Here is a 230686-nt window from a genome sequence, read left to right on the forward strand (position 1 = left end):
AAGGTGGGGGGGGAACACCCCTCGAGGGGTTTCTGGGGAACTATAGGAGGTACTCTTTGCCGTTCTTGATGATACGAACTATCCTACATTTGCAATATCGGAACTCTGGGCATGACCAGCATTGTCCCCCCTACGGCGTTCAAGTTCCTCGATCCGTGCTTTAAGCCTACCTATTTCTTCTGCCTGTTCCGCTATGCGATCAAGGAACATTGATGTGTCCCCTTGTAGTGCCACCGGTTTGTCAGAGATAAACGGTTCCCCATCTCCCATGATAATCCAGTCTATATTGACAGTTGGGTATGACAATTTCAGACGACGGAGCATCTCGACCGACAACTTCTTTCTTCCACTTTTTATGTCGCTAATTCCAGCCTTGTTCGTTTCTAATATGCTGGCGGCTTCGACATAATCGGCTATTGCCCCACCCTTTCTTAAATCGTCCAAAATCTGAACGAATCTGAGATTTTCACCCATAATTTTGTCTTTAGTATGAAAAATTACGTTAAAATGTTTTGCAGTATGAAAATTTCATATTATCTTTGCCGCGTGTTCATAAATGTACAACTTAATTTTTAATGAAATGAAAAGTACTAAGTCGAATTTTCGGAGCCAGGAGAAGTATGCTGAAGCTCTGAATTGCATGGAGAAATTTCAGGCTCCTCAATCTGACAGAGAACTTGTGTGCCAGCTGTGCCGTCGAGTAGGTCGCTTAGAGCGCGAACTAACTGCGACAAAGAAACAACTGAACGAAATCGCTTGCAATCACGCCAAAGGTGAAGATTTAGTTCTACGAAGTCAATGCCACGCATCTCGGCTTCCTCGTCGGGATGGTAGTAAGCGAAAGATTGCTTACATGATATATGAAGAGGATTTGATACGGATAGCAACAGACCCTCAGCGTAGCTTCGAAGAGCCTCTTCACTCTTCTCTGTGGCAACGCGCCCTTGGCGAACTGTGATTTTAGCTTTGAACCGATACATGTTTCATGTGTTCATTAGTGAACGTGGGGACAAATGTACGAAACTTTGCCGAAACAAACAAATTAACAGTTAAAAGAACATGTATGAAATCAAAGAATGGCAGACGCAGAGCGTGAAGCACAAAGTGGCCACGCTGCTTATGGTTGACGGTGTGTCTTTCAGTTACAACGAAGAGGACGGCATTGTTTTCTCCGCCCCTGAGTTATATGTTAAGAATATGGTCCGTCGGCTGATGAACAGCTACGGTGTGAGTTTAAGACCAATAATAACAGAAATAAAATAAATGATTATGGCAAAAGTAAAAAGCGTGAGAACCATAAAGGTTTCGAAGGAGAACAAGGCGAGGCTCGCGAAGTTGTTCGGTTGCACTGAGCGCATGGTTTACAAGGCTCTGTGCTTTGAGAGTCAGACGCTTCTGGCGAGAAAGATTCAGCATGTAGCCCGTCAGGAGATGGGCGGCTGGGTTGAGGCTGCCGTGCCTGAAGACGAGATCTTCTACGACACAATGGACAGCGGTGAGCGTTTCATGCGCCAGTATTTTAACAATGGAGCCGTTCTGGAAGTCAGCCTGACCACAGGCGAGGGCGTTGTACGTTTCAAAGGCTCGCCCAGGCATCGCTATGAAGAGGTGCTTGTGAGAGACATCCCTACCATTCAGAACTACGCAAGGAACTTGAAGTAAGGAGGGGAAGATGGAGTATTACGGAAACAGGCTTTGCATAAGTGCCCGTGAACTTGTAGATAGCGGTGTGATGAGCATCCCTAACTACAAGGCGATGGCGAGCCGTGGACGCATCGACGTGGTGCGTCGTGGCGGTGGTGCAGCCGGTCAGTATGCCCTTGTTGCCGTTGAAAGTCTTCCACGCGACTACAGAGCCAAGGTTCAAGCCCTCTATCCCAACGGCGACCTGACCCACCTGAAGGGTTGGGTGTGCAGCAACTACGAGGTTGACCAGGCTGCGGTGGCGTTTTTCCACAGCAGGGAGCAAGCAGGTCTTGACCTGCCTCCTGAGAAGATTAAGGAGTATGTGGTGAACGCCAGTGTGCTGAACTGCTGCATCCGCTTGTATGAGCGTGCAGCAACAGCCCAAAAGCTGTTTGGCGGCAAATACAACTGGGAGCAGATGGCCAAGGCCATTGAAGCCCTGCGTGAAGAATACGGTCATACACTGCCAGCGAGTACGCTTCGTTTTCGCAAGAAGGTGAATGAATACAAGCGTAACGGGTATGGCTGCCTCATCAGCGGCAAGTTCGGCAACCAGTGTGCGCGGAAGGTGGACTACAGGACAGAGCGTCTGATACTCGGTCTGGCGGTGCTTCCGAACAAGCCTTTCAACACGAACATTGCGGAAATGTACAATATGTTCGTGTGCGGTGAACTGGACGTTTACGACCCGAAGACCGGTGAGCTGTTGAATCCTGACGACTTCACGGACAAGAAGACCGGTGAGCCGTTGGCACTGAGCGAAAGCACTATCACGAACTATCTGAACAAGCCTGCCAACAAGACGCTCATTGAGCACTCTTTGATGAGCTGGACTACGTTCATGCACGAGCAGATGCCACACGTCCACCGTCACGGCGGTAGTTTCTCACTGTCTCAGATTACGATGGACGACGTGGACCTGACGAGAAAACTGAAGGACACCAAGCAACGCGTCCATGCCTACTATGCCTACGACGTAGTGAGCCAGTGCGTAGTCGGTGCCAGTTACGCCCGCAAGAAGGATGAAGGTCTGGTGGTAGATTGCTTCCGCGACATGTTCCGGCTGATTGAGAAACAGGGCTGGGGAATGCCTGCAGGTATTGAGGTGGAGAACCACTTGATGACCCAGTACAAAGATGGTTTCCTGCAAGCCGGTGTCGCTTTCCCGTTCGTCCACTTCTGCGCCCCCCAGAACTCACAGGAAAAATATGCCGAGCCTCTGAACGGTGCGAAGAAGCGCAGCGTGATCCACAAGAACCACGAGGGCATTGGCCGTTTCTACGGCAAGGGCAAGTGGCGTCAGGAGTACAAGAAAGTGAGCGACGAGACCAACGAACTCTACGAGGACAAGGAATACTTCAGTTGGGACCAGTTGGTGGCAGAAGACCGACGTGACAGTTATGAGTGGAACCACCAACTGCACCCCAACCAGAAGAAGTTCCCCGGCATGACAAGGTGGGACGTTCTCTGTGAGCGCATCAACCCGACCCTGCAGCCTCTCGATAAACTGACGCTGGCACGCTACATCGGTGAGCGTGTGGAAACGAGCATCAGGAGGAACTCGACGGTGCGTGTGGCACACGAAGACTGGTGGCTGAGCGACACCAGCGTTTTAGAGAAACTTCGCCCGAATGACTATCAGGTGACCGCGTACTATATGCCTGACGAGGAGGGCAAGCCTTCTGAGGTGTATATTTTCCAGGGCGACAAGTACATTGACCAAGTGGAGAAAGTTCAGACCTACAACCGCGTAATGGCAGAACAAACCGAAGAGGACACCGTGAACTATATCGAGCAGCGCAAGAAGATTGCGAAGTTCAGCAAGTATGTAAAGGAAAATGCCATTGACGAACTGGGTGTGATTAAGCCGAGTGTAGCACCCGTCATGCAGACAGAAGCCGTGGCATTGCCACCGCAACAAACAGAACAAGAGCTCTTGTATGTTCCTGTAGATGTGGAAAGCAAAGCTCTTGCAGATATGTAGAATAACATTAAAACGCCGTTAGAATATGATTAAAGATTGGCAAAAACAGCGGATTCTGGAGGCGATAGCCCAGAACCGCAAGAACTACCCGAGCGATGCCAAGCACGCTGCCTCGCTGGGCATTTCCGCAAGCGTGTACAACAGTCTGAAGAAGGGTCAGACGGACAAGGCTCTGAGTGATGCCAACTGGGTGAACATTGCCCGCCGTTTAGACGTGAACCTGCGCGACTCTATCGAGTGGAAGGGCGCAAGGACCGCGACCTTCGACTATATCACCACACAGTTAGAGGCTTGCCAGGAGCGTAGCCTGAGCGTGATATTGTGCGACCTTCCGAACATTGGCAAGACGTACACCGCTCGATGGTATGTGAATGAGCACCGCAACGCCGTGTATATCGACTGCAGCCAGGTGAAGACAAAACGCGCCCTGGTTAAGAAAATAGCCAACGAGTTCGGCGTGGGTGCCACGGGCAAGTACCAGGACACCTATGAGGATTTGGTTTACTATCTGCGCTCGATGGAGCGCCCTTTGGTGGTGCTTGACGAAGCCGGCGACCTTGCATACGAGGCTTTTCTTGAACTCAAAGCCCTTTGGAACGCCACCGAAATGTGCTGCGGCTGGTATATGATGGGAGCCGACGGACTGGCAGCCAAGATCAACCGCAACGTGGAAGGCAAGAAGGTGGGTTACGCTGAGATCTTCTCACGTTACGGCGGCAAGTACAGCCGTGTCACTCCAGACCAGGGAGACGACCGCAAGGCGTTCTTGATGGAGCAGGCGCGAGTTGTGGCCAGCGTGAACGCCCCGGCGGGAACCGATATCGGTCAGATCGTGCGCAAGAGCCAGGGTGGTTTGAGACGAGTCTATACGGAGATTAGCAAGCTGAAAGAAGGCTGCGTTCGGCAAAGTTCAAGCGAGCTTGACTCTGCACTCACTGGCACTTCTTTTGAGAAAATCAAGAAAGGAGCCTGATATGAAAATAAAAGTAACTTTTTCAGATGGGAGCCGCCGTGTACTGAAAGCCCCATCTGAATTGCAGAAAATAGACAAAAATCGCGAGGCAATATTTGTAATGAACAATGGAGAGGTCTATACAGGCTATTGTGATGGTGATGTCGATGAGGAGGACGATTTCTGTATTATGGGAACTTTACACGGCATAGGACTTCCGTTCAACCGCCTATTGGGTTGGTGTTATACAACAAACAAAAAGATATGAAGCGCGCCTACAGTCCGAAAGAAATAGCCAAGAGGACCTACAAGACGCTGCCGTTTGGTGGCAAGTGGGCAGCAGCCTTCGGTTCGCCGGAGGAGAACTCCACGTGGTTCATCAGCGGCGCGTCCGCCAGCGGCAAGAGTTCTTTCGTGATGCAACTGGCCTACGAACTGACCCACTACGGGCAAGTGCTCTACCTGAGTTATGAGGAGGGCTTGAACCAGAGTTTCCAAGAGCGGATGCTACGGTTTGACCTTGACAAGAAGCAGGGCTGGTTCCGTGTCGTGACCAGTGACACGGTGGAGGACCTGACCGAGCGTCTGAAGAGGCGGCACAGTGCGAAGTTCATCATTGTGGACTCGTTTCAGGACGCAGGCTGGGAATGGCCCGAAACCAAAGTCCTGCTTGAGACATTCCCTAAGAAGAGTTTCATCTTCATCAGTCAGGAAGCCAAGGGACAGCCGTTAGGAAAGCCAGCCGTCAGGCTTCGCTACCGTGCCGGTGTGAAAGTAAGGGTCGTCGGTTTCCGAGCCTATTGCCAAGGGCGTTTCAATCCCGATGCCGGCAACAGTTTCGTAGTGTGGGAAGAAGGCGTGTTAAGAACAACGAATAATTTTTAATTATGGGAAAAGTAAAAAACACATTTGAGTTAGACAATGCGTGTTGCATTTGCGGCCGTACATTTTCCGGCAAGGGCCATAATCCCGCTCCCGTCAGGTATGATGGTGTGTGCTGTGGTGTGTGTAATGTCAACGTCGTTCTCAAGGAACGGTTCAGATTGGCAAAAGAAAGGGAGAAATTATGATCACTGAGATATTAGTAAAAAAAGACCGTATGGGTTTGGTGATTGACGACTGGATGGAGTGCGGCGAGTGCGACCTTACCCTGCGGATGTCCAAGACCACCGGCTGCCGCGTGATAGAGACCACCGATGCGCTGTATGCTGAAAGGATTGTCAGTTATCTGCGAGCCGCTGAGAAAGTAAACGTAAAACAATCAATCAAAAGCAAGAAATGAGCAAGACGAAGCAGATACTTGAATTGAGCAGTCCGAGCATCAAGACGTTGCGTGAGCACGTTGTCGGCATGGTGCAGCGTTGCCACTATTGCTGCGGCAGCGGTTGGTTCTGGGGCACCGACGAATTTGGCGAAAGCGAGAAGCAGCCCTGTCCTTTGTGCGGTGGTGCGGGTCAGTTGCGTCCTGAGGTGACGATTGAGTGGAAAGGTGTGAATCATGTTTAATCAACAATATATATCATTATGAAGACAAACATCAAGAAAGTACAATTATTAGCGCCGAGATGGTGGAATCCGCTGTTTTGGCTGTTCGTAGTTCTCGCCCCTGTTCTTGGCATTATTGCCGGTTCTGTTTTTGGCGGTTTCATGGGTTTGCTTATCGGTTATGAGTCAGGGCTTGAAGCCTCTTTTGAAAAGATGCGCCAGATTAACGCCAAGCTACCATGAGTGTAAAGAGTTATCACCGTTTTTATGCCTTGTTCAATCGTCTGTCCGGCGTTGACCGTGAGGACATGAAAGAGACCCTTGTGTCGAGTTTCACAGACGGTCGGACCACCAGCCTCAGAGAAATGACGCAGAAAGAGTACAACGCTATGTGCGCCTCTCTGGAGGAACGCACTGGCTGGAAGGCGCAACTGAAGAAAAAGCGCAGCCTGTGCCTGAAGCTGATGCAGAAGGCTGGTGTCGATACGACCGACTGGCAGCGCATCAACGATTTCTGCAGTAACCCTAAGATTGCTGGACGGGTGTTCGCTCAGTTGGGCGTGAAAGACCTTGACGCGCTTCAGGTGAAGCTTCGTGCCATTATGAGCAAGGGCGGGCTGAAGGGGACCAAGACGCGGGAGGCTGCGCCACAGTCGCAGCATACGGAACCGGAACCCTGCTTGAAAGCCATACCCCTGACCGTAATGGGAGAGGCTTAGTAGTAATAGAAGCTATAGAAGCAATAGAAGCAATAGAAGCAATAGTATTAACCATCAAAAAAAACAAAAAGACAATGGCAAGACAAAAGAAAACCATTATCACCGGCGTGACCCGAGAGGCCGCCGACGAAGCATTCGCAACCTATGCGAAGAGTGATGCCCAGATTCAGAAGATCAATGCGGAGATTGAGCTTCAGTGCGCCAAGATCCGTGAGAAGTACGCCGACAAGTTAGCCGCTTTAGGCAGTGACAGAGACAAGTCGTTCGATGTGCTTCAGAGTTTCGCCACCGAGAACCAGGCAGAGTTGTTCAGCAAGAAGAAGAGCCTTGACATGGCCCACGGCACCATCGGCTTCCGCACCGGCACTCCGAAGCTGAAAACCCTGAAGGGCTTCACCTGGGCAAGTGCGCTACAGTTGGCTAAGAAGTTCCTGCCTTTCGCCTACATCCGCCAGACGGATGAGATTGCTAAGGACAAGTTGCTTGCCGACCGTGACCTGAAAGAAGTTGCAGTATATGACACCCCGACGGGCGATCCCCGTGAGGTCACTATGCGCGAGGCTATGGCAGCCTGTGGTATTCAGGTGACTCAGGACGAGACGTTCTATGTTGAACCCAAGAAAGAGGAGACTGCCGTATGAAGACCCGGAGCATCACTAAGCCCGAGAAAGTTGCCCTGTGCCGTGAATGCCACGGCAGGGGCACTGTCTCCAAACTGGGCTTTTCAAGGCTATGCCCTAACTGTGAGGGCAGCGGCAGGGTACTTGTCAGTTGTGAGATGACCCTGCACGTCAGGCCCTATAAAGTGCATTAATTAACTTCGACAATCAGCTGCATGGGAATGAAGAAGCGCAAAGGCAAGAGTTATGCCAAGCGTGTCGCCGACATCAACCAGATTTACGACACGTACGCGAAGACGGGTCTTCCGAACAGGGAGATCTGGAAACGTTATGTCTATCCGAAATACGGCATCAGCGAGCGTACTTTTTACAATCTGCTGAAGGCCTCTGCCAATCCTCTTCTTGAGGAGCGTGCTGCGCTTTCTGCACAGGGCTTCTTGTTCCCGGAACTGTTATACCCCGAAGATGAAGTCAGAGATCCAGGCTATTTTAAGAAGAATCCTTAAGGACATCGAGGTAGAGATGTCCGACGAGTTCGACCGGAACTTTGAGCGTCAGGCCTTTTTCAGTGAGGCGTGGCAGCGCAGGAAGAGCGCGACTCGTCCCGGCGGTCACATACTGGTCGATACGGGACGTTTGCGCCGTAGCATCCAGAGCCGGACCACCGAGAACAGCATCACGTTCTTCACGACGGAGCCCTACGCCGCCATTCACAACGATGGGGGCGAGATAGTGGTGACAACCAGGATGAAGAAATACTTCTGGCACAAGTATTACGAGGCTACCGGCTCGTTCGGTCGCAAGAAAGACGTCAGCCGGCGGAACGACAAGCGCACGGTGCAGCTGAGCGGCGAAGCCGAGTTCTGGAAGTTCATGGCCTTGAAGAAAGCCGGTACCACCATCAAGATTCCTCGCCGAAGGTTTTTGGGTACCAGTCCTGAAGTGGAGCGAGCTGTACGGACCATCATCGAGGAGAACCTGAGCGGATATATTGAAGAATCCATCAATTTTACGATTCGAGAATCATGATTATCGGCTGCGCCTCAGCATAAGAGCGAGCTCTTCTGCCTTCGGCTTGCACGATAATTGAAAATACACGAGAAATGAGAAAAGAAGTATATCAGATGCTCATAGAGCAACTATCCAAACTATATGTAACACCAGAAGGTTACTACGGAGTAGCAGAAACTGAAGACGACGTTCCTGAAGGCTGGGAACGTGCCATCAAGCACATCGACCTGTGGAACCACAACGTTGAGTTCATCGAGCAGGAAGAGAATTGGGAACGTCCGGCGGTGTTCGTGGAGTTCCAGCCCATCCAGTGGAATGCCATACAGCCTGGAGCGGAATATCGTGCAGAGCCGATAGTACACCTTCATGTGGTGACGGACTGGCAGGGCAGCAGTTCTGCAGATAGTGAGTTCCGTGAACAGAGCCTGAAGGTGTTCGACTTACTGGAGGCGATACACCATCAGTTGGCTTGCAGGAGAGGCAAGACGTTTCTGGAGTTTGACCTTGTGGGAAGCAGCACGAACCACAATCATGAGGATATTATTGAGAACATTGAGAGTTACCAATGCGTGGCAATTAAATCGTTGCGATGAAATCGCAACATACAAAACCTGAAGAAGTATGGAGATATTCAAGAGTTTCAAGCTGTTCGGTCTTTATTTCTACATTTCGAACGTTCGGATGAAGCGCAGGCGTACGATAGACGAGCAGATGCGCAATCGACGGAATGCTCTTCTCCGGAAGAAACGGTTTCTCTACCAGCTGCGTGGCGGCTGCTGTGAGCTTTGCGGCAAGCACTTTGCCCTGGAGGCATTGGAGATACACCACTTGGTTCCTGTGAGCCAGAACCCCGGACTGGCGTTGCAGACGAAGAATCTGATTCTTCTCTGCCATGACTGCCATGTAAAGGTGCATCAGGGCAAAGAATCCGCCGTAAAGCAAAAAAACAGACCTTAAAATGAAAAAAATCCGCTACTTTTGATTGAGTAACGGATTTTTTTGTACCTTTGTCGTCAGAATAGCATTGAGACTGAGTCTTGGATTGTAGTTCCAGGTAGTTCTTTCTCTTTGCTATTTCTTTTTTATGTGCTTTCTGATTTTTTCGGGATGGTCAGAAATAGAATGCAGGGTATATTCTCCCCAATCCCATTCCCAAACAATTATACACTGTTCTTCCCCTCGTACCTTTGTGGAGAATATATGGTGCTGTACAACCCTTTCCTTTTCCTTCCCAGGTGGGGGATCTGCTGGCCCCAGATATTTACACTCTTTATCCTCGAAGACTTCATTTATGCGTAGTAGCATTTTGTTCTTTTCCTGCAGATATTTGTTGGGTTGGTTGGTCCATTCTGTGATAGAAGCCCTTGAAATGTTGATGGGGTGTGGGAACTTCGTTGTGTTTATAGTCGTTCCCTGTAATGGCTTGGCGTATTTTCTCGTTTGTTTGGCATCTGCATTTGCCAATGCCCTTACGATACGACAAGCAGCACATAACTCATTCTCTGGAACGAATACCAGTGATATTTTCCCTTTTGCAATGTCACAGTCCCGGCACCGCTTGATGGTGTAAGGATTATAGTCTGGCATTGTCTTTTGTTCTATTCCAGGATTGAAATGAAAGATGCCCTTTGTGTCCTTTCCCGTGGCCTCGGCTCCGAGTGCCATAGCCTCGTCGTGTGGTGTTTCCGGGTATTTAGTCTTGCGCACCTGTACGACGGTGCATCGGCAGTTCCATCCGTTAGGCGGGTAATACTCCTCCCAGAACGGGTCGGACATCGGCAGCGTTACGCGGTCGAGTGCAGCATGTTCCGGACGCACCTTTTCGTCGCGCTGCGTTCGGTACTGCAGGTTATATCGGTCGCCGTCCTGCATGAACTGCTCCCACTTTGCCGCCATGTCCGCTGAAGCCTGACAGAAGTTGTATTCTGCGCGGAGGTAGTTGCGGTTGTAGGTGCTATCAATCTTGCGAACGTCATTCAAAAACTGTTCGAAAGGCTTTCTGTTGCCGTTCTCGTCAATGAGAGACGGGAACGCCTCGTTGAGTTCGTGGAACGTCTTCATGCCGGAGAAGATGTAGTTCGACCGCTGAAGACGCTGGCGCATGGCATCAGACATTTTGACTTGCTGGAAGCCGGAGTTGAGTGCGTCGGCATGTGTCTCTATGAACTCCTGCATTTTCGGTGTCTCCAGTAACTCTATGCGGAACTGTGCCCCCTGCTCCTTGTAGAGTGTCTTCATCATTCCCTCGAACAGGCGCGAGAGTTCCTGACGTATCTCGTCCTCACGGGCGAAAGTGGCGACGGGGAAACCGCCGTCCGCAAGGATTCGGGCATAGCGTTCGTGCAGCCCCAGGTAATCACTGGGGCTCAGTCGAAAAAAGGGCGCGCATTGGCTTCGCCTTCAATCGGCTGCACTCGGCCATTCAAGCGAACTTGATGGCTCTCGCTGGCACGATTGTTTTGTTCCTGTCGCGTCTTTTTGTCCGGCTTGGGCGTTTTATTGCCTTTGGGGTCTTCATCGTCCTGTGGCGGCTCTGGTGGCGCGACAGGCGGCAGCATCTGCCTACGTTCCCCTACAGGCATGTTGTATTTCTCTGAGAAGTATGCAGGGTCCACCTCGTAGTTGTTGAGTACGAGTTGTTCGTATGCTGCCTGCTGCTCTGGTGTGTAGTCCACGCTGTAGTCCCAGTCGAAGTGTATTCCCTTGAGCGGGAAGCCGTGCCGTACCATGTGGGGCAGGAGTTGGTTGTTCACCATGTCACGGATGTTGTCGCAGTCTGCCTCGATGATGTTCTGGAAGACTTCGAGGTGTGTTTCGGACTGTGAGAGGCTTGATCCGTCCTCGATGGTCATTGTCTGCCCGATGATGAGTTTTGATAGTTCGGAGTTGGCACGGTCGATGCGCTTGTCATAGACGTTGAATGCATCGCCCTTGGTAGATTCGACCACTTCTATTTCGGTGCCTTGCTGGAATATGCCCCATCCCTCGGTACCCATGTCTGCCATCATTCGCTCCATCTTGGCGAGTTCTTTGTCATCTCGTGATGTGGTCCGTGCTATTCGCATGGGCATTCCGAAGATCTCGGCAAAGGTGTCCCAGAACGCCAGTGCGTTTTTCTTCGGTATGGTCTGTGTTGCTGCTTTTAGGAACAGTCCGAGGTTATCTGGCTGCCCCACCTCGATGAGCCATTCGGCGAACGGCGGTTCGTGGTAGTCAATGCCATTGTGCCAGTCCTGTCCGAGGTCAGGGACGACGCAGTGGTATTCCGGAATGACGTGCTTGCGTGGTATGAGCCGCACTCCGTCGTATGTCTGCCGTCCGTTTATGCCGGTGGTGATGTTTCCCAGTTCTATGAGCGAGTGTCCCCAGTAGTTGGCGTCGAGCGCGAGCTTCATGAGGAGTTTGAACCAGGGCGTATTGAAGTAGTTAGCTGCTTCCTCGTCCTCGTCGCCCTTCTCGTTGACCAATTTGAATGAGCGAGCCATGACAAAGCCCTCGCGCTGCTGTATGCAGCCGGAGAGGTGCAAGTCCACCTCCACATCGCGATATATGTCGTATAGCCTCTGTCGGTTCGGTCTATCCACGTTTATTGCCAACAGCCAGGCATTGCGCCAGTCTCCGATATCCTTTCGTGTAAGCGAGTCGGTGGTTCGCTGCAGTTCCATTACCGTCTTCTTGAAGTGCTGCGCATCTTTCTTAGCCAGGCGCAATGTTCCGAACGGGGTTCGCACCAGCAGTTTATTGTCTGTATTTTTGTTTCTCTTTCTCTTTCCCATAGTTCTTTACCAATTATGACGTAGTTTCTTCTGACAGCCGTACACCATCGGGAAGCCGACGGGGTTTCCGTTTTCGTCGGTGGCAAGAGGCAGTTCTGGCACGATTTTTCCGGACTGTACTCCCTCGAGCCATTTGACTGCCCGCTCGTAGCGTTCCTTTCGTATCTCCATTCCCATTTTCTGCGGTGCGCTGGCTGCCATGTGGTAGAGGGCGATGTCGCAGGTGTACATCACTACAAGCCTGTTTCGTCCCGTTCCCGTTGCCGAGAAGACGGCTTCTGTGTCGTATTTGGGTCTGAGGTAGCCGCTAATTTCCTCGACGGCTTCCGTCTCGGCATTGGCTCGGTTCTCTTGGCTGACCTGTGAGACCACCTTCAGAGCCTGGTCGCCGATGACGATTTTATAGTCTTGATCTGTTACAAACATAGCCAGAAGTTTAGAGTGTTATGTAAAGCGCCTTCGCTTCAAGGTCGGCAATGGTGGTACCTTTCCGGAACACCCCACCGGCTATGAACTTTTTGAGTTCCTGCTTGGAGAGGACTTCGAGGCGTCGGTTAATGACCAGCACCATATATTTGCGGTGCGTTAGATGGTGAAAGCGGTCTGCTTTCTTGACGGCCCGCTTGAAGCGGTAGGCGAAGATGAGTTCTTTTATCAGCTTTATCATGTTACCAAATGTTTTTAGAGGTTGATCTTTTTCCGAACCTCGGTTTATAGGTTTGTTGTCTTGTATTCTTCTGGAGGATATAGATTGCACCCTCGTCTGCATCCGGTGCGTCGTCGTTGCCGGACATTCCCTTCTCGAAGGCAAGCAGCTGCTCGAGTCCGGCTTGCATGTCGGGGTCTTCCTTCTGTGAGATGTCGTAGAACACAAATCCGCGTTCCCAGAGCGGACTGATGGCTTCTATTCGCTGGAACTTGTCGGGCTTCTTCCGTGTGTCGCCCGTGATGGGCAGCTGGTAGCCTCGGAGGTTTCCCTCTGTAGTGAACTCATCGAGGAGTATGTCCTGCATGAAGGATGCCTCCATTGCGAATCGGATGGAGATACCCACGTCCAGGCTCCACTCGTAGAGGTCGTAGCACCATCGTACCATTTCGGCGAGCGATGCCTTGCGCACGAAAGCGCGGAGGTGCCACAGGTGTGTCTTGTGCTTCGCCCATAGTTTGGCGGCTTTCGTATCGTTTGACTTCTTGCTTTTCCATGACGGGTCGATGTACAGTACAAACTCGGTGAAGTCCTTCCATGCCGGACGCTTGGCCCACTTGATCCACTCCTGGCGGAAGACGGTGCCCTCCACGATGGGGTTGTGCATCATCTCCTTGTTCCAAGCGCGGTAGCCGACAAACTCGGCATATTCCCGTGCCTCCTCCTTCGTCCATTTCTCTTTCCATACAGGGTTGCCCTCGTTGTCAACGGCATATACCGTCGAGACGTGAACACCTTTGGTGGCGCAGATGTTCGCCAGCACGGAGGTTTTGGAGATAAGGTTGCCGACCATGAGGAAACGGCCACGTCCCACGTCAAGTGCACCGAAGAGTGCTTCTTTCACCCAGTCGGTGAGTTCGCGGACTCGCCGCTCGTTGCGGCAGAGTTCGTCATCGTCGAGGTCGTCGATGACGATGTAGTCCGGTCGTGACTCACGCTTTCGGAGACCACGTGGCGACTGCCCACGTCCACACGCCAGGAAATACACGCCGTCCTTTGTGGTGAACTCACCTTCGGTCCAGTTGCCGAGCGACATCTGCTTTCCGAAGTCGGCAATGATGCGCTTGTTATACTGGAGCTCCGCCTGAATGTCACCCAGCAGTCGGTCGGCACTGTCTTCAGACTTACCGACAATCACCATGAAATTGATGAGCCGCTTCGGTTGGAACATCAACCAGAGCGGCATGAAGATGTCGAAGTGTGTGGACTTAGCGTGACCACGCGGCCACTTGAAGACCGCTTTCAGGTTAGGCGTGTTCTTAACCTTCGTGGCAGCGGCATTGTGGAACGGCGCGTTGTGTATGGTTCGTATGGCTTCGCCTGTCACCTTGTCGCGGAGCGTCAGGAAATGCGGAAAGTAATACTCACAGAAAGCGGCATAGTCTTTCTGGAGCCGGCGTATGCGCTGCTCCTTCTGTGTGGCATTCTCGCGGACGAGACTTTTTGTGTCGGTCAGGTTCTGAATCTGCCGGCAATGCTCCTTCCACTCTTCCTGTATTTTCCTGAGGTCTGCTATAGATGTCATAGAATTACATAGATGCTATAGTGCAGACGGCGATGCCATCTTTTCCATGAGGAACTTGTTCTGGTACTTGTTGATTGCCTTGATGAGTTCGGGTGTGATTTCGGGGTCGTAGCATGCCTGGTCCTGAATCCACCGGTTGAATGCCATGAATACCTCTATGGCGTCGATGACGTTCGCCTTCTTGTCAAGTTTCTCGATGGTGGATGATAGTTTCGAGAGTTTGTCTGCGAGTGCTCCGATGGCTTCGGGGTCGCCTGACGCATTGACCTGCGCGATGAGGTTGTCGATTGCGAGGAGCAACTTGTTGACGAGTTCCGGTCGTGAGATGTTCTTGGCTGCACGCGCCTCCTTCCATCCGTCGTTGCTGCACCACTTGGAGACAGACTGACGGGACACGCTTAATTGTTCGGCAATTTCTGTCAGTTCCATGCCTGACAGGTACAGTGAGCGTCCGAGCGTCTTTTTCCTTTCAATCTGCTCACGCGAAAGCCTGGTGCGTTCGGGCAATTCGGAACCAGTTCCGTTTGCCTCTCTCTTCGTTGTCTTTTCTTGTTTTGTCATTGTTTTTTTATTTGTTTCAGTTGCGACATAGTCGCAACATACGCGATTGTTCTTGCTGCAAAAGTGGTTATTTTCAGGTGGTGCAGGAAAAAAGTGTGCAATGGTTTCAGAGAAGTGTGCAACGGTTTCACACTTTTTTTGCGGGATTGTCTGAAGCCCTCATCTTTGCGGTAGAAACATCGTAAAAGAACTGGAAAAAATGAGCAAGACAAAACGAGTGAGAATCAGCAACGAGCGCCTGAACAGTTACGGCACGCGTGTACTTACGGCCGGCATGGACGTTGAGCAGTACAACAGGAACCCCGTACTACTTTATATGCACGAGCGTGGTCAGGTTATCGGCTACGTGAAAGACCTGCGGGTTGAAGGTGACGAGGTGACTGGCGAACTGATGTTTGACGAGGCCACGGAACTGAGTCAGCGCTGCAAGAAGCAGTGGGAGTTCGGCAGCCTGAAGATGGTGAGTGTCGGTATCGACATTCTGGAACTGAGCGAAGACCCGAAGCATTTGGTGCAGGGTCAGACCAGTCCGACCATCAGCAAAAGCAAACTGTTCGAGGTGTCGCTTGTTGACATCGGTGCTAACGACGATGCCATTGTTCTGCAGAAGGACGGCAAGCGCATAGAGTTAGGCAAAGACGCGGCGAGAGAGTTGCCGCTGCTGCATAGTAATAACAACAAAAATCAAAAAACAAAGCAAATGGATCAAGAGAAGTTAGCCCTTCAATTGGGCTTGCCTAAGGATGCCGACGAAGCGACCATCAACGCGAAGCTGGCAAAGCTGCAGGCTGACGGTGCGGAGGCTGAGACCCTGCGCCAGGAACGCGACACGCTGCGTGCCGCCCGTATTGAAACCCTTGTGAACGCTGCCATTGCCGAGAAGAAGATCGGCGAGGACAAGAAACAGCAGTTCCTGGATCTCGGCAAAAAAATCGGTGCCGACGAGTTGAAGCAGACCTTCGACGCCATGTCGCCCCAGGTGAAGCTGAGCCACATCGTAGGCGGTGGTGCCCCAGCGGGTGGCCATGCCGAGTACAAGAAGCTGAGTGACGTGCCGAGCGACGAGTTGTCGAAGCTGCGTGAGCAGAACCCGGCGCAGTACAAGAAACTGTACAAGGCCGAGTACGGCATAGAATGTGAGATTTAAGGTTGCGACACAGTCGCAACATACGAGACAAGAGTATTATCAGAAACCAACAAAAAAGAAATACAATGATTCGATTTATTGGAATGATCGTTGCGGTTCTTGTGAACTGCTTGATGGGCGGCACTCTTGCTGCCATGGTCGGCGTTGACCCCGCCGTGGGTGCCGTCGGCCTAAATGTTGTTGCCGCCACTGTCGGCAACGTGTTACCCTCTGGTGCCTTAGGTGCCGGAGTCTATACCGAGATTTGGACGGGTGAGCTGGTGAAGTACCTTCGCCGCGGCCTTGAAGCCACCTGGCTTGACGGCATTCCCGACAGTTCGAGTATAGTGAACAATGATGTGATTCATCTTGTTGAGGTCGGTGTTGACCCAGACGTTCTGATCAACAACACGACCTATCCGATTCCCTTGCAGGCTTTGGACGATGCTGACATTGCCGTTCAGCTTGACAAGTTCCAGACGAAGGTGACTCCTGTGACCGATGACGAGCTCTATGCCATTTCGTATGACAAGATGTCGCGCGTGAAGGAGAGTCACGGCAATGCCATCAACGTATCGAAGTTCCAGAAGGCTGCTCATGCCTTGTGCGCGCAGCAGAACTCTGCCACCACTCCGGTTCTTGTTACGACTGGTGCGCGTGACGCAGACACGGGCCGTATCAAGCTGTGCATGCAGGACGTTATCAACCTGAAGCGTGCGCTTGATAAACTGAAAGTCCCTGCAGACGGTCGCCGTCTGGTGCTTTCCACGGACCACGTGAACGACCTGCTGGAGACCGACCAGCGCTTCAAGGAACAGTACAACATCGACCGCGGCAACGGTACGGTAGGTCGTCAGTACGGTTTTGACATCTACGAGTTCGCGAACAATCCGATTTACACCACGTCGGGGCAGAAGAAAGCTGTCGGTGCGAGTGCCGATACCGGTGAGTTCCAGTGCAGCTTTGCGTTCTACGTTCCTCGCGTGTTCAAGGCCACTGGAAGTACGAAGATGTATTACAGCGAGGCTGCGAACGATCCCGAGTATCAGCGCAACAAGATCAACTTCCGCCACTACTTCGTTTGCATGCCTAAGAAGGCTGATGCGGGCGGTGTTATTATGAGCGGCTATGAGACGAGTGGTTTGCCCACCATCTCCGGTGACGCCGAACTGACTGTGCCCTCGACAGCAGGCAGCAACGTCCGTACATACGCGACGAGCAACGGTGCGGGTGTTACAGCTGAGAGCGATGCGTCATGGCTGACCGTATCTGTGAGCGGCAATAAGGTGACGTTTACCCGTGAGGCTTACCCCTTCACAGAAGACGCCGAAGCAATTCGTTATGCCAATGTAACCATCGGTATTTCCGGCACGAGTGTTACGAAGACCGTGGTTGTTGGTCAGGAATTAGCGCAACCTTAAAATGATGTGAAACATGAGACTGATTGTAAAGAAGATTTTCCGCGACAAGACGGACCATGTTACGGTGTATGAGCCCGGCTCCATCTTAGAGATGGATGACCAGGCTCGTGCCTCGGACCTGATTGTTCGCGGTCTGTGCGCCGAGCACAAAGACAAGAGCGACGCTTCCGTGGCTTCTGCCGAGGTGGTGAAACAGGCAGTCGTGAAACCTAAAGTCAGGAAGTCATGAGCAAGGTTGTTATTCTCGGTACTGCCCACGGTGTGAACGTGGCAGGTAAATGCTCTCCGGACGGCAGGTTCCGCGAGTACAGGTTCAGCCGTGAGGTCATCTCGATGCTCAAGCCGCGTCTTGAGTCGCTGGGTCTGACGGTATTCGTTGACATGCCTCAGGACGTTGTCCCTCTCCCCATGAGCACCGAGCTGTCCCAGCGCTGCAAGATTGTGAACGGCATCTGCGGCAAATATGGCAAGGAGAACTGCGTGTATGTGAGCATTCACGTGAATGCTGCCGGCGGTGATGGCAAGTGGCACGACGCCCGCGGTTTTGCGGTGTATGTGTCGCGTTCGTGCTCATCGTCGAGCAAGCGCCTGGCGAAGTTGCTGTGCGACCTTGCGCTTGTCCGCGGTCTGCGCGGCAACCGCTCGGTACCCGGTGAGCATTACTGGCAGGCCGGCTTCTACGTGCTGAAGCACACTGTCTGCCCTGCGGTACTCAGTGAGAACTTGTTCCAGGACAACCGCGCGGATGTGGAGTTCCTGATGTCGCCATCCGGCAAGGAGGCTGTCGCGGCACTCCATCTTGATGCTCTGAAGCAGTATTTTGGTATCAATCAATAATCAACCATCAATAGTTATCAGATATGGAAACGGACCTCAGTCAAATCCTCAACTGGTTATTAGGCGGCAGCCTTGTCGGTGCGCTTATCTCCATCGTGACCATCCGCAGTGCCCTGAAGAAGGCTCGTGCGGAGGCGGAGAGGGCGATTGCCGAGAGCGACACGGTGAAGATTACGAACACTGAGCAGGCGACCCGGATTCTGATACAGAACATTGTTGAACCCTTAAAACAAGAATTGAATGAAACGCGAAAGGAACTGTCATCGCTCAAACGCGAGGTGGCCCGTTTCCGTAAGGCTGTTGACAGTGCTAACAGTTGCCGTTACAGCGATGACTGTCCTGTTCTTGAGCGGATGCGCGACACACCGAAAGAGCGCAGCAGCGTCAAGCCACGCGCAAGTGTCTGCAACGCTTCGCACGGACAGCGTGATTCGCCAGTCGATAGACAGCGTAAGCGAGCTTGTGGAGATCCGGACGGAACCTGTGACTGTTCCGATGTCGTCGGTGACGCTGACGATAGCGACGGACAGCCTCCTTAGTCTTCCGAGCGGTGCGAGCTACAGCGACCGCAGCGGTCAGGCCAGTGTGAAGGTTTCGCGCAAGGCTGCTACAGCCACCGACCCCGAGTACATCTATATTTATGCCACATGCGACAGTCTGCAGCTCCAGTGTGAGCGATATGAGCGTTACATTAGGAATCTGCACAAAGACTATGGCGAACAACTTAATGGCATGATGACCCGACTTGCCGAAGCCAGGCAAGAAGTTCAGGAGGTGAAAGAGAAATCTCCTAACGGCATTGGAACGGCATTGAAATGGTATTTTTTCGGACTTGTTTCCGGAGGAACAATAATCATCTTTATCTTTATAAAACTGAAAAAATGAACAAGAAAGATTTTTTGTACGGCCTAAACAAAATGTCCTTCAACGGTAAGGAAGTGGGCTACATTGAGAAAGACAGCTTCGAATGGGGCGGCACTGCTCCGGAGAGCGTCGATGTTGAGGCAGAGCAGGTGCCGGATGCTCCTGTGCTTGTTTTGGCTCAGAAGAACGGCACGATTGCGCCGAAGTTCAACATGATTCAGCTGAACTATGACAACCTGGCCGACATGCTTGGCGGCACTGTTACTGCTACGGGTACTGGCCAGAGCCGTGTGGCTACCGGTTGGAAGGCTCCTACGGAGCTTGTTCAGCTGAGCGGTCCCTGCACGATTGACACTCCGAGCGGCAAGACCATCAGTATTCCGAACGCCATGCTTCTGGCGAACCTTGACGGCAAGCTGACCTTGACTGAAGTGTCGAAGGTTGCGTGCACTCTGAAGGTGATGAAGCCTGCTGACGGCAGTGCTCCTTACGAGATTATGGATACTCCCGATGAGGGTTGATTTCTACTATTCTGAGCCATGGATGACAAGAAAATCCAGTTAGAGGCATCGGAGGCGCTGCTTGACGTCGGCGTCTCCGTGCCTTTTAAGCCCTTTCGTTTGCCTTTCAGGAAGCGTCCGGTGTATTTCCGTATGACGATGCAGCGTCCTCGTCTGAGCGGTCAGATCAGGATAGCGCGCCTTTACCTGAGCCTTGGCGTGACGTATGCTGAGCTGGAGTCGATGGACAAGGATGCTCAGATGCAGTTTGTTGCGGATCATGGCAAGACGATTTCGAAGATGGTTGCTCTGACGATGTGCGGCAAGTGGTGGAAGCCTGTTTGGTTCGTATCATGGCTGCTGCGTCACTTTGTGGACCACTTGTACCTTCAGGTAGCCATGATGAAGTTCGTGCTGCTTTTGGGCACTGAAAATTTTATGCGTATTATCAAATCAGCGGAGGTGACGAATCCGATGAAGCTGAGGTTGAGCCAAAAAAGGAAGGGGAGTTAACTACCGAGTATGAAGGCAGCCATAGCCCCTTCGGTCTTGTCTGGCAGATTGCGAATGCGACAGGCTGGAGCCGTGAGTATATTCTGGACGGTGTGAATTACCAGACGCTTATCATGATGTTGGCGGACGCTCCTCGCTACGTCAGGAAGAAAAGAGGGAGCGAGCGGGAAGAAGTCGGCGATGATGTTCTTGGTTTCTTCCAGAGCAATCTGAGCACTTGAGTATGTGCTGCGACGGTGTCGCAGCATAGGGAACAATACACTGAACAAACCAGAAACAAAGAATTAAACAAATGAGACCTGTAGAGATAGAATTCCTGATGAAGGGTAACTTGAAGGACGGTCTGAAGGAGGCTCAGGACCAGACGCGTGGTCTTGAAAGTTCTCTGACGAGTCTTCGCAACACGATTGGCGGCGTTTTTGCCGTGAGTCAGGTTGGCGACTTCGTTCGCAAGATTATGGACGTTCGCGGTGAGGTGGAGTCCTTGCAGATTTCGTTCGAGACCCTTGCGGGCACGACTAAGGGCCGTGCTCTGTTCGGCGACATCAAGAGTTTTGCGGTGAACACGCCGATGATGATGCAGGACTTGGCGAAGGGAGCCCAGACTCTGCTGGGCTTCAACATTGAGGCTGAGAAGGTGATGCCCATCCTGAGACAGATAGGCGACATCTCAATGGGGGATGCTCAGAAGTTCAACTCTTTGACGCTTGCCTTTGCCCAGATGAGTAGCACGGGCAAACTGATGGGTCAGGACCTGCTTCAGATGATCAACGCTGGTTTCAACCCTTTGACCGTGATTGCCGAGAAGACCGGCAAGAGCATCGGTGAGCTGAAAGAAGAGATGTCTGCCGGCAAGATTACGGTAGAGATGGTAGCCGACGCCTTTGAGACTGCTACGTCTGAGGGCGGTAAGTTTCACGGCATGCTTGAGAAGCAGAGCAAGGGCTTGAAAGGGGCGATGAGCAATCTGGAAGGTGCATGGGAAGATGCGCTTAACGAGATGGGCGAGAAAGGCCAGGGCGTGATGGTCGGTGTTATAGACCTCACGACATCCGCCATCAAGAACTACGACAAGCTGGGCACTGCTATTCTGACCGTTGTTGCCGCCTACGGCGAGTACAAAGGTTCCCTGATGGCGATTGAAGCCTTTCAGAACATGATAGCGCGGCAGAAAGAGACTATAGAGAACAACCGTGTGAGCGAGCTTCAGAGCCTTGTGGATGATTACAAGTCGTCGCTTGACACGGGTGCGATTGAAACCGAGACCGCTGCCACCCAGGCTAACAGTGCGGCGAAGGAAGGGAATGCATCAGCCATCGATGCCGAAGTCATGGCGATGGAAAAAGAGCTGAAAGCGAGGCTGGCAGAGGCTGAAGCGAATGCTGCGTCAGCTGATTCGGAACTTGAACTTTCGAACCAGATGGTTGATGCTGCGGAGCGTAATGTAGCTGCTAAGCAAGATGAGCTGGATGCTGCGCTGCGTAGCGGTGATGCGAAGGCGGCGGAGAAAGCCCAGGAGGAACTGAACACGGCGGTGAAGGAGAAAAACACTGCCGTGGAGATACGTCAGGCGGCAGCGAAGAACTCTGCTACGGCTTCGACGCAGAAACAGACTGCGGCTCAGCGGCTTAACACTTTTCAGACTCAGGTGGATACGGTGCAGAAGAAAACCAACACGGAGGCCACCGGCTTGTGGGCTGCCGCGACTGAGCTATGCACCAAGGCGATGAACCGTCTGAAGGCTGCCTTTATGTCTAATCCGTTCGGCATTGCACTGGTTGCGATTACGTCCATTATCGGTTTATTGTCGGTGTTCTCCTCTGAGACAGACGAAGCGTCGGATTCCGTTGACCGTTTCCGCAAGAAGGTGATGGATGAGCAGTCTCAGCTTGACACGTACTACAACGTGCTGAAGCATGTGGAGAAAGGCACGAAGAGCTACAAGACAGCTCTTGACGGCATGAATGCGATAGCCCGCGAGTACAACATGGAGCAGATCAGCGTCAACGACACGCTTGAGGAGCAGGAAAAGAAATACGAGGCCCTTACGGCCGCCATCAAGCGGCATGCCGCCGAGAAGAATCTTGCGGAAGCCGCCGGCAAAGCCAATGAGGACGCGATGAACGCCGAGAAGGAGGCGATGGATGATTTGATGAAAGCGGCGGCGAGCGCTTCTCACAAGGTCCTTGAAAACGCCAATGTTTACAATGATGCTTTAGGCACTTACGAATACCAAACGACAATTGTAGAAAAAAACTCTCAACATATACGTGAGATAACCTCTGATACCTGGAACATGATTTCCCAGGATGTGATGACCAATGCCCAAAAAATATCAGCGGCGTTTGCCAAGGGGCCGGAAGAGGGTAAGAAAGCCGTAGAGGAGCAGGTAACTTCTATTGAGTCCCTTCTTCGTTCGCTGGGTGCGACGGACCAAGAGATAGAGGGTTTCCACGACAGTCTATACGAATACGTGGAGACCTCTGCCAAGGGGTTTCAAGGTGCCTATTCCAAACTGGAACGGACAGAGGCTCAGCTGAAGGGCCTTGCCAATGCGACGGTAGATCTGAAAGACACCACGAACGACGCCATCGACGAGATGAACTACGAGGAGCTTATTCGTAAGCAGCAGGAGGTTCAGAACAAGATAGATCAGCTGAATGCTGACGAGGTGAACATCCGAACTAACACATCGCAGCTTGAAGCTCTGAAGCAGTTGCTGATAGATATTAACTTACTCATCCCCGACAAGCTGACCAAAGGAACTGAAGCCGATTTGCAAAGACGCATTAAAGAAGCTAAGAACGACCGCGATAATGCAGTTATCGGTTCTCCTGATTGGAAAGAAGCCAACGACCGCGTCGGAAAGCTGGAACAAAAACAAAAAGAAGTGCAAGGCCTACATGCCGAGAATATCGGCAAGGGCAAAGGCGTCCGACGTACATCCGGCGGCGGTTCCGGCAGAGGTCGTTCAGGGAGTGGTCGTTCCGGACGTTCCAGAGGTTCCGGGAGTTCCGGCAAGCCGAGCGGTAAATCCGTTATTGACAAACAACGCGACCAGCAGCGTTACCAGGAATTGGTGAAAGAGCAGGAACTGGAACGTCAGCGCGAGGCAGAGGACCTGGCTTTTGAGACCCGCCAGCATGAGATAGACATTCTGGAAGAAAGCAACGAGAAAGTGCTCGACCAGATACAACTTGACTTCGACAAAAGGAAGGCTGAGATAAGACGCGCCTACGAAGACCTGAAGCAGGAAAAGATTGACGATGCAAGAAAGGCCTTCGAAGCGAATCCTGCCAACAAGGAAAAGTTGTTTGACCCGAAAACGGTTGACACCTCCTATACAGACGCCGAGAAAAAAGAAAGAGAGAAAGCCGATGCTGCGAACGAGCAACAGCGGAAGCGTGCCACCGAAGCCGTCTATGCCTCCGAGGCTCAGGCGATGCGTGATTTTCTGAAAGAGTACGGCAGTTATCAGCAACAGAAGTTGGCTATAACGGAGGACTATGCCGAGAAGATGAAGAAAGCGCAGACCGAGGGTGATCGTCTGAAACTGGAGAAGGAGCGTGACCTTAAGTTGGAGCAGGCGGATGCCGCTGCCATCAAGCAGAGCATTGACTGGGGCAGTCTGTTCGGCGACTTCGGCACCATGTTCAAGGAGCAGTTAGAGCCTACTTTGGAAAAACTCCGTGCTATTACGCGGAGCGAGGGTTTCAATCAGAGCACTGTTGAAGAGCAGGAACTGTTGTACGCACTGATCGAGAAGCTTGATACGAGTGCCACGGTGTGGGACAGCGACATTTTCAAGCGCGTGAGTGACGACATGGAGTCGTACCAGCGCTCGATGCAGGGGCTGATATCGGCTCAGGAGGAAGAGCAGCGCGTGTATGCCGATACCTCAAATGCACTGCGCGTTGCGCGCGAGAGCCTGATTGATGCGCAGACCCGCGGCGACAAGGCTGCCATGGCGATGTGGCAGTCGGAAGTGGAGAAGCTGACTGAGCGTCAGCGCAAGGCGAGCGAACAGGTACAGGCGTGCAGCCGCGCTGTGAACGAAGCGACGGTGAAGCTGAAGGCGAGTGCCGACCGCGCCAAACACATGTTCGAGGGTTTGGAGAGTGCCATCAGCGGCCTTACGAGCGGTTCGCTGAAGGGTATCGGTCAGAGCCTGATGGAGTTTGACAAACTCTTCGGCGGTAGTGCCATCACCAAGAAAGTTGGCAACGCTCTGGCGCAAGGTTTGCAGGATTTGCTTGGCAAGGACAAGAGTGTAATCAAAGCCCTGACGCAGGGTCTGCGGAACCTGCTTGGGAAGGACAGGAGCGTGAGCAAAATCATGACGCAAAGCCTGTGGGAACTGCCAGGCAAGTACAATATCGTGAGCAAAGCCCTGACGAAAGCCCTTGGCGATTCCGGCATGACGGGTGAGATACTGAGTGCCGTGCTCGGCATTTTCGACGCGATTGCAGAGAATGGCATCAGCGGCATCATCACCAGTGTCCAGGACACGATTATCGGTGCGGTGGAGAAACTTCTTGACGACTTGCTGAGCGGGGACATCATCACGAAGCCCATAGGCAACCTGATGGAGCACCTGAACCATATACTTGATACGGTGACTTTCGGCGGTTTCTCGAGTCTGACCGACCGTCTCGGCGACGGTGACAGCGACAAACATTTAGAAGAAGACCTGGAACGTCTCAGCCAGAGCAACGAGGACCTGAAACAAGCCATCGACAATCTCGCCGACGAATTGAGCGATGCGAAGATGAGCAACGTGGAAGGTCTCTACGAGCAGCAGAAGAAGAACATCCAGGAAATGGAAAAGAATGTGCAGGAGAGCATGGCGCGTAGCGGTGCTGCCTACACAAACGGCCACTGGTACAAGGCATGGACAGACGGTCATCACAGCTCCAACAAAAAAATAGACGAAGGCATGAAGAGTGCCGAGTGGGATGCCATCAGCAAGTTGCTGGGCAAGAATGTTCGCAGTGCTGGTGACTTCTGGGCACTGTCGAGCAAGGAGATGTATGAGGTTGCCACGAAACTGACCAGCGAGTACACCCACCTGAAAGACCTTGCGAGCGACGGCTACAAGGATGCTTCGGAGTTCATGGACGACTACATTACCTACTGGAAAGAGCTGGAGGAGATAGAGAACGCCTATAGGGAGAAGATGACAGGTCTGTCGTTTGACAGTGCACGAAGCTCGTTCAACAGTCTGGTAAAGGACATGAAGAACGGTACGAAGGAGATGTTGTCGAGTGTTGACGACATGTTCGAGGACGCCATTCTGAACTGGCTGATGTCTGAGCGTTACAGCGACCGTTTGCAGGGCTGGTACGAGCGGTTTTCGGAGTACATGAAAGACGGTCTGGAGAAATGGGAGGCCGACGAATTGCGTACCTGGTATGGCAACATTTTCGACGACATGAACAGGGAGCGTGATGCCGCCTACACTGCTGCACGTATTGATCCTGATGAAGCCGGCGTGACTCAGAGTGGCAAGGCTGGTGCTTTCGAGACGATGACGCAGGACCAGGGTACCAAACTGGAAGGTTTGTTTACGAGCGGCCAGCGTCACTGGGCGAGCATGGACGAGCTGCTCGGTCAGATAGCGGACCGCTGGGGCGGTCTGACTGACCGTCTCGGCGAACTGGTAGAGAACACAAACTATTGCCGTAAGCTGGAGGGCATCGCCGATGACATCAGGTCGATGCGCCGGGACGGCATCAAAATGAGATAAAGACTATGGCACAGGTAGAACATATACTGAGCGGCCAGGTGTTGGTGAACAACACCGACCTGTGGGACACCTACGGCGTGTTCCTGCGTGAGGAGCGCAAGGGTGGGCATGAGAACCTTAACGCTTTGCTTTCCCCCTCGAAGACGAAGGCTCATGTGGCCGTGAACATCAGGGAGCAGGACGGTGAGGATATGGGTGACACGCTTGACGTGAAGAGCGAGGGTCGCGACGTTACGCTGCATTTCGCTCTCCAGGCCGATAGTCCTGCTGCGTTTGTCGTAAGATATACCTCCTTCATCCAGTTTCTGAAGACGGGCAATAACGGCTGGCTGACTTTCAACTTTCCCTCGCTTGGTCTGACGCTGCGGATGTATGCCGTGGAGTGGCCCAACGGTTTTACCGCGATATCTAATCTGTGGGTAGAGGGTGAGCAGGCCGGTGCGTTCAGGGTGAAGTTCCGCGAGCCTGTTCCTTCGTTCTGATGTTTTTCTAATGGCATTATAACATCATTCAAATATGATTGAGATATACGGAAGCAATGGACAGCTGAAGTGTCAGGTTGAACCTGTCGGCAGCAGCCAGCAGGACAAGAGCCTTCAGGGCGACAATGTATTGTCGCTCTCCTTTACGCATTATGCCTTTCTGGAACTGGAAGTGAACGATTATGCGGACTTTGCCGGTGATCGTTACTGGCTTCAGGAGCGATACCTGCCCAGTCAGAAGAACGAGCGCGAGTGGGAGTACAACGTGAAGTTGTACGGTATCGAGAGCCTGATCAAGCGTCTGCTGGTGTTACAGAACAGCGACGGTGAGAACGAAGCCGTATTCACTCTGACTGCTCCTGCGACAGAGCATGTGCGGCTGATTGTGGAGAACATCAACGACGGCATGGACCACACGACTAACTGGAAGGTGGGCACTGTGATTGAGAGCGAGAATCTGACCATCGACTATGACGGCACGTACTGCAATGAGGGTCTTCGCCTGGTGGCTGAAGCTGCGGGCGCGGAATGGTGGATAGAGGGTGAGACGGTGAATCTGTGCCGCTGTGAGCATGGTGAGGAGCTGACGCTGAGATACGGCGAGAGTCTCTTGTCGCTTGACAGGGACGAGGCTGACGGTGTGAAGTTCTACACGCGGCTTTTCCCGATAGGCAGCAGCCGGAACATTGACAGGGAGAAATATGGCTCGACACGACTCCAGTTGCCTGATGGTGCAAAGTATGTGGACATTCCCGGTTTTGTTGAAAAGTATGGTGTGTTCCACCACTACGAGCAGGAGGCCTTCAGCGGTATTTACCCTCGAAGATTGGGCGAGATCAGCAACGTGCGCTGGGAGGAAGTGAAGGACAGCGACGGCAATCCGTTCACGATATGGTATTTCCGGGACGACGGTCTGACTTTCGATCCCAACGACTATGAGATAGCCGGACTGGTGAAGCATGTGAGTTTCCAGAGCGGCGAGCTTGAGGGCCGTGACTTTGAGGTGAACTACAACAGCGAGACCAGGGAGTTTGAGATCATTACGACGTGGCCATACGATGACGACACGCAACTGCCCGATACTCAGGGCGGTCTGCTTGTTCCGAAGGCGACTGACACCTACATTCTGTGGAACATCAGGATGCCGGATGAGTATTACGGTCTGGCAGAACAAGAATACCTGGCAGCCGTTGAAGCCTTCAACAGTGAGCACCTTCTGGACAAGAGCGTGTATAAGGCTCCGACGAATCCGAAGTGGGTGGAGCGCGTCGGTGCGCAACTGTATGTAGGCCGTCGGGTGCGTCTGGAGAGCCAGAAGTATTTTCCCGGTATCGGTTACAGGAGCAGCCGCATTACGAGACTGACGCGCAAGGCGAGCGACCCCTGCCAGATAGACTTGGAAATCAGCGACGCCTTATCGACTGGTGCGATGACCAAGATAGAAGACAGCATCCATGACGTGAAGATGTATGCCGGCAGCATACTGGGTGCGGTGAACGTCCCCGACCTTATCAGGAGCTGGGACGAGACCAAGCCGACGGACAACAACATCTACAGTGCGCGGCGGACGCACAAGGAGTTCCTAAGCAAAAACAACGCTGACCGTGCCAAGGAGAAAATCATCTTCGACAAGGGCATTGACATCGGCGACTTCGAAGCTGGCGAGAAAGGTGCAAGAATTGACGGTTTAGGCAATGCTGAACTGCTGACGCTGGTTGTCCGCCAGTTGTTGCGCAGCGCAAGGTTTGTGGACGGCTTTGGCGGTGAGGGCTGGCAGTTGTGGATAGATGAGCAGGAACTGGCAAACCTGACCATTGACAAGCTGACGGTTCGGCAGGTGATGACCGTGCTTGAACTGCTGGTAGAAAAGATCCGCAGCGTGGGCGGTCAGATAGTGGTGAGTGCTGCCAACGGAAAGATAAAGACGGTCGAGGAGACCGATGACTTCTATATTATTACTTTTGAGCAGGAGAACACCTTTCAGGTGCATGACCTGATGCGTTGCCAGACCTTCACCGGCGGCAACCTGAAAAGTTATTGGGTGGAGGTGGCTGCTGTTGACGGCAATTCGGTACTGGTAGAAGCGAGTGAGTTTGACGCCAGTCTTCCGGCTGAAGCGGACGAGGTGGTGCTGATGGGCAACACCGAGGACACGCTGCGCCAGAACCTGATACTCATATCAGCCACCGAGGACGGCCAGCCGAGAATCGACGTGATGGACGGCGTGAAGGCGAAGAACTTCACAGGCTGCCTCCGTGCGCGACTGGGCAACCTGGACGGCATCAATGATGACTGGTTTCCGGCAGACAACCAGCCGCAGGGCAACGGCCTGTACAGCGACAACGCCTATCTGCGCGGCACGTTCCTGCTTGCGACGGGCGAGGACATCAAGACCAAGTTTGAGATAACTGAAGGCAAGATCGAGAGCAGCATGAGTGCGCTGCGCCAGGACTTCGCCCAGGAGAAAGGCTATCTGAACAATCCCAGTTTCGACGATGGTCTGAGTAAGTGGCTGACGGAGAACGATACCGTGTTCTGGCTTGCGGGTAACAAATGGATCTGGTCCAACGAGAACGTGCTGACCAAGAAAGGCGACGGCGCGAGCGTGACAAAAGACGACGGTCGCGTGGTGGTGCGTATCAAGAACAAGTATATCATCCAGAAGAATGCGAGCCTACGAAGCAAACCGACGATGGAGACGAACCCGGCGACGGGACTGAAGGAGGCGAAGCCGGTGTATCTGAGTTTCCTGTACCGCTGCGCAAGTGCCGGCACGCTGAAGGTGCGTTTCGAGGGCGTTGACAAGACTGGCTTTGAGAACTTCAACTCTATGGACGTGGAGGAGACGCTGGCAGTGACCGATGGCTACAAGCAGTACACCTGCAACGGGCTGTGGAACGGCACAGGCGACTTCAAACTGAGTTTCACTGGCGACATCTATCTGTATATGCTGATACTGAGCACAGACAAGATTGAGAGCCTGACGTATAAATACCGGACACTGTTCGAGCAAAGTGAGAAGCTGGTGAAGATAGCCGCGCAGAACTTTGATCAGGACGGCAACGTGCTTGCCGAGAGCGGCATTATGGTGAAAGCTACTGGCACTGGTATCTATGCCCAGGGACCAGATGGTAAACTGGCATTGATAGGTGTAGGCGTACAGGAGACCTATATTGATGGGGAGGGGCATGAGCAGACCCGCACCGTGATTAAGCTGACTGCCGACAACATCCAGCTGGAAGGTTTGGTGACAGCCAACCAGTACTTCAAGATAAAACAAGATGGCAGCATCGAGGCCATAAACGGTAAGTTTGGCGGTCAGATAGATGCCCAGAGCGGCTATATCGGCGGCTTTGTGATAGCCAACGACCATATCGGCGTGGGCAGCGTGACCTACGAGGAGGACGAACACGGCAATTTGCAGCCGGTCATTCACGATGACACGAACGGTCTGTTCCTCTATGACAGCATGATTGGTTTCAACGACACGGACCGTCAGGCCATTTTCGGCACGTGGAACAGTATGGGGCAACCCATGCTGTGCCGCCTGGTTGACACGGGTAATGGGTTTCTGCCCAAATGGGGTATCCTGTTCGACATCCGGAACTCCAGCAGTGCGAACCTTGCTTTTGCCGGCACCGGCAATGGTGTGCTGAACGGCTTTATCGACGGCTACAAGTTCACAAAGGTGGGCGTGAGCCAGGCGAACAAGATATACGATGTGGGGCTGTCGGACAGCAACCGCATCATCGTGAACTGCTCGGCGGCCAATGCCGGCATAGCCCTTCCGCGACTGTCGTCCGTGCGCAATGCGCTGAGCATCGTCACGAGTACTCCGTTTGCGGTGAGACTTATCGTTACCTCCGACCTCGGCTCGCTGAACTTTTACGTTTACGGGCGCAACACCCTGCCGGACGGCAGCAACAACACCCCTTGGAACTCGGAGGACTATCCCTTGATTACGCACTGGAACGGTGGCTGTTGGGCGAACATTGAAATCGGGCAAGGCGGCACGGTGGAGGTGCTGCTGGTGTATGACCCTGGCCGCACTGCTACGATAGACGGTTTTACGACCATGTTTACAGCGAGAATAATCAACATGCAAGATTAACCATAAAATTCCATCAACATGACAGAACAAGAGAAACAAGAACTGAAGCAGGAGATTATTGCACAGATTCAATCCGAGAGCCAGGACGTGACGGAACTGGCGAGGGTGCAGACCCTGGACGGTATCAACACATTGCCAGCCCTTCGGGGTACGGAATTGGTGATTGTGCCGGTAAGTCTTCTCGGCTCCCCGGCAAGAACGGCGGCTACTGCGGCTATGGCGGCAAAGGAGCTGGCCGAGACAGCAGCAGCAACAGCCGGAACGGCAGCCGAGAATGCCAATGAGAAAGCAGGCCTTGCCCAGACGGCAGCATCGCAGGCGACAGAAGTTCTGGAAGCCATGGAGCGGAGCCATTGCCGCCGTATTTATCGCTACTTTGCTGATGACGTGTTCACCGAGACGGGGCTGATGCGTGCGGACGGGAGTGTGAGCACCAGCAGTGCCTATCTGCACACAGTTCCCATGTCTGTAGCCGGAGTGGAGAGATTTATGCTTCATACCAAGTTGGTCGGCGAGACTGCTACATCGTTCTTCCCAATCGTGGTGTGGCTCGATGACGATAATAACGTGGTGGGCTACGTGAACTGCACCGCCGGTGAGGGCGACTATGAACTCGTACCGCCTTTGGGGGCTACGTTGGCGGTGTTCAACGCTCTGCGCACGTTCATCACGCAGACCGACAGTGCCGTGTGCCATGCAGACATCGTGAGTGCCACCCCCTTTGCGCACCGCATATACCTCTCGCCGGAGGGCAGCGATGAGAATGACGGACTGAGCAAGGGCAACCCCGTGCAGACCCTGCGCCGGGCGAACTCGCTGCTCGCTCCCGACGGTGAACTCGTGATGCTCGCGGGCGATTACTACAACCTGCCGCTCGACCTCTCGAACTACGGCAGGCTGACGGGCAGCGGGCGCGTGCGCTGCATCAGTTGCTACCGCGTGACGGCGGCAACGGCTGTGAGCGGCTACACGCGTGTGATGAGTGCCACCATCGACAATCCGCCCGTGCGCGGCACGTATCTCTGGCAGCACGATGTGGCTGACGCGGCAACGGCGATTGCTCCGGACGAGGTGCACCCCGTGCAGGAAGGCGCGACGCACCGCCTGCCCTCCACGCGCATCTATCCTGCTGCGTCGATAGCCGAGATAGAAGAGAGTGCGGACGTGCTGAAATGGTACGTGAGCGGCACGACGCTCTATTTCTCCATCGTAGCCGGCACCGACCTTGCCACGCACCCTGTCGTCATTCCGCGCCGGACCGTTGCAGCCTCCGAAGGCGGCAGCATTGAGGTGAGGAACGTGCGTTTCCTCTATTCCGGGCTGCTGCTGGGCGGCATGCACGGCATGCTGGAAAACGTGAGTGTGGGCATGACGAACGCTGCCGGTGCGGTGCGCTACGACGGCACGACCGACTTCCTCATGCGCCGCTGCGAGGCATTCGGCTGCTCGAACGACGGCTTCAACGGACACGGCACGTCTGCTGCCCCTTCCGACATCGTGCTGGAAGACTGCTGGGCGCACGACAATTCGGACGACGGGGAGAGTTGCCACGAACATTGTGCAGTGACCTCGCGCGGCGGGCTTTATGAATACAACGGTAACGGCTGTACGCCGGCGAGCGGCGGACGGGCGAGTTATTACGGGGTTACTGCGCGAAAGAACCTGCCGGGTCATGCCTGGACGGGCAGCACGCGCGAGGGCACGGGTTTCTCGGCACAGGGCGCGGCGACGTCGGGCGCACAGACCGCCATGCTCTGCCAAGGCTGCCATGCCACGGGCAACAGCACCGGCATACGCACCACGCTTGCCACCGGAACCATTGCAGTCGAGTGTACGTCTGTTGACAACGCAGCTGACTATGGCGGTAATGTGGTTATCGTGGAGAATGTGTACAGTACGTTGCAGCGGCAGAAAACGCGCTACGCAGCGCATGGTGCGGATTATGACACCTTGACCGGAACGTGGCGTATGCACAAGGTAGGCAACGACTACCTGGTAACCGGCTTGAGTGCGGCTGACATGGAGGTCATCTGCGCAGGCGTGGACATCAATGGTGCGGGCAGCCTCTTTGGTGCGCTGGGCTCTCCCTATGCCGGCAAGACCAACAGGCGGATATATACATATACCGGCATTCATAGCAAAATATTTCCGCTTATTGCAAACTCAATGGCGAACGGCAACAAGTCGCTCGAAGTATTCTATTCGCCGTACCATGCCAGCGGCTTGCTGTGCGTGAGCAACCTTTCTGCAGGCTTCGCCAACTGCTCCGCGTTGAGGGTGGTGAAGTACTTGGATGTGAGCAGGGTGACGAACTACGCTGGCTTCGGAAACGCATTCCTTAATTGCGGTAACCTCGAGGAGTGCTACCTCAAAGGCTTCGACGCACAGAAAGACATACGGACGGGACATGAGACGGACGGCACGCTTGATTTTAGCAAAAGCCCCAAACTAACTCGTGAGAGCCTTGTCTTCATCGTCGAAAATGCCGGCACTGCTTACGAGAAGAATCTGCGCATTCCTTCTGGCATATATACAGCATGGAACGCGGACGGGGAAGCGTCACCGACATGGCAGGAGTTTACTGAGATGTGCGTAAGCAAGAAAATATCAATACATTTAGCATGATAAGAAAGATTTTGAAATGGCTTAAAACAAGCCACAGATACCTGCACCTGCTTGGCGGCATGGTGCTTGGTTTGGTCAGCAACGGCTGGTATATGGCTTTGGTTGCTGGTTTCTGCACGGCAGGGGCGCTGGAATACAAAGACTGCATGTACAACAAGCGTATCACCGCTTGGGACTGGATTGATTTCGGACTGACTGTGCTCGGAACTGCGGCAGGCTGGTCCATCCATGCGTTGATTTTTAGTTGAATACAACCCGGATATTTCCGGTTGAATGTTATCTGACTAAGCCCTTGGGGGCGGGCATAGAAAAAGCCCCCAGCCTGTTAATATAGACGCCAATCATTTATTAACACGACACCGCAATAGTGTACAACTGGGGGTTTATGCCCTTCATCGCACTATTGCGGTTTTTATTGTCGAATAAATGATTGGCACTACAAATGTACAAATTTTTATAGAAAATGACGCTATTTGAGATAATTAATTTCAACAAAGAGCTTATTGACAGGCTTATTTCGGTCGGTTTTAAGCCCGACGACAGCCGTTACGTGGCACTTTATGCAGACTATATGAAGATGCAAAGGCAGGGTGAAAAGATGACATATATCGTGGCACTGCTCTCTGACAGGTACAAGGTGAGTGAGCGCAAGGTGTACAACATCATCAAGAAGTTTAAGACTGACTGCACGGCCGGTGCAGTGTGATTCGGGTTGAACCTTTCTTCGTCTCATATAAGGCAGCTACCTTTGTCGTATCACATATATTGAGACAATGAGAAAGCAATATCTATCGGCACCGCTTCCGTTCCAGGGACAGAAGCGGATGTTTGCCAAGGAGTACATCAAGGTTCTCCAGCAGTTCCCTGACGGTACGACGTTCGTGGACCTGTTCGGTGGCTCTGGCTTGCTGTCACACATAGCCAAGTGCCAGAAGCCGAACTCCACCGTAGTTTATAACGATTTTGACGGCTTCAGTAAGCGGCTGGATGCCTTGCCCGTGACCAATGCGCTGCTGGCAGAACTGAGAGAGATTGTGGACGTTCCTCGCCACAAGCCCATATTGGGAGAAACAAAGGAACGTGTGCTTTCATGCGTCCGCAAGTATGAGCGAGACTACGGCTATATTGACTATATCACGCTGTCCTCTTCGGTAATGTTTTCGATGAAGTATGCCACGGAGTTTGCAGACTTGGAGAAAGAGACTTTATATAATAATATAAGGACGACAGACTATCCCCAGTGTCAGGACTACCTCGACGGACTGACCATTACTTCCTGTGACTATAGGGATGTGTTTGAAAAATACAAGGACGTGCCAGATGTGGTGTTCCTCGTTGACCCTCCCTATCTGAGCACTGACTGCAAGACCTACAGGATGTACTGGAAACTGTCAGACTACCTCGACGTGCTGACTGTGCTTGCCGGACACCGCTTCATCTACTTTACCTCTAACAAGTCCTCTATCGTTGAACTGTGCGACTGGATGGGTAAGCATCCGGAACTGGGCAACCCGTTTGAGAACTGCCTGCGTCGGGAATTCAATGCCCACATGAATTACAGCGCGTCCTATACGGACATCATGCTATATACGAAAGCCGCTTGAACAAGATTCTAATACCGTTTGAACGATGAACAAATACTACCAGATACTGGGCAAGGTTCTGGAGAAAGGAAAAATCCAGACGAACAAAAAAGGGAATATCCGCTACCTGCTCAATGAACAGTTGTCACTGACCCCTGCAGACCTGCTCGACATATTCGAGAGCCACGGCATAGCCAGAAAGAAACTGAAGAATGAACTGCAACTGTTTATGCAGGGTGAGCGGAACGTGGAACGATACCGCGACGTGGGCATCAACTGGTGGGACTATTGCGGTTCTGTCCTGGTGAACAGTTACCCGACCTACTTTGAAAAACTGCCTCCCCTCATTGCGAAGATAAACCGCGAGAAGCGAAACAGCAAGAACTATGTGCTATTCCTCGGTGAGACTGGTGCAGAGAGTAACCAAGCCCCATGCCTGAGCCTCGTGCAGTTCCAGATAGACGACGGGGAACTGGTACTGTCAGCATACCAGCGAAGCAGCGACGCGAACCTTGGCTTGCCGGCTGACATTTACCATCTCTACCTCATGGCTCGGCAGATAGATTTGCCTCTGAAAAGCATAACGCTGAACCTTGGCAACGTACACATATACGAGAACAACCAGGAACGCACACGCCAACTGCTTGCCGGCGATGAGAACGTGCGATTTGACTTGAATACTTGAATGTGGTGAGTGAAGAATAGGAACGCCCCAGAGAAATCTGAGGCGTTTTTTATTGGGGGAGGGAACCCCGAAAAGGAACATTTCGTTTTGCGAAACGGAACGCTTCGTTTAGTTTTTCAGGAACATTTCGTTTTGCGGATTATATAAGGATGGAACGATGCGTATAATAGTCGATGGCTACAACCTGACCATACAAACCATTTCGAACGGACAGGTTAAGAAAGAAACTAAATATACCTATTACATCAAAGACGGCTATTTCTATCTCTATTACAACAATATGCTCAAAGCACAGAAACGCTACAAAGATGGACAAGGCGTTGCTGTGTTAGGCGACTTCCATAAGATAAGTTGAAACTATAGATACATGGAATATATCTGAAGGATATAACCCCAAGCAACTGTCAGAATAAATAGAACAGACCTTAATCGAATCGTATGCTTTTAGCAGGCTGTATGCGTGAAATGGCAAGGCTGGGAATGATAAGGACAATGAGGGTAATAACGAGTGTCCCCAGGTTCAGACCAATGAACCACCACCAGTTGAAAAGAACAGGCACCTTATCCACGTAATAGGATTGTGGGTCGAGGCTGACAATGCCGAATTGTTTCTGCAACCATGCCAGTCCAAGCCCCAATACATTGCCGATGATCATTCCGCGGATAATGATGAGGGCTGCAAAATTCAGAAATACGCGTCCTATTGAGGCGGTTGTGGCACCCATGGATTTCAGAAGGCCAATCGTCGGGATGCGTTCCAGTATCAGTATCAGCAAGCCGCTTGTCATCGTAAATACAGCCACCATCACCATGATAATCAAGATGACCCATACGTTGAAATCGAGAAGATTGAGCCATTGGAAGGTGTTGGCTGTGTTGGGATTCTTCTTGATGGACATGACGCAATAAACGGCATCCGACGTGTCGCGCCGACCGTCGAAGCGTGCCGAAACGTCTTCCAGATGTCGGTCAAGCCGGTTGAAGTCCGATACTGTGATTTCCAATTCACTGCTCTTGTCTGCCGACCAGTTGTTCAATTCGTTCACCGTGTAGAGATCGGATATGATGAACACATCGTCAAACTGTTTGAGGTTGGTCTGGTAAATACCGCAGATTTCGAGAAGTCGTACTTTTACTATGTCTTCGAAGAAATAAACGTAGATTTTGTCTCCCAACTTAAGGCCCAACTCGCGTTTCATCTGGTTGGAAACGAGCACCTTCCCTGAAGCACTTTTTGAAGAAAACTGAGGTATTTTGCCTTCTGTCAGTGCCGATTTAAGAAACTTTGTGTCGTATTCCTCGCCTATGCCTTTTATCTCGATGCTCTTGAAGTGATCTTCGGTTTTAATGATGCCCATCTTCATTGAAGTGCGCTGAACATGACTGACACCGGGTATGTTCTTCATTTCCGAGATTACCGAAGAGTCTGTCACGATGGGGTACGACTCTGGCGGCAGTATTGCAGCGGGCTGAGGTGGCATTGTGTTGCTGTAGCCCACTCGGGCATCATTCAGCAGTTCGATGTGAGTGCCGAATCCTGTGATTTTCTCTTTCACTTCGTGCTGAAATCCTTTGACCACAAAGATGGACACAATCATCACTGCCAAGCCTATTGCCACACCTGCTGTTGCCACATGTATGGCTGGTGTGGAGGCTTTGCGTTTTCCGTCTTTGTTGCCTTGAAAGAAACGACGTGCAAGAAAAAAAGAGAAAGACATATCTATGTTTGGCTGTTAGTCCATAACGCGGCCGGGATATGCTTCGAGTGCTTTCTTGAGCACAAACAATGCCCGCTCCAAGTCGCTCTTTTTGAGTACGTATGCAATGCGAACTTGATTCTTGCCGGCGCCAGGGGTGGTATAGAAACCTGCCGCCGGTGCCATCATCAGCGTCTCACCTTCATAGTTGAAGTCTGTCAGACACCATGCACAGAATTTTTCTGCATCATCCACAGGCAGTTTGGCTACGGTATAGAAAGCCCCCATAGGAATGGGAGAATAGCAGCCAGGTATGCGGTTAAGGCCATCGATGAGGCATTTTCTGCGCTCCACGTATTCGTCATAGACTTCGCGGCTGTAGTCTTCCGGTTCTTCCATGGATGCTTCTGCCACTATTTGCCCAATCAGTGGTGGACTGAGGCGTGCCTGACAGAATTTCATCACAGCCTTACGTATTTCCGTATTTTTCGTAATCAATGCACCGATGCGTATGCCGCATTCGCTGTAACGTTTAGAAACAGAGTCAATCAGCACCACGTTGTCCTCAATGCCTTCAAGATGGCAGGCAGAGATGTAGGGTGAACCTGTATAGATAAATTCACGATAAACTTCATCGCTGAACAGATAAAGGTCGTATTTCTTTACAAGGTCCCGAATTTGGTTCATTTCTCGCCGTGTGTAAAGATAACCTGTAGGATTGTTCGGGTTGCAAATCATGATGGCACGTGTGCGCTCATTGATTAGTTCCTCAAATTTCTCCACTTTGGGTAGCGAAAACCCTTCTTCTATCGTAGTGGCAATGGAGCGTATCTTGGCGCCGGCAGAAATAGCGAAGGCTATGTAATTGGCGTATGAAGGTTCGGGAATGATAATTTCATCACCAGGATTTAGGCAAGAAAGAAATGCAAACAACACTGCTTCGCTTCCGCCAGTCGTAATGATAATGTCGTCAGCGCTGAGGTGAATGTTGTAACTTTCGTAATATTTTACCAACTTTTCCCTGTAACTTTTGAAACCCTGACTCGGGCTATATTCGAGCACCCTGCGGTCGATATTTTTTAAGGCTTCAAGTCCCTTTCCCGGGCTCGCCAAGTCGGGCTGTCCAATGTTGAGATGATATACTTTTATACCACGTTCTTTAGCTGCATTTGCAAGGGGAACAAGTTTGCGTATGGGCGATGAAGGCATTTCTATCGCGCGCTCTGATATCTTTGGCATCGTTGTTAAATATGATTTCGAGTGTAAAAATACGAAAAACATTGCAAACCATAAACATTCCGCCGTTTTTATGTACATTTCCAAGAAAGTTACAATTAAAAGTGTTATCTTTGTTTGACATTTCATATTAAAGTAGCGATGAAACAAATTCTCAACCTAATTCTTGTCCACATTTCTCACCCTTCGGACAATCATGCCCTAATGGTGTTAAAATCTGAAGAAAAACTACCAGAGATATTGCCAGGACAATTTGTGGAAGTGCGAGTAGATAATTCACCAACCACACTTCTCCGCCGCCCCATTTCCATCAATTATGTAGATAAGGTGAATAATGAAATTTGGCTCCTCGTGCATGCCGTAGGAGAGGGCACAAAGCGGCTATGCAGCCTCAAAGAGGGTGCGTTAGTGAATTGCATTCTGCCTCTTGGCAGGGGCTTCACATTGCCCGAATGTGGAGAAAAAGTGCTGTTGATAGGTGGTGGTGTGGGCACAGCCCCTTTACTCTATCTCGGAGAATTGGCGCGCAGTATTGGTGCATACCCCAAATTCCTGCTTGGAGGAAAAACTTCAGCTGATGTGCTCCAAAAAGAGGATTTCAGGCGAATAGGAGAACTTTATATCACAACAGAAGATGGCTCTGAAGGCGAAAAAGGGTTCGTTACGAATCATTCAGTCTTATCAGCAGGCGAGTTTAGCCGAATATATACTTGCGGACCAAAACCGATGATGATGGCTGTGGCGAGATACGCTAAGGAAAAAGCCATCTTCTGTGAAGCATCGCTCGAAAACATGATGGCGTGCGGACTCGGCGCCTGCCTTTGCTGTGTAGAGAAAACCAGTGAAGGCAACCTCTGTGTATGCACCGAAGGACCAGTATTTAATATCAATAAACTTATGTGGGATTAATTCCCTAATAAAACTATTCAGATTGACATGGCAAAACTTAGCGTATCAATAGGGAACCTACAACTCAAAAATCCCGTACTAACAGCCTCTGGCACATTTGGCTACGGCATTGAATTTGCAGATTTCATTAACCTGAACGACCTTGGTGGGTTTATCGTAAAGGGAACAACCCTCCAGCCCCGTCAAGGCAACGACTACCCCCGGATGGTAGAAACACCGTCGGGTATGCTCAATTGCGTAGGCTTACAAAATAAAGGGGCTAACTATTTCTGTCAAAGCATATATCCGCAACTCAAAGACCTCAATACAAACGTAATCGTCAATGTTTCAGGCTCTTCGCCAGAAGATTATGCTGAATGTGCGGCAAGAATAGCGGAACTCGACAACATTCCCGCCATCGAACTGAACATATCCTGTCCCAATGTGCACGATGGCGGCATGGCGTTCGGCGTAACGTGTAGCGGTGCTGCATCGGTGGTCAAAGCCGTGAGAAAAGTCTATCCCAAAACGCTTATCGTTAAACTTTCGCCCAACGTTACAGATATTGCAGAAATCGCTCGTGCCGTAGAAGCAGAAGGAGCTGATAGCGTATCTCTTATCAACACTCTTATGGGAATGGCAATCGACATTGAGCGGCGTAAACCCATTCTCAGCATCAAAACAGGAGGACTCTCTGGACCTGCCGTAAAACCCGTAGCAGTCCGCATGGTCTATCAGGTGGCACAAGCAGTCAAAATACCTATTATCGGCCTTGGTGGAATAACCACAGCCGCAGATGCTATTGAGTTCCTGCAGGCAGGCGCAACGGCAGTAGAAATAGGCACAGCCAACTTCATCGACCCTGCAGTAACAATAAAGGTAATTCAAGGCATAGACCAATGGCTCAATGAACACAACATTCCTGACGTAAACGGCATCATAGGAGCAGCATTGTAGAAAATCAAAAGCAGACACCAAAATAATAAATCCTCATCACAGTTTGATTTTTCAGACAATTTTAGTCAAATCCACATGCACTGCGCCGCTCCATGACCATCACCACCTCCGCTTTATCCGCAAGATAGAATACTGTGCCGCCTACCACCTCCGCCGCGCCATTATCCTGCCAGCCCAAGCCATAGCCCTTGTTCGTGAACCTATGCCCTGGCAGGAACTTCCGCTTGTAGGACTTGCTTCACTTGAAGTTACCGACGAAGTGGAAAATGGGGTGCGGATTTACACGTCAAAACTCACCGCTACGCTCTGTAAACCATTCTTGCACCCCAAACGCCCATCCGCTTTTCGTCTGACTGACGTGCAGGGAAAGCTGTACCTTTTAGGCACGGCTCAAATTCCATATCCACTTATCAGTCAGACAGTAAGCAATGAAGATAATGCCCACTCGCAAACGTCATCTGTTATAACGATACAACATAAAACAGAAAATTCTTTGATAAATATCAAAGCTTAAACTTCCAAGTTTTTTCGGAAATGCTTATTTTTGCGCATGTAGTACGCTACAACCTGCATTTCTGACCATAAGAAAACATACATAAAATACATAGAACTCTCACGTAGTAAAAAGGCTTTGGTCGGCCTGCAGGTGTTGCGAGGGAGTTCTTGACATGTGGCGCAAAACCGTTTTGGAAAAGCTCAAGCAGTTCTTTGACAGGTTCTTCGATATTATCAATAGTGATTCTGCGATGCTATCGTGAATAGCAAAAGAATATCATTATAGTCTTCCTAAACTTAAAATCGATTAAATATGCCAACTGAAAAAAAATACGGTATTGTTTACCTTCTCACAAATCCCGTTATGCCAGGTTTGGTGAAAATTGGTATGACAGCACAAGAAGATATTGACAAGCGAATGAAAGAACTCTACACCACTGGTGTTCCAGTTCCTTTTGAATGTCAGTTTGCTTGCAAAGTCAAAACATCTGATTGTGCTAAAATTGAAAAAGCACTCCATACTGCTTTTTCTCCACAGCGTATAAATGCCAACAGGGAATTTTTTAAGATACAAGTTGAGCAAGCTAAAGCTATACTTGAACTTTTCCATCATGAAGATGTAACGGAGAATGTTAGTGAAGAAATCCAAAATGACCTCACTGACGAAGATAAAGCAGCCAGTTCAAAGGCACAGACCAAGCGTCCACCGCTTAATTTCTATGAGATGGGGTTGCAGAAAGGTGATGTACTTATTTGGAAAGAAGATGCGTCAATTTCTGTTACAATCCTTTCAGAGCGTAAGGTGTGCTATAAAGGCGAAGAAACATCTATTAGTGCGTTGTCTGCACAATTAAAAGGTTACAAAGTCAAACATATACAACCCACACCTCACTGGCTCTTCAACGACCGCCCGCTTAGTGAAATCTACGACGAAACATATCCGTTTGAAGAATAATTTGGGCGTACCCTGACGGGTCGGGCTAACGTAAACGGAGCTTGTAATCTCCGCCATTCGGCTAATATCCCTAACGCATAGCGTGCTGCACATCGTGGCACGCTTTTTCTTTCTTTTCTAACCCCACCCAAATAAAGTTCCTTTGCCGTATCTTTTTCAATGAACCTTGCAGCGTATGTCAGCCCGCCGCGTAAGGTGCGGCGATGGCTGGGACGCAAAAAGCAAGGTGAGTTAAACAAACTTGATACACTATGGCAAAGGAACTTTCTACTATTTTGACCGCTGCCGCCGAAGTGCGCGATGCTTCCGAACGCGGAGAGAACACCGCCACGCGCGTCGGCGGAGTACTGTGCGAATTGCTGGAATATCTGGCAGGGCTGATTGCTATGCGCCGCCTTGAAATCATTGAACTGACGGAGCGACTGAAAGGCAGCTCGGACTACTCGCTGGGCTTTTCTTGATTTTCACAAGAAGGTATTAGAATGACATACCAAAACCTAATGAAATATATTCCTTGAACTGTGTGTACGACTTGCCTTCCTTGCGCTTCACACTGTCGTCGAATCGGGGATAAAGAAACAATTCCGTTGACAAGAAATCGTTGATTTTGAATAGAAAGGTGTTTTCCCATTCAACTTTGGCAAAGGTGTAGTCTGTGAAAAAGTATAATCGCGATTTCCACGTTACATTCTTGATAGGTTGCCAAGTTGCATTCGCCGTTATTGTAGAACCGAAAGTGGATTTGTGATGCTTACCTTCGTCTAAACCATTACTCGTGATGAGTTTTTCTCTGCCAACGTATTTCAGGCTGTGAGCAAAAGGCGAGAGTGTAGCACTGACATTAAACTTTTTGTTCTTAGATGTGAACTTATAATCCATACCAATAGATGCCACATTCTCAAAGGGCGACATAAAGTCGCTGTAAACATAGCGGTTGTTGCTCCTAAAACCCCTGTAGAATTGAGTCCAACTCTGCAACATGAAAGTGTAGTACCAATGTTTGGTGGCTTTAATGCCAAGTTTGTTAGTCATGCGCAGAAGGTCGCTATTCGTTTTGTATTTATGAATAGTGTCGGAACGCGAAGAATAGAAGCCCAGTTTCATCTCTAACTTGTTCGAGAACGTTATTTTGCGCTTGTTGTCGTAGTTGGCTTCGAGAGTCGCTGAACCGAGTAGCGAGTTGTTGCTCTCACCGCCTTGATACCAGTTGCTCGATATGTAGTTCTGCATGAAGCGCAGGCTCACATCAGCCTTGAATGTCCAGAAATTAGGCCGAAACGTCGTTACTTCCCAGTCGGGCTTGATGACAACCGGATCTTTTGTGAGTTTCGGCTTGTCCACCTTTTCCGACAGTTTCGTAATGGGTATTACTTCCGTTTCCAGATCCTTTCTGATACCTCCGCCTTCCTCCGGTGCCAGACCGGTTGTTTCTATGAGATATGGCCGCTTGCCATAGATGTTGACAAGGGCGAGGTCGGTCAGACGCACCCTTTCATAGTTGGCATTCCATTCACTGTTGCTTTCCTTGAACTTCGGGCTGCCGATGATGCGGCGCAACGAACCCTTGTAGAGGGTGGGAGAGGAGAATAGGTTGATGTAATAGGGGTTGGAGAGCAAATCATCGCCTGTATATTCCCATTCGTGGTATTCGTCTTTCAGAGAGTCAAGTCGTGCAGAATATCTGTGGGCGATGCCGTCGAATGCTATCTTGTTCTTTTGGGGTATAACCGTGTCTTTAACGGCGGAAATTATGCTGTCAGGAATAGCGGTAGAGTCAGGAGCCGCAGTGGAGTCCTCCGTTATCGCTGCAATGCTGTCGAGCACTTCTGCAACATCTGTTTTGCCCCGCGCTGTACTGCCGCTTTCTGTTACAACCTGCCCGAATAAAGCGGCAGGAAGCAAAAAGAGAAACTGCACACAAACCCTTCTGTATATTCTCAAATAATGTTCCGACATAACCATTCTCCTAATCTGCTGCAAATATACTACAAAATGATTATATTAAAAAACCGAGGCAAAATCCTCTGTAATAATAAAAATAAATGTGCTAATTTTGCAGATTGAATGGAAAAGGGCATGATTTATCCTGAGAATTTTGAAAAAAAGATAGGCTTCACGGAGGTGCGTCGTTTGCTCAAGGGGCGCTGCTTGAGTACGCTCGGTACGGAGTGGGTCGATAATCAAGTAACGTTCCGCAGTAAATATGCTGATGTGATGCAGGCACTCGGACTCGTTGAGGAGTTGAGGCGCTTTGCCATGCTCTATGAAGATGCCTACGAAGCCAATTTTTTCGATGTAAGGGAATCTGTGCTGCACATACGCCCTGATCGGACATACATGGAGGAGATTAATCTCTTCAACCTGAAGCGTTCGCTCCATACGGTTGACCAACTGACATCGCTTTTCAAGCGACAGAGTGCAGACGATGGTGAAGAACATGCACCATTTACGCACTTGATGGCTTTGGCAGAAAGTGTGGGCAGTTTTGAAGATGTAGTGAACCGTATAGACGAGGTGCTCAACAAATACGGACGCATTAAGGATACGGCATCTCCTAAGTTGCTCACAGTGCGCCACAGCATAGAACAGACCACTCGCAACATCAGCCACAGCCTGCGCAACATCATTCAGGAAGCGCAGAATGCCGGATACATAGACCGCGACGTAACACCCACATTGCGCGACGGTCGACTCGTAATTCCAGTAACGACAAGTGCCAAGCGAAAGATAAAGGGTATCGTGCACGATGAGAGTGCTACAGGCAAGACCGTATTCATCGAACCTACAGCCGTAGTGGAGGCGAACAACAGAATACGCCAACTTGAGAGTGAAGAGAAACGAGAAATCATACGCATACTTCAGGAACTTAGTGACATGGTACGCCCACGTATTCCCGACATCATGGGAGCAATGAAGTTCCTTGCCCATATTGACTATCTTCACGCCGTAGCCAGCATAGCCGACTCGTGGAATGCCATTGTGCCAAACGTGGAGAACCGTCCGCAGATACACTGGTTGGAAGCCGTACACCCGCTACTTCAGAAGAGCCTTATGCAACATGGCTCAAAGATGGTGCCGCTCGATATAAAGATGCCCGAAAAGGCAAAAATCATCATCATCAGCGGACCAAACGCAGGTGGTAAGTCAGTCTGCCTGAAGACCGTGGGGCTCTTGCAGTACATGCTTCAGTGCGGTTTACCCGTACCAGTGAACGAACGCTCGAAGATGGGCGTTTTCAGCAGTATGTTCATCGATATAGGAGACGAACAGAGTCTGGAAGACGACTTGAGTACCTATTCCAGCCATCTGCTCAACATGAAGCAGATGATGAAACACACAAACAATCATTCTCTGCTTCTGATTGATGAATTCGGGTCAGGAACAGAGCCACAGATAGGTGGCGCACTCGCAGAAGCCATACTTCACCGGTTTGTGGCAAGCCATACTTACGGCATCATAACGACCCACTATCAGAACCTGAAACGCGTGGCAGAGAATTACCCCACTGTGGTGAATGGCGCCATGCTCTACGACCGCGGCGAGATGCAACCCCTCTTCCGTATGCAGGTGGGCAATCCCGGCAGTTCGTTTGCCATAGAAATAGCACGGAAAATCGGCATACCCGAAGATGTTATAGCAGAGGCCACCGATATGGTAGGTGAAAACTATATCCTCTCCGACAAATATCTGCAAGACATCGTGCGCGACAAGATGTATTGGGAGAAGAAGCGAAAGAATGTGCACAAACAGGAAAAACAACTCGAGGACGCCTTGAGCCGCTATGATGCGGAGATGGAAAAACTCAACAATGAGCGCAAAACCGTGTTGGTCAATGCCCGCGAAGAAGCCAGGCAACTGCTCTCCCAGACTAATGCCAAGATAGAAAACACCATCCGTAGCATACGCGAGGCGCAGGCAGAGAAAGAACGTACACGCGAGGCACGCCAGGAATTGCAATCGTTCAAGGACGAAGTGGAACAGGCTGAAAACAGAGAGGATGATGCTATAGCCAGAAAAATAGCCAAAATACAGCGAAGGCAGGAGCGAAGAAAAAATAAGGAGAACAAAAAAGGTGATGCTACAGCCCAACTTTCTGCGACAAGTTCTAACGGCACTCAGCCACGTGATACTGCAGGAAAAATCAGTGTTGGCAGTACGGTGCGCATAAAAGGGCAGACCACGTTGGGCAAGGTGGAGGCTATCCTTGGCAAACAAGCACGTGTGCTCTTTGGCATGATGTACACCAACGTGCCGATAAGTCGCTTGCAACCTGCCGAAAAGCCTAAAGAAGACACTATATCGAAAGTTGCCACTTTCCTCTCTAAGGAGACGCGCGATGCCATGTATGAAAAGAAACTGCATTTCAAACCCGAAATCGACCTTCGCGGCATGCGTGCAGACGAGGCGGTGAATGAGGTGGCGCATTTTCTCGACGATGCCATACAACTGGAATATCCGCAGGTGCGCATACTGCATGGCACAGGCACCGGTGCTCTCCGTCAAGCCATTCGCCAATATGTCAGTTCGGTACGTGGCGTAAAGAGTTACCACGATGAACATGTGCAATTCGGTGGCGCAGGTATAACAGTAGTGGAATTGGCATAATAATACATAGAGTCCACTTATGGAAAAATTTGAAGTCAATATACTTGGTTGCGGCAGTGCATTGCCTACTCTGCAACATTTTCCATCTTCGCAAGTGGTCAATATCCGCGAAAAACTCTTTATGATAGACTGCGGAGAGGGTACACAGATGCAACTCAGAAAATCACGCCTCAAATTCTCCAAACTGAACCACATTTTCATATCCCATCTCCACGGCGACCATTGCTTTGGTCTGATGGGGCTTATCTCGACCTTTGGACTTATAGCAAGGACTGCCACCCTTCACGTCCATGCCTTCGCAGATTTTGAACCTATCCTTAGGTCGCAGTTGGATTTTTTCTGCAAGCACCTCTCATTCAAGGTGGAATTTCATGCTATACCTATAAATACTGTAGAGCAAATCTATGAGGATAAGTCGATGACAGTAACCGCTTTTCCCGTTAATCACCGGATACCCTGTGTGGGATTTATCTTCCGCGAAAAGCCCGGACTGGCGCATATACGCAAAGACATGATGGATTTTCTTAATATCAACGGACCTGTTATCTATGACATCAAGCAAGGCGCTGGCTGGACTACACCTGATGGAAAATACTATTCACACGAGCAACTCACGACACCTGGTGATGTACCGCGTACTTACGTTTATTGTTCCGACACTAAGCCTGTTCCGGAGAATGCCGGACTTTTCCAGGGTGCTGATATGCTCTACCATGAAGCCACTTTTGCTGACTGCGATGCTGCAAGAGCGAGCGAAACTTTCCATTCCACTGCCGCACAAGCCGCAGAAATGGCAAAACTTGCCAATGCAAAACGACTTGTAATAGGGCACTTCTCTGCAAGATATCTTGACGAACAAATACTCCTTGATGAAGCCGCTTCAATCTTCCCCAATACTATTTTAGCCGCAGAAAACCTCTGTCTGCAATTATAGTATCCGTCGATTTCTTTATAATAAACAATATGAACCCCAATCAGTCATTAGTGCCGATTGGGGTTCAATATGCTTTATTTGTGCCTGTTGGCACGGGCTCGTCGGATATCGGCTTTCTTCTTCGCCGATGCCGAACCATGTGCACCTGTGATGTATGCTTTCTTCTTTGCCTTTGTCTTCACCTTGTTGCCTGACTCCTTTGGTTTCTTAGGCGCACCCTTGAAAACTATGCCGCTGTGAATAGCCTGATTGATTTCCTGTTCGTTAGCCTTCCGCATATCTAATTAGATTTTAACGACTTTCAACTTTCAACTATCAACTATCAATGGTGGAACAAGCGAATACCGATGAACGACATGGCGATGCCATATTTATTGCATGTATCTATGACGTGGTCATCGCGTACACTTCCACCGGCTTGTGCCACGTATGCCACACCGCTCTTGTGTGCGCGTTCTATGTTGTCGCCGAAGGGGAAGAATGCATCGCTGCCGAGTGAAACGCCCGTGTTCTTTGCTATCCATGCTTTCTTTTCTTCCGCAGTGAGCACTTCGGGCTTTTCAGTAAAGAACTGTTGCCATGCACCATCAGTGAGCACATCGTCGTGGTCTTCTGAGATGTAGATGTCGATAGTGTTGTCGCGGTCGGCACGACGTATGTTCTCTATAAAGGGCAGGTTCATAACTTTGGGGTGCTGCCGCAGCCACCAGATGTCCGCCTTATTGCCTGCCAGACGTGTGCAGTGGATGCGGCTCTGCTGACCGGCACCAATGCCTATGGCTTGTCCGTCCTTGACGTAGCAGACGCTGTTGCTTTGTGTGTATTTCAGCGTGATGAGCGCAATGCGCAGGTCGCGTTTGGCTGCTTCAGGCAAATCCTTGTTGTCTGTGGGCATGTTGTCGAAAAGGTCGTCGCGCGTGAGGTCTATTTCGTTGCGTCCTTGTGTGAAAGTGATGCCAAACACCTGCTTGGTCTCGACAGGATCGGGTACATACGCAGGGTCAATCCTGATGATGTTGTAAGTGCCTTTGCGCTTGGCACGGAGAATGTCGAGTGCTTCTTCTGTGAAGTCGGGTGCTATGACGCCATCGCTCACTTCGCGCTTGATAAGTAAAGCCGTGGCTTTGTCGCAGGTGTCGCTCAGTGCTATGAAGTCGCCGTAGGACGACATGCGGTCGGCACCGCGTGCACGAGCGTATGCCAAGGCGATGGGCGAAAGTGGCTCTGCGATGTCATCTACGAAATATATTTTCTTCAATGTGTCGCTCATGGGAGTACCCACAGCAGCACCTGCGGGCGATACGTGTTTGAACGATGCGGCAGCAGGCAGACCCGTAGCTGCTTTGAGTTCCTTGACGAGTTGCCAGCCATTCAGGGCATCAAGAAAATTGATGTAACCCGGACGACCGCCCAGCACTGTAACAGGCAGTTCGCCGTTCGCGATACTTATACTTGCAGGTTTCTGGTTGGGATTGCAACCATACTTCAGTTCCAGTTCTTTCATGTTTTATGATAGTGTTATTTGTTAAAATCGTTATTGTTCGGGCAGTTTTTATCTTCCGCTTCGTTCAATCAGTCCGCGCACCTTCTCGCTGAACGCACTGTCGAGCGCCATTTGTTCAATCGTGATATGCATGCGGTAGTTCCAGTTCTGGTAAGGATTGGAGGGTACGTTAATCTGTTCATCTTCAGGATTGGGCGATCGAAGGGTGGGCGAGATTGCTGTCCAGTCCTGAAACGACAGCAGGCAGAGCATGGATGGTGAGTTCAGGTGGCGGCTTACCACTTGCTCGCACGCCGAAGCCGTGGCTTCTTCCGGTGCATTACCCATGCCGTGAAGCACTTCGTGCCAATAGGCTTCCGTGCGTTCGCCATCCTGTTTCCACCAGAGGCGGAATGGTGGCATGTCGTGTGTGCTGATGGTGGCTACTGAGCGGTAGGGATTGTTCAATACATCGGCAAACCTATGACCATAAATCTTAGGCATGCTCTCTATTTCCAATGTCAGGACTTCCAGTTTTTCAAGGACACTCTTTACGCACCCCGGCACCATGCCCAAGTCCTCTGCACAGGGCAGAAGGCTGCCCTCGCTGTCGTTCACTGCATCAAGCAGTGCAGGCAGTTTCTTCATCGCCTCTGCAGCCCAGAAATCATCGTGCCGGCGATAGAAGAAATCATCGTGCAGACGATTGAAGGAATTGCGGTTTTCTTCGCTTATTTCTTCAAACAGGCGTGTGGTTTGTGCACCGATGCGCGGATGATATTTCCCGCTATCGTCAGGGTCGTCAATGAAGAGTACTTCAGTGCTGAGATGGAGTAGTCTTTCTCGCAGTTTCTCATCGCTCACTTCTTTTATTATGTCGCGCTGAGACGTGTATTTATCCTTAAAATGGTAGCGCTCGCCGTCGTAAGTAAAATAGGTGTCAATTTCCTCCGCAGTGAGTTCAGACCTGAGAACATCGTAACTGAACGAAGGTGTGCTGAGTGGTCTGACATCCAGGCTGAAGCCATAATGCCGTATTTCTTCAGATGACAGCGGAAGAGCAGGGCGGAAGTGCCCCAGAATGCCGTAAACTTCGCTGCGCGGTATTTCCCAGATCCGGAAGAAGCCCAGCACATGATCCAGGCGGTAGGCGTCAAAGTATTTGCACAAATGCTGCAAACGAAGTTGCCACCACCGGTAGCCGTCTTTCGCCATGACTTCCCAGTTATACGTAGGAAATCCCCAGTTCTGTCCTTCCTTGGCAAACGCATCAGGCGGAGCACCTGCCTGTCCGTCGAAGTTGAACAACCCGCCGTCCACCCATGCCGGCACACTGTCGCGCGATATGCCTATAGGTATATCGCCTTTGAGGATAATGCCTTTTGCATTGGCTGCTTCGTGCACGGCAGACATCTGACGATGCAGCAGGAACTGCACAAACTCGTAGAAACGAACAGATTTTAAAGCATTTGGTGTTTCAGTCAGATACCTGTCCAATAACTTGGCGTCATATTGAGAAAAAGTGTCCCACTGGCGGAAGTTGGCAGTATGGAACCTGTCTCTCAGATGGCAGAAGATGGCGTAAGGACGAAGCCAATGGTGGTTCTCTTGTTCAAAACTCTGAAACACCTTGGTTTTTAGTGTCCTCGCCCCATTCTTTCTGTACAGGTCCTGCAGAAACGACATTTTGTATTGCAACACTTTGTCATAGTCGAGCGGTCCTTCATTGCTGATGTCATTCGCAGAAGTCCATTCTCTCAGGTCCAGATAAATGGGGTGTAGCGCAAAGACAGATATGTTGTTGTAAGGATATGAGTCGCGCCAGGTCTTGGTCGCCGTGGTGTCGTTGATGGGCAATACCTGAATGGCACTCATGCCGACGTGGCTCGCCCAGTCCACAAGCATTTTCAGATCGCCGAAATCTCCTACGCCCTGACTGCCATTCGACTTCAAGGAAAAAACCGGAATAACAATGCCTGCACCGCGCCAGAGAGGGAAGTCGATGTTTTCAGGAGTGAGCGAACATTCGAGAGTGATGGGCTTGCCGCTGCCGTCGTTGAAAAAACTTCTGTTAGCGCCTTTTTCCCATGTAACATCTGAATAGTTATCGTCGTGCTGCAAAATGAATTTGTACTCTATTGTACCGATATTTTCCTCATCTGTCTTCGCAAACAGATGACTTCCGGCTTTCTCTTCGCGCACTAATGGCTTTGACAGCAACACGTTCCATGACCCAAGACTTTCAGTACTGCCGATGATTGCCCAGTGATGCTTCCTTGGCGGTGCAGGGGCATGAAGCACAAATGATACATTTCCAATGTCTATCTGGTAAATCTTAGGGGCGAGAAACATATTGTGATGCAATTTTTGATGATAATATTTTTAAAATACCATTAAATGCAAAAATACGTAAAAATAATGATACACCGGCTCGCTTTTACGAATAATGACGTTTTGTGTTTTTTTTAGAAAAAAAATATGAAACCCTTTGCGTAAGTTAAAATAAATGTTTAATTTTGCATTAGACATAATGGTAAAACGCTGCATTGGTTAGATTGGGATTCTCATCAATAAATCTTTGAAACCGAGAAAGCTTCCTTCGCTCAATGGCGTGCCGATACTCATCGTAAGATGCTGGAGTCGGATTACAAAGACGGAGTGGCACTCAAATCCTGTTTTTTTAGGAGTTTCATCACATCATCAATGCAGCATTTTTTGTGTCCTATAAGTAAAAGCGGTCTGGAAAGGAGTGCCCTCGTCCAGACCGGTTGAGTTTTTGTAGGTCCTTCTTGTCAATATTCATCGCACGCGTATGTGGCAGACATATTGTTCGATGTCCATTCGTACAGTTCCTCAGGTTTGAAGAAACGTTTGATTTCTGCTGCAGCCGTCTCGGGGCCGTCGCTTGCGTGGACGATGTTTTCCTGGAACGACATGCTGTAGTTGCCGCGGATGGTTCCTGCGGGTGCTGTCCTACCATTTGTGGGACCTGCAAGTGTCCTGACTACTTCGATGGCATCAACGCCCTCAAGGCACATAGCAATGACGGGGCAAACCATCATCGCGTTTTTTACCCTTTGAAAGAAGGGCTTTTCGGACAAATGTGCATAATGCTCACTGAGCAGTTCATCAGTCAGTTGCATCATCTTCAGACCGACGATGTGAAGACCTTTCTTTTCGAAAATACTGATAATCTCGCCGATAAGTGCACGCTGCACGGTGCAAGGCTTGAGGAGTACCAATGTTCTTTCTAATGCCATAATGTTTTATTTTTATAAAGGTTAGTGTTAAGAATGAATTGATTATGTCTTAATTTAAGTTCCGCAAGTTCCACTTGCTTGAAGTTATTGAAGTTATCGAAGTTATTGAAGTTATCGCTTCGCTCGAAGTTAACGACATTAGTTAATGCTATTGATATCTTTCGTTCTTCTTTTGTTATTAATCGGTCCAACGTATCGTCGATAACTTCGTTAACTTCGTTAACTCCGAGCGTAGCGATAACTTCAGAAAGTTAAATGTCTTAATTATGTCTTTGAGCAAGAAGGGCAGAGTCCTTTTACCACATAGTTGGCGCTATGACTGACAAATCCTTCCGGCAAATTTACCGCCGGTACCGATTCGCTCCTCAGGCAGTAGGTGTGCCGGCAGTGTTCGCAATAGAAATGGATGTGGAAGTCGGAAAGTTCGCAGTCTTCCTCTCCGCAGTGGCAGTCGTTTCTGCAAACGGCATATTTCAACTTGCCGCTGCCATCATCAACGGCATGTACCAGGTGGTGCTGCAGGAACATGGTCAGTGTCCTGAAGATTGTGGACTTGTCAACCGTTACCAACACGTCCTCCAAGTCAGCCACAGACAAGGCGCAAGGCTGCTCCAACATCGTGCGTAATATCAAAATCCGCATCGCCGTAGGTTTGATGCCCCTTTCGTTCAACCGTTCTTCTATATCTGCCTGTTTCTTCATTTTTTTATGAATTTTCGGGAAATTATGCGCTCCGGTGTTGTGATACTGATGATGTATGTTCCTGCCTGAACATCATTCAGGTTGATAAGTGTCTCTTCGCCGCGGCTGGGATTGATGACAACGTGCCGTTTGATAATTCTGCCGCAAGGGTCGCATACCATGATTTCTGCTCTGTCAAGAGCGTTGTTGAACAGGATTTTCCAGTTGTCCTGCCTCTTGAGCAAGGTTACCGGAGAAAGCCCGCTCTGCAATGAAGCAATGCCCGTTGCCTCTGCCATCTGCAAAGCCATTTTCAAGCCTTCGTAGGCATCTATCTTGCCGTAACCGCTCTGCTCGGTCGTGGTGTAGGCATCTTTTGTGCTCGTGGCTTCTATAATTTCTATGGCTTGCTCGGGCGTCATCTGCGGGAACGCCTGAAGCCAGAGTGCCATGATGCCCGTCACGACAGGGCACGCCATAGAAGTGCCGCCTTTGAAACCAAAATAGTAAGTTTCGTTGTTTCTGGTGAACGAAGTGACGATCGAACTGCCGGTCTTGGAGAACCCCGGTGTGTACTTGGAATATGCAGAAACGACCAATGCGCCGGGTGCCGCTACTGTCGGCTTCAGTCCGTCGCCCAGATATGGACCCTTGCTGCTGAACGATGACATGGCGCCCATAGGGTAATTGCTGCCGTATGACAAGGTGTTGCCATTGATGTTGGTAAGCGAGTTCTTGGTGTTATAACTGCCCACGGCAATGGCACGCGGAATGTTTGCACCGCCATCGCATGTCAGATAGTTGTCGTCGCCTGAAAGGAAGGATGCGTCGGGGGAATGGAATATGCCGCAGTCTGTTTCTGTCCACGCATGGAAAGTAGTACCTGCATCTCCGCATATCTCAACCCCGAAATAGCGGTTGCTGCCCAGAAAGTCCTTGTCGAGGTGGAAATAATAGTTCTCTTTCTTGTTGCCGGGTTCAATGTCCTCAAAGAGGACTTCCTCTGTCTGCGTTTCAGTAAGGTATGTCTTTGTGCTTCCTGAATAGAAATAGGGTCTTAAGGATAAGTGGCGGCAGGAATCGGCATCTTGTCCCCAGATGTCGAGATATATTTCATCGTAGTTCTTTCTCACGAGGAGGTTGACGGTGTCGTTCGGCGAAGTGAACGTGTGTGAAGCATGGAGCATCTCCTTGTTTTCATTACCTGCTGCAGCAACAATCAGTCCGCCTTCGCCCATCATTCTGTCCACAGTCTGGCTGAACACGTCCTTGCCGTCGTGAGGTCCTATCAGTGTGCCGAAACTCATGTTCACCACCCAAGGTTTTCCTTCTGTCTCGGCAAACTGCTTGACGTAACTTATTTCTTCCAGCAAGTCGGCATTTTCGAGGTCGGATGGCAGCATGATGATCTCACTCTCAGGCGCCATACCATAGTAGGGTAGTGCGCCCACTTTGGAGCCTGCCGCTATGCCTGCCACGTGTGTGCCGTGGCTGCCGGCGTCATAGTCGTCGCCACCTGTTGGGATTTCCGTGGTAGGAATGGAGTCCGGGCCGTGTCTGTACCACAGTGCGCGCACGCGGCTGTTGCCCTCTGCGTCGAGGAAAGAAATGTGGCGGTATTCAAAACCTTCGTCGATGATACCTACAATTACCCCCTTGCCTGTGAAAGGTGTCTCAAGATCAGTCCCATTATGCAGAAGATTGACGTTGGTGGCATTGCGCACATTGTTTGTAAGCAGGCGGTTCTTGCGTGAAGAATGAATAAACCTGACGCCATCGACATTTTTCAGTGTCTTGAGGTAACTTGCCGGAATGTGAGCAGTGGCGGTTCTTGTGTCGATTTTGAATGAAGCGAAGCCGTCGGCTTTTATGCTTTCCACCACTTTGCTGCTATTCTCCGTTTCTATGATGACGTTCAGGGTATTATTGGCATCATAGATAGATTTCTGAGCCCTTCTCGCCGTTTGTGCAGGTCGGTGTTCCAATGCACGCAAACGCGCATCGAGTCTGGCTTGACCAAACGATGCGAAAGGCAGTATTGAGAGCAGAAGGACAATTATATGCTTCATTTCGGTTAGAAAGTCTGTTTTTTTATTTGCAGGTCATTATGTCTAGAACACATTTGTCTGTCTCATTCATGGAATTTGCACCAATGCTCACAAGATTGCTGATACACTTGTCAACCTCGTCGTCGATGATGCCTTCATCGCTCGTAACGTGTTCGCCTAGCATGGCGAGAATGGCAGACAGGACAGCGGTGCTCACACCGCTCGTAAGTTTCAGCGAGCAACTCGGTTTGGCACCGTCGCAAATCATACCCGTCAGGTTGGCAATCATATTCTTCACGGCGAATGTAACCTGTTCATATCCACCGCCCATCAGGTAGGTAATGCCGCAACTTGCGCCTGTGGATGCCACTACGCAACCGCAGAGTGCAGAGAGCGTACCCAGATGCTGCTTGATGTAAATGGCAGTCAGGTGGCTCAGCATAAGGGCACGTGTCAACTCTTCGGGTGTGTTGTGGTTTTCTTCAGCAAACACCGCAACCGGATTGGTGGCACAAATACCTTGGTTGCCGCTGCCTGAATTGCTCATGACGGGAATCATTGCACCCGCCATGCGAGCGTCGCAGGCACAACTTGTACTCGAGAGTATGTGTGAGAACATGGAGTCGCCCAAAATGCCACGCCCCAAAGGACGCATCAGGTTTTTACCCAGACAATGCCCATAGTTGCCTTTAAGCGATTCGCGGGCTGCTGCCATATTAAGTTTGCACGCGTCATTGATAAAACTTATCTCGTCTAACGGGGTGTTCATGGCAAAATCATACACCTTTCTCAGCGTGAGGCTTACTTCTTCCCACGCTGTATCCTTGCATTTGTCGAGCGCTTTTTGCAAGATGATTTCATCATCCTTTTCAAGAAGAATGAAATTGGTGTGTTGACGCGCCACGATAGCGCGACTGTGATGTCCATCGCCTGAAGTGCAGATGATTTCTACATATAATTTCTCACAAGTTTCTTCGTTAAGTACAACCTTTATACGGTTTTCAGAAGTATAGCGTTTCCCGCGTTCCACATCCTCCTTTGTGCAATCCTTCAGAACCTCAAGCCCATATTCTGACCTTCCTGCCAGAGCACCGAGGGCTATGGCGATGGGCAAACCAGCCATGTCTGTGCCGGGTATGCCTACACCCATGGCATTCTTGATGATGTTGGCACTGAGGCGCGCCTCAATCTTATCCGGCAGACAGCCTAAAATCTCCTTCGCTTTAGCCACAACAAGTGCAACGCAAATGGGTTCTGTGCATCCTATGGCGGGCACCACACACCGATGCACAAGGTTTAGGATTTGTTCTTTCTCTGTCATCTATATCTATGTTTTTATGATATCTATATAGTGTGATATTCTGTCGGTTTGGAAAAGTTCAGTGCTTCTTATTATGAAGCAACCTATACTGTCGTGGAGTAATGTCGTAGGCCTTTGAAAACGCCAAATAGAATGATTGGCGCGAAGAAAAACCTGCATATAGTCCGATTTCTTCAACTGAGTAATTATTGTAACTCGGCGAAGAAAGCATTTTGCACGCATCGCGCAAGCGAAGGTTGTTAATCAGGGTGTTGTAGTTCTCACCTGTCTGAATGGCTACCACAGCCGAGATGTCGCGTGCTTTGATGCCTAGTTCGGCTGCAATGCTTGATGCTGTGCAGTCTCCACCTCGATAGCGCTTGTTTTCCGTAACAGCGTTCATAATGCGAACAAACAACTTGTCCGTTCGCTCCGAACTGATTCTGCGATAATATTCTCTATCGTCCTTCATCAATGGCAAAGGTAGTTAAAAACGATGTATTTTCATTCCGAAAGAATGAAAAAAACGTAGATTCTCTGCTTTTGTCTTATATAGTAGCTATTTAGTCTTCGATTTTGCCTTGGACTTTAAGCACCATACGATCAGAGTATTTACTCGGAAAATAAAAGGCAAGCACATCTGGAATGTGTTTGCCTTTGAATTAAACATTCTTAAAAGTTTGATTTACCCTAATGCCATCATGAACTCCTGAAAGTTCTTTTCACGTGTGGCATCCTGAATTAAGAACCAATCGATGATAGCCCAGATGCCACAACCTCCGGCAGTAAGCAATTTTCCGATGCCGAGACCGATGTCGCCTATCATGAAACGGTCTATTCCCCAACCGCCCAAGAGGATAGACATAATCAGTATCATTGTTGGGTCTTTGAGGTCAACCATATACGGAAGATTCTCTTTCTCAGGTGGCAAAGCATAAAGCCTCTGGCGAACAAATTCAAGTTTGTTTGCAGGAAACTTCTTGCCGTTCGCTATTAAAAACATGTCAATCTTGTTCGGATCCATAAAAATAATCGTTTATGTTATTGTTATTCTATGCAAAAATAGTAAAAGATTTTTTATCTAATAGAATAGAGCGCTTTTTATTTAAATGCTCCGAAAAAAAAGAGCAACGCGGCTGAATACTTCCAGTCCACCCCTTTGACGTGTCCAATCGTGCGGTAGTTGCCGTCCTGCACTGTGCCGTCGCTCTTGATGTGTCCTATGGTTCGATAACTGCCGTCCTGAACTGTGCCATCGCTCTTGACGTGTCCTATGGTTCGGTAACTGCCGTCCTGCACAGTGCCGTCGCTCTTGATATGTCCTATGGTGCGATAACTGCCGTCCTGCACAGTGCCGTCGCTCTTCACGTGACCGATGGTGCGATAATTTCCGTCCATGATGGTGCCGTCGGAACGCACATGGGCACTCGTCCTGTAGTTGCCATCCTGCACAACTTGTGCCTTTAGTGCCGCGGGCACCATCATCAGAATAGAAATGGCTAATATTAACTTGATTTTCATGATTGTTTATTTGGGGTTATAACAATTTGATATTAAAACTGTTTGATAGTTTAATTTGCGACATGGCAAAATTAACGCGTTTTTATGTACTTTTGCACGACTTTTTTACAATTTTTATTTTTTACAATGTACACCTCTAAAAACATTGGAAGCAAGGTGCTGACATTCAAGCATTTCAGTCGTAAGGGGTGGGCGCTGTTTTCCTGCATGGGACGCGAAGTACGAATTGGCGTGCTTGGCGTAGCAACGCTGGCAACTGCAGCCCCAAGGTTGAGTGCTAACAGCATTATCGAGATTACGGAACATCGGACAGAAACGCCCGACACTCTAGAACTCGGTGTGGCTACAGTAACTGCTTCAAGAGCCCCACTGACAGCAGACCAGGCGGCAAGGCAGGTGATGACGCTGACGCGTGAAGACATTGCGGCAGCGGGAGTCACGAGTATCAATGACGTATTAAAATTAGCCGCAGGCGTTGATGTCCGGCAGCGCGGCGGCTTTGGTATTCAATCGGACGTATGCATTGATGGCGGCACATTCGACCAACTGACTATCCTCGTCAACGGAATGCCTTTCAATAATCCACAAACAGGCCACAATGCAGCAAATTTCCCTGTAAATCTGAATGATATAGAGCGTATAGAAGTGCTGGAAGGTGCGGCTTCACGTGTTTTTGGTACGCAGGCTTTCAGTGGTGCCATAAATATCGTAACAAAAAGTACAGATCATCCTGTCAGTCTTGGAGTGCAAACCGGCAGTTATGGTACTGTCAGAACAGATGCACGTTTAACAGGAAAATGGAAATCCTTTGTGTCTTCAGTAAGTACTTCCTATCAGAGAAGTGATGGCGCGGTAGATAATGGAGATTTCGAAGGAAGCAAACTTTTCTGGCAAGGCAACTTCCTGAATGATGAAATACGCCTCAATGCCCAGGCAGGAATATCAACAGAAAACTTCGGAGCAAACACTTTCTATAGCCCTGCCAACAACAGGCAGTGGGAAGCCACAAGGCGATATCATATCGGTTTGTCAGCAGAAACCAATGGAACGATACATTTCGCACCTTCTTTCTCCTGGATACGGTCCACAGACCATTATCAGTGGATAAGACACACACACGACTATGAGAATTTCAACAGGACGGATGTGTTTACGCTCGGTCTTAATGCTTGGATGCATTGGATGCTCGGGAAAACTTCCGTGGGAGCAGAATTCCGCGAAGAAGATTTATTGAGCAGAAATCTCGGGCATGATATGCCACCTCATCAGTGGATCCGCATACCTGGTCAAGATTCGTTGAAATATACCAAGAAAGACGCGAGAACCAATTTGAGTTGTTTCTTCGAGCACAATGTCATCCTAAGCCAATGGACTGTTTCTTTTGGCTTGATGGCTGAACGAAATAATGCTATCGACCATAAAATCAGATTCTATCCAGGCATCGATGTGAGTTACAGACCACACAAGCATTGGCGCTTTTATGCCTCATGGAACAAATCGCTGCGTCTGCCCACATTCACCGATCTTTGGTACAAAAGTGTTGCGCAAGAGGGTAATGCAGGGCTGCACCCGGAAAAAAACTCCTCTTTCCGTCTTGGCATGAATTATAAGACAGAATGGGTCGACGCATCGCTGAAAATGTATTACAACCATGGTACGGACATGATTGATTGGGTGATGTATGATGCAACGGATGCCTATCATGCTGCCAACTTCCAACTCGACAATATGGGGGTATCGCTGAATGCTACATTAGATTTCAATCATCTGTTGGGAAACAATCAACCATTGAAAAGACTCACCCTCGCGTATGCTTATATCAGTCAGAACCGAAGGGACGAGATGCCGATATTCAAATCGAATTATGCCATGGAATATCTGAGACACAAATTTGTAGCAACGCTCTCGCATGGTATATTTAAGGAATTTTCTGCAAATTGGACATTGCGCATACAGAACCGCAACGGATATTATCAAGTTTATGAAAATCTCAGACCAACAGACGTCCTGAAGAATTATGGCACACATGCTCTCCTCGATTGCAAACTTATCTGGCAGAAGAAGCATGTTGAACTTTTTGCAGACCTGACTAACCTTACGGCAAAACGTTATTATGAAATTGCGGGTGTGCGACAACCTGGCTTTCTTATTATGTTGGGCGGAAACGTGAAATTTTGATAATAAACGTCATAAATGTTAGTATGTGTCGTAAAGAAATACTATTTTTGCAATAATTATCTTCTTCACATGGACTTGTTATAGAACAATATCTTCCAGACAATAAACAAAACGAATATGAAAACAAGCACTAAATTCACCGTATTGGCATTATTAAGCCTGATAATGTTAGCACTGCCAATGACCGGGGCATGTATTTCGAAAAAGCCGAAAGTAAGCGGAACAAAATGGAGTTGCAAGCAAGAATATTTTGTGGCTGATGCCGGAACTCTGACTGTGATAAAGACTATTCACTTTGTGGACAATAAAAAGGTAAAAGTCGTTACTTCATCGTCAATGCCTTCGCACCCTGCCACTTACGTGCTTCCCGACGGCACCGTGCCTATAATTGAAGGACATTCATCCAAAACGGAAGAAAATGGCACCTATAAGGTTAAGGGCAGTAAGATTATATTAGAAATCGAAGGTAAAAAAACAGAAATTAGTTACATGAAGGACCATCTTGTTGTAGAAAAAGAGGGCATCTTCCTAAAAGATTGATACATTTAAAACTCGTTTTAATGGATATACAATTAGAACTCATATTACGCGTGTTCTGTGCTGCCATGTTGGGCGGTCTAATCGGTTTGGAGCGCGAATATCGCGCCAAAGAGGCTGGCTTCAGAACACATTTTCTCGTTGCATTAGGCTCTGCGCTTTTTATGATTGTATCGGCGTATGGTTTTTCAGGAACGATGTCTTCAGAAGAACAGCGTTGGGACGTGTCACGCGTGGCGGCGCAGGTAGTTTCCGGAATAGGTTTCATCGGTGCAGGAACCATCATTTTTCATAAGAGCCAAAACATAGTCCGCGGACTGACCACCGCTGCCGGTTTGTGGGTAACTGCAGCCATTGGATTGGCATGTGGAGGAGGTATGTATATACTCTCAGTTGCTGCAACGCTACTCGTCTTGGCAGGTCTGGAGGCCTTCAACTTCTTTCTAAGGCGTCTTGATACCAAACGGGACCTGAAAGCAAATGGTCAAAATTCCGAAACATCAGAACAGAACACAAAAAACGAAACGGACGTAGTGAAGAATTAAGCAATACTCAAAACTATAAATCAAATGCAAATGTTATGTTTTCATTAAAACTATAAAATTATAAAATTATGTATCACAGCTTAAACCTTCTGCGAGGGCGGCGGTGGCTAATGCTACTGTTCCTCTTTCTGTGGTTGTTGCCTCATACTACGATGGCTGAGCGTTTCGTTGAGAAGACCTACCAGTATATGGTCATGCTCAACGGTGCGAACACCATACGTATCAAGGCGCCCGTCTACGACGAGGACCAGGATGACCACTGGGTGTGCAACGGCAACCTCTATGTAACGTGGACCGACGATAACGGCACGGTGCAAAAGAAAAGCCTACTGCATTTCGGATTTAATTATGGAAAGACCGGAAGAGGCTCCGGCGAAAAACAGAAAAGTCACGACAACAGCGACTCAACAGTGCCGATTTTCTTCGGAACTGAAGTGGGCGGTAGCCTCGACATCACACAGGGTAATTCAACGAACCACTTCACGCTCAAGAGTAGTGACGGAGAGTTGACCCGCAACATCTATGAGAATAACGATGGCGAAACCTACGAGTTTTCTGCCGTATGGCGCGTGCCCTACGACATGCTGGGAAAGAAGCTGAAGTTCGAGTGGGGTATCATGCTGGACTATACTAACGGAAAGGTATGGGATACAGACTACGAACTGACTGGATTCTCCGCAACGACCATCGATGTGCCGAAGGCGCAAGACAGAATTGTGCCCCAGGTTACCTCGCCAAGCATGTCGTACAGCAAGGAGGGTATGTTGGAAATCCCCTGGTTCATGGCAACCGACAAGATGACGAAGGCTCACTATGAATATACTGACCAGTACGGCAAGGTGCAGAAAGTGGATTTGTCGCCGAAGGCTACCAGCGATATCATCTATCTCGATGCCACGGTGCCTCACAAAGACTTCCACGTTGTTGTGAGTTACAAGGACAATCTGGACAACGACATCGAGGACGTGTCGTCGGTGGTGCAAGACCTGCCTGTCATCCATGCACCTTACGGCATGACGGTGCGCTCCTTGGACGACCTGAAGTCGAAGATGGAACTGACGTGGAAACTGGCGTATCCCAGTGTAAACGACTTGACTTACACTGACCAGTTCGTCATCCAGCGCTCGCTGACGGGCAAGGAGGAGGATTTCGAGGAAATTGGAATGGAGATGTATGCCCAGGGTATTACCTCGGACAGCCTTTACACCTTCGTTGACAGCACCCTCGTGCAGGCAATATCCGAGGCTCATCTGAATAATGGCGGCACGCTGGACAACCTGACCTACCGCGTGCGTCGCGCCATGACCGAGAACTGGGGCTGGGAGAACAACAATTGTGCCACCCGCGCCTCAACCGTGCTGAACGACCTGCACCTCCTGCGCATAGCTGACTATACGGCGCAGTGGGAAGATTCGCTTGCTTACACTGCTCGCGTGTCGTGGCAGTATGCCGAGGAGCCGGGAGCCTTGTGGGACGACCGGGCCCAGATGGTGCTGCGCGTCGTGATGAAAAACCGCGCCGGCGAGGTTGTCGATACCATGCGCTATGTACTGACTTCCACCGAGCGAGAGCAGCGCTACAAGGTGCTGACCTTCTTCAGGCCTTGCGTAACGTTCGACGTGGATTTGTTTGTGGAACGGGGCGAGTCGCCAATACATCATTTGGATGAACTGACCGACTTTTACGTCCCCATCCGCAGCGCATCAGACTGGCACAAATTCGCAGTGATGGTCAATGAGGCAAGAAATACTAAGGACATCAACGCCCGTCTCTATGCCGACATTGAAATCAGTGAACATGCAGGTGTTGACCCCGGTGCTTATTACCGTGGAATCTTTGACGGTAACGGCCACACGCTGACCTTCAACAAGTCGGACTGGACGGAGAGAGTTATAGCCCCCTTCCGCTATGCCGGCAATGCTACCATACGCAACCTGCACACCGCAGGTGCCATCAGCAGCAGCGAAAGGAATGTGGCGGGCCTCATTGGATTGGTCATTGAAGGAAGTACGGTTAACATTGAGAGTTGCCGCTCGTCAATGACCCTTAACACCACTTATAATGGTGCTTCAGACAATGGTGGCTTCGTGGGACGTTTGAGTGGAGCAAATATCGTGTTTCGCAACTGTAAGTTCGACGGCAGTTTTGAAGGACAAAATTGTTACGAGAACGGAGGCTACATAGGCTGGGTTGCACCCAACAGCAACGTAACTATTGAAAACAGCCTCTTCGAGCCCGACCATTTCAGTACCAAACTGTCTCAGTGTGCCACATGGGCATGTGTAGATCAAAGACCCGACGTAAACATCAAGCTGACGCTAACCAACAGTTATGCAACAACGGAGTTAACCGACCAGATTCCTACGATGGTCATCGATGGCAAGACCTTCATGGTGCTGCACAACGAAGCCGACTGGCTGAAATTTAAGGAAGCAGTGAAGACCAATGATTACACCAACGCCATCTTGGCTAACGACTTTACGATTAAAGATTGTGTCGCTTGGGATGGCGAGGGTACTTTCCGTGGCATCTTCGACGGCAATGGACATACACTGAATGTAAATCTCAATTCTGGTGGCGATTCTTTTGAAAGTTATAGCTTGTTCAGGAATGGTCAAGGTTGCACTATCAAGAACCTGCACTTAACTGGCAATATTAAGGGCGGTAACCACACTGCAGGTCTCGTGGGCATTGCAGGACAAGTGAACGGTAAGTGGACCGACATCTTTAACTGCCGTGTGTCGGCAAGTATAGAGAGTGTCAACAATCTTGTAGCTGGTTTTGTCGGACGCGGGACTCATGCAAACATTCGAAACTGTCTGTTCGACGGCACGCTCAAAATCAATGGCTTCGCTGGCTTTGCGGGCGTCTTCTTTGGTTTCAGAGATGGCGACGCAGGTGCCACCGTTACAGATGCTGCAGTACAAAACTGTCTGGATAGAGGTATCATTGGCAACATTGAGAATATTGGATTGAACATCAAGCCATGGACTTATTGGGGCAATGGTGAAAACCATAATACCAAAAACAACTATTCGCATAATAACGTGCGCGGAGCCAACAGCAGCAGTTCGATGTCTGCCAGCGCTTTGGTAAGCAATTTGGGCAGCGACAACTGGGAAGTGGTTGGCGACAAGGCTCTTCCCAAGATGTTTACCACCGAAATTATCGGTATCGTTACGCATCCGCTAAGCGATTTCGAGCCTTATTTCACCGAGGGATGGACAAAGGAGAGCAATACCATCAATCCCACCCAGACATCGGTGCCTTACCATGAATATATTGAAGTGAATACCAATCCGACGCTTCCCGACTTTTATCACGCCAGCAGCGGTAAGATAGATCGCGAACTGCTGACGACGACTCGTCAGAGCAGCGTGTTGTTGGCATGGAATACCGATGGCAACCCCATTGACTACTTTACCGTGTTTCGCCGCGTGAAGGGCGAGGGCGAAGATGCATGGGTGAAAGTGGCGACCAACATTTCGCAGACGAGCTATGAGGACAAGACCATTTCTCCTCTCGCGGTATATGAATATAAGGTAGTTGCAACAAACCAGTGTGAGGGAGTCTCTGAGTCCGAGACCAAAGTGGCAGTGGGTGAGAGCAAACACACAGGCCTCGTGGAAGGCTATGTGCGGTTCAACGACGGCACGGCTGCACCCGACATCAGGGTGGACGCCATCTATGACAACAATACGGTGAAGTACGCCTATACAGACGAGAGCGGCTATTTCGTCATCGACGAATTGTCGTACAACGGTAAGACATCCGTAGAGTATAAGATTGCACCCGTGAGCAAGGGCGGCGCCAAGTTTGAGGATGGCAAGAGCTCTTACTTGCTGACTTTCAATGCTACCAGCAACAGCGAGACGATAAGCGAGTTTATCATTACGAACGGCAAGCGCTTCTCGGGCTATGTGATGTACGACGGCACGAGCATCCCCGTGAAGGGTGCTAACTTCTTGGTTAACGGCAGAAAAATCCACAATAACAAGGGCGGCTATGTGGAGACTGACTACGATGGCAGTTTCTCATTCCGCTTGCTGCCGGGCGACAACACCATCCAGGCCGTGATGGACAATCACGTCTTCACCAACGGCGGATGGTATAAGAACAGCAACCTGCAGAACATCACTGACGACGTGTCAGGCGTCTACTTCTACGACTCAACGAAAGTGAAACTGACCGGCCGTATCGTTGGAGGCGAGGATCAAGGCATGAAGCCTTTAGACAACAACCTGTCGAAGAACAACCTTGGCGACTCACTGACGATGGTGCTTACCTTAGAGGGCGACAACACGTCGTGGCTGGTCTATGACAACCTGAACCCCAACAAGACACAGCGTGAGGAGATAGTGCGCCACACGCGAAACGGTAACAAGCACTACACAACGGTACTGACGCAGCGCAAGCGCATGGTGGTAAACCCAGACCCGAAAACGGGTGAGTACGTGCTGATGCTGCCGCCAGTGCGCTGGAAAGTGCAGCAGGTGTATTGCAAGGGATATCCCACACTGTTCCAGGAGGGACAGGTGAGCGAAATCATCGACTTGACCGACTGCCTTGTCAGCCATGACACCACCAGCGTAGGTACCTACAAGGATGTTGACGGCATATCAGTGAAAGACCCCAAACTGGAGTATCACGCCATCTATAACCGAATCTACCGTGCACCGGTGGAGGTAACCTACCGTCAGATAGGCTACGACGACTTCGACTACTTCGGCGACAAGAACTACATGGCGAGCAACTTGGCAGGCGTTCAGCGCATGGTGCCGCTCGCTTTCAAGAATCCCGAAGACGAGACGCAGGCACTCTATACATTCACTTTTCCTGTGTTCAGTCTGGAGCGTCGATACGGCATACAACTGCAGGTGGCAGAGCGCTATCTGTATAACAACGACCCGAGAACCGGCGCCCTGGATCTGGTGCGTTTGAGTGGAGGCAAGGCATTTATGCAGAACGGCATGAAGGCGGGCGCAGAAAAGGTGGAACAGGAACTGGACAGCCTGGGACAGGCGGTCTTCACTGTGCAGGCAGATCAGGTAACACAGTTGCTGACGGGTTTGGGTGCGTTGCGTACGGTAACCTTCACCGTGGAGCGCGACGGTACACTATATGAGGCTGAGCCGCTGCGCGGCTTCGTGCTAAACATGTTCCCCTTAGGTGAAGGCAAGGACATCCTGACCGAAGGACAGCCCATCCTCTTCGACATCCTGCGCGATCCACCGGGTGGATACAGCTCGGCATCACTGGCGAAGGGTGCCACCATCAACTATTCGTATATGATGAACCTCTCGCTGGCTGCCGGTCCGGTGCTGAGCATGACGTTAGGACAGAAGCAGGAGACGTTCTTAGGCACCGTGCAGGGAGCTATAGCCTCTGCACCGGGAGCTTACGCTGGTGCCACAACCGGCTACACGAGTATCTCAGACAACGGCTCCGCCACTGTGCAGGACTTCGTGTTCAACATGCAGGGCAGCAAAGCGTACTCCTACACGATGGTTCTCTCAAACGCAGTGAGCACCAGCAGCGACCCGTCGATGGTGGGTGCCGACGCCGACCTCTATATCGGCACTGTGCAGAATGTTACGGTAACGCCGATGTCAACCATACGCGCCATCACCGACAGCATGTACAACGAAATTCGCAGCCAACTGAGCATAGGACAATTGAGCCAGGAGGGACTGCTGTCCAAGTATGCGCAGTATGGCGACCTGGTGGAGATTGCCGAGGGCTTTGATGCCAATGGGGAGAAATTCCACTTGGTGCGCGACCTGTCGTTAGGTTATGGTCCGAAGCTGAAATCGAACTTCATTTATTCGCAGAAACAGTTGATAACGCAGATTATCCCTGCAAAGGCGAAAGAGATTCTCAACCTGATGTACACCGGCAGCAAGGCAGAGGCACAGGCTCTGGCAAACGCCACCCATAAGCCCGTCTATCTCTCGCTGCGTGAGCCGGACGACCCGATGTTCGCCTTGGTGAACACCAAGGAAATCTATGAACATCCCTACAACACCATCTACGATGAAGCGGAAGAAGGCATCAACTACCTTGTGGTGCTGCCAGAAGGTGCTAACGAGAGCGACTTCACCGACGAGGTGAAAGAGAAGTTCCAAATTATCTATGCCTGGGCGCAGATGATTAACCAGAACGAGCGTGAGAAACTGGGTGCCACCGACCTTGTGAACAACTACGACATTGCCGGTGCTGCGGGCGTAAACTACAGTGAAACCTACGATGCCAACTTCTCGGAGACCACCATGCAATACTTCCCCTTCGGCGTGCAGCCCGACTACTTTGAGAAATCAAAAGTGAGCGGCGCGTGGATGGCGGCTGTCAATGTGGGCTCGACTGCGCTCAGTGTTGTTGCTGCTGTCTTGGAAGCCTTGGTAACGAAAAACCCGACGGTGAAAACACCTCAAAATGAATGGTTGAAAACCGAAGGCAACAAAACTACGACTAATATCGAGTTCACTGGCTTGTTGTTCAGGTGGGCGCTCATGCCCGTGGTGAACATGATGACCGTTGGCACCCGATCAGAAGCCAAGGCTTACAACCGCACGGAGACCTTCACCATCGCTGTCGATCCGAACAGCCACTTGAACGTGGACGTTTATCGTGTGAAGCCGTGCAACACTTCGGTGTCCGCGACTAAAGTAGCGGCAACGGATGTCTTCACTAACGACAACTTCTATGCGACGTCAAACAAGGACCTCGAAAAGTTGACCGGCAGGATGAGTGGCGGGCAATTAGAAGTTGAAGGCCCGCGCAGTTTCGTTTATCGCACACGTGGTGGCTCAACCCAGAACCCGTGGGAAGACAGGCGCGTAACACAGTACTACAACCCAGGCACAGAATTGGATGCCCGTACGCTGAAGATTATCAACCCGAAGATTTATCTTGACAAGCAGAGCGTGAGCGGTGTCGCCATCGATGATGCAGCACGCTTTACCATAGTTGTGGCTAATGAGAGTGAGAAGCCAGAGGCTACCGATGGCTTAAGCATACTGCAACTGTATGCCGTGGATCAGACTAATTACAACGGTGCCAAGATCAGCGTCAATGGTCAGCCGCTGACCACTGCAGGCATGACCATTACAGCCATACCGGGCTTGCCTACCACTCTGCAAATGGAAGTGAGAGCAGGACAGGGCTTCGACTATGAAGGGCTGACCATCGGCGTGATGTCGCCCACTGACCCGGAACACACCTATGCCTTGACTTCGTTCGACGTACATTTCCTGCGTGAGGCAGGACCGGTGAACATCGCCACACCAGGCGACAAGTGGGTGCTGAACACCATGTCTCAGGTGGATGCTGACCGCGGCTGGTACATACCTGTTACCATCAACGGCTTCGACAGGCACCAGCACAACTTCGACCACATCGAGTTCCAGTACAAAGAGTCGCAGCGTGGCGATGACTCATGGACGAATCTCTGTTCGTTCTATGCCAACGACTCGCTGATGGCGACTGCCAACGGCGTGCGTAAAATGATTCCGGAGAACGGCAATATTATTACAGAGTTCTACGGTGAAGGCTGGGTAATGGAGCGGACGTACGACCTGCGGGCAGTGCTCTGCTGCCGCAACGGCAACGACTTCCTTACCACGTCGTCGAAGGTCATCAGTGGTATAAAGGACACGCGCCGTCCGCAACTGTTCGGAACACCAGAGCCGAAGAGCGGTCTGCTGACCAGCGGAGACGACATCGTGTTCAACTTCTCTGAAGACATTGAATATAACTATCTGAGTGCCATCACCAACTTTGAGGTGAAGGGCGAGGTAAACAACGACAACCTCTCCGAAATGGTAAGCGTGCAGTTTACAGGCGAGGCGAGTGTGGAGACCGAGGCAAAACGTAATTTCAGTGGCAAGGACCTGACCATCGACATGATGATTAAGCCAGCCGAAACTGGACGCGACATGCCGCTGTTCTCGCATGGCACGAACGGACAGGATTTGCAGTTGTGGCTGACCAAGGATTTCAAACTGAAGGCGGTGGTCAACGACCAGGAAATCGTCAGCGAAGAAGCGATTGGCAAGAACGCCTTCAACCAGGTGGCTGTGAGCATCAACCAGCAAGACAGCGTGCTGACCTTCTTCAATGGCGGCGTAGAGATTGGTAGCAACAGACTAAGAGGCCTGTACAGCGGCACGGGTACACTCATCTTTGGACGTACCAACGAGCAGAACCGCAACGATAGCCAGTACTACGAGGGTCGCATGATGGAGGCACGCCTGTGGTATGCTGCCATGGACGGCGGACTCATCGGCACTACCTACGGTAGCCGCCGACTGACTGGCTATGAGAGCAATCTCGTGGACTACTACCCGATGAATGAGGGTTCGGGCGACTATGCCATCGACCAAACACAGGGTGCCAATGCCAAGCTGATCGGAGCTTCGTGGGCCGTTCCACGCGGTCTGTCTCTGCATCTGGATAAGGCGGACAAGGGTATTCTGTTCGACAAGAACGCCATTAACCGTACCGCCGAGCAGGACTATACACTGATGTTCTGGTTCAAGACAGATGCTGACGGTAGCGGCGCACTGCTTTCCAACGGTCGCGGCATGAAAGAGGACAACGGCGCACAGAACATCTTCCACATCGGATTTGAGAACGACACGCTGAGATACCGTTCAAACGGCTTTGTCGCAGAAGTGCCGGGCAACTGGAGCGATGGCAAATGGCACAATTTCGCCATGACAGTGAACCGCGCCCGCAACGTTGCCAACATCTATGTAGATAAGGTGCTGCGCACAACGTTTGAAGCTGACTCAATCGGTGGAATCAGCGGTGGATATCCGCTCATCGGTGCTACTCGCTACGATGTGGTGAAAGATAACGGCGATGTAGAGGTGATGGACGGCACGGATGCCATGACGGGTAACATTGACGAACTGCTGTTCTTTGCCCAGGCTCTGCCGCAGAGACTCATCGAGACCTATGCCACGAAGAGTCCTAACGGCGACGAGGCGGGTCTGCTGACCTACCTGTCATTCGACCGCATCGAGCGCCAGAAGGACAACGACCTGGAACTCGTGCCCTATGCCTACAGCAAGAAAATCTATCTGGACGACCAGGGCAAGCCACGCTATCAGCTCGACCCGCTGACGAAGGAGCCTACCAACACGCTGGTGCGCGACTACTTGTTCGTGGATGAGATGGATGCCGTGCTGAAACACTTCGACCAGAGTCAGGCAGCCCCCGTAGTGCCTTACGAGGAAGTGAAGAACTTGAAGTTTGGCTTTATCGGCAGGGGTAACCAATTGCTACTAGACCTTGACGAGAATGCCGCAAGATTGAACCACCGCAACATCTACGTGACGGTGCGTGACATCGAGGACAAAAACGGCAACACGATGGCTTCCCCACAGACGGCTTGCTACTATGTGACCAACAGCAGCCTGCAGTGGCTCGTGAACAGACTGGACTATACTATTAAATATGGTAGCGGTGAGGGATGTGAACTGCCGTTCTACAACAACGGTGCCACTACCCACACATATAAGATAGAAAACTGTCCGAAGTGGCTCATGCTGAACAAGTACACCGATGTTATGGCGCCGCAGTCTTTGGATTATGTCTATGCAACGGTCAGCAAAGACCTGAACATAGGTACGTATAACGAGATTATCTATCTGACCGACGATGAGGGCATTACAGAACCGTTCTACCTGAATCTGACTGTCGAAGGCGATGTGCCAGATTGGGCACAGAACGTGAGTGGTGATCTCTTGCAGAACTCGATGATCATCAGCGGACAGGTGTATCTCTACGACGAACTCGATACCGATGCACGCGACATTGTGGGCGTATTTGATAGCGAAAACGTATGCCACGGCTTCGCCAACATCAGCAATGATCCACAGACGGGCGAGACAGGTCTTTTCCTGACTGTATATGACAGCGAAACGATCAAGGCTGACAGTTATCTGAGCTTCCGCCTGTGGCAGTACAGCACCGGACGCGAAATCGTGCTGATACCACAGGATTCTATCAAATTCGTGAAAGACGCCATGCTGGGCATCGATAAGCCCGTGCGCTTCGATGGCAGTGAGGCATTCGTGCAGAACTTTATGTTGCAGGAAGGCTGGAACTGGGTTTCGTTCAACGTGAAGAGCGACCAACTCAGCGACGTGAACACACTGTTGGGAAGCATGCACTGGAACGACGGCGACATCCTGACCGACATGAGTAGCGACCTGACGATGAACTACGAAGCAGCACAGAAGCAATGGATTGCCTCAGGAAGTACGGCAAATGTAGTCATCTCGCCGAAGAACGCCTATGCCATCAAGGTGAAAGAGGATTGCAAGTTCCCCATTGGAGGCACCATCATCAGGCAGGAAACTGAACGTACGATTGAACTGTCGAAGGGCTGGAATGCCATTGGCTATACACCGATGACGAACCTGAGTGTGGAGACCGCACTGAGCGACTACTACGATTACGCAGAACCAGGCGACGTGATAAAGAGCCACACAGAGTTTGCATACTTCACCAAGGCGGGCAACGTGGGACGATGGGTCGGCAGCCTGCAGTACATGAAGCCTGGAGAGGGCTACATGATGCTCCGCAAGGGCGATGCAGACGTCAAGTTTACCTATCCGTTCTTCGAACTGGACAGCAACTTCCGCGAGGACTGGACGGCAAGTGCAAATAGCAGCAGCGCTGCCAGGGCACGCAGCACGATGAACATCAGTGCCATAGTTGAAGGCTTTGACACGGAGGTGGGAGACCGACTGGTAGCTTACACCAATGGCGAAGAAGTTGGTGCAGCTCAACTCTCAACTCTCAACTCTGACCTCTCGACTGAATTCTTCATCAGCATCGCCAGCGAGCCTATGCAGGGCATCTGGTTCGCCATTGAACGCGAAGGTGAAATTGTCGCCACTACCGACGAGATCATGACCTTCAGGGCAAACGAAGTCATCGGTAGTCCTGACATGCCGACAGCCATCAATTTCGCGCAAACTGAGCACGAGGATGGCAAGTGGTACACCATCAGCGGTATCAGGCTGCAGAAGAAGCCGACGCAGAGTGGCATCTACATCTTCAACGGTCGTAAGATCGTGATTAAGTGAGCGACGAATTGAGTATGCTCGAGTTCGTCCGAAAGTAAACGAACTCGAGCTAAACTCAATGTTGTGGTTAAATAAAAGTAAATATTGAATATTATGAATAAGATCAAGTTAATGTTTCTTATGTTGGCAAGTCTCGTTCTGGCGGCAAGCTGCAGCGACGACGACCCCAACGACATCATCAACACCAACAACAACACGAATGCTTCTTACACGATGTCATTGCAGAGTGAGACCCCCGAGTGGCAAATTGACTGGAGCAACAATCAGGAACGCCCAAACTGGACGGAACCTGACGCCTCACTCTATGAAAACTGGACCATCCTGAAGGTGCAGATAGAGGATGAACTGAAACCCTACGTTTCCGACGGCGACCTGATGGCACTCTTCGTGAATAACGAAATACGTGCCCTGACCGGTCCTGCTGTCCCTGTTTCGGGTGGCCAGATTACAGGCAAGTTCCTAATGAAGGCTTATGGCAACGAGACGGGGTCGGAAACGGTGAACATGTCGCTGAAATACTACTGCCAGAAGCTGAATCACATCTTTACACTCTCTGACAACATCAGCCTGAACTCTGATGTAACAACTGGCATCGACGAGGTGTTCATCCCCGAATTTACCTACGGCTCTGCCAAGTATCCCGTGCAGAAGACTGTGGGAGTGGAGCCTCTCCTGACCAAAGTGGGTATTACACCCGTCAGCGGCAATATCGCAGGTGCCTTTGTGGGCAATGAATGCCGTGGTACGGTAACGCTCTCAACCTCCGGTAGTACACCGCTTCATATCTACGGGTGCAAAGCCGGAGAGTCTGTCACACTGAAATACTACGATGCTGCAAAGGGGGCATTGTATAACATCCCCAGCGCAGTGGCAATGTAATCTTTAAAGGGGTGTTCTATAAATTAGGTAATCACTTATTTTTAGAACACTCTTATATAAACAAGGTTTATAAAGATTTGAATGGACAGGCGGTAGCGGGTTCGACTCCCGCTACCGTCACACAAAGAAGAAGACAAAAGGAATGATAGCGAGGACAAAACAGATGTTATCATAAGGTATAAAATGACTATTTTTAAATTCTATAAATGTGCAGACAAGATTTAAAAGCAATGCCAAGATTTTCGATATCGTTATAACTGCTGTCGCCGGTATGCTGTCGATAGGTGTTATGCTCTATGGTGTGTTCCATTTCGGGCTGAGAGAGGCTTGGCCAGAACTCGTGCTCAATATGTTTTACATTTTCTGTCTGGTGATGATATGGATGTACTTTTTCAACCGGATTGACACCCATCGGTTCAATTATTGGTGTTCCATCTCGGTGGGAATAACGGTGTTGCTGCGCGATATACTCTTCCTGCCGCCTTTGGCAGATTATGCACTCCACCTGTCGTGTCTCGTCCTTGCTGTGCTGTTGCTCTGCACGCTGACTTACTTCTATGCACGCAAGAACTGGAAGAACTACACCAAGCGAAACCTGTGGCTCATCTGTATCATTGACATGCTCATTGCTGCACTCTACAACTATGCTATATTTCTGAAGCCATCAACGAATACACTGACTATCTGCTCACAGAAATCTGGATTCGTCCAACCATCACGTACGGACTCGTGGCATGTTTTGTAACAGAGGCGAAAAAAAAGAGCAAGAATTAATTGGATTTTTAACACTTAATTATTCAAACATTTTGCAGATTTTAGCATTTACAGTAACTTCGCGCAGTTTTCGAAAACAATACCAAAATGAATATATCTTATAAGTGGCTCAAAGAGTACGTTGATTGCAATTTGACGGCTCAAGAGGCAGCAGAAGCGCTCACAAGCATAGGGCTTGAAGTGGGTGCAGTAGAAGAAGTGCAAAGCATTCGAGGTGGGCTGAAAGGCCTCGTAGTGGCAGAGGTACTTACATGTGAACCTCATCCAAATAGCGACCACATGCACGTTACGACAGTCAACGTAGGAGGAGAAGTCCCTGTGCAGATTGTCTGTGGTGCACCAAATGTGGCAGCAGGACAGAAAGTGATTGTCGCCACCCTCGGTACAGTGCTTTACGATGGCGACAAAGAGTTTGTTATAAAGAAATCAAAACTTCGCGGAGTCGAAAGCAACGGCATGATTTGTGCTGAAGATGAAATAGGTGTCGGAACTTCTCATGACGGCATTATAGTATTGCCTCAAGATGCCATTGTGGGTACACCTGCAGCGGAATATTATAATCTTGAAAGCGATTGGCTCATCGAAGTGGATATCACGCCGAATAGGGCGGATGGTTGTTCACACTATGGAGTGGCACGTGATTTATACGCATGGCTTGTACGCAATGGCTATGAAACGTCACTTCACCGCCCAAGTGTGGATGGCTTTAAGGTAGATAACCATGACCTTGATATCGATATACGCATAGAGAATGCGGAGGCTTGCCCTCGTTATTGCGGTGTAACCATTATGGGCTGTGAGGTAAAAGAAAGTCCCGAGTGGTTGCAGAAGAAACTGACTACAATAGGACTTCGTCCAATAAACAACATCGTAGATATAACCAACTATATCATGTTTGCATACGGACAGCCATTACACTGTTTTGATGCTGATATGATAGAGGGTAAACAAGTCGTTGTAAAGACAATGCCAGAAGGCACACCCTTCGTGACGCTTGATGGAGAAGAACACAAATTGTCCGACCGCGACTTGGCTATTTGCAATGCCAAAGAACCTATGTGTATCGCTGGAGTTTTTGGTGGTAGAGGATCTGGAACTTACGAAACAACCACAAACGTCCTTCTTGAGAGTGCATACTTCCATCCCACATGGATTCGTAAAAGTGCACGTCGTCACGGACTTAGTACAGATTCTTCATTCCGCTTTGAACGTGGAATTGATCCCACACAACAAGTCTATGCACTGAAAGCTGCTGCCATGCTCGTAAAAGAGTTGGCTGGCGGAAAAATCTCAATGGATGTCAAAGATATTGTAGCACGTGAATTGCCACAATATTTTGAGGTAAATCTCGACTATAAATACGCCCATGACCTCATTGGAAAAGAAATCCCAGTTGATGTGATTAAGGAAATTGTAACATCGCTTGAGATGAAAATTGTGGAGGAAACCAAAGAGGGTATAAAACTTCATGTGCCTGCATATCGTGTAGATGTGCAGCGTCCGTGCGATGTCGTTGAAGATATACTCCGCATATATGGTTACAATAATGTGGAAATACCAACGAGCGTAAAGTCTTCGCTGACCATCCAAACAGACACAGACCGCTCGAACAAACTTCAGAATCTTATAAGTGAGCAACTTGTAGGTTGTGGCTTCCACGAAATGATGAACAATTCCCTGACAAAGGAAGCATATTATGCAAATCTGAAAACTTACGCGCTTAACAACCTCGTTAAGTTGATGAATCCTCTCAGTTCCGACCTGAATGTTCTGCGTCAGACTTTGCTTTTCGGAGGCCTTGAAAGCATACGACACAATGCCAATAGAAAGATGGCTAATCTTGCTTTTTTCGAGTTTGGTAATTGCTATCGATATGACGAAACACGGCGAAATCCTGAAAAAGCGCTCGCGCCATACAGTGAAGATGCACATCTTGGGCTATGGCTTACAGGTAAGCGTATTGAAGGCAGTTGGGCACATCCCGACGAAGATAGTTCAGTCTTTGAACTAAAAGCCTACGTCATGAATATCCTGACGCGACTTGGCGTGCAATTAAAGGCTTTGCTGATAAAGGAAGGTAACAACGATGTTTTCAGTAAGTCGTTGGCTATAACCGACAGGAACGGAAAAGTGTATGTGGAGTTTGGACAAGTTGCAAAAGCCGTAACTGCTCAGTTTGACCTTGGCAGCGATGTGTATTATGCTGATTTGAACTGGACACTGATCATGAGAGCCACGCGCAAAAACACCATTTCCTTCAAGGAAATTAGCAAATATCCTGCTGTTAGTCGCGACTTGGCATTACTCGTCGACAAGACGGTTGAATTTGCCCAAATCGAGCAGATAGCATACGCTACCGAAAAGAAGTTGCTTAAGAAAGTAACGCTCTTTGATGTTTATGAAGGTAAAAACCTTGAGACAGGCAAGAAAAGTTATGCGGTGAATTTTACCTTGCAAGACGACCAGAAGACGATGAATGACAAACAGACTGATGCAATAATGCAGAAGATTATAAACAGTCTGGAAAAACAACTCGGAGCAAAACTAAGATAAATAATCAAACATAATAACGAATATTACAAATGGGAAGAGCATTTGAATACAGAAAAGCCTCCAAACTGAAACGATGGGGCCACATGGCAAAAACCTTTACAAAAATAGGGAAGCAGATAGCCGTTGCAGTGAAAACCGGTGGGCCTGAACCCGAAAACAATCCCACACTGCGTGCCATAATCGCCACTGCCAAGCGCGAGAACATGCCGAAGGACAACATCGATCGCGCCATCAAAAACGCAATGGGTAAAGACCAAAGTGATTACAAGACCATGACATACGAAGGCTATGGTCCTCACGGTATCGCTATATTTGTTGACACGCTGACCGACAATCCTACACGTACTGTCGGCGATGTACGCTCCATCTTCAATAAGTTTAACGGCAACCTTGGAACGATGGGCTCGCTCGCATTCCTTTTCGACCATAAAGCAGTCTTTTCGTTCAAGAAGAAAGAAGGTATTGATATGGACGAACTCATCCTCGATCTGATAGATTATGGTGTGGAAGATGAATTTGACGAGGATGAAGAAGAAGGCACACTTACTATCTATGGCGATCCGAAAAGTTTCAGCGAAATTCAGAAGCACCTTGAAGAAGAAGGGTTTGAAGAGGTGAGCGGTGAATTTACCTATATCCCCAACGACCTGAAGGACGTCACTCCAGAGCAACGCGAAACCATCGACAAAATGGTGGAACGTCTCGAAGAGTTTGACGATGTGCAAACCGTTTACACGAACATGAAACCTGAATAGCATTGAAGACACTGCAATACACTACATCAGGTACATGTAGCAAACAGATAGAAATCCATGTGGATGACAACGACTGTGTGCAAAGCGTAAACTTCCTTGGGGGCTGCAATGGAAATCTTCAGGGAATAGGCAGATTGGTAAAGGGTATGAAGCGCGAAGAAGTTATCAAACGCCTCGAAGGCATTCGCTGCGGTTCAAAACCTACTTCTTGTCCCGACCAACTCAGCCGCGCATTGAAAGAGATGCAGTAGAATACCCCAAAACTGGTTTGCAGTCTTAATAAGGGAGGCGTCAAGTTATGCCTCCTTTCTTTTGTAAGTTAAGAAAAATCAAAAAACTTACTTGATAACCTTTTAGTAATAAATAGTAAATTTGTCGTTCATATAATATGAAGATTCTCTTGCTTGGCGAATATAGTAATGTGCATGCCACCCTTGCCGAAGGACTGCGAGCCTTAGGTCAGGACGTGGTGCTTGCCAGCGAGGGCGACAACTGGAAAAACTATCCACGCGACATAGACCTCTTCAGAGAGAGCAACAGCACTTGGTGTGGCATTAAGACTTACTTGAAAATCAAGACTTTGATGCCACAATTCGAAAACTACGATGTGGTTCAAATCATTAACCCAGTTTTCTTGCCGCTAAAGGCCGAGCGGCACTATGAATTCTATCATCAATTGCGACGCAACAATGGAAAACTTTTTCTTGGTGCCTTTGGGATGGATTACTATTGGGTGAAAGCCGGGCTCGATTGCAAAACCTTCAGATACAGCGATTTTAATATAGGCTCGCAAGTAAGACATCGCGAGGATAACGATATTTGGATACACGATTGGCTGGAAGGTCCGAAAGGCGAATTGAACAGGTATATTGCTGATGACTGTGATGGCATAGTTGCCGGACTTTATGAATACTATGCAGGATACAAACCTTATTTCCCGCAAAAACTGACATATATCCCTTTTCCTATCAGGAAATGTGCAGAAGCAGAGAATCCTGAAACAGGCGAAAAGATAAAGTTCTTTATAGGCATACAGCGTTCAAGAAGTTCTTATAAGGGTACCGACATCATGCTACGCGCTTTGGAACGCGTTGAAAGCAAATATCCTGACGCTTGTGAAATAGTTCGGGTTGAGAATGTGCCTTTTGAAGAATATAAACGCCTGATGAACGACAGCGATGTCATACTTGACCAACTCTATTCCTATACCCCTGCCATGAATGCACTGGAGGCAATGGCAAGAGGGCTTGTGGTTGTTGGAGGTGGTGAACCGGAGAATTATGAGATACTGCATGAAAACGAGTTAAGACCTATCGTTAATGTAGAACCCAATGAAGAAAGTGTTTTCGATCAACTCTGCAATCTCATAGAACACCGCAAAGACATACCCTGTATGAAAAAACAGAGTCAGTTGTATATTGCGCGTCATCACGACCATATTAAGGTGGCCCAGCAGTATCTCGATTTTTGGAAAAGCAAAGCCCTCAGATAGTAGGCAGACTACCCGAGGGCTTTTTGTTCTATAAGCAGACCATGTAAAGATGTTATATCACTTTTATGTCGCCGTTTGCATGAAAACCATTGAGAAATTCTTCAACCTTCATGCGTTTTTTACCAGCAATCTGAACAACCTTAAGGGCAAGCATGCCGTCGGAAAGTGATACCAGCAAGCGTTTGTCTTCTATAATAACAGTACCGACAGGAAGATCCTGCCTTTCCTCAATTTTCTCAGTCTCGAATATCTTGAGCACGTGCGACTTGTCGCCGTTTTGCAACGTTGTCCATGCAGCAGGGTAGGGTGACAGACCGCGTATGAAGTCATATACCCTTTTCGTGCCTTTCTGCCAGTCTATTTGGCAGGTATCCTTGAATATCTTTGGCGCCGGGCGAAGGTTTTCTTCGGCTGCTATTTCATTTTGCGGCATACATTTTATTGTGCCGGCAATGATGTTGTCAATGGTTTCTATGACCAAATCTCCACCAATAGCCATCAATTTATCATGAATTATGCCCGCGTTGTCAGAATCTGCTATAGGTATGCGTACTTGCTGGATGATGTCGCCGGTATCTATTTCATGTTTAAGGAAGAACGTAGTCACACCTGTCTCTTTATCGCCATTTATGATAGCCCAGTTGATGGGGGCAGCACCACGATATTGTGGTAAGAGTGAAGCATGAAGGTTGAATGTGCCGAGTCGGGGCATGTTCCATACCGCTTCTGGAAGCATCCTGAATGCTACTACAATCTGCAAATCCGCCTTTAATTCCCGCAATTCATCAATGAAAGCATTATCTTTTAAATTGGCAGGCTGTAGTACTTTCAGACCATGTTCAACGGCATATTTCTTGACCGGCGAAGCCTGAAGCGTGTCCTGATGGCGACCGATGGGCTTGTCAGGCATGGTAATGACACCAACCACATTGTAGCCGCCTTCAACCAACCGTCGGAGGCTCTCTACGGCGAAATCGGGAGTGCCCATATAGACTATTTTCAGATCTTCCTTTTTCATGTGCTTAGTGATTAAAATGCAAATTATTAAAATTCACTTGTGAAGTGGAATCTGATATTTTTGAAATCTTCCTGCGCCATTTGAAGCACATAGCCACTATCAGCCAAGAAAACATCACGTCCTTCGTGGTCTATTGCCATATATTGATACTTGCGCTTCTTGAAAATCTCCAATTCTGCGGCATCATCGCTTTCTATCCAGCAAGCCTTGTAAAGGTGTATCGGCTCCCAACGGCATTTGGCGCCATATTCGTGTTCCAGGCGATATTGGATGACTTCAAATTGAAGTTGACCTACTGTGCCTACGATCTTTCTGCCGTTGAACTGGTTGGTGAACAATTGCGCCACACCTTCGTCCATGAGTTGATCAATACCTTTCTGCAGTTGCTTGGTCTTCATCGGGTCAGCATTCTCTATGTATTTGAACATCTCAGGTGAGAAACTCGGCAAACCGCGGAAATGTATCAGTTCGCCCTCGGTCAGCGTATCTCCAATTTTGAAAATGCCGTTGTCTGGCAGACCTACGATGTCGCCTGGCCACGCCTCGTCGATGGTACTCTTGCGTTGAGCCATAAATTGCGTTGGAGAAGAGAACCGTACTGTTTTACCCAGACGAATGTGTTGATAAGGCGCATTGCGAACAAACTTACCACTGCAAACCTTACAGAATGCTATGCACGACCGATGGTTAGGGTCGATGTTGGCGGTAATCTTGAAGATAAAACCACTGAATTTAGGTTCTTCGGGGTTGACATCGCGCTCTTCAGCCTTGGTCGGGCGTGGACATGGTGCAATCTTTACGAAACAATCGAGCAATTCCTTTACACCAAAATTATTAAGTGCAGAACCAAAGAACACTGGTGCTACTTCGGCATTCAGATAGGAATCAACGTCAAACGTGGGATAAACACCCTCAATCAGTTCCAAATCTTCGCGCAACTTTGCGGCATCTTCTTCGCCCACATTCGCCTCTAATTCCTGACTGTTGATATCAACGGCAATCTTTTCCGTCACTTTTTGTTTATCTGGAACGAAAAGGTCAAGTTGTTCTTCATAGATGTTATAGACACCCTTAAAACGCGCACCTTGGTTGATGGGCCATGATAAAGGGCGCACCTTGATTTGAAGTTCTTGTTCCAACTCGTCAAGAAGATCGAAGGGGTCGCGGCCCTCGCGGTCCATTTTGTTGATAAAAATGATGACTGGAGTGTTGCGCATGCGGCATACCGTCATCAATTTGCGCGTTTGTGCTTCCACACCTTTCGCGCCGTCAACAACGATGATGGCACTGTCAACAGCGGTCAGTGTGCGGAACGTGTCTTCTGCAAAATCTTGGTGACCGGGAGTGTCGAGAATGTTGATTTTATAGTCGTTATAGTCGAATTCCATAACAGACGTAGTGACGGAGATGCCGCGTTGTTTCTCTATGTCCATCCAGTCGCTCGTTGCTGTCTTGCGAATCTTGTTGCTCTTGACAGCCCCGGCAACCTGTATCTGTCCGCCGAAAAGCAATAATTTTTCGGTTAGGGTGGTCTTACCGGCGTCAGGATGTGAAATGATGGCGAATGTGCGCCTGCGTTCTATTTCTTGATTCATCGTAATTTTAGTATTGTCGTGCACCAAAAATGCGGGTGCCTACTCTTATCATATTACTGCCTTCCTCGATGGCTATGTGGTAATCATCACTCATGCCCCACGACTTGATGCAGAAATCTGCATCTTCAGCAAAGTATGCCTTCTTAATTTCCTCAAAAAGAGAGTTGGCTGTTTTGAACTCCTGCCTAATCTGCTCTTCGTCATCTGTAAAAGTAGCCATGCACATCATTCCTGATATTTTCGCATAACTTAGGCTTTTCCAATCGCATGATGAGAGAATGTGCTTCAATTCGTCAGGTAAAAAGCCGAATTTAGTCTCTTCCTTTGCCACATGTACCTGTAGCAGGCAGGGAATTCTTCGCCCCACCTTCTTGCCTTGCTTGTCTATCTCGCGGAGAAGTTTTTCCGAATCCATAGCATGAATGAGCGAAACGTAAGGAGCAATGTATTTCACCTTGTTGGGCTGCAAATGTCCGATGAAGTGCCATTCTATGTCGTCAGGGAGAATAGGCTTTTTCTCTTGCAGTTCTTGCACTCGGCTCTCGCCGAAAATGCGATGGCCTGCAGAATATGCTGCTTCAATCGCTTCTTTGGGATGAAACTTCGATACAGCAACAAGCCTCACATGTTGAGGTAAATCGGCAAGAACGGCTTGTATGTTTTCTTTTATGGCTTCCATTGGAAGAATGTCGTAGCAGAGTAGTTTGTTTGTATAAAATAGCACTTTTTATGCTTTTGTAGCACTTTCAGGAGCTGCTTCTTGATAATGGTACACATCCATAATCAATGTTTCTTGTATCATGGCAATAGTATAGTCCATCATCGAACCTTTCATGCCTTCATCAAGACGCTGCAAAGCTTTGCGAATGTCGCCTGCCTGAATAAGTACCTGCTGAGTTGTCTTACGTTCCTTTGCCGTTTTTTCGTCTATTGTAACAAATACCAACTTTGCCTTGAACCAACGGTCAGCATCATCACCAGGAGTCTCAAACAATTCTGCATATTTCACACGCTTAATGTCGCTAACCTCAAACTCACCAGTCATAAAAGGCTTAATTTCATTTATAATGCGCCTCTCTGCCTCTGTGAAACTAATGGCATCAACCAAATAAGGCTCACTCACTTTCTTTACACTGCCATCTTCGAGCGTCTTTTCATATTTCACCTTGCATTCAAACCAATCGTACATAATATTTCTGTTTTAATATGTTATACTTCAATTAGAGCACGCGAAATTAGCAAATTTCCGTAATCCTCACAAATTTTATTCTTCCTTTGTTGGTCTTTTGCCAATAGAATTTGTATTGTCGTTTGCATTCTTGTAAAGAATGATTATCTTTGCAATAGATTAAACACTGTCACGTGTCATGCTAATAAGGATACGATAATGCCCGTGGAGATTTTTTCTGGTTGAAAATAATCGAATTTCTCGCGTTGATGCATAAAGTATTTTAATGTGGCAGTAGTAAATGTTGCTATTGGCATAGAACCTCGTTTGATAACATAACTTAATTTATTCCATAAAAACATTAACCGTTATGAGAAAAATCATATCTCTCTTGATGATGCTGACATTTCCTTTTTTCTTTGCAAGTTGCGAAGATGAGGAACAAATGCAAAATGTGATAGGCGATTGGTACACTTCGTATTCAGCCACCGGAGTAACATCAGACGGAATCGCCTATAATCGCATCGTGCAAGTCTATCATTTTAATCCTGATGGTACGGGCTATTGGTGCTATTTCTACCTTACCGATGATCTCGATGAACCAGTAGGCATGAAGGGTGGCCACAATATCGGTAGTTTCACCTATAACATGTCTGAATCGAATATCAGAATTCTGCTGAACGTAGATAACGAGGTAAGCAATCCAACGTGGGGTTTGGCTTATCTACAGAATGCTATATTGGGCACTGATGGTAGCACCGCTTATACCCTCTTGCCTGCAACGGCAGAACAGATGGAATGGTGCCGCTATTGGGACGAAATATGCAATGGTGGAGGCGATATAGATGCCATCAATATGACGATGGAGAATTTCAAAATGAATGGTGCAGAACAAACTGGCGAGAATAAGGTTTCGCGTTGGACACTTGCCTACCAACTCACCGTTGGAAACAATAACAGCGAAGCCACAATCTATAAAGTACCCGTATTTGCACTGGGCGATTATGCCTATCTGCTCAATCGCTTTGTGAACACGTTTGCTAATAACAAACCATTCTGGGCTACGTCTGGTATGGAACTTGTGGAGTATGGTAGCGCAACATCAGGCACCTATCGCTTCCCCAACTCTTACAGCTGCCTCATGTCGGCCAGTGGCAATCAAGGCATAGTGCTCCCAATAGTGGCTTATACGCCCACGAAAGGAAATGATTTGCACTTCCGCCAAGTTGGAGCAGGAGTAAATGTAAAAATCACAAACAGTACGAGCAACACATTGGCGATTGACGCAATAATTGTCAAGAGTGAAAACTACAGAATCACTTCCGACGCTGTAACGCTTCAATATGATGCAGAAGACTTGAATTACACACCTACAACCACCTCAGATGCCTCTGAGCGCGAGGTGAAGGTGGTATTCCCAGCGACGGGCATCGGTGTGTTCGAACTTCCTGCTAATGCACCAAGCGCAAACATCGTGGTACCTATTCTGCCCATTGGCGACGACAACCTAACGATTGAAGTAAGATGCCATGTTCAAAGCGAAGGAGTGCTTGCCGCAGCAGGCAAAATCGAATATAGCCACACATCGGAGTTTAATGCCTTAGGGCGTGGAGAACTGGGTTCTGTCGAAGCAAATTTAACTCCTGAAAGCAAGGATTTAAGCAGCACAGGTGCTTTTAGTATTGGTGGTGGCAAGAAAGTTTACTTCTCAAAAGGTAATCTGAAAGCCTCTACTACCTCCTATTCAGAAACTTACGGATGGGTATGGGGAAACTGGACTTTCAGTTTCATGAACAAGCAGTATGACATGCTCGAAGATGGCGATAAGAACAATCGCCCTTCTCTCAATTATAGCGACCGAAATGAAATCAGTCTATTTGGCTTTGGCACAAGTGGCTACCCGAATGGTCAGGAATGTTATCCGCCCAACAGTGCAGACCAGCGTGGATGGATGAACATTTGGGCTGACACCTACTATTTCCAAACTCATCTTGTAGGCACAGCCGACTGGGGCTACAACGCCATTAGCAATGGTGGCAAGAAAGAGAACAGCGGATGGCGCACACTTACTGCTGACGAATGGGAACATCTGCTCTTCTATCGTGAAGGCAACGAAGATAAATTGTCTCTCGCTACCGTCTGCGGTGTTAAGGGAGCGGTTATCTTGCCAGACGTTTGGAAACTCCCTGATGGTCTAACATGGGAGCCAGGTTCTGAACACTATGCCACAAACGTCTATTCAGCAGCCCAATGGGATGCTATGGAAGCCGCTGGTGCAGTATTCTTGCCCGCAGCAGGAGTCAGAAGAATGGAAAATTACAATCCCACGCCCACTGGTATTAAGAGTAATCATAGAAGAGTGGCAAGAAACGGGTTGGTATTGGACATCCTCAGTATCTGCCATGCCAGAGTATGCCCACGTAGTGGGCTTCCACGACGGCGAAGGTATTGCTCTCAGCATGGAAGAGCGTGAATTCGGATCAAGTGTCCGCTTGGTACGCGATTTCTAAAAGAAAATATTGTTGTCCGCCCTAACTTTGCAGCGATGAAAGTTTTTAATCAAACTATTCATCGCTGCACGGCTTTCATTACCTTTGTCGTAGTAAGGTAACGATTGACCGCCAGGGAGATAGTCAATGGTGTCCGCTAGGTTTTGAGCCTATTTTTAGTTGTTGGCCTCCCTGGATTTTATTAGTTGAAAGTCAATTAGGAAGTTAGGTTTGAAACCTATTTAGGGTGGTAATTCCCAACTAATTACGGTCAATCAAATGTAAAATTCAAGTACGACAAAGGTATGAAAAAGATTTTTATCGGCATTGATGTTTCTAAAGAAACTATTGACGTGAGTTTTGTAGAGTCGGATTTCCAGCAGCAACCGAAGTATCTGGCACAGTACCCGAACAGCAAGAAAGGCTACCGCTCAATGGTCCGCGACCTGAAACATGCTCTTCGTGACACCAATACTGGGCAATGGCTGTTCTGCTGCGAGACCACGGGCGCATATGACAAGCAGATGTGCCACTGGTTGGTTGAGAATGAGATGCACGTTTGGCGAGAGAGCGCACTCCAAATCAAACAGAGTTTGGGCATTCGTCGAGGCAAGAATGACAAGGCGGACTCTATGGCCATAGCCGACTATGCTCGCAGACATCCCGATAAAATCAACTTTTTCAAAATACCAAACAAGGAACTGGCCGCGCTGAAAGACCTGTTCATGTATCGCCAGAACCTTGTGGATAAGCTAAAAGGTGTCAAGAACCGCCAAAAAGCCATGAAAAGCCAAGGCGATGCCGTCAGCAAAGCAGCCAAGTTCATCTGCCGCGACACCAATAACGAAATAAAGCGGCTAGAACGCAGCATTGCTGAGTGCGAAAACGCCATGATGGAGGTAATTCGTTCAGACGAACAACTAGAAAGAAATTATGAACATGTGAAATCCATCAAAGGCTTCGGACTGGTGGTCACTGTCGCCCTGATGGTTTTCTCAGGAAATTTTCAAAACATCCCGACAGCCAACAAGATGGCCACATACTGTGGGGTCGCCTCTTTCCGCAACACCTCTGGCACAACTATCAACTCAAGACAGGATGTGAGACACCTAAGCAATCGCAGACTCAAAGGCCTGCTCTCTATGGCTGCCAGAAGTGCCATCCAGCACAATGATGCCATACAACGATACTATCAACGGAAGATAGATCAAGGAAAACTGTACGGTGTAGCCATTAACAATGTCAAAAACAAACTAATCCACATCGCTTATGCGTTGGTAAAAAGCAATCAGGATTATCAAACAGAATACATGTTCAATGAAGATGCCGTTTGAAGACGTTTAATCATCAACTATGAAAAAAATACAATAGGGTGCCCAAGCCAAATGGGAAGTTCACAGACAGGCATCTACACGGCAGATAAGATAATTTATGTGCTAAATTCAATAATGTTGCACTTTCTGACGAAAAATTTCATCAAAATACTTGCACAATATCTTAGGAAGTTCACAGACAGGCATCTACACGGCAGATAAGATAATTTATGTGCCAAATTCAATAATGTTGCACTTTCTGACGAAAAATTTCATCAAAATACTTGCACAATATCTTAGGAAGCTAAACTTTTTGGGCATTGAAAAAATGAGGTCGGCTTCCTTGATTGGATTCCGACCTATTTTGTTATTTCAATCGGTAAGTATTATGGTCTTACAACTCTATTTTTGTGTAATCTCTTCTTGAGTCTGTTTGCCTATTCGTAACCGTACACTAATCCATACTTTTCGTGTAACTCTCTTAGCGAGCCATCGGATTTCATTTGTGCTATAACCGTATTTACGAGTGAAAGCAAATCTTCTTGCCCTTTTCGCATCAGTACACCAATTTCTCCGTGAGTGAAGGGAGAGTTGATGAGTGGTGCGGCGAGGCGTGTATCATTTTTGACGTACCAAGGCGCTTCGGTTATTTCAGTTATCATAACGTCTGCATTGCCCTCTGCTACTTGATTTGGGATTTCTTCATTCTTTTGATATACAATAATGGTCGCGTTAGTAAGGTTCTCTTTGGCAAACTCTTCGTTGAGTCCCCCTGGATTTACCATTACGCGCACTTCCGGTTTGTTGATGTCTGCAAGCGATTGGAACCGATTGACATCCGCGGACCTGCATAGTATGGTCTTTCCGTTAGTTAAATAGCCGTTACTCATCAGCATGGTCTCCTTACGCGTTTCTGTGATGGTGATCCCTCCGATGGCAAGGTCGAAAGTCTGTGGCTCTGTCAGGACATCAGCAGTCAGCGTGGGCCATGAGGTTCGTACATACTCAATTTCAACTCCTATTCTCTTTGCTATCATTTCTGCCATTTCAATACCAAATCCCCAATAATTGCCATCGGCTTCGCAATACGACAAAGGGCGATAATCGCCAGTCGTACCTACGAGCAGTTTCCCGCGTTCAACGATTCGCTGAACTGTGGGTTGTTCGATGAGTTCAAAATGCTGGAAATCCTTGCATGTCGTCCAGTCGCCGCCCCATTCAAAGCCTGCTTCTCTAAAGAGTAGGAAGCAAAGATCATCATGGTCTATTTTGTAGGGAAAGTCCTTGGTGCGGTCGCAATACTCTTCTGCTGTAGCCGGCTGTATGAAACGTGTGCCGTCGGGACGATCCTTATAGTATGGATTGTAGAGCGTGTTGATATCTACAGCCAGTCCGCGTGCATGTTTCGACAACTTGGTGGTCCCGGCAACTGCACGATAGCAGAAACATGACGTATTATTATCGCGCATCTGTGTTTCGTCATCGGCATTATAGACATCAGGCAAAAGCATCCGCTGAATTGGATATTTGGCTTCGTAGAGTTCGCGCAGGATGTGTGCCACACGTTCGGCTATCATCTTGTTGCAAACCATTTCGCCGATGTGTATCTTCTCATCGTAGTCCCAGTGAAGGGCACGGACATGGCGCAAGTCGTCGCGTCCGATATGTGGGTTTTCCTTGTATGTCTTACCTTGCATTCTCGCCCATACACCATCAGGTATGGGCTCTGCAGCAAAACATTTGTCAATACCCCCAAAAGTCTCTATAGCCTTTGCCGATACGGTGTCTCCTGCATGCCAGGTGCTAAGTGAAGATGTGTCAGGCAGAAAGGAATAATCTGATTCCGAACAAGCCTGCAGATTGATTCCACTAAGTATCAGAATAGTTACTACTGTCCATTGTTTCAATAAATGTTTCATTGGTGTGTCTTTTTGTTTTGTAATAAATGCACTGCAAAGTTACAACTTCATTTTTCTTTCTGATATCAATCATTAAGCAATCGTTATAATTTCAAAATCGGTTATTTCTTTTCCTTGTTGGCTTCATCAATTATTTCAGCAATAAGACTCGAATAATCCTGACCGATAGGTAAATTCATTTCTATACGTAATGATTGACGGACAAAAGTCGTTGTCTTCTTAGTTCTGGGGTTAAAGCCTTGTCGTTGTTCTTTTTGTAAATACAGTCCGACACCGCGCTTTTGCCAATCTGGAAGGTTGTTATAGTTGATACTTCTTTTAAAAAGAATCTCGTTCTTTTCTGCGTTCGAGATGCCCGATATACATGCATTAGCGTCATATGCAGAAACACCCTCTTTTCGTAGCACCCAATAGCAATGAGCGTTTAGAGAATTGCGGTGCGCATCTTCTTGTCGCCATCTGAAATAGTCAATTACATTCTCTGCAGTGGGAAGTGGGATTAATCGATTGTCGAATATGGCTGCTCTGCCCGTTTGCATTGAGAACGCAACGGATGCTTCAGAAGCAAGTATTGATATTAACTTTCTTTCTTTTCTTCCGAAAGTCTCGTCTTTCAAATGGAACAACAATGAAATTTCGTCGCTTTGAGTATAACCGTAGATTATTCGAAAACCACAACTCATCAAGTGCTTTGTGGTTTCAATCATGGCGTCACGGAATTTGGTGTCAAAAGGTTTCTCAAGATTCCACTCTTTTTTAGTAAGTCTTGTAAATCCGTGTCCGTCAAGTCGGGCTACTATATAAATCCCTTCGAGCATGGTTCTGTCAAGCGATTGTTCAAACCGTCGCATCTGTTTGTCAAGCGTGTCAAAGTTCATATCTTATCCTTCCCATTTTGTTATTTCAAAATCGTTGTTGCATATTTTTACAAAATATAATTCATCGAAGCCCTCTGATTTGGAAGGCATCTCGAGTTTGTTGCTCGTAGCGGCAATCGCTTTCGAAGGTATATTGCCGTCCCTTTGTTCATTCCTTTTTATGCAGTCCTTCACTTTGCTTTGGAAAAATAGGCCTATAATGTGATAACCGTGTTGTTTGGCTAACTGAATATACTTCGTTCTGTCCGATTTTGTAGGATTAGTGTTGTCGATGACAAAAGACTTGTTACTTCTAACACATTTCTCTAACTTTTCTGCTTCTCTGTTTCTTGTATGGAGAATATCGAGGCTGATATGAATATAGCCCCCATCATACATCTCTTTTTTATAAAATGTCGTCTTGCCGCTGGCTTGTATACCAATGAATATTATGGCTTGTCTGTCTTCCTTTCTAAATGGCAAAATGCTCATCTTGAAACCATGTTATTTGTTCTTCCTTATTTTATAACTGCAAAATTAACATCTCATGTGCAGTCTATGTGCGTAGTTAAACTTTTTTGCACTTTTTTTGAAACTTTTTTGTATTACGCAAATAGGTTGCGTAATTTGTCCCGATTTTTGCACCGTAAAGAAAACAATCTTTGAAGGATTGGAAATAATGCGGTTGCCGTAGCAGAGAGATACTTCGTTTATAACGAGCTTAATAACGGCATTTCTTGTCGGCTCGTGCCTATAATGGTGTCAAACACTCTTTGCAAATGTCGCACCACATTCTTAAGAGGTATGTGAATAACCTTAGTCGTTCTTTGTAATGACAGAGAGTTTTACTAATAGCCCTTATCTAAATCCATTTTTCGGTATATTTTAATCGAGTTGGATTTTATAGCGGAGTAGAGCAGTTGGTTAGCATACAAGTTCCATACGCTTGAGGTCGCAGGTTCGAGTCCTGCCTCCGCAACAAAAGCAGAATGCCGTAGAGCGACAGATACTTCGCTCCATCAACTTAAGGGAGGGTTTTTACTGGTTTTTCTCAAAAATCTTTGCGAGACTCCCGCTCTGTTCCTCGCTTGTCGCTTCTGCTTATATAACGGTTGCCGTAGTGAAGAGATGCTTCATAGCTATTTAATAAAGCGCCCGATTAGGGACCGGGAGAGACACGAAGCTCTACACGCCTGTAGCACCGTTTTTAATTAAATGCCGATTCTATCCGACTTCTTTCTAAAAAAATATTTTTGAAAAAAATCCCATATAATTTTGCTGTTATTTTAATTCTTTCTAATTTTGCATCGCTTTTTCAGAAAACGGGCGTTTAGCTCAGCTGGTTTAGAGCATCTGCCTTACAAGCAGAGGGTCGGCGGTTCGAATCCGTCAACGCCCACGAATTCTGACGAAGCGACAAACGATGAGGGCGTTTAGCTCAGCTGGTTTAGAGCATCTGCCTTACAAGCAGAGGGTCGGCGGTTCGAATCCGTCAACGCCCACCTCAAAATGATAAGAATAACTCCCTGCAAAAGGGGCGTTTAGCTCAGCTGGTTTAGAGCATCTGCCTTACAAGCAGAGGGTCGGCGGTTCGAATCCGTCAACGCCCACACAATCAGTTCCCTGTTTGACAATGTCATTCAGGGATTTTTTATTACGAACACAGACATTAAATTCTTTATATTTTATGTTATATGTTTCGGTAATTATTGCTAATTTTGCGTCCGATATTTTGAGGCGCCAAATAGCGTGCCGAAATAAGAAGATAATACATTATTAAATGAGTAAGAAATTCAACGAACAGTCAAAACTCGACCTCTTCAGCGTGAATGAAGAGGTGTTGGCTGAATGGGATAAGCAGGATCTTTTCCATAGGAGTATGTCTGAACGCGAGGGATGCCCCGAATACGTGTTTTATGAGGGACCTCCCTCAGCCAATGGGCACCCGGGCATACACCATGTCATGGCACGTACCATCAAGGACGTATTTTGCAGATATAAGACGATGCAAGGCTTCCTGGTGAAACGCAAGGCAGGGTGGGATACTCACGGTCTGCCTGTGGAACTCAGTGTGGAGAAAGAACTCGGCATTACAAAAGAAGATATCGGAAAAAACATCTCGATAGAGGAATATAACAAGAAGTGCCGTGAGAATGTAATGATGTTCACCGAAGAGTGGACACGACTCAGTCACCTGATGGGCTACTGGGTGGACATGGAACACCCTTACATCACATACGAGAACTCCTATATCGAAACACTATGGTGGTTGTTGAAACAACTCTATCAGAAGGGACTGCTCTACAAAGGCTATACCATCCAACCCTATAGTCCCGCCGCAGGAACCGGTCTCAGTAGCCACGAACTCAACCTCCCTGGCTGCTACCGTGAGGTGAAAGATACAACAGCAACAGTTATGTTCCGCATTCTCGATCCAAAACCGGAAATGGCAGAGTGGGGCGAACCGAACTTCATCGCTTGGACAACCACACCATGGACATTGCCTTCAAATTGTGCCCTCTGTGTAGGACCGAAAATCACATACGTTTGCGTACAGACATACAATCCATATTCTGGAAAACCTGTCAGTGTGGTTCTCGCAAAAGACCTTGTAAGCGCTTATTTCAAGCCTGAAGGCGAAACACTCCCGATGGATGAGTATAAACAAGGTGACAAGATTATCCCTTATCGTGTCACAGGCGAATGGAAAGGTACAGAACTCGCAGAAATGCACTATGAGCAGATTCTGCCTTATGTAAATCCGGGTGAAGGTGCCTTCCGAGTTATTTTAGGCGACTATGTTACGACAGAAGATGGTACCGGTTTGGTACACATAGCAGGCACATTCGGTGCTGACGACGCTTTCGTGTCGAAGCAGAACAATGTACCCGCCATGCTTCTTATTGATAAGAAAGGCAAGCAAGTGCCAATGGTTGACCCACAAGGACGTTTCTACCGCATAGAGGACCTTGACGAGGAATTCGTCAGGAATAGCGTAAATGTTGAGCGCTACGCAGAATTCGCAGGTAGATACGTCAAGAATGCTTACGATGACAATCTGACCGATAAAGACGAAACGCTCGATATCAGTCTCTGTATGGATATGAAGGCTCGCGGACAAGCCTTCCGAATCGAAAAACATGTGCATAGTTATCCGCATTGCTGGCGTACCGACAAGCCTGTGCTTTACTATCCGCTCGATTCATGGTTCATCCGTTCAACAGCCGCGAAAGAGAGAATGATGGAGCTCAACAAGACCATCACATGGAAACCCGAATCAACAGGAACTGGACGTTTCGGAAAATGGCTCGAGAACCTTAATGACTGGAATTTAAGCCGTTCAAGATTCTGGGGTACACCACTTCCAATTTGGAGAAACGACGATGGCGAGGAAATCTGCATCGGAAGTATCAGTGAACTCTATGATGAAATAGAAAAGAGTGTGCATGCTGGTATAATGAAGTCAAATCCTCTGAAGGACAAGGACTTTACCCCGGACGACTACAGCAAGGAAAATTACGACAGAATAGACCTGCATCGCCCGTACGTGGACGATATTGTCCTCGTTTCTCCAACTGGTAAGCCTATGCACCGCGAAACAGACCTTATCGACGTATGGTTTGACAGCGGTTCCATGCCTTACGCACAACTTCACTATCCTTTCGAAAACAAAGAACTCATCGACAGCCGTTCCTATTATCCCGCCGACTTTATCGCAGAAGGCGTTGACCAAACGAGAGGCTGGTTCTTCACGCTCCATGCCATCGCAACGATGGTGTTTGACAGTGTGGCATTCAAGAATGTCATAAGTAATGGTCTTGTTCTTGATAAAAAGGGAGAAAAGATGAGTAAGCACCTTGGCAATACCGTAAACCCATTCGAAGCCATCAATAATTATGGTTCTGATCCGTTAAGATGGTACATGATTACCAACTCTTCGCCTTGGGATAATCTCAAGTTCGATGAGGCAGGCGTTCAGGACGTGGCACGTTCCTTCTTCGGAAAACTCTTCCAGACATACAATTTCTTTACCATGTATGCCAATGTGGATGGTTTTACAGGCGATGAACCACAAGTAGCGTATGAAGAAAGACCGGAAATTGACCGCTGGATTCTTTCAGAACTCAATTCGCTCATTGCTAATGTTACGACAGATTTCAATGAGTATGAACCAACCAGGGCAGGACGACAAATAGCCACTTTTGTGGTGGAAAACCTGAGTAACTGGTTCGTGCGCCTAAGTAGGAAACGCTATTGGGCTGGAGAGATGGATGCCGACAAACTCAGTGCTTATCAGACACTTCATACCTGTCTGCTAACCATCAGCAAACTAATGGCACCAATCGCACCGTTCTACGCTGACAGACTCTATAAAGATCTCTATAGCGGTCTGGCAAAACAAGGTGCCGACAGTGTGCACCTCGACAAATTCCCTGTTTGTGACGAAGCACTCGTAGATAAAGCGCTCGAACAGCGGATGAACCTTGCGCAACGCATCACGTCAATGGTTCTTGCACTCAGAAAGAAAGAACATATCATTGTTCGTCAGCCCCTGCAGAAAATAGCTGTTCCTATCGCAGACCAGCAGATAAAAGAAGCCATAAGTCTCGTAAAACAACTGATTCTTGACGAAGTGAATGTCAAAGAACTGCAGTTTGTAGAAGGCGACATGATATCCAAGAAAGTGAAATGCAACTTCCGTGTTATGGGCAAGAAGTTCGGTAAGATGATGAAGGCAGTGGCTGCGGCTGTAGCAGAACTTTCGCAAGAAGACATCGTTCGTCTTGAAAAAGAAGGAATGTTGCAACTCGTGGTGGATAATCAGAATGTCAGCATTGAACGTGAAGATGTGGAAATCGTAAGCGAAGATATGCCCGGATGGACCGTTGAACATGACGGCACCATTACTGTTGCCCTCGACTTGACCATCTCCGATGAACTCAAGCGCGAAGGTTTGGCAAGAGAAGTTGTAAAACGCATCCAAACATACAGGAAAGAGAGCGGTTTTGAAATAACTGACAGAATAACTGTGGTGTTCTCTGACAACGAAACTCTGAAAGCAGCAGTAGAAGAACATAAGGAGTATATTGCAGCGCAGGTACTTGCAAATGAAATAAGATTTGCTGATATAACCAGCGACACGACCTTCGATTTCGATACATTCAAAGTTGATGTTGATATAACAAAGAACTGAAACTAAGATAAATAATATTAACAGATTTAATAAATACGTTTCTATGGAAAGTCAGCGTTATAGCGATGAGGATCTTCAGGAATTCAAAGAACTCATCATGAAGAAATTAGAATTAGCAAAAGCGGACTACAACCAGATAATGGACACCTTGACCGGAAGAACGTCTAATAATGTAGACGATACATCGCCCACATACAAGGCGCTCGAGGAAGGTTCGCTAACACAGTCGAAAGAAGAACTCACCACAATGGCAGCCCGACAGCAGAAGTTTATTCAGGGACTTCAGGCAGCCCTCGTGCGTATAGAAAACAAAACGTATGGTGTTTGTAGAGTAACAGGGAAACTTATTCCCAAAGAAAGACTGCGTGCTGTGCCTCATGCAACGCTTAGCATTGAGGCGAAAAACATGCGCGACCATAAATAATAGACATGCTACGACATGAGCCCCGTCCATAATCTTTGGTGGGGCTCTAATTAACTTTTCAAAAACAATAAATGAAGAAAAGAACGCTTGTCGCCATCATTGTCACAATAGCGATAGTCATTGTTGACCAAATTATAAAAATTGCTGTAAAAACCAATTTCAGGCTGCACGAAACTATTGAAGTGTTTCCTTGGTTCAGACTGTCTTTTGTGGAAAACGAAGGCATGGCGTATGGCATGGACTTCATAGGAACGCTCTTCTTGACCGTTTTTAGGATTGTAGCAATAGGGCTTTTCATCTTTTTGCTTGTAAAATGTGTCAAACAGCAGAAACCTGTCGGGTTTATCATCTGTCTGGCTATGATTATTGCAGGTGCACTGGGTAATGTGATTGACAATTGCTTATATGGACTCATATTTAGTGAAAGTACACCTTTCGAAGTGTCTCATTTTACGAGTTTTGACAGTGGAAGCGGTGCATTCCTGGAGGGCAAGGTGGTGGACATGTTCTATTTCCCGTTATTTACTTGGCCAGAAAGTATACCTCTCGTAGGTGGAAGAGTCTTCTTCAGTGCCATCTTCAATTTTGCTGATGCAGCCATCACATGTGGCGTAATAGCCATGTTGCTCTTCTATTCCAGATCATTATTCAGTTCTGACAAGAATAGTGATAAAAGTGAAACAAAAACTGAAGAAAAGATAGAAACAAACTGATTGTCGTCAACATGAGGTGGCTTCTGTTCATAACAGGTACTTTGTTCGTATTTCTGTCTGTTTCATGTTCAGACAGACCCGATGGTGTGCCAAAATCCAAGGAAATGGTAGAGGTGCTTCTTGATTATCACATTGCTGACGCCATGGCAATGCAGAAGGGAGACAATACGGCTTTTTCACAACAAATCTATACAGATGCTGCTTTGAAGAAACATGGGCTGACGAGAGAACAATTCCATCAGTCGCTGCAATATTACGAAAGACATACTACGAAACTTCTTGCCATCTATCAACACGTGGAAATGAGGCTCGCAGAGTTGGCTCCCGGAGCCAATGTAGGTGCAGTAACAACTGATAGCGCAGAAAATATATGGAATGGTAAGCCGTCGTATGTGTTAATGTCAAACCAGAAGAACAGATTGACATTTGAAATGGCTCCACCGAAAAGTGTGAAGCCAGGATGCAGGTTGGAGTGGAATTTCAATGTGCAATGGCTATACAGAGAAGGCAACCGAACGGCCGACGTCCTCTTAGTGTTAGTCTATGAAGGCGATTCCGTCGTTACGCAATATCAGCAACTCTTTGGTAGCGGGAAACAGAAAGTTTCAGTCTATGTGGGCGACAAACCTTTGAAATCTATCAAAGGACTTATCTATCAAGATGCCAGATGGAGTGCTAAGCCAAAAATCTTGTATCTGTCTTCTGTTGCCTTATATATAAGGAATGAAGGTGTAGCAAAACAGAAAAATACCATTGCGATGCCTCAAGAACCTCAGTCCCTGCGCGTTCACAGAAACGATAGTGCAGCTCACGATTCGGGGACGACGCGCATCCCGGGTAATTCGCCTGCAACACCGCCTTCAGCACCACCTGCAACAGCACCTGATTTTGTAAATAATTCAGGAACTGTTTCCAAACGTGCACTTGAATTACTTGATAGTGCAGAAAAGAAAGATGGTAGAGACCAGCCTCATTTCAAATAATTACTTCTAAAACAGGAATGATAAAAGATGACATCGACAAAAGAATAGCTGTTCAACGACTACACCTCAAAGATGGCACAGTGTTGAATAAGCATGTCGTGGAATTCAAGAACGGGAAACCCCTCTGTATCTACCCACTCAGGCAGGAACTGCCTCAAACAGCATGGATACAAGGCGATTTCTATTTGTCAGAAGCAACAGACCTCATCAATAATTTATGATTAACAAGTTATGAGAACAAAACTTGTACAATATGACTTGAGCTTTTCAGCGAGGTGTCTTTTTCTTGTGGTTGTCTTTGTCTCTGCCTGTTTGACATCTTGCCATTATTACCGCCCTAATCAGGACTATCTTCTGCCTGCGAAAGAAGGAATGGTGGACAGCATTTCATTCAACGCAAATTATCATTATTGGAAAGGATTTAAGTTTCAAACTGTAGATACACTATTTCTGAAACTCAAGGATGCTAACAGTCTTTCCACTTTTGTGGTGAATGTGGATACCATCCTTCCGGGAACTTCAGTCGTAGTGGCAGATATCGTGGTAAAACCTCCATTGCCTTCTGGTGAAATAAGCGACAGTACTCAAAAAATGGTAAACGATAGCCTATGGGTCAGCGTTGTGCAATCAGCAGAAAATCATGGATGGCTTATGGAAAAGGATTTAAGAGATAGAGCAATTCCTGATGATCCTATCTCATTCTTTATATATAGGTTCAGCGGTTGGAGAACAGCCGCAGCCATTATATTTGCGATAATACTTGCCGTGGCATATTTTGCCGTCAGACGAAAAGACCATGCTAAAGTCATCAAGAACATAGTGGAGGCGCTTACTTCGCCGTATGCTGTTATGATGACATGTGCAGCAGGTATTTTGGGAATGGTGTATGGCTTTTTAGAAAGTAATGCGCCCGATGCATGGCAACATTTTTTCTATCATCCCACCATCAACCCCTTTGCAGAAGGCATACCGTTCGTTCTGAGGCTGTTTGTGGCGATGATATGGATAAATCTCGTGCTTGCCGTTGCTGCATTTGACGATGTAAGGTGCAGAATGTATCTTTCAAAGGCTATTCCTCAAATCTTAATAGTCTATGCAACATCACTTATTGTTTACGTGGTCGTGGCTTTTACTTCTAATTTGTATGTTGGCCCGGCAGTTTTAGCTGTATATGCGTTTTGGGCAATAAGGAATTGTCGAAAAAATTGGAAGAACGATTAGTTGTGGAGGCAATAGACTTCTTTGCATGAAACTTTTGAACACTTTGTCGCAATTGGTGAAAGATGTGGAAAACATACTGTTCCCACGCTCTTGTGCCGTATGTGGCAGAAGGTTGAATTCCGCAGAAGATTTTATCTGTAGTAATTGTTATCTTGATCTCCCTTTTACACAGATTAGGGGGCAGGAAGGGAATGTTGTAGAACGTCTTTTCTGGGAACAGATAAGAATAGAGCGTGCGAGTAGTTTCTTATGGTATAAAGGTGGCGCAAAAAGCATTCGTCCAGTCCTATCGTTGAAGTATAACGACCGTCCGCAATATGGCATTTATTTCGGAAAAATCATGGCGAATGACTTGAAAGATACGGGATTCTTCGACGGCATTGGTTCCATAATACCAGTGCCATTGGCAAAGAAGAAAAAGCGTAAGAGAGGATATAATCAGAGCGAATATCTTGCAAAGGGGCTGAGCATGATAACTGGAATTCCCGTTCGCGATGATGTGGTTCGAAGAATCATCGCCAATCCTACACAAACACGCCTTAATGCTGAACAAAGGAAGAAAAATGTGGAAAACATCTTCAAATTGGTTAACGGAAAAGCCATAGAAGGTAAACATGTTTTACTCCTCGATGATGTTATAACGACTGGTGCAACTATTCTGTCATGTGCAAAGGAACTTGACAAAGTTGAAAATCTTAGGATTAGCATTTTGTCGTTAATGCTTGCCGGAAAGCACGCAGATGTCATTGGCGATGCCAAACCCAGAAATGTGGAATGGGTAAATGTTTATGAGTAGCAATGTTTACACTCTAAAGGAGGTGTTCTATAAATGGACAACAAGTGCTCCACTTTCTTTCATGTCTTTTATAGTTACATTCTTTTCTCTTGCTGAAACTTTCCACATTAGCCTATATTTATCACCAAGCGATGAACTGATGACAAGCGTTTTAGGCGAGTAGTGTTCCAACGCAGAGGCAGGGTCGCCACTGAAGCCTTTTGTAACGTATAGATAATCAACCTGAGCAGTTGAATCCCTGCTTCTTGCAATTTTTCCGGTAAGTGCTATGACACGTTTGTTATGAAATGAAATAACTGCAGATTTTGGTTCTTCTTTCAGCAAACTGTCTGTTGCTTTCGGCAGGTCTGTCAGAGAACTGAAAAGAATGGAAGCATTGCCCTTGACGCTGTCATAGCCTTCTCGGAGTTGGACTGGTGTTTTAATGTTTTCTTCCTCCCAGAACGTCTTTTCAATGTAACTCAGCGAGCGTGTGGCATCGCGTCCTTGCTGCCAGAGATAAGTATCTTCTTCATTGTTGATGAAATGTATGGCATTGCCGCCATAGAGATTGTAGAACACTATCTGCGGTTTAAGACGGTGCGGGCGATGGGCGTAACTTTCAGAAATAATGATGAAAGTGCAAATGATAGTGGCTACAGGATAGAGTGTTTTTCGCTTTTTTCTGAAGAACAGGTATAGAAATATCAGACAGTAGATGAGTAGTACGCTAACTGCTGTGGGGTAGGGCTTGAGATGTGAACCAGGCAGTTCGGCAAAGAATGTAAGTGTAGCCTCAAGCATTTTCAGTAATCCATTTAGAGGAATGGCAATAAATTCGGTAGCAAAGGGCAAGATAAAAAAGAGTATGGCTCCAACGAGGATACCGTAAGCAAAAAATACCAATACAAGATTCACTATCAGGCCATAAACCGGGAAATTGTGGAAGTAATATGCCACGAGTGGAGCCGTCCCTATTGTGGCACAGAATGTAACACACAGCGAGTCATGGAAAAAACGCAGAACTTTATATCTTGCAACCACCTTTGGGCATGGAATGATCGGAAAAATCCAGAGTATGGCAAGCACTGAGGCGTAAGAGAGTTGAAAACCTACGTCGAATAAAGATAATGGGTTGATAATCAATATGATTATAGCAGATAGTGCCAAGTTGTTTATTGAGAAAGCATCGCGGCGGAATATGATCATTATCTGTGCCAGAGAGAACATCAGTGCCGCCCGCTGTAAGGAGATTGGAAGACCTGCAATAAAGGCAAATGTCCATAACAGAGCGATGCCGAGTATGCTTAATACAATACGAAAATATCTGTTCCGGGTGCGACGCAAGAATGTAATATTGAATATTGAGAACAGAATACCCAGATGAAGACCGCTAAGTGCTAATAAATGACTGGCACCGACCTGCGAGAAAATATCTTGTACTTCTTTGGTAAGTTCGTTCTTGTCGCCTATAGTCATGGCTGCAAGAATTGCTAAAGACTGTCCCTCAAAATATTCAGAATAACGTGATGTTAGTTTTTCTCTTACTTTGCCGCCCCACTGACGCAGGGATGACTTTCGCTCGGTGCCGTCTCGCTTTTTGTATTGCCAGACATATCCCGTACCCGAGATGCCTTGTTGAAGCAAATAGCCCTTGTTGTCGAATTCATGCGGATTACCGCTGTTTTGAGGTGCATCAATCTTGGTATGAACGAAAACCTCGTCGCCTGTTGAGATGTTTACACTGTCTGGAAAATAAAGACGCAATAGTTTTCCCTCATATTTACCTGATAGTATTTTTGCGTCAACACGTTGAGAACGCTCGCTATGTCGGGGCGGAGAAGTAATGCCAATCAGATAGTCACCTTTATCTTGAGGCCAATCAACTTGTGTCGCGTTAATTCTTTGTAAACATAGTAAAGCCCCGACCGACATCAACGTCATGCCACAGAAAATGTAAAGACAATAATCGGAGTATTTCTTGGAAATGATGTATTGCGACAATATCAGACCAACCATTGATACAATCATAATTGCAGCAACCACAGCCGTAGTGAAAATTCCAGAGGCATAATATGCAGTAACTATGCCGACTGCAAAAGGGATAAAGAAGAGTACTAACGGATGTCGCAAAGGATAAAAATCTATGTGGTGATACGCATTTCGCACTTTGTGCAGTCAAAGTTAAGGGAAAAACGCCTGCCGTCTTTAAGGCGGAGGTACAACGGCTTCTTGCCAAGCGTACCGCCACCGTCTTTCAGGCACGACTTCATAGCCCGACGAATGCAATATTTGCACGTCATTATCTCGCAGCCTTTTTCAGGTGCCAACTCGAAAGCCGGAGTAGCAGTCATTCCTGTGTCAATTTTATAGCGTTCTGCCGCAAGACGGTTACTGATGTTGGCTTCGTATGTATCAGGCATTGTCGATGATAGCATTTTGCTGTCTGAAGTAGCATGTCGATAATCTATCTTCCTTGTAATTCTGTGTGCTCGAAGCAGTTTTTCAATAACTATCCTGCGCCATTTTCCCAAAAGCGATGCCGGTATGAAGCAATCAGTTCTTATATCTATCTCTGTTGCCTTAAATATCGTACCTCCAAGTCGTGACAACTGCTGTTGAATCTGTTCATGTTGTGCTTTTTTTGCTGATTGATGATCGGCTTCGAAACGCACAGAAACGTGACGTCCGCTCTTGTCAGAGACATCTAAGACGAAACCATCTGCCACCTCGCGAAGCGTCATTTTCAAATCTAACTCTCTATAGCCCGTTTTACCTTCCATCTGTTTCTCAAAATCAGCATCGTTGTTACGGAATAGTATGGTGCCAGCAGGTATGTTGACTTTGCCGAAAGGATACACAATGTATCCCGAAACTCTGTTTACGCGAAAACCTTGCAATTCGTTCTTTTCATTGTAGAAGCACAAACCATCGCCTGCATGGAGTACAACATCTTTCCCGAGTGTAACTTGAAAACCATTCCGCATAACGTCCTTGACTGAGCCTATCTCCTTTCCAACCATCTTGGGCGTAAAGAAGTTCTGAATTTCAGAGCCATCTCCTTTCAGAAAATAGTCGGTAAATCCACGGTTGAAAGCCTTGTGTAAATCTGGAAAGAACATGAACCTATGGTGACCGGAAGACGCCCGTCGGTAGTCTTTGTTTCTGCTACTGAGTATCTTATCTATGTGCTGTCGATAGTATGCGGTAACATTTTTCACATAGTTCGCGTCTTTAAGTCTGCCTTCAATCTTGAAACTGCTCACGCCTGCGTCCATCATTTCCTCCAAATGCTTTGAGCGGTTCATGTCGCGAAGTGAAAGCAAATGTCGATTATGTATTATCTTGTTACCTTTCTCGTCTTCAAGGTCGAATTTTAATCGGCAAAACTGTGCACATTCGCCCCTGTTGGCGGAGCGTTTGAAGCAATGTTGTGACGCATAGCACCTGCCGCTGTAACTCACGCACAAAGCACCATGCACAAAGGCCTCGATAGGAATATTGATACTGGAACTTATCTCTCTGATTTGTTGCAAGTTGAGTTCTCTTGCCAAAACGATTTGAGAATAACCGGCCTTTTCCAATGCAATGGCTTTTTCTGCCGTGCGGTTGTCCATCTGTGTGGAGGCATGGAGGGCTATGGGCGGTAGGTCCATCTCAAGCAAGGCTGTGTCCTGAACAATCAGTGCGTCAACGCCGATGGCATACAATTCATGCACCAAACGCTCTGCTTCTTCAAGTTCGTCGTCATAGAGAATAGTGTTCAGTGTTACATAAACCCGAGCATCAAACAAGTGGGCATATTCGCAAAGTCGTTTAATGTCTGCCAGACTGTTCCCCGCTGCGGCTCGTGCACCAAAACTTGGACCACCTATATACACAGCATCAGCGCCATGATCTATGGCTACCAAACCGCATTCCAAATCACGGGCGGGACTAAGTAATTCAATCGTACGCATCACACCGCAAAATTAACGCTTTTCATTGATAATATCGTTCCTTTTTAATTTTAATCGTAAGTCTGTTATTTTTTCTCAAACTTCAAGTCAAGTTCAATAAGAAAGTGTTAATTTTGCGTAAATTTTAACTTCAATCTTTCCACCATGAAATCCGTGCAAGTACTCGACAGAAAGTTCAACCTGTATCTTAAAGAGGTTGAGATTAAGCAGAGAATCAAAGAAGTCGCTCAACAAATCAATACCGATTTGGAGGGAAAAACGCCACTGTTTATCTGTATTCTCAACGGTGCATTCATGTTTGCTGCTGACCTCTATAGAGAAATAACATTACCATCAGAAATCACTTTTGTAAAGGTGGCGTCATATCAAGGTACGTCTTCCACAGGGAATGTTACAAAATTGCTTGGGCTCAACGAGAGTATAGAAGGTAGAACAGTTGTCATCGTGGAGGATATAGTTGACAGCGGCTTGTCCATGCAGCACATCTTGGCATATCTCAAGGAAAAGAATCCTGCTGAAGTACGTATCTGTGCGATGCTTCTCAAACCCGGCAATCTGAAGGTTGACCTCGACATTCCATATTGCTGCTTTAAGATTCCAAACGATTTCATTGTGGGCTACGGACTTGATTATGACGGGCAGGGCAGAAACCTTAGCGATATATACGTTGTAGAATGATAAAGCAACTTCTTAATCACTATTATATCATAACTTAGAATGAAAAATATTGTAATTTTCGGAGCACCAGGTTCCGGCAAAGGAACTCAGAGTGATTTGCTTGTAAAGAAATATGGTTTCAAACACATATCAACAGGTGATGTGCTGAGAGCAGAAATGAAAAACGGCACAGAACTCGGCAGGACAGCGAAAGGATTTATCGACAACGGACAACTCATACCCGATGAATTGATGATAGACATTCTTGCTGCTACTTACGATAGCCTCATGCCTGCAGAAGGTGTTATTTTCGATGGTTTCCCACGTACCATTCCTCAGGCTGAAGCGCTCAAGGATATGCTTGCAAAGAGAAATGCAGAAGTGAGTGTCATGCTCGAACTCGATGTGCCTGATGAAATGCTTATCGAGCGGCTTGTCAATCGTGGAAAAACTTCAGGACGTGCAGATGACAACGAAGAAACTATCAAGAAACGCCTTACTGTTTACAACAACCAGACTGCTCCTCTAATTGATTGGTACGAGAAGGAGGGCCTGCGTCGTGCAGTAAAAGGCTACGGCTCGCTTGAAGAAATCAATGCAGAACTCTGCAAAGTGATTGACAGCCTCTGATCTGAGCACTTAAATTCTTAAAAGACAGAAAAATATGGCTCTCGAAAGCAATTTCATAGATTATGTGAAGATTCTGTGCCGCTCCGGTAAGGGCGGACGAGGGTCTATGCATCTTCATCGCGCCAAATATCAGCCTAACGGTGGACCTGACGGTGGCGATGGAGGTAGGGGAGGAAACGTGTATCTCAGAGGAAATCACAACTTTTGGACACTCCTGCACCTGAAGTACGACAGACACGTTTTTGCAGGTCATGGCGGGAATGGAAGTAAAAATTGCTCGCACGGCACTGACGGTGAAGACAAGTACATTGACGTGCCGCCAGGAACAGTGGCGTACGATGCTGAAACGGGAAAGTACATCTGCGATGTGACAGACGATGGTCAGGTCGTTATGCTACTCAAAGGCGGCAGAGGAGGACTTGGTAATTTCCAGTTCCGTTCTGCTACCAATCAAACACCGCGCTATGCGCAGCCAGGTGAACCTATGCAGGAAATGAGTGTTATCCTTGAACTCAAACTCCTTGCAGATGTAGGACTTGTCGGATTTCCTAATGCCGGAAAATCCACACTACTCTCAGCGCTTTCTTCAGCCAAGCCGAAAATAGCCGACTATCCCTTTACCACGCTTGAGCCTTCGCTTGGGATAGTGCCCTACAGAGATGGCAAGTCGTTCGTCATGGCAGACATACCAGGCATCATCGAGGGCGCGAGCGAAGGACGAGGTCTCGGACTCCGATTCTTAAGGCATATTGAGCGAAATTCCCTGTTGCTTTTCATGATTCCGGGTGACACAGAACATATTCGTAAGGAATATGAAGTTCTCGTCGGAGAACTCAAAAAGTATAATCCCGGAATGCTCGACAAACATCGCGTGCTTGCCATCACGAAAGCCGACCTATTAGACGATGAACTGATAGAAATGCTTAAAGATGACTTGCCCGACGATTTGCCTGTCGTGTTCATCTCTTCAGTAACCGGTAAGAATATCGACAAACTCAAGGACATTCTCTGGGAAGAACTCAACAGCGAGAGCAACAAACTGCAGTCCGTAACGGAAGGCGGTTCTATCGTTCACCGAGACCGGGAAAAATCTGTCATCATTAAGGATTTTGAAGATTGGGAAATAGACGATGGCGAAGTGCCTGAAGACATTGATTTGGAAGAATACGAAATAGAATTCTTAGATGACGACGATTAAAGACAAACCTGCATTGCTTGAATACCAGTTAGATACGGCAGTGCAGGCTTTTTCTACAATGAGACATGGTGGCGTAAGCACAGGTAATTATGCCTCCCTGAATGTCAATCCTTTTTGTGGTGACAATCCTTCCCATGTCAGCCGGAACAGGCAAATGCTTGCTGAAACCATCGGGATTTCAGAAGACAGAATCATTCTTCCTCATCAGACACACAGTACTAACGTGCTCTGTATTGATGATAATCTTCCCAGCGCGCAGCAACTGGAAGATGTCGATGCAGTAATCACTGATCAGGAAAACCTATGTATAGGGGTTTCTACAGCCGATTGCATTCCAATATTACTCTATGACCCTGTCACTGGTACGATTGCAGCCATACATGCTGGTTGGCGCGGAACAGTTGGACATATTGTAACGAGAGTAGCCGAGGTGATGAAGGATAACTTTGCTGTAGATCCTGCTAACCTCAAAGCCGTCATCGGACCAGGTATCAGTCTCGATGTTTTTGAAGTAGGCGATGAGGTGTATGATGCTTTCGCCAAAGCAAATTTCAATATGGATGCAATAGCCAGACGCTATCTGGCAGGCAATGGTGAAAAAAAATGGCACATTAACCTGCCACTTGCCAACTATTTGTTACTTACTGAAGCCGGACTTAATGAGCAAAACATTCTTGACGTCAGTATCTGTACCTATAAAGCACACGAAAAATTTTTCTCCGCTCGCAGATTAGGCATCAACTCGGGAAGAATCTATACGGCAGTAATGAAAAGAAAATCAGCAATGTAGTGATTGTTTTGTTATGAAAAAGAGTTTTCTGATATTGTTCTTTATCATCCCATTTTCGGTTTCTGCACAACTCTCGAACCGCGACAGCATTTCGTGGGGAGAATTCATGGACTATTTCTTGCTCAATATGGCGGATGAAGATAATGTGGACAAACTTCAGCAAATAGAAAATGAGTTAGAAGAACTGCGTGCAAACAAGATAGACCTCAATTCAGCAACTCGATACGACCTCTTGCGCATACCGTTTCTCGATGGCGCTAAGGCTGATTCCATTATACTCTACAGAGATAAGAAACATCAATTCTATACCCTCGGCGAACTGATGTTTGTCAACGGCTTGACTTATCTCGACCGTCATTTTCTGCGTTTCTTTCTCTATTGTGGAGAGCCGGAAAGGAAAAAAGTTTCTTTCACACAGAAACTATATTCAGGAAAATTTGAAATCGAAACGCGCGCGGACATTCCTTTCTATGAGCGTGAAGGTTATAAACACCATTCTGAAGCAGAACTCGCTGCAAATTCTAACAAGGAGTACAAAGGCGATCCGCTATACAATGTTACACGCTTTCGCTACAAATGGAGAAACGAAATTGAATACGGATTGACCCTCGAGAAAGATGCAGGAGAGACTTTCGGAACACACCATAACTATCCCTATGATTACTATGCACTCTATTTCCATTATAAAAGTCCTGTTAAAGGAAATGAAGTAATCGTGGGCGATTACAATGTGTCGATAGGGCAGGGACTACTATTCAGGGGAACTTCCTTCAACACGCGGCTTATGTCTTTAAATGGTTTTAATCGTAACGTGCCGAACTTGACAGCGCATAAATCAACCGCAGAAGTCGATTTCTTCAGGGGAGCAGCAGGAAAGGTGAATTTCGGAAAATTTAATCTCTTGGCTTTCGTTTCTTATCGCTCACTCGATGCCAGTTATTTAAGAGATACTATCCGGACAATCCAGACCACTGGCTTACACAGGACGAAAGGAGAAATCGACAAGGAAAATAGAGTTGACAACTTCACTACAGGCGCCCGAATAGGTTATGAACACAAGCAGTTGATGATAGGAGCAACAACATACTATTCACATTACAATAAGTATGTCTCACCAAAGCCGACCTATTATAATGCCAACTTTTTCCGAGGCAAAGATGCTACAGGTATAAGTGTTGATTATTCGTGGACTTCAGACAAACTCATACTGAGAGGCGAGACGGCAGCAGACAAGGATTTCCACCTTGCCATAACGAACGCTCTTACTTTCAATCCCTCTGAACTCTGGAAAATCTTCGTACAGCAGAGAAGCATCTCACCAAAGTTTCAATCGCTCTATGGCGATGTGATGCAGGAATATTCACGAACGATGAATGAGCACGGTGCAATGCTGGCTGTGCAGACTTCTGCCATAAACTATTACGATTTCACGGCATACGCCGACTTCTTCTATCTGCCCAAACCTGTCTCTCTGAATTATCATAGCACATCGGGTATGGAAGCATACATGGGCATGCGCTACCATAAAAGCGACAAATGGAGTTTCTCTCTCAACTATAAATTCAGGACGAAGGAAAGGGGCGTTCCCGACCACCTTTATATAAAGCAAACGGTACAGACCCATCGAATGAATGCGCGCTTGGATTTCAATGGCAAAGCGTTCTCTTTCCACCCCATCTTCTCGCTCAATTATCGAAAAGTAGAAAAAGATAACGACGCTTTAGGCTGGATGTTCTCTACAAGATGTGGCTTCAAACCCTCAAAACGCATTGATATAGGAACTTTCGCTTCCCTCTTCTTTAGCGACAATTATCAGGTAGCACTCTATGCCTACGAACCGAGACTCTACAAAGCAGCATATATGCCCTCATTCTATTACGACGGTTTTCGTATGGCGGTAGTAGCAAACATGCACTTCGTCCGAAACCTGCAAATAGGAATGAAACTTGGCACAACGCACTATTTCAACAAATCATCTATAAGTTCGGGCGCGCAGAAAATAGACGGCTCTTGGCAAACAGACTTTTCCATACAACTACGCTGGACGTTCAATGCTGTCAAAAGGAACAGATAGTGTGCTAACAGATTATAGGGGTGTTCTATAAATTAGACTTGAATGTTTTTTGAATTTTTTGGTGTAGATTTTGATTTAAGTTCGCAGGTGCATAGCGGGCTATGTACCAAGAAGTTAAGTCAAAAGATGCCCAAAAGAACCAAACTTTCGCAAAGGCGAGAGCAGAGGGAAAACTTGTTTTCACTATGCCGAGCCGCAACCGAAAGTCTGATAAGAAAGCAGCAAGACTAATTATAACTTAAAAATCAAATTTATAGAATACCCCTATAATTCTAATTTATAGAACACCACTATAGATTCTTTAGATGTGTTGTTAAAACACGAAAAAGAGACGCGTACTGCGCGTCTCTTGTGAGGTACCTAGCAGATTCGAACTGCTGTACACGGTTTTGCAGACCGCTACCTAACCACTCGGTCAAGGTACCATTTTGCTTTTGCGAATGCAAAAATACAAGCAATTTTTCAATTTGCCAAATTTTACACTTCTTTTCTTTCGTAATGAAGGTATAATTTGCTTATTTGGACACTTTCGTTACCGGAATGTTCATCCAGTAGCGCCGTTCTTCTTCGGGAAGTTTCTCTATGGCATAGCGCAGTGCAGTGCGTGGCATTTCGTGGATATGTTCGCTCAGAAACGATCGCAACAGATCTTCGCTTATCCGCTTGCCCATCTCCCGAAGCATCCAGCCTACGGCCTTATGCATCAGGTCGTGAGAGTGGTGCAGGTGTTTCTCTGCAAGTCGTAAGCACCACGTGGGGGCGCCTTGCTGTGTCGTCTTCCATGTGCAGACCATGCTGGTGCGTTGCAGCCAGAGGTTATTGCTCCCTGCAAGTGCGTCAATCACGCTTCTCTTGTATTCTTCGTTCAACCCGACCTTACCGCCTTGCATCGTAGGCAGCATCAGCCAGTGTCCCAATATTTTCGGCGCTGACATGTCAACCAAGTCCCAGTTGTTGGCTTGATGAGCATGTTCGAGGTAGAAACTAACCAGACGGTCGCGTCTTGTGATGGCTTCAGCATCGTTTTCCAAGCGCTTTTTAGCCTGTCGCTCAAACTGACAGACCAAAATAAGCAGACCACAAAGTCGCACTTCGTGCCAGCGGCAGTATAGCAGTTTCTTCACCTCTTCGAGCGGCAAATCTTTTGCCATCTTCACCACTTCGCGTGTCTGAGGCACTTTCAGGCCGAGAAACTCATCGCCCTCGCCATATTCGCCTTTGCCGGTCTTGAAGAAGCGTTTCAACACATGCTGTTGCCCTTCGTTACGCAAAGACTCCATATAGATGATTATCTCTTCTGCATTCATCGTAGAAGATGGTTCAGTCCAATTCATACATCTGCGACGGAATACGTCGGCGGAGGGCTTCTATCTTCAGGTTGGCATGAAGAAGCGGCAGTCGTTCTTCAAGTTGCTCATTGATGGTGCGCAGTGCAATCTGGGGATTGTTGTTTTCTTCACTAAGATGGCAGAGCCAGACGTGCTTGGTCCTTTCTGTCAATTTTTCCGCGAGTAAGGCCGCCGTTTCGTCGTTGCAGAGGTGTCCGTTGCCGCTCCTGATTCTTTGTTTTAAATATGCCGGATAAGGTCCTGTGGCAAGCATCGCCATGTCGTAGTTGGCCTCGATGACGAGGTAGTCGGCATTTTCCACGCAATACTCTATCTCAGGCGTACGCCTTCCAGCGTCTGTGATGATGCATAAGGTCGTGCCACCACCTTCTATGATATAGCCGTTGTTGCCGGAACTGTCGTGAGGTACGGGTATGCTCGTTATCGTGAACTCACCGATGGTAATGGGAGAATTGTTTGAGAGAATGCGTTTGAGGGCGGGCGGCACTTTTTTGCTCATAAAGCGGTTATAGTCCATGCCTCTGTGCACCTCTTCCGATGTAAAGACAGGAATGTTGTATTCACGGCTCACGGCGCCTACAGCCTTCACATGGTCCGTATGGTCGTGAGTAACGAGGATGGCATTGGCTTTGACGGCAGGTATGCCGTATACGTTGCAATAGCGCTTGAACGTGCGGATGCCGATGCCTACGTCAACCACTATCGTGCTGTCGCCTTGTTGCAATATGTAGCAATTACCGCTACTGCCGCTGCCAAAACTGATAAACTTCATATATTGTATAATTTTATTTCTGAACAGGTGCCTTAGAAAGGCAGTCCCACCGCAAAGTGGAGCGTAAAGTCGCGCGACAACTTCGGATGGGCGATGGGCCAATGCCCCGAACCGCTCTCTATGGCAGGGTTGATGGCTTTCATGCCGGCATCGAACCGCACTATGAAGTAGTCGAGGTTGAAACGCAATCCCAAGCCATAACTCGCAGCAATCTGCTTATAGAACTTGCCAAACTTGAACTGTCCGCCGGGGATGTTCTCGTATGAGTGCAAGTTCCAGATGTTTCCGGCATCAATGAATGCCGCGCCGTTGAACTTCCAGAACAGTCGGGTGCGATACTCCAGACTCAGCAGGAGGTTCATGTTGCCGGTCTGATTGATGAAATTCACCTTGCCGTCTGTGGTGGAGTAGTTGCCCGGTCCAAGTTCCCTGACGCTCCATCCGCGAATGTTGTTTGCACCGCCCGCAAAGTAACGCTTTTCGTAAGGGATAATCTTCGAGTTGCCATAAGGGATGGCTATGCCGAATGCAGCATGAAGGGCGAGGGAGTTGTTCTCGTCGATGAGGAAACTCTTGGCGTAGTCGAAGTCGAATTTGGCATACTGCGAGTATGCTATGTTGAAAATGTTATATTGGTCACTTTCGTCTTTCTTCAGCCTGAAAATCTTTGAAGCAGCAAAGAGAATGTTTCCGGCTATTTCTGCATTAAAGCGTATCTGATAGCCATTAGTCTGATTGATGCCATTTTGCCCGATGTTTCGAAGTGAATTGTACACGAAACCATAGCTTGATTTCATGATGAACAAGTTTTCGTAACTATTCCTAAGAATGGAATAACGTGGATTTTCGCCTTCAAGGTATTCTTTCTCAAAGGTCTCGGATATCCACGGCAGGAATACGTAGTTCAAACTCAACACGTCCAGATTGTGCTGCCAGTTGGGCATGTTGTGATGACTCCATTGATACGCCCAGCGACCCGTAAGCACCCTGCGGTGGAATTCCGGGCGGTCCTGAGAGTTGTACATCAGGCTGATCTCAGAAACAGCCTTCAGGTTACGGTTTAGGCTGCGGGGGAGAAACGGAAACTTGAAAGTGGGCAGCCTGAGGCTCGATTCCACGCTGTATTCCATGTAGTCCTGGCTGCTGTAGCCCTCCAGACCCGTAATCGCCTCGTATGCACCGCGTAATTTAAGGGTAAAGGCTTCTGCACCCTTGAAGAGGTTGCGGTTGGTGAAAGTCGCTGTAACTGCAGCACCGAGGTCACCGTTGGTGTTCGTGCCGTCAGCCTCTGCACTTATGCTGTAATGGGCATTGCTCTTAACGAAAATGTTAGCATCAAGTTTTGGCACACTGTCTTGAGTGTCAGGTACAAAGTGGATGGACGAGTAGTTCACGGCGGGCAGACTGTTAAGGCTTGAATATGTGTCCTGCATATCCTGCTCGCTGTACAATTTACCTTCGCGAATGGCAACGTGGTTGTCATACACCTTGCCTGTCATCTTGTGCCGCCCCTTGTAGATGATGTTGATGTTGTTGCTGTTGATGGTGTCGCAGTCCGCATCATTGCCGTCAACGTCTTCATAGATGTTCACGCTGTTGATGGTATATGGCTGATAGACAGTGTTGCTCCTCACACCCGGCGGGCGGCGGAACACAAACGTCAGCCTCACATTGTTCTCGCCGGGCAGCGTATCGGCAATGAAGGAGACGAAGTCCTTATTGAGCTCGTAGAAACCACAGTCGTGAAGATGGCGGATCACGCGTTCGCGCTCGCTGCTGAGCTGACCCACATCAAGCGGCATGCCTTTGTAGAGAAGCGTCTTGTCCGAGGCTCTCCTTATCTCCGAAGCTATCAGGGAGTCTTCTATAGAATACTCCAGGTTGCTGACGTACCAGCGAATACCGGGGTGCATGGTATAGCTTACGTCGAGCTTGCGGTTCTTGCTCGCGGTGTCCACATCCACCTTCGCTTGCAGATAACCCTTGCCTTGCAGCGCAGATTGCAGCGATTTGGCAGACGAAACAGTCTGTTCGTGGTCATAAACCACCGGCGCTTCGCCGAGGCGTTGGATGAAACGGTTGGTTTTCTTGTTCTTGTCCCTGCCGGATATGCAATAGATGCCAAGAGGCACCTTAAAGAGGCTGAACCAGCGGGCATTCGCCTCCTGACGGACATAAAGGCGGTAGTCTCCCGCTTTCTCCTGCTTGCTCTTGCTCGTCAGGCTTACCTTCGACAGCATGATCTCGTCGTCTTCCAAAAAGCGCGTAGGTTTACATGCTGATAACATGAAAAGCAATGTTATTAGCACATAAACAACTCCTATTTTGGTAATTTTGTACAAAACATTGCAAAGATAGCACTTTTAATCTGTATCTTTGCTCTTAATCACACGATAAAGAAATATGACAATCACTAAAAATCAGATTAAGTTTGTTCGCTCGTTGAGTTTGAAAAAAAATCGCGACGAACATCATCTTTTTGTTGCAGAAGGAAAAAAATGCGTAACAGAACTTGCTTCTGCTTTCAGATGTAAGATGTTGATTGCCATAGAAAACCAATCTGACATCTCAGATATAGTTGAATGTGAAGATTTGTTTATTGTTCCCCCTTCAGAACTTGAGAGAATGTCTCAACTCAGATCACCTCAAGGAGTCATCGCTGTGTTTGATAAGCAAAAAAGAAAGAATAATACGACAACAAAAGAAACAACTACAGAACTTATCTTAGCACTTGATGGTATTCAAGATCCCGGAAATCTCGGAACAATAATTAGACTTGCAGATTGGTTCGGAATAGAACAAATAATTGCTTCAAAAGACACTGCTGATGCATTCGCACCTAAAGTGGTACAAGCTACTATGGGAGCTCTTGCGAGAGTGAACATCAATTATTTAGAACTCCAAACTGAACTCAAGAAACTATCAAATATATTTAACATATTAGGAACATTTCTTGAAGGCGATAATATCTATACTCATGAAAATCTTTCCCAGCCAAGCATACTGGTAATGGGGAATGAGGGTAATGGAATAAGACCAGAAATAGAGCAGTTAGTCACCGACAAATTATTTATTCCAAGCTATCCTGCAGGGCGACCAACAAGTGAAAGTCTAAATGTAGCAGTAGCAACAGCTGTGGCTTGTGCTGAAATTAGGCGCAGACAGTCAACTTCCGTCAAATAAATACTTTTAAGTAATTATTTCTAATCTTCCTCTTGCTTTTTATAATCGTCCTCGCCTTTCAGTATTGGAAGGTGAAGTCGATATCGCACAGCTAAAACACGCATGGCTATGACAACCACACCGCAAGCAATGCCTGCAACAACAGGACCGAAACCTGCTAAGATGCTGATGTGATATGCCGCTCCTCCTATGACACATGCCAAAGCATAAATCTCTTTTCTGAAAATAAGCGGTACTTCATTGATAAACACATCTCGGAATACACCACCTGCAGCACCTGTTATTGTACCCATGATAATGGCTGCCCAAAATGGATAATGCCCTGCAGATGATAGGGTTTTTTCTATACCAGTAACCGTGAACATCGCCAGTCCTATGGTGTCGAAAATAAACCAGGTGTTGTTTTGGTGGATGAGGTATTTGCCGAATATCATTACCCAAAGCAATGCCAGTGCGGTGCAGATTAAGTAGAACGGGTCCTGCATCCAGAATATAGGAACGCCAAGCATCATGTCGCGTAGCGTACCACCACCTATAGCTGTTGTTAGTCCTACAATGTATGCACCAAACAGGTCGAAGTGTTTGGCAGACGCCAGACGGATACCGGAGATGGCAAAGGCGAGCGTACCTATAAAATCGAGTATTTCATTAAATGTTATCGACACGGCTTTTCTTTTCTTAGTTGACAGTATTTTTTAGTTGACCTGCGACAAAGTCCCGCAGGTTCGCGAGGTGTGCATCAACGAGACGCTGTCGGGCAGTGGTCGTTGCCCATGCTATGTGCGGCGTGATGAAGGCATTGGGTGCAGAGAGAAGGGGATGTGAGGCGCGTGGGGGCTCTTCGCTGAGTACGTCTGCATAGTAAGCGCCCAATCGACCCGTTTCCAATGCTGAACAAACTGCTTCATCGTCAACGAGTCCACCGCGTGCGGTATTGATGAGAATCAGTCCCACCTTGCATGTTTCAAGGAGCGATGAATTAACAATGCCACGGTTGTCTTCATTCAACGGGCAGTTGAGACTGACAAAGTCGCAACTACGGAAGGCGTCTTCAAGGGCGATAGGCTTCACGTACTCGGGCAGTTGGGCGGCAGGCTTGTGCGTAACCGCGTAAATCTTTATACCGAAAGGCTGAAGAAAGTTGGCTACCTGGCTACCTATCGAACCAAAACCGACTATCGCCAGGCTTAAGCCGCTCAATTCGTTGATGGGCAGGGTGAGGAAACTGAAATCTCGACTGGAGGACCATTCACCCTTTCGTACTGCATCGGCGTAGTAACCCACCTTGCTGCAAGAGTCGAGGATCATAGCCACGACCATTTGCGCCACGGCATCGCGGGCATAGCCGGGGACGTTGCAAACTGGTATGCCATGCCGCTTTGCCGCTGCCACATCTATGTTGTCATAACCCGTGGCTGCTTCAAGAATCAGTTTCAGTTTTGGCAAGCGCGAAATCACGTCTTCGTTAATTTTCGTCTTGTTCACGATGAGAACATCGGCATCCTTTGAACGCTCAATGACTTCTTCTGCCGCTGTCCTGTCGTAAACGGTAACTTCACCGAATGCGCGGTAGGCGACCCAGGATAAGTCGCCGGGATTAACGGCATGGCCCTCTAAAATAACTATATTCAGCATCTTCTGAAATTGCTACGGACGATAGGAAAAGTCCTTCATCCCTATTAGTTGATAATAACGGTCGCCTTGGCGTTTGTAATAGACCAGTATGGTGTATTCATTCTCCGTTTGGTAATAATCGCCCTCTATCAGCGACAGTGCGCCGCTCCTCTTACCAACCGGCAATGCCAGGTATTGATAACTGTAATAGCCTTGTTTGAGCAGGAGCGATGCCTCATATTGCCCGGCAGACGAGTTGTAAGTCATTTTGTATGCAGGCACGAAGTTGTTGTAAGTCCAGCGCCCGTTGATATAGACGTCATAACCCTCTAACTCTGGCATGGCAAGTGAGAAATGGGTCAGGAAATAGTCACTTTCCGTGTCATTGCCCGTGTCGTACTCGTTGCGAAATACGCTTTGACCATTTTGGTCTTCATCGTAGATGTAATTGCGAGACGGGTAGTCCGTCATAATCTCTGCATGATAATACGGGTCGTACCACCGAAGGCGGTCAACATGCATACCTGCTAAATGACAGGAAAGCATCTCAAACTTGCGGTACTCATTACCAGCCTTGAATATCAAGTCCCTGTCGTATTGCCAAATCAGTTCGTTGCCCATCGAAGATGTGGGACGCGGATTGATAACGGCATTGTCCCATCGGCGGTTCTGAAGCACCACGGTTTTTATCTCATTCTGAATGTTGCCTTGCGGAAGGCGACCCGTGTTGATGCGCATGGTCAGTTGTTGGTGCTTGTCGTTCCAGTCTATCTCTGTGTTGGTGGACATGGTTGCGTTGATAATCACTTTCGGGTCGAGAATGGAGAAATACGCCACAAAAGCCGTTACCTCTTCGCCACTATCATCATCTTCAGTCATGACGGATATTCTGTAATTACCAGAAAGAAGTGGCTCCATCCATTCATTTGGAACTGTAAACCGATAGTGGTTGTAAAGCACCGTTGTGTTCAGACTTGGCTCATAGTCGTCTATCACTTCTTCGTTGCCAGGCGATCTGAGATATTCACTGTCGAACAAATCCTTAGTGGGTTTCCAGTCAAAATCGCAATGCTCCAGTTTATAGGTGTATCGTCTGTACTCGTGAGTCAGGTCATCGAAAGAAACTTCAATTACCTGTCCGCTACCCTTTTCAATAACAGGCCAAACGTCTTCGTTGCCATCCACAGTCAGCCTTACGCTGTAGATGTTGTCCATGAAGATACGTGTGCGCTGGCTCGCTGATGACAGTGGAAACGTAAAAACAAGTGTTGCTATTAAAAGAAACCTTGTTACTGTTTTGAAACTGGTATGTAAGGAATAATGCAATCTCACGGGTTTTATTGATTAAATAAGAAAATCAGTCGGACGATGAGCCGGGTTCTGTACGCACAATAGCGTGCGTGTTTGTCATTTATCTACACCATACGTCGCCGTATGGCTCTATCGTTCTACCCTCCGACGTGCAACAAGTTGCTCAGGCGGGACCACCTTCAGACGTCGGTTTACGCGAACTTTCAACCCTCGGAGTGCACAGCACGCATGTCGCCATGCGCCTGGTGGGCTCTTACTCCACCTTCTCACCCTTACCGTCAGCAAACGACGGCGGTTGTTTTCTTCTGCACTGACAGGCTCTCACGAACCTCTTCCCGTTAGGAAGCAAGGTGCCCTGTGTTGCCCGGACTTTCCTCTTGAGGCATAAAGCCGCAAGCGACAAACTGTCCGACTGATTCGATTTGCTATTCTTTTGATCTTTTACCGAATTCAGCATCAACCTTAATGAGTTTCGATACAATGAATGTAATGGGTACGAGACAGATTACGATGATGAAGAAATTCAGGTAACCGACACTCTCTGCCAACCACCCTGCAAAAAGACCGGGTATCATCATGCCAAGTGCCATGAAACCCGTACAGAATGCATAGTGTGATGTTTGCAGTTCTCCTTGAGAGAAGTATATCAGATACAACATATATGCCGTAAAGCCGAAACCATAGCCGAATTGTTCCAAGAATACACAGGAATTGATAATAATAGCACCGGTAACTGTAGAATATTCAGGTTGATAATAAGCCATGATCACGTAAACAATGTTGGGAAGTGTTATGCTCATTACCATAGGCCACAGCCATTTCTTCAAGCCACCACGCGAAACGATGACGCCTCCAATGATGCCACCGAGCGTCAGACCTATCACACCTACAGTGCCCTGAACGATTCCTACGTCGATAGTGGAAAGCCCCAAACCGCCTTCTGCTATGGGCTTGATAAGGAAAAGAGGTGCTATCTTAACGAGAAGGGCCTCCGGCAGACGGAATAGCAACATAAATAGTAGTGCTATAAGGATTTGTGGCTTCTTGAAAAACGATACGAAGGACATCGCGAAGTCATTCAGTAACATCTTAGGTTCGACATAACGCTCTTTGTCGCTATTAGGTTTAGGTAGCAGAAAAGCATGATAGAGGAATAGACAAATGAATAGTACAGATGTTCCTGCAAATACATATACCCAAGCCTCTTTGGGTACCTTAAGCCTGCTCTCAAGATAACCTGCCAGCGTTATCAGACCTCCCTGACCGGCAATGGTGGCAACGCGATAGAATGTGCTGCGGATGCCGACAAACAGCGATTGTTCGTGACTGTCGAGTTCGAGCATGTAGAAACCATCTGCCGCGATGTCATGAGTAGCGCTGCTGAATGCCATCAGCCAGAAGAAAACCAAAGTCCAACGTATAAAATCGGGACCGGGAATGGTGAACGCAACACCTGCCATGCCAACACCTATCAGCAACTGCATGACAACAATCCACCAACGTTTCGTCTTGAATAAATCTACTATAGGGCTCCAGAATGGTTTGATAACCCATGGGAGATAAAGCCAGGATGTGTAGAGGGCTGCATCGGTGTCACTCAGTCCTAACCGGCTATACATCAGTACGGCTACTGACATGACCATGAAGTAGGGGAGACCTTCTGCAAAGTAAAGCGTCGGAATCCAACTCCATGGTGATTGTCGTTTTATTGAAGTCTTTTCCATATTTTCTTCCTTTTTTGTTGTTTATTTGTAAATCTGCTTAATACTTGCGTTTTTGTAATAGTGGTGAAGGATGTGCTCGTAATCATAACCCTTGTCGCTCATCACGGCAGCACCAATCTGACACATGCCTGCACCGTGCCCCCAACCAGCGCCAGTAAGTGTGAACGATTGAGGAATACCATTAACCACATCACCTTTATCCACTACGAAAGCACTGCTGTAGAGATGCGACGGTGAGAGTGCACGGCGTATCTCCAGTTCTTTACCAATGACTAAAGAGCATTTGCTGCCAACAATACGCAACTTCAGAAGTCTGCCGCTTGGACCACGTTGAACAGGCTGAAGGTCGATGATGTCGCCAAAGTCTTCTTCTCGTTTACTCCTGATTAAATCTGAGAGTTCCTGTTGAGTGTAAGTTACCTTCCAACGGTAAAAATCAGGTGTTTCTTGGTCATAGTCGTTCAATACTTGCGTAAGAAGTTTCATGTCAGAGGTTTTGCAGAAGGAATCGGGTGATTGCCGTATCCATGCCTCTGCCTGTGTTTCATCTGTCAGGTCGGGCAATGGCTCATCATTAGCATTGTCGCGTATGGCTTGAAGGTAGGGCACATCTCGGTCTTCCCAGCAGGTGTCATAACGTTCAGAGATGCCTCCGCAACACTTAGAGAAGCGTGCGTCGCAAATCTCGTCATCGTATGCTAGCACCTTACCACGTGTAACTTCAATGGCTTCAAGAACGGCTGGAGATGAAGCGCGCGTGATGCCCTGATAGCGCTGACAGTGGTCGTCGGCGCAAACGTCAAACAATGTATGGTCCTGACGGTCGTACCACCGGATGAATTCATCGTCTTTGCGGGTGAAACTGAAGAAACTGCCATCTTGTGCATTCATCCTGCGCTGCATCTGCCGCAACAACCAACTGCGGGAGACTACAGCGTGTGCACGCAGTAATTCAGCCGAAGAAGTGCCACTCATCTCGCTGCTGATAACACTCGTCAAATAGGTCTCAACAGGAACTTCGTTGATGACAACGAGTTTTTCCTCGTCAACAATTACCCTCAGTGTGCCGCAGAATGTCTGTCTCTCATTGCGCTCCCAATGGAAATTCACACCGATAGTAACATCGTCTAATGTGAAAGTGGATGATTCTTCTATCGGAGAGAAAGTGAGTTCGCTGTAGTAATTGTTTTTCCATTGGATTGCACCATCTTTGTACGTAACAACCTGACTACCTGTAAGCGTTTCTCCCTTTGCACTGTATGGCCCGTTCAGTTCAAAGTGGATTTCTGTGCCATTCATGATGCCTACGGTCACGTTGGGTTCTTTCTTAAGTTGCGTTGACATGGTGGAAGAAGAATTTCTGCGGTCTTTCTTTGTAGAACTCATTTTACGTACTATTTGCCCAATCTCTTGTTCTGAAAGTGTTACCTCACGCAGTATGTTAACAACTCCGCGTGCTGTGATGCGATTGTAATCCTCCTCTCGGGGTGTGATGATAAGACCTCCCATGTCAACTGCGCCCGGACTAATCAAAAGTTGGTCCTTGCCTTTGGCAAAATAACATTCAGGACGATGTTTACGACGTGGGAATACCACGCAAACAATATGTTCCTTTTCAGGACGACTGCTTGTTTGTCGCCATGCTAACAGATTGATGTCGGGTTCTGTCTGTCCTTTTTCTGCCGGTAGTGCTTCAATCACCTTGCGAATCAGGTGAGTCTTATCACCGGAAGAATCTGTAAGGACCACAAAAGCGGGACAGGCATAATGACGAAGAAGATAGACGCCGCACAATTTGTTGACATAACCGATGTCTTCAAGGTCGGATTGTTCCTGTTCAGTGCTGGGGTATATGCGTTCAAGTTGATTCTCGTAGTTCTTCCAGTCTCTCTGAAGAGGTATGATGTCTTTTGAACCTGCCTGAAGATGTGCGTGGTCAGGCGCAGATGCACCGCAACGAGCACCATTGTAGAAAACCACATCGTCGGGTAGTGAACTAACCAACCGTAGCATGTCATCAAGCAGCGTGTTGACAAGTTGAGGTTTATGACGACGGGTGGGAATGCTGAGATGGCGTGGCAGAATGGGGTAGGGATTGACAAGCACCTGTAAATGGCGCTCCACTTCCCAACTGATTTGCTCTTCCGGACGGTTTGTCTCGCAAAGGAAACAAGGGCGTTTTTTTATTTCAGTTTTGCTTACTTTTGCCGTTGTAGAACTGATGCGGCACGGATTATATTGAACTTGAAGTGATATGTCGTTCCATTCAAAAGAGCGAACTTTTATATTCGTGTTCAATTCTTCAAATCGCTTTTCAACTTCCTTCCATATAGATAATTGTTCGGAAAAGAAACGATCCACATCAGACTGAGAAACCGGTTTGTTCCAGTTTTCTATCATTGCGCGGCGCGCTCTCAATTCAATCGTGCGCAAACTGTCTTTATAAGCATTGTTCTTGTTCACACTCTCTATCGAAAGCGAGGCATCAGAGTTTCCTTCCCATCTGCGGCAGAGGTATAATTCATCGTAAATACGAGCAATTCGGAAACAGCGGCTGAGTGTCAGTCCGAGTGCATAGTCTTCACCATAACTCGTATTTGGGAAACCTATCTTACGAAGCAGTTCTGTACGGAATGCGCGTGGTGCGCCAAGTCCGTTTATCCTTAAAGCATTGTTCTTACCATTAGTGTCGGTCCACTCTTTATGGTCAATCAGACCGGGAGGGAGTGTTTCCAGACTGAAATTTACCATTCTGTAGGATCCTATGACCATTGCAGCATTCTCATTTCTGAAGGCTTCTACTATGCGTGTCAGGGTGTTTGGGCTACTGTAGAGGTCGTCCGAGTCGAGTTGAACGGCATACCGGCCACAATGCTCGTTGCGAATGGCAAGGTCCCAGCAACCGCCTATGCCAAGGTCTGTGCGTTCAGGCTGGATGAGAATGATGCGTGTATCTTCCTCAGAGATTGATTTCACGATATCTCCGGTTCCGTCTGTACTGTGGTTGTCAACTATGATGACATTGAAAGGAAAATCGGTAGATTGCGATAATGCGCTTTCTATGGCATCCTTGATGGTACGGACGCGGTTGCGGACAGGGATGATAACACTTGCCTCAACAGGAAATGACGTAGTTTCCTTGGGAACATCGCTAACTTCATCTGGCTCAATAAGTGCACCGACAAGGCGTAAATGTTCTGTACAAATGCGCTCCATTTCTATCTGCACTTCACGCTGGGCAGGATTGACGTAGTCGAATTGTTTTTCGCCTGATTTCCTCGTGTCAAGTTCAACTTCTTCATAGAGAAACTCTCGCAAGTGATAAATGCTGCCTTCACGACTCAAGGCAAGGCGTAGGGCATACAATGCACCAAACTTCAGATTATTACTTTGAGGAGATGCTACAAAGCGTTTCAAAGCATCTGTTCTGATTAGCCAGAGACCGCCAAAGTCAAAATCATCGCGAAGACTGCCTTCTTGATAATCAATCTTTGGAGAATTGGTGCGAACACCATCTGACGTTGAATAATGGTCGCTATAGACCATCAGTGCACCTGTGTCGTCAGCAACCCTTTCCATGCGCTCAATGCACCGATAGCACAAACGAATGCTTGTGGGGCGGGTAAAGATGGCGCAATATGTAGTGTCTGCCTTCGAGGCAATGGACTGTAAGAAGTTGCTATGACCTATTCTGGTGCTGTGGTGTAGACGAATGGTTTCTGCACCTTCAAAAGTCGTGTTTTCTGTTGAAAGTGCATAAACTTTTATGGAACTGCCCTCAGTCTGACGAATAATATCATTTATCGACATACCGTCTATTGTAGGGATAAATAGCGAAGTCATATTATGTAGTTTTGTTTTCTGCGAAATGATTATTAGAATGGTGGTTCGTCAGTTTGGCCAGAAGGCATAAATGAGTCATCAGTTGGCAAAGGGAAAGACTCATCTGGGGGAGGAGGAGTGTCCTCATAGTTGTTGATTTTAGAGCCTGTGATGTTGTTACCTTCTTCGCCTGGGAATGGTATTTGGGACTCGTTATCATTCTCAAACCTTGCAAATTCACCCTTAAACCTTAATGTTACGTCGCCAACTTGACCGTTTCTGTGCTTGGCTATGATAATCTGTGCTTTGCCATGGGTGGGAACGTTATTCTCATCAGCCTTAATACCATAATATTCCGGACGGTGGATGAATGCAACAAGGTCGGCATCTTGCTCTATGGCTCCTGATTCGCGCAAGTCGCTCAACTGTGGGCGTTTGCCTTGTGTACCTTCCTTATTTTCTCGGCTTTCAACACTACGGTTCAACTGGCTAAGTGCGATAATAGGAATGTTTAATTCCTTTGCCAGACTTTTAAGTGAACGGCTGATGGTGCTGACTTCCTCCTGACGGCTGCCGTGTTTCATGCCCGAAGCATTCATCAGTTGAAGGTAGTCTATCATAATCAGCCTGACACCATGCTCTCTGACAAGTCGTCTTGCCTTAGTGCGCAATTCAAATACAGAAAGTGAAGGGGTGTCATCCACGTATAGTTTTGCACCATACAAACTGTTTATTCTTATATCCAACTGTCCCCATTCATATTGTTCCAGTTGCCCGCTTCTTATTTTTTCACCTTTAATTTCGCAGACATTGACTATCAGTCGATTGACAAGTTGTATGTTCGACATTTCAAGCGAAAAGAATGCAACAGGAATCTGCATGTCCACGGCAATGTTTTTCGCCATACTCAGTGTGAATGCTGTCTTACCCATGGCAGGGCGGGCTGCTATGATAATGAGGTCGGAATTTTGCCAGCCATTGGTGATTTTGTCGAGTGCTTCGAAACCGGATGGTATGCCACTGATGCCACTCTTGTTTGAAGCGGCTATCTGAAGAGCCTTGTAGGCTTCTTTCAATACCGGGTCAATCTGTGTATAATCCTTTTTTATGTTGGTTCGTGAAATTTCGAATAATTCACCTTCTGCTTCCTGCATCAATTGGTCAATATCTACGGTCTCGTCGAAGGCGCGTGTCTGAACTTTGCTGGTGTAACTGATAAGTTCTCTGGCGAGGTGTTTCTGTGCTATGACTCTTGCGTGGAATTCTACGTGTGCGGAATTGCCTACTATCATGCTCAGTTCAGAAATGTAGAGCGGACCGCCAGCCTCTTCAAGAGTGCCATTCCTCTTCAGTTGTTCGGTGATTGTCAGAATGTCAATAGGACGGTCTGCTTGGCTGAGGTTCTGGATTGCGGTATATATCAATTCATGACGATGGTCATAAAAACTCTCGGGCTTGAGTATTTCGCAGACAAGCGAATAAGCCTCGCGCTCAATCATCATAGCACCCAAAACGGCTTTCTCAAAGTCTAACGATTGAGGTTGAAGTTTGCCGAAGTTGGTTTCTTCTGAAGCGGGGCGTTTTGCCTGTCGGGTATTTTTTTGTCGGTTTTGTTCTTTTTCTGCCATTATAAAAATTGGTCGATTTATTCTGATGTTTCTTGTGGTATCATTTCGTAGCACCCAATATCAGGTCTTCCGTCAGTTCGGTTCTTTCCATTCAAATCGAGCGGATATGCCGAACAGATTGCAGGGTCACCATTATTTACCGCTAATGATTTCTCATTTAGGGTAAAGTAGAATATCAATTGGTCGTAGTCGAATTCGGGGTTGAAGTTCTTTTCTCGCGCCACTTCATTGTCATCAGTGTCCCATTGGCAATTTATGATTGTTTCTGCGTCTTCTGTTTTTTCTGTGTTGAGCAGACAGTTTTGGAACAGGTATGAAAATGGAATATCAGCATTGTCACTTTTAGAGCCCATTATTTCATCTTTTGAGAACCCCGTGATAAGACAGTTCTTGAAATTGGCTGCAGTTAGGGGAAGTTCATTATCTTTATCGAAATTCGTGTAACTCAATGCCACACCTCTGCCGCCTCTGAAGGCATAAAAATTTGCTATGGTACACTGTATAAAGTCGTATGCGCCACCTCTTAGTGTTACGCAATTTCCTAAAGCATTGCTAATCTGTGAGTTTCCTACATATATTTTGCACATAGTTGCAGTGAGGCAGTCTCCTCCCATATTGTGGATAATGCTGTTCTCTATCGTCAGTTTTTGCTGGTCTGTGTTGGAAGAGTCACACTGAATACCGAATGTGCCGCTATGGATGTCGCAGTGATTGATGATGTTGTCAAAACTGCTACCGGTGAAAATTATGCCGCCCCATTGTGCAGGTATGCGGTCGTAAGGTTGTGAGTCAAACATTTCTCCAAGACGGTCGCCGCGGAACATGATTGGCTGTGTGGAAGAACCAATGGCAACAAGCCTGCCTCTTACAATGAGTTTTGCTTTTGGATGGAAATACAAACGGCTCCCGGCATTTACGGTCAAAGTAGCACCTTCTGCAACAACAAGACTGTCGTATATCTGATAGGGTCGGGATGCAGAAAACGTGCTATCGCTCGTTAATGCCACGCTTTTCATCGTAATGACAGATTGACCATAGGCAGTCAATACCACGTTAGACTCTGCTCCACCTTCCGTAATAAAATGCAACACGTCCTTATATGCAATGGGCTGGTCGCTGTCTTCGTCTGCCACGTTGGCAAAGAGAAATATGCGCATGCTATCTTTCGCACCAATTTCATAGCCGCCGCCATTTCCATCAACAAGGTAACTGCCATCAATATTTACTTTAAAAGGCGATGCAGTGCCACCATCCAGATATGCACGACTGATGCGGATGGACTTGTCGTTATTGTTATAAACAGTGAAAGTGTATGTGTTGGTGGGTTGCCCGCTTATGATGGTGTCGAAGGCTATTGTATCTACGCTGACCTTCAGGCGGTGCATGTTCGAAGTCGTATATTCATCGTCTTTCAGACAACCCGTCAACAATAGTACTGCTGTGCAAAGAAATAATATCGGAAGGCGTTTCATGAGATTTTTATGTGTTGATATTTGCCCTTTATTTTGAGAAATGTGAGTTGGCGCGATTACGCACCAACTCTATATTCTAACGACAATAACCTTGTTTTCGTATATAGCAAACAAGTCAGTTTGCAACTTGCACAAAGGTTAATTTTCTATATGCTTCAGAATGTCGAGCAGATGATCCCAAACCATCTTCACAGTAGGCAAGTGCAGACGTTCGTCAGGAGAATGCACACCGCGAAGAGTGGGTCCAAACGAAACCATGTCTGTCTGTGGATATTTTTCACTTAGCAAACCACATTCTAAACCTGCATGTATTGCCAGAATCAGTGGTTCCTTGCCAAACAGGCGAACATAACTTTCCCGCGACACTTTCAGCAAACGGCTGTTAGGATCGAGTTTCCAACCCGGATAGCCTTCACCCGTAGTACAGGTGGCGCCACCAAGTTCTAAAGCCGCTCTGATAATGGCACTCATGTTCTTGCGGGCACTCATGATGTTGCTGCGCTGACTGGTAACAATATTGACTACATCGCCCTGCTTGCGAATACTTGCAAGATTTGATGAGGTCTGAACGAGATCGTCCATGTCCTGGTCAAATTCCAAAACGCCATTATGAACTGCACGCAAAGACATTAACATGCGTTTTGCTGCATCTGGCTGCATACATTCAGTAGCATCATCTTCGGTCGACAATATAACTTCTATACCTTTCTCTGTTACGGAGAATTCTTCCTGTACGGCCACCAAATATAGATTAGCATCTGCGCTCAACTGATCACGGAATGATGATGGTACGGCGCATATCGCCTTGCCATCGCGAGGTATGGCGTTGTGCAGGCCACCACTCTGAATGTCAACCAATCGGAGATCTGTCTTGCTCATTTCATCGCACAGGAAACGAACGAGCAGTTTGTTGGCGTTAGCACGGCGTTTCTTGATGTCATCGCCGGAATGACCGCCTGTCAATCCCTTGATCTGAACGCTGAATGTGTAGTATCCGGAAGGAATAGTTTCAGATTTCCATGGAAATTTTGCCACCGTGTTTGCACCGCCTGCGCAACTGATGAATATCTGACCTTCGTCCTCTGAATCAAGATTGATGAGATACCGACCGCTCATAAAGTCATTGCCCATGCCAGCAGCACCTGAAAGACCGGTCTCTTCGTCGCGTGTGAAGACACATTCAAGTGGGCCATGCTCAACGTCTTCGCTCTTGAGAATCGCCATCTCCATGGCTACACCGATACCATCGTCTGCACCAAGCGTAGTTCCGCGAGCACGCATCCATTCGCCATCAATGTAGGTTTCAATCGGGTCCGTCTCAAAGTTGAAGTCCAAGCCGGCAACCTTTTCACAAACCATATCCATGTGGCTCTGAAGAATAACGGTTGGAACATGCTCATGTCCGGGAGTAGCAGGTTTCTTGATGATGACGTTGCCCACTTCATCAACTTTAGTTTCTAAGCCCAGATTCTCTCCAAAATTCTTCAGGAATTCTATCATTTTCTCCTCTTTCTTTGAGGGACGGGGTACTTTGTTGACTTCTGCAAAACAGTCGAAAACTAATTTCGGTTGAAGCATTTCTTCTTGTGTCATAGTGTTTATTTGATTTTTTGTTTGTACTTTCGCACCGCGAAGATAATCATAAATTTTCATCCATAGACAATTTTTTACATACGATTTGAACCCATTTCTCGCCATATTAATTATAGTTGGAATATGCTTCGCTTTGCTGAGTGTAAAACTCTTTTTTGGCAAGGAATTTGTACATACTGACATCAAAGGTAATAAACCACTCAATGATAAAGGTATTAATTGTGTGGTAGAAGATGAAATAAAAACAATAAACAGCAATAAAATAAAAACTAAAAAATAAAACATTGAAAATGAAAAAGTTAATCATTTTGTTCATGGCCGTGGCACTCGTCTCATCATGCGGCGGTGAAGAAAAAACAGAAAAAGGAAACAAAGTAAAACCGGCAGCAGGACTTGAAAAGGCTGATGGAAAGCAAGAATCAGTAAAATTTGCCTATGTGGAGTTTGATTCTTTGCTAACAAACTATGAACCATACGTGCAGGAAATGGAGAAAATGAAAGCAGAGCGTGAAAGGATAGAAAAAGCAGCAGCATCTGTTACACAAAACCTCGAAAAAAAGTTCCAACAGCAAATAGCACCTCTACAACAACAGGTTCAAAGCGGCAAACTCGATCCTAATACCGCACAGCAAAAAGCAGCGCAGATACAAGCCGGTTTGGAAAAAGAAGGACAAAGCGCTGCTGCTCAATACCAAAAGGATCTTGCAGCCCTGTCAAAGCGCGACTCACTTAATACAGTGAATTTTACTAACAAAATCCAAGACTTCCTCAAAGAGTATAACAAGGACAACAAATATTCAATGGTATTTGCCAAGTCAGGACTTAATATTCTTTATGCCGACGAAGGTTATGACATAACAGAAGAAGTACTTAAAGGACTTAACGCAAAAAAATAAGAAAAATAAAACTCAAACGGTGCAATAGTCGAATTTTTTTATCTACTTTTGCACCACATTAAAGGAAAGTTGTCTGAGTGGTCGAAAGAGCCGCACTCGAAATGCGGTGTACGCATTACGTCGTACCGGGGGTTCGAATCCCTCACTTTCCGCTAAATAAATCACAAAAAAGGCGCCAAGCTTGCTTGAGCGATGTTTGTGATTTTTTTTGCAAGGAACCCCGCGGGAGCGCAGTGATGGATGAAATCAATCCCTCACTTTCCGCGAAAGTAAAGAAACAATCACCAGTCATTTTGATTGGTGATTTTGCTTTTCACGCAATATGCATTATTTTTGCACTTGATTTCATAAAGTATTATTTATCTCGTGAATATAATAAGATATAGTTCTTTCATAGCGCTCTTCATCCTCGTAATTGGATGCCATCAACTTCATGCGCAGCGCATCCTGACACCAGATGATGAAGATCTCGATCGTTTTGCAGGACGCACAGACTCTGTGCAAAAAGAAGATGTGCCAGAAGGAATCTATGTTTGGAAAGTGGATGAGAGGTTAGGAACAATCCTTCCGACTTCGATGGATACACTGTCAGAAGGCTTTCAGAATGATGCCTTTACAGAAGGAAGAAATGGACAGTACACCACCACTGGCAATCTCGGTGCCGCAAGGTATAGCCGCCTTTATTTCACACAAAAATCAGCCTTACCTGCAAATGATTTTATTTTCACCAATCCCTACGATTTTTTTCTAAGAACACCTGAAGAGATAGTCTATACCAATACCAAATCGCCATTCACCAATCTTACCTACCACGAATGTGGTAATAAAACGAATGGTGAAGACCGCTTTACGGCAAAATTTGCCACAAACGTAAATAAAAGATTAGGTTTTGGTTTTATCTTCGATTATCTCTACGGACGTGGCTATTATGACAGACAGGCTAACTCTGAAATGAACGGTACGTTGTTTGGCACATACATCGGAGAACGTTACCAACTTCATGCACATTTCAGTACAAACTATCTCAAACTTACAGAAAATGGCGGGCTTGAAGACGATACATATATCACCAACCCAGAGGCGTTCCCCACAAGTTACAGCACCAGTGATATGCCCGTTCGGCTGAGTAAGACGTGGAACAAGATGCACCTCAATACCTTCTATCTTACGCATCGCTATAATATCGGATTCCATCGTACGCTCGATGCCAAAGGACGTGTCGTAAGAACAGAAACTGCCAATGAGTTGTTAGGCAAGAAACTCGCTAATGCAGTAGGAAAACTCACTGTGGCCGACAGCATAACAGCAACCCAGCCTCTTACAACTGATACAATAGACAATACTCTGCAAGCAAATCAACGTACCAATCAGAATTCTATCGACAGCCTGCAATTCAAAAGGCAGTTCGTACCCGTCATTGGTTTAGTACATACGCTGAAATTCCAGACAAATAATCGACGCTTCATATCCAACGACAACATGAATGCTTATAGCACCGATTATTTCAATGACTTTTATCTTCCCAACGACTCTGCTAACGACCTGACCAAGTTCATAAGCGTACACAACACGTTCGCCCTTGATATTAACGAGGGATTCAGCAAATGGGTAAAGTCCGGGCTTTCCATTTTTGCAGCGTACGAATTCCAGAAGTTTTCCATGCCGGCACTCGATGGTGGAACTGACAAATGGACACGCCATTTCATCAGCATAGGAGCACGACTTTCAAAACGCCAGGGACATTATTTCCACTACAACGTATCGGGCGAAACTCGAACAGACGGAAGCAACTTCGGAGAATTTTTCGTACATGCCAATGCCGACCTAAATCTACCGCTCTGGAAAGATACGTTGCGTTTAGGTCTCTTCGGTCATATCCGCAACGAACTCCCTGCATTCTATTACGAACACTATCATGGTAGAAACGCATGGTGGGACAATGAAGACTATAAAAAAATATTCAGCACGAGGATAGGAGCGGAACTGAAATTCAAGGATACAAAACTTACTGTTGCTGTAGAGGACCTGCAGAACTATGTCTATTTTGCCGAATCTACAAGCACAACCGCAGACAATCTCTTACTCTATGGAGTAGGAGTGCGCCAAAGTAGCAAAAACCTGAAAATCATATCAGCGCAACTCAAACACAAGTTCCATTTCGGTATCTTCAACTGGTACAACGAACTCACCTACCAGTCGAGTTCTGACGATGACATTCTCCCATTGCCCAAATTCAATGTCTATTCAAATTTCTACATCGATTTCCGCATAGCAAGGGTATTGCAAACCAAACTTGGAGTAGATCTCCGCTATTTCACAAAGTATTATGGATTGGCATATTCACCCATGATAGGGCAATATGCAGTTCAGGACGAAGCAACAAGGATAAAAGTGGGCAACTATCCTCAACTTAATGCCTACGTCAATTTCAGCCTGAAACGCACACGTTTCTACGTAATGGCATCCCACTTCAACCATTCCTCCGGAACAGGTTATCCCTTCTATGTACCCCATCATCCATTAAACCAAATGGTTCTCCGCCTCGGCATCTCCTGGAATTTCAAGAATTAGTTTGAATTCTCGGACTCCGTAATCGTATTCCTTTAAGGTTCTTTGTTTTACTTATTAAACCAAATCTGTCAATAGGACTAATGTTAAAACAGCAAGCCAGGTAGTTGCGCGAGTTTGTCTATGATATAATCTGCTCCTGCATCACGCAGTTCGCTTGCCTTTCCGTTTCCATACGTCACACCGCATGTTTTTGTGCCGGCATTCTTTCCCATTAGTATGTCGTAGGTCATGTCGCCTACAACGAGTGTTTCATCTGGAGAGAAATGAAGTGCCTTTAGTGTTTTCAGCACAGGCTCGGCATCTGGTTTGGCTTTCTTGACATCTTCTGCACCCAAGACAAGACTGATATATGATTCCAATTTCATGTCACGAACGAAATCGTCCAATGATTCGTGTCCGCGACTACTGGCAATTGTGAGAACCATTCCTTTCTCATGTAGTGTTTTCAGGGTTTCTATGACATGAGGGAATGATGAAATTTTCATTTGTTTGTTTTTCTCTGAAAATATTTCTCGGTATGTCTTCTCACAATGACTTGCCGTCGTATCATCCATCGGCATCAAGTGTGTAAAGCATTCTTTTAACGGTAAACCAATGGTGGAAGCACATTCTTCCGCAGAAACAATGGGGAGCCCGACGGCTTTCAATGTTGCTTGCATCGTACTCACAATCAAACTTTGAGTATCCCCAAGTGTACCGTCAAAGTCAAAAATTATGAGTTTAACCATACTTATAAATTGATACTACAACTATTGCCAATCAATATTTCCTGAAACGCAACAGCCAATAAGACGAGCGTAAAACCATTTCGTTGTCTGTGAGCCGTTCCACTTTGTAACTTGTGGCATTGCCGTGAATGCCAAAAGGCTCAAGTATGGTTTGTGCAGGGTCGGTATAAAGGCTGTCTCGGTCGCGGAAATGGTAATAGGTAGAAGTGATGTGAAGCGAATCGCCTTGATTTCTGTATCGTGCCACAATGTAATCTGGCGTTCCTTCCGTTTGTGGTGCAAAAGCCCTAATCTGAAGCAGGTCGAGTTGGAAGGCCCACATGATTCTTTCCGCCTTTTTGTCTATCTCTGTAGAATCATCGTTCAAGGTCAATGAAATAAGTTGCCATTGTCCGTCAGTATCTTCATTAGTGTATTTTTGGCATGAAAATACAGTAAAAAGAGCAAAAAATGCTATGATTATATATTGTATTATTCTCACGGTGATATCTTTAAATTTTGATAAGGAAATATCTGTTTATCGGTACAGCCAACCTGTTTTCTTAACTGTTATCTGCACACCTGTGTTGTTGCCAATTTGTTTGCCATGGTCGTATGCAATGCCAATGCCTGCCGACCAGCCGTCGAGGTTGAATTTACCGATTTTCAGGTGTTCGGGCTTGTAGTTGATTTCACAAAGCAGGCTGTTGTTGTATTTCGGGTCTGTATATGGCGCGTCGTATCGACCATAGTTCTTGGTGTGGGTATATAGCACACGATAGTCAATCTCTTTAGTAGGCTCACCTTCTATTCCAATGTGGTGTCCTGTAAAGCGGTTTCCTTTGATGGCAAGAGTGCCATCGTCATTGTATAGGGCTGTATAATAGAGCGGGTTGCCAATGGGCTGACCCCAATATTGCCAGCCTTGGTAGGAACTATGGTTGTAATAATTGTCTATACCGCTGATTTGGTCCGGAATCTCCGCAGTATGGTCATGATATACGGGACCGCTTTGATCTTTGGTGTATATGTATTCGTAAACTATGCTTTTAACGAATCTATTCTTAGGAAGCGTGAATTCAAAACCGTAAAGGCCGTCTTTCCAACCATATTCCAGAAACAGTTGTGACTGGTCTTCAAAGAAATGGTCGTAATATCCACGCACTTTCCAACCTTTACCCTTGTAACTCAGACTGAAAAGCCAACTGCCAAGCGTGTTTCCTGCAGCATTTGAATAACCATTGCCATCACTCTTATCGCTACCGCCGCCATATATGGCTCGTAACCATTGCTTAGGTCCGTAACCTATACTATAATTGTAACCAGGAATGTCGCTTACGTTATGTGCTTTACCACCAAATGTTGTTGCCCATTCTAAGCCACCTTCAAAAACAAGCGGGAAACGCTCTTCGTTACCAATTCTTAAGTATCCTGCTTTGCTGTGATATAGTGGCCATGAAACGTAGTGTTTGCCATTGTCAAGATAATTTTTTTGCCACCAAGTGTCCACCATGATACCGTAACCAAAATGTCCTTTTATGGCTAACCAATTGAGGTTTCTGAATGGCTGCCAATAATGTGGCAATTCTATACGTGCCTGAAATATAGGGCGTGCATTGATGCCAAAAGTCTGACTACCTGTGCTTAAGCGGTTGTTTTTCATCTCCATAGGGCGTTCCTTACTGCCTATAGATATGCGCATGGTTTTGTAATTGATATCCATATATGCCTGGCGCAGTTTTATGGGAAAGAATGAGTAATTACCCGCGATAGCGGCTTGAAGTCCATAACTGATGGACCAGTTATATCCGGAATCAACTTTTTCTGCATCGCGGAATATGCCTGCCGAAACAAAGCCATTTATGTTTTTTGTGCTCGACATGCCATGCTTGTTTGCCTGAAGCCAAAATGGATTGGCATGGATAGCACCCGTGAACTGACCTTCCAGTTCGTACGTCACATTTTCTCGCATGCGCCACCATGCGTCCTGTCCATAAATGTTTACGGAAAGAAAACAGATGCTTATAAATGATAATAATTTCCTCATCTTATGATTATGATAGAAACGCTTTCTTAAACACTTACACATAAAAAGAAAATCGCTTGTGGTTATGCAATTATTACCACAAACGATAATTCTTTTAACTACTTTTACTTTGCGTAACTCACCGCGCGTGTCTCGCGAATGACAGTTATCTTAACCTGTCCGGGATACGTCATCTCGTCTTGAATTCGTTTAGCAATGTCATTACTCAAACCTTCTATCTGCTTGTCATCAATCTTGTCAGCACCTACAATGACGCGCAACTCACGACCGGCCTGTATTGCATAGGTCTTGGTTACGCCAGGATAACTCGACGCAATGTTTTCAAGATCGTTCAAACGCTTGATATATGCCTCAACAATCTCTCGGCGTGCGCCGGGACGTGCACCACTGATAGCATCGCATACCTGCACAATAGGAGCAATGAGTGTGGTCATTTCTATTTCATCGTGGTGAGCACCGATGGCATTACAAATTTCATTCTTTTCTTTGTATTTCTCTGCCAGTTTGGCACCGTAAAGAGCATGGGGGAGTTCGCTTTCTTCATCGGGCACTTTGCCTATATCGTGAAGGAGACCCGCACGCTTGGCTTTCTTTGGATTCAAGCCCAATTCAGCCGCCATTACAGAACAAAGATTCGCAGTTTCGCGGGCATGCTGCAAGAGATTTTGTCCGTATGAAGAACGATATTTCATCTTGCCTACAATGCGAATGAGTTCAGGATGTAAACCATGAATACCAAGGTCAATGGCGGTGCGCTTTCCTGTTTCTATGATTTCTTCTTCAACTTGTTTCTTAACCTTTGCCACAACTTCTTCAATGCGAGCAGGATGAATGCGACCATCGGAGATGAGTTGGTGCAAAGCCAGACGGCATACTTCACGACGAACAGGGTCGAAAGCGCTTATTACAATAGCCTCAGGAGTGTCGTCAACAACGATTTCTACACCTGTTGCTGCTTCGAGGGCACGGATGTTGCGACCTTCACGACCGATGATGCGACCTTTAACTTCGTCATTGTCGATGTGGAATACAGTAACACTGTTTTCAATGGCTGTTTCTGTGGCTACACGCTGGATGCTTTTTATGACAATCTTTTTTGCTTCAAGATTGGCTGTCATCTTGGCATCATCCATAATCTCGTTTATGAAAGATTGTGCAGAAGTTCGTGCTTCTTCTTTCATTGATTGTACTAATCTGTCTTTTGCTTCTTCGGCAGAAAGACCGCTTAATTCTTCAAGTTTTGCGCGCTCTTGCAACTGCATTCTTTCAAGTTCTTCTTCTTTCTTCGCGAGAACCTGTTTCTGGCCATCCAGTTTATTCTGCTGATTGTCAAGTTCTTGTTTGCGATGTGAAAGGTCCTCTTGTTTTTGGTTGAGGCTGATTTCCCGCTGCTTTAATTTGTTTTCAACTTGAGAAATTTTTTGCTTGCGTTGCTGAACTTCTTTCTCCAGTTCAGATTTCTTGTTGAGGAATTTCTCTTTTACCTCAAGCATTTTTTTCTCTTTGATAACGTCTGCTTCTTTTTCTGCATTTTGAAGCATGGTGTTATATTTGCCTTTCAGAACATATCTGAACAAGACATATCCTATGATGCCGCCCAAAATTAGGCAAGTTGCACCGATAATGATTTCTAACATTGATTTATAGTGTTTATATTGTGATTGATGTTGTTAAATATTATTTATTCGTGGCGCACATTAAGAGTTTCTTCCAATTCCTCATTCAGTTTGACCAACTTTTCTATGATAGGTTCCGCATCCTTACTTTCTTCCAAGGATTCAGCGCGAACTGCTAAATCAAGGAGTACGATGCTCAGGTATTTTTCGTAATTCTGACCAGGATATTTGGTTTGATAGCGGCTCAACCTCTCGTTGATGAGTTTTGCAGCACGACGATATACTTCTTCTTGTTCTCGCAGTACGGTTATTGGATATATTTGTTTGCCAACTAACAGGTTGATAGCAATTTTGTCCTCCATTTATGTAATCTTTTATTGACAACTTGACAGGATGTGAAATCAAATGTTTACCGCAGCAATGCACTTGTCAATCTCTTGCACAAGTTTTGAAATGCGCAATTTCGCGTCTTTTAGGTCATCGCTGCCCACATCGATAACTCTGGCTAATTTAAGTGTGTTGTACTCCTTTTGTAGCAAAGAAAGAGCATTCTCCTTTTCGTCGAGCATGACACGTTGTGCACCAATAGTGTTGCGAAGGGACGCATTTTCATTTTGCAGTTCCTTATAAGACAACATTAATTGGCGAACACGCGTCTCAAATCTTTTGAGTATTTTTTCTTCGCTGGGTGTCACGACAAAATTGAGAAAGAATGTTAACAATAAGAGAAGAATATAATCTTGGCAGTCATTGATAACCAGATGTGAAGCACTGAAAAGCACTTCTTAGGTTATTTTTTCTTTTGTTTTGCTAACTCTTCTGCTTTCTCATCTGCCTTTGGCTCTTTCTTGGCAAGCATTATCACGTTGAATACGTATTCTGTCATCCATTCCTCAGAATAGTTCAACTGACGCTGATATTGGCGTACAGCAGCAACAGCCTTGCGTACTCCGTCGTCTTTCCACCTGTCTTTGGTCATGATGTCATGAATCGTCTTTTCTGTCATGGCACGAAGTGTGCCTTTCATGAAGCCCGGCATGCGGAATTTCCATTTCATCAGGTTGCCCATAAGCATCATCAATTCCTGACTGAAACCCTGAAACATGTAGAGATATTGCTGCATCGACTGCATATTCCTGCAACCTTTCTTTACACTCGCATCAATTTCCTTGAAAAAACCATCGCTGATGCCATAGATGTCCATAAGCATCTTCTTGCTCTTGTTTTTTTCTCCAAGACCAAGACGATTGTTCACTGTCGTAACGTGTAGTGTCTGCTTGAAAATTCGGAGGTCGGGGAGGGCTGCCAAATTAGTGATACCGAGATTGTTGGCCATCAGAGATTGGTAGTAAACACGAATAAGCATCATGAAGTCCTCCATGCCACCAACGCGCCAACCAACTTCTTCCTCTTTTTGTTTCCTTCTGAATATCTTTGAGAGAAAACTCATTTTTGTGCTATTGTTTTGGATAAGTTATTGATATATGTTGAAGTGCAGGCAGTTGTGTTTATACACATATTAAAGCATCATGGCTATACCTGCCATAGTCGCACATTTCAAACGCGAAATTACGATTTTTTTTTCTTTTATTAGAATTTTGAAGATAAAAGAAATACAAGGGTGCATGTTTTTTTATAAAAATAATTCGTATAAGAATATTATTGTTAATTTTGCAAACTGGAAAGTAAACGTGAAAAGACAGGTTTGTCATACTGTTTGATGTTTAAGCAAAGAACTTATAATAAGTAAAATCAAATCAAAATACTAACGAATAATTATTATTAAGAACCATGGGAAATAAGTACCAATTCTTATCTGTTCTGTGTCTTTGTGCGGTTTTGACACTACAAATTATGGCGCAGGAACAGACAATTACAATGACCACCTCAAAAGCAGTTGGGGAACAGGTTACTCTCAAGGTTAACCACACTTTCGACGGTGTTACTGTCGATTGGGGTGGGGGGACAACTACAACCTACAACACCGGAGACGAAAAACTCCGCACCATGACTGGTACTTTGCAGGGCCAGACAATAAAACTCACCGGCAGCAAATACATTACTACACTGATTTGCTCTGGACAGCAAATTACGAGTCTTGATGTTTCGAATGCTACATACTTGCAGAGCATTTATGCACAGAACAATGAGTTGACTGCTATCGACGTAAAAGGATTGACAAAACTTAAAGACCTGAATGTTTCAGGAAACAAACTTAGTGGAAGGATTGACCTCAGAAATACAACAGTCCCCGCGCTGGAAACACTTGATATATCAGATAACGAACTGACTAACATTGCCAATTCGACAGTTCTGAATCTTACAGGTTCACATGCCAATTTGCAATATCTCAGAGCCGCCCGAAACAAGTTTTCAAGGGCATACCTGAATGCTTTTTCTAAATTAGACTATGCTGATGTGTCTGGTATCGGGTTGACAAATGTGTCTGTTAAGACTTCTTCGTATGCCGCTGACGCATTGACGGTGCTAAACGCTGCTGACAATAACCTGACAACGGTTGATGTCTCTAATTGTACGCTTATGTCCGATTTGTTCTTGAACAACAATTCCATAAACGAACTTGACGTGACGGCGCTGACAAAACTCAAGAATGTAAGTGTTGCTGGCAACGAAATGACTTCGATGCTTCAGAATTCAACAAATCTCATGTTCTACGACATCTCTGGAAACAGACTTTATTTCCGTGCTTTGCCAAAGACGACGGCACGTCCTAAATATATGGTTGTTGGACCACAATTGCCATTCATCATCGTAGATGAAAATGGCAACAGAATTACAAATGTTCAGGTTTGCCCCAATTATGATGAACGCAGCAACACTGATTACATCATGAACCTTGCCAACTATCGCTACGATGGCAACGGACGTGCACAGAGTACCCTGACAATCTTGGATATTTCTGAAAATGAGGAAGGTGCACCTCTCGTTGCATATAATACATCAACAGGCGAAGGCGATTATGTGCTAACCACAGGTAAATATGTTTTCTTTACAAATCATGAAAGATGTATCCTGCGCTTGACGCACTCGCTCGGTTATTTCGCAGACTATAATTTTGTAAGCGCACCGTTTGCTATAGGTTCAGAACTTACTGGTATTTCACAGGCAACAGCAGATGTTGAAAAATCTGAACGTATTCTTGTAGAACCATCTGCAGGGAGTGTTGTCATAACGTCTCTCACTGGTACTCAACCTGTTAATATCTTTGATGCAGGAGGTAGAAAAGTATGGGGAGGAACAGTTGAAAAAAGCATAACAGTAAAACTGCCAAACGGAATCTATGTTGTCAACGGAAAAAAAGTGCTTCTTTGAAAATTAAACATCTTAATCACTTATAAGAAAATGAAAAAGATAAACAATATATTAGTTGCATTAGGGCTTGCAACGGTTCTCTTTTCTGCAACTCCTGTTAATGCCCAGGTTGACGCTTCAGTGGCTCCTGTAATTGTTGTGCCACACAGTCAGTCAATCGATTATAACGAACGCACGCTTTGTTACACTGTCGGTGGAAATCTGGAACTCAATGATATCGAAATCACAAGCAATGCTGATTGGGTAACAATTTTCAAAGGCTCCAATCGTGAAGTCTATCTACATGTAGATGCCAACTATAACTTCTCAAGCAGAACAGCGAAAATCACATTCGTAAATGCAGAACAGACTGTCAGCCAAATACTTACTATCGTTCAGGCAGAGGATGGTTCTGCTGCCGATATACCCAAAGATGATGAAATCACACCTTCTTCTGCTTCAGATAATACACATCAAGGCTCATCCGACATCTCGCTCACACTGGATGGTAACCTAAGTACAATCTATCACTCCAATTGGTCGGGTGGCGTAAGTGCCAGTAATCCTGCGATACTTACATACAATTTTACAAATGTCGAGAGAATTGACTATGTAACTTATGTTCCACGTAGCTCAAGCTCTGGAACGAATGGAAATTTTGGAGAAGTTGAAGTATATTATACGCTTAAAGGTGGTACATCCACACTCTATGGTACATACAACTTCAATCAATCATCTTCACCGAGCACAATTACATTCGACGGAGGGCTCTTGAACCCGACACAAGTTGTTTTCAAAGTGAAAAGTGGAGCAGGAACATTTGCAAGCTGTGCAGAAATGCAGTTCCGTGCTGTAAGCAATGATGCGAAGCACGAATTTGCCATATTCGCAGATGATGTGTATAGCGAACTCCGCCCGGACGTAACGGCAGCATCTATCGACTCTTTATCAAATCCTTTTATCAAATCGCTTGCAACGAAGATGTTTAACAACGAGTATTCAACCAAATATCGTGTGGCAGAATACTCTTGCTATAGTTCTCCGGAGTATTTGAGTGATCTGTGGAATGCGCCTGGTAAATATTATGACCACTGTGAAGGTGTAACAGGAATAAATATCAAGAAAGGTACACACGCTATAGCCGTAAGCGGCATTCCGGCAGCTATGGGGAGTGTATCGTTACGCGTAGTGGCATGGTATAGCCAAGAGATAAAGGCAGAAAAGAATGGCGAAGGTAAATACGAACTTAAAGGCGGTGGACCTGCCGTATATGAATTTACACTACGCAATGGTCTCAATACGATAGAATATACAAGCGATTTTGATGGTCTTGCATACATTTGTTACAATATTTATGGACAGCCCGACAAGACAAAGTATCCGGACATAAAAGTACACTTCATTAATGGTGAAGTGAATGGCTATCTTAACAAATCTTTGTCTAATAATGAAATGTACCAGTTATGTAGAGTGGCACCAAATAGATGTATAGATGTAGTGGGCGACAAGGTTCACTCAGTATGGGAAGCAAAAGGAGAAGCCGTAAGCGACCAAGGTTTATCTGCAAAAGCTTACGGACTGTACCAACATTGTAAAACAAGTTCGAATGCCACCAAAGGTTTTACCCAATATATCAACCTCCTCGACTCACTTATTGCTTGGGAACATAGATTTTTAGGATTTGAAAAGTATGGAAGAGTTCCGGCAAACCATACTATGGCATACGTGAACTATACTTATTATATGTTCCAAGGATATTATGGTGTGTCTTTCGTCTGGACACAGCAGGAGCGCGTGCTCAACTGCAGAACGTTAATGTATAATGATGGTGATGCCATCTGGGGACTTTCCCACGAATGGGGACACCAGCATCAGATGCAACCATATTTCTGCTGGGGTTCTCTGGGCGAAGTTTCAAACAATATGAACTCCTATTATAATGTACAGGCCATGGGATACAAAGTAGGCGGAAAACCCGGCGACAGATATTGGGAAACTGGTAGGGAAAAGATGTTAGACGACTCGCCATATAGCGGTGGTACAACTGTTTCTTCTGCCCGCCACCTGGCATACAACGCACGCAATAATTTCCACTGTGATGATTATAAGAAACTTGCCGGTTTCATGACCGACAGTATCATACACCCGGCAAACGACAATACTGCAGCCACATGGAATTTCGGCGGAACAAACTACACCATAACAAACCGTATGCTTGGAATCTCCCACAGTGAACTTGGTGGAGAGGCACTCACACCTTTCGTCATGCTTTATCTCTATGCAAGCAGAAATTGGAGAGCAGACTTCTCGCAGGACCTCTATGAATCTTTGCGCAGAATGGACAATGAAGGTGGTTCAGATATAGAGAAAACTGACGGAGTAGACAAGTATGAATATATTGCAAGCATACAGAACAGCAACAAGGGAAGCCGCTACTCAGAATTCAGAAGCAAATATCCTTCTTCATGCTGGATAACCAGAAACTACCTTAATTCAGGAAATGTCAGCAAGAACACAAACACTGTTCCGTTCATCTTCAACTTCATAAGGAAGTGTTCACGCCTGACAGGCTACAACCTCGTTCCATACTTTGAACAGTGGGGCTTCTTCCGCACAATCGCACTGCAGATTGGCGACTATGGCACATACTACCATCTGATGACACCACAAATGGTTCAGGAATTCAAGGAAGACATGAACGCTCTCGGTCTGAATACACTCGACGAAGCAACCATCAGCGAAATGTCAAATTGCAAGGATATGTACGAAGTGGAATTCGGTGTAACACCGACCATTCCCAACTAATCAAAAAGCAAATTCAAAAAAAGTACCGATGCAAAAGCATCGGTACTTTTTTTATTTTAGAAATTTCGCTGTTATTCTTCGATATTCCTTACGATACCTGTAGAGGAGTTTTCTATAAAGTTGGTGATGTAGTCTATCTCTTCGCTTGGCGGTATCTGGTCTTTAATCTGCAAGATGGCATCTTCGAGCGAGAAATTGCCGAGATAGACGAGTCTATACGCATTGCCTATGTGACGTATGATGCGCTCGTCTGATCCTGTGCGTTGCAGTATGGTTTCATTCACACCGCGATAACTTGCAGGGTTGCCCCCTATAATGATGTATGGATGTATGTCCTTCTGCACGCGGCAGCCGCTCTGGATGAGCGAATATCTGCCTATTTTCACTGCCACCTGGCAAATTGTGCTATTGGAGAGGATGGTGTTGGAGTCAATCTCTACACGGCTCGACAATATAGTGTTGATGCCAAGGACGCAGCGGTTCTTTATCTGACTGTCGTGACAGAGGTGAACGCGGTCCATTAGGCAGTTGTCGTTCCCGATAGAAGTGCCCTTCTCTGCTTCGTAGCCGCCAGCAATGACGCAATTCTCTCTGATGATGTTATTGTTGCCAATCGTAACGCGCACGGGGTCACCTTTCTTGAAATGAAAACTTTGAGGCATCGCGCCGATTACGGCATTCTGAAAAACCTGGTTGTTCTCACCAAGGCGAGTGCCGTTAAGAATACTGGCTTGAGGATAAATCACGCAACCATCTCCAATCACCACGTCCTTCTGAACGTATGCAAAAGGATAAATGTCAACATTTGCGCCTATCTTGGCACCATCTTCTATGATTGCTTTTGGAGATATCATATTTCTTCTGATTGTCTGCTGTTATGGGAATGTTCTGTTGATTCTGTTATTCGCGTCCGCCACCCAGTGCCGCATATAGATTGATTGCAGCCTGAATGCGTTCAAACTTGTCATTAGTGAGAGATAACTGAGCATTGAGCAGACTCGATTCTGCTGTCAGTTTCTCGAGATACGATGTACTTGCTGTATGTGTGAAAAGCAATTTCGTGCGTTTCAGTGCAAGTTCAAGTTCTGCAACTTCTTTCCTGCGGATTTCTTCCTTGTTGATAGCCGTTTGGTATGCCATCAGATAATTGCTCACTTCCTGACCGGCATTGAGCAAAGCATCTTCAAAGTTCAGTTGCGCTTTTCGTTGTTCCGATTCGCTGATGTGAAGGTTGGCTGTCAACTGTCCTTTCATAAACAGGGGCTGAACTATTTGCGCTACGGCATTGGCAAGCATCTTTCCGGGATTGAGCGAAACCGTTCCTGCGCTGTTTGTCCAACCGAGCGTACCGCTGAGTGTGATGTTGGGGTAGAATGCGGCTTCTGCCTTGTTCCGGCCATAAAAAGCGTAAGCCATCTGAAGTTCTGCAATCTTCACGTCAGGCCTGCAGGACAACAACTGAAGGGGAATGCCTACAGAAATTTTGCGCGGGTAACCTGCAGCATTAAAACTGGAAGCCCTGCTGATAGAATGAGGACTCTCATGCATGATGTAACAAATGGCATTTTCTGTCTCACGAATGCTCTTCTTTAGGGTAGGAACAGAAGATGTCAATTCTATGTAGTTGGCTTGCGCTTGTGAAACTGCAGCATTATTCGTTATGCCGGCCTCTTTCATAAGTTTCATCACCTCCACATTCTTCTTCCAGATTGCCAAAGTCTGCTCTGTCGTTTCCAGTTGCTCATCCAGCATAATAAGTGTGTAATAAAGATTGGCTACAGTCGAAATAATGCTCGTTTGTGTAGCCTGTTTGGCAGCCTTTGCCTGAAGAACAGTCATCTCGCTTTGTTTCTTGGCATTGCGAAGATTTCCGAACACATCGGCTTGCCATGACACACTTAAAGGTAATGAATATGTCTTTACTGCTGCACCAAGGTCGAAACTTGACAAAGAACCTTGTGGAGAGAATACTATTTGTGGCAAATATGCCATGCGAGATACTTTCAGACCTTGCGAAGCCTGATAGATAGTTTCGTCAGCCACCTTCATATTTGTGTTCTGCTCGATGGCTCGAGAAATCAAAGACTGCAATTTGGGGTCGGTAAACACTTGCTGCCATGGCGTATTACCAAAATTGACAGTGTCGCCCAACGCCAAATACCCGTCCGTTGAGGCAGTATCTCTGTAAAGATTGTTGCCTGTAGGTAGTTCGTAAGTCTCCACATAGTCGCTGTAAAGACGGTCGTATGCCTTCTTTGCTGATTTGCAACCATTGAGGAAGAGAAGTCCTAATGAAATGTATATTAGTTTCTTCATTATTGCTGTTTTGTTGTCGTTTGCAAAAAATGGTCAGTTATTCTGTTGAGGTGGGGTAGAAACGATATACATAACACTCCACCTTAGTACTATTATCCTGCGTATTGCTCAAGATCAGCCTTTATGTCTTCTCTGTCAACGCTTTCCCATGTCATTGGCTTGAACTTCTCCTGAATGCTCTGGAAGATGAAGAATAACGCCGGTACTATAAATATCTGGAAAATCACACCTATAAGCATACCACCGATAGAAGCGGCACCAAGCGAACGGTTACCATTCGAACCTGCACCTGTGGCAAACATCATAGGAAGAAGGCCAATAATCATCGCGAATGATGTCATAAGAATCGGGCGAAGACGAGCAGCGGCACCATTGATGGCCGCCCACTTGATGCTCATACCCATCTTTCGACGGTCAAGGGCAAACTCGATAATAAGAATGGCATTCTTTGCGAGAAGACCCATAAGCATAATCAACGCAATCTGTACATATATATTATTCGATGCACTGCCCAAAAGATTGAGTTGCTGGCCAATTATGAGGTTGATAAGGTCGTTCACACCGCCAACGCCCTGAATGAACAAGAAACTGCCTGCAAGACCGAACGGTACAGATAACAATACCGCCCAAGGCAGAAGATAACTTTCATATTGAGCACTCAACAAAAGATAGATGAATACGAAGCAAAGCAAAAATACTATAGCGGTAGTATTTGTTGTACTTGCTTCTTCGCGTGATATGCTTGAAAACTCATAACTATATCCTTGAGGCAAATGTTGCTCTGCAACTTCACGAACTGCTTGGATAGCATCGCCGGAAGTGTAACCGGTACTTGGAGTTCCATTAACAGAAATACTTGTGTAAAGATTAAAACGTGTGATATTGTCCGGACCATACACTTTCTTAATGTTCATGAACTGTGTAATCGGAGCCATTTCATCACCATTGCGAATCTTTATTTTCTTAAGTGATTCTGTATTGACACGATCTTCACGGGGGGCTTGAAGCATCACACGATACATCTTACCGAAACGGTTGAAGTTGGATACGTACATACCGCCGATATATCCTTGAAGTGTCGTTAGAACCAAGTTGGGTTGAATACCTGCCTTCAAACAGGCTGCGGCATCAATGTCAATCATGTATTGCGGGAAATTCGGATTGAAGTTTGTTTGAGCCTGTTGAATTTCAGGGCGTTTCCTCATTTCATCCAAGAAATTATTGGCAACTTCGAAGAATTTATTCAAATCTCCGCCTGTACGGTCTTGTAGGTTTAATGTAACACCCGATGATGCACCATAACCAGGAATCATAGGAGGTTGGAAGAAGAATATTTGTGCATCCTTGAATACATCGCGCGATTTAAGGAAAGCCATACCAGCCACCATGTCTGATCTGCCTACAATGTTGCGTTCTTCCCAAGGTTTCAGTTTTATAATAAACGTACCATAACTACTACCTTGTCCACCCATCATGGAGAAACCGGATATAGATGTACGGCTCAATATTGCCGGACTTGCTGAAAGCATACTGTCCACCTGAGAAATAACGTGGTCTGTGTGGTCCTGAGATGTACCAGGAGGCATAGACAAAGCACCCATAATAACACCTTGGTCTTCGTTCGGGACCAGAGAGTTGGGTGTAATAATCATCATATATCCCAATCCGACTATACTAACTATAACCAATAATATCGTTAAAATAGGTTTTTTGACAAAACGCTCAACACCTTTTCGATAGCGTGAGGTCATTTTGTCAAAACTGTTGTTAAACCCAATCGCAAATTTCTTAGAGAACATGCCAATTAATGCAAAGAATGCTATAGCACATGCAATAGAACTTGTAATTACGTTCTCGAATTCGAAAAGTCCAAGAACCATGCATACAATAGTTGCTATAATTAACAACCATGTAACTTTGTTCGAAATGCTAAACAGTCTCTTGGGCTTGTATTTCTCCTTCATGATGTTAGCAGCCTCTTTTCCTGCTGTCTTCATTCGGTCACCAAGCGAACTCTCTTTGTCATGAACTTTAAGGAATATAGCACAGAGGGCAGGAGAGAGCGTGAGCGCATTTACCGCGGAGAATCCAATGGCTATAGCCATTGTCAGACCAAATTGACGGTAGAATGTACCTGATGTTCCTGACATGAAACTTACAGGAATAAACACAGCCATCATCACCAATGTGATAGATATGATGGCACCTCCCAATTCGCGCATGGCATCAATAGATGCCTTCATAGGTGATGTGTAGCCTTGGTCCAATTTCGCATGCACACCTTCAACCACCACTATCGCATCGTCCACCACAATGGCAATGGCCAATACAAGAGCATTCAGAGTCAACAGGTTGATGCTAAAACCAATGCTATACAAAGCAAAGAAAGTACCAATCAACGCAACGGGGATTGCTATGGAAGGGATAATAGTAGAACGAAAATCCTGAAGAAATACAAAAACCACAAGGAATACCAAAACGAAGGCTTCAATGAGTGTTTTCACAACTTCGTGTATTGAAGCAAACAAGAAGTCGTTCATGTTCATTGTTTCGTTGATATCCAAACCACTGGGCAAAGTTGCTTTTACGAGTTCAAGTTCTTTCTGTATGTTACTGATAACCTCGGTTGCATTTGATCCAGCCAACTGCATGACCATACATGTAACCGCACTATGGCCATCAACTTTACATGTAAAGGCATAGGTTACGCGCCCTAATTCGATTTTTGCAATGTCTTTTAACCGCAATAACTCGCCTGACGCTTTTGCTTTAATCACGATTTCTTCAAATTCGGAAATCTCTTGAAGACGACCTTTGTATTTCAATACGTATTCGAACGTCTGATTTTCGCGTTCACCAAGACTACCGGGGGCGGCTTCAAGGTTTTGAGATGCCAAAGCACTTGAAACGTCTGAAGGCATCAAATGGTGTTCTGCCATTTTCTCTGGGTCGAGCCAAATGCGAAGTGCGTAGTCAGCACCCATCACATTAGCATCACCTACACCTTGGATACGCTGAATCTGTGGAATAAGGTTGATTTTTGCATAATTCTCAATAAATTCAGTGCTGTAAGTGTCGCTCTTGTCATAAAGTGAGAATGCCATCAAGTAACTATTCTGACGCTTTTGAGTGATAATTCCCACTTGTGTTACTTCTGCCGGCATCAGTCCTTGAGCCATCGACACACGGTTCTGTACGTTGATGGCTGCCATATCTGGATCAGTGCCCTGTTTGAATGTTATAGTGATGTTAGCGGAACCTGTGTTGGATGCAGTAGAACTGATGTAGTCCATATTCTCAACACCATTTATCTGCTCTTCGAGTGGTGCTACCACTGCATTAAGCACTGTTTGCGCATTTGCACCAGCATAGGTGGTTCGTACAGATACTGTTGGCGGTGCTATATCTGGGTAGGAGGTAATTGGGAGCGAAATCAATCCCAATAGTCCCAATATAACTATAAATATAGAGATTACCGTTGAGAGAACAGGTCTTTGTATAAATGCATCTAATTTCATTGGGTAAAGTCTTGTTGATAACTGAAAGATAATCCTTTAAAGGATGTCTTTGGCTTAGATGATAGCAAATGTATATTAGAAACTTTACTTCTTGTCTGTCTTCTTTGACTGACTCATCGGGTCTTTGAGAAATTCCGCTGCCTGGGCTCTGTTAGCATCAGCCTGCGATTGAGTGATGGGCTTGATAACCATATCGTCCTTGAGATTACTTACTGCATCCGCAACGATACGTTCACCCGGTTGCAAACCTGTAGTTACAACATAGTTCGTACCATCATTCTGTGACATTACTGTAATTTCACGACTCTTCACTTTGTTACCCTCTCCAACTACATAAACATATTTCTTATCCTGAATTTCGTAAGTACACTTTTGTGGAATAATAATGGCTTGTGTGTTGTGTATAGGGAAGAGTATAGTTGCCGTTCCACCACTTCTTAAAACCCGATTGGGATTGTTGAAACTGGCGCGCATTTGCACAGAACCTGTGTTTTGATCTATAACACCGCTTACAGTCGTCACAGTTCCAGTTATGCCGTAATCAGAACCGTCAGCCAGTTTCAAACTAACACCGGGCAACTGATTGATAGCACCTTGAATTCCACCAGCATTCCTTGTCATCGAAAGCAAATCCTTTTCTGTCATAGAGAAATACACATGCATACTTCCTATGTTCGACACAGTTGTCAGGGCTTGTTGGGAAGATGCACTAACTAAACTTCCGCGGCGATAAGGAATTGTACCAACGATGCCATCTACAGGACTCTTAACCGAACAGTAACTCAAATTGTCGCGAGCGCTTGCCAGTTGTGCCTGTGCTTGCTCGAGTTGTGCCCGAAGACTCTCAAGTGAATTTTTGGCTAAATCCAGATCGTAATTACTGATGACATCCTCATCGAACAGAATTTGCTTATTCTTGATTGTCAATTCCTGTGTCTTGATGTTGGCATTCAGTACATTGATTTGCGCTTGAGCCTGACGTACTGCTTCACGATATTGGACGTCGTCAATTAAAAACAGTGTTTGACCAGCATGAACCATTGCGCCTTCGTCAACACAAAGACGAGTGATAAAACCGCTGATTTTAGGACGAATCTCAATGTCTTCCTGACCTTTAATAGTTGCAGGATAGAAAGTGGTCATTTCTGCTGTGGAGTAACTGATTTCCTGCACAACATACTGGTTGTCTGCTTCTGGCATGGTCATAGCCTGATCTTTCTTACATGATATGGCAAGAACACAGAGAAGAGAGCAAAACAATGCTTTTTTCATATTTCTTTTTCAGTTGTTATTCTGTTGATTTATAATTTCAAATGTAGTGCGCAAATATACAAATAAAACTCAAAAATCTACAATGGTTTTCTATTTTTGTTGAAAAAAAACAACGTATTTGGTTTTTATTATCAAATTTTGCTATGTCTTCCTTATTTTAGGCTTGATTCCTAACTTTTCTGCCTTATCCATAACATACTGCAATGCGGCATCGTGTTCATTAGGAACTATGCCGTCAAGTATGGCGTCCTTGAGCGACATTTTCAGGACACCGACCTCGCGACATGGAGTAAGTCCAAATATTTCCATAATTTCCTCGCCATTAACAGGTGGCTGAAAATTACGGATTCTGTCCTTTTCTTCTATTGCAACAAGTTTCTCCCGTACAAGTTTGAAATTTTGAAGAAAGTTCTTCTTACGAACTTCATTTTTGCTTGTGATATCTGCTTCACAAAGGAGCATTAAGTCGTCAATATCGTTACCAGCATCAAAAAGAAGACGACGTACTGCACTATCCGTAACCTCATCGTCTGCAATGGCTATGGGGCGCATGTGAAGACCAACGAGTTTTTTTACATACTTCATGCGGTCGTCAAGAGGCAGTTTCAGACGACGAAAAATTTCAGGAACCATCTTCTCACCAATGTAGTTGTGGTTGTGAAAGGTCCATCCAATCAGTGCATCCCAACGTTTACTCTTGGGTTTACCTATGTCGTGCAGAAGAGCAGACCACCTAAGGTAAAGGTTGTCTGACTGTTTGCAGATGTTATCCAAAACCTCTAAAGTATGATAAAAATTATTCTTATGTCCTCTGCCGTTTTTAACCTCCACGATGTCAAGCGCCGACAACTCAGGCAAGATCAGTTCCAACAGACCACAACGTTGCAAATCTACAAAACCGCGCGAAGGCTGGCTGGATAACATAATCTTATTCAGTTCTTCAATTATGCGTTCAGCACTGATGATTTTGATTCGTTCTTTGTTACGGGCTAATGCATCGAACGTTTCATCTTCTATAATGAAATTCAATTGGGTGGCAAAGCGTATGCACCGCATCATGCGTAGTGGGTCATCACTAAAGGTGATATCCGGGTTGAGTGGGGTGGCTATAATGCCGTCTTCCAAGTCGAGTAGTCCATCAAAAGGATCAACCAATTCGCCGAAACGCTCCTTGTTCAGACAAATAGCCATAGCATTGATAGTGAAGTCGCGGCGGTTCTGGTCGTCCTCTAAAGTGCCATCTTCAACAATGGGCTTGCGACTACCACGTTGGTAACTTTCTTTGCGGGCACCGACAAATTCAACCTCATGACCTTTCCATTTTACTTGTGCAGTGCCATAATTACGGAAAACGGACAAATGGCAACCCTTACCAATGTTCTTGGCAAATGCTTCTGCCATCACTATGCCGCTGCCTACAACTACAACATCAATGTCGTTGCAAGGACGTTCTAAAAACAAGTCGCGAACATATCCACCTACAAGATAACACTCCAATCCAAGCGAATCGCAAGTATCTGTAAGTAGTTCAAAGATGCGACCTGATAATCTATGTTGTATTTCTGCTTTGCTTAATGCCTTCATAAACGATGCAAAGGTAGCAAAATTTCACTAATACGTCAATAGGCTTCTTTTACAGAAAGGGCTTCGATTGGAAGTTGTTTTAGGACAATTTAGGCTTTACTTTCTTCTAATTTAGCCTTAAGTTCAAGCATAATGTCGCGAAGTTGTGCCGCTGTGAGAAAATCCATCTGCTTGGCTGCCGCCTTCATCTGTTTTTCAACTTCTGCAATGCGCGCTTCAAGCGGTTTATTATCTGTGATGTATTCGGCAATAGATTCTGCTGCAACAAAAGGTTCATTATCCTGATTTGCAGATTTCAGGATATCATATTGTTCCTTTTTCTTGGCCAGTTCGTTTGTCGTACTCTTAAACGCATTTTTGGGGGTGATGCCGTGCTCGGAGTTGTACGACATTTGTATTTGTCTTCGCCGGTTGGTCTCGTCAATGGTCTTTTGCATGGATTGTGTGATGTGCTTGGCATACATGATTACTTTTCCATTGACATTACGTGCTGCACGTCCGGCAGTCTGAGTCAAAGACCTGTGAGAACGAAGGAACCCCTCTTTGTCAGCATCAAGAATGGCAACAAGCGAAACTTCAGGTAAATCAAGACCTTCACGAAGAAGATTCACACCAACGAGAACATCGTAAATGCCTTTCCTCAGGTCTTCCATAATTTGCACGCGTTCTAAAGTATCCACATCGCTATGAATGTAGGCTGTATGCACACCACTGTTTAGAAGATATTCTGACAATTCTTCAGCCATGCGCTTTGTAAGTGTGGTAACAAGTATACGCTCTCCTCGCTGAATTGTATTTTGAATTTCATCCATGAGGTCGTCAACAGGGTAGTCGGTGTCACGCACCTCGATAGGCGGGTCGAGAAGACCTGTTGGCCGGACCACTTGTTCTGTGACAATACCTTCACTACGTTGTAATTCATATTCATCAGGTGTCGCACTGATAAATATAATTTGTTTCGCCATTTCTTCAAATTCTTCAAACTTCAAGGGACGGTTGTCAAGAGCGGCAGGTAGACGAAAACCATATTCAACAAGGGCTGTCTTACGACTGCGGTCGCCACCATACATGGCGCGAATTTGTGGAACACTGACATGACTCTCATCAATGACAACAAGGAAATCCTCTGAAAAAAAATCAAGCAGACAATAAGGACGTGTGCCTGGTTTCCTGCCATCGAAATACCTGCTGTAGTTTTCAATACCGGAGCAATGCCCCAGTTCTCGAATCATTTCGATGTCGTATTCCACTCTTTCTTTAAGACGCTTACCCTCAATCTGCTTACCCATTGACTCCAACTCAAACACACGTTCTACAAGGTCGTCCTGAATTTCTCTGATTGCAAGTTCCTGTGTTTCTTTAGATGTGAGGAATAAATTGGCTGGATAAATTTTGTAGTCGTTGAAAGACGCTTTTCTATAACCGGTGTCGCGGTCTATTTCTTCAATACTATCAATCTCGTCACCCCAAAATGAGATTCTAAGTACGTCATCACTATATGCCAGATATATATCCACTGTGTCTCCTGAAACACGGAAATTTCCCGCCTGTGGTGCAACGTCATTGCGTACATATAAACTTGTTACAAGTTGCCGCAACAGGCGAGTCATAACGTAAGGACGTCCCGACTGAAGTTCTATGACATTTTCATAAAAGGCAGAGGGGTTTCCCATGCCGTAGATGCAAGAAACAGATGAAACAACAATTACATCTTTTCTTCCAGATAAAAGGGCAGAAGTGGCTGCCAAACGCAGTTTATCTATTTCTTCATTGATGGCAAGGTCTTTCTCTATGTAAGTGTCTGTCGAAGCAATATAGGCTTCAGGTTGGTAATAGTCATAGTAACTCACATAGTATTCCACAGCGTTCTCAGGAAAGAAACTCTTGAATTCGGCATAGAGTTGGGCGGCGAGTGTCTTGTTATGACTGAGAACCAGTGTGGGTTTACCAATGTTGGCTATAACGTTGGCAATGGTAAAGGTCTTGCCGCTTCCCGTAACGCCAAGTAATGTCTGTGCAGGAAGTCCCGCCTGAACGCCTTCCGTGAGTTGTCGGATGGCATCAGGCTGGTCGCCCGTAGGTGCATAGTTGCTATGTAGTTTGAATTTGCTCAACCTGGTCTTATATTTTTTCTATCAAACAGACAGCGTAGGCTGATATGCCTTCCTGTCTGCCAGTGAAGCCGAGTTTCTCTGTCGTAGTGGCTTTAATACTGATGTCGTCCTCCGAAATGCCCATCAATGGGGCTAAGGTAACTTGCATTGCTGGAATATGCGGATTAAGTTTAGGGCGTTCTGCGCAAATTGTTGCATCGACGTTTGAAATACGGTAGCCTTTCTTGACCAATAATCTCGTTGTCTCTTTTAGTAAAATCTTACTATCAACGTTTTTATAGCGCTCATCCGTGTCGGGGAAGTGAAAACCTATATCTCGAAGATTGGCTGCACCCAGCAAAGCATCGCAGATGGCATGAATCAATACATCTGCATCAGAATGTCCAAGTAATCCAAGGTCATGTTCAATCTCAATGCCACCTATAATCAACTTTCTGCCTTTTGTAAGTTGATGAACATCAAATCCAAATCCTATTCTCATAATTCTATAGAATCTTTACTAAAAACACTATTCCTGCATGACGCAAAAAAGCGCATACAGGAAATGATAATAAAAATGTTCTATTTTTACTTTATCTTCTGAAAATCATTTTTTTATTTTTGCTATTTCCTTCCAAACAGTTCTTTGATGCCATCAAAGTCGAAAGAGAGAGAGACACGCAATGTTTGGTCAAGTGCGTTGATATTGGGGTTTGTCGCAATTACATAACCGGCATCAATAGCAAGTACATTCATTCTGAAGCCTGCGCCAACCGTAAAGAAACTTCTGCCACCTTGTGATTCGCTTTCATGATGATATCCGCCGCGAAGTGTAAATTTATCATTGTAAGTGTATTCCAGGCCGATACCAAAATTTATTTCTTCTAATTCTCCCTTAAAACCATCTTCATTATCGCTGAAACTCTTGAAGATTCCTGATATGGAAGACATATCGTGGTATTCATCCTGAATGCGCTGGTTGTAGTCCTCATCGCTTTCATCCGCTTTCTGCAAGGGACGCGAAGGTACCAACAGTTTATTTGCATCGAAGGCTATCGTAAAGCGGTTGAATTCATTAAAGGGAATCATCAAACTTGCACCTAAACGCAAATTGGTGGGAATGAAGTAGGAACGGTCTTCGCCATAGTTGATTTTGCTACCTATATTACTGATGTTCAAACCTAAGCCTAATTGGCATTCACGTTGTCCGATATTAAGATAACTTTGGTTGTAGAGCGCAATGTCGGCAGCAAATGCAGAGCCAGGCTTCGTGTTGTCATCGTAGTGGCCGCTAAGGTCGGAATACATATAGCGCAAGGCAACGGCTGCAGAGAAAGTCTCTGACAGCATGCGAGAATATGCCGCATCAATAGAGAACTCGTAGGGCTTAACAGTCATGTTGTCATCATTGGTCGTTACCTCACCTAACGAGAAGTATCTGATGGAGGCGCTTACAGCACTATAGTCGCCGATTCTGTAATAACCTGCGGCATTAACAAGATTGATGCCCTCGGTGAGTTGGCGAAGCCAAGGTGTATAATCTATACTTACACCTGCTCGGCTTATGGCAAATGGATATTTGGCAGGATTCCAAGCCTGTGAATGAACATCAGGATCAGTTGCAGCACCCACATCGCCCATACCTCCCGCGCGAGCATCAGGGGTAATGCTTTGCGATATTACCGCTGTCATGATGGGGTTGAATTTATCGACTAACTCGTCATCCTGAGCACTTGCTGGAATAACAGCAAACAATAGGACGAAAAGGAGAATAAATTGCGGTATAGCAAGCGGAAAAACCGCCTTATGGATGATATGTCTTTTCATTCGGATTATTTTGCTCTAATTTATAACGATTTATTATTCGTGTTATTGTGTTGTGGCTATTTTATTATGATAATCTTTTTCCCATCAGTTTCGTTGCCGTGAGTTTTGGCGCGATATATGTAGATACCTGCCGGAAGTGGCATCCCTGTAGTGGTGCTGAGGTTCCAGGTCGTGGTGCAATATGGACTACCTTCAGTATTGACAGTCTTTGCCCAAACACGTCTTCCAAATACGTCATAAACTTCAATCTCAACTTCAGTGTTTCCTGTTGATGTATCTATGTTTGATACAACGAAATTGGTATTTGTTCGCGAAGGATTGTTTGTGGCATAAATGTCAAATTCTGAATTTAGGTTCTCTGTAACAACAAAACTTAAAACTGCTGTACTCGAATTGTCGCATACATCCCAAGCACGGAAAGTAAGTGTGTGATGACCCGGCTCGATGCCTGTCAGTTGATAAGTTACAGTCCCGCTGTTGTAACTGCTGAAATCGTAGGTGAAGTATTTATTTAGAATATAAGTGTCGGAAGTCTTCCCATCAATAACCAATTCCATATCATGACCCAAAATGTTACCCGTTACATCAATTCCAGTCTCATCAGTAATGGTTGCACCGAATAAAATGTCTTGACCTACCATGCCTCCATAAATAAACTCCGGATCATTGAGATAAGGTTGGATTTTGGGACCCAACGTATCTTTAACTGTTGATGTATCGGTGCCATAAAGGTAGAATTGCTCGTTTTTACCATGGGCTTCTGTAAGTCTGTCATTGCTAACGGCATACAATGCAATTTGCGCCGCATCTTCTGTGTAACTGATACCGCGAGGAATAACGGTAGTTAAACTAAATTTACCGTTTGAAACACTGTCGTTGCCTTCATAGATGATTGTTTGGCGTGTTGTGTACTTCATGGGAGTGTCAGCACTGCCATCGTTGTTCTTACAGGTAATTGTTTCTTCATGATCGTAAATCGTAGCCGTAAGAACACCATTGAAATTGGGAAGGTTTTCGATGTGACCACTGAAACGTACTAACTGACCGGCTTTGAGTTGTATGAAACTGCTACGTTGTAAAGCCACACCATTTATGCTGTCAAGAATGATGTCATACTTAGGTATGGCGACCTTCAGTGCTGGGTCTCCGAGAAGGGCATATTTCAGTTTGTTGGAAGTTACGTCGTCGCTTGAACTGACGAGATCGTTTTTGCAAAGACGGATGGCATCACCCATAGTATATTGACGTCCATCTTTGTCAAAATTGAATACATACTTGCAAAATGCCTTGTTCAGAGCACGGTTATAACTGGCATAAACAGCACGTGAAGAACACATAACACTTATGGCACCACCGTTTGGGTTAAACAAAGCACGACGACCTATATCTTCTTCCTGCTGATCAATAGGAGTGATTTCACAGGAAGCGAAAACCCATATTGGCAAGTTTGGAGAAGCGTTTTCGCTGAAGTCTTCTTCCTTCAGCAGATTGGCATGAGAAAGTTGATGAGGAGAACCATGCCCCGTGTAATTGAACATTAAAGCACCATTCTGCATCAAGGCCTTTAAGGCGGATGTGGCTTCCGGGAATGTGTTTCCTGTTGCACTCGTTACACGCCTGTAGGCATCTTGATATATCTTCCTGACTACAAACTTGTCGTTGGTAGCATCAGTAAAGGTCTCAACGGTACTTTCAGTGTCTTTCATGTGCATGTTGTTGTCGCCATTATCTGCAAGGAAGACAACCATCTCTTTCCAACTGCCTGTATGCTCATTATTGCTGTAGGCTATAATCTTGTCAACAAGTATCTTGGCGGTGGCTGCATCATGACAAGGGATTCTTCCAATACCTAGGTCAGTCTTTTCTCGAAGAATGTTGCTGCCTTCCCCATCGTCCAAAAGACCAAAATAGTCATCGCAGGGATAGGTGTTGAGCGAACCCAACGATATACTTGTTGAAGTTCCGATGTTGTTTTCGTACGAAAGGAGGAAATTATTCAGGTTATAGTTCTTACCAGTTGACGTAACACCACGATTGTCCCAAAGGCAATCTCCAAACAGCAGAAGATACTTGGGCATATCATCGTCTGTTGAAGCACGGTCGTAAAGCATCTTCATGTAAAGTCTGTATGCGCTGGCATCAGGTGTGCCTCCTGAAAACTCATTATATAGAGTTCCGGCTTGTACGACTTTTACCTTCATCCCATCACTAGTGCTGTGTAGGTCTGCAATACGTTTTGCCTGTTCATCAAGAATGCCGCTTGAGGGAGTGATGATAACCATATCGTATGGTGTGGCATCGCCATGTAAATCCTGATTGGCGATAGTCCCATCACTATCTGGTGATGGGTATTCCTCATTCAGATTAACTATCACATATCGTTCCAGTCCATCAGGTAAATTGGCTGTAAGGGTAGAACCGGACAACGCAGTCGAAACACGAGCAGCGTTTATGCCTTTTCTGCCAATGCGCCAGACTTCTGTATTTGAAGTAGCGTTTGCTATCGTTATGTTGACGGCACCAAAAATGTTAGGACTGAAAGAATAACCATTATCTGTTGCGTCCAATCGCCTCGTATAGTTTACTCTGATATAATCAAGCCGAGACGTGTTGTTGTTGCTCGTCTGCAATTTGATGTTGTTCGATGAGGTAATATTCGTTGTATTGAAAGAACCAACCACAAGACGCCCACTCTCGTTCTCACCATACATCGGGACACTAAGCGTGCCAAGCGTGGAACCATTAAGTGTGGTTGTCAGTGCTGTTGATGACATATTGCTACTCGCACTGAATGCGATGTCAACAATAGCAGGAGAATTCTCAACTGCACCAGGGGCATGAAGAGTATAGGTCTTGCTCTGTCCCGAAGAAAAATCATAACTGTCTAAAAACTCCCTGCCGCCAGGATAAACGGAATAAGCATCATTGTCTATCGTATTATATGAACGGACAGTGTCGATGGAAGTAGTAGTTGCTTCAGCAGCAAGAGTGTTCAGCGTCAGAGGATTGTCTCCTTGTGTTACGAAGTAATAGGAATACTTTGAATAGGGATTCTGTCGGTGTGTCCATTTTTTGCTGCCGTTCTGATAAGTCCAGCGAATAACGCCTTCTGCGAAGAACATTACTTTACTGTTTGTGCGGTATAAAGGAATCTCTTCCAAGTCGTCCGTAAGAGCATCATAACCCGAAAAATTGAATGATTCCGGAATACTGCGCCCTCCATAACCATAAACTTTTATCTTGTTGATGTCAGTAAATCCCATTCTTGAAAGTTGGGATGTCGTCATTTGGTAAATACCCTCTTCTGATACGTGGATTTTTACCCAAGTGCCTTGAGACAGCACTGAATGTTCAGCATAACGAGAGGCTTTTGACGCGTCCTTCAGTTTTATGCGATTTTCTGATTTCTTCTTCGGTGTAACGAGAATAGACTTAATCCTATAATAGGTTCCTTCACGTTGAACAAAAGGTAAGAGACGTATTTCTAGAACAGGCTTTTTGCGTGAATAGGCAACATGAAATTCTGGCACGGGATTTTCGCCTACTGTCAGCCCCTGCGACTTCAATTCCTTGCGTTCTCTTGAAGTTAGTTTCTCAAGTTCAGGATATTGCAAAGACACCTCTGTAACACCCTCAACTAACCCTTCAAACCATGTGCCCACGGGATAGTCCTCTGATGAAAGTGTAACAAACTCTTGCGCATAACTGGCAAGTGCAAGAATAAATGCTGTTATTATGGTAGAAATCCTTTTCATGAATTATTCAATGTTATAGTCCCAAGAGTGGAGATGGGTGTTCATTTGATGTTGAACGAAAGTATATGCCGGTCATTTATGTATCCGTCAATGTGACAATTCTCAGTTGCGATAAATGGCATGTCGTCAGTGTCGATAAGTATGTAATCGCCTTGGCGCACAGTTGAATACTTGCTGTAGGCTGCAATTATTTTGGATGCCTTGGCAATGAAATCTGTTTCTTTTATTTGTTGCACAGACTCTCCGTTAATGCAGAGTGATGCAGACAGCAAAGAAATGTCAATGTCGTTCAGCAAGATGCAATCGCTTATATTCACAGCACCATCAAAACTTGTTGCCATATCGTATGACGTGTGCTGTCCGATAAGCAAGTCATGCAAGTCTGTTGCTACAAATCTGCAAGCCATTCCAATCGCATCAAAATAACGATGGGCAAAGCGTTCTGAAATACTTCTGCCGAGACGGCTTAGTCGTACTGTCAGGCAAAGACGACCTTCAAATTGTTCTGCAAAGTTAGGAATAAAGAATGGCTTACCATTGTTAACCAACGCACTATCAACTATATGGTAGAAAGAATATTCCGCCATATTGTTGTTGCTTGTTTGGCTCACTCCTATGAATTTCATTTCAGAATAATGTTGCTTTTATTTTATTATCGCGACAACGAGAACTTCAAACTCACACCGAAGTCTTGTGTAGTAATAGGATAACTGGATGATGTAAGCAAGGGCTTGTTCATGTTCCTGTCGTAATATGCTGTCAGAGAGAGGTATCTGCTCAAGGCATATTCTGCACTGAAACTGATTTGAACGGCCTGGTTGCCACTTGTTGCCTGGCTTAATATGGTTTGTATGTTGCGCTGGATGGCAGATTGGTTTCTCAATGAAATGTCAAGTTTCAAATTGAGGTCACTCGACCAACTGTTTCTGCTGTTCCTGCTGTTTGTCGTTCTGCTCTTATTGTTTTCTTCGTCATCTGTTTTCTTGCCGTTCGTGCGTTTAGTGCGGACGGTGCGCTTCGGTTGGAACAATTTCAAACCTTGTACCTTGTAGCCAAAACCAATGACGAAGTCATTCGACATCGTTTCCGTAATTTGCTGGGATGTCATTGAAAGATTAACCACACGAGTATGTCGCCACTCCACTTTAGCGGTCAGATTGTTTAAGAATGTCATGTCAACACCGAAAAGAGGTGAGAATGTCTCATTAAGGCTTACCGTCGAAATGTCGAACATCGAAGAAGGAATGGGAGTTCCCGACGTTACATCATTTACAAATCCTAAACCATTCATAAACTGTTGGAAACTTGTATAGGTGCTATAACTGCCTACAGAATATATGCTTTTATAAGAATGATTGAGATTGAAACTCTTGAATACACGTTTAAAAGCATTAAGTTTGGATAAGCCGCTGTAAGTAATCGACCAGTTGGGAAGAAGTTTCTTGAGGGCAGGGAAGAACTCAAGTGAAGAGCCGCTCATCGTGTATGCATTAAGGAAAGCCGGTATCATGACATCTCCTGAATAGGGACTTACCGTACCATTTTCAGGATTGAACTCTTGTCCTGCAAACGATGAGTTTTCAGGATATATGGCATGGGCGTACTGTCCTTCAACACGACTTTGGTAACGAGGCAAAGATGCCACGAATTTGTTGAAAGTCTTGTTGCTATAGTTGTTGTCGGCATTGCCCATAGATGCAAAAGCACTATTCAAACTGATGGTTGTCATTGTGAAAGAACCAGTCTGGGTGGTGGGCATACCTTCATACATATATTGAATGCTCTTTGAGCGATTGATGTTGCGAGTTGCTGACAAATCGATTTTTAAGTTGGGAATAGGCTCAAGAGTTGCCCTAATTTGCAAATCTTCTGTGAACGACGTCGCTGCAGGCGTAATAATACTGTCGCTGCGCATCAACCAGCCCCTGTCTGCTGCTTTCTCTATATATTTATCGTCAACAAATCCAAAACCGAAATCCAGCCCAGGAGCAAGCATGCCGCCATTACTTCTCTGACCAAAAATGTCGCCAACGTTTGGCAGGAAACCGGGTATGCTCATATTGAAAGTGTTTTTGTAACTGACACTGACATTTCGCAGCATCATGGCAAATCTGGCTGCGCCAAGGGCAAAATTGTATGCTTTGGTGTTCTTGTTGCGAGGCGGTGTGGCGGTAACTGTTAGTTTTATTTTTACAGAGTCCTTGCTTGAAGTTTTAAGAACAATGCTGTTGTTGTCCTTAATCTTGTATTTCACAGGGTAACGCTTGCCATCTTCTGTTATCGCATTGACACGAATTTTCTTCGACTTCTTGTTGTGCGAAATCGTTATCGTAGTGTCTGCTAAAAGTTGCACTTCCTTCTCAAAGCGGTTCGGATTAGGACGGCTTCCTCCTTTCACGGTAGTTTTACCGTCTTTCCCGTCTTTGTCATCGTTCTTTTCGTCTTTCTTATCAGTCTTGGCTTTAGGCTTTGGTGTGGGCTTCTTTGTAGGAGATCTCTTACCTTGACCGTTAAACTTTTGATTGGCTTCTTTTAAGAATGGTACGTGATTATATAATGTTTCGAAGTTAAGTCTTCCATTGACATTGATATTTCGTGAATTAGCAATCGTGTTGCCCAACGAAGTGCCGTCATCGAGATCTGAGCCGCGAGTCCAGTTATAGTTGGCAGTATAACTTACATCGCTTGTAATCCAGTCGAAAATAGGTATCTTATTGATGGGAAGTTTGTAACTCGCTTCAAAGGCTTGTTGGTATGTCAACGGTGTTCCCATGTGTTGGATGCTGTGCCACACAGAATCTTTCCATGCACTATATCTGTCGGGGAATAGATCCTTGTTTACAGCAGTATATGGCTGTTGTATCTCCGCGTCTGTTGCAGACGTGAAACTGGCATGCAGATTCTTTGTGAAGTCCCAGCGTATGGCAAAGTTCCTGTTCCAGAAAAAGTCGCTGCTCCATGATAAAGGCAAACTCTTGTTGTCAAGATTTTCTATGTCGCGCTCTTGGAATTCATAGTAACTGCGGGTGATGTCGCTGTTGAATGTTATGCTCTGTGGCAGATAGTTGAAACCAAGTTCTTTAAGTATTGTAAACCACTTACTCTTGCTTTTCAGTTTCTTGAAGGGTTCAAATGTCTTATATACAGGAGACCATGCGTATGCGAAAGAGTATTTCCAATCCTGATCCAATTCCCACACTGTTGTCTCGCCTGTGGTATATCTGCGACTTGTGGCAAAACCGAACGTAAAGTTGGCAGGGTCGTATGGCATAGGATGGTTTTTCGTGGCGATGTTGAACCTCAGACCAGTAAGACTGAAGTTTTTGTTTGTAACAACTCTGTCGGTTATGTTGCGAAGTGAATCTTTTTCGTGTTTCGATGCCAGACCATCAAGGGCATCTTCCATCTCCATGTCAGTATCAAGAGGGTTGTATCTGGGAGAAGATTTCGACTTGCTGTAACTATAATAGAGTGGTGCGTTCAGTTTTGCTTTTTCAGGAAGCAACTTGCCTAATTGCACGTTAGTAGTCATGGAGAACTCTGTAAGATTGTCGTTCCGACGCTGGTTTACAGTTTCCTCAAGACCACCAAAACCCTCTGTTTCATGGTGACCGGACAAGTTAATGGTGGCAAAATCGCTAAGTTGTAGATTAAGATTGGCTCTTGCTGCCCAACCACCATGATTTGAGTAGTTTTGCAAACGAAGTTCATTCGCCCAGACTTCTGCACTCTTTGTAGAACGAGAGTTGTTTCGCACACCAATCATTATTACGCGTACATCACCTATCGACGGATTACCCATCACACTGACTTTGTTGGCAGGTTTGTTGGGATCGTATTCGCTATATAAACTGCCATAACTTGCCATACCAAGGCTCTTTTGAAGGTTGCGTTTCTTCTTGATGTCTGTAAGCAACTCGAAGTCGATGTCTATCATGTTTTCTTCGGGCCATACTATCGTCGCACCCTTCGTGCCTTGTGTGTATTTACCCTCTGGAGTTACTTTCAGCGGAACTTCATATTCGTAGAAGTTGTTCTTGAAGTCAGTACCCAAACGTAAGAAAATACTGATTTCTCCATCCTGAAGGTTGGGGTCGCCCGCAAGTGCGTTGGCATGTGCAAACATTTGTACATGTTTGTAATTACGCAAGTCGAGATATGTGTTCTTATAGACTGCACGTGCATCGCCTGTTGCAAGATTTTCTACAACCAGGCTTAATGACTGTTCGTCATTCTCAAGAATTTGGCTTTGTCCGGGAGTTACGACACGTGTAATACCTGGCGGAATAACATAGTTTACAGGTGTTTTGTCGGCGTTCTCTTCGAATCCGACACTGCTCGCTGCAAGTGTTCCGCTCGTTGAAGGTGTCTCGCCGTTGTAAAGCGCCTGTTCATAGTTGCGCCATTCGCCATGTACAAGATTGAATGTGGCAAAACGAAGAACAACAGGTTCCTTGAAATTCGTAAGGAACATACGCATGAAGCGGATGCTACTGAAATCGTTTATATTGCCTTGTTTGCTGTCGTACTGGTCAACGGGAATACGGAACAGATACCATGTTACTTCTTTAGTGTTGCCGTCGCGCGTCTTCGGAGAAGTCGTACGGCTGTCGACAATGTAGTTCTGGCCTACTTGCATAGAAGAAGGATCAATCTTCACATGGTATTGGAAGTATTTTTCGTATTCGTTCAGCGTGTAGTCTTGGTTGATGTCTTCACAATCGGGAGTAGTCTTATATGCAGTACTATAACTTTCTGGGCTATTATCTGAGTCTGGAGAGTTTCCGTTGGTTCCGTTAATATATTTATAACGGTCAAGAATACCTAATCTGAGATTGTCGTAGTCAGAACCTCTGAAGTAGTGGTATCGGTCGTTACTTGGACTCGCAAAAATGCTATCATATACTTCTGCTGATACCTTACCTTTAACTTGTGAAAGATAGTCTGCGTATGCACCATAAGTTTGCTCCTCTATGCTACTCAAACCGTTAAGACCAACGTCTTGACGGTTTCTTGAACCGCTTGAAGTGTTGAATGCGTATGTTACGGTTGATTTTGTTGAAACTTTACCCCAGGCGGTTGTGCTGAATTGCTGGTCATTATCGTTGGTAGGCAAACCGCTTTCGTATGATTTCTTGCCGTCCTTGAGAATGTCCTCGCTGATTTCACCAAGATTGAAGTATAAGTCTCCACTCAGGTCTTGCCCGGTTTCTTTTGCCTTGACAAATGGATCCATCATCCAAAATTCTATGAATTCAATGTTGGATCTTTCAAAGTCAGTCGTCTCAAGTTTGCGCATCATACCGCCCCAACGTTTTTCGGGATTATTAAGTCTGCCTTGTGAATTCAGGTCGGGGTCAAGGTTGTATGGGCCGCGCTCGTTAGGATAGTAAGAGAGGTTGAGTACGTTCAGTGTAGCACTCTCTTTCTGTTGAATTTGGCGATTTGGGAACAACTCGTTGATGTAAACTTCTCTGACATAAGGGTCACTCAACTGCGCAAGGTCGTTCTTGATGTATCCTGGAGTAAGCGAACTGCTTCGTCGAGTAAACAGCGGGTCGATGTAATACCATGAAAGCAAAGCACGGTTGTAGCCGTATCGGACATCATTGTTGTATGTGCTTTCCGTGAACATTGATGGCGCACTCGAGATAATCCATTCATGCGGGTCGCTGATGTCTATGTCGGTATTTGCATTCTCAAAGTCGTCAAGATATGACGCATTTCCTTGCGAGGAAGAATTGTTACCTGCAATGAGTTGAGCAAACTCAGCGGTGAAATTTATGCTCGAAGGCTGTGTAAGGTTAAGCAATGGTAACTTGTCTAACATGTTTGTCAGCCATTGACTCTCTTTCTTCCATGACATGTTAAGGCCCCATATCGTGTTGTTAAGGGGCTCGCCACCCATGGAGACTTTTGTTGTTTGAGGTTTCTCACTAAGATGTAGGAAAGTTCCGCCAATTTGGAAATTCTTGGAGAAGTCGTATTGCCAATTCAGTCCAAACATCGTCTTGCGTTGCATGCCGTATTCGCTGTTGCTCTCAAGACTGACACTTATTGGAGTGCCGGCATCAAGAATGCTTTGGTTCTGAATGTGTACTATACCACCAAAATAATCCACCGTATAGTCGGTTCCTTCAATAAGAGTCTGTCCGCCTGCAGTAACTACCACTGAACCTTGAGGAATATGAGTGGATCCGAGGATTATCTCATTTGTCTTTGTGGCCTTGAACTCGCCAGTAATCTCAAACTTATTCTTTTCGGCAATTTGCTTTGCAATAGTCTTTGTCGAATCATACAATTCCTGAAATACATATTTGTCTGCAATGGCGTCATTGCCTATAACACTGCGAAGGTAGGAACCAAATGGCTCTACTACAGGAAAATAAACCCTGCCGCTTGAGGCATCAATCGTATAACCCTCAACAAAGTCAAAATAACTGTTAGGATTACGTTTGTTATTATTGTCCAGACGGTCGAGACCGAGAAGTTGGAGTATCTTTTTGTCCTTGAGATTTGGCTCTGGGAGATAACTTAGGAAAACACCGCTTGTATCACTAAGGAACTTGATGTCCATCTTGAACTTTTCTTTCTTTACACTCGTGGCACCGAGTGAATATACATTCTTCATCATCAGGTCCCAGTTACCCTGATAGGGAGTGCAGGCTGTATTCTTCAGACTCTTTACGAAAAGTGCTTTCGAGTTGTCAGAAATATCTGTGGAAAACTCACCAACTTGGTATGTGGTGCCGAGATAGGTGTATTCAAATGCAACGGCAAGAACCTGGTCTGCCTGAAGTGTGGATTTTAATGACACATAACCAAGCGCACGGTTAAGAGAGTATTCGGACGTATTGAGTTTTCTGGCAGAACCAACTTTTTCATAGTCCGTACCGCCTATCATGCCAATACCATCTAAAATGCCTGTTGCTTGTGTAATGTCTCGTGCTTCTGCATAGTTGCTGGAAAGAGTGGCATAAAGGTCGTTTGACGAGTTCGCTGGATTTGTTGAACCAACGGCTGACCATTTTGTGTTGCTGATATGGCTTTGTTCACCAATATCCGTAAGAGCGATGATGTCGCGTGTGTCGGTGGTTGTTCCGGTGTTGTTGGTTACCCAAATTTCAACGCGATTTATGTTGACACCACTCATAATGTTCGGCAACTGACTCATGTTGGCATCATAATTATCGCGGAAAAAGTGAGCAAGGAAGAAGTGTCGGTTATCGTCGTATTCCGCCACATTTATTTCATAACTTGATAATTGGTTGCCACCCTGGCTACTTACACTTTTTGATGATGATTTCTTCTGGCTTAATACCGTCTGAAGTTTTAACCTCCCAAACTGAAGGTCTGTACGAATACCAAAAAGCGATGACGCACCACGTATGAGTGTGCTGTTTGTAGGCATACTGATGTTGCCTGCTTCAATCTTTTTTATAATCTCATCCTCCTTGCCGTCGTAATGCAATTTGATGTTCTGTGTGTCGAAATTGAATGTGGTTTTTGAGTTGTAGTTGAAGTCCATGTTGACTTTGTCGCCAACCTTCGCGTTCAATGATACATTGATGTTCTCATCAAAATCGAATCCAAAAACTTTGCGATTTCTCTCTGAAAGGGAAGGATTATCTACAAAACGGGTGTTAGCACCGATTTTCAGTTCTGCACTTCCGTTTGTTTTGATACGAACTCCGCCCTTACCGAAAATTTTGTCAGCAGCGCCAATGTTGAACTGCATGTCTGTGAAATCGAACTTCTCTTTGCCCTTTGCTTCAAATTCTTCACGATTCTTGTCGATATACCAGCGACGGATGCTGCGGTTCATTATCCACTTGTTGTATTCATCGGGAGTCATGATGAATGGTGCTTCAAGAAAACTCTCGTTGGCACCTAACTTAGTACCTAACTTGTATGTGCCACTTTTTTCATCGTAATAAACTTTTGAACTAAGATTCTCAGGATCTTTGAGGTCGCCGGAGTAGGTGTTTGGCGATGTCATGTCTGTTACGGTTGATTTCTTTACAGGGGTAATGAGAGAGTCCTCGCGGGCAATTTCAGAATGAGATGCTGTAGAGTCAGCGAAAATTTGGAAAATTGAGTCAATCCGCTCAATTTGTGTAGAATCCAAATCATCGGCTTCTGTACTGTTTGAAAAATCAACTCTATATTCTGATATAAAACTACGTATAAACGGTAGATACACCTTCCAAAAAGAATGTGTTCCAAATACACTTGCATGAGCGCTCGCAGAGCAAACAAGGCAAATGATGATAACCGCTAATACTTTATATCTGATTTTCAATTTGTGCAGTTTTACGTTAAAGTGCTTTCAGAGCCTTCTTGATTACTTGTTCAACAGGCAGGTCAGGCTCAGCCTTGATGATAGAACTGACGGCTTTATGTGCCTGCTGTGAAGAATAACCTAACATGGTTAAGGCAGAAATCGCCTCATTGGAAAGTTCTTTTTTTGCACCGATGGTTATGCCATCGACTATGTCGTTTGAAGAACCGCCGGAAACACCGAGAGAGAGAACCTTGTCTCGCAATTCTACAATGATGCGCTCAGCAGCCTTCTGACCTATACCTTTCACACTCTTCAATGCACGAGTGTCTTCTGAAGATATGATATCTTGCAACTCAGATGGCGAATAGGCTGAAATAACAGCACGAGCCGTAGCACCGCCAACACCACTGACACCGAGAAGCAACATAAATATGTCGCGTTCATCACAAGATGAAAAGCCATAAAGCATTGTGGCTGCATCTTGACGAACTTGTTCATAAACATAGAGCCTGGTGTCACTCTGACCACGCAAAGCAGAATATGTATTTAACGATATCTGAAGTGAGTAGCCAACACCAAATGCCTCGAGAACCACTTCTGTGGTCTCAAGACGATCCACCTTTCCTTTTATATAGTCTATCATCTTAATTCAATTAACGATAAATAACGGAGTTTATTGTAAAAGCGCAGTTATCTAAGATACAATCAGTGAGTCGGAATTTTAATTTGGAATAGTGTAGTCAACGCAACTCCTGCCAGTCAGATAGGGTTTTATAATACCTGCCGCCCTAATGTGATCCGGATGAACAGAGTAACGACGAATGTCTTCAAGAGAGTTAAACTCACTTAGCAGACAAATGTCCCAAATCTCGTCTGAATTGATGTTGTTTCCGACCTCTATGTGACGTATAAATGTTATTGTCTCCGGCAGACGCTCTATGGCGCTCTTAAATTTTACAAACAACTCATGCTTTTCACTGGTTGAAAGTTTCTTGTCAATTTGGAATAAAACAATATGTCGTACCATGTTTCTTTTATATTTGTTATGCAAAATTACTAAAATCCGCGTTTAGAATAGACGTTTACAAGCAATCTTTATTTTAACTCGTAAGATTTAATGATACTTTTTGTTCATAATTTCAGATTTTTTTAATTTTGTGTGCCAATCAAACGAATGATATCTTTAAATATATTATCATGAAACAGATTTTCAACGGAAGAATTCTTACACCGGAAGGATGGCTTTCGGGTGGTTCGGTTATTATTGAAGGGAACAAAATCCTTGAAGTTACAAATAACGACCTTCCTGTAGAGGGCGCTGAAAGGATTGATGCCAAAGGATGCGATATTGTTCCTGGAGGAATAGAACTTCACATTCATGGTGGTGGAGGACGCGATTTCATGGAAGGAGAAGAAGATGCCTTCCGAATTGCAGTTGACGCGCACCTCAAGCATGGCACAACTGCCATTTTTCCAACACTATCATCATCATCAATTCCAATGATAAACGCCGCTGTAGAGGTGTGTGATAAATTGATGGCAGAAGATAATAGCCCAATTATGGGTCTTCACTTGGAAGGACCATACTTCAATCCGGCAATGGCAGGTGCGCAGATGCCGGAATTCATCACGCCGCCCATACCCGCAGACTACGAACCGCTTCTTGAACGTACTAAATGTATTAAGAGGTGGGATGCTGCGCCAGAGTTGCCGGGTACCGAAGAGTTTGGAAAATTCTGTGTAAGTCATGGCTGTCTTCCTGCAATAGCACATACAAAGGGTAGTTACGAGGATGCAGTAAGGGCATTCAAAGCAGGGTTTACACACATGACACACTTCACTAATGCAATGAGTTCATTGCACAAAGTGCGAGAATTTAAGCATGCAGGTATTGTGGAAGCAGGATACGAAGTAGAAGGCTTCACTGTAGAGGTAATTGCTGATGGAATACATGTGCCACCACCTTATTTGTCAATGGTTTACAAAATGAAAGGCGTGGAACACACAGCACTTATCACTGATGCGCTCGCAGTTGCTGCAAGTGACGCTACGGAAGCATTCGACCCACGTGTTATTATCGAAGACGGCGTTTGTAAACTCGCAGACAGATCTGCGCTCGCAGGAAGTATAGCAACAATGGATCGCCTTGTGAAAACAGCAATTCAGCAAGCCAATATCCCAGACTTTGATGCATACCGTATGACAAGCGAAACCCCTGCAAAAATTATGGGTATATACGACCGTAAAGGTTCTGTCCAAAAAGGAAAAGATGCAGACATCACACTGTATGACAACAAACAAGAACTTAAAATGGTCATCCAGATGGGAAGTATCGCAATGAATAATCTGTAATATCAATGAATCTTAATCATGAAAAGTAATCCTTCAAGAAAAAGAATCACGAAGGGTTACTTTTCTTATTAAAAACATTTTTCATGAATAAGAAAGAATTATATGACAAAGCACTCCAGATAGCCATCAAAGCACATGAAGGACAGAAAGATAAATCTGGACGAAATTATATTATGCATCCCATTCGTGTGTCTGAAAGATGCAAGACCATAGATGCAAAGATCGTAGCACTTCTCCACGATACCATAGAAGACACAGATGTTACCGAAGATTATCTGAAAACAGAGGGCTTTCCACAAGAGATTATTGACGCGATAAAGTTGGTAACAAGAAAAGAAGATGAAACTTACCAGCAATTTATTGAACGTGCTGCGAACAACGCCATAAGCCGAGAAGTTAAGATTGCAGATCTTGAAGATAATATGGATATCAGGCGCCTAACAGAAATCTCTGACAAAAGTGTGGAACGTTTGCGGAAATATCTCGCAGCATGGCATTATTTGCAGAAACAATGAATTATTTGTTATTAACATCTCTGATTGTTTGCCATTTTTTTGCTGATTTCTGTCTGACAACTTCCTCAATGATTAGGGCAAAAGCAGACGGGAAGGTACTTTTACCTATATTGGAGCACTCCTTTGTACATGCTCTGTTGATGGGTTTTTGCTTATTGCTTTTTGAGACTGCATGGAAAATTCTGATTATGCTTATGGTTTTCGAAATGCTGTCGCATTTCTTGATAGACACAGGCAAGGGATTGATAATGTCGCATTTCAAAATTTTTGCGGACAATAGAAGAAAACCATATTGGATACTATATGGTTTTGACCAACTTTTGCATCAAACCATTATTATTTTAATATGGATGTTTGCACAGTAGCAAGCATCCATATTAAAATTTGATTAAAAAATCAATAAGACTCTTCTAAAGAAGGGAATATGTTGTTTTTTACATCACGAACATAATTGCCAACTGCATCGGGCTCGCAGCCCCCGAGAGTGGTGTCTCGGTTTTCTTAATTTATCGTTAGCGTCTGCAAACATAGTAACTTATAAAATCCTCGCGCGTCAAAGAGGAAAACCCTCTTAGGGGTGATAGAACATAGGCAGGGGTGCACCCCTGTTATGTTGTGTACACCTACACGCGAACCCCGTCGGGGCGACAGAGAAAAACAACCGCAATTCGTGCAATCGCCGAGCGAAGCAATGGCAAAATAATTCAGGGGGATTAATTTCTCCACATGAATTTTATGCTATCTTTGCCAACGTATTTCAGAGGTTAGCGGAAAAGAAACAGTTGTAACAACGATTTTTATTAGTATCATGAAAATAAAGAATAAAACAATCAGTCTCATTTGGATAACTTCTTTAATCCTTTTTCCTCTCTCTGGATTATCAAGAACAAACGTTTCTAACTTATCTGAAAGAGACGCTTTCTTTCAGAAAGTAGATACTATCAAACCGCAAGAACTAGGGACCGCAACGGTAACCGCAACACGTTTGCTGCTTGTTACAAGGGGTGATACTACCATTTATGACCTTGATGCTTTGAATATCAAGGAAAGTGCCTTGCTTCGGGAGGCTTTCATGAAGTTGCCTGGAATGAGTTTTCGGGATGGTATACTCTATCATAATGGACAGGAAGTTAAGCGTGTGCTGATTAATGGATTAGACTTCTCTACGAAAGACCCCTTACTGGCTCTCCATGCACTTCCTGCCTATATCATGAAAAATGTAAAGGTGTACGAGCGCCAGAGTGAATTTACTGAACGGACAGGTATTGACGATGGACAGTTGGAACTCGTCGCAGATGTAAGTGTACGACGTAAATATATGGGAGTTTGGACGGGTGAACTGGCACTTGGAATGGGTACAGACGAACGCTTCTTGGGTAAGGGATTTGGTAACACCTTTACCGACGACTTCCGCATTTCACTCTTCGGCAATGCGAACAATATCAACAGACAAATGTGGTATAACGGTGATGGACAAGAGCGGGCAGGGACAGAACAACCAGGAGACAATGAGTTCTACACGCCTGGAATGACATTCTTATGGAAGAATAAAAAGAGCCTCAAAGAGAAAGGTTATTTCAAAATCTCTGGCGGTCTGGACTATAACAAGGAACTGTACGACAGGGAGGCATTAGAGCGCTCAGAGTCATACCTCTCTGACGGCAGCCTCTTTTCCGCAAGTAGAACGATAGGATCTACAAATAAGAGTCGCTTTGCTGGAAATCTTAGTATGGATTGGAATATTTCCAAAGTGCTCTCGGCAAGTTATAAGTCTTCATTTGATTTAAGTCGCAGTAAAGGAAACAGCAATATGCTCAAGGCAGATTGGAATGGAGTGCCAATTATTTTGGACGAAAGTATCCCTAGTGCACTCAATGACCTACTTTATTCAGATGGGAAAGATTCAGAAGCTATTGATTTACAACAAAATGAAAAGAGCTTCCTCCGATGTGGCTCTGACTATCAGCATAGACTTGGGTTCAGCTATGCAAATCCTGAGTCTCGCACTTATCTGAATTTTGGGCATAAGCTCAATTTAGGTTCTGATACTCAGGAAGATATTCAAGATATTTACTATAAATACTTCAATCAAGAAGCATATCGTTCCTATGGGCTTTCTCGCACCCTTGATGCGAAAACTCACAAGAACTCTCAAGGAGTGATTTTCAGTGTCAAGCAGTACTTCACAATCAAGGGATTTAGTTTTTTTTGTCTAAGCTCAGGATATAGCTACACTCAGGACCACACGACGTATGATGGTGCCGGCTATCTAACTCATAGCAACAGTTTTATGTCTCAAACACAAAGCGTTGACGATGAAACCACTCGATTTTGGAATGAAAAGGGACATCAGCACAAAATTGATGCCGGACTTAGTATGAGTAAGGGGATTTTTGGATTTGAATTTAAACCTGAACTACATATCAAGCATTCACAATTGAACTTTCGTAAACAAAACCTTCCAGAGCTTTCTCTTCAACGAGATTACATATATTGGAATCTCATGACACTCTTGATTGCACGCTCAGCAAAATTGGGTACTGCTTATGTAAGATACCATATTGACCCTAATATACCGAGTATTCATGATCTTGTCCGTTATCCCGACAAATCAGACCCACAATATATCTTAGTAGGTAATGAAAATCTTGCAATGGGATACCGACATACCTTGGTAGGCCTTTATAATCGAAACTTTGTTCAAGAACGCGAGAAGGGTAAGCTTACTCGTACGCTACTTGTTCATACCGTTTATTCTCGACTAAGCAATGATGTAGCTAGATTCACAACCTACGATCGTAAAACGGGAGTTGCGACGGTGCAACCTGTTAATGTGTCTGGTAATTGGAATGCCAAAGCATACATAAGCTTTACAACTCCATTCGACATCGCTCAGCGTTTTTGGCTGGAAACTTCTGCCGAAGCCTTAATTACTAAGACGCGAACCTTTTCAAGCACGGAATCTTTTGAAAATGCGACTATGAATGTCAATGACAATCGCCTTTACGCTTATAAGGCTTCAATCAAGCCACGTTTAAGATTAAAGACCGTTGATTTTGCACTTGGCTATGAACTCATATTTGAGGAGAATCATGCAACCTATCTTTCAGCAAACAACAAAAAGCAATGGCAACACCTTATCTCAGGTAAGTTGAATTGGCAACTTCCTTTTGACATCAATTTAGAGGCGAGTTGCCGATACCACAATTATGGTAGCTATCTTACCGGCAAGCGTGAGCATTGGACGATGCTGGATTTAGAGATGGAACGTAGTTTCCTCAAAAAGAAAAATCTTTTTGTAGCCTTATCTGTACACGACTTGTTTAATAATAATGATGGTTTCTCTCAGACATATAGCGCAACAGCTTTAACTCAGAGCTACGAACGGACGCTTGGTCGCTATGCGATGCTCACGCTAAGATACCGCTTTTCTTCAAAGAAAGAATAGGCTTTTCTAAGGAAAGACGACTCCCTTTAACGAAAACGATTTTCAAACACTTTAATATGATACAACCCGTTGGCGGAATTAAATCAGTGCTTATTTAATTCTTCCTATGGGTTTGTTGTTGATGAAGTTGATGTACTGTAATGCGGTCATCGCACTGATTTTGCTCACTATTCGAGCAAAAAGACCGCAGGTCTGCTTGGCATATCTCCAGAAATTTGACGAACTTTGTGTACAAGTTGCACATAACGAGATTATATAACTTAAAGGTTTGATGCTCTAAGTTACTAAATATCTGCGATATATGCAACTTTTTATTATACATTTTGCGAACTATTTAATTCCGCCAACGGGTTTTTATTATGAATTATCATGAATTTTTACTATAGCAAGCGAGCAGAACACGAGCAATCAGAATTAACAAGAGAAGCAAATTTAATAGTCAATTCGCAGAGAATTTAAGTTATCTCACTTTAGCGTTAATAAGATTCTTCTAATGTGGGGAATGTATTATCTTTCACATCACTAACATAATTGCCAACTGCATCGGTTATAATTGATTGTAAATCTGCATATTGACGTAGAAATTTGGGATGAAAGTCTTTACTCATGCCGAGCATATCGTTCACAACCAAAACCTGACCATCAACGTATGGTCCGGCGCCAATACCAATAATAGGTATTTTAACTGCTTCTGCTGCATGTTTACCAACAGATGCAGGCACTTTTTCTACCACAATCGCACAACAGCCAATTTCTTCCAGCATTTTAGCATCTTCTATCAGTTGGTTCTCTTCTTTTTCGTCTTTGGCGCGAACGCCGTAACCGCCGAACGCATTCACACTTTGGGGAGTTAGTCCCAAATGTCCGACGACGGGAATACCGGTTTCTATTATACGCTTGATTGTTGCTTTATAAGGAGCGCCTCCTTCTATTTTTACAGCATCACACCCCGTTTCTTTTAAAATGCGTACAGCACTTCGAACTCCGTCTTCCGGACAGGCTTGGTATGAACCAAATGGCATGTCGCAGACAACAAACGCACGTTTCACGCCTTTTACTACAGAACGAGTAAGAAAGATCATCTCTTCCAACGTAATGGGAAGAGTTGTGCTGTTGCCTGCAATAACGTTTGAGGCACTGTCCCCAATGAGTATGCTGTCAACTCCAGAAGCATCGAGTATTCTGGCAGTACTATAGTCGTATGCTGTAAGCATGGCAATTTTTTTGCCTTCACTTTTCATTGAAGTGATGCATGTGGCGGTAATTTTCTTGTTATCTTCAGTTATATATGCTTCCATTTTGTATAATGTATTTATAAGTATTTTTCTGCAAGTTTGTTAATCTTGTCCCAAAAACCAACATTGTTGACAACTTCAGACAGGTTGTTGATGACAATGTCGCTGTATTGAGAAACAATATTTTTCGGAAGTGTGGTGGTTAGTCCTACAACCATTCCTCCAGAATTTTTAGCCGATATCAGACCATTAAGAGAATCCTCAAATATGACGCATTTCTTGATGTCTGTTTCAAAGAAGTTTGCAGCATTTAGGTAGCAATCGGGCGCAGGCTTCGAACGACCAGAATCTTCGGTTGTAAAAATCCTGTCGAAAAGTAATGGCATGTTGGGATGCTCGTGATAGACGCAAGACATTTTGTCCTTATCTGAACTTGTAACAACAGCGGTTTTCGTGCCTTTCCCCTTCATCATACGCACAACTTCTTCAGCACCTTTCATGAAGGGAAAATGCATTTTCTTTTCGAAAGCAAGAAGGTGCTTTTTTATTTCTTCTTGAAGTTCTGTCGTGGGAAAGTATTTGTCAAAAATGCTGACAAGTGAATGTCCCTTGATGTCGTTGGCAAAAGTAGGTTCCTTGGGCACATAATGATTGCCAATCTCTGTCCAGAATACAGAATATTGGCTTTCTGTGTCTATAAGTACACCATCAAGGTCGAACAATGCTGCCATATCTTTCTTTATCCACTTATTTTATTTGTCAAACTGCTTGGCTTCTTCCCAAATGGCATCCATCTCTGCGAGTGTCATGTCTTTCAAACTGCGACCTTGTTTCAGCGTCTTATTCTCCAGATATTCAAAACGACGGATGAATTTTCTGTTTGTATGCTCAAGGGCGTTGTCAGGATTTATGTCGTAAAGACGTGCTGCATTGATAATGCTGAACAATACGTCACCAAATTCCTGTTCAGCCTTTTCATGGTGCATTTCGTCCACCTCTTTCTCAAATTCAGAAATCTCTTCCTTTACCTTTTCCCACACCTGGCCACGTTCTTCCCAATCGAATCCAACATTTCTTGCCTTGTCCTGAATGCGGTAGGCTTTTATCAGAGAGGGTAGGGCAACTGGCACACCGCTCAACACGCTTTTATTGCCACCCTTTTCTTTTCGTTTTAGCATTTCCCATTGTTCCTGTACTTGTGCGTCAGTCTCAATCTTGCCCTCTTCAGGCGTAGTTTCCGAAGGAGGGTAAATGTGAGGATGGCGATATATAAGTTTATCGCATAGGCTGTTGCAAACGTCTGTTATGTTGAACTTGCCGTGTTCTTCTGATATTATACTATAAAAAATAATGTGCATCAGTACGTCGCCAAGTTCTTTTTTAATGTTGCTGTAATCCTTCTTTGTAAGCGCATCGCATAGTTCGTATGTTTCTTCGATGGTGTTCGGGCGAAGGCTTTCTAACGTCTGCTTATGATCCCATGGGCATTTCTCCCGCAGTTCATACATTACGTCAAGAAGTCTGACAAAGGCATTCATCGCAGAATCCTTATCGAGTGAAGACTTATGTAAAATCTCAGACATTTTCTCTGATTATCTTAGTTTTAACACGCAAAATTAGAAATAAAAAAATAAAGTTACTCAACTGACGATAGAGTAACTTTATTTTTGAGCCTCTTGTCGGATTCGAACCAACGACCCCGAGATTACAAATCACGTGCTCTGGCCAACTGAGCTAAAGAGGCGGGTGGGCAAGCTAACTGTATCGCGCCGCGTCAACCTTACTACCTTTGCTGCGGTCAAGCCCTGGAGGATTTGAGGGAGCAAGCCGTGCAGCACTTACCCGTTTGCGGCTGCAAAAATAAAAACAAATTTTGTTTTGGCAAAATTATTTTCAAAAAAATAAGCGCGACAGAACAAAAAACACATAATTTTCATAAAATACATGCCAAATTTCATGAATAGGTTAAAGTGATCTGAGATATTTTTTTTGTTTGCCTATTTGGGTTTCTTTTGTGCAATTAAAACTTGATTTTGTAAAATGGTGTCTTCATTTTGAGTGGTTTTGTATCTTTAATAAAAAAAAAGTTCAAGATTTGAACTATTTTCTTTGACGGATAAAAAGCATTCATTAACTTTGCGCAACTGAAAATTCAATAAAAATAATATAATTAAAAATGAAAAACGAAAAAAGAGTTTACACATTCGGCAATGGAAAAGCAGAAGGTCGTGCCGACATGCGCAACCAACTTGGTGGAAAGGGCGCAAACCTTGCAGAGATGAATCTCATAGGAATACCTGTTCCTCCCGGTTTCACAATCACAACAGATGTTTGTAACGAATATTACGAAATAGGTAAGGAAAAGGTCGTAGAACTTCTAAAGAGTGAAGTTGAAGCAAGCATGAAGCACATCGAGAATCTCATGAACCTTAAGTTCGGAGATCCTGAAAATCCACTTCTCGTCAGCGTGCGTTCAGGTGCGCGCGCATCCATGCCAGGTATGATGGATACTATTCTCAATCTTGGTCTTAATGACGAAGTTGTAGAAGGTCTTGCAAAGAAAACGGGTAACCCGCGCTTTGCATACGATGCATATCGTCGTTTCGTGCAAATGTACGGAGATGTGGTACTTGGTCTCAAACCTGTGAACAAAACAGATATAGACCCCTTCGAAGAAATCATAGAAAAGGTAAAGGAAGAGAAGGGTGTCAAACTTGACAACGAACTCACCGTTGACGATCTCAAGAAACTCGTAAAACTCTTCAAAGAAGCCATTCTGACACGTACTGGTCAAGCGTTCCCCACAAATCCTGTAGAACAACTTTGGGGAGCCATTTGCGCTGTATTCGATAGTTGGATGAATGACCGTGCCATACTTTACAGAAAAATGGAAGGTATTCCCGCAGAATGGGGTACAGCCGTTACTGTTATGGCAATGGTGTTCGGAAATATGGGCGAAACGAGTGCAACAGGTGTATGTTTCAGTCGTAATGCTGCAACCGGTGAAAACCTGTTCAACGGTGAATGGCTTGTTAACGCACAAGGAGAAGACGTGGTGGCTGGTATCCGTACGCCTCAGCAAATCACGAAAGTGGGTTCACAACGTTGGGCAGAGTTACAAGGCATTTCCGAAGAGGATCGCGCAGCAAAATATCCTTCCATGGAGGAGGCTATGCCTGAAATCTATAAGGAACTTGATGCCATTCAGACAAGACTCGAAGACCACTATCGCGACATGCAGGACATGGAATTCACCGTACAGGAAGGCAAACTCTGGTTCTTGCAGACACGTAATGGAAAACGTACGGGTGCGGCAATGGTGAAAATCGCTATCGATTTGCTTCACGAAGGAATGATTGATGAAAAAACTGCCATCCAACGTTGCGAACCTCAGAAACTCGATGAACTTCTCCACCCGGTATTTAACAAAGAGGAAGTAAAGAAAGCCAAGAGTCTCACCCGTGGTCTTCCTGCAAGTCCGGGAGCAGCATGCGGACAAATTGTTTTCTTTGCTGAAGATGCTGCAAAGTGGGCTGGTGATGGACACAAAGTGGTGCTCGTCAGGATTGAAACAAGCCCCGAAGACCTCGCCGGTATGGCTGTGGCAGAGGGTATCCTCACCGCAAGAGGAGGTATGACAAGCCATGCAGCCGTTGTTGCGCGTGGTATGGGTAAATGCTGCGTAAGTGGAGCAGGAGCCATCAACGTGAACTATAAACAGAAAACTGTAGAAATAGATGGTAAAGTACTTCACGAAGGCGACTATATTTCTCTGAACGGAAGTACGGGTGATGTTTACGATGGAAAAGTAAGCACACAAGCAGCCGACCTTAGTGGAGATTTCGCAGAACTGATGGAACTCTGCGCAAAATATACACGTCTCGTTGTAAGAACTAATGCAGACACACCGCACGATGCTCAAGTAGCACGCAACTTTGGTGCCGTAGGTATCGGACTCTGCAGAACAGAGCACATGTTCTTCGATGCAGAGAAAATCGTTGCAATGCGCGAAATGATTCTCTCCGAAACACTCGAAGGACGCAAAAAGGCTCTCCAAAAACTCCTGCCATTCCAGAAAGCCGACTTCATCGGCATTTTCAAGGCAATGGATGGATGCCCGGTAAATATTCGTCTGCTCGACCCACCACTCCATGAGTTTGTACCACAAGATGCCAAGGGACAGCAGGAAATGGCAGAAGACATGGGCGTTACTGTAGAATACATCAAACAGCGTGTAGAAAGCCTGAGTGAGCACAACCCAATGCTCGGACATCGTGGTTGTCGTCTCGGGAATACATATCCAGAAATCACGCAGACACAGACACGAGCCATTATCAGTGCTGCATGCGACCTGAAGAAGCAAGGTCTTGATCCTAAGCCTGAAATCATGGTGCCACTAACTGGTAGTGTGTTTGAGTTTGAGGCACAAGAAAAGGTAATCCGTGAAGAAGCTGCAAAAGTTTTCGAAGAAGAAGGAGTTGAAATACCATTCAAGGTAGGTACGATGATAGAAATACCACGTGCAGCGCTCACTGCTGACTGCATCGCAAGAAGTGCTGAATACTTCAGTTTCGGTACTAACGACCTCACACAGATGACATTCGGCTATAGCCGCGACGACATCGCAAGTTTCCTGCCTGTTTATCTCGAAAAGAAGATTCTAAACGTAGATCCGTTCCAAGTGCTTGATCAGCGTGGCGTTGGACAACTCATACAGATGGCGGTAGAAAAAGGCCGTGGAGTACGTTCCGACCTCAAGTGCGGCATCTGCGGTGAACACGGAGGTGAACCGAGTAGCGTTAGATTCTGCGATAAGATTGGACTCAACTACGTAAGTTGCTCACCTTTCCGCGTGCCCATCGCACGTCTTGCAGCAGCACAAGCTGCTATTGAAAACGAATAGTAGGCGCTATAAATAAGTAGTTTAGGCGGAAATCTTGATATCGAAAGGATTTCCGCCTAAATGAATTAAGGAAGATTGTCTGTGAATTAACAACTTTTTGCATATAAAAATAGGTGTTTTTGTCATTTTTTTTCTATTTTTGCTTTCAGAAAAAGGAATTAAGAAAAATAGTGATTGTTTCAAAAGATGTAGAAACGATGGCTGATGCTAATCGTGTCTGCTCTTAATGGTTTATATTACCAACAGCCCAAAGAGACAATTACAATCAACAACAAGTCTGATATGGCTGAAAAAAAATCTACAAAACGGAAACAGGTAAAGAATAAAAGCGTTGAGAAGTCTTTCTTTTCGGTTAAAACTCTTGAAACAGCCGGATTCATTTTAGGCCTCTTCCTTTCTGTGGCTGCTCTCTTTATCTTGCTGTCGCTGTTGTCGTTCTTTGCTACAGGAAATCTTGATCAAACCGCTCTTGAACAGCAATCCGCAGAAAATGTGCATAATCTCGGTGGAATGATAGGTGCTTCTACCGCTAACTACTTGATAAACCACTGTTTTGGTATTTTTTCTTTTATCATTCCCATCTTCATGATACAACTCGGACTCAAACTTATGGGGGTTACGAAACGAAGAATCTTTCCGCAGTTTATACACGAAATGATGATAATGATTTGGGGTAGTGTGTTCTTCGCTACAATCCTGAGCAATGGCAGTTTCAGGTGGGGCGGGGGACATGGCGATTTTGTAAGCCAGTGGCTCATAAAGAGTCTCGGAAATTTCGGAGCGATAGCCCTGTTGCTGCTTATAGCAATCTGCTACCTCATTTTTGTTTCGAAAAAAACCATCGAATACATACAGAAAGGATTTGAGAAAACTGCTACTGCCACAGAAAAAATTTCTTCAATGATTTCAAGCACTTCTGCAAAAAAAGATAATAACTCAGAAGAAGCAAACGGACAAAGTAATGGTAAACGAACTGTGAGTGTTGTACCTCCAATGGATCAAGCTACTTCCAGAACTTTATTTGAAGAAAAAGACGAAGAAGGCAATGAGCCCGACACAGAGGTTGTTATCAATATCGATAATAAAGAAAACGAAAACGCTACAGTAATAAACATTCCTATTGAAACAATAGAACCTTCAAAACCGCAAAATAATGGTACAACACCAGAGTCAATGGAGATCTCTTCTGGTGGTGATGATGAAGAAGCATCGGGTAAGACTGTTGAACAGATACTTGCAGAGCAGGGACCGTACGACCCGCGCAAGTCGCTCGAAAACTATAAGTTTCCGACACTCGACTTGCTGAAGAAGTATGGAAATGACAATACTGAAATTGACGAAGCCGAACAGAAAGCAAATGCCGACAGAATCATAGAGGTTCTTGGAAACTTTGATGTAAGAATTACAAAGATTACCGCAACAGTTGGTCCGACAGTAACTCTCTATGAAATAACACCGGCACCTGGAGTGAGAATCAGCAAAATCCGTAACCTCGAAAACGACATTGCACTAAGTCTCAGTGCGCTCGGCATACGTATCATAGCACCCATACCTGGAAAAGGAACAATAGGTATTGAAGTGCCAAACAAGAACCGCAAAGTTGTTTCGATGGAGAGTGTGCTCAATTCGCGCAAATTCGAGGAAACAAAATATGAACTGCCTGTTGCGATAGGAAAGACGATTACCAATGAAGTCTGTATATTCGACCTTGCTAAGATGCCACACTTGCTCGTAGCCGGTGCCACAGGACAAGGTAAATCTGTAGGGCTCAACGCGTTGATTTCATCTCTGCTTTATAAGAAGCACCCAGCGGAACTCAAATTCGTCATGATAGATCCTAAGAAGGTGGAGTTTAGCATGTACGCCTCGCTCGAAAAGTATTTCATGGCGATGCTGCCTGACCAAGACGACCCTATCATATACGATGACGGAAACAAGGTGGTGAACACATTGCAGAGCCTTTGTCAACTCATGGACGCACGTTACGATTTGCTTAAAAAGGCAAAGTTGAGAACCATACAGGAATATAACGAGAAATTCAAAAAAAGACTGCTCAGTCCAAAGGAAGGGCATGAGTTTATGCCTTACATCGTGATTATTATCGACGAGTTCGGCGACCTCATAATGACTGCAGGCAAGCAAGTGGAGTTGCCCATTGCGCGTATAGCACAGAAAGCACGTGCCGTAGGCATGCACATGGTCATTGCCACACAGCGACCGACTACAAATATCATTACAGGTACAATAAAGGCCAACTTCCCTGCACGCATGGCATTCAGGGTGGTGTCGCAAATCGACAGTAGGACTATTATTGAGACCACAGGTGCCAATCAACTAATTGGTAAAGGTGATATGCTTATATTGAGCAGTTCAACTGGTGCAGAACCCCTGCGTGTGCAATGCGCTTTCATCGACACACCCGAAGTGGAGCGCGTGTGCGAATTTATTGAGAACCAGAGTGGATACATCCCGCCATATCTTCTCCCAGAGCCAATCGTTGAAGGAGACAAAGGCGGTGAAGGCGTCCAAATGTTAGATCAACTCGACAGCATGTTCGATGAAGTGGCAAGAATGATTGTTGCAACACAACAAGGCTCAACTTCTAAAATACAACGTCATTTCAGCATAGGATATAACAGGGCCGGAAGGTTGATGGACCAGATGGAAAAAGCAGGTATAGTAAGCGAAGCGCGTGGAAGCAAACCCAGAGACGTGCTAATTTCCGACTTGGCACAACTCGAAGCAAAACTTGCCGAAGTGCACGGAAAATAAAGATTATTTGAATTATTTAACTTTTGAAATATATAAACATTACTGATATGAAGAAAATTATTATCGCATTGACGGCTATCTGTCTTGTAACAGCCACAAATGTTTGTGCGCAACAATCACAACAACAGGCAGATGATGAGAAGAAAGCAAGAGCCTTCCTTGATAAAGTGGCACAGAAGTACCAGAATGATTTAAGCGCAGATAAAGGCATTGAATTTACCTACGAGAGCAGTTATTTCCAAAACCGGCAACCGGCTGGAACTTATAAAGGAACCATTAAAATCAAAAACAAAAAGTTTTTTATCAATTTATGCGCACTGATGATATGGTATGATGGGAAAGTTTTTGTACAACGTACCGTAAGCAACAATCAACCAGCACAGGTTACTATAGACCCAAGCCCAAAGAAAAGTGAGTTGGATAAAAAAAATCCATACGCTTTTTTGACGATGTATAAGAAAGGCTATAAATTGTCAATCGATGAGAATGTGTCCTATCAAGGAATGACATGTAAGGAAGTACACTTCGTATCGAAACAATCTGCTGCAGAAATACAGGAAATGTACGCGGCATTCGATGCTAACTTAAATCCCGTGTCCATACGCTTGCGTCAAGGTAAATATAATTGGATAAGAATTCGTGTCAGCAATTTTAAAGCAGGTACTTCTATTCCCGATAAGGTCTTCCACTATGATGAGATTGAAGGAAAGAATAAAGGAGACATAGTTACACGATATTAGCCTCATTCTCCAAACCTATTAGTTCTTAATCGCGAAACTCTGAATTTCAAATACTTTTCTCTTCTTCAGAGAATTCATACCTAAATAATAGAATTACAAATATGATAAAATGCCTCATACTCGGTTCTGGTCCTGCAGGTTATACTGCTGCAATTTATGCAGGTAGGGCAGGGCTGACCCCTGTTGTTTACGAAGGGTTGCAACCCGGCGGACAACTCACAACTACCACCGAAATAGAAAATTTTCCGGGATATCCCGAAGGTGTGGATGCCAATGTCATGATGGCAGACCTTCGGAAACAAGCCGAAAGGTATGGAGCGGAAGTGCGATCGGGTATCGCTGTGAAAGTTAATCTCGATAAGGCACCCTACAAAGTGGAATTCGATGACGGAACGTCCGAAGAATGCCATACACTTATCATTGCTACCGGAGCAGTAGCAAAATATCTCGGACTTGCTGACGAAGAAAAATATCGTGGTGAAGGTGTCAGTGCCTGTGCCACATGCGACGGCTTCTTCTATCGAAATAAGCAGGTCGCTGTTGTAGGTGGTGGCGATACTGCATGTGAAGAAGCATCATACCTTGCCGGACTGGCATCAAAAGTTTATATGATTGTCCGCAAACCGTTCCTTCGTGCTTCAAAAGCCATGCAGGAAAAGGTGTTCAACAATCCTAAAATAGAAGTGCTCTTCGAAACTAATACAAAAGGACTCTTTGGAGAGAACGGAGTTGAAGGCGCACATCTTATTTACAAGAAAGGAAGCCCTGAAGAAAAAGAATTGGATATAGCCATCGACGGCTTCTTCCTCGCAATAGGCCACAAACCCAACAGCGACCTCTTCAAGCCTTGGATAAAAACTGACGAGCAAGGGTATATCATTACTCAAGACGGTCGGCCCAACACTGACGTCCCGGGAGTGTTCGCTGCTGGGGACGTTGCAGACCCGCACTACCGTCAGGCCATCACAGCTGCAGCAAGCGGTTGCAAAGCTGCTCTCGAAGCTGAGAGATACCTCGCGGAGAAAGGTATTAAATAAGATAGTTCCCGAAGAGAATTAATACAGTTAAGGGGTGTTCTGTGATTTTTTATGGAACACCCTTAATTTCTATATACAAAAATCTTTTGCAATTTTGAAAATTTCCACTATTTTTGTCATCGTAAATAATAGATCATAGTTATGTTTATTATCGGAATTGCAGGTGGTACAGGGTCGGGTAAGACCACTGTAGTAAAAAAAATAGTAGAAGAAATTCCTGGTGCAAAGGTTTCTGTCATCCCACAAGATTCCTACTACAAAGCCGCAGAACCGGGAGTGCCGCTCGAAGTGCTGCAACAGAAAAACTTCGACCATCCTGATGCCTTCGACTGGGACTTACTCTTTCAGCAAGTGAATGATCTGAGAAATGGAAAGTCGATAGAACAACCCACTTATTCTTTCCTAAAGTGCGACAGACTTCCTGAAACGATACGCGTGGAGCCTACGAACGTTATAATCGTCGAAGGAATCATGGCGCTCTATCGCAAAGAACTTCGTGATTTAATGGATCTGAAAATCTTCGTAGATGCAGACCCCGATGAGCGACTGATACGCGTCATAGAGCGTGATGTCATAGAGCGTGGCAAGACTGCACGCGAAGTGATGTCAAAGTACAGACGTGTCCTCAAACCCATGCACCGCCAGTTCATAGAACCCACGAAGGAATATGCCGACCTCATCATTCCGCAAGGCGGAAACAATATCAAGGCTATCAACATCATGAGGGCATATATCAGAAAGAAGATGCACGAGGAAGAGTAGTTCAAGGTACAACAGTCCTTTAGTGGGGTGTGTAAGAATTCATGAAGTTACTCGGCTTTCGCGAGTGATTGTTTTTCAAGTTATCAAGAATTTGAGAATTTGAGACGTGTTGTTGAGCGTATGCGAAAATTTGAGAATATAGATATGTGCTCGCGTCTTGAATAATTCTTGAATTCTTGAAAAAATATCAATCTGAAATAACATCAAGTTTCTTCTTCTTCTTCTTCTTCTTCTCTGAGAAAGTCGGGTAATGCTTTGCGTATGGAGTCGGACTTTCTATAGACACTTGATTTGCTATAATCTGTAACAGCCATTATCTGTGGATTTGTCATACCTGCCTTGAGCAAATATGCTATACGGATTTTGTCTTCTGTAGGTTTCTTGATCCTTTCCAGCACTGCATGCCTGAAGTCAGGATGGAGACCGTCAATGGCGGAAAAGAGCGATTGCCAATCTTCATCGTTTACTTTGTCTTTTCCCTCTGATGCAAGCAGGAATTTCTCTATGATTTCTCCGCCGTTCTCTTTCAGTTTTTTTGTATAAGCCACCTGATACAGTGTCTCGTTCTGAATGGCTTTCTCCTTCAGCATCTCATCCTTTTCCTGAAGTTGTTGGCTCTGTTCTTCTATCAGGTCGGCTTTGTCCCTTATTTCAGTATTCTTGTTCTTTATGATTTCTTTCTGCCTGTTGATTTTCTTTAAAGAATTCAACCTGTACCACTGGAAAATGATAATAAAAATGGCAACTATGGAAATAAAGCCTAAAATGGCTATGATCAAGTTGCGCTTCGCGTTCTCTGCGGCTTGATATGCCTTGGTCTCCTGTTCCTTGTCCCTGTGATAGATGTATTCGTTTCGGGCATTTAATGAGATTTCACGTTTCATGAATCGCTTTGATTCTTCTGCTGATTCTATATAGGCTCTGGCATATTTTTTTATACTATCATTATTATCTTTTTCTAATGAAATCATTAGAAGTCCTATGCTTGCATCTTCTTTATAAGAAGGATCTATTGGATTTTCGAATATATAAGACAAATTTATGTATGCCGAATCGAGTTTACCTGATTCTAAATAGAATACTCCCAAATTATGATGAAAAATCTCAGGTAATCTCTCTTTTGAAATGTTGAGTAATTTATTCTTGCAGAAAACAGCTTTTTCCTTTATGTTTTGTCTGAAATATGCCAAAGTCAATTCTGATAAAATATCAGAATGTTCTTCTTCAGAATGACTTTTAATTATTTCATTTAATGCAAAGTCTTGATATTTAATAGCATTAGCTGTATCATTCAATAATATATAGCAAGTAGCAACATCCATTATTCTCGTAGGACAAAGAAGCCTGGAGTTATTTCTTGCAATTTCAAATTCTTTTTTTGCCACCTCTAATGCCGCATTATAGTTATATTGAGCCTCATACAAACCTCTTAACTGTGAATAAGTATTTGCTAATAGAGTAGAATCTGGCGTATCGCATTGCAAGGACAAGTCTTCAGACTGAAGAAAGAAACTCACGGCACTGGGACTGTCGTGCAGGTCGCGATACACACTGGCAAGATAATAAGCGGCTTCAGCCTTTTCATTACCATTCCCGTTCTCCTGAAAGTAGTCATAAACGCGCTTTGCCGCCTTGTCGTTCTCAGGAATAATATCTGATTTGTCCTGCAAACGTATCTTTAGCAAGTCGTATTTCATCTGCACATATTCAGACTCACCTTTCATGCGGTCTGAAAGGTGTTCTAACTTCTTGAGTGCTGTTTCCGGAACACTGTCTCCCTCACGCTTGATGGTCTCCATATCACTCAGCAATGCATCGTTTCGGTTTCCGCACGACAATAAAAACAATGATGCGCTAAATGATATAATCAGGTATATGAATAGTCTGTATAGTTTCATCTGTAATCTTTCTTTGCTTTGAAAAAGCTACAAAAATAAATATTTTATTTCTTTCTACAAAGCAATTTTCGTTTCAAGTTGTTTCACTTTTTATAAATATTTTTAAATATTTTTCATCCGGTAGGTTATATATGTTTAATGTGTGGAATCAGGGGTATTTTGTAACCATCTGAATTTCAGTTTAATACAAAATAATTTTAAAAAGTGGAACAAGGTGGAACGACTTTTTCTTGGAGATTTATCTTCTAAAATTGAAACTTTACAACGAATTAAACAAACTTAAATTATGTATTTCAAAAAAATTATTTTATCTAAAGCGGTCATAGCTTTATCGTTGGGCTTTATGTCATTGGATGCTTATAGCCAAGTTAATGTGGATACTATTTCATTTAGTATTACAAATCCTATAGGTTATAGACCTCACAAACCAAAAAAAGCACCGGCTCATTATGTACTGCCAACTGTCTGTTATTATTCTGATGAAGCCAAACTTTCGTTTGATTCCGATGTAGCTGTGAGCATTGTTTATTCTGTCTTTGACCAAGACAACCAGGAATGTCTCGAAGGCGTTGCCAATGTGCAGCAAGATAATCCGTTCTTTGTTTCAGTATCAACTCTTCCGCAGGGAGATTATACTATAACAATACAGATAGGGCGTGCCCGGTTTGAAGGAGGTTTGTATATCGAAGAGTAGGTCATGATAATTCTGAAACTCTCAAATTCTTGATATAAAAAACCTGTTAAATTGGTTAAGATAACAAATAAAGACTTTAGATTTGAACGCAAAGCACTTTATAACATATCCGGTTCTCTTCCTTGCTTCTGCAATGCTGTTAACATATTGCAAGAATGGACAGAGTGAAGATGTCGTGCCGCTGACATGGACTTCCGGCAGTCATCATCTCATCATGAAGAACAAATATACTCATGAAGTGTATATAGATGCAGCCGCAGATACCTTGCAGTTCAACTATGTGGATGAATGTTATCATCTGTGTCCCTTTATCAAGCGCTTAGAGGAGCAAGACGGTTCTTTTGAATACACGCCATGTAAGAAAACCGTTCACAAAGCGCAGCGAAAATCGGCTGATTACATTATTGAAACGCACGAACAGCATATATCAAGACCTACGATAAAAGCAGATTTGAAGGACGGCACATTGACCATCTTTGTTCCAGAGAACGCAAGCGTCGCGCAAAGGAAAACCGTTTTGACCTTGGACGATGCTAAATATGGCATAGGCTGTCCCTCTCTGGGATATATAGTCATATATCAGGCAGGAAAACTGAAATAACAGAGTAAACAAATTTATAAAAATTTTATATTCAAACACCAAATCTTATAAAACAAATTTTATGGTAAAAAAACATCTATTACTTTTGTCGCTGATTTTAGGCGGCATTTCATTGGCAAGTTGTTCCAATGAAGACGAATTGACTGATTTTAATTCAATGAATGACGTTGTGCAGACAGAAAACTCTTCAGATACTGATTACCTGAAGTACAAGAGGACGCCGGAAGAAGCAGAGGACCTCGTGCTGGATTTCTTAAGCGAAGTCTCGGCACAGCAAGTTATGTCTTCCAAGAAGCGACTGCTGAAACAGGCAACTCCCAAAATAGCAAACGTGGAAGCCCTCAGCAAGTCTTCGTCTATGAAAAGAGGGAAACTGAAAGATATTGAGCCGGTCTCCGGAATAGACACATTGTTGTACATGGTTAACTTCACTGACGACAGTGGTTTTGCCATAGTTGCAGCCGACAAGCGCACCGACCCGCTTATTGCTTTCATTGATGAAGGCAATTTCAGTGCAGAAGACCTTGCCACGGAAGAAAATGAAGGTTTCCTCTTGGCTCTTGAGTCTGCAATAGATAATGAATTGGCTGATATAGAGGCATACAACGAGGATTCTGTTACGCAGACAAACCATTATCAACCTAAGCTCAAAGACCTGGACACCAAAGGCTGGACTATCAATACCATAAAGACTCCTTTACTTCAAACTAATTGGGGACAGGGTATACCTTATAATACTTATTGCCCTGAACTTCCGGATTATTATATCAATATTGGAAATCATGCAGCAACAGGTTGTGTTATTACAGCGTTGGCACAGATGCTTTCGTATTATCAGGTAGTTACAGAAGTGCCGTATGTGGCTTCTATTCCTCAGATACAAACTACCTTACATTGGAGTCAGATTATTCAAGATTCTCAAAATAATAATGGACACCTAAATAATACAACATCTCAATCGACAAATGAAGTTGCATGTTTAATGAGATATCTTGGTACATGTATTACGGTTGATTACGGAGTTACAAGCGGTGCTCAAAAAGAAGATGCTACAAATTTCCTTAAAGTTAAAGGACTTAATGTAAGCAAATGGGCAGACTTTAAGGAAAGTAGGATTATCAATACTTTATCCCAAAATTACATTATGTTTGGTTCTGGCTACGGAGAAAGAAAGAAAATTGCAGGCATCACGTACAAATACACGAAAGGTCACGTTTGGATTTATGATGGCTATCTTAATGCAACAAAAGATAACAACACCTTAAATATGGTTCATTGTAATTGGGGCTGGAACGGTACAAGAAATGGTTATTATTTCTGTAAAGTCTTCAACACCCGACTTGGCGGCGAAATTCCAGATGATGGAGATAATACTTACATAGAAAGTTTATATGATTTCAGATATAAATTTGAATACGCAATAGTTGCAAACAATTTATAATACAATTATGAGAAAAGTACATTTATTATCGATATCTATTATTCTTATAGCAATATCATTGTTTACATCGTGCAGCGATGATTACGGACTTCCTTCTGACCCTATAAAGTGGACATCTGGCACACATAGTATCAAGATGGCAGACAAATATAATCATCAAGTCTTTATTGACGCAGATGCCGATACATTACAATTTAATTGTGTAAACTATTCATATCCGCTCATTACTAATTTAACAGAACCTGATACAGCTTTTGAATACAGAATTGGTATTAGTTCGGATGCAGACATTCCAGAAAAAGCCTCTTATTTCTTTATGGACACTCACGAACAGCATATTGACAGGCCTGACCTAAAAGTCGAGCTTAAAGATAATATCCTGATCATAATTGTTGATAAGAATACGAGTCAAAACCAACGAGTCTATGGCCTTTCGTTTGAAAACTCTGAAGGTGGCTTTCCAAGTCTTGGATTTATTTGTGTCTTCCAAGCTGGAATGAAGCCGTAGAATTGATAAAACTCATCATTGTCGGTGTATTACGACTAATGCAAACAAAAAAGTGTGGCAATGCTTATTTTGCCACACTTTTTTAATTTAGTAGATGATTTGTTATTGCATCTCTTTGTCCTCAAACATGAATATTTCATCGTTGTTTTCATCAATAAATTTATATTCTAAAAAGGACAGGCTCTGATTGGGAATAATCTTAAATCCCAAACCGTAGCGGGCGTGCCACTTAATTTTCAGGCTGATAATGCCTTGATTGATGTAAGCAGCCACAAACGGATGTACGTGAAGTCGGAATTTCGTGATTCCAAGATGTTTGGTGAGCCTACGAATTTTTCCTTCCAAAACATCTGTAAAGAGGAGGCTCGACTTGATATGCCCTGTGCCTCCGCATGTAGGGCATGATTCTTCAACGGTGATGTCCGTTGCAGGACGAACGCGTTGGCGGGTAATCTGCATCAGGCCAAACTTGCTCAGAGGGAGTATGTTGTGCTTGGCACGGTCCTTCTGCATGTTTTCGCACATGCGTTCGTAAAGTTTCTGGCGGTGTTCGGCTTCGCTCATGTCAATGAAATCGACCACTATGATGCCGCCCATGTCGCGCAACCTCAACTGTCGCGCCAGTTCGTCGGCTGCACCGAGATTTACGTCAAGTGCATTTGTTTCTTGGCCATCCTCTGACTTTGAACGCTTGCCACTATTTACATCAACTACGTGAAGCGCTTCCGTGTGCTCAATAATTAAATATGCGCCATGTTTGTATGTAACAGATCTGCCCAATGAGGTCTTTATCTGCTTGGTAACTGAAAAATTGTCGAAAATTGGAACGTTGCCCTTGTAGTATTTGACAATTTCAGCGCAGTCCGGAGCAATAAGCGTTACATATTCCTTTACTTCGTTGAAAATCTTCTCATCGTTCACGTAGATGTTTTCAAACGATGGATTGAACAAATCCCGAAGTAACGCAACAGGGCGAGGCGTTTCTTCATAAATCAGAAGAGGACGCTCAACAGAACCTACCACCTTGCTGATGGATTCTTCCCAGCGTTTCAGCAGGATGCTGAATTCTGATTCGAGTTCTTCTGCACTTCTGTTTTCTGCAGAGGTGCGGATAATGACTCCGAAGTGTTCGGGCTTCACGCGACTGATTAACTGTTTGAGTCGGGCGCGCTCCGGACCTTTCTTGATTTTCGTAGATACCGAAATCTTGTTGCTCAAAGGCATGAGAACCAGATAACGACCTGCGAGTGACAATTCGCATGTCAGACGCGGACCTTTAGTCGAGATAGGCTCTTTCACAATCTGAACCAGTAATTCCTGACCAGTTCGAAGTGTTGTCTGAATGCTGCCTTCTTTCTCCAGGTCCGGCTCTTTGCCGACTTTAGACAATGGTAAGTTCTTGCCCTTGTCGAGTAGTTTCAGGTATTTTTCGTAGGCATGGAAATGCACTCCAAGATCCTGAAAATGAAGGAATGCATCCCGTTCGTAACCGACATTCACGAAACAAGCGTTCAAGCCCGGCATGATTTTCTTGACTTTTGCCAAATAGATGTTGCCTACAGAGAAATGCTCAGAACGTCCCTCTTTCTGGAATTCAACCAAACGCTTGTCTTCCAAAAGGGCTATCGAGATGTCCCGAGGCTGTACATCTACTATTACTTCGCTTGTCATTTGTGATGGTTAAACGTGGTGCTTACGCAGAACAGCAGAGATGGGATATAAGCAGTCTCTCGTACGCTAAGACACCTGATTAGTTATTCTTAAAGTGCCAATAACCCCGAAGGCATTATTGGCACATCATGTAGGCACAAGAATTTTATTACTTGTTCTTATGTCTGTTCTTGCGCAGTCTTTTTTTGCGCTTGTGCGTCGACATCTTGTGTCTTTTTTTCTTCTTTCCGCTTGGCATAGGTAAATGGTTTTATGATTAAAATATATTAAATGCTCTGAATGGTTTATTTCACTTTCTCTGCAAGCACCTGAGAGGGTTTGAAGGCTGCAATCTTGTGCTCGGGAATGTCTATTGCTACATTCTTTGATATGTTGCGACCTATCTTTCTTGCACGTGTTTTCAGGATGAAACTGCCAAAGCCGCGGAGATAAACGGGATTGCCGTTTATTAAAGATTCAGCCACAGTGCTGGTGAATGCTTCAACACAACTGATGACTACGTTCTTTTCAACGCCCGTCTTTCTTGCAATTTCATTAACAATGTCTGATTTAGTCATTTTTTCTATTCTTTTTTTAATTGTTATTCTAAAACGGATGCAAAATTATGATTTTCAAATGAAAAGGCAAAATCTTATGGTGATTTTTATCGACAAAATCTGAAAAATGTCACCTTTCTATCTGTCCAATCTCATCTTTTCTATCCTGCGAACATGCCTGCCACCTTCGAAAGACGTGTTGAAAAACTCATCCAAACATGCTTTGGCTGTTTCTTCAGACATGTATCGGCCGGGCAGTACGAGTATATTGGCATCGTTGTGCAGGCGTGCCATGTGTGCTATCTCTGGTTGCCAGACCAATGCGGCGCGAATGCCTTGGTGCTTGTTCAGCGTCATTGAGATACCCTCGCCGGAGCCGCAAATGCCTATGCCACAGTTGCATTCACCATTCTCTATACCTTCAGCCAATTTATGAGCAAAGTCGGGATAATCGCAACTCTCTTCATTGTAACAGCCGTAATCGGTAAAAGTTAAACCCGCTCCCTGAAGATATTGTTTCACATACTGTTTCATGGCGAAACCGGCGTGGTCGCTTGCCAAACCTATGGGCAATGCTTTTGTCATATCGTTTATGTTGTTCAAAATGTTATTGTTCAAGATATGCCTTTATTTCCTTATAGATGTTTTCCGGTGTATATCCCAGTTTTTCGTCCAGCACTTTGAATGGAGCAGAATAACCGAAGGTGTCGAGCCCATGAATGTAGCCGTTGTTACCTACAAGTCCTGCCAAAGTAACGGGAAGACCGGATGTCAGACCGAAGATCTTGGCATCTGATGGAAGCACCTCGTTTTGATAGACTTCGCTTTGACGTCTGAACAGACCTTCTGAGGGGCAACTTACTACACGGTACTTGATGCCGTCTTTCTTCAGCAATTCGCCTGCACCTACAAGAGTGCTGATTTCTGAACCTGAACCTACAAGTATAACGTCAGGATTAGCCTCTTCAATGACGGCGTATGCGCCTTTGGAGAAACCTTCGTAACTTGAGCCGGGAGGAAGGTCGTCAATATTCTGGCGACTGAATATCAATGCAGTAGGAGTGTCGAAATTGTTCATCGCCATTTCCCACGCCTTTGTAGTTGCATGCACATCGCAAGGACGGAAAACGCGTACGCTGTCGTTACCGCTATGGTTCTTCAGTTTTTCCATCAAGCGTATCTGAGCCTCTTGCTCAACAGGCTCGTGAGTAGGCCCGTCTTCGCCTACGCGGAAGGCATCGTGCGTCCAGATGAACTTCACCGGCACCTCCATAAGTGCAGCCATGCGTATTGCTGGCTTCATGTAGTCCGAGAAAACGAAAAATGTACCCATGGCTGAAATAATTCCGCCGTGGAGCATTGCACCGATGCAGACACAAGCCATGGTCAGTTCTGAAACGCCTGCCTGAAGAAAACCGCCTGCGAAGTTGTCGCGGGTAATCGTACTGCTGTGGGCAAGAAAACCATCTGTCTTGTCGGAATTACAGAGGTCTGCAGAAGAGACTATCATATTAGGCACATATTCCGAAAGCATCTGAAGACACACTTTGGAACCTTGACGGGTGGGTTGGTTGGGCTTTTGCTGAATCTTGTCCCAAGGCAGTTCCGGAAGGCGGTTATGGAACCAATCATCGAGCAGTTTGGCTTTCTCCGGATTTGCAGCAGCCCAGGCTGCTTCTTCCTTACGGTATTCTGCCACGACAGCCTCCAGTTCTGCCTTGCGATTGGCATAGAGTGCGGCTGTCTCCTCACTGACAACAAAAGGATTGTCCGGGTCGCCACCAAGGTTGCGAATGGTATTTTCGTATGCACCGGGACCTAAAGGCGCACCATGTGTACCGCAATTATTTTCATAACTTGTGCCGTCTGCTTTTATCGCGCCCTTACCCATGACGCAATGGCCGATAATGAGAGTGGGGCGGTCTGTCTCTTTCTTTGCTGTTTCGAGGGCCTCACGGATTTGTTCTGCATCGTTGCCGTCAATCTCGAGCACATTCCAGTTCCAGGAACGGTATTTCGCTGCCGTGTCCTCTGAAATGACATCTTTTGTCGCAGTGGATAGTTGGATGTCATTGGCATCGAAGAACATAATCAGGTTGTTCAGACCCAAGTGCCCTGCCATGCGTCCGGCACCTTGAGAGATCTCCTCCTGCACACCACCGTCTGATATGTAGGAATATATCCTCTCTCGTTCAAAACCCGGATTGCCGGTGCGCGCATAAAGCAGTTTGGCTGCAAGAGCAGCGCCTACTGCGTATGTGTGTCCCTGCCCCAAGGGACCGGAAGTGTTTTCTATACCGCGAGATATGTTGCGTTCCGGATGACCTGGAGTCGGGGAACCCCATTGACGGAAATTCTTCAGGTCGTCCATAGTAAAGAAACCGCAGAGCATCAATACTGAATAGAGCATTGGCGACATGTGCCCCGGATCAAGAAAGAAACGGTCGCGGCACATCCATTCATGGTCTGACGGGTCGTAAATGAGATGCTCGCTATAGAGGGCATTGCAAAAATCTGCGCCACCCATGGCACCTCCCGGATGACCTGATTTAGCCTTTTCTACCATCGCTGCTGCTATGATACGAATATTGTCTGCAGCCGTATTCATCTGTATCTTGGAATTTTTCATCTTATGAATGTTTGTCCGGATTATTACGAAAAAAATACTAATTGTCGATGCAGAAGTCTCAACAAATCAATATGTCAGGACTATTCCCAAAAATGAAAGAATCGGGTGCATCCTAACGCAATGCAAAATTACGAACAGAAACGTGTTGAGGCAAATTTTTTATGAATTTTGTTACGCACAAACGCAAGTTGCCATGCTGTCTTGCCTGGTGAACACTCTTTCTATGTTTTGTGAGACTCGGAATCTTCGATAGTAAGTTTTCTGACTTGAATCTTGCTGATGCGGTGAGAATCTACAGCAAAAACTTCAAACGAAAGACCGCCATATTCACAGCGTTGATGGGGCTTAGGAAATGCGTTGAACAATGTCAGAACCATCCCTGCCACAGTTTCAGAGTCGCGGGCAATGGTTTCAAAGTCGCGCTCATCAAGGTCTAATGCCTCATAGAAGTCTGCCAAGGCTGTCTTGCCCTCAACAATGAATTCTGTATCGTTAATCTTTATGATATTGCGTTCTTCTTCATCAAATTCATCGTTAATTTCGCCAACAATTTCTTCAAGGAGGTCTTCCATTGTTACTATGCCCGACATGCTGCCATATTCATCCACAACAATCGCAATGTGTACTTTCTCCTTCTGAAACTCACGGAGCAGGTCGTCAACCATCTTGCTTTCTGGCACAAAATAAGGTTGTCGAATAAGCCGCTTCCAGTTGAAGTCGTCATTTTCTTTCAAATAGGGCAGGAGGTCCTTCACATAAAGGATGCCTTTGATTCGGTCCGAAGAGTCTTCATATACCGGAATGCGAGAAAAATTTTCAGAAACTATGCAGGAAAGCACATCTTTATATCCGGCATTTACGCTCACACTCACAACGTCAACTCGAGGCGTCATTACTTCGTCAACAGTAGTGGTGCCAAAGTGGAGTATGCTCTTTAGCATATCCTTCTCAACATTTGTTTTCTCGCCCCCACGAGTTTCTATCACGTGTTCAATATTTTCTATAGTGTCGTTTTCATCTGTTTTGTCAGAACGTATACTTTTGCGAGTAATGAATGGGGAAACAATACGAAGCAGGATATGGGTTAATGTCGATATTTTAGAAATGAATTTTAGTGCGTAAGGGGCTGCCATGCGTTGTGGAAGGATGTTTGCTGCAGCAATGACGAAAGCGACGCCGATTAAAGTCCATACTAAGTGTTTGTCGAGGTTGAAATACGGCACAACCTTCCACACAAATACGAAGATAAAAATGCAGAGAAACAACATGCGGTAGATAATAATGGCTTGTCGTAACTCTTGAGGACGTTTCAGTAGGTTAAGCAGAAGCAATCTTTGCTTTCTTTCACCCTCGCGCAATTTCTCTATTGCTTCACGCGTAAGTAACATGAATCCTCTCTCCATGGCTGAAACGAATGCCATACAAAGGTATGATGCTACTAAAACAAATAAGTAAAATGTGATGGATACCATCCCTTATTTCACTAACATTTAATTAAAAAGTGATGTCATAATTGGCATCACTGTCATTATCAGATCTTCTTTTGAAAACTTTGTTGGTCTTATGCAGACGAAATTAGAACGGAAACGGTTCATTTTTATCACCATCTTGCCCAAATACATTGTCATTGGGAGTTTCATTCGTTTTCTCACTCTCGGTTATCATGTCTTTACGAGGCGACATGAGTTCAAGCATGTTAGCCCAAACTTCGGTTACCGTGTGTGTCACACCTTTGCGGTCTGTATATGTGCGTGTGCGCAGTTCGCCTTCAACATATACCTTGTCGCCTTTGTGGACATACCTTTCTGTTACTTCTGCCAACTTTCTCCAGAGATAAATGCGGTGCCATTCTGTACGTTGAGGTACTTCGGTGCCATTCTGAAGTCTGTATGCACGTGTGGTTGTAGCAAGATTGAAAGTGGCTGTGGGAACACCGCTGTCAATGTAGCGTATCTCAGGGTCTTTGCCCACATTGCCTATCAGCATAACACGATTTAGTGACATGTCGTCTTTGTCTTAAAATATATGTATAATAGTGCCTCTTTTTATCTTATTCTGTCTGCAGCGCGAACTTTCTCTTCATCATGTTTGATGCCACGCTTGCCAAGATAAGCAAGTATTATTGAGATAAATGGAAGAGCAACCCAAATCGTGGGACGATAGGTGAAACTGCCGCCACTGACTACTTTATAGCAGATAAAGGCATAGCAAATGTAGAAAAAAACACTAGCCATGATTAGTGAATTGCACCATTTCATCTGTCGCTTACGGTTCTTATACCCAAATATCGCAATAAAGGCAATCACCACAGCAAAGATTGAGAATATCAACAAACTGTATATTAGCGGCGAAGATATATCGCTGGGATAACTGTAAAGCATTGCTATTTTCCTGCCATCGCAAAAGCGTGCTAACGGAAGAAAAATCGTCAAGGCAGATGCAATAGCGGCTAAAAACAAATAAATGCTCTGAATTCGTTGAAGCATGAGGTCAGTGATTTCTTTGGCTTATTTGTTAGTCATCAAGGCGGTTTTTCTCCTTCTCGGGGTTGCGGAAGTAGATGTTGCCGTCCTGAAACTCTTTTGTGGCTATCAGAGTGGGCTTGGGAAGGCGTTCGTAACGACGGCTTATTTCTATCTGTTCGTGGTTTTCGAATGTCTCTTCGAGTGTCTCGTTGGATGTTGCAAATTCGCGAAGTTTCTGAATAAGTTCATCCTTCATCTCGGCGCCAATCTGATTGGCACGTTTAGACATGATAACTACACTTTCATAAATGTTGCCTGTCTCCTTGCAAAAGTCCATTACATTGAAAGTTGTGGTGTCGGTAGGGGCTTTCGTTTTCTTAAAATCCATAATTATATTGAATGTTTTTTGTTCCTGTTTATATTTCTATTCTTGATTCTCCTCATCGCTTGATTTCACGTAACCTAACTTGACCGCCTTGTTGTACAGACTTTGTGCCTCCTTCAGGCGTTTCGATTCCGGAAACTCTGTCTTGAAGTTATAGTATTCGTCAACGGCATTGAGGTAACGCTCCTTTTTCTTCGATTCCACACTCTGCTGAGCCAACTCAAACTTAGATTTCAGAATTAGGTACGAAAAGTCTTCACGGCGTGGGGTGTATGGGTATTCACGTATGGCATTTTCAGACGTAACAATACATGCTTGAAAATTATTGCCCGTGTAGCAGTTCATGAAATACGTACCTAAGTCATAGTACAGTTTGGCATTAAGGTATTCCTTCTCCACCAGTTTGTCTTGAAGTTCGAATATCTTTTGCTGGGCATCCTGACGGAAGCGGCTGTTAGGGTACTGGTCGATAAACTCCTGAAATTCTCGGATAGCAACGAGTGTCTGCGACTGGTCCAATTTAGGCTCGGGAGTGCTCTTGTAGTACGACATACCGCTGTAATAACGCGCTTCTTCTGTGTAAATGCCTTTGGGGTACGATGTGTAGTATTTATTAAAGAATTGTGCTGCAGCATTGTAGTCGCGCGAATTCAAATTACTCATGCCTAACAAGTAGAGAGATTCTTCGCCACGATCTGTTCCCTTAAGCACTTGAATCACATCGTTCAACAACATAGAAGCACGATTGAACTGGCCGCGGGAATAATACTGCTTTGCCATCTCGTATTTCTGGTCATAACTGGCGCTCTTAAGCACCTTTGTATAACTGTTGCACGATGTCATGACAACAATGGCGAGCAACGGTAATATATATTTACGAAACTTCATGTATCTGTCTTGAGAGGCAGGCACAATCTTGCCATGCACTTTTTTCAAACTGCAAAGATAATACTAAAACTTAAAGCACTGAAATTTAACTGCGATTTTATGTTTTTTTTATCATTTCAAATTGCTCATATCAATTATTTTTTCAAAATCAACTAATTTTGCGCAAAATAAAAATAATACAACCGTGAGGATAGATATCATATCCGTATTGCCGGAAATGCTCGAAGGTTTCGTAAACACTTCCATTCTGGCGCGTGCGCAAAAGAAAGGACTTGTGGAAATTTATCTCCACAATCTCCGTGATTATACCACAGACAAACATCGCCGTGTCGATGACTATCCCTACGGCGGTTTTGCCGGAATGGTGATCCAATGCCAACCGATAGATGATTGCATTGCTGCGCTTCAGAAAGAGCGAAACTACGATGAAATTATCTTTACAACGCCCGATGGCGAGCAGTTCGACCAACCCATGGCAAACGAACTCTCACTAAAGAAGAATATCATTATCCTATGCGGTCATTACAAGGGCGTTGACTATCGCATACGTGAGCACCTTATAACAAAGGAGATCTCCATCGGCGATTATGTCCTTACCGGAGGTGAAATAGCAGCAGCCGCAATGTCTGATGCCATAGTGCGCCTCATACCTGGCGTACTATCCGACGAGCAGTCCGCCCTGAGCGACTCATTCCAAGACAACCTCCTCGCAGCACCCGTATATACACGTCCCGCTGACTACAAAGGGTGGAAAGTCCCTGAAATTCTACTTTCTGGACACGAGCAGAAGATCAAAGAATGGGAACTCGCACAGTCACTCGAAAGAACAAAACGATTGCGCCCGGATTTGCTGGAATAGTTATATCTATATCCATCTAAATGTTTCCCATTTTTCAAAAATCAACACAAAAAATCAATTATAGCGTGCAAAAAACGTTTGGTGTTTTTTAGCACGCTATAATAACTTTGTTTAATAAACTTCAGTTTACTCTTCTATTATCGCTTTGAAGTCTGTCCAAGGATATTTGTTGTAACTTTCTTTTGAACCTTTGGGAATATATACAGTAGCATTGTAATTTCCCAAAGCCTCATAATTATAAACGCTAGGAGGTGTAATAGGTTTCATGTGTATTTCTTTGATATTTCTACAGCCATTAAAAGCGTCATAACTAATTAAAGTAACAGAAGCAGGAATAGTAATTGATGTCAGTCCTGAGCAACTATAGAATGCATAATCCTTAATTTCAGTGAGATAGTTTGGTATGGTTAAAGATGTTAGCCCAGAGCATCCTCTGAAAGCAGAACTTCCTATGCTCGTAACGGAGTTGGGGATGCTTACAGAAGTCATACTAGAGCAGTCATAGAAAGCATAACTTCCTATAGATTTAACATCATCACCTATTGTATAGCTTTTCACTTGACTACCAAAAATACCAGAAACGCGTCTTGAGTATGATGTCTCGCTAAGAATAGAATTAGAGTTTATTGTTACATTTGATATACTGTTGCAACCATTGAAAGCACGATATCCGATAGTTGTAACGGAGTTAGGAATGGTTATAGATATCAGGCCTGTGCAACCATTAAATGCATCTTCCTTAATTTCGGTAATCGTGTTGGGAATTTGTAATTCTTTTATTTCTTTACCATTCAAATACAAATGGTGCGCAAGAGTTAACGGATTGCTGCCGTAGTGGTAAGAGCTATGAAACGCATCAATCAAATAACTATAACAATCGAAATCTATTTTACACCATGATACAAGATCTGTGATATTTACAGATGTCAGACCAGTGCAACCTTCGAAAGCATCTTTTTCTATGCTCGTGACGGAGTTTGGGATGGTTATTGATTTCAATTTCGAGCAACCATCGAAAGCACATCGACCTATAGCAGTTACAGAATTAGGAATTGTTGTATTTATACAACCTTTCATCAATTTGTTGCTTTTTTTCTCTATAATGGCGTTACAATTGTTTCTGCTATCGTATGTTGTATTGCCTTCTTCCACATTTATGGCAGACAAACTTTCACAGCCATAGAAAGCATCATTATAATTAATACTTTCTTTTCCTGAACCACCACCATCATAACGATTTGTTAATCCAATGTAAGTAACCGATTTTGGGATTGTTATTGAACTTAGGCTAGAACAATTCTTAAAAGTTCTGCCTGGAATTATTGAAACATTGTTCGAGATATTTATAGAAACCAAATTCTTACATTCTTCAAAAGCTCCATAATTATAAGAATTATAAAATTGACCATCATAAAAATAAGCACCTGGATCATCTGGATCTATTCCTATATATTTTACAGAATTTGGTATTTCTACAATTTTTAGTCGTTGGCAGTTATAAAAGGCACCTTCACCAATACCCTTTAATGTATTTGGCAATCTAATACCTTCCAGTTTAGGACAATTCGCAAATAAACATTCTGTGATTTTATCCGTTTCAACTTCAATATTACCATATCCAACTGAATATCCAACTCCACCTGCAACAATTCTTGCTTCTGATAAGTCAAGATATTGTAAAGTGCCGCTTTTGAAAGACAAACCAGTCATCATACGGATAAAATTCAAGTCATCGGAGTTAACGAAACCAGTAACCTTGAGATGTGTTATCAGAGATTTTCTGTCTTCACCAATTAAGTAGGGTAAGGTCCCACCTTGAGCAACGTGATAAGTGTCAAATTTTACTTTGGGCCATTGGGCTGAAGCGGTGTTATCATTTTGACTGCCATTTCCGTTGTTTGCTTCAGTCCCACCATTTACTATTTCATCGTAATCTTCACCACAACTGGTAAAAGTGAATGTTGATACTGCCATTAGTATCATCAATAATAATTTAGGTTTCATAATCATTAAATTTTGTTATTAGTTTTTATGTTTTTTTATGTTCAATTTGGAAGTCTTTATGTCCGGACTCTTTATATTTTTCTCTTCAAATAATCCTTTTATTCTTTCTGTGATTTTGTGTTCATCTGCGTATGGACTGATAATAATCTTGTTTATTAAATCAATTGGTATTTTAAGTTGATAATATGCTCTTTTGTCTTTTTTTGTGTTTTTTTCTGTAATAAAGCCAAATATTCTGTATTCATCTTCTATAAGCCAATTCATTCTTTTTGAACATATTGTTTCTATTATCAACTCCTCAAATATTTTGTTTTCTTCTTCCTCCCCTTCACTCCATCTTTTATATAAAGATTCCGCTATTCCTTGAATTTTCGAAACATATGCGTAATTACATCGTTTAAATTCTAATTTGTTTTCCTTACAGAGTCTCTTCAGCTCTAAGTAATTTAAAACTATTGCTATACCCTCTTCTTTTCTATCATTATATGTATTCCACATTCCAACTTCATTTATTTCTATTTTTCTTGAGCGAGTAAAGGATGTAAAAACAGGATTTCCGTTCAGCTTTCTGTAATTATTGAAGCATTTTTCAAAATCTTTTGATTTATTCGATTTGTTTGAAAACAATTTCTTTATCATTAAAAACTCTTCTTGATCATTTGTCTCATCTAAAGAATAAAGATGAAAGTCAAGACACTTTTGTTGAATACACTCTTTATTCGATAACATTTTTTCAAGACAACTTAAACCTGTATAGTGTTTTACAGAATTTGGCTTGCTATTTTGAAGATTTTTGTTTAACTCAACAAGAGTATCTTTTTGTTTAATTGTTTGATTCTGCATTACTATCAAAGTCGTGAATTGTTGGTTTGGGTACAAGAAAAGCGTGAAGATTTGCTTTGTTCATCAAAACCTTGGTATCGCCAAACACCACGTATAGAAATGAACTGAAAACAATTCTCTCACGCTGTGAAGTATATAGAACTTCAGAGCGCGTTAGCACACTAAAGATATATACCACAGTTGAGCGTCAATTGTTTTAATCCTTCTATACTTTGAAATTGGCGATTTCAGGTTTTAGGATAAATCAAAAACGCTTCCTTGGTCGCAGTTTTCTCCCTGCTACACGGCAAAAATAATCAAAAAAATGAAAAGGATAAAAGAAAAAACTCAAATTTAACAATAGAAAAATCCCCAAGCCAAAGCAAGGGGATTTCAAAGTAATCAGACATCATCAGATTAGAACCTGCAATAAACCTGAACACCAAAGGTGTTGTATGTACGGTCTTCTGCAAGTGTCTTGTCGTGGGTGATGTCGTATTCTGCCTGAATGAAGAGGTTCTTGTTGAAATAGTACGTCAGCGAAATTTCGTATATCTGTTTCAGCGAATTCCATTCCTTATTGTCGCGGTAGCAGTCCCATCTTCCCATAAGTTTGAAACCGTAAAATTTTGGTGCACCGGCTTGAATATACCAGGCATCTGAATAGTTGGGAGAGTCTTTATATAATTGCACCCCTTCTGCATCCACACCATTTTTCACACGGCCAATCTTCTTGCCTTTTGACCAGACATATTCACCACGAACCATCCAGTCGCCTTCATATTCTGCACTGACGGCCCAGCGCTGACGCTTGACGGACTTCAGTTGTGAGTCGTAGTCTGAACCAAGACCGCTTGCTTTGTAGCCTTCGTTCACGTATTTGCCGTTCCAGCCGAAACCGCCTACACGCATGCCCTTGACAGGCGATACCCAGATGCCACCAATCAGGTCCTTGTGGTTGTCTTTGTCAGAATGGTTCACACCCTGACCGTTGAAAAGACCTACCTGATAGTGCAACCACCGATGCCCGTCTGCCGCAGGGAAGAAGTCGCCCTGCACCTGTACACCCTGGTCCCTGCCGTTGCAGGCATGTTCGCCTACACGGTCGCTGAAGCCAATCAATTTAGTGGTTGCTTGTGAATATGCACCAAAACCTACATTCAGTGGGTTCATAGGGTTTTCGTAGCCGAAACTGCGCTTAAACTGTCCAATTTTTACACGGAATTCCTTGAACTTCTGCCATTCAACGAAAGCGTCAACAATGCGTGGACCTTTGTCTTCGCCGGGAGCGCCATTCATTTGCAGTTGCAACTTGTAATAGAAATCTTTGAATGCATGACCGTCAACGTAAAGACGCACCAGGCGCAAATCAAAGGTGCTGTTGCTGCTTTGGTGTTTGCGGTCGTTGATGCTGTACTTGCCAATAATGTAACCGCCGAACTTAATATCAGACTGCGTGTCGTCGAGAACTTTCTGCACTTGGTTGAAAAAACCTTTGGGTTTCTCTGATTTTTCCGGTTCAACGCTTTCCACAGCAATCGATGCAGAGTCTATAGGTGTGGCAGCATCTGTGATTTCATCTGAATTGTACTCTGCGTGCATGCTCATGCATATACCTGCAACGAGAGTAAGTAATAACAGTTTCTTCATAAATTTTACTTAAATTGTATGGATTGTTTTTTTGTATTGAAGTCTATAATTTGTCAGGTCGTTACGACAAGATCGAGTGCTTTAGCAAATTGATCGATAATCTCCTTGATGTCCTTTATTTGTTTCATTATTTCCATCATACGCGTCATGTCGTTCATCACTTCAGGCTGTTTCAGGAGATTTTGCAACTCTTTCACCTTGTCGCGTAGGATGTAGTATTTCAGGCTGTTTAATTGCTGCGAAACCAATGACTGCAGACGCTTTTCTTCAGGAACGTATGTGCTCCAGATGGATTCTGATTGTTCTAAACTAACGGATACTATTGATGCTGCTAAAGTGTTGATCTGCTCATTTGGATGATGAAGGAAGTGTTTAAGCGTATCGCTGTCTTGTTCGCTGAGTTCCACTGCCTCGGCAAGTATCTGGTTGTATATGTCTGTCTGGAATGTAATGCCGTCAGCAGAAAAGTCCTGTTTGATATATGGTGCCAATTTTAGAGGAGGGTCTTCAGTGAATAGTTCGTTGCCGTAGCGAATGAGCAATATGGCAAGTTGCTTCTCCTGCTTAGAACGTTTTGATGTAGGCGCCTTGATGGTTTGAGACGCGTTTGCTTCAACTTTTTCTTTAATGCTGTCGTCTGAATCTTTGTTGTCGCGCTGTGAGGCGTTGTTGTTCATCTTGAAGTCTTTCCTGCGCATGGAAGAAATTTCCTTGATGATAATGTCTTCCTGCACTTGCAGCAGCGACGAACATTCATGGGCATACGACTGGCGAATCAGACCGTCGGGAATGACTGAAATGCTGTGTATGATATCTTTTACCACTTCTGCACGTTTAATAGGGTCGTGCTTCACACTCTCAAGAAGTAACCGCGACTTAAAGGTAATGAAATCTTCCTGGTGCTCGTCTATGAATGCCTGGAACTCAGTTGCAGTATGAGCTTTTGCGAAACTGTCAGGATCTTCGCCTTCAGGCAGAAGAAGTACCTTGATGTTCAATCCGGCTTTAAGCAGCATGTCAATGCCGCGAAGAGATGCCTTGATGCCTGCACTGTCACCATCATAGAGGATGGTGATGTTATTTGTAAATCTTCGCAGCAGACGGATTTGTCCTTCAGTAAGGGATGTGCCGGAAGAAGAAACCACGTTTTCAATGCCGCTCTGATGCATCTGAATCACATCGGTATATCCTTCTACAAGGAAACAGCACTTCTGTTTAACTATCGCCTGCTTCGCAAAATAAAGTCCGTAGAGTTCATTGCTCTTGTGGTAAATGGATGATTCTGGGGAATTAATGTATTTTCCCACATCCTTTCGCTTACTACCCAAAATGCGTCCGCCAAACGCAACAACACGGCCACTCACAGTGTGAACAGGAAATATTACGCGCCCACGATAACGGTCGAACAGGCGATGATCTTCAGTCTCAATACTTATACCCGTCTCTATGAGATATTCTTTTTTATAACCCTTGGCTATTGCGGCTTTCGACATGGTGTCGCGTTCTTCGAGACAATAACCCAACTGAAACTTCCTTATGATGTCATCACGAAAACCACGGCTTCTGAAATATGCCATGCCTATGGCAACGCCATCGACGTTGTTATGAAGCGTGTTTACAAAGTAGTCGCGTGCTTTTTCGTTAACGATGAATAAACTCTCACGTGTGGAATTGCGTTGCTTTTCTTCATCAGTCTCCTCACGTTCCTTGACTTCAATACCATATTTTCGACCTAACCATTTAATCGCTTCAACGTATGACATCTGTTCATGCTTGCGCAGAAATCCTATCACATCGCCGCCTGTGCCGCAACTGAAGCATTTGCAAATCTGCTTGGCGGGCGAAACCATGAAACTTGGAGTCGTGTCGTCGTGAAAAGGACACAAGCCTTTGTAGTTCGTACCGGAACGCTTTAAGGGGACGAATTCACGAATCACATCTACAATGTCTGCAGTAGAAAGAATCCTGTCGATGGTACTGCGATCAATCATTAAGACGAAAAATATTTGAAACTATAAAAAACTATAATAAGGCGGAGTTTTTACTTCTTACGAAATGATTTCTATTGGAACTTCATTTCTTTATGTTGCGCTGATTCAGATATTCCGCATAAATCTTGCCATATTTGGCATGTTCCTCGTATGTCTTTGAGAAATGGTGTTTGCCTGAACGGTCTGCACGCGCGCACATAAACAGGAAGTCGTTATGGTTGTAGTTCAAGACAGCATCTATGCAAATGGGGCGGGGTAAGTAAATCGGACCTGGAGGCAAACCCGCGTGGAGATATGTGTTGTAGGGACTCTCATGCATGGTGTGTTGTTTTAGGACGCGTCGCATCGTAAAGTCGCCAACGGCAAAAATCGCTGTTGGACACGACTCCAGTTTCATGCCTTTTTTAAGCCTGTTCATGTATAAACCTGCAATGATGGGCATGTCTTCCTTGTCGTTTGTCTCACGGTCAATGATTGAAGCAAGTGTGCTTACTTCAATAGGGGTCAGTCCGATATCTTTTGCTTTTGACAAGCGTTTTGAATTCCAGAATGTGTCATACTCCTTTTTCATACGCTCAACAAACTGTTCCGGAGTAATCGTCCAATATATCTCGTATGTGTCTGGGATGAACAGTGCGGCTATTGTGGTATCATTGACACCGCATTTTTCCTGAAGTGCTTTGTTGTGGAACGCGGCCTTTAGTTCGTCCTCGCTGCAACGTAGTTTTTTGGCAATCTTTTCTGCCAGCATATCCACAGTGTGCGTCTGGGGAATGGTTAATTTAAGTGGAGTTTGCAGGCCGTGGCGCAAGTTTTGTACAACAGTATATGTGCCTTTACCTTCGCCTACATCATAACGACCGGGAAGAATCTTCTTGGAATAGCCTCGCAGACTGCACAGAAACTTGAAAGTGCCAATCTTGCAAGGACCGGCAGTCGCTTCCAGTTTTGTATAGACGGAGTCGATGTTGTCATCGTTGTCTATGTAGAGCATTGCGTGCTCTTTAGATGTGAATCTGCCGAATATGATTGTGCTTATAACAATCGCCAGTAATGCTACGATGGTACAAACAAATCCAAGAATTAATTTCGAATATCTCTTTTTCTTTTGTCTTGATTTCATAACGAATGCAAAATTACAGAATATGAAAAAAACAAACTTCATTTAAGCAGATTTTTTCATGAAATTGTGTCCTGAATACTGCACTCATCGTAAACATTTTGTAAACTTGTCGAAATATTTTGAAAAAAATATTCTTAAAATTGTTTAGTCAAAAAAAGTTTATTAACTTAGCACTTTGTTAGAGTGTGGTGAAGAAAGAACAAGTCAGCCATGAGTGTCATCAAACAATGTGGTAAGGCTTATATGAACACGATAATCACTTTTGCATGATGCCAAAGAAGGATAATTTACACAAGGAACTCAAACGGCGGTTCGGATTTGACACATTTAAGGATAATCAGGAAGCCATCGTAAGAACACTTCTCAATCGCAAAGATGCCTTTGTGCTTATGCCTACCGGCGGAGGTAAAAGCCTTTGCTACCAGTTCCCTGCATTGCTCATGGAGGGAACAGCCATTGTTGTGTCGCCGCTTATAGCACTGATGAAGAACCAGGTGGATGCCATCCGTCAAATAAGCGAAAGCGATGGTATAGCACATTTCCTTAATTCTTCTTTAAATAAATCAGAAATAGATACCGTCAAGGCAGATGTGGCGAATGGAGTAACAAAACTCCTATATGTCGCTCCTGAAAGCCTGACTAAACAGGAAAACGTAGATTTTCTCGGCACAGTAACAGTGTCGTTCTTTGCTATCGACGAAGCACATTGTATTTCTGAATGGGGGCACGACTTCAGACCGGAATACCGCAACATAGCAGAGAGCATCACAAGAATTGCCAAAGTGCATATAAAAGAGGAAATTGACAGACTCAATGCATGGGATGAAATAAAAGCTATTTGTAATGAAGAAGAACTTCTCACAGAAGATGACCTGCTCGAAGAACTCTTCCAGAATTACGGCGGCGACAATGGTGCAGAAAAACTTGCTGATGAAATAAAAAAAACAACAGGAAAAGTTTTCGGATTCAATTATAAGAAAACACCGATAATTGCACTTACAGCCACAGCAACAGACAAGGTAAGAATGGATATCAAGAAAAATCTGCACATCTTAGAAGCAGAAGATTTCAAAAGTTCGTTCAACAGACCAAACCTTTACTACGAAGTTAGACCAAAATCGAACAAACAGGAAGAAGTTTACAAGGAAATAATAAAATTCATCAGTAAGCATCCGCACAAGAGTGGCATAATTTATTGTTTGAGCAGGAGTTCTGTGATGAGATTGGCAGAAGAACTGCAACAAAATAATATCAAGGCAAAGCCCTACCATGCAGGAATGGAGTCAAAGGAAAGGTCGGACACTCAAGACGACTTCCTGATGGAAAGAATAGATGTCATCGTGGCTACCATAGCCTTCGGTATGGGCATAGACAAGCCTGATGTAAGGTTTGTAATACACTATGACATACCAAAAAGCCTTGAAAGTTATTATCAGGAGACAGGCAGAGCCGGTCGGGATGGCGGTGAAGGTATATGCCTGGCTTTCTATTCTCCGAAAGACCTCGTGAAATTACAAAATTTTATGAAGGATAAGGGAGATTCGGAGAAACAAATAGGACAACAACTCATCAGGGAAACAAAAGCATACGCAGAATCGTCCGTGTGCAGAAGAAAATTGCTGTTGCACTACTTCGGTGAAGAATACGATAAGGATAATTGCGAGAATTGCGACAACTGTCTGCACCCAAATACCTACATCGAAGCAAAAGACGAATTGCTTGACCTGCTGAAGGTCATAAAAATCACAAAAGAGAATTTTCGCGACGATAACATCAAGGATTTCTTGCTCGGAAATGAAAAGCAAGAATTTTCGGCATTTCATTACGATGAGATGGAAGAGTTCGGTTGCGGAGACGACAGAGATGAAACAATCTGGAATGCCGTAATAAGGCAAGCCATTATTGCAGGATATCTAAAAAAGGAAATAGAAGAATATGGCGTGTTGAAAATTACAGCCGCAGGAAAGAAATTTATGAAACAACCGGAATCATTTAAAATAGTTAAGGACAAGGATTTCTCAGATTTGGAAACCAATGATCAAGAGCCGGCAGGAGCAACAGGTGCACTCGACCAATTGCTCTACGATATGCTCGCTGATGAAAGAAAAAGAGTGGCAAAGGAGAAAAACGTACCGATGTACGTCATTTTCCAGGACGCAAGCCTTCAGGCCATGGCCACTGTTTATCCACAAAACATCGACGAACTGCAGAATATTCCTGGTGTCGGTGAAGGTAAGGCAAAAAGATATGGAAAATCGTTCTGTGAACTTATCAAGAAGTATTGCGAAGAGAACGAAATAGAGCGTCCCGAGGATATGCGCATCAGAACAGTAGCCAAGAAATCTAAGCAAAAAGTCGACATAATAAGACAAGTCGATATGCAAAAAGATTTCGAAGTGATGCTCACAGCCCTCGACTTAGGAACCGAGGAATTGCTCAAGGAAATGGAGGCCATAGTATATTCTGGAACAAAATTAAACATCAATTATATAGTCGAAGAATACTTGGATGATGACGAAATCGATGAAATTTACAACTATTTCCTCAGTTCTGAAACAGACGACATAAGTGCTGCCATAGATACTCTCGGAAAGGATAAGGAATATGGAGAACCTGAAATAAGACTTGTAAGAATTAAGTTCCTCTCTGAACAAGCCAACTAAACATTATAAAACAGAATATGAACGATACGCAAAACAATACATCAGCCTACGATACATCATTATCTGCAGACAAAGAGAGCATGGCTGGACTCAATTTTATTGAACAAATCGTTGTAAAAGACTTAGCGCAGGGAAAAAACGACGGAAGACTGCAAACACGTTTCCCGCCCGAGCCCAACGGCTATCTGCATATAGGACATGCAAAGGCAATATGTATGGACTTTGGCATTGCTAAAAAGTATAATGGTATATGCAACCTGCGTTTCGACGATACAAATCCTCTCAAGGAGGATATGGAATACATGGATGCTATTAAGGAGGATATAAAATGGCTCGGCTTTGATTGGGCAGGAGAATACTATGCGTCCGATTATTTCCAGCAACTGTGGGACCTTGCCGTAAGGCTGATTAAAGAAGGCCGTGCATACGTTGATGAGCAGTCTGCCGAACAAATCGCTCAACAGAAAGGCACACCAACAAGGCCTGGCACTGACAGCCTTTATCGAAACAGGCCTATAGAAGAAAGTCTTGAACTTTTTGAGAAGATGAATTCCGGAGAGATAGAGGAGGGGAAAATGGTGCTCAGGGCAAAAATTGATATGGCTAATTCTAACATGCACTTCAGAGATCCCATCATCTATCGCGTTGTAAATCATCCTCATCCGCGTACAGGTAGTAAGTGGAAAGCATATCCAATGTATGATTTCGCACACGGACAGTCAGACTTTTTTGAAGGCGTAACTCACTCACTTTGTACACTCGAATTTGTTCCTCACAGGCCACTCTACGACCTTTTCATAGATTGGGTAAAAGAAGGACAGGATCTTGAAGACCATAGACCTCGCCAATATGAGTTCAATAAACTCAATCTAAACTATGTACTTCTCAGCAAAAGAAATCTGCTAATCATGGTAAAAGAAGGACTGGTCGATGGCTGGGATGACCCACGTATGCCGACGCTTTGCGGATTTAGACGCAGAGGTTATTCACCCGAGGGGATACGTAAATTCGTTGACAAAATCGGATATACCACGTTCGATGCGCTCAATGATTTCGCATTGTTGGAAAGTGCCATACGCGAAGACCTCAACGAAAGGGCAACAAGAGTGTCGGCTGTACTTAAGCCTGTAAAACTCGTAATAACCAACTACCCCGAAGGTCAGACAGAGGAAATGCAGGCTATTGACAATCCTGAACACCCTGAAGCAGGATGCCATACCATCACTTTTAGCCGTGAACTTTGGATTGAACAGGACGATTTCATGGAAGATGCGCCTAAGAAATACTTCCGACTTACACCAGGAAAAGAGGTACGACTTAAAAATGCGTATATCGTAGAATGTTCAGGGTGCAAAAAGGACGACGAAGGCAACGTAACGGAAATTTATTGTACATACGATCCGGATTCAAAGAGTGGAATGCCCGGTGCTAATCGTAAAGTGAAAGGAACTATTCATTGGCTGAGTACACAGCACTGCAATAAGTCAGAAGTAAGGCTCTATGACAGGCTTTGGATGGTTGAAAACCCAAGGGATGAATTGGCATCTTTGCAGGAAAATGAAAAATGTGATGCTCTGACAGCAATGAAAAAAATGATAAATCCGCACAGTCTGGATGTTCTGAATGATTGTTATGTGGAGCCATATCTCGAAGAACTATACGAAAGGGGTGAAAAATACTTGCAGTTCCAACGTATTGGCTACTTCACGTTTGACAAAAATTCAAGCAGTGAGAAACTCATTTTCAATAGGACAGTTAGCCTGAAGGATAGTTGGAAAAAATAACGGCAAAAGCATGTCGATAATTGATAAGGTATCTGTTTACGAACAAGCCGTAAAAAAAGGGAGTTCTATATACATGGATGCCAACGATTTGTTGGATATCTACGACTATTATGTTGACCACCAAAGGGAACTTGATGCTGAAGCCTGCTTACATACTGCTTTGCGCATTCATCCAGACAATGAGGATGTCCTTGTAACTTATGCTATATTTCTGCGAAGTCTGGGCAAACGTGAAGCGGCTTATAAAGTCGTAAAAGGCATAGAAAATCAACATGCTCCTGATGTGTTGATTTTTTATGGGGAGAATGAACTTAACAAAGCGAATATAGAAAAAGCAGAGAGATATTTTGACGCTATTCCGGAAGATGTACAACCTTATCAATGGCGGCTTCAGTATGATGTTGCACAAGTTTATTTTGACTACGGGTTTTATCAGAAAGCAAACATCTGGCTTGACAAATGCGATAATCCTCAAAATCCAGAATTCAGACAAGTGCTCGAACTCAGGGCTAAAATCTGTTATAATCTGGGGCAATACTCCAAGGCTGAACAGTTCATGAATAAATCCATCGACCTTAATCCTTACGATGAAATGTCATGGATTTATCTGTCTGAAATACAACTGAAGTTAGAAAAATATGATAAGGTCATAGAAAGCACAGAATATGCATTAGTTATAAATGCAGATGCTAAGCAGGCAATAAGGAATAAACTTTTGGCTTTGCTTAATCGGGACGATGCTTACGATTGTACTGACGCATTAAATTATTACCTTTCTCTTCAGGAAGGAATGGTTGTTGACATTAGTCTGCTTTGTATTTTGGTCGAAAAAATGATGAATTTTGCGCCGAGTGAAATTGTAGAGAAAATGATTATTTCGGCATTGGAAAATACCTCAGTTAATTCATTGGAACGCCATCGGTTGCTCAGTTACTATTGTTACATACTTATTGATAAAGGTGAATTATCTAATTCAAAGCAGGTTGTTCAAAGTCTTTGTATAAATGGTGAAAATTATCAAGCTGTGATGTATGATTATGTGTTACGCCTGCTGTCTAAAGGTTATGTTGACGAAGCCATGCTGTGTATGCAGGAGGTAATAGATAATGATACTTTTGATAACAGGTTTGCCGGATTATACGCAATGGAGTTCGTTAGGCGCAAATGTTTCGAGCCTGCGAAGTTTTTTTGGGAACGTGTCTTTTCAGAATATGAATGCATTAATGAAGATTATACTTATGCACTTGCAATGGCTGCTCACGAACTTAAATCTTCTAAACTTGCTGATATAATCGAACATGTTAAAAAAGAAGATTTCCTGGCATTCCACTATTTTAGCAATATATACAATGTGTATACATGGGAAGAAGTTGTGAAAAAAGCAAAAAATGAAGCAGAAACGTGGAAAAAGTAATGAAAAAATGTGTAAAACAAGTTTTTTTTATAATTTTGCATTCGAAATAATAAATAATATGTCAGTAGAACTCTATCATAGCCATTTGCATCTTGCCTCAGAATAAGGTGAGTCCTACTTTCTATGATGAGTTGGAAATAACGGCTTGCCTATTGTAAATAGGTGAGCCTTTTTTTAGTAGTAAAATATACCAAAAACTTACCAATATGTTAAGAATAGCAATACAGTCCAAAGGACGGCTCCACGATGATGCCATGAACTTGCTCTCCGAAGCGGACGTAAAAATACGTGAATCTAAACGTACTTTACTCGTGAAAGCAACGAATTTCCCTGTAGAAGTTCTGTTTCTTCGCGACGATGATATTCCTCAGACCGTCGCTAACGGAGTGGCTGATATAGGCATAGTAGGACTTAATGAGGTAGAGGAAACCGGTTGTGCCGTGGATATCGTGCGTAGTCTAGGCTTTGGTGCTTGCCGACTTTCTCTTGCATTACCAAAAGATCTGAAATATGAAGGGCTGCAATGGTTCAACGGTAAGAAAATAGCAACTTCTTACCCAGCAGTCCTACGAAAATTCCTGAGCAAAAACAATATAGATGCAAAAATACACATCATTTCCGGAAGTGTGGAAATCTCTACAGGAGTAGGCATTGCTGATGCTATTTTCGATATCGTAAGTTCTGGGTCAACATTGGTCAACAACAATCTCAAAGAGGTAGAAACTGTAATGCAAAGTGAAGCAGTGTTTGTGGCAACAAAAAACCTCGATACAGAAAAAAAACAAATTCTCGATGAATTGCAGTTTCGTTTCGATGCCATAAAGAGTGCAGAAAACAAAAAGTATGTCCTTTTGAATGCACCTGACGACAAGATCTCAGAAATTATCAGTCTTCTGCCGGGTGTGAAGAGTCCTACAGTAATGCCCCTCGCTGAAAAAGGGTGGAGCAGTGTACATACAGTGATTGATGAGGTGAAATTTTGGGAAATTATCGGTCAACTGAAAGCACATGGTGCACAAGGCATTCTGATTATAGATATTGAAAAATTGATTGTATAGTTTTGCCTCTGATGATGAATGTAATATACAACCCAAATCGCTCACAATGGCAAGAACTTACACAAAGACCTGTCTTTGATGTAACAGAACTGTTCAGTGTGGTAAGCCCTATTTTTAAAGCAGTGTCTGAAAGAGGCGACGATGCTCTGAAAGAACTGGAGTTGCAGTTTGATAAAGTGTCGCTGCAGACATTGCGTGTTGGAGATGACGAGATTAACGAAGCCGACTCTTTACTTGATACGAACTTGAAGGATGCCATCAATAAAGCATACGACAATATTTATGCCTTCCATGATGCGCAGAGGTTTGAACAAATTGAAGTAGAAACAATGCCTGGCGTGAAATGTGTACAAAAGGCTGTTCCGGTAGAGAAAGTAGGCTTGTATATACCGGGTGGAACTGCGCCTCTTTTTTCTACTGTCCTCATGCTCGGCGTTCCCGCCAAAATAGCAGGCTGTAAACAAGTGATAGTTTGTACTCCGCCCTCTTGCGAAGGAAAGGTAAATCCTGCTATACTCTATGCTGCAAAATGTTGTGGAATAACGGAAATATTCAAAATAGGAGGAGCACAAGCCATCGCTGCAATGTCGGTAGGCACTGCTTCCGTTCCAAAAGTTGACAAAATCTTTGGACCTGGCAACCAATACGTCATGGCTGCCAAACAACTTGCTGCATTGTCTAACGTGGCTATTGATATGCCTGCAGGACCAAGCGAAGTAGAAGTACTTGTTGATGACACATGCGTGCCGGCTTTTGTGGCAGCTGACCTTTTAAGTCAGGCTGAACACGGACCGGATAGTCAGGTCGTGTTGGTCTCTACAACAGACAATGATGTTGTAAAACTAATAGAAGAAGAGTTAGAACACCAATTAAACGAACTTCCAAGAAAGGACTTCGCTGCAAAAGCACTTCGAAATAGCAGATGTGTGCTGTTTGACAATATGCAAGATGCCATCGATTTTACGAACGAATATGCGCCAGAACATCTTATTATAGCAGCAGAAGACTATAATGATATTGCAAATCAAATAACACACGCAGGCAGTGTGTTCCTCGGAAATTACAGTTGTGAAAGCGCAGGAGACTATGCCTCGGGAACTAACCACACACTGCCAACAAAAGCATGGGCAAAAGCATATAGCGGATTATGCCTCGATAGTTTCATCAGGAAAATCACATTTCAGGAAATAACAGAAGAAGGTGTTAAAAATCTTGCCGGCATAGTGGAAACAATGGCAGAGGCAGAATGTCTCGACGCACACAAGAATGCAATGAAATTTCGCAGAAAAAGTCTGAATATATGAATCTAAAAGATCTTGTAAGACCAAACATTTATGCTCTTGCACCCTATAGTTCTGCAAGGGATGAGTATCAGGGACATGACGCAGCAGTTTTTCTTGATGCAAACGAAAGTCCATACAATAAACCTTACAATAGATACCCTGATCCTCTTCAACGCGAAGTAAAAGAGAAAATAAGTCAGGTAAAAGGTGTGCCTCCTGAAAACATATTTCTCGGGAATGGCAGTGATGAGGCCATAGACCTCATTTTCAGAGTGTTTTGTGAGCCTGGACTCGATAATGTTGTGGCTATAGAACCGTCGTATGGCATGTATGCTGTATGTGCAGATATAAACAATGTGGAGTATCGTAGGGTAAAACTTCATAACGACTTTTCTTTTTCTGCTGAAGACATTATGCAAATCGCCAACAAGCGGACAAAGGTTGTTTTTCTGTGTAGTCCTAATAATCCTACAGGCAACCTCATGGATAGAAAGGAAATCCTGAAGTTGCTCGACCTCTTTCAAGGAATTGTAGTCGTGGACGAGGCATACGGAGATTTCGCAAATGGAAAGTCGTGGAGATTTGATGTTAACACATTCCCTCAGTTAGTTGTTTTGAATACATTCTCTAAAGCATGGTCGTCTGCAGCAGTAAGGCTTGGAATGGCGTTTGCCGACAAGGAGGTTATACATTATTTTAATAAGGTTAAATATCCGTACAATGTCAATCAACTGACACAGGAATATGCACTCGATTTACTTAAACACAGTTATGATGTAGAGAAGTGGGTGAAATTGATTCTCGGCGAGAGGCCTAAAATGATTTCTGCATTTGCAATGCTGCCTTATTGTGAGAAGGTCTATCCGACAGATGCAAACTTTTTCCTTGCAAAAGTAAGTAATGCACAGAAAATATATGACTATCTTATTAGGAAAGGAGTTGTTGTGCGAAATCGCTCAAAAGTAACACTTTGTGAAAATTGTCTGAGAATTACAATCGGTACACCGCAGGAAAATACTGCACTTCTAAGTGCGCTACGCCAGTTTGAAGAATAAATTAAGAACAATACAAATGCCAAAAAAACTGCTATTTATCGACCGCGACGGAACGCTCATCAAGGAGCCTGAAGACGAACAGATAGACGCATTCGATAAACTCGAGTTCGTGCCTAATGTGTTCACGGCTTTGGGAACTATTGTAAGGTCATCGGACTATGAACTTGTCATGGTAAGCAATCAGGATGGACTCGGAACAGACGCTTTTCCTGAAGAAACATTCTGGCCGGTACAAAATTTTGTATTGAAAACATTAGAGCAAGAAGGAATTAGTTTTGCAACAGTTCATATAGACCCACATTTCCCGCAAGATAACCATCCAAACAGGAAGCCTGGAACAGGTATGCTTGAACCATACCTCAAAAACCCTGAATACGATATTCCGAATTCATACGTAATAGGCGACAGGGATACTGATGTGAAACTGGCAGAAAATCTTGGATGCAAGGCGCTGAAACTGTCCGGCAAAATGGATTGGCTGAGAATAGCAGAAATCTTAATAGCAGGAGAACGTACTGCAGAGATTCATCGCGTTACGAAAGAAACGGATGTATATGTGAAAATAGAACTCGATAATCCTCAGCAATGTAATATAGATACAGGACTCGGTTTCTTTAATCACATGCTCGAACAAATCTCACACCATGGGGCAATAGGGCTTACTGTCCAGACAAAGGGAGATCTTCATGTGGACGAACACCACACCATCGAAGATACAGCGCTTGCACTTGGAGAATGTCTGAAAAAAGCCGTTGGAAACAAACTTGGCATTCAAAGATACGGATTTTCGTTGCCAATGGATGAATGCCTCTGCCAAGTGGCTCTCGACTTTGGAGGACGACCTTGGCTTGTGTGGGAAACGGATTTCAAAAGAGAAAGAGTGGGAGATGTGCCAACAGAAATGTTTCTGCATTTCTTCAAAAGCCTTTCAGATGCAGCAGCAATAAACTTGAATATAAAAGCAGAAGGGCAGAACGAACACCACAAGATAGAAGGCATTTTCAAAGCATTTAGCAGAGCACTTAGGATGGCATTAAAACGAGATACAGACTACCTAGTGCTCCCTTCTTCAAAGGGAATTCTTTGATATTTTCAAAGAAAAATTTTGCTAATCCAAATGGCAGATGTATCTTTGCATTCGAATTTGGAACAAGGCGCTTTCGTCTAGCGGCTAGGACACATGCCTCTCACGCATGGAACACGGGTTCGATTCCCGTAGGCGCTACAAAATAGGATGCTACTTATGGCATCCTTATTTGTTTTTAGTCGTATTATGGCGATAAGTCTCGTATAGATGCTCGCTTAAAATGCGTTCGTGAACCTTCCTGTCAATCATCTCTGACACATCTTCTCCTTTTATAAGCCTCCTTCTTACGTCTGTGGAACTGAATCTGAACAATGGGGCATTCATCAGCGTAACATTCTCAGGCAGAGCAGACGTTATATCGTAGCCCTCGCGAGGGTAGATTAAAATCTTGTAGTTTTCAACAATTTTCTTGTAGTTTTTCCATTTGTCAAAGCAAAGCCAGTTGTCTGCACCGATAATGAGGGCAAATTCCTGAGTAGGGTAGGCTTCTTCAAGTGCTTGGAGAGTCTGCCATGTGTAGGAAGGCCGTGGCAGGTGAAACTCAAAGTCCGATGCCTTTACATGGGCTATGTGTCGGACTGCTGTTCTTGCCAAGGAGAAACGTTGTTTTTCAGGAAGAAGTGAGTTTTCTTCCTTCAGAGGATTTTGAGGAGATACCATCAGCCAAACTTCGTCAGCATATCCTTGTTGCACAATCCATTGTGCAAGACCTGTGTGCCCAAGATGAATAGGGTTGAAGGACCCGCCGAAAATACCTGTCATTTTGAATTGATGAAATCCACAACCGTTTCTACAATTTCTGCTTTAGCAGTCTCAAGGTCGTCATTGATGATGCGTTTGTCGAATTTGTCTGCAAAAGACATTTCATATTCGGCGCGCCTAATGCGGTCTTCGATGACTTCCAATGTGTCTGTGCCGCGTTTAACAAGGCGTTGGCGAAGCACTTGAATAGAGGGTGGGGCAATGAAAACACTCAAAGCACGTTTCCCATATATTTTTTTGATATTCTCCGCGCCAATAACATCAACATCGCAGACTACATTCTTTCCTTTTTTGAGTTTTTGGTCCACTTCGCTCTTTAAAGTGCCATAAAACTTGTCCTCATACACCTCGCAATATTCCAAGAACTCGTTTTTCGCTATTTTCTCGCGAAATTCTTCAGGAGTCAGAAAATAGTATTCCACACCATCTTTTTCTGTTCCTCTCGGTGCACGGCTCGTGGCTGATACTGAGAAATGCAAGTTTTCTACCTGACCCATCAAATGCCCGATGAGAGTACTTTTGCCACTTCCACTCGGAGCAGATATAATTAGTAATTTTGCCATAATGTTCCTGTTTAATGCGATCTATTATTAGCAGTAGTGCGAATTATAAGACATTAAGTACTTGTTCTTTGATTTGTTCCAATTCGTCCTTCATCTTAACGACGATGTTTTGCATCTCTGCTAAGTTGCTTTTTGAACCGGTAGTATTTATCTCACGACCCATTTCCTGTGCAATGAAGCCAAGTTTCTTTCCTTGTCCGGGTTCCAAATCCAACGTCTCGCGGAAGTACTTCAAATGATTGGTAAGACGCTGTTTCTCTTCACTGATGTCGAGTTTCTCTACGTAGTATATCATCTCTTGCTCAAGGCGGTTCTTGTCGTAATCCACGCCCTTGATGTCTTCAAGATGGTCTTTCATGCGCTGATAAATCTTGTCGATGCGGTGCTGTTCGTATGGTTCTAACTGACCTAGCAGGTGCTCTATGTTGTCTGCTTTCTCCATGAATTTTTCATAAAGAGCGGCACCTTCTTGAGCGCGGAATTCAACGAGGTTGTCAATAGCCTCATCAACTGCTTTCTTGGATGCAGCCCATTCTTCATCAGATAAATCGTCAATAGTGCTGTTTTGTGAAGTTTCAGGAAGACGAAGTACGATATCCCAATAATTCTCTGGCTCAGAGATACCCAGTTCCGAACTAATGACCTTAATCTGGTCTCTGTAACTCTTTATGGCATCCGAATTTAGCACGGCAGTTGAATGTCCGCTTTCTTTCTCTGTCCATAGTGTAAAATCCACCTTGCCACGCTGAAGTCGTGCGGATATCATTTGTCTTATTTCCATCTCTTTCTCATGATAGCCGGGTGCTATGCGGGCATTGATGTCAAGATTTTTGCTATTGAGCGATTTTATTTCAATGTGGATTTTTTTGAATGAGAAGTGGGCATCGGCTTTACCGAAACCCGTCATGGAATGAATCATAAGTAACGATTTTAAATTTTATGCGAAAATAAAAGAATAACAAGGATTGACAAAATAAATAATTAAAAATGTCCAAAACTATATAAAAAATAAAGCCGCAGTAAGTCCCGCGGCAGTATAATCATGTTATGTAAGTCTTCTGATTAACCGAGATATTTAGTAAGAATTTCAATATTCTCGGCTTCACGAAGCCGGCGAAGGGCGCGCTCCTTTATTTGGCGTACACGTTCGCGTGTCAGGTTCATCTTGTTTGCCACCTCTTCTGCTGTCATCTCGCTGCGACCGATGCCAAACAACATCTTCAGAACCTTGCTCTCACGTTCAGCAAGGATGGAAAGTGCTGCCTCAAGGTCAGAATGAAGAGATTCACGCTCCATCTTGTTGTCGGTGGTAGGTGCATTCTCGTCCGTCATGATGTCAATCAGCGAGTTGGATTCGTCCTCTTGGAAGGGGGCATCAACAGACACTTTCTTGCCATTTGAACCAAGTGCATCCTGAACCTTTTGAACGTCGGTGTTTAAAATTTCTGCCAGTTCTCGTACGGAAGGACGGCGCTCGTTCTCTTGTTCAAAAGAAACAATGGCTTTGGTCAGTTTGCTCTGGAAACCAACCTGATTCAGTGGCATGCGAACAATACGACTTTGTTCGGAGATTGCTTGCAGAATGCTTTGTCTGATCCACCAAACGGCATAACTGATGAACTTGAAACCACGTGTTTCGTCAAACTTCTGTGCTGCCTTAATCAAACCCAAGTTGCCTTCATCGATAAGATCGTTCAAGGCAAGGCCCTGGTTCTGATACTGCTTGGCAACACTGACTACGAAACGCAGATTCGCCTTTACCAGCCGCTCAAGTGCCTCGCGGTCACCGCTGTGAATCCTTTGAGCCAATTCCACTTCTTCATCTGTGGAAATCAATTCCTCACGACCAATCTCTACGAGATATTTGTCAAGCGCTGCACTCTGACGATTGGTAATACTCTTGTTAATTTTTAGTTGTCGCATAGTCTTTGCCTAATTTATCTAAATTAAGAAATGCAAAAGTAATAAAAAATATTCTATCCAAGCCTAATGTAGTATTTATTTAGAAAAAAAATCAATATTCGTAGATTCAAGTAGCAAGTGCAATATTAGTCTAAAAGTTTGTAAAATTCGTTTTTTGGGTTATTAAAGTTGAGTTTTTTTCTTGGTCTGCTGTTAATTTGCTTTTGTACTTCCATAAGATATTTGTCTGTGTATTGTTCTAAATTCGTTCCCTTAGGTATATATTGTCTGACGAGTTTGTTGTAGTTTTCTACACCTCCCTTTTCCCATGAGCTATAAGGGTGTGCAAAAAAGATTTTCGTGGAGAGTTTCTTTGCCAATTGACTATGCCTGGCGAACTCTGTTCCATTATCTGTAGTAATAGTGAGTACTTGTTTCTTGTAAGGAATCAACATTCTGTATACTGCTTCTTCCACGCCTTTTGCCTCTTTTCCATCAGGCAGCCTTTTGACCATCCCATATCCAGTACGTCTCTCGTAGAGTGTAACTAGCGCTCCTTTCCCATCCTTACCGACTATGGTGTCCATTTCCCAATCTCCGAAACGCGTGCCGTCTGCCTCTTCCGGCCTAAGGTCTATACTCACGCGGTCTTTTATGGGAATCCGTTTTCCCTTGTCTGTCTTCCGTCGCTTCTTCATTGCGTGACGGCAGAGTTTCCAAAGCATCCCTCCGCACTTCCTGTCGGTTCTGATGAATGCGTATATTGTTTCATGGGAGACGCATTCGCGCCCTTGTCTCTTTATATACCCGCATATCTGTTCGGGCGACCATTTCTTTTGCAGCAGACTTATGACTTCCCGCTTAAGGGCGTGTGTGAATCTTCGCGGTTTCTGAAGACGCGTCTTGCGGCGGTCTGCTTCGCGCTGTGCCTTTTCTGCATTATAAACCTTGGCACCGCCATTTCGATGGATTTCCCTGTAAAGGGTGCTTTCGTTCACCTCTATGAGGGCGGCGATCATCTTTTTGGTCAATCCTTGCTTTAATCCGTTCTGGATTGTGTACCTTTGCTGCGAGGTTAGCTGTTTATATTTCATATGCAACACAAAAGTAGTTAATCTCAGGGAGATGAAAATCTCCCTTTTGCTTTTATGTTGCTACTTGATGTCTCTGACTTACCTTTCAATCAGTGAATCCCACAGGACGAGTCTTGCACTTCTTATTTGAATTTAAGATTTTATTTGGTATTTGGAGTTGACTAGGGTGATCTTTTGCTGTTTTCTTCTCCATGTAATTACCATTAATTTACCATGTAATTGTAACCACGAATTACACGAATTGCACGAATTCTTGCTTTGCAAGCGAGCGAGCTGGAGCGACACGGATGACATGAATTCTTTTTTTGTGATAGATATTTTAACCATGAATTATATGATTTTTTTTTCGTGACAAGATGTAACCCATGCCAATCGGTTTGTCGAGAAATCTTATCCAAAAGAGATCGGGGCAGCGCAGGAGAGGAAAACTGGAAAAACGAGGATATGCCATTATGACATATCCTCGTTTTTGATAGATACATGATTAATCCTCATCTTCATTAAATTGGGACTACTAATTATCGTCTATCCAATCTGCGAAAAGACGAGTGCGCAGACCTACGCCACTATTAGCGCTTCCGTCGAAGCAAGTCCTCCTTCCATCTAACTTGCTGATGGCGAATAGACTTTGTTCTCTTAGTATACTTTCTTCTGACCTCCTATGATGTACAGTTCTCCTTTTCTCGGCTGATGTACGCGACGTCCTTGTAGGTCGTAAATCTCCTGCGATTCAGCGTCGAGACCGAGGCCTTTAATGGCAGTAGTCGTAACTTCTCCATTGCCGAAATCGAGACTACTGGCGCGGACGTACTGTGCTGCATTTTCCTCTATTTGGAAATAAGCGCGGAAGGGCAGCAATTTGCGGTCTTCGGGGGCGTGCTGCAACTGGTTGCCTTCCGTGAGGAAGAGGATAGACTTGTTTCCTCCAGCGACGTCGATGGTCGTGTAGTTGCTCTTGAAAGTCACAGGTAGCAGGCCGCCACTCTGTGCATTCACTTCAATGGGTAGTGTAGAGGTGACGGTAACGCTGTCGAACTTGGGTGTGGTAATGTCGGTACCACCCGGTTCCCATTTGATGATGTAGGGTTTGCCGGCTTCGATAGCCGTGGCGCTCTTGAAGGTGAGGTGGAGCGTTTGGGTGTTTACGTCCACACCGTTGCGGGCGTTTTCGTCAAGTTCCATGACTGTAGCCCCTTCGAGTGGTGTACCGTCGAGTGTGGGAAGAGAGAAGGGCAGGCAAAGGGTATTCCACGCACCGTCCTTATAGAGTTTGCGACCTACGATGCTTACATACGTTGTCTCAAAATTTTTGAACTTGTTTAGGTAGCTGGTGTTGTTAGGTGTCATGACGGCATCGTTGTCGGAGAGAATGACATACGGCTTGCTGGCCATATATATATCATATTTGTTGGTGGCAAAATGGTTGAAAGGACTTGCGTAGTCGGTCCTATAGTCGCCGTTCTTCTGTTCGGAGAATATATATAGCTTATACCATCCGTCTTTCAAGTCATCCGGAAGGTCAATAGAGAAATAGCCCGATTCTTTGTTGCCATCCATGTTTCCGTAGTAGAGCACTTCGTTAGTGCGATTGTCAACCAGCATGGCCGAAACATACTCGTTGAGCCCTTTTCGCGCACCGCGGTAAGTAATGAACACCGTTTCTCCCGGCAATACCTGCGAGTTGTAGTCGCCGTAGTTGGCGAATGTGGAATAGAAATCGGCGCGCGATGGATCCAAAAGGGTCAGTTTCAGCCCCCTGACATCAGCCTTCACCACTCTACGCATGGAAGTATTGTAGATGCTGTTCGACGACTTGCCGCCCAGGGCCGGCGATGTCATCAGCACTGCGGGATCGTAGAGGCAGAAAGCCGGACGCATACCGCAGGTGTCAGTCATATCAACACGGTAACACCTCAGGGATTCTTTTTCCATTATCCATGGCTGATAGTGATGCTGAAGATGCCCAACGCTGTAATTTAAAATATAAAAGTCTTCCCCAGTATTACGTAGAATTTGCTCAATCAATTTCAACACCTCTTCTTCTGTAGTAGTAGGTTTTAGTCCTCCTTCTTCAATCAACCAATCAGGCTTCCATGTGGGGGTCTCTTGAGACTCGGTGGACAGGAGATTTATTTTTTTCTTAGGAGAAAGCCAAGTTAAATCTCTATCTACAAAATTTATTTCATCATTTTCACCTGATTCTTCAAATTTCTTTTTCGGCTCATCATTCACAAAAATTATTTGAAGCTCCAATGCTTCTCTGGATGTATAATGGGTCAAATTGCGCAACCACCACGAGCAGGTATCTCCCTTGAATGTGGATTTGAAGAACTGCTTTGGAAGAAACTCTTTGATTTCTTTTATCGAGAGTGGGAATAATTTATTTCCTTCCAGTCTCTCAAAGAGTTGGTTAGCAGAATCCTCATCATATTTGGTGATTCTCTTCATCATTGTTCTTTCCAGATCGGTAAAATTCTGGTTGAAGAACTCATTATGGAAATGCTGCATATTCGGATAGCTACACCAAAAGTCATGATTATCACCTCCACCAGAGAATGACATCAAGTTACCATCGGTATTGCCCCATAGGGTCTTAGAGAGCAGGGTCATGGCGCCGGGTTCGCCGTTGACGTCATGACCTTTGTCAATCACAAGCCACGAAGGCACCTCATCGTCATAGGCAAAACCAGCGTTGTTATATCCGTAATAAACGGTTGAGGTGAATTCTTTGAGCGCTTTTGTTCCCAAATACATGGTACTGTTTTCGCCGGTGTCTTCGGGTCGGACGGACACTTGATTGCTGACTGTGAACAGCAATTGTAATGGCAGCGTTTCTCCTTTCGTGTATTTTCCTTCTTTAGAAGTCACACCCTCAAATTTGATTTCCGCATACGTGTCGTATTTTCCCATATTAACATTCAGATTTGACAAATGGTGTTTGGGGCGGACGTATATGAGCTTCTCTTGGTTGCCTTCGAGGAAAAATTCCGAATTGCCTTCGGCATCTTCAATGTGGAACGCACTGAAAGAACCATCGTAGGTTGGCACGGTCATGGTCACCTTTACAGAGTCCGGACTGGTATTGCTCATTTTCAGCGTTTGGGCACAAACAGGGCCATATTCACTCGGAACTGTCCCAAAGTCTAACTTGTCCTTGCTGATATTAAAACCTCTTTCCCATTGGGCATAAAGATTGATGTCTTTCATGATAAGATAGTCTGAATCTAACTTGGTACCTCCAACAGAATCGGTGAACCATCCCTTGAACTTGTACCCGCCAAAGGTCAATTGGGGAAGGTGATCCAGTTTGGAATCTTCGTTGGATAAAAGATAACCTCCTCTTATTACATCACTTATTTCTGCACCTCGTGGATCAAATTTAACAACATGTGGGTTTACCACATCGGCATTCAACATTACATATCCAATTTCTTTTCCACTTTCGTTGCGGATGCTCAACTTCTTGGAGTAAACTCCTTGAGCTGCACGTCCAATATAGAGCGTAACCTTCAAACTATCAGTGCTGTTGGCAGGGATATCAAGATAATCCCATGTCTGGAAAGGCGCAGAGGTGGATTTGCCATTAGGGAATGTAAGGTACACTCTTTTATTCGCAGAGAAATCGTTCCTGATATGAATATACTTCGTAATCACTTCATTCATATAGTTAGGGTCTGACATGTGGCGGCCGTAATCGATTGTGTCGCGACTTCCGTTAACAGGGTAGAGTCCACCGGTCCAACGAGCGTGAAGCGTTTGTTCGTATGTTAGGACTGATTCTTCTGTGATTTGATTTCCATTGTGGTCAAACCATCCTAGAAAAGAATAGTCGGTCCCTTCTGGAGGATTGACTTTTGCCTTACTCAGACGGGGATGACCATCTTCATCTACCTCCACATTTCCTATATTTGCTGCCGTTCCTCCGTTGATTGATACGGTGCCTCCATTTGCATCAAGAGATATATTGGCGTTGTTGGTTGGAACGAAAAGAGCAGAGTATCTTGTATCGTTTGCAATGAGAGCCTTGCCAAGTGGTACATTATAAAGCTTGCCTCGGTTCGTTCCTTTCAAGCACAAAAGTTGTCGAAGGATAAAGCCTTTTTGCGGCTTTACCACGATATCAACCCAAGAATTATTCAAACCATATCCATAGTTTCCGTGTCCATCGTGATTCTTCATTTCAACTGTGCCTTGGCTTGGGTGCGAGGAAAACTCCAGCCACCTGCAGTTATAAGGCATGAACCAGAATCGCAAATGCTTGTCTTGGACAACGTTATACGTGCGTTCCCATACGTCATCTGCTTCATCGCCATAAAGCGTATAATAGGGCTCATTACTTCCTTCCTTGCTTATAGTCAGCTTCCAGAACCTTTCTTTACCGCTGGGGCCTTTCTTACACAAGACCTTTGTCCTGAATTTCATATCGTATGTTGTCACTTTGCTTCCCCACACAAGCCTGATGCCTGCAGCGTTATCATCACCCTGACCAATCGTATATTTTATCCTGTCGCCCGCCCATGACAAGTACCATGCACCTGTGTACTGCCACAATTGCACATTACTCTGCGTCCTTCCATCACGATGTTGGTAGGGTAGGATGTCGATTGTAACTTGGTCATATTTCCAGCGGTCATCCCCAAAATATCCCACCGCATAATGATCAGGCTGAGACCGCATAACCTGTGGCAGCATGGCTGCTGTGAGGAATGCGAAAAGAAGAACAAAGTATCTTGTTCTCTTCAGGATGGTTTTCATTGTTCTTGCTTTCATGATATCTTAATATATTATATAGTTTATTAAGTTTTTCTATTGAATGTCAAAATGTGGCAGACGCTAATGACATAAGTCCTATCTTGAGGAAAGACTGAATCGTCCCAGAACGTCTCCATCAAGACCGCCGGGCATGACGAAAGAAGCCCGTTTCCCTTTGCGTATCAGCACGTTAAGGGAGCGGGCGCTATTCTTGTAAAGATGTACGTTAAGTGGAGGAGAATGCGGGGATGCATACCCACCAACATGCGGCTTGCATATGGGGCTTGCAAGGCTTGCTGCAAGGGTGCCCATGAATTGGACGCGGATGCGGTAGAGGTCTTGTATGCTCATTTTTGTCGCTTGAAAGTGCAAATATAAGTATTTACGGTGAATAGGCAAATTTTTTTGAGATTATTTTCGTTGATTATTATCGCTGTGGATTCTTTTTTTGTTCTCCATGTAATTATCATTAATTTTCGTTAATTTTTAACCACGGATTACACGGATTTTTGATGTGCTTTTTGTTCTCCATTAAGTATCATTAATATTCATTAATTTTTAACCATGAATTCTTGCTTTGCAAGCGAGCAAGCTCAATCGACACGGATTCTTGTTGTTTTTTTTCATTAAATCTCATTTAATTGTGCCTGTGTATTGCTTGGGGATTACACAGATGCCTTGCATGGGAAAATTCCGAAAAATTATTTCCTGTGAAGCGGTAATTATTCATAAATTGTCTTGAGTTATTTTCAACAACAATTCACTAAGATGAATACGTCATGAATTTTACATAACTTTGCAACAAAATCGGAGTCGGCAGAAACATCTTTATATCTATTCCAAGATACAAGGCTGCAATATCGGCACAATAAATTCGTTATATGTTTAATGGGAAATTATGATAGCGTTAAAAGGCTGATAGCCTTTGTTCTTCTTTCGTTTGCTTTTGTAACAATTAATGCACAAACGCGGACGAGAATTTATGGTATGGTCAAGGACGAAGCCGGCAATGGCATAGAACTCGCCACGGTGCGGCTGCAGGGAACTGCCAGTATGGTCATGACCAACCTCAAGGGGCAATACAATATCTACTGCAACATGGGTGATAGCGTTACAGTTGTTTTTTCACAACTTGGGCATCAAACACGGAAAAAGACCCTCATTGCTTTTGGAGATTCTATGAGAGTGGATGTTGTTTTACCTCCATACAATCAGACTGACGAAACTGCGGTTGTAAAGGGAATGGGTATTCAGAGTGGAAGCATGGTGCGACTAAATACAAAGAACAATGACTTTGCACCATCTGCATCTGGTAATGCAGTGGAAGAACTCGTGGCTACACAGGCTGGTGTCTCTACACATAACGAACTGAGTTCGCAGTATAACGTACGAGGTGGCTCGTTCGATGAAAACTGCGTATATCTGAATGGAGTTGAAGTTTATCGACCCATGCTTGTGAGAAGTGGTGAGCAGGAAGGGCTTAGTATCATCAATAGCGACATGGTGGACAAAATCTCGTTTTCCACCGGAGGTTTTGAGGCACGGTATGGCGACAAAATGTCTTCAGTGCTTGATATTACATACAAACGGCCCGAAAAGTTCGAAGCAAAGTTAAATGGAAGTATTCTCGGAGGAAGTGCCTATATTGGATGGGGAAACAAACACTTCAGTTTCATGTCAAGCGTAAGGTACAAAACGACGAAATACCTTTTAGGATCTACTGATACAGAAGGAGAGTACGACCCGAAATTCCTGGATTATCAGGCTTATTTGTCATGGCGTCCGTCAAAGAGATGGACTATAGATGTTATAGGAAACATCAGTGATAATGAGTATAACTTCATACCCAAAAACAGAGTTACCAATTTCGGTACCATAGATAACCCAAGGACTTTTGTGGTCTATTTTGACGGACAGGAAAAGGACTATTTCAAAACCTACTTCGGTTCAGCCACCGTCACACATAATTTCAACCCAAACACCTACCTCGCTCTCAATTTCTCTACATTCAAGTCGAAAGAGGCCGAAACTTACGACATACAAGGCGAGTATTGGCTCAACGAAGCCACGTCGCAGGAAGAGTTGGGTGTGGGAACATACATGGAGCATGCACGCAACCGACTTCGTGCTAATGTGATGAATACAGGATTGAAATTCCGTACAAGATTAACGGGGCATACCATCCAGTCAGGATTTGACTGGCAACACGAAGATATAAAAGAAAACTCAAGAGAATGGGAAATGCGCGACTCTATGGGATATTCACTCCCTTACGACCCAAATCAACTCAGATTGATTTATAGCCTTGCTGCGCAACAGGAATTAAAGACCAACCGACTCAGTTTCTATCTGCAGGACAACTGGAGATTTAAGAACAGTATGGGACTATTCAACTTGGCTTATGGCATAAGAGTCAGTCATTGGGACTGGAACAAGGAAACACTCATCTCTCCACGAGCATCATTAGGTCTGATGCCATCATTTAGCGATAATTGGGTGTTCAGAGTTGCAACAGGTGTGTATTATCAAGCCCCGTTCTACAAAGAACTGCGTGACACAGCAATGCTCAACGGAATAGCATCAGTATCTCTGAATAAAGATATCAAGGCACAGCGTTCTATACATTTTGTAATAGGTGGAGACTACACCTTCCGCCTGATGAACCGCCCGTTTAAGTTCACAACTGAAGCCTACTACAAGGCACTGTCCAACCTCATTCCATACAATGTGGACAATCTGAGAATTATCTACTACGGAAGGAATATGAGCAAAGGTTACGCTGCAGGACTTGATTTCAAACTTTTCGGAGAATTTGTACCCGGTACGGACTCTTGGATAACGTTCTCCATAATGTCAACGAAAGAGAAAATTAACGGAAAGACTGTACCAAGACCCACAGATCAAAGATACAACCTATCCTTATATTTCACCGACTATTTCCCGGGAAGTACACGTTGGAGGGTAACGCTGAAGGCTGCATTGGCAGCAGGACTGCCCTTCGGTGCACCACGCACAGGTCTTGAAGGAAAGTCGTTCAGAGCACCCGCATATAAGCGTGTGGATCTCGGCATGAGTTACAGGTTGCTCAATAATGAAGATCGTCATATCCATTCAGGCATCGGGAAATACATGAAGAACGTTTGGCTCGGAGTAGATGCTTTCAATCTTTTAGGCATCAGCAATGTCAACTCCTATTATTGGGTAACAGATATCACAAACACGCAATATGCAGTGCCAAACTATCTCACAGGAAGAAGAATAAATGCACGTTTTGTCATAGAATTCTAAAACCATGCACAAAGCACCTCAATACACCATCTTCAAAGTTACGGAAAGAGACGCACTCCTGCCTTTCATCATGAAGTCATTGCAAGGGATCAGTCGCAATAAGGCAAAGGCTATATTGCAGGGAAACGGAGTGCGAGTGAATAAAAAAATTGTTTCACAGCATGATTTTGAACTGACGCAGGGAATGGTCGTTGAAATCAGCAAGAAGAAGGACAGGCAGACACTTAACAGCCGTTTTGTTAAGTTGGTGTATGAAGACAGCCACATCATTGTGATTGACAAAGCACCGGGAATTCTTTCTATGGCAAACAACCATAGTGCATTTTGCGTGAAGACCATACTCGACGAGTATCTTCACCGAACGCACCAAAAGTGTACGGTACACGTAGTGCATAGGTTGGACCGCGATACGTCGGGGCTTATGGTTTATGCCAAAAACATGAAGGCAGAGCAAATACTTGAGGATAATTGGCATGAAATAGTTACTGACAGAAGATACATTGCAGTCCTTTCGGGTAAGATAGAACAGAAGAAGGGTATGGTGGAGAGTTGGCTGAAAGAAAACAAACAGATGGTTACATATTCTTCACCTGATGAGGGCGATGGAAAGTACGCCCTTACAAGATATCGAACCATCAAGACTGATGATAAACACTCACTCGTTGAACTGAAACTCGAAACAGGACGTAAAAACCAAATCCGAGTCCACATGGCAGACATCAACCATCCTGTCTGCGGAGACGTAAAGTATGGTAACGGCGACAATCCTATCGACCGACTTTGCCTGCATGCTTATCGGCTTGATTTTTATCACCCCATGACAAGTGAACTTATGAAATTTGAGACACCGATTCCAAAAACTTTTAATGCCATCTTTTCATCAAAAGAACAAGACTCCTGATTTTCATATCTTACTGTACATCTCGATTAGGGTGTTTTTTTCAACGATCTGCAGAGTCTGTAAGATGACCTTATTTACAACATAGTGTTGCATCACATCCGGCATTTATCCACTCTTTATGTAGAAGGGAGCGCTGTCCGTTAAGCACACTAATACTATTTAAGCATCTCGTCAATTTTCATACTGGTTGGTGGAACGTTTTTCTCTACAATATTGCCTTTCCTGTCAATAAGGAGCGTGAAAGGGATTGCATTGAACTGAAACGTGTTGCAGAGGAGATTCCATTCGTCCGACGTGAGAAAGATGTGTTCACCTTGAATGTGATTATCGGAGAGGAACCTCTCACTTGGTTCACGGGGTGAGTCTTTTTCGTTGCAGATGTAGAGGAAACGTACTGGCGCGTCTTTGTATTTCTCGACGAGTGTGCGCTGGTCGAGCATCCCCTTGCGGCAAGGTCCACACCCGATGCCCCAGAAGTCCATGTATATGACGTTGCCGGCATATTTGTCCTTCAGCGATTGAAAGAGAGAGTCGCCTGGTGTGGAAACTGACGCCTCCATTCGAGCATTTCCTTCGCGTTCGATGACAAAGTGGCGGTAGACGTCCACGGCATGGTGACAGATAGACGAGGCGGTAAACAGTGGCATGGCTGCGGCCAGTTCTTCTGCCTTGCGAGTGAGGAACCATTCAGCGGAGTCCTCGTAGTCAAAGTCAAGGACGCGATGAAGTAAGCTGAGCTGCATCATGAATCCCGTATTGTCAAGTTTGAAACGCGAGCGGATGCTGTCGCTGCACATCGCATAATAGTCTGCCAAGGAAAGCAAGTGGCCCTTGTCAAACTCAAGCATTTCGCGGTGAAGCGCAGGGTCGTAGTTGTGCGGCAGGACGAAGTTCTCTTTGTAATTGCCCAGTTCATCGGAGTCGGTCGACTTGCTCCATCTTTCCATATCGTTTGCCAGGAACAAGTATGCGTTGAGTACATAGAATTCCATATTGTTGACGACACCGCCGCCATCAGCTGCGAGGATCATCAATGGATTGTCCATCAAATAAGACTGCCTTGCCGAAAGGAAATCGAAGAATGAGTCAGAGGAAATCGTCAGGGCTGGATTAGGCTTTCCGTCCTCGTTCCTTGTTCTCCACCGCCATTGATGCACTGCCACAAGCATTTGCTCCAGCGGCATAGCCAGCAGACTGGTCTTCAACACATCCTTTGCGTAGTTTGAGCAATCTTTCAGCGCGGCGATGGTATCAGCATCTATGGCACTGGCTATTCGGTCGAGTTCCCTGACCTTTCTGTTTTTCCACTCTAACATGAATTCACGGTTCATTGCCTCCCAGGGCGTCTGTGTTTCTTTCGAGGCGAACTGAGTCTCCAACTGTGGCCAGACGCTGTTCACTTCTCCTGTGGCGCCACTGCCTGAGATTGTTGCTTCGCTCCCTGCGTCATCAATCAATAAATCCAAGGTGTCACCAACAGCGATAAAAGCAGGCGGAATTTCTGCACCATCAAAGTAAACCCATCCTGAATGCGGCAGACTAATCAGTTCAAGAAAAGAACCATCGGGTTCGATGTTAATCGTTCTGACGAAATCTTGATTCGAGAACAGATCCGTCCCTGTCACATTGAAAGTTGAGAAGCTGTGTTCCGTCCGATTGACAAAACGCCCCTTGACTATTGCTTTTCCAGCATGGAAGTGGTATTCATCTATCGTACCCGAGGGGTAGCTCCTGAGCATGGCATTTATTGCATACTTCTTTTGGGCAATGCAGCATGTTATGGGTAGCAGTGCAAGCAGGAAGGTGATGATGGTTTTATTCATTTTCGTTTCGTTTGTAATTGTCTTTCTTTATTTATATACGCAAATCTTCGTGGGAATATGTCGGAGAATATGTTAATTTTTGTTAATTAAACAAATTTACGCGTAACTGTGCATGCCGCCTAAAAGGAAATTTACACCGAAGAAGGTCATCAGAACGGTAAAGAAGGCCAACACCATATAAAGATGATATATGAATGCTTTGCGCATAGAAGGCAGAGAACGACTGTGGAGTGGGAGAGAGTAAACCAAAAGTGTGATTAGTGCCCACACTTCTTTTGGATCCCAACTCCAGTAGTTCCCCCATGATACATTTGCCCAAATAGCACCAAGAAAAATTCCGGTGGCAAGCATAAATACGGCAGGATACAGCATCGACCTGCTCAATATGGTCAGTTGGAGTATAGATTGATTTAACCTAAAATCTCTCGTTTTAATACACATAAGCACCAAACTAAAAATTCCACTGAGCATACAAAACGCAAAAAGCGAATAGGCTATCATGATGATAGACACATGTGCACTGAGCAGTGGAGAATTCAGCACAGGCATCAAATTTGTGATTTGAGGAGACATCTGTCCCAGGTGCGATACAAGCAAAGTGAAACCTGCAATAAGAAAAGCAAACGGTTGGGTATAGCGTATGCGATATTGCAGAAGAGATCCGAGAAACAATGTGAACAATGCCATGAATAGCATCGTCTCATAACCATTCGAAAGTGGAATCCTGCCTATGATAATCCACCGCAGAATGTATGTGTACAGTTGGAGCAAAAAGGCAACAATCATGAACATAGCAAGGATGTTGTAAGCCTTCTTTACACTAACAATGTGGCTGTTCTTTTTACCTTTTGTCATGGCATAAAGCAATAGGAAGAAAGAGAACAGACCCA

178 protein-coding genes, 8 tRNA genes, 1 other RNA gene and 3 pseudogenes (1 of these 190 cut by a window edge) are annotated in these 230686 nt (G+C 45.3%); 99 read left to right on the plus strand and 91 right to left on the minus strand.

The genetic code is table 11. The annotated features are described in order from the left end of the window. Positions 1 to 78: 78 nt before the first annotated feature. Positions 79 to 474 carry a transcriptional regulator gene (locus tag C7Y71_RS00005; RefSeq protein ID WP_111899098.1) on the minus strand — a complete coding sequence of 132 codons (396 nt, stop codon included), beginning with the start codon at positions 472 to 474 and terminating at the stop codon, positions 79 to 81. Positions 475 to 1059: 585 nt separating this feature from the next. Here C7Y71_RS00005 and C7Y71_RS00010 point away from each other — a divergent pair. From C7Y71_RS00010 to C7Y71_RS00090, 17 genes are all read left to right on the plus strand, one after another. Then, positions 1060 to 1263 carry a hypothetical protein gene (locus C7Y71_RS00010; RefSeq protein ID WP_151908857.1) on the plus strand — a complete coding sequence of 68 codons (204 nt, stop codon included), beginning with the start codon at positions 1060 to 1062 and terminating at the stop codon, positions 1261 to 1263. Between the two features lie 6 nt (positions 1264 to 1269). Then, a complete protein-coding gene (locus C7Y71_RS00015) occupies positions 1270 to 1662 on the plus strand; it encodes a hypothetical protein (RefSeq protein WP_151908858.1) in 393 nt (130 codons plus the stop codon). A 10-nt stretch (positions 1663 to 1672) separates the two neighbouring features. Continuing rightward, entirely contained in the window at positions 1673 to 3670 is a 1998-nt protein-coding gene (locus tag C7Y71_RS00020; RefSeq protein ID WP_151908859.1) for a hypothetical protein, read from the plus strand. 25 nt (positions 3671 to 3695) lie between these two features. Next, complete coding sequence (locus C7Y71_RS00025; protein WP_151908860.1) at positions 3696 to 4643, plus strand: AAA family ATPase; 948 nt, start codon at positions 3696 to 3698, stop codon at positions 4641 to 4643. A 1-nt stretch (position 4644) separates the two neighbouring features. Continuing rightward, positions 4645 to 4890 carry a hypothetical protein gene (locus tag C7Y71_RS00030; RefSeq protein WP_111899445.1) on the plus strand — a complete coding sequence of 82 codons (246 nt, stop codon included), beginning with the start codon at positions 4645 to 4647 and terminating at the stop codon, positions 4888 to 4890. Next, positions 4887 to 5507, plus strand: coding sequence for an AAA family ATPase (locus tag C7Y71_RS00035; RefSeq protein ID WP_111899444.1), 621 nt, complete (start codon positions 4887 to 4889; stop codon positions 5505 to 5507). Before C7Y71_RS00030 ends, C7Y71_RS00035 begins: the two co-directional genes overlap by 4 nt. Positions 5508 to 5509: 2 nt before the next feature. Beyond that, positions 5510 to 5692 (plus strand): hypothetical protein, encoded by a 183-nt coding sequence (locus C7Y71_RS00040; protein ID WP_111899443.1) that lies wholly within the window; start codon positions 5510 to 5512, stop codon positions 5690 to 5692. Beyond that, positions 5689 to 5904, plus strand: a complete 216-nt coding sequence (locus C7Y71_RS00045; RefSeq protein ID WP_111899442.1) for a hypothetical protein — start codon at positions 5689 to 5691, stop codon at positions 5902 to 5904. Before C7Y71_RS00040 ends, C7Y71_RS00045 begins: the two co-directional genes overlap by 4 nt. Further along, positions 5901 to 6128, plus strand: coding sequence for a hypothetical protein (locus C7Y71_RS00050; RefSeq protein ID WP_111899441.1), 228 nt, complete (start codon positions 5901 to 5903; stop codon positions 6126 to 6128). The genes C7Y71_RS00045 and C7Y71_RS00050 overlap by 4 nt, the downstream gene beginning before the upstream one ends. Positions 6129 to 6146: 18 nt before the next feature. Further along, positions 6147 to 6350 carry a hypothetical protein gene (locus C7Y71_RS00055; RefSeq protein ID WP_111899440.1) on the plus strand — a complete coding sequence of 68 codons (204 nt, stop codon included), beginning with the start codon at positions 6147 to 6149 and terminating at the stop codon, positions 6348 to 6350. After that, the gene (locus tag C7Y71_RS00060; protein WP_226943487.1) at positions 6347 to 6826 is read left to right on the plus strand and encodes a hypothetical protein; all 480 of its coding nucleotides are present in this window, start codon (positions 6347 to 6349) and stop codon (positions 6824 to 6826) included. The genes C7Y71_RS00055 and C7Y71_RS00060 overlap by 4 nt, the downstream gene beginning before the upstream one ends. A gap of 74 nt (positions 6827 to 6900) precedes the next feature. Next, positions 6901 to 7467, plus strand: coding sequence for a host-nuclease inhibitor Gam family protein (locus C7Y71_RS00065; protein ID WP_151908861.1), 567 nt, complete (start codon positions 6901 to 6903; stop codon positions 7465 to 7467). Then, positions 7464 to 7640, plus strand: coding sequence for a molecular chaperone DnaJ (locus C7Y71_RS00070; protein WP_151908862.1), 177 nt, complete (start codon positions 7464 to 7466; stop codon positions 7638 to 7640). Before C7Y71_RS00065 ends, C7Y71_RS00070 begins: the two co-directional genes overlap by 4 nt. 27 nt (positions 7641 to 7667) lie before the next feature. Beyond that, positions 7668 to 7952 carry a hypothetical protein gene (locus C7Y71_RS00075; protein ID WP_151908863.1) on the plus strand — a complete coding sequence of 95 codons (285 nt, stop codon included), beginning with the start codon at positions 7668 to 7670 and terminating at the stop codon, positions 7950 to 7952. Beyond that, positions 7912 to 8475 (plus strand): phage virion morphogenesis protein, encoded by a 564-nt coding sequence (locus C7Y71_RS00080; RefSeq protein ID WP_151908864.1) that lies wholly within the window; start codon positions 7912 to 7914, stop codon positions 8473 to 8475. Before C7Y71_RS00075 ends, C7Y71_RS00080 begins: the two co-directional genes overlap by 41 nt. Positions 8476 to 8549: 74 nt before the next feature. After that, positions 8550 to 9050, plus strand: coding sequence for a hypothetical protein (locus tag C7Y71_RS00085; RefSeq protein WP_226943488.1), 501 nt, complete (start codon positions 8550 to 8552; stop codon positions 9048 to 9050). Positions 9051 to 9078: 28 nt separating this feature from the next. Beyond that, the gene (locus C7Y71_RS00090; RefSeq protein WP_111899417.1) at positions 9079 to 9414 is read left to right on the plus strand and encodes an HNH endonuclease; all 336 of its coding nucleotides are present in this window, start codon (positions 9079 to 9081) and stop codon (positions 9412 to 9414) included. A gap of 114 nt (positions 9415 to 9528) precedes the next feature. On the opposite strand, the gene C7Y71_RS00095 is transcribed toward C7Y71_RS00090, so the two are convergent. From C7Y71_RS00095 to C7Y71_RS00120, 6 genes are all read right to left on the minus strand, one after another. Then, positions 9529 to 10698: a phage minor head protein gene (locus C7Y71_RS00095; RefSeq protein ID WP_111899418.1), complete on the minus strand. Its 1170-nt coding sequence runs from the start codon at positions 10696 to 10698 to the stop codon at positions 9529 to 9531. A gap of 125 nt (positions 10699 to 10823) precedes the next feature. After that, entirely contained in the window at positions 10824 to 12233 is a 1410-nt protein-coding gene (locus C7Y71_RS00100) for a phage portal protein family protein (RefSeq protein WP_111899419.1), read from the minus strand. Between the two features lie 6 nt (positions 12234 to 12239). Beyond that, on the minus strand, positions 12240 to 12659 hold the full coding sequence (locus C7Y71_RS00105) for a phage protein Gp36 family protein (RefSeq protein ID WP_111899420.1): 420 nt from the start codon (positions 12657 to 12659) through the stop codon (positions 12240 to 12242). Between the two features lie 10 nt (positions 12660 to 12669). Then, positions 12670 to 12900: a hypothetical protein gene (locus C7Y71_RS00110; RefSeq protein WP_111899421.1), complete on the minus strand. Its 231-nt coding sequence runs from the start codon at positions 12898 to 12900 to the stop codon at positions 12670 to 12672. Between the two features lies 1 nt (position 12901). Then, a complete protein-coding gene (locus tag C7Y71_RS00115; protein ID WP_111899422.1) occupies positions 12902 to 14464 on the minus strand; it encodes a hypothetical protein in 1563 nt (520 codons plus the stop codon). A 15-nt stretch (positions 14465 to 14479) separates the two neighbouring features. Beyond that, a complete protein-coding gene (locus C7Y71_RS00120) occupies positions 14480 to 15025 on the minus strand; it encodes a terminase gpP N-terminus-related DNA-binding protein (RefSeq protein ID WP_111899423.1) in 546 nt (181 codons plus the stop codon). A 199-nt stretch (positions 15026 to 15224) separates the two neighbouring features. Here C7Y71_RS00120 and C7Y71_RS00125 point away from each other — a divergent pair, with 199 nt between their 5' ends. From C7Y71_RS00125 to C7Y71_RS00160, 8 genes and pseudogenes are all read left to right on the plus strand, one after another. Continuing rightward, positions 15225 to 16172, plus strand: coding sequence for an HK97 family phage prohead protease (locus C7Y71_RS00125; protein WP_111899424.1), 948 nt, complete (start codon positions 15225 to 15227; stop codon positions 16170 to 16172). 65 nt (positions 16173 to 16237) lie between these two features. After that, a pseudogene (locus C7Y71_RS00130) lies at positions 16238 to 17284 on the plus strand (hypothetical protein); the annotation flags it as partial. 301 nt (positions 17285 to 17585) lie between these two features. Continuing rightward, on the plus strand, positions 17586 to 17801 hold the full coding sequence (locus C7Y71_RS00135; RefSeq protein ID WP_151908865.1) for a hypothetical protein: 216 nt from the start codon (positions 17586 to 17588) through the stop codon (positions 17799 to 17801). Next, positions 17798 to 18409, plus strand: a complete 612-nt coding sequence (locus tag C7Y71_RS00140) for an N-acetylmuramoyl-L-alanine amidase (protein ID WP_151908866.1) — start codon at positions 17798 to 17800, stop codon at positions 18407 to 18409. Before C7Y71_RS00135 ends, C7Y71_RS00140 begins: the two co-directional genes overlap by 4 nt. Before the next feature lie 23 nt (positions 18410 to 18432). Beyond that, positions 18433 to 18948, plus strand: coding sequence for a hypothetical protein (locus C7Y71_RS00145; RefSeq protein ID WP_151908867.1), 516 nt, complete (start codon positions 18433 to 18435; stop codon positions 18946 to 18948). Next, a complete protein-coding gene (locus C7Y71_RS00150) occupies positions 18905 to 19294 on the plus strand; it encodes a transthyretin-like family protein (protein ID WP_151908868.1) in 390 nt (129 codons plus the stop codon). Before C7Y71_RS00145 ends, C7Y71_RS00150 begins: the two co-directional genes overlap by 44 nt. Further along, entirely contained in the window at positions 19291 to 19794 is a 504-nt protein-coding gene (locus tag C7Y71_RS00155) for a hypothetical protein (protein ID WP_111899400.1), read from the plus strand. The genes C7Y71_RS00150 and C7Y71_RS00155 overlap by 4 nt, the downstream gene beginning before the upstream one ends. A gap of 18 nt (positions 19795 to 19812) precedes the next feature. Then, a complete protein-coding gene (locus tag C7Y71_RS00160; protein WP_111899399.1) occupies positions 19813 to 20286 on the plus strand; it encodes a hypothetical protein in 474 nt (157 codons plus the stop codon). Here C7Y71_RS00160 and C7Y71_RS00165 read toward each other — a convergent pair. Then, positions 20283 to 20534: a hypothetical protein gene (locus C7Y71_RS00165; protein WP_146739503.1), complete on the minus strand. Its 252-nt coding sequence runs from the start codon at positions 20532 to 20534 to the stop codon at positions 20283 to 20285. The two genes, C7Y71_RS00160 and C7Y71_RS00165, sit on opposite strands and share 4 nt — an antisense overlap. A gap of 44 nt (positions 20535 to 20578) precedes the next feature. On the opposite strand from C7Y71_RS00165, the gene C7Y71_RS00170 reads away from it, so the two are divergent. The 9 genes from C7Y71_RS00170 (at position 20579) to C7Y71_RS00210 (ending at position 35873) form a co-directional block, all read left to right on the plus strand. Next, positions 20579 to 26032: a tape measure protein gene (locus C7Y71_RS00170; protein WP_111899398.1), complete on the plus strand. Its 5454-nt coding sequence runs from the start codon at positions 20579 to 20581 to the stop codon at positions 26030 to 26032. Between the two features lie 5 nt (positions 26033 to 26037). After that, on the plus strand, positions 26038 to 26514 hold the full coding sequence (locus C7Y71_RS00175) for a hypothetical protein (RefSeq protein ID WP_111899397.1): 477 nt from the start codon (positions 26038 to 26040) through the stop codon (positions 26512 to 26514). 34 nt (positions 26515 to 26548) lie between these two features. After that, a complete protein-coding gene (locus C7Y71_RS00180; protein ID WP_151908869.1) occupies positions 26549 to 30625 on the plus strand; it encodes a hypothetical protein in 4077 nt (1358 codons plus the stop codon). Positions 30626 to 30643: 18 nt separating this feature from the next. Continuing rightward, complete coding sequence (locus C7Y71_RS00185) at positions 30644 to 33250, plus strand: hypothetical protein (RefSeq protein WP_151908870.1); 2607 nt, start codon at positions 30644 to 30646, stop codon at positions 33248 to 33250. After that, complete coding sequence (locus C7Y71_RS00190; RefSeq protein WP_151908871.1) at positions 33247 to 33498, plus strand: hypothetical protein; 252 nt, start codon at positions 33247 to 33249, stop codon at positions 33496 to 33498. The genes C7Y71_RS00185 and C7Y71_RS00190 overlap by 4 nt, the downstream gene beginning before the upstream one ends. A gap of 215 nt (positions 33499 to 33713) precedes the next feature. Further along, positions 33714 to 33956: a hypothetical protein gene (locus tag C7Y71_RS00195; RefSeq protein ID WP_111899298.1), complete on the plus strand. Its 243-nt coding sequence runs from the start codon at positions 33714 to 33716 to the stop codon at positions 33954 to 33956. Positions 33957 to 34023: 67 nt separating this feature from the next. Beyond that, positions 34024 to 34854: a DNA adenine methylase gene (locus tag C7Y71_RS00200; protein WP_111899299.1), complete on the plus strand. Its 831-nt coding sequence runs from the start codon at positions 34024 to 34026 to the stop codon at positions 34852 to 34854. Positions 34855 to 34879: 25 nt separating this feature from the next. After that, the gene (locus C7Y71_RS00205; protein WP_151908872.1) at positions 34880 to 35518 is read left to right on the plus strand and encodes a thymidylate synthase; all 639 of its coding nucleotides are present in this window, start codon (positions 34880 to 34882) and stop codon (positions 35516 to 35518) included. A 157-nt stretch (positions 35519 to 35675) separates the two neighbouring features. After that, on the plus strand, positions 35676 to 35873 hold the full coding sequence (locus tag C7Y71_RS00210) for a hypothetical protein (protein ID WP_111899300.1): 198 nt from the start codon (positions 35676 to 35678) through the stop codon (positions 35871 to 35873). A gap of 70 nt (positions 35874 to 35943) precedes the next feature. On the opposite strand, the gene C7Y71_RS00215 is transcribed toward C7Y71_RS00210, so the two are convergent. Further along, positions 35944 to 37236 (minus strand): ABC transporter permease, encoded by a 1293-nt coding sequence (locus tag C7Y71_RS00215; RefSeq protein WP_111899301.1) that lies wholly within the window; start codon positions 37234 to 37236, stop codon positions 35944 to 35946. 15 nt (positions 37237 to 37251) lie between these two features. Then, positions 37252 to 38454, minus strand: coding sequence for a pyridoxal phosphate-dependent aminotransferase (locus C7Y71_RS00220; protein WP_111899302.1), 1203 nt, complete (start codon positions 38452 to 38454; stop codon positions 37252 to 37254). 138 nt (positions 38455 to 38592) lie between these two features. Between C7Y71_RS00220 and C7Y71_RS00225 the strand changes: the two genes are divergently transcribed. The 5 genes from C7Y71_RS00225 to C7Y71_RS00245 all read left to right on the plus strand — a co-directional run bounded on the left by C7Y71_RS00225 (position 38593) and on the right by C7Y71_RS00245 (position 42207). Continuing rightward, positions 38593 to 39360 (plus strand): dihydroorotate dehydrogenase electron transfer subunit, encoded by a 768-nt coding sequence (locus tag C7Y71_RS00225; RefSeq protein ID WP_111899303.1) that lies wholly within the window; start codon positions 38593 to 38595, stop codon positions 39358 to 39360. A 27-nt stretch (positions 39361 to 39387) separates the two neighbouring features. Continuing rightward, entirely contained in the window at positions 39388 to 40296 is a 909-nt protein-coding gene (locus C7Y71_RS00230) for a dihydroorotate dehydrogenase (protein WP_111899304.1), read from the plus strand. A gap of 43 nt (positions 40297 to 40339) precedes the next feature. Beyond that, positions 40340 to 40810, plus strand: a complete 471-nt coding sequence (locus C7Y71_RS00235; protein WP_111899305.1) for a hypothetical protein — start codon at positions 40340 to 40342, stop codon at positions 40808 to 40810. A 294-nt stretch (positions 40811 to 41104) separates the two neighbouring features. Beyond that, positions 41105 to 41746, plus strand: coding sequence for a GIY-YIG nuclease family protein (locus C7Y71_RS00240; protein WP_111899306.1), 642 nt, complete (start codon positions 41105 to 41107; stop codon positions 41744 to 41746). Positions 41747 to 41997: 251 nt separating this feature from the next. After that, positions 41998 to 42207, plus strand: coding sequence for a hypothetical protein (locus C7Y71_RS00245; protein WP_111899307.1), 210 nt, complete (start codon positions 41998 to 42000; stop codon positions 42205 to 42207). A 16-nt stretch (positions 42208 to 42223) separates the two neighbouring features. On the opposite strand, the gene C7Y71_RS00250 is transcribed toward C7Y71_RS00245, so the two are convergent. Then, a complete protein-coding gene (locus tag C7Y71_RS00250) occupies positions 42224 to 43663 on the minus strand; it encodes a DUF3078 domain-containing protein (RefSeq protein WP_193215927.1) in 1440 nt (479 codons plus the stop codon). Between the two features lie 159 nt (positions 43664 to 43822). Here C7Y71_RS00250 and C7Y71_RS00255 point away from each other — a divergent pair, with 159 nt between their 5' ends. Both C7Y71_RS00255 and C7Y71_RS00260 read left to right on the plus strand, forming a co-directional pair. Next, on the plus strand, positions 43823 to 46351 hold the full coding sequence (locus C7Y71_RS00255; protein WP_111899334.1) for an endonuclease MutS2: 2529 nt from the start codon (positions 43823 to 43825) through the stop codon (positions 46349 to 46351). Positions 46352 to 46370: 19 nt separating this feature from the next. Beyond that, positions 46371 to 47285, plus strand: a complete 915-nt coding sequence (locus C7Y71_RS00260; RefSeq protein WP_111899309.1) for a ribonuclease Z — start codon at positions 46371 to 46373, stop codon at positions 47283 to 47285. A 74-nt stretch (positions 47286 to 47359) separates the two neighbouring features. Here the strand turns inward: C7Y71_RS00260 and C7Y71_RS00265 are convergent, their stop codons facing one another. From C7Y71_RS00265 to C7Y71_RS00310, 10 genes are all read right to left on the minus strand, one after another. Next, a complete protein-coding gene (locus tag C7Y71_RS00265; protein ID WP_111899310.1) occupies positions 47360 to 47563 on the minus strand; it encodes a hypothetical protein in 204 nt (67 codons plus the stop codon). A gap of 44 nt (positions 47564 to 47607) precedes the next feature. Then, on the minus strand, positions 47608 to 48789 hold the full coding sequence (locus tag C7Y71_RS00270; protein ID WP_111899311.1) for a phosphoribosylaminoimidazolecarboxamide formyltransferase: 1182 nt from the start codon (positions 48787 to 48789) through the stop codon (positions 47608 to 47610). Positions 48790 to 48837: 48 nt separating this feature from the next. Continuing rightward, the gene (locus tag C7Y71_RS00275; protein WP_111899312.1) at positions 48838 to 51120 is read right to left on the minus strand and encodes a 4-alpha-glucanotransferase; all 2283 of its coding nucleotides are present in this window, start codon (positions 51118 to 51120) and stop codon (positions 48838 to 48840) included. Positions 51121 to 51560: 440 nt separating this feature from the next. Then, positions 51561 to 52028: a nucleoside-diphosphate kinase gene (ndk, locus tag C7Y71_RS00280; protein ID WP_111899313.1), complete on the minus strand. Its 468-nt coding sequence runs from the start codon at positions 52026 to 52028 to the stop codon at positions 51561 to 51563. A 264-nt stretch (positions 52029 to 52292) separates the two neighbouring features. Then, a complete protein-coding gene (locus tag C7Y71_RS00285; protein WP_111899314.1) occupies positions 52293 to 52730 on the minus strand; it encodes a Fur family transcriptional regulator in 438 nt (145 codons plus the stop codon). Then, the gene (locus tag C7Y71_RS00290; protein ID WP_111899315.1) at positions 52727 to 54778 is read right to left on the minus strand and encodes a S8 family peptidase; all 2052 of its coding nucleotides are present in this window, start codon (positions 54776 to 54778) and stop codon (positions 52727 to 52729) included. Before C7Y71_RS00290 ends, C7Y71_RS00285 begins: the two co-directional genes overlap by 4 nt. 22 nt (positions 54779 to 54800) lie before the next feature. Beyond that, entirely contained in the window at positions 54801 to 56078 is a 1278-nt protein-coding gene (locus C7Y71_RS00295) for an L-cysteine desulfidase family protein (protein WP_111899316.1), read from the minus strand. Between the two features lie 58 nt (positions 56079 to 56136). Then, positions 56137 to 56529 carry a helix-turn-helix domain-containing protein gene (locus C7Y71_RS00300; RefSeq protein WP_111899317.1) on the minus strand — a complete coding sequence of 131 codons (393 nt, stop codon included), beginning with the start codon at positions 56527 to 56529 and terminating at the stop codon, positions 56137 to 56139. A 213-nt stretch (positions 56530 to 56742) separates the two neighbouring features. Next, entirely contained in the window at positions 56743 to 57081 is a 339-nt protein-coding gene (locus C7Y71_RS00305) for a TM2 domain-containing protein (protein WP_111899318.1), read from the minus strand. 77 nt (positions 57082 to 57158) lie between these two features. Next, on the minus strand, positions 57159 to 57578 hold the full coding sequence (locus C7Y71_RS00310; RefSeq protein ID WP_111899319.1) for a 5-fold beta-flower protein: 420 nt from the start codon (positions 57576 to 57578) through the stop codon (positions 57159 to 57161). A gap of 126 nt (positions 57579 to 57704) precedes the next feature. Here C7Y71_RS00310 and C7Y71_RS00315 point away from each other — a divergent pair, with 126 nt between their 5' ends. The 10 genes from C7Y71_RS00315 (at position 57705) to C7Y71_RS00360 (ending at position 78390) form a co-directional block, all read left to right on the plus strand. Next, positions 57705 to 59756, plus strand: a complete 2052-nt coding sequence (locus C7Y71_RS00315) for a TonB-dependent receptor plug domain-containing protein (protein WP_226943489.1) — start codon at positions 57705 to 57707, stop codon at positions 59754 to 59756. Between the two features lie 117 nt (positions 59757 to 59873). After that, the gene (locus tag C7Y71_RS00320; protein ID WP_146739497.1) at positions 59874 to 60296 is read left to right on the plus strand and encodes a hypothetical protein; all 423 of its coding nucleotides are present in this window, start codon (positions 59874 to 59876) and stop codon (positions 60294 to 60296) included. 20 nt (positions 60297 to 60316) lie between these two features. Then, a complete protein-coding gene (locus C7Y71_RS00325; RefSeq protein ID WP_111899321.1) occupies positions 60317 to 60838 on the plus strand; it encodes an MgtC/SapB family protein in 522 nt (173 codons plus the stop codon). A 68-nt stretch (positions 60839 to 60906) separates the two neighbouring features. Continuing rightward, the gene (locus C7Y71_RS00330; RefSeq protein WP_146739498.1) at positions 60907 to 71937 is read left to right on the plus strand and encodes a LamG-like jellyroll fold domain-containing protein; all 11031 of its coding nucleotides are present in this window, start codon (positions 60907 to 60909) and stop codon (positions 71935 to 71937) included. A 93-nt stretch (positions 71938 to 72030) separates the two neighbouring features. Next, positions 72031 to 72816, plus strand: a complete 786-nt coding sequence (locus C7Y71_RS00335) for a hypothetical protein (RefSeq protein ID WP_146739499.1) — start codon at positions 72031 to 72033, stop codon at positions 72814 to 72816. A 208-nt stretch (positions 72817 to 73024) separates the two neighbouring features. After that, complete coding sequence (locus C7Y71_RS00340; protein WP_111899324.1) at positions 73025 to 73561, plus strand: hypothetical protein; 537 nt, start codon at positions 73025 to 73027, stop codon at positions 73559 to 73561. A gap of 116 nt (positions 73562 to 73677) precedes the next feature. After that, positions 73678 to 76143 (plus strand): phenylalanine--tRNA ligase subunit beta, encoded by a 2466-nt coding sequence (gene pheT, locus C7Y71_RS00345; RefSeq protein WP_111899325.1) that lies wholly within the window; start codon positions 73678 to 73680, stop codon positions 76141 to 76143. A gap of 29 nt (positions 76144 to 76172) precedes the next feature. Next, the gene (locus C7Y71_RS00350; protein ID WP_111899326.1) at positions 76173 to 76898 is read left to right on the plus strand and encodes a YebC/PmpR family DNA-binding transcriptional regulator; all 726 of its coding nucleotides are present in this window, start codon (positions 76173 to 76175) and stop codon (positions 76896 to 76898) included. A 2-nt stretch (positions 76899 to 76900) separates the two neighbouring features. Further along, positions 76901 to 77149, plus strand: a complete 249-nt coding sequence (locus tag C7Y71_RS00355; protein WP_111899327.1) for a TIGR03905 family TSCPD domain-containing protein — start codon at positions 76901 to 76903, stop codon at positions 77147 to 77149. A gap of 137 nt (positions 77150 to 77286) precedes the next feature. Beyond that, positions 77287 to 78390: a glycosyltransferase gene (locus C7Y71_RS00360; protein WP_111899328.1), complete on the plus strand. Its 1104-nt coding sequence runs from the start codon at positions 77287 to 77289 to the stop codon at positions 78388 to 78390. A 52-nt stretch (positions 78391 to 78442) separates the two neighbouring features. On the opposite strand, the gene fmt is transcribed toward C7Y71_RS00360, so the two are convergent. Genes fmt through C7Y71_RS00380 form a run of 4 tightly spaced genes read right to left on the minus strand, consistent with a single transcriptional unit; the run spans position 78443 to position 82192 of the window. After that, positions 78443 to 79408, minus strand: a complete 966-nt coding sequence (fmt, locus tag C7Y71_RS00365; RefSeq protein ID WP_111899329.1) for a methionyl-tRNA formyltransferase — start codon at positions 79406 to 79408, stop codon at positions 78443 to 78445. Between the two features lie 26 nt (positions 79409 to 79434). Beyond that, complete coding sequence (locus tag C7Y71_RS00370; protein ID WP_193215982.1) at positions 79435 to 81009, minus strand: peptide chain release factor 3; 1575 nt, start codon at positions 81007 to 81009, stop codon at positions 79435 to 79437. 1 nt (position 81010) lies between these two features. Next, positions 81011 to 81682: a YggS family pyridoxal phosphate-dependent enzyme gene (locus C7Y71_RS00375; RefSeq protein WP_111899331.1), complete on the minus strand. Its 672-nt coding sequence runs from the start codon at positions 81680 to 81682 to the stop codon at positions 81011 to 81013. A 48-nt stretch (positions 81683 to 81730) separates the two neighbouring features. After that, complete coding sequence (locus C7Y71_RS00380; protein ID WP_111899332.1) at positions 81731 to 82192, minus strand: DUF4494 domain-containing protein; 462 nt, start codon at positions 82190 to 82192, stop codon at positions 81731 to 81733. Positions 82193 to 82541: 349 nt separating this feature from the next. Between C7Y71_RS00380 and C7Y71_RS00385 the strand changes: the two genes are divergently transcribed. Beyond that, on the plus strand, positions 82542 to 84644 hold the full coding sequence (locus C7Y71_RS00385; RefSeq protein WP_146739500.1) for a hypothetical protein: 2103 nt from the start codon (positions 82542 to 82544) through the stop codon (positions 84642 to 84644). Between the two features lie 321 nt (positions 84645 to 84965). Then, positions 84966 to 85994: an IS110 family RNA-guided transposase gene (locus C7Y71_RS00390; protein WP_151908873.1), complete on the plus strand. Its 1029-nt coding sequence runs from the start codon at positions 84966 to 84968 to the stop codon at positions 85992 to 85994. Positions 85995 to 86410: 416 nt separating this feature from the next. Here C7Y71_RS00390 and C7Y71_RS00395 read toward each other — a convergent pair whose 3' ends face one another. From C7Y71_RS00395 to C7Y71_RS00405, 3 genes are all read right to left on the minus strand, one after another. Beyond that, the gene (locus tag C7Y71_RS00395) at positions 86411 to 87892 is read right to left on the minus strand and encodes a transporter substrate-binding domain-containing protein (RefSeq protein WP_193215928.1); all 1482 of its coding nucleotides are present in this window, start codon (positions 87890 to 87892) and stop codon (positions 86411 to 86413) included. 101 nt (positions 87893 to 87993) lie between these two features. Next, positions 87994 to 88770, minus strand: a complete 777-nt coding sequence (locus tag C7Y71_RS00400) for a tRNA(His) guanylyltransferase Thg1 family protein (RefSeq protein WP_111898675.1) — start codon at positions 88768 to 88770, stop codon at positions 87994 to 87996. A 3-nt stretch (positions 88771 to 88773) separates the two neighbouring features. Beyond that, positions 88774 to 89232 carry an ATP-binding protein gene (locus tag C7Y71_RS00405; protein ID WP_226943490.1) on the minus strand — a complete coding sequence of 153 codons (459 nt, stop codon included), beginning with the start codon at positions 89230 to 89232 and terminating at the stop codon, positions 88774 to 88776. Between the two features lie 422 nt (positions 89233 to 89654). Here C7Y71_RS00405 and C7Y71_RS00410 point away from each other — a divergent pair. From C7Y71_RS00410 to C7Y71_RS00460, 11 genes are all read left to right on the plus strand, one after another. Beyond that, positions 89655 to 89728 (plus strand) — tRNA-Met (locus tag C7Y71_RS00410). A gap of 345 nt (positions 89729 to 90073) precedes the next feature. Continuing rightward, positions 90074 to 90148: transfer RNA gene (locus C7Y71_RS00415), tRNA-Val, on the plus strand. Between the two features lie 28 nt (positions 90149 to 90176). Further along, a tRNA-Val gene (locus tag C7Y71_RS00420) sits at positions 90177 to 90251 on the plus strand. A gap of 33 nt (positions 90252 to 90284) precedes the next feature. Next, positions 90285 to 90359, plus strand: a tRNA-Val gene (locus C7Y71_RS00425). Between the two features lie 170 nt (positions 90360 to 90529). Then, the gene (gene ileS / locus C7Y71_RS00430) at positions 90530 to 93943 is read left to right on the plus strand and encodes an isoleucine--tRNA ligase (RefSeq protein WP_111898678.1); all 3414 of its coding nucleotides are present in this window, start codon (positions 90530 to 90532) and stop codon (positions 93941 to 93943) included. Between the two features lie 43 nt (positions 93944 to 93986). Next, complete coding sequence (locus C7Y71_RS00435) at positions 93987 to 94367, plus strand: TraR/DksA family transcriptional regulator (RefSeq protein ID WP_111898680.1); 381 nt, start codon at positions 93987 to 93989, stop codon at positions 94365 to 94367. 71 nt (positions 94368 to 94438) lie between these two features. Beyond that, positions 94439 to 95080: a lipoprotein signal peptidase gene (locus tag C7Y71_RS00440; protein ID WP_111898681.1), complete on the plus strand. Its 642-nt coding sequence runs from the start codon at positions 94439 to 94441 to the stop codon at positions 95078 to 95080. Between the two features lie 11 nt (positions 95081 to 95091). After that, positions 95092 to 96063 (plus strand): DUF4296 domain-containing protein, encoded by a 972-nt coding sequence (locus C7Y71_RS00445; protein ID WP_111898682.1) that lies wholly within the window; start codon positions 95092 to 95094, stop codon positions 96061 to 96063. Positions 96064 to 96080: 17 nt separating this feature from the next. Beyond that, on the plus strand, positions 96081 to 96284 hold the full coding sequence (locus C7Y71_RS00450; protein WP_111898684.1) for a hypothetical protein: 204 nt from the start codon (positions 96081 to 96083) through the stop codon (positions 96282 to 96284). Between the two features lie 10 nt (positions 96285 to 96294). Further along, on the plus strand, positions 96295 to 97284 hold the full coding sequence (locus C7Y71_RS00455) for a hypothetical protein (RefSeq protein ID WP_146739442.1): 990 nt from the start codon (positions 96295 to 96297) through the stop codon (positions 97282 to 97284). Between the two features lie 25 nt (positions 97285 to 97309). Further along, complete coding sequence (locus C7Y71_RS00460; protein ID WP_111898686.1) at positions 97310 to 98080, plus strand: ComF family protein; 771 nt, start codon at positions 97310 to 97312, stop codon at positions 98078 to 98080. Positions 98081 to 98107: 27 nt separating this feature from the next. On the opposite strand, the gene C7Y71_RS00465 is transcribed toward C7Y71_RS00460, so the two are convergent. Together C7Y71_RS00465 and C7Y71_RS00470 are read right to left on the minus strand one after the other, a co-directional pair. Next, positions 98108 to 100192 (minus strand): ComEC/Rec2 family competence protein, encoded by a 2085-nt coding sequence (locus tag C7Y71_RS00465; RefSeq protein WP_146739443.1) that lies wholly within the window; start codon positions 100190 to 100192, stop codon positions 98108 to 98110. A gap of 11 nt (positions 100193 to 100203) precedes the next feature. Further along, the gene (locus tag C7Y71_RS00470) at positions 100204 to 102018 is read right to left on the minus strand and encodes a peptidase U32 family protein (protein ID WP_111898688.1); all 1815 of its coding nucleotides are present in this window, start codon (positions 102016 to 102018) and stop codon (positions 100204 to 100206) included. A 144-nt stretch (positions 102019 to 102162) separates the two neighbouring features. On the opposite strand from C7Y71_RS00470, the gene hpt reads away from it, so the two are divergent. The 5 genes from hpt to C7Y71_RS00495 are packed head-to-tail and all read left to right on the plus strand — an operon-like array spanning position 102163 to position 107367. After that, on the plus strand, positions 102163 to 102696 hold the full coding sequence (gene hpt / locus C7Y71_RS00475; protein WP_111898689.1) for a hypoxanthine phosphoribosyltransferase: 534 nt from the start codon (positions 102163 to 102165) through the stop codon (positions 102694 to 102696). Positions 102697 to 102735: 39 nt separating this feature from the next. After that, the gene (locus tag C7Y71_RS00480) at positions 102736 to 103305 is read left to right on the plus strand and encodes an adenylate kinase (protein WP_111898690.1); all 570 of its coding nucleotides are present in this window, start codon (positions 102736 to 102738) and stop codon (positions 103303 to 103305) included. Positions 103306 to 103339: 34 nt separating this feature from the next. Next, positions 103340 to 104503: a GTPase ObgE gene (gene obgE / locus C7Y71_RS00485; RefSeq protein ID WP_111898691.1), complete on the plus strand. Its 1164-nt coding sequence runs from the start codon at positions 103340 to 103342 to the stop codon at positions 104501 to 104503. Then, a complete protein-coding gene (gene pgeF / locus C7Y71_RS00490) occupies positions 104490 to 105293 on the plus strand; it encodes a peptidoglycan editing factor PgeF (RefSeq protein ID WP_111898692.1) in 804 nt (267 codons plus the stop codon). The genes obgE and pgeF overlap by 14 nt, the downstream gene beginning before the upstream one ends. Positions 105294 to 105306: 13 nt before the next feature. After that, positions 105307 to 107367, plus strand: coding sequence for a ComEA family DNA-binding protein (locus C7Y71_RS00495; protein WP_111898693.1), 2061 nt, complete (start codon positions 105307 to 105309; stop codon positions 107365 to 107367). Positions 107368 to 107721: 354 nt separating this feature from the next. Here the strand turns inward: C7Y71_RS00495 and C7Y71_RS00500 are convergent. The 4 genes from C7Y71_RS00500 to tamL all read right to left on the minus strand — a co-directional run bounded on the left by C7Y71_RS00500 (position 107722) and on the right by tamL (position 111797). Then, positions 107722 to 107792: transfer RNA gene (locus C7Y71_RS00500), tRNA-Cys, on the minus strand. 90 nt (positions 107793 to 107882) lie between these two features. After that, the gene (locus tag C7Y71_RS00505; protein ID WP_226943491.1) at positions 107883 to 108701 is read right to left on the minus strand and encodes a DNA alkylation repair protein; all 819 of its coding nucleotides are present in this window, start codon (positions 108699 to 108701) and stop codon (positions 107883 to 107885) included. Then, positions 108688 to 109488, minus strand: a complete 801-nt coding sequence (locus C7Y71_RS00510; protein WP_111898695.1) for an MBL fold metallo-hydrolase — start codon at positions 109486 to 109488, stop codon at positions 108688 to 108690. The genes C7Y71_RS00505 and C7Y71_RS00510 overlap by 14 nt, the downstream gene beginning before the upstream one ends. Before the next feature lie 32 nt (positions 109489 to 109520). Continuing rightward, on the minus strand, positions 109521 to 111797 hold the full coding sequence (gene tamL, locus C7Y71_RS00515) for a translocation and assembly module lipoprotein TamL (RefSeq protein ID WP_449619034.1): 2277 nt from the start codon (positions 111795 to 111797) through the stop codon (positions 109521 to 109523). A 94-nt stretch (positions 111798 to 111891) separates the two neighbouring features. Here tamL and C7Y71_RS00520 point away from each other — a divergent pair, with 94 nt between their 5' ends. Beyond that, positions 111892 to 112671 carry a TrmH family RNA methyltransferase gene (locus tag C7Y71_RS00520; protein WP_111898696.1) on the plus strand — a complete coding sequence of 260 codons (780 nt, stop codon included), beginning with the start codon at positions 111892 to 111894 and terminating at the stop codon, positions 112669 to 112671. A gap of 20 nt (positions 112672 to 112691) precedes the next feature. Here C7Y71_RS00520 and C7Y71_RS00525 read toward each other — a convergent pair whose 3' ends face one another. The 9 genes from C7Y71_RS00525 to C7Y71_RS00565 all read right to left on the minus strand — a co-directional run bounded on the left by C7Y71_RS00525 (position 112692) and on the right by C7Y71_RS00565 (position 125835). Further along, positions 112692 to 113336 carry a trimeric intracellular cation channel family protein gene (locus C7Y71_RS00525; RefSeq protein ID WP_111898697.1) on the minus strand — a complete coding sequence of 215 codons (645 nt, stop codon included), beginning with the start codon at positions 113334 to 113336 and terminating at the stop codon, positions 112692 to 112694. A gap of 13 nt (positions 113337 to 113349) precedes the next feature. After that, positions 113350 to 114306: a D-2-hydroxyacid dehydrogenase gene (locus tag C7Y71_RS00530; protein WP_226943493.1), complete on the minus strand. Its 957-nt coding sequence runs from the start codon at positions 114304 to 114306 to the stop codon at positions 113350 to 113352. Between the two features lie 12 nt (positions 114307 to 114318). After that, positions 114319 to 115500: a type IX secretion system plug protein gene (locus C7Y71_RS00535; RefSeq protein WP_111898698.1), complete on the minus strand. Its 1182-nt coding sequence runs from the start codon at positions 115498 to 115500 to the stop codon at positions 114319 to 114321. A gap of 138 nt (positions 115501 to 115638) precedes the next feature. Further along, an RNA gene (rnpB, locus tag C7Y71_RS00540) (RNase P RNA component class A) lies at positions 115639 to 116012 on the minus strand. 9 nt (positions 116013 to 116021) lie between these two features. Then, positions 116022 to 117320: an MFS transporter gene (locus tag C7Y71_RS00545; protein ID WP_111898699.1), complete on the minus strand. Its 1299-nt coding sequence runs from the start codon at positions 117318 to 117320 to the stop codon at positions 116022 to 116024. A gap of 21 nt (positions 117321 to 117341) precedes the next feature. Further along, positions 117342 to 121163, minus strand: coding sequence for a DUF4922 domain-containing protein (locus C7Y71_RS00550; RefSeq protein ID WP_226943496.1), 3822 nt, complete (start codon positions 121161 to 121163; stop codon positions 117342 to 117344). A gap of 32 nt (positions 121164 to 121195) precedes the next feature. Further along, on the minus strand, positions 121196 to 122770 hold the full coding sequence (gene dnaB / locus C7Y71_RS00555) for a replicative DNA helicase (protein WP_111898701.1): 1575 nt from the start codon (positions 122768 to 122770) through the stop codon (positions 121196 to 121198). 17 nt (positions 122771 to 122787) lie between these two features. Further along, on the minus strand, positions 122788 to 124242 hold the full coding sequence (locus C7Y71_RS00560) for a hypothetical protein (protein ID WP_146739444.1): 1455 nt from the start codon (positions 124240 to 124242) through the stop codon (positions 122788 to 122790). A 138-nt stretch (positions 124243 to 124380) separates the two neighbouring features. Beyond that, on the minus strand, positions 124381 to 125835 hold the full coding sequence (locus C7Y71_RS00565; RefSeq protein WP_111898768.1) for an aminoacyl-histidine dipeptidase: 1455 nt from the start codon (positions 125833 to 125835) through the stop codon (positions 124381 to 124383). Positions 125836 to 126125: 290 nt separating this feature from the next. On the opposite strand from C7Y71_RS00565, the gene C7Y71_RS00570 reads away from it, so the two are divergent. The 3 genes from C7Y71_RS00570 (at position 126126) to C7Y71_RS00580 (ending at position 129302) form a co-directional block, all read left to right on the plus strand. Then, positions 126126 to 126731, plus strand: a complete 606-nt coding sequence (locus C7Y71_RS00570; protein WP_111898704.1) for an OmpH family outer membrane protein — start codon at positions 126126 to 126128, stop codon at positions 126729 to 126731. Positions 126732 to 126794: 63 nt separating this feature from the next. Next, positions 126795 to 126883: transfer RNA gene (locus C7Y71_RS00575), tRNA-Ser, on the plus strand. A gap of 214 nt (positions 126884 to 127097) precedes the next feature. Beyond that, on the plus strand, positions 127098 to 129302 hold the full coding sequence (locus C7Y71_RS00580) for a putative porin (protein WP_193215929.1): 2205 nt from the start codon (positions 127098 to 127100) through the stop codon (positions 129300 to 129302). An 83-nt stretch (positions 129303 to 129385) separates the two neighbouring features. On the opposite strand, the gene C7Y71_RS00585 is transcribed toward C7Y71_RS00580, so the two are convergent. The 7 genes from C7Y71_RS00585 to C7Y71_RS00615 form a co-directional block, all read right to left on the minus strand. Continuing rightward, positions 129386 to 130030 carry an HAD family hydrolase gene (locus C7Y71_RS00585; RefSeq protein WP_111898706.1) on the minus strand — a complete coding sequence of 215 codons (645 nt, stop codon included), beginning with the start codon at positions 130028 to 130030 and terminating at the stop codon, positions 129386 to 129388. A gap of 31 nt (positions 130031 to 130061) precedes the next feature. Next, positions 130062 to 130511, minus strand: a complete 450-nt coding sequence (locus C7Y71_RS00590; RefSeq protein ID WP_193215930.1) for a lipocalin-like domain-containing protein — start codon at positions 130509 to 130511, stop codon at positions 130062 to 130064. Between the two features lie 36 nt (positions 130512 to 130547). After that, on the minus strand, positions 130548 to 132056 hold the full coding sequence (locus C7Y71_RS00595) for a capsule assembly Wzi family protein (RefSeq protein WP_146739446.1): 1509 nt from the start codon (positions 132054 to 132056) through the stop codon (positions 130548 to 130550). Between the two features lie 104 nt (positions 132057 to 132160). Continuing rightward, positions 132161 to 133693 carry a ribonuclease Y gene (rny, locus tag C7Y71_RS00600; RefSeq protein ID WP_111898709.1) on the minus strand — a complete coding sequence of 511 codons (1533 nt, stop codon included), beginning with the start codon at positions 133691 to 133693 and terminating at the stop codon, positions 132161 to 132163. Between the two features lie 44 nt (positions 133694 to 133737). Beyond that, positions 133738 to 134034 carry a cell division protein ZapA gene (locus C7Y71_RS00605; protein WP_111898710.1) on the minus strand — a complete coding sequence of 99 codons (297 nt, stop codon included), beginning with the start codon at positions 134032 to 134034 and terminating at the stop codon, positions 133738 to 133740. A 39-nt stretch (positions 134035 to 134073) separates the two neighbouring features. Then, positions 134074 to 134454 (minus strand): hypothetical protein, encoded by a 381-nt coding sequence (locus C7Y71_RS00610; protein ID WP_111898711.1) that lies wholly within the window; start codon positions 134452 to 134454, stop codon positions 134074 to 134076. Between the two features lie 8 nt (positions 134455 to 134462). Next, positions 134463 to 135122: a hypothetical protein gene (locus tag C7Y71_RS00615; protein WP_111898712.1), complete on the minus strand. Its 660-nt coding sequence runs from the start codon at positions 135120 to 135122 to the stop codon at positions 134463 to 134465. Between the two features lie 428 nt (positions 135123 to 135550). On the opposite strand from C7Y71_RS00615, the gene C7Y71_RS00620 reads away from it, so the two are divergent. Both C7Y71_RS00620 and C7Y71_RS00625 read left to right on the plus strand, forming a co-directional pair. Continuing rightward, positions 135551 to 137005, plus strand: coding sequence for a leucine-rich repeat domain-containing protein (locus C7Y71_RS00620; protein ID WP_151908874.1), 1455 nt, complete (start codon positions 135551 to 135553; stop codon positions 137003 to 137005). A 30-nt stretch (positions 137006 to 137035) separates the two neighbouring features. Then, on the plus strand, positions 137036 to 139789 hold the full coding sequence (locus tag C7Y71_RS00625) for a M60 family metallopeptidase (protein WP_111898715.1): 2754 nt from the start codon (positions 137036 to 137038) through the stop codon (positions 139787 to 139789). A 71-nt stretch (positions 139790 to 139860) separates the two neighbouring features. On the opposite strand, the gene lpxA is transcribed toward C7Y71_RS00625, so the two are convergent. The 13 genes and pseudogenes from lpxA to C7Y71_RS00690 form a co-directional block, all read right to left on the minus strand. Then, positions 139861 to 140643: an acyl-ACP--UDP-N-acetylglucosamine O-acyltransferase gene (gene lpxA / locus C7Y71_RS00630; protein ID WP_111898716.1), complete on the minus strand. Its 783-nt coding sequence runs from the start codon at positions 140641 to 140643 to the stop codon at positions 139861 to 139863. 46 nt (positions 140644 to 140689) lie between these two features. Beyond that, positions 140690 to 142105, minus strand: coding sequence for a TolC family protein (locus tag C7Y71_RS00635; RefSeq protein ID WP_111898717.1), 1416 nt, complete (start codon positions 142103 to 142105; stop codon positions 140690 to 140692). 92 nt (positions 142106 to 142197) lie between these two features. Continuing rightward, the gene (locus C7Y71_RS00640; RefSeq protein ID WP_111898718.1) at positions 142198 to 145623 is read right to left on the minus strand and encodes an efflux RND transporter permease subunit; all 3426 of its coding nucleotides are present in this window, start codon (positions 145621 to 145623) and stop codon (positions 142198 to 142200) included. An 84-nt stretch (positions 145624 to 145707) separates the two neighbouring features. Further along, positions 145708 to 146895, minus strand: coding sequence for an efflux RND transporter periplasmic adaptor subunit (locus tag C7Y71_RS00645; protein ID WP_111898719.1), 1188 nt, complete (start codon positions 146893 to 146895; stop codon positions 145708 to 145710). A gap of 141 nt (positions 146896 to 147036) precedes the next feature. Further along, a complete protein-coding gene (locus tag C7Y71_RS00650) occupies positions 147037 to 148479 on the minus strand; it encodes a CCA tRNA nucleotidyltransferase (protein ID WP_111898720.1) in 1443 nt (480 codons plus the stop codon). A gap of 89 nt (positions 148480 to 148568) precedes the next feature. Beyond that, positions 148569 to 150593: an excinuclease ABC subunit UvrB gene (gene uvrB / locus C7Y71_RS00655; RefSeq protein ID WP_111898721.1), complete on the minus strand. Its 2025-nt coding sequence runs from the start codon at positions 150591 to 150593 to the stop codon at positions 148569 to 148571. 7 nt (positions 150594 to 150600) lie between these two features. Then, positions 150601 to 151074: a 2-C-methyl-D-erythritol 2,4-cyclodiphosphate synthase gene (gene ispF, locus C7Y71_RS00660; RefSeq protein ID WP_111898722.1), complete on the minus strand. Its 474-nt coding sequence runs from the start codon at positions 151072 to 151074 to the stop codon at positions 150601 to 150603. Between the two features lie 122 nt (positions 151075 to 151196). Next, entirely contained in the window at positions 151197 to 152399 is a 1203-nt protein-coding gene (gene porV / locus C7Y71_RS00665) for a type IX secretion system outer membrane channel protein PorV (protein WP_146739448.1), read from the minus strand. A 56-nt stretch (positions 152400 to 152455) separates the two neighbouring features. After that, entirely contained in the window at positions 152456 to 156154 is a 3699-nt protein-coding gene (gene porU, locus C7Y71_RS00670) for a type IX secretion system sortase PorU (protein WP_111898723.1), read from the minus strand. Positions 156155 to 156195: 41 nt separating this feature from the next. Then, positions 156196 to 156783, minus strand: a pseudogene (locus C7Y71_RS00675) (fumarylacetoacetate hydrolase family protein); the annotation flags it as partial. A gap of 23 nt (positions 156784 to 156806) precedes the next feature. Then, positions 156807 to 164249, minus strand: a complete 7443-nt coding sequence (sov, locus tag C7Y71_RS00680) for a T9SS outer membrane translocon Sov/SprA (protein ID WP_449619038.1) — start codon at positions 164247 to 164249, stop codon at positions 156807 to 156809. Between the two features lie 223 nt (positions 164250 to 164472). Further along, a complete protein-coding gene (gene ruvA / locus C7Y71_RS00685; protein WP_111898725.1) occupies positions 164473 to 165081 on the minus strand; it encodes a Holliday junction branch migration protein RuvA in 609 nt (202 codons plus the stop codon). 78 nt (positions 165082 to 165159) lie between these two features. After that, complete coding sequence (locus tag C7Y71_RS00690) at positions 165160 to 165465, minus strand: Dabb family protein (protein WP_111898726.1); 306 nt, start codon at positions 165463 to 165465, stop codon at positions 165160 to 165162. Positions 165466 to 165632: 167 nt separating this feature from the next. Between C7Y71_RS00690 and nagA the strand changes: the two genes are divergently transcribed. The 4 genes from nagA (at position 165633) to C7Y71_RS00710 (ending at position 170753) form a co-directional block, all read left to right on the plus strand. Next, positions 165633 to 166790 carry an N-acetylglucosamine-6-phosphate deacetylase gene (nagA, locus tag C7Y71_RS00695; protein WP_111898771.1) on the plus strand — a complete coding sequence of 386 codons (1158 nt, stop codon included), beginning with the start codon at positions 165633 to 165635 and terminating at the stop codon, positions 166788 to 166790. 83 nt (positions 166791 to 166873) lie between these two features. Continuing rightward, positions 166874 to 167305, plus strand: coding sequence for an HD domain-containing protein (locus C7Y71_RS00700; RefSeq protein WP_111898727.1), 432 nt, complete (start codon positions 166874 to 166876; stop codon positions 167303 to 167305). Next, the gene (locus C7Y71_RS00705) at positions 167281 to 167670 is read left to right on the plus strand and encodes a DUF3307 domain-containing protein (RefSeq protein WP_111898728.1); all 390 of its coding nucleotides are present in this window, start codon (positions 167281 to 167283) and stop codon (positions 167668 to 167670) included. The genes C7Y71_RS00700 and C7Y71_RS00705 overlap by 25 nt, the downstream gene beginning before the upstream one ends. A gap of 443 nt (positions 167671 to 168113) precedes the next feature. After that, complete coding sequence (locus C7Y71_RS00710; RefSeq protein ID WP_111898729.1) at positions 168114 to 170753, plus strand: outer membrane beta-barrel protein; 2640 nt, start codon at positions 168114 to 168116, stop codon at positions 170751 to 170753. A 90-nt stretch (positions 170754 to 170843) separates the two neighbouring features. On the opposite strand, the pseudogene C7Y71_RS00715 reads toward C7Y71_RS00710, so the two are convergent. The 5 genes and pseudogenes from C7Y71_RS00715 to C7Y71_RS00735 form a co-directional block, all read right to left on the minus strand. Then, positions 170844 to 170957 (minus strand): annotated as a pseudogene (locus tag C7Y71_RS00715) (IS982 family transposase); the annotation flags it as partial. 272 nt (positions 170958 to 171229) lie between these two features. Beyond that, positions 171230 to 172051 carry a 3-methyl-2-oxobutanoate hydroxymethyltransferase gene (gene panB / locus C7Y71_RS00720; protein ID WP_111898730.1) on the minus strand — a complete coding sequence of 274 codons (822 nt, stop codon included), beginning with the start codon at positions 172049 to 172051 and terminating at the stop codon, positions 171230 to 171232. A gap of 14 nt (positions 172052 to 172065) precedes the next feature. Further along, the gene (locus tag C7Y71_RS00725) at positions 172066 to 172719 is read right to left on the minus strand and encodes an HAD family hydrolase (protein ID WP_111898731.1); all 654 of its coding nucleotides are present in this window, start codon (positions 172717 to 172719) and stop codon (positions 172066 to 172068) included. Between the two features lie 21 nt (positions 172720 to 172740). Then, the gene (gene mazG / locus C7Y71_RS00730; protein ID WP_226943501.1) at positions 172741 to 173571 is read right to left on the minus strand and encodes a nucleoside triphosphate pyrophosphohydrolase; all 831 of its coding nucleotides are present in this window, start codon (positions 173569 to 173571) and stop codon (positions 172741 to 172743) included. Positions 173572 to 173658: 87 nt separating this feature from the next. Next, positions 173659 to 173732: transfer RNA gene (locus C7Y71_RS00735), tRNA-Thr, on the minus strand. A gap of 432 nt (positions 173733 to 174164) precedes the next feature. On the opposite strand from C7Y71_RS00735, the gene ppdK reads away from it, so the two are divergent. From ppdK to udk, 5 genes are all read left to right on the plus strand, one after another. Continuing rightward, complete coding sequence (ppdK, locus tag C7Y71_RS00740) at positions 174165 to 176891, plus strand: pyruvate, phosphate dikinase (protein WP_111898732.1); 2727 nt, start codon at positions 174165 to 174167, stop codon at positions 176889 to 176891. Between the two features lie 282 nt (positions 176892 to 177173). Further along, entirely contained in the window at positions 177174 to 179663 is a 2490-nt protein-coding gene (locus C7Y71_RS00745; protein ID WP_111898773.1) for an FtsK/SpoIIIE family DNA translocase, read from the plus strand. 47 nt (positions 179664 to 179710) lie between these two features. Then, positions 179711 to 180403: a LolA family protein gene (locus tag C7Y71_RS00750; RefSeq protein WP_111898733.1), complete on the plus strand. Its 693-nt coding sequence runs from the start codon at positions 179711 to 179713 to the stop codon at positions 180401 to 180403. A gap of 101 nt (positions 180404 to 180504) precedes the next feature. Further along, complete coding sequence (gene trxB, locus C7Y71_RS00755; protein WP_111898734.1) at positions 180505 to 181440, plus strand: thioredoxin-disulfide reductase; 936 nt, start codon at positions 180505 to 180507, stop codon at positions 181438 to 181440. 141 nt (positions 181441 to 181581) lie between these two features. Beyond that, entirely contained in the window at positions 181582 to 182202 is a 621-nt protein-coding gene (udk, locus tag C7Y71_RS00760; protein ID WP_111898735.1) for a uridine kinase, read from the plus strand. Positions 182203 to 182405: 203 nt separating this feature from the next. On the opposite strand, the gene C7Y71_RS00765 is transcribed toward udk, so the two are convergent. Beyond that, positions 182406 to 184100, minus strand: a complete 1695-nt coding sequence (locus tag C7Y71_RS00765) for a tetratricopeptide repeat protein (protein ID WP_146739449.1) — start codon at positions 184098 to 184100, stop codon at positions 182406 to 182408. Between the two features lie 286 nt (positions 184101 to 184386). On the opposite strand from C7Y71_RS00765, the gene C7Y71_RS00770 reads away from it, so the two are divergent. From C7Y71_RS00770 to C7Y71_RS00785, 4 genes are all read left to right on the plus strand, one after another. Continuing rightward, a complete protein-coding gene (locus C7Y71_RS00770; protein WP_111898737.1) occupies positions 184387 to 184794 on the plus strand; it encodes a hypothetical protein in 408 nt (135 codons plus the stop codon). An 82-nt stretch (positions 184795 to 184876) separates the two neighbouring features. Then, complete coding sequence (locus tag C7Y71_RS00775; protein WP_146739450.1) at positions 184877 to 185395, plus strand: hypothetical protein; 519 nt, start codon at positions 184877 to 184879, stop codon at positions 185393 to 185395. A 61-nt stretch (positions 185396 to 185456) separates the two neighbouring features. Then, complete coding sequence (locus tag C7Y71_RS00780; protein ID WP_111898739.1) at positions 185457 to 186836, plus strand: C10 family peptidase; 1380 nt, start codon at positions 185457 to 185459, stop codon at positions 186834 to 186836. Positions 186837 to 186843: 7 nt separating this feature from the next. Beyond that, complete coding sequence (locus C7Y71_RS00785; RefSeq protein ID WP_111898740.1) at positions 186844 to 187344, plus strand: hypothetical protein; 501 nt, start codon at positions 186844 to 186846, stop codon at positions 187342 to 187344. Between the two features lie 102 nt (positions 187345 to 187446). Here C7Y71_RS00785 and C7Y71_RS00790 read toward each other — a convergent pair whose 3' ends face one another. The 9 genes from C7Y71_RS00790 to C7Y71_RS00830 form a co-directional block, all read right to left on the minus strand. Continuing rightward, the gene (locus C7Y71_RS00790; RefSeq protein WP_111898741.1) at positions 187447 to 189015 is read right to left on the minus strand and encodes an Rne/Rng family ribonuclease; all 1569 of its coding nucleotides are present in this window, start codon (positions 189013 to 189015) and stop codon (positions 187447 to 187449) included. A 284-nt stretch (positions 189016 to 189299) separates the two neighbouring features. Beyond that, the gene (locus C7Y71_RS00795; protein ID WP_111898742.1) at positions 189300 to 189572 is read right to left on the minus strand and encodes an HU family DNA-binding protein; all 273 of its coding nucleotides are present in this window, start codon (positions 189570 to 189572) and stop codon (positions 189300 to 189302) included. 117 nt (positions 189573 to 189689) lie between these two features. Beyond that, complete coding sequence (rpiB, locus tag C7Y71_RS00800; RefSeq protein WP_111898743.1) at positions 189690 to 190136, minus strand: ribose 5-phosphate isomerase B; 447 nt, start codon at positions 190134 to 190136, stop codon at positions 189690 to 189692. A gap of 22 nt (positions 190137 to 190158) precedes the next feature. Continuing rightward, positions 190159 to 192180: a transketolase family protein gene (locus C7Y71_RS00805; protein WP_111898744.1), complete on the minus strand. Its 2022-nt coding sequence runs from the start codon at positions 192178 to 192180 to the stop codon at positions 190159 to 190161. A gap of 221 nt (positions 192181 to 192401) precedes the next feature. Continuing rightward, entirely contained in the window at positions 192402 to 193652 is a 1251-nt protein-coding gene (locus C7Y71_RS00810) for a hemolysin family protein (protein WP_111898745.1), read from the minus strand. A gap of 103 nt (positions 193653 to 193755) precedes the next feature. After that, positions 193756 to 194184 (minus strand): single-stranded DNA-binding protein, encoded by a 429-nt coding sequence (locus C7Y71_RS00815; RefSeq protein WP_111898746.1) that lies wholly within the window; start codon positions 194182 to 194184, stop codon positions 193756 to 193758. A 41-nt stretch (positions 194185 to 194225) separates the two neighbouring features. Then, on the minus strand, positions 194226 to 194666 hold the full coding sequence (locus C7Y71_RS00820; RefSeq protein ID WP_111898747.1) for a DUF4293 domain-containing protein: 441 nt from the start codon (positions 194664 to 194666) through the stop codon (positions 194226 to 194228). Between the two features lie 28 nt (positions 194667 to 194694). After that, positions 194695 to 195033, minus strand: coding sequence for a DNA-directed RNA polymerase subunit omega (locus C7Y71_RS00825; RefSeq protein WP_111898748.1), 339 nt, complete (start codon positions 195031 to 195033; stop codon positions 194695 to 194697). A 36-nt stretch (positions 195034 to 195069) separates the two neighbouring features. After that, positions 195070 to 195918: an outer membrane protein assembly factor BamD gene (locus tag C7Y71_RS00830; protein ID WP_111898774.1), complete on the minus strand. Its 849-nt coding sequence runs from the start codon at positions 195916 to 195918 to the stop codon at positions 195070 to 195072. Positions 195919 to 196102: 184 nt separating this feature from the next. Between C7Y71_RS00830 and trmD the strand changes: the two genes are divergently transcribed. Next, positions 196103 to 196777: a tRNA (guanosine(37)-N1)-methyltransferase TrmD gene (gene trmD / locus C7Y71_RS00835; RefSeq protein ID WP_111898749.1), complete on the plus strand. Its 675-nt coding sequence runs from the start codon at positions 196103 to 196105 to the stop codon at positions 196775 to 196777. 126 nt (positions 196778 to 196903) lie between these two features. Here trmD and C7Y71_RS00840 read toward each other — a convergent pair whose 3' ends face one another. The 5 genes from C7Y71_RS00840 to mltG form a co-directional block, all read right to left on the minus strand. Then, a complete protein-coding gene (locus tag C7Y71_RS00840; protein ID WP_193215932.1) occupies positions 196904 to 198781 on the minus strand; it encodes a leucine-rich repeat domain-containing protein in 1878 nt (625 codons plus the stop codon). An 18-nt stretch (positions 198782 to 198799) separates the two neighbouring features. Next, entirely contained in the window at positions 198800 to 199624 is an 825-nt protein-coding gene (locus C7Y71_RS00845) for a DUF2971 domain-containing protein (RefSeq protein WP_111898751.1), read from the minus strand. A 396-nt stretch (positions 199625 to 200020) separates the two neighbouring features. After that, positions 200021 to 201253 carry a porin gene (locus C7Y71_RS00850; RefSeq protein WP_226943503.1) on the minus strand — a complete coding sequence of 411 codons (1233 nt, stop codon included), beginning with the start codon at positions 201251 to 201253 and terminating at the stop codon, positions 200021 to 200023. Positions 201254 to 201306: 53 nt separating this feature from the next. Further along, a complete protein-coding gene (gene dnaG, locus C7Y71_RS00855; RefSeq protein WP_111898753.1) occupies positions 201307 to 203244 on the minus strand; it encodes a DNA primase in 1938 nt (645 codons plus the stop codon). Between the two features lie 82 nt (positions 203245 to 203326). Beyond that, entirely contained in the window at positions 203327 to 204409 is a 1083-nt protein-coding gene (mltG, locus tag C7Y71_RS00860) for an endolytic transglycosylase MltG (RefSeq protein ID WP_111898754.1), read from the minus strand. Positions 204410 to 204636: 227 nt separating this feature from the next. On the opposite strand from mltG, the gene C7Y71_RS00865 reads away from it, so the two are divergent. The 8 genes from C7Y71_RS00865 to C7Y71_RS00900 all read left to right on the plus strand — a co-directional run bounded on the left by C7Y71_RS00865 (position 204637) and on the right by C7Y71_RS00900 (position 214849). Then, positions 204637 to 207030, plus strand: coding sequence for a RecQ family ATP-dependent DNA helicase (locus tag C7Y71_RS00865; RefSeq protein WP_111898755.1), 2394 nt, complete (start codon positions 204637 to 204639; stop codon positions 207028 to 207030). Between the two features lie 80 nt (positions 207031 to 207110). Beyond that, entirely contained in the window at positions 207111 to 208814 is a 1704-nt protein-coding gene (locus C7Y71_RS00870) for a glutamine--tRNA ligase/YqeY domain fusion protein (RefSeq protein WP_226943585.1), read from the plus strand. Between the two features lie 10 nt (positions 208815 to 208824). Then, positions 208825 to 210228, plus strand: a complete 1404-nt coding sequence (locus C7Y71_RS00875) for a tetratricopeptide repeat protein (RefSeq protein WP_111898757.1) — start codon at positions 208825 to 208827, stop codon at positions 210226 to 210228. Between the two features lie 206 nt (positions 210229 to 210434). Next, positions 210435 to 211286: an ATP phosphoribosyltransferase gene (gene hisG / locus C7Y71_RS00880; protein ID WP_111898758.1), complete on the plus strand. Its 852-nt coding sequence runs from the start codon at positions 210435 to 210437 to the stop codon at positions 211284 to 211286. 14 nt (positions 211287 to 211300) lie between these two features. Further along, positions 211301 to 212590 (plus strand): histidinol dehydrogenase, encoded by a 1290-nt coding sequence (hisD, locus tag C7Y71_RS00885; protein WP_111898775.1) that lies wholly within the window; start codon positions 211301 to 211303, stop codon positions 212588 to 212590. After that, on the plus strand, positions 212587 to 213624 hold the full coding sequence (gene hisC, locus C7Y71_RS00890; RefSeq protein ID WP_111898759.1) for a histidinol-phosphate transaminase: 1038 nt from the start codon (positions 212587 to 212589) through the stop codon (positions 213622 to 213624). Before hisD ends, hisC begins: the two co-directional genes overlap by 4 nt. A gap of 16 nt (positions 213625 to 213640) precedes the next feature. Then, positions 213641 to 214711: a bifunctional histidinol-phosphatase/imidazoleglycerol-phosphate dehydratase HisB gene (hisB, locus tag C7Y71_RS00895; protein ID WP_111898760.1), complete on the plus strand. Its 1071-nt coding sequence runs from the start codon at positions 213641 to 213643 to the stop codon at positions 214709 to 214711. 66 nt (positions 214712 to 214777) lie between these two features. After that, a tRNA-Glu gene (locus tag C7Y71_RS00900) sits at positions 214778 to 214849 on the plus strand. A gap of 27 nt (positions 214850 to 214876) precedes the next feature. On the opposite strand, the gene nadD is transcribed toward C7Y71_RS00900, so the two are convergent. The 6 genes from nadD to C7Y71_RS00930 form a co-directional block, all read right to left on the minus strand. Beyond that, the gene (gene nadD / locus C7Y71_RS00905; protein ID WP_111898761.1) at positions 214877 to 215473 is read right to left on the minus strand and encodes a nicotinate (nicotinamide) nucleotide adenylyltransferase; all 597 of its coding nucleotides are present in this window, start codon (positions 215471 to 215473) and stop codon (positions 214877 to 214879) included. Then, positions 215470 to 216036, minus strand: a complete 567-nt coding sequence (gmk, locus tag C7Y71_RS00910; RefSeq protein WP_111898762.1) for a guanylate kinase — start codon at positions 216034 to 216036, stop codon at positions 215470 to 215472. Before gmk ends, nadD begins: the two co-directional genes overlap by 4 nt. A 43-nt stretch (positions 216037 to 216079) precedes the next feature. Continuing rightward, positions 216080 to 216955, minus strand: a complete 876-nt coding sequence (locus tag C7Y71_RS00915) for a YicC/YloC family endoribonuclease (protein WP_111898763.1) — start codon at positions 216953 to 216955, stop codon at positions 216080 to 216082. Positions 216956 to 217098: 143 nt separating this feature from the next. Beyond that, on the minus strand, positions 217099 to 217959 hold the full coding sequence (locus C7Y71_RS00920) for a sigma-70 family RNA polymerase sigma factor (RefSeq protein ID WP_111898764.1): 861 nt from the start codon (positions 217957 to 217959) through the stop codon (positions 217099 to 217101). A 125-nt stretch (positions 217960 to 218084) separates the two neighbouring features. Then, entirely contained in the window at positions 218085 to 219032 is a 948-nt protein-coding gene (locus C7Y71_RS00925; RefSeq protein WP_151908877.1) for an IS30 family transposase, read from the minus strand. 636 nt (positions 219033 to 219668) lie between these two features. Continuing rightward, on the minus strand, positions 219669 to 223802 hold the full coding sequence (locus C7Y71_RS00930) for an InlB B-repeat-containing protein (protein ID WP_111897922.1): 4134 nt from the start codon (positions 223800 to 223802) through the stop codon (positions 219669 to 219671). Positions 223803 to 224771: 969 nt separating this feature from the next. On the opposite strand from C7Y71_RS00930, the gene C7Y71_RS00935 reads away from it, so the two are divergent. After that, complete coding sequence (locus C7Y71_RS00935) at positions 224772 to 227072, plus strand: TonB-dependent receptor (RefSeq protein WP_226943505.1); 2301 nt, start codon at positions 224772 to 224774, stop codon at positions 227070 to 227072. Between the two features lie 4 nt (positions 227073 to 227076). After that, the gene (locus C7Y71_RS00940; protein ID WP_111897919.1) at positions 227077 to 227973 is read left to right on the plus strand and encodes an RluA family pseudouridine synthase; all 897 of its coding nucleotides are present in this window, start codon (positions 227077 to 227079) and stop codon (positions 227971 to 227973) included. Between the two features lie 155 nt (positions 227974 to 228128). On the opposite strand, the gene C7Y71_RS00945 is transcribed toward C7Y71_RS00940, so the two are convergent. Together C7Y71_RS00945 and ccsA are read right to left on the minus strand one after the other, a co-directional pair. Next, positions 228129 to 229796, minus strand: a complete 1668-nt coding sequence (locus tag C7Y71_RS00945) for a TlpA family protein disulfide reductase (RefSeq protein ID WP_111897918.1) — start codon at positions 229794 to 229796, stop codon at positions 228129 to 228131. A gap of 96 nt (positions 229797 to 229892) precedes the next feature. Continuing rightward, positions 229893 to 230686: the final stretch of a cytochrome c biogenesis protein CcsA gene (gene ccsA / locus C7Y71_RS00950; RefSeq protein WP_111897917.1), read on the minus strand. The gene runs 1276 nt beyond the window's last position; the window shows 794 of its 2070 coding nt (coding positions 1277-2070); its start codon lies off the right edge, out of view — the gene reads right to left on this strand; the stop codon is at positions 229893 to 229895.

Origin of the sequence: Pseudoprevotella muciniphila (genome assembly GCF_003265305.2) — a bacterium.
In the GTDB taxonomy this organism is placed as follows: domain Bacteria; phylum Bacteroidota; class Bacteroidia; order Bacteroidales; family Bacteroidaceae; genus Alloprevotella; species Alloprevotella muciniphila.

What these genes read in the sequence shown, in the direction of transcription:
- C7Y71_RS00245 (WP_111899307.1), top strand. Translation starts at nt 41,998, where the DNA reads ATGGCAAAGGAACTTTCTACTATTTTGACCGCTGCCGCCGAAGTGCGC.
- C7Y71_RS00140 (WP_151908866.1), top strand. Translation starts at nt 17,798, where the DNA reads ATGAGCAAGGTTGTTATTCTCGGTACTGCCCACGGTGTGAACGTGGCA.
- C7Y71_RS00585 (WP_111898706.1), bottom strand. Translation starts at nt 130,030, where the DNA reads ATGGTTAAACTCATAATTTTTGACTTTGACGGTACACTTGGGGATACT.
- C7Y71_RS00080 (WP_151908864.1), top strand. Translation starts at nt 7,912, where the DNA reads ATGAAGTCAGAGATCCAGGCTATTTTAAGAAGAATCCTTAAGGACATC.
- udk (WP_111898735.1), top strand. Translation starts at nt 181,582, where the DNA reads ATGTTTATTATCGGAATTGCAGGTGGTACAGGGTCGGGTAAGACCACT.
- C7Y71_RS00530 (WP_226943493.1), bottom strand. Translation starts at nt 114,306, where the DNA reads ATGCTGAATATAGTTATTTTAGAGGGCCATGCCGTTAATCCCGGCGAC.
- porV (WP_146739448.1), bottom strand. Translation starts at nt 152,399, where the DNA reads ATGAAAAGACATATCATCCATAAGGCGGTTTTTCCGCTTGCTATACCG.
- C7Y71_RS00750 (WP_111898733.1), top strand. Translation starts at nt 179,711, where the DNA reads ATGAAGAAAATTATTATCGCATTGACGGCTATCTGTCTTGTAACAGCC.
- C7Y71_RS00190 (WP_151908871.1), top strand. Translation starts at nt 33,247, where the DNA reads ATGATAAGAAAGATTTTGAAATGGCTTAAAACAAGCCACAGATACCTG.
- C7Y71_RS00635 (WP_111898717.1), bottom strand. Translation starts at nt 142,105, where the DNA reads ATGAAGAAACTAATATACATTTCATTAGGACTTCTCTTCCTCAATGGT.
- C7Y71_RS00095 (WP_111899418.1), bottom strand. Translation starts at nt 10,698, where the DNA reads ATGATGAAGACACTCTACAAGGAGCAGGGGGCACAGTTCCGCATAGAG.
- C7Y71_RS00070 (WP_151908862.1), top strand. Translation starts at nt 7,464, where the DNA reads ATGAAGACCCGGAGCATCACTAAGCCCGAGAAAGTTGCCCTGTGCCGT.
- C7Y71_RS00115 (WP_111899422.1), bottom strand. Translation starts at nt 14,464, where the DNA reads ATGACATCTATAGCAGACCTCAGGAAAATACAGGAAGAGTGGAAGGAG.
- hisG (WP_111898758.1), top strand. Translation starts at nt 210,435, where the DNA reads ATGTTAAGAATAGCAATACAGTCCAAAGGACGGCTCCACGATGATGCC.
- C7Y71_RS00495 (WP_111898693.1), top strand. Translation starts at nt 105,307, where the DNA reads ATGAAAAAGAGTTTTCTGATATTGTTCTTTATCATCCCATTTTCGGTT.
- C7Y71_RS00620 (WP_151908874.1), top strand. Translation starts at nt 135,551, where the DNA reads ATGACCACCTCAAAAGCAGTTGGGGAACAGGTTACTCTCAAGGTTAAC.
- C7Y71_RS00350 (WP_111899326.1), top strand. Translation starts at nt 76,173, where the DNA reads ATGGGAAGAGCATTTGAATACAGAAAAGCCTCCAAACTGAAACGATGG.
- C7Y71_RS00085 (WP_226943488.1), top strand. Translation starts at nt 8,550, where the DNA reads ATGAGAAAAGAAGTATATCAGATGCTCATAGAGCAACTATCCAAACTA.
- C7Y71_RS00055 (WP_111899440.1), top strand. Translation starts at nt 6,147, where the DNA reads ATGAAGACAAACATCAAGAAAGTACAATTATTAGCGCCGAGATGGTGG.
- hisD (WP_111898775.1), top strand. Translation starts at nt 211,301, where the DNA reads ATGAATGTAATATACAACCCAAATCGCTCACAATGGCAAGAACTTACA.
- C7Y71_RS00050 (WP_111899441.1), top strand. Translation starts at nt 5,901, where the DNA reads ATGAGCAAGACGAAGCAGATACTTGAATTGAGCAGTCCGAGCATCAAG.
- C7Y71_RS00315 (WP_226943489.1), top strand. Translation starts at nt 57,705, where the DNA reads ATGTACACCTCTAAAAACATTGGAAGCAAGGTGCTGACATTCAAGCAT.
- C7Y71_RS00435 (WP_111898680.1), top strand. Translation starts at nt 93,987, where the DNA reads ATGGAAAGTCAGCGTTATAGCGATGAGGATCTTCAGGAATTCAAAGAA.
- C7Y71_RS00765 (WP_146739449.1), bottom strand. Translation starts at nt 184,100, where the DNA reads ATGAAACTATACAGACTATTCATATACCTGATTATATCATTTAGCGCA.
- C7Y71_RS00090 (WP_111899417.1), top strand. Translation starts at nt 9,079, where the DNA reads ATGGAGATATTCAAGAGTTTCAAGCTGTTCGGTCTTTATTTCTACATT.
- C7Y71_RS00840 (WP_193215932.1), bottom strand. Translation starts at nt 198,781, where the DNA reads ATGAAACCTAAATTATTATTGATGATACTAATGGCAGTATCAACATTC.
- C7Y71_RS00220 (WP_111899302.1), bottom strand. Translation starts at nt 38,454, where the DNA reads ATGCCAAAGATATCAGAGCGCGCGATAGAAATGCCTTCATCGCCCATA.
- C7Y71_RS00290 (WP_111899315.1), bottom strand. Translation starts at nt 54,778, where the DNA reads ATGAAGCATATAATTGTCCTTCTGCTCTCAATACTGCCTTTCGCATCG.
- nadD (WP_111898761.1), bottom strand. Translation starts at nt 215,473, where the DNA reads ATGACAGGTATTTTCGGCGGGTCCTTCAACCCTATTCATCTTGGGCAC.
- C7Y71_RS00510 (WP_111898695.1), bottom strand. Translation starts at nt 109,488, where the DNA reads ATGAAGTTTATCAGTTTTGGCAGCGGCAGTAGCGGTAATTGCTACATA.
- C7Y71_RS00225 (WP_111899303.1), top strand. Translation starts at nt 38,593, where the DNA reads ATGAAACAAATTCTCAACCTAATTCTTGTCCACATTTCTCACCCTTCG.
- C7Y71_RS00205 (WP_151908872.1), top strand. Translation starts at nt 34,880, where the DNA reads ATGAACAAATACTACCAGATACTGGGCAAGGTTCTGGAGAAAGGAAAA.
- C7Y71_RS00175 (WP_111899397.1), top strand. Translation starts at nt 26,038, where the DNA reads ATGGCACAGGTAGAACATATACTGAGCGGCCAGGTGTTGGTGAACAAC.
- C7Y71_RS00060 (WP_226943487.1), top strand. Translation starts at nt 6,347, where the DNA reads ATGAGTGTAAAGAGTTATCACCGTTTTTATGCCTTGTTCAATCGTCTG.
- C7Y71_RS00025 (WP_151908860.1), top strand. Translation starts at nt 3,696, where the DNA reads ATGATTAAAGATTGGCAAAAACAGCGGATTCTGGAGGCGATAGCCCAG.
- C7Y71_RS00810 (WP_111898745.1), bottom strand. Translation starts at nt 193,652, where the DNA reads ATGGTATCCATCACATTTTACTTATTTGTTTTAGTAGCATCATACCTT.
- C7Y71_RS00545 (WP_111898699.1), bottom strand. Translation starts at nt 117,320, where the DNA reads ATGGAAAAGACTTCAATAAAACGACAATCACCATGGAGTTGGATTCCG.
- C7Y71_RS00400 (WP_111898675.1), bottom strand. Translation starts at nt 88,770, where the DNA reads ATGAACTTTGACACGCTTGACAAACAGATGCGACGGTTTGAACAATCG.
- C7Y71_RS00165 (WP_146739503.1), bottom strand. Translation starts at nt 20,534, where the DNA reads ATGCTGCGACACCGTCGCAGCACATACTCAAGTGCTCAGATTGCTCTG.
- C7Y71_RS00045 (WP_111899442.1), top strand. Translation starts at nt 5,689, where the DNA reads ATGATCACTGAGATATTAGTAAAAAAAGACCGTATGGGTTTGGTGATT.
- C7Y71_RS00450 (WP_111898684.1), top strand. Translation starts at nt 96,081, where the DNA reads ATGATAAAAGATGACATCGACAAAAGAATAGCTGTTCAACGACTACAC.
- C7Y71_RS00615 (WP_111898712.1), bottom strand. Translation starts at nt 135,122, where the DNA reads ATGAGTTTTCTCTCAAAGATATTCAGAAGGAAACAAAAAGAGGAAGAA.
- C7Y71_RS00550 (WP_226943496.1), bottom strand. Translation starts at nt 121,163, where the DNA reads ATGACTTCGCTATTTATCCCTACAATAGACGGTATGTCGATAAATGAT.
- C7Y71_RS00200 (WP_111899299.1), top strand. Translation starts at nt 34,024, where the DNA reads ATGAGAAAGCAATATCTATCGGCACCGCTTCCGTTCCAGGGACAGAAG.
- C7Y71_RS00505 (WP_226943491.1), bottom strand. Translation starts at nt 108,701, where the DNA reads ATGAATTGGACTGAACCATCTTCTACGATGAATGCAGAAGAGATAATC.
- C7Y71_RS00275 (WP_111899312.1), bottom strand. Translation starts at nt 51,120, where the DNA reads ATGTTTCTCGCCCCTAAGATTTACCAGATAGACATTGGAAATGTATCA.
- C7Y71_RS00795 (WP_111898742.1), bottom strand. Translation starts at nt 189,572, where the DNA reads ATGACTAAATCAGACATTGTTAATGAAATTGCAAGAAAGACGGGCGTT.
- C7Y71_RS00850 (WP_226943503.1), bottom strand. Translation starts at nt 201,253, where the DNA reads ATGAAGAAACTGTTATTACTTACTCTCGTTGCAGGTATATGCATGAGC.
- C7Y71_RS00785 (WP_111898740.1), top strand. Translation starts at nt 186,844, where the DNA reads ATGAGAAAAGTACATTTATTATCGATATCTATTATTCTTATAGCAATA.
- C7Y71_RS00015 (WP_151908858.1), top strand. Translation starts at nt 1,270, where the DNA reads ATGGCAAAAGTAAAAAGCGTGAGAACCATAAAGGTTTCGAAGGAGAAC.
- C7Y71_RS00010 (WP_151908857.1), top strand. Translation starts at nt 1,060, where the DNA reads ATGTATGAAATCAAAGAATGGCAGACGCAGAGCGTGAAGCACAAAGTG.
- hisC (WP_111898759.1), top strand. Translation starts at nt 212,587, where the DNA reads ATGAATCTAAAAGATCTTGTAAGACCAAACATTTATGCTCTTGCACCC.
- C7Y71_RS00455 (WP_146739442.1), top strand. Translation starts at nt 96,295, where the DNA reads ATGAGAACAAAACTTGTACAATATGACTTGAGCTTTTCAGCGAGGTGT.
- ppdK (WP_111898732.1), top strand. Translation starts at nt 174,165, where the DNA reads ATGAAAAACGAAAAAAGAGTTTACACATTCGGCAATGGAAAAGCAGAA.
- ispF (WP_111898722.1), bottom strand. Translation starts at nt 151,074, where the DNA reads ATGAGAATAGGATTTGGATTTGATGTTCATCAACTTACAAAAGGCAGA.
- C7Y71_RS00135 (WP_151908865.1), top strand. Translation starts at nt 17,586, where the DNA reads ATGAGACTGATTGTAAAGAAGATTTTCCGCGACAAGACGGACCATGTT.
- C7Y71_RS00145 (WP_151908867.1), top strand. Translation starts at nt 18,433, where the DNA reads ATGGAAACGGACCTCAGTCAAATCCTCAACTGGTTATTAGGCGGCAGC.
- C7Y71_RS00230 (WP_111899304.1), top strand. Translation starts at nt 39,388, where the DNA reads ATGGCAAAACTTAGCGTATCAATAGGGAACCTACAACTCAAAAATCCC.
- hisB (WP_111898760.1), top strand. Translation starts at nt 213,641, where the DNA reads ATGCCAAAAAAACTGCTATTTATCGACCGCGACGGAACGCTCATCAAG.
- rpiB (WP_111898743.1), bottom strand. Translation starts at nt 190,136, where the DNA reads ATGACAAAAGCATTGCCCATAGGTTTGGCAAGCGACCACGCCGGTTTC.
- ruvA (WP_111898725.1), bottom strand. Translation starts at nt 165,081, where the DNA reads ATGATAGACTATATAAAAGGAAAGGTGGATCGTCTTGAGACCACAGAA.
- C7Y71_RS00640 (WP_111898718.1), bottom strand. Translation starts at nt 145,623, where the DNA reads ATGAAATTAGATGCATTTATACAAAGACCTGTTCTCTCAACGGTAATC.
- C7Y71_RS00945 (WP_111897918.1), bottom strand. Translation starts at nt 229,796, where the DNA reads ATGAATAAAACCATCATCACCTTCCTGCTTGCACTGCTACCCATAACA.
- C7Y71_RS00105 (WP_111899420.1), bottom strand. Translation starts at nt 12,659, where the DNA reads ATGTTTGTAACAGATCAAGACTATAAAATCGTCATCGGCGACCAGGCT.
- C7Y71_RS00170 (WP_111899398.1), top strand. Translation starts at nt 20,579, where the DNA reads ATGAGACCTGTAGAGATAGAATTCCTGATGAAGGGTAACTTGAAGGAC.
- obgE (WP_111898691.1), top strand. Translation starts at nt 103,340, where the DNA reads ATGGCTCTCGAAAGCAATTTCATAGATTATGTGAAGATTCTGTGCCGC.
- dnaG (WP_111898753.1), bottom strand. Translation starts at nt 203,244, where the DNA reads ATGATTGATCGCAGTACCATCGACAGGATTCTTTCTACTGCAGACATT.
- C7Y71_RS00150 (WP_151908868.1), top strand. Translation starts at nt 18,905, where the DNA reads ATGTCGTCGGTGACGCTGACGATAGCGACGGACAGCCTCCTTAGTCTT.
- C7Y71_RS00125 (WP_111899424.1), top strand. Translation starts at nt 15,225, where the DNA reads ATGAGCAAGACAAAACGAGTGAGAATCAGCAACGAGCGCCTGAACAGT.
- C7Y71_RS00210 (WP_111899300.1), top strand. Translation starts at nt 35,676, where the DNA reads ATGCGTATAATAGTCGATGGCTACAACCTGACCATACAAACCATTTCG.
- C7Y71_RS00645 (WP_111898719.1), bottom strand. Translation starts at nt 146,895, where the DNA reads ATGAAAAAAGCATTGTTTTGCTCTCTTCTCTGTGTTCTTGCCATATCA.
- ileS (WP_111898678.1), top strand. Translation starts at nt 90,530, where the DNA reads ATGAGTAAGAAATTCAACGAACAGTCAAAACTCGACCTCTTCAGCGTG.
- C7Y71_RS00020 (WP_151908859.1), top strand. Translation starts at nt 1,673, where the DNA reads ATGGAGTATTACGGAAACAGGCTTTGCATAAGTGCCCGTGAACTTGTA.
- C7Y71_RS00270 (WP_111899311.1), bottom strand. Translation starts at nt 48,789, where the DNA reads ATGAAAGAACTGGAACTGAAGTATGGTTGCAATCCCAACCAGAAACCT.
- panB (WP_111898730.1), bottom strand. Translation starts at nt 172,051, where the DNA reads ATGGAAGCATATATAACTGAAGATAACAAGAAAATTACCGCCACATGC.
- C7Y71_RS00915 (WP_111898763.1), bottom strand. Translation starts at nt 216,955, where the DNA reads ATGATTCATTCCATGACGGGTTTCGGTAAAGCCGATGCCCACTTCTCA.
- C7Y71_RS00940 (WP_111897919.1), top strand. Translation starts at nt 227,077, where the DNA reads ATGCACAAAGCACCTCAATACACCATCTTCAAAGTTACGGAAAGAGAC.
- C7Y71_RS00460 (WP_111898686.1), top strand. Translation starts at nt 97,310, where the DNA reads ATGAAACTTTTGAACACTTTGTCGCAATTGGTGAAAGATGTGGAAAAC.
- C7Y71_RS00865 (WP_111898755.1), top strand. Translation starts at nt 204,637, where the DNA reads ATGCCAAAGAAGGATAATTTACACAAGGAACTCAAACGGCGGTTCGGA.
- C7Y71_RS00005 (WP_111899098.1), bottom strand. Translation starts at nt 474, where the DNA reads ATGGGTGAAAATCTCAGATTCGTTCAGATTTTGGACGATTTAAGAAAG.
- C7Y71_RS00075 (WP_151908863.1), top strand. Translation starts at nt 7,668, where the DNA reads ATGAAGAAGCGCAAAGGCAAGAGTTATGCCAAGCGTGTCGCCGACATC.
- C7Y71_RS00445 (WP_111898682.1), top strand. Translation starts at nt 95,092, where the DNA reads ATGAGGTGGCTTCTGTTCATAACAGGTACTTTGTTCGTATTTCTGTCT.
- C7Y71_RS00520 (WP_111898696.1), top strand. Translation starts at nt 111,892, where the DNA reads ATGACAATCACTAAAAATCAGATTAAGTTTGTTCGCTCGTTGAGTTTG.
- C7Y71_RS00560 (WP_146739444.1), bottom strand. Translation starts at nt 124,242, where the DNA reads ATGAAACGCCTTCCGATATTATTTCTTTGCACAGCAGTACTATTGTTG.
- C7Y71_RS00320 (WP_146739497.1), top strand. Translation starts at nt 59,874, where the DNA reads ATGAAAACAAGCACTAAATTCACCGTATTGGCATTATTAAGCCTGATA.
- C7Y71_RS00295 (WP_111899316.1), bottom strand. Translation starts at nt 56,078, where the DNA reads ATGACAGAGAAAGAACAAATCCTAAACCTTGTGCATCGGTGTGTGGTG.
- ndk (WP_111899313.1), bottom strand. Translation starts at nt 52,028, where the DNA reads ATGGCATTAGAAAGAACATTGGTACTCCTCAAGCCTTGCACCGTGCAG.
- C7Y71_RS00195 (WP_111899298.1), top strand. Translation starts at nt 33,714, where the DNA reads ATGACGCTATTTGAGATAATTAATTTCAACAAAGAGCTTATTGACAGG.
- C7Y71_RS00255 (WP_111899334.1), top strand. Translation starts at nt 43,823, where the DNA reads ATGATTTATCCTGAGAATTTTGAAAAAAAGATAGGCTTCACGGAGGTG.
- C7Y71_RS00390 (WP_151908873.1), top strand. Translation starts at nt 84,966, where the DNA reads ATGAAAAAGATTTTTATCGGCATTGATGTTTCTAAAGAAACTATTGAC.
- C7Y71_RS00440 (WP_111898681.1), top strand. Translation starts at nt 94,439, where the DNA reads ATGAAGAAAAGAACGCTTGTCGCCATCATTGTCACAATAGCGATAGTC.
- C7Y71_RS00725 (WP_111898731.1), bottom strand. Translation starts at nt 172,719, where the DNA reads ATGGCAGCATTGTTCGACCTTGATGGTGTACTTATAGACACAGAAAGC.
- C7Y71_RS00305 (WP_111899318.1), bottom strand. Translation starts at nt 57,081, where the DNA reads ATGGATCCGAACAAGATTGACATGTTTTTAATAGCGAACGGCAAGAAG.
- C7Y71_RS00830 (WP_111898774.1), bottom strand. Translation starts at nt 195,918, where the DNA reads ATGAAGTTTCGTAAATATATATTACCGTTGCTCGCCATTGTTGTCATG.
- C7Y71_RS00780 (WP_111898739.1), top strand. Translation starts at nt 185,457, where the DNA reads ATGGTAAAAAAACATCTATTACTTTTGTCGCTGATTTTAGGCGGCATT.
- C7Y71_RS00925 (WP_151908877.1), bottom strand. Translation starts at nt 219,032, where the DNA reads ATGAAATATAAACAGCTAACCTCGCAGCAAAGGTACACAATCCAGAAC.
- C7Y71_RS00875 (WP_111898757.1), top strand. Translation starts at nt 208,825, where the DNA reads ATGTCGATAATTGATAAGGTATCTGTTTACGAACAAGCCGTAAAAAAA.
- C7Y71_RS00710 (WP_111898729.1), top strand. Translation starts at nt 168,114, where the DNA reads ATGAAAATAAAGAATAAAACAATCAGTCTCATTTGGATAACTTCTTTA.
- C7Y71_RS00930 (WP_111897922.1), bottom strand. Translation starts at nt 223,802, where the DNA reads ATGAAAGCAAGAACAATGAAAACCATCCTGAAGAGAACAAGATACTTT.
- C7Y71_RS00215 (WP_111899301.1), bottom strand. Translation starts at nt 37,236, where the DNA reads ATGTCTTTCTCTTTTTTTCTTGCACGTCGTTTCTTTCAAGGCAACAAA.
- C7Y71_RS00300 (WP_111899317.1), bottom strand. Translation starts at nt 56,529, where the DNA reads ATGAAGGACGATAGAGAATATTATCGCAGAATCAGTTCGGAGCGAACG.
- C7Y71_RS00385 (WP_146739500.1), top strand. Translation starts at nt 82,542, where the DNA reads ATGAGAAAAATCATATCTCTCTTGATGATGCTGACATTTCCTTTTTTC.
- C7Y71_RS00180 (WP_151908869.1), top strand. Translation starts at nt 26,549, where the DNA reads ATGATTGAGATATACGGAAGCAATGGACAGCTGAAGTGTCAGGTTGAA.
- C7Y71_RS00040 (WP_111899443.1), top strand. Translation starts at nt 5,510, where the DNA reads ATGGGAAAAGTAAAAAACACATTTGAGTTAGACAATGCGTGTTGCATT.
- C7Y71_RS00065 (WP_151908861.1), top strand. Translation starts at nt 6,901, where the DNA reads ATGGCAAGACAAAAGAAAACCATTATCACCGGCGTGACCCGAGAGGCC.
- C7Y71_RS00185 (WP_151908870.1), top strand. Translation starts at nt 30,644, where the DNA reads ATGACAGAACAAGAGAAACAAGAACTGAAGCAGGAGATTATTGCACAG.
- C7Y71_RS00565 (WP_111898768.1), bottom strand. Translation starts at nt 125,835, where the DNA reads ATGACACAAGAAGAAATGCTTCAACCGAAATTAGTTTTCGACTGTTTT.
- C7Y71_RS00870 (WP_226943585.1), top strand. Translation starts at nt 207,111, where the DNA reads ATGGCTGGACTCAATTTTATTGAACAAATCGTTGTAAAAGACTTAGCG.
- rny (WP_111898709.1), bottom strand. Translation starts at nt 133,693, where the DNA reads ATGTTAGAAATCATTATCGGTGCAACTTGCCTAATTTTGGGCGGCATC.
- C7Y71_RS00605 (WP_111898710.1), bottom strand. Translation starts at nt 134,034, where the DNA reads ATGGAGGACAAAATTGCTATCAACCTGTTAGTTGGCAAACAAATATAT.
- C7Y71_RS00160 (WP_111899399.1), top strand. Translation starts at nt 19,813, where the DNA reads ATGGATGACAAGAAAATCCAGTTAGAGGCATCGGAGGCGCTGCTTGAC.
- C7Y71_RS00820 (WP_111898747.1), bottom strand. Translation starts at nt 194,666, where the DNA reads ATGCTTCAACGAATTCAGAGCATTTATTTGTTTTTAGCCGCTATTGCA.
- C7Y71_RS00330 (WP_146739498.1), top strand. Translation starts at nt 60,907, where the DNA reads ATGTATCACAGCTTAAACCTTCTGCGAGGGCGGCGGTGGCTAATGCTA.
- C7Y71_RS00700 (WP_111898727.1), top strand. Translation starts at nt 166,874, where the DNA reads ATGAATAAGAAAGAATTATATGACAAAGCACTCCAGATAGCCATCAAA.
- C7Y71_RS00815 (WP_111898746.1), bottom strand. Translation starts at nt 194,184, where the DNA reads ATGTCACTAAATCGTGTTATGCTGATAGGCAATGTGGGCAAAGACCCT.
- C7Y71_RS00325 (WP_111899321.1), top strand. Translation starts at nt 60,317, where the DNA reads ATGGATATACAATTAGAACTCATATTACGCGTGTTCTGTGCTGCCATG.
- lpxA (WP_111898716.1), bottom strand. Translation starts at nt 140,643, where the DNA reads ATGATATCTCCAAAAGCAATCATAGAAGATGGTGCCAAGATAGGCGCA.
- C7Y71_RS00470 (WP_111898688.1), bottom strand. Translation starts at nt 102,018, where the DNA reads ATGCGTACGATTGAATTACTTAGTCCCGCCCGTGATTTGGAATGCGGT.
- C7Y71_RS00155 (WP_111899400.1), top strand. Translation starts at nt 19,291, where the DNA reads ATGAACAAGAAAGATTTTTTGTACGGCCTAAACAAAATGTCCTTCAAC.
- C7Y71_RS00650 (WP_111898720.1), bottom strand. Translation starts at nt 148,479, where the DNA reads ATGAAGGCATTAAGCAAAGCAGAAATACAACATAGATTATCAGGTCGC.
- C7Y71_RS00310 (WP_111899319.1), bottom strand. Translation starts at nt 57,578, where the DNA reads ATGAAAATCAAGTTAATATTAGCCATTTCTATTCTGATGATGGTGCCC.
- C7Y71_RS00110 (WP_111899421.1), bottom strand. Translation starts at nt 12,900, where the DNA reads ATGATAAAGCTGATAAAAGAACTCATCTTCGCCTACCGCTTCAAGCGG.
- C7Y71_RS00770 (WP_111898737.1), top strand. Translation starts at nt 184,387, where the DNA reads ATGTATTTCAAAAAAATTATTTTATCTAAAGCGGTCATAGCTTTATCG.
- C7Y71_RS00790 (WP_111898741.1), bottom strand. Translation starts at nt 189,015, where the DNA reads ATGACAAGCGAAGTAATAGTAGATGTACAGCCTCGGGACATCTCGATA.
- dnaB (WP_111898701.1), bottom strand. Translation starts at nt 122,770, where the DNA reads ATGGCAGAAAAAGAACAAAACCGACAAAAAAATACCCGACAGGCAAAA.
- C7Y71_RS00805 (WP_111898744.1), bottom strand. Translation starts at nt 192,180, where the DNA reads ATGAAAAATTCCAAGATACAGATGAATACGGCTGCAGACAATATTCGT.
- C7Y71_RS00480 (WP_111898690.1), top strand. Translation starts at nt 102,736, where the DNA reads ATGAAAAATATTGTAATTTTCGGAGCACCAGGTTCCGGCAAAGGAACT.
- C7Y71_RS00360 (WP_111899328.1), top strand. Translation starts at nt 77,287, where the DNA reads ATGAAGATTCTCTTGCTTGGCGAATATAGTAATGTGCATGCCACCCTT.
- C7Y71_RS00535 (WP_111898698.1), bottom strand. Translation starts at nt 115,500, where the DNA reads ATGGACAACATCTACAGCGTAAGGCTGACTGTGGATGGCAACGAAGAC.
- C7Y71_RS00100 (WP_111899419.1), bottom strand. Translation starts at nt 12,233, where the DNA reads ATGGGAAAGAGAAAGAGAAACAAAAATACAGACAATAAACTGCTGGTG.
- mazG (WP_226943501.1), bottom strand. Translation starts at nt 173,571, where the DNA reads ATGTCTGAGATTTTACATAAGTCTTCACTCGATAAGGATTCTGCGATG.
- C7Y71_RS00920 (WP_111898764.1), bottom strand. Translation starts at nt 217,959, where the DNA reads ATGCGACAACTAAAAATTAACAAGAGTATTACCAATCGTCAGAGTGCA.
- gmk (WP_111898762.1), bottom strand. Translation starts at nt 216,036, where the DNA reads ATGGCAAAATTACTAATTATATCTGCTCCGAGTGGAAGTGGCAAAAGT.
- porU (WP_111898723.1), bottom strand. Translation starts at nt 156,154, where the DNA reads ATGAAAAGGATTTCTACCATAATAACAGCATTTATTCTTGCACTTGCC.
- C7Y71_RS00380 (WP_111899332.1), bottom strand. Translation starts at nt 82,192, where the DNA reads ATGTACGATTGGTTTGAATGCAAGGTGAAATATGAAAAGACGCTCGAA.
- C7Y71_RS00030 (WP_111899445.1), top strand. Translation starts at nt 4,645, where the DNA reads ATGAAAATAAAAGTAACTTTTTCAGATGGGAGCCGCCGTGTACTGAAA.
- C7Y71_RS00705 (WP_111898728.1), top strand. Translation starts at nt 167,281, where the DNA reads ATGGCATTATTTGCAGAAACAATGAATTATTTGTTATTAACATCTCTG.
- mltG (WP_111898754.1), bottom strand. Translation starts at nt 204,409, where the DNA reads ATGAAGTTTGTTTTTTTCATATTCTGTAATTTTGCATTCGTTATGAAA.
- C7Y71_RS00375 (WP_111899331.1), bottom strand. Translation starts at nt 81,682, where the DNA reads ATGGAAGCCATAAAAGAAAACATACAAGCCGTTCTTGCCGATTTACCT.
- C7Y71_RS00690 (WP_111898726.1), bottom strand. Translation starts at nt 165,465, where the DNA reads ATGGTACGACATATTGTTTTATTCCAAATTGACAAGAAACTTTCAACC.
- trxB (WP_111898734.1), top strand. Translation starts at nt 180,505, where the DNA reads ATGATAAAATGCCTCATACTCGGTTCTGGTCCTGCAGGTTATACTGCT.
- fmt (WP_111899329.1), bottom strand. Translation starts at nt 79,408, where the DNA reads ATGAAAAAGGAAGATCTGAAAATAGTCTATATGGGCACTCCCGATTTC.
- C7Y71_RS00260 (WP_111899309.1), top strand. Translation starts at nt 46,371, where the DNA reads ATGGAAAAATTTGAAGTCAATATACTTGGTTGCGGCAGTGCATTGCCT.
- C7Y71_RS00935 (WP_226943505.1), top strand. Translation starts at nt 224,772, where the DNA reads ATGGTCAAGGACGAAGCCGGCAATGGCATAGAACTCGCCACGGTGCGG.
- C7Y71_RS00595 (WP_146739446.1), bottom strand. Translation starts at nt 132,056, where the DNA reads ATGAGGAAATTATTATCATTTATAAGCATCTGTTTTCTTTCCGTAAAC.
- C7Y71_RS00240 (WP_111899306.1), top strand. Translation starts at nt 41,105, where the DNA reads ATGCCAACTGAAAAAAAATACGGTATTGTTTACCTTCTCACAAATCCC.
- C7Y71_RS00035 (WP_111899444.1), top strand. Translation starts at nt 4,887, where the DNA reads ATGAAGCGCGCCTACAGTCCGAAAGAAATAGCCAAGAGGACCTACAAG.
- C7Y71_RS00285 (WP_111899314.1), bottom strand. Translation starts at nt 52,730, where the DNA reads ATGAAGAAACAGGCAGATATAGAAGAACGGTTGAACGAAAGGGGCATC.
- C7Y71_RS00745 (WP_111898773.1), top strand. Translation starts at nt 177,174, where the DNA reads ATGGCTGAAAAAAAATCTACAAAACGGAAACAGGTAAAGAATAAAAGC.
- C7Y71_RS00395 (WP_193215928.1), bottom strand. Translation starts at nt 87,892, where the DNA reads ATGAAACATTTATTGAAACAATGGACAGTAGTAACTATTCTGATACTT.
- C7Y71_RS00265 (WP_111899310.1), bottom strand. Translation starts at nt 47,563, where the DNA reads ATGCGGAAGGCTAACGAACAGGAAATCAATCAGGCTATTCACAGCGGC.
- pgeF (WP_111898692.1), top strand. Translation starts at nt 104,490, where the DNA reads ATGACGACGATTAAAGACAAACCTGCATTGCTTGAATACCAGTTAGAT.
- C7Y71_RS00570 (WP_111898704.1), top strand. Translation starts at nt 126,126, where the DNA reads ATGAAAAAGTTAATCATTTTGTTCATGGCCGTGGCACTCGTCTCATCA.
- hpt (WP_111898689.1), top strand. Translation starts at nt 102,163, where the DNA reads ATGAAATCCGTGCAAGTACTCGACAGAAAGTTCAACCTGTATCTTAAA.
- C7Y71_RS00625 (WP_111898715.1), top strand. Translation starts at nt 137,036, where the DNA reads ATGAAAAAGATAAACAATATATTAGTTGCATTAGGGCTTGCAACGGTT.
- C7Y71_RS00825 (WP_111898748.1), bottom strand. Translation starts at nt 195,033, where the DNA reads ATGGATTTTAAGAAAACGAAAGCCCCTACCGACACCACAACTTTCAAT.
- C7Y71_RS00120 (WP_111899423.1), bottom strand. Translation starts at nt 15,025, where the DNA reads ATGACAAAACAAGAAAAGACAACGAAGAGAGAGGCAAACGGAACTGGT.
- pheT (WP_111899325.1), top strand. Translation starts at nt 73,678, where the DNA reads ATGAATATATCTTATAAGTGGCTCAAAGAGTACGTTGATTGCAATTTG.
- C7Y71_RS00845 (WP_111898751.1), bottom strand. Translation starts at nt 199,624, where the DNA reads ATGCAGAATCAAACAATTAAACAAAAAGATACTCTTGTTGAGTTAAAC.
- C7Y71_RS00335 (WP_146739499.1), top strand. Translation starts at nt 72,031, where the DNA reads ATGAATAAGATCAAGTTAATGTTTCTTATGTTGGCAAGTCTCGTTCTG.